The following is a 193,209-nucleotide window of genomic DNA, read 5'->3' as shown; positions in this document are numbered from 1 at the left end:
GCAACATTCTCAGCCAACCGCCACCGCCTTCCTCGTATCCCCCGCCTGCCGCCGTACACCAGATCCGAGATTAGCTCATCGTCCAGACGCTCGTGGCGCAACTGCACGTAAGCGCTTGATACTTGATGCGCGCCTTCGCGATATCAATGGCGCCGTACGATTTCTGCGGAGCGTTCACCCCGACGATTCATGTTCTATTTGCTGCGCCGTAGCGATTGCATGACGGAGTTCGTCCTGCGCCGCCCGCGATTGCCGTCGCGGCGCGCGACGCCCGAAGGGTTCCATATCAACGACCATGCCCGCCGCCGCCCATGTAGTGACCGCCACCCCAGCCGCCACCGCCACCCCAGCCGCTACCACCTCTCCAGCCACCGCCATAGCCGCCATAGTTCGGGTGAGCGCCGCCCCAGCCGCTACCGCCAGACATGTGGCCACCGCTCCAGGCGCCCTGACCATGTCCCCAGTTGGTGTGGCCGTAGTAGGGGTGACCGTAATTGCCGTAGTAGCCGTGTCCGTAATACCCATGGCCCCAGTAGCCATGGCCCCAGTAACCATGGCCTGCCCAGTAAGTGTGATGACCATAGTGGTAACCGCCGCAACACCCTCCCCAGAAGGCGTAGGTCAACGCCAACGACGGCCACCAGTAATAGCCCGGCCAGTATCCGTAGTACGGATACGGGTAGGGATACGCATAGGGATACGGTGGATAGGCGACCGGATAGTATGCCGGCGCCCCATAGGCCGGCGCGGACGGCGGCGCGGCCGCGAAATCGTACGCGGGTGGCTGCCCTTCGGCAGACGTGCCGTCAGGCATGGTGAATGCCTGTTGCGCCGGAACCTGTTGCGACGGGTCGCCGAGCCCGGATGGATCGGCAGTCGAATACGCAGCAGGATACTGGGCGGCATAGGCGGGGTAATAGCCGTAGCCCGGATAGTACCCGTAGGGTACGTAGTAACACCCAGACAGCGCCCCGAACAATACCAGCACTCCGACGGCATTGCCGACGCACTTTGCATCGAGCGGCTTCATGACGTGCTCCCGGTCGCGCGGCGACAAAACGGCACGCTACTCCCTTCAGCTTATGTCAGCGTTTCATGCCTCACGTAAGGAATTGGTAACCGCGTATTTCCGGCGCGGGGCGACCTCCAGGTGGCGTCAAAGAGTCTGAAAATCGTCCGCGACTGTCGACGGCTCGCGAAACAGCAGGCGCACGGTCGAGCCGCGCAGTTGCTGGCTGACGATCTGAATTCGCGCATCGATGATGCGCGCGCGCTCCTGCATGCCCTGGAGCCCATAAGAGCCGTTCAGCGTCGCTCGCGCAACGTCGAATCCAATGCCGTCATCGCTGACTTCGAGCTCGAAATGATCGCCGACGCCGCGCAGCACCACATCGACATGCGACGCGTGCGCATGCCGGCTGACATTGGTCAGCGCCTCCTGAACGATCCGAAATACGGCGGTCGCGCGCTCGTCGCCCAGCGACGGTTCGCCACCTTCATGCCGGAACGAGCACGATGGCACGTTGTGTCGTGAGAAGTCGTGCACCAGCCATTCGAGCGCCGAAGGGAGACCGAAATTCAGCGCGGCCGGGCGCAGATGGCTGGCGACATTGCGGACGATGTCCATGGTGCGCTCGACGAGCTCGCTGATATCGCCGACTTTCTGTGTCCCGTCCGCGCCTCGGCCCAGCAGGAGTTTCAGCAGCGACACGTTGATCTTGATCGCCGTGAGCAGTTGGCCGAGCTCATCGTGAATGGTCATGGCGATCTGGCGGCGTTCTTCTTCCCGGATGGTCTCCTGGTGAGCCGATAGCTGTCTCAACTGCTGGCGCGAGCTGCGCAGATCCTTTTCCGTGCGCTTGCGTTCGCGCACTTCCTGTTCGAGTTGGTCGCGGTGCCGTGTGAGATCGTCCATCGCCTGCTTGCGCTCGGTGATGTCGGTGAGTTGTCCTTCGAGCCATCGCGGGCCTGCTTCGTCGTGGCCCGCTCCGCGCGCATTGAGCTGACACCATATCGGGGTGCCGTGGGCGTTTTTCATCTGGATCTCGAGTGCCGCGAGCTCGCCCGCCACACGCAGCATGGCAAAGAGACCGGCGGTACGCGAGGGCGGGAACGGCAACTCCGGATGCGGCGAGTGCGGGGCTTCACCGGCGAGCGCGCTCATCAGACTGTCGACGTCGGCAAAGCCCAGCAGCTTCGCCATCGCGGGATTGGCTTCGCGCAGACGCCCGTCGCGCTCGAGAACGAAGATGCCTTCGAGCGAATTTTCGATAATGCCCCGGCATTTGCGCTCACTCTCCCTGAGCGACGCGGTCGAGTCCTGCAGCCGAGCGGCCATCGCGTTGATGCGCGCGCCGAGCCTGCCCAACTCAGCGCTCGATTCGACCACGCAGCGGCTGTCGAGATCGCCGCCGGCGATGCGGTCGACCATTTGCTCGAGCCGCCTGATCGGTTCGCGCACCAGATGCTTGATCAGAAAAAAGGTCGCGAAATAAAGCGTCGCCAGAACGAGGGCCATCGTGGCGAGCACGGCTTCGCGAGCGGTCGCGAAGCCGCGTTCCGCGACGGCCTTCGTCAACACGACACGTACTTCGCCGAGCTTCTCTCTGGGCGCGTCGCCGGGCGGCGTGAATTCGATGGGCCGCACCCGGACGACCTGCTGGTCGGGTTTAGGCATCGGCGCATTGTTCACGTCGGCGACGACGCCGTAGTTCGTCGCCGTGGCGGTGAAGCGCACCACCTCCGGATTGGGACGCAGTGCGTTGAGTTGCCGGACGATCGCATCGCGATCGACATTCCACATCGGCAGCGCCAGCGACTGACCGAACAGATCTGCGATTCGGTCCGCGCGTTCGTCGAGCTCCGCAATCCGGCGCTCGCGTCCGTGATCGAGCAGCACGAAAGCCGAGATCCCGGCGACCAGCGTCGATAGAACAACCAGCGATAGCATCAGCTGTGCGTGCAGCGTGCGCGGCAGCAGCTTTCGTAGCAGGCGTGGCTGCATCATGCGGTCCTCGAAGACGCGTCCAGCAACACCTGCAGATCGAAGCCATAAGGGGCCGTGGTTCTGCGCAGAACCCGCGAAAAGGTGCGGAAGTCCGGAGGCATCGGGCGCTCGAACGCAATGTCCTGGAAGCGGGCGGCGTCGTCGCCGTGGAGCACTTTGAGAAAGTCGAGTCGCTGGCGGGCGCCGCCGGCCTGGGCGAAATCCGCGCCGTGGTGGTAGTCATAGATCAGCACCATTGCGCAGGCGCCGATGAACAGGTCACCCGCGACGATCGCAGCGAGTTCGTTGCGAGCCACGGATTCGACGGCTTCCGGTAGGGCGCCCAGGCCACCGACGATCACGTTGCTGTGCCGCTCGCGCACGGCGCTCAACGCGCCGAGCGTCATCGAGTCGTTGGCAGCCCAGAGAATGTTGACGTCCGGATAACGCGACAACAGCACGCTGGCCTTTTCGCGGCCGTCGGCGAAACTCCAGTCGCCAAAAGCCAGCTGATACATCTGGTTCTGCGGGTCGCGTGCCAGTGCCGAGCGCACGCCTGCCGCGCGCTCGGCTGATACCGGCGTCGCCCGATCGCCGGTGATGCCGATCACCCGCGCGGGCTGGTCGCGAATCAGGCTCGCCAGGTACTGCATCAGTCTGAAACTTCCGCGCTCGGCATCCGCGGTGATCGTGCCGATCCAGTTTTGAATCGTGCCGCGCTCGTTGCCGGTGATCGAGCGCTGAGCCTCGGTCAGGTCGTTATGGATCAGCAGAATTTTGGCGGGCGAGTGAGACAGCGTCTGCAGCATCGGCTGCGCCGCCATCTTTTCATTGACGATGACGACGTAGTCGGGCGCGTCGGCGCGCGCCGCGATCGATTCCGCCTGGCGCTGCATCAGCAGATGATCGCGCTCCGCATAGAGCACTTCGAGTCGCATGCCGAGGCGCTCGGCGGTGGCGTTCATGAAGCGCGACACGAGCTGCCAGTGCGGTCCGGTATCGCCTTCCAGGCTCTCGCCGGGATTGAGAAATACCACGGTCGCCGGGCGACCGACCGCCGCAAGCGCCGTCACGGACGACATGCTCACCAGACTCGCGGCCATGTGCACGGAACGCGCCAACATCTGTCTTCTGTTCATACGATTTTCGGGCACCAGTCTGAATGCTTACTGCGTCGCGCGAGTAGAGCTGGAGACAGCGCGATCAGCAGACCGAACGATCGAGCGAACAGGAGCTGCCGCTCCGCAATCCCGGGCCGTCTCCTTGCCCGCGATCGCGGCAAGCATAACGCGCCACATTTGCACATACAATCCGCGCGGTTTCGCGTTTGCCGATTCGCGTCGTTCAGTGTGCGCATAGATGGACTCAGGATTTCCTGACGTCTGCTTCAGGTTTTCCCGTAGTCATTTGCAGCCGGTGACGACTGCGCGCGATCGCCCGTTCATGCATCATCGGTGGGGCTTGCGAAGATCGAAAGGCGATGTGCAAAATGATTGCGGACTTTCTGGACAAACGCAGGGGCTTGCGAGAGGTCGATAGAATTTGAGGAACTGCGCCGCGAGCATGCGGAAGGGTTCGACGCCGGCACGTTCCTCGCGCTCGACCTGCTCGTCGAGCGCCTCGACGAACTGATCGATCGTGCAGATCGTGCAGAAATTCCGGTGAAGTTTTCGCTGGTCACCTAGCCGGGCGCAACGTGCGCGCCGCGAATCCTGCGAATGCGAGAAGAACAGACAAAGGCTTTACCCATCGGGCGGCTCACGCACGAGCTCGGATTCGGGACATGATCAAGATCCTCATCGCCGACGATCACGCGATCGTGCGCGGCGGCCTCAAACAGATCATCGCCACTACCGCCGACATGATCGTGGTGGAGGAGACTGGCCACGGCTCCGAGGTAATCGACAAACTCCGCAGCTGCGACATCGATCTGCTGTTGCTGGATATGACGATGCCCGGCATCAGCGGCGTCGATCTGATCCGACGCGTGCGCGCGGACCGACCCGCGTTGCCGTTGCTCGTGCTCAGCATTCACAACGAGGCGCAGGTGGCGTCCCGCGCACTAAGGGCCGGCGCCACCGGTTACGTGACCAAGGACAGCGATCCCGAGGTGTTGCTTGCGGCAATCCGTAAGCTCGCCGACGGCGGACGCTTCATCGACCCGAAGCTGGTCGACGCGATGGTTTTCGAAAAGCATGCGGGAGACGTGCCGCCGCACGAAGTCCTGACGGATCGGGAATTTCAGGTGCTACAGCTAATCGCCAGCGGCCGGAGCATCAACGACATCGCCGAAGCGTGCTCGCTGAGCGCCAAGACGATCAGCACCCACAAGATGCGGTTGATGCAAAAGCTGGGTCTTTCGAATAACGCGGAGGTGATTCGTTATGCGATGCGGCACGGCCTGATCAGCGAATAGCCGCTCAGGCTGGATTCATGCCCTCTATCGGAGCTAAGGAAATCCTGACGATCGAACCGGTGATTCCTGAACGCACAATCCGCCGACGCCGATGGAAGCATCATTTGCGGCTGCCTACGATGGCTTCAACGGAGGGGGCGGCAATGGTGGAGCAGCAGTCTTTGCGTACGGCGGTCGGGAAGTGGCTCGGACACACGCGCACGACGGTACGTGTGCTGACCGTGCATCGCTCGCGCGCCGGACGGATCGTCGGTGTGTGTGTGGCGGGGGAGGGTCCACGAGGTCCGTGCGAGCTGTTCTTCTTTCACCATACCGATCGCGGTTGGCAAGTGTTTCCGCCTTCGGTGGCGCGCCCGTCGATGGCGGTCGAGCGGCTGGCGATGTAATCGACGCGCTTTGAGACCAGGAGAACATCGAATGGAAGTGGAAGTGCTGTCGGCGAGTGAAATCGAACTGCGAGCGTGGCTCAGCCGATGGTACGACCATGCCGTCGCGGAAGGGCTCGTACGGCCGCCGTATCTGCTCGACGACGCAAAGGCAACGCGCCTTCAGGCCTATTTCGACGCTGGGTTGACGCCGGAGGACGGTGCCCAATTGTTCTTCGGAACCGTGCATTGAACCGCGTTGCGCATTCGTGTTAACGGAATGCCCAGCTATGTTGCCGGCGCGAGTAGCCGGCAACTTTCTTCGTGCGCAACGAAGCTGAACCGGGCACCGCTCATCAACGCTCGAACAGTTGTCGGTTGGCGTGGACGAACTCTGCAACCGTCTGCGGCGCCTGTCCGGTGACTTGCGCGATGATGCCGTCTTTGCCCTCGAAGACGCCGTTCTGGTAATCGATGGCAACTTCGATGAAGTGCTGGATCGTGAATTCCGGAAGACCGTACTTCCGCAAGTGCTCGCGATATTCGTCGAGCGTCGCCGGACGATAAACGATCTTGCGGTCGATCACCTTGCCGATTTCATCGGCGATCCCGTGATGATCGAGTTCGATCGGGCCGCAGAGTTCGTAGGTCTTGCCGATATGTCCAGCAGGATTGGTGAGCACGGTAGCGATGAAGCGAGCCTGGTCCTCCGCGGCGATCGGCGCATGGCGTCCGTTGCCGTAGGGAAGGGCAATCCTTCCTTCGTTGACGATGGCGTCGAGCACCCATGGGAAAATCAGCCATTCCGAGAAGAACGTCGGACGGATGTGAATCGTTGGCACGCCCGACCAATCGAGAACCCGTTCAGCGATCCAGTGATTGCGTGCCGCGTGACTCTTCGAGTCTTCCCGCGCGGAAATCTGCGACATTTCCACGAGGACTTCAACGCCCGCCCGCCGCGCCGCGTCCGCGAAATACGCGGTCGCCTCGATGAAGCCCGGCCGCACCGGATAGCACAGGTATGCGCCAGTCACGCCCTCCATTGCGCGGATCACATCGTCATGCTCGAGCAGATCGCCGACGACGACTTCGGCGCCCTGCGCACGAAGCGCCGCACTGCGGTCGTCTTCCTTGTGTACGAAAGCCCGGACCGCATGGCCGCCGTCCAGCAGATGACGAACTGTGTGGACGCCGGTCTTACCCGTGGCGCCGGTAATCAGATATTTGCGTTGCTGCATGATGGACTCTCCAGTCTAACGATGTGGGCACTCGTCGCGAGTGCGGGGCTGCCAGATATCGCCGCGATCAAACCTCGCTTCGAAATCCGAAAAGTGTATATGCACATTTTGATGCGCGCGTCATGCATGCAGTTTCAGGCATGCATATCAGCTACTTCTTGATGAGGCGTTCCTTGACCGTCTGAAGGATCGCCGCGGAGGCGTCAGGGTCTTCAACGATCCGCGCCATGGTGACGGCGCCGATCATTGCCGAAAGGGCGAAGATTGCTTCGGACCGTGCTGCTGCGTGGTGCCGACGCCCGGACCGGCTTGCCAGGCTGTCGACGAGACCGTCGAAGCCGTGCGCCGCAACTGCCCGCGTTTGTTCGTCGGCGCGCGCCAGTTCGCTGCCCATGCTCGCGAGCGGGCAACCGTCTGCCGGTGCGTCGCGGTGAGTCGTGGACACGTAAGCCTCGATCATGGCCTTGAAAGCTTCGGGGCCGATGCGCTCGCCCGCGGCGGCTTCGAGCGTGCCAATGATCTCGGTCAGCGCGGCTTCGCACGCTTGCGCGACCAAATCGTCTTTGGACTCGAAATGCCGGTAAAACCCGCCGTGCGAGAGTCCCGCGTCAGCCATCAGGTCCGCCAAACCGGTCGTCTGGATGCCGTTCGCCCTGAACGCTCGCGCGGCAACCTCGATGATGCGACGGCGTGTATCGGCAGTTTCGAGTTTCGACTTCCTCATGACCGGCCGCCTTCCGTGATGTGTTGTTTAGATTGTGATCATCATCTAAACGGAAGTCAACGGCCGTTTTTTGCAACACTGCGTTTCAGTCGTCGAGCGTTGAAAACTGAATCGCGCGCGCCTAGCGGCTCATCGAGCGCAAGCCGTAGATTTTCTCGACCGCCAACAGAAACACGATCGCAATCAGCATCTGCACCGTGCTGATCGCGGCGATCGACGGATCGAACTGGTTCTGCAAGTACGACAGCATGACCACCGGCAACGTCGTCGTGTTGGCGCTGCCGAAGAAGTAGGACACGCCGAGGTTGTCGAGCGAAATCAACACCGAGAACAGCGCGCCCGCGAAAATGCCCGGCGAGATCAGCGGCAAGGTCACGTGCCAGAAGCGTCGCCAGATGCTCGCGCCCAGCACCGACGCCGCTTCGCCGTAACCGGGATTCAGGTTCTTGCACGCGGCGATCGTGGTGCGCAGCACATAGGGCACGGACACGCACGTATGCGTGATCAGCAGCGCGACGAACGAATTGCCGATGCCGAGCTCCGACAGGTAGTACAGCGACGACAGCCCGACCACCAGCGGCGGCACCGCGATCGGCGACAGCAGGAACGACGTCGCCGCATGGCCGATGCGGGAGCGCGTGTTGGCGAGGCCGAGCGCGGCCGGCACCGCGAGCACGATCGCGAGCGCGGTCGACGCGCCGGCAAGCAGCAGGCTCGTGATCAGCGAATCGGTGAACGGCTTGTATTCGATGAAGCGCCGATACCAGCGCAACGACAGACCGTCGACCGGCACCGCGACCGATTCGCCCGGCGTGAACGACGCCAGCACGACGATCACGATCGGCGCCAGCAGGAACGCGACGAATAGCGCGATATACAGCGCAAGCGCGCCGTTGCCGAGCTTTTCGAACAACCGCGAGCCGTCACGCGGAGAGTGGCTGAGCGTGCTCATCGGCGTGCCTCCTTGCGCCGGCCGATCAGCCGTCCCTGCGCATACAGGCAGATCAGCACGACGATCAGCAGCAGATTACCCATCGCGCTCGCGAGCCCCATGTCCTGCGACTGGCTGAACTGCTGGAAGATCAGAAGGGGCAGCGTCACGATACTGCCGCCGCCGAGCAGCAGCGCACTGATAAAACTGCCGTTGACGATCATGAACACGATCAGGCACCCGGTGATGATCCCCTCGACGGACAGCGGCAGCGTCACCAGCACGAACGCGCGTAGCGCGCCGGCGCCGAGCACGCGCGCCGATTCTTCCAGACGCCGATCGACCGAGCGCAGCACCGGGATGATCGACAGCACCATGAACGACACCATCACGTGCACATTGCCGACATAGACGATCACCGGGCTTTGCGTGATGCGCAGCGGCTGCTCGATGATCCCGAGGGCGAGCAGCGCGTCGTTGACGAGGCCGTGGCGCGCGAGCAGCACGTTCCAGCCGAACGTGCGCATGATGATCGACGTGAGCAGCGGCATGATCAGCACGAACATCAGCGGGCCGGAGAAGCGCCCCGCGCGGCGCACCATGAACCATGCGACGGGATAGCCGGTCACCAGACACCAGAACGTCGTCAGCACGCTGACCTTCAGCGTTTCGATCATGATGCCCACGTAGTACGGATCGGTGAACAGCTTGTGGTAGTACGCGAACGTGAAGGCCGAATGGGTGCCCTGAATCGCCGAGATGCCGACGCTGCGCAGCGCGTTCTCGTAGAGCGGCATGCCGAAGAAGATCGCCAGTACGACGAGCGCCGGCGCGCACAGCATCGCGTACGGCGACAGCCATCGACGCGGACGGCGGCTCGCGTGCGGCAGCGTGGCGAGCGTGCTCATCGGGCGTCACCTTCGCCGGGTTCGGCTTCGAGAACGACCAGATCGTCGGGGCTGATCGACACGCTGACCGGATGACCCGCTTCGAACGCGGCTGCGCTCGCGGCCTGCTGATAGACGCTGACGGTCTGCCCGAGCGACGGCACCTCGATGCGGTACGCGTGCTGCGAGCCGCGGAACACGCGCGCGGCGACGACGCCGTCGAAGCGGATATCGTCCGGACGCGGGTCGCCGATACGCAGCTTTTCCGGCCGCACCGCGACTTCGCCGCTCGCGCCTGCCGCGAGCGTGCGGTTCAGCGCATGCGCGACGCGACAGGTGGGCGGCGGGTCGGTGCGCACCTCGCCGCGTGCGTCGCGGATCGCGATATCGAGCCAGTTGGGTTCGCCGCGCACCACCGCAAACGGCAGGATATTGGCCGCGCCAAGAAACTCCGCGACGAAGCGCGTGCGCGGCCGGGCATACACGTCGGTCGGCGTGCCCGATTGCAGGATGCGCCCATGGTTCATCACGACCACGCGGTCGCTCATCGTCAGCGCTTCTTCCTGGTCATGGGTCACCATCACGCTCGTGATGCCGAGCTTGCTTTGCAGCGACTTGAGTTCGAACTGCATGTTCTCGCGCAGATTCTTGTCGAGCGCGCCGAGCGGCTCGTCGAGCAGCAGCACCGACGGATTCGTGACGATCGCCCGGGCGAGCGCGACGCGCTGCTGCTGGCCGCCCGACATCTGCGCGATGCGGCGCTCTCCGTAGCCGGGCAGTCGGATCAGGTCGAGCATCCGCGTCACATGCGCGGCGCGCTCGCGCTTCGGCACGCCCGCCATGCGCAGACCGAACGCGATATTCTCGGCCACGCTCAGATGCGGAAACAGGCTGTAGTTCTGGAACACCATGCCGAGCCCGCGCCGGTTCGGCGGCAGATTCGTCACCTCGCGCCCGGCGATGCGGATCGTGCCGGTATCGGGGAACTCGAAGCCGGCAATCAGCCGCAGCGTCGTCGTCTTGCCGCAGCCGGACGGACCGAGCAGCGCGACGAGCTCTCCCGCGCGAACGTCGAGCGACAGCTGTTGCAACGCCGTGGTCGCGCCGAAGCGCTTGCTGACGCCTTCGAGCGACAGCGGCTGCGAACGCAGCGGCACGGCGGACGCTTCGGCGCGGGTCGCGGCGCCCGAGAACGGATTCGCGGATTGCAGCATCGATTCACCTTCATTGAAGTTGTCACGACGGACGGCGTGCTCGTTGCGCATTTCAGCGCAAACGAAACGATGCCCATTGCGCGCCTGCACCTGTTGATCTTCCGCACGCGGCGCCGCGAGCAAGGCGCGGCGCCGCGCTTGCCGCTATGCGGTTCGCTGTGCTTCGAGTAATTGCGGATACTGGCTCGCGACCTCGCGGAAGATGTCGCTGATCGCCTGCCCACCAGGCTTGAGACGACCGTCGGCTTCCCATGCATCGAACGCGTCGAAGATCTTGTGCTTCAGGAAGTGCCGCCACACGACCGGCACGCCGGCGAGGATTTCCGTCAACACCGCGTAGCGCTCGCGGGTCCAGCGCGCTTCATAGGCGGTGCGCGCCGCGCCGTAGTCGAAGTGCACGGCCGGCACGCGCGGCGCGTTCGCTTCGAGCTCGGTGCGCCGCGCAGCGGTTGCCTGCATATCGACTTCGCCCGCGCGCAGCACGACACCGTACAGCGCCAGCGCATCCGCGTCGCTCAGATAACCGCGCTTCACGTCGGTCGCGACCCTCTGCGGATCGCGCTCGTACGGATTGCCATAACCGCCGCCGCCGCAGCCTTCGAGGCGGATCACGTCGCCGGGACCACACACGACCAGATCGGTCACGCCGAGGTTCTCTTCATGTTCGGTGCCCGGATTGCGCGTGAAGCGCGACGTCGATCCCGCCTTGCCGCCGAGTACGCCCCACGACGCGAAGCGTGACCGGTCGCGATTGCGCGCCGTCACCAGCGTGCCCGGCGAGAACACGCGGAACTCCATCACGGTGCCGAGGCCGCCGCGATAGCGGCCCGCGCCCGCGCTGCCCGGCACCATGCCGTACTTCAGGATGCGGATCGGCACTTCCGCTTCGTTGATCTCGACCGGTGTGTTGCGCAGGAACGCGACGTTGGCGCCCGACGCATCGGAGCCGTCGCCGTTGATCATGCCGCCGGCGCCGCCGCCCACTGGACCGATTGCCGCGATCACGGTGCGTCCGTCGCTATCGACGGTGCGCACGTTCAGAATCGACATGCCGCCGGCCGGGCACGCGGGCAGCCGCTCCGGGCAGACCATCGAGAACGCGCCGAACGTGACGTTCTGCGCGACCTTGCAGGTCAGGCTGCGCATGCCAACCGCGGCGGGCGGCACGCAGTTCATGATCGTGCCTTCCGGCAGCACGCAGCGCGCGACCTTCAGCATGCCCGCATTGAGCAGCAGATCGGGGTGCAGCGAATACAGCACGTAATTCAGCCCGACGAGCGCGAGCACGTGCCGCTCCTTGCCGCCGGTCGGCATGTTCAGCGACGAATTGAGCTGCGGGTCGCTGCCGGTGAAATCGAGCACCAGCGATTCGCCTTGCACTTTCAGATTCAGCGCGACGCGCAGCGGCTTGCCGTTGACCGAATCCTCGTCGGCGTACTCGGCGAAGAAGTATTCGCCGTCCGGCATACCGGCGACGATCGCCCGCGCCTGCTCTTCCGAATAGTCGATCATCGCGTGCATGCCGGCCTTGAAATCGTCGATGCCGAAGCGCTCGATGATTTCCAGCACGCGCCGCTCGCCGGTCATCAGCATCGCGATCTGCGCCTTCAGGTCGCCGCGATTCTGCTCGGGGGCGCGCACGTTGATCGCCATGTGGTCGAGCAACGTGTCGTCGAGCACGCCGGCGCGCACGATCTTGGTCGGCGCCCAGCGAATGCCCTCCTGATAGATCTCGGTCAGCGTGCGCGACAGCGATGCGGGCACTGCGCCGCCCATGTCGGTGTTGTGGATGTGCCCGCCGACGTAGCAGACGATCTCGCCGTCGTAGAACACCGGCTTCCACATCATCACGTCGGGCGTGTGGGTGGCGACGTAACCGCTGTACGCGTCGTTGGTCATGCCGATGTCGCCCGGCTCGTAGTGATCGATCGCGTCGATCACCGAGCCGAAGTCGAGGCCCGGGTACCAGGTCGCGCCGAGCGTTTTCGGCGACGCGAAGGTAAGCCCCGCGGGCGTCATGATCGTGCAGGAGAAATCTTCGGTTTCCTTGACGAACGCGGAGTGCGCGGTGCGCATCAGCGTGTGGGCCATGCTTTCCGCGGCCGCGACGCAGTAATTGGCGAAGATCTGTAGAACGGATCGATTGAATGTCATGGTCTGAGTCCTTCGGATTTCACTGACGCTTCACTGAGCCGACAGCAGCAGGTTGCCGTATTCGTCGACGACGGCTGCGAAGCCCGGCAACACGCAGGTGGTCGTGTCGTCCTGCGCGATGATCGCGGGGCCATCGAAGCGATGACCGGCGAGCAGCACCGAGCGGTGGTACAACGGCACCGTGCGCCAGGCGCCGTCGAGGTAGACGTCGATCATCGCCTCGACGCGCGGCGCGCCTTCGCCGAGCGCGATTTTCGGCATCTCGGGCTTCGGTGTGGGCAGGCTGATCACGAGGCGCAGCGCCACCACCTGCACGGCCGAACTCGCGTCGCTGTGGCCATACAGACGCTGGTGCTCGCGGTGGAACGCGTCGCCGATCGTCGCGATGTCGCCGTTGCGGATGGATTGCGGATCGAGCGGTGTGTCGACTTCGAACGACTGGCCGCGATAGCGCATGTCGGCCGACACGAGCATTTCCGCGCCCGCGTCGGAGCCGGTTTCGTTGATGATCCACTCGCGCGCCTGCGCTTCGAGCTTCGCGAGATCGCCGGCGAGTTTGTCGAGCGAGGCGGCGTCGAGCGGGTAGTAGGTGGTGCGCACGAAGTCGTTCTTCGTATCGGCGATCAGGCCGCCCAGCGCGCTCAGCACGCCCGGCGTGGTCGGCACGATCAGATGGCGCATGTTCAGCGCGCGCGCAAGGAAGCCGCCGAGCATCGGGCCCGCGCCGCCGAACGGCATCAGCGAGAACGCGCGCGGATCGATGCCGAAGCGCGACACGATACGGCTCACGCCGCCGTACATGCCGGACACCGCGACGTCGATGATCGCGGACGCGGTTTGATGCACGTCGATGCCGAGCCGTTGCGCGAGCGGTTCGATCGCGCGGCGGCTCGCTTCCACGTCCACCTGCACCGCGTTGTAGCCGAGCGACGCACGGCCGAGCACGCCGATCACCGCGAACGCGTCGGTGATGGTCGGGCGCGTGCCCCCGCGGCCGTAGCAGACCGGCCCCGGATTCGAGCCGGCGCTTTCCGGTCCGACCTTCAGTACGCCGAAATCGTCGACCCATGCAATCGAGCCGCCGCCATCGCCGATCGACGAAACCGACACCGACGGGATATGAATCTGGAAGTCGCCGATGTACTCGCCGGTGGCGTACTGCGGTTTGCCGTCGACGATCAGCGCGACGTCGGCGGTCGTGCCGCCGATGTCGAGGCTCATGCAGTCCTTGATCTTGCACATGCCGGCCAGATACGACGCGCCGATCACGCCCGCGGCGGTGCCCGACAGGATCATCTGCACGCAATTGCTCTTGCCGTTCTCGGCGCTCATCACGCCGCCATTCGACTTCGTCACTTTCAGGTCCGCGCCGACGCCGCTTTCGGCGAGCGCGGCCTGCAGCCGCGTCAGGTATTGCGACACGCGCGGCTGCACGTACCCGCCGATCGTCGCGGTGACCGTGCGCTCGTATTCGCGGATGATCGGCCACACTTCGTGCGAACACGACACGAACAACCCGGGCGCGGCTTTCTCGATGATCGTCTTGACCTGCTGCTCATGCGCGGGATTGCGATAGGAATGCAGCAGCGAGATCACCACGCCTTCGCATTGCGCCACCTGCAGCGCTTCGAGCGCGGCGAGCACGCTCGCTTCGTCGATCGGCGCTTCCTCGGTACCGTCGGGGCGCATGCGGCCGTCGACGCCGAACACACGATCGCGCGTGATGAGCGGCTCGGGGCGGCGCGACATCAGGTGATACATGTCGGGGATCTTCAGGCGCGCGATGTCCAGCACGTCCTCGAAATGGCGCGTCGTGATCAACGCGAGACGCAAGCCCTTGCGTTGCACCACCGAGTTCACGCCGACCGTCGTGCCGTGCGTGAAGTACACGACTTCGTGCGGATCGATGCCGAAGCGCGCTTTCAGGCCTTGCATGCCGTCGATCACTTCGCTGCCCGGCGAATCCGACCGCGAGAACACTTTCAGCGTGCGCGTGGTACGCGTCTCGTCGTCCAGCACGGCGAAGTCCGTAAACGATCCGCCGATATCCACTCCAATTCTCAAGCCCATTGCCGTCCCTTTAGGTAAGCCTTGCACCGCTCGCGTCTGCGTTGCGTCAGCGGCGCCGATAGCCGCGGATGGTTCGAGGTCAGTGCCCGATCTGCTTGTTCCAGCTCTCGATCCATTGCGGCACGTACTTGCCGATCTCGTCGAAATTCACCCAGATCGATTTGTCGACGGTCGCGATGCGCGGTTTGACTTTCGCGTCGTAGGTGACCCCGGTGTTCGACGCCGTGTACTGCATCGTGTTGGCGAAGCATGCCTGGCCCTGCGCCGAGGCCAGTTCGTCGAGGAACTGGATGCCGAGCGGCGAACCGTTCTTCACTTTGACCGCCATGTTCGGAAACGCGACGGAGCCGGGCGCCGGATTGATCCACGCGATGTCGGGATTGGCGGTGTCGTGCTCGCTCCACGCGCGGCCGTCGTAGTACATCGCGATGTCGATGTCGCCGTTGCGGATCGCGTTGAGCGGCGCGTTGGGCTCGCTGAAGAAGGTCACGTTCCTGCTGTCGCGCATGCGCTTGATCTGATCGAGCGCCGGCTGGATGTTGGTCGGCGAGCCGCCGTAGATCTGGTCGAACAGCGTGATCAGGCCGGCTGGCGTCGCGACGTAGTTGATGTCCGGAATGCCGGCCTGGTATTTCCCGGCGATCACGCCATCGACGAATTCCTTCCACGTTTTCGGCGGATTTTTCACGCGCTTGGTGCTGTACATCAGCCCGAAATCGCCATACGTGAGCGGAAAGCCGTAGCCGTGCCCGTACTGCACCAGACGCGGATCGAGCTGCGCCATGTTGGGCACTTCTTTCGGCGAGATCGGATCGAGCAGTTTGCGCTCGATCGCGATATGGGTCGCTTCGGGCGTGCTGACCATCACGTCGATGGGCGGGCGGGCCGGATTCGCCGCGACCTGGTTGACCCATTGCAGCGGATTGCCGAGCGTCACGTCGACGCTTTTGCCGGTCTTCTTCTCGAACGGCTCGACGAAGCACTTGCGATAGGCCTTTTCCCACGTGCCGCCGAATGCGGTGACGGTCAGGTCCGCGCCGAACGCGGCGGGCGTAATGGCCAGGCAGGCAAGTGCGAATGCGCCGGCACGCAGCAGCCGGGGCCTACGCTGACGGGGCATTGCAACGGTGGTCTCCATGCTTCTCCCAGCTTCGATGAACGATCACAGCGATTGGTGAATGAAAAAAACCCTTTGCGCGACCGGTGGTTTGTGCCACAATACGGCACGACGTGCTTCAATACGGTACAAGGTAGCATGCGATATTTGCGATCGCAAGGGAATCAAAAATGAACAGCCTGCTGAAAAGCATCGAAATCATCGAGACGATCGCGCAGCAGCAGCCGATCGGCGTCAGCGAACTGTCGAAGTTGCTGAAGATGCCGAAGTCGAGCGTGCAGCGCGTGCTGATGACGTTTCAGGAGGCGGGGTGGCTGAGGCAGGCCGGCACCGAGTCGACGCGCTGGGAAATCGGCGCGCGCGTGGTCGGCGTGCGGCCGAGCGCGTTGAAGGGCGGCGCGTTGCAGAAAGCCGCGCGTCAGCCAATGCAGGATCTATGCGATCTGGTCGACGAAACGGTTCATCTGTCGATCCCGGACGGGACGACGGCGATGGTGTTGATAGAGGAAACCGAGTGCAAGCAGGTGGTGCGCACCGCCTACACGATCGGCAACGTGTCGCCGTTTCATGCGACGGCGAACGGCCTCGCGGTACTCGCGCATATGAGCGACGCGCAGATCGATACGATCCTCGGCCGCGACCTGCCGAAGTACGGCGAAAACACGATCAACGACCCCGCGCTGATTCGTGAGGAACTCATGCGCATTCGCGAACGCGGCTATTCGGTGAACCTGGGGCAATACCGCCACGCCATTTATGCGATCGGCGCCCCGGTGTTCGACAGCAACGGTATCGTCGTGGCCAGCGTGTGCTTCTCGATGCCGGGCTCCCGCTTCAATCCGGACAACATCGACGAATGGGGCAGTGCGGTCAGACGCACGGCGAACGAGATCAGCGGAGGCAGTCTCGCCTGAATGCGCCGTGCGCCGCTTATGGCGGTGGAAACAGAGCGCGCGTCAGCTGGTCTGTTGAAACAGCAAAGATCAAAGGAGTCCTCGGCCTATGACGAGGTCTCCCGGCTTCCTGATCAGAACCCCTGGGTCGACCCCGTGGAATGCGCGACCAGCAGTACCACACCGGCAATGCACGCCGCGATGAGCGTGGCCATCACAACGGCAACGAACGGCAGCCAGCTAAAGTTCACATGGGTGAAGTCGGCCTCGTGTGCCGCGCCTTTTCGCACGCCGAAGAAACTCCACAAAACAATGCGCATCATGCGGATGAGTTCCATCTTTTCCTCCGTTTCACTCGATTAACTTGAATCAGTGAGCAAATTCTCGAACTTTTCCACCCAGGGAAAAAGCAGCAGTTGCGAACGATTTGAGCGACGCAGCCTGAGCGCCGTCTTTGCCACAGAGCATCCCGGCGCAGCCCCGCAGAAGTCGACGATAAAATAAGGGCCGCAGATCGCATCCCACGTCCGACGAGGCACCCCCAAATCGAAGCGCACGGCGGCATCCTCCGACCGGCAACCTCCATCGAAAAGCGAAAGCGCATGACACGTTACGAAATCCTGGCGCAGAGCATGGCAACCGAGATCCGGTCTGGCAACCTGGCGCCCGGTTCGCGCATGCCGTCGCTGCGGCAAATCATCGCGCAGCACGACGTAAGCCAGTCCACGGCGACGCGCGCTTACTATCTGCTCGAACAGTGGGGTCTGGTGCGAGCCGAGGAACGTTCCGGCTACTACGTCGCCTCGCCGTCGAAGTCCAGCAGGGCGACGGCACCGGCTACGAGCGGCGAATCGGCGACAGTCGATATCAGCGACCTGGTCTTCTCGGTGCTCGAGGCCGCCAAGCGCCCCGGCATCGTGCCGCTCGGCTCCGCCTTCCCGTCGCCGTTGCTGTTTCCGCTTTCGCGTCTGGCGAAATCACTCGGTCAGGCCGCGCGCAGCGTAAGCCCATGGAGTACGGTCGTCGATCTGCCTCCGGGTAACGAAAACCTGCGGCGACAGATTGCGCTGCGCTATATGCGCGTCGGCATTTCGCAGCCGGCCGAGGACATCATCGTGACCAACGGCGCGCTGGAAGCGCTGAATCTATGTCTGATGGCAGTCACGCAGCCCGGCGACATAGTCGCCGTCGAGTCGCCGGGGTTTTACGGCGCGCTTCAGGCGATCGAGCGGCTCGGCCTGCGCGCGCTCGAAATTCCCGTCGACACGCAGACAGGGCTCGACCTCGACGCGCTCGCCGAAGCGCTCGACAAACACCCCATCCGCGCCTGCTGGTTCATGACGAATTTCCAGAATCCCACGGGCGTCACGTTGTCGGATGCCAAGAAACAGGCGCTCGTCGAACTACTCGCGCGGCACGAGGTTCCGCTCATCGAAGATGACGTGTACGGCGAACTGCATTACTCGAAAAACTACCCGCGGCCGGCCATCGCGTTCGACCGGCGCGGGCTGGTCATGCACTGCGGCTCGTTTTCGAAGAGCCTGGCGCCAGGCTATCGGGTCGGCTGGGCGAGCGCGGGGCGCTTTGCCGAGCGTGTGCAGCGCCTCAAACTGATGACGACCATCTCGGCGAGCATCCCCGCCCAGGCCGGCATTGCCGACTATCTCGAGCACGGCGGCTACGAGCGCCATCTGAAGACGATGCGCCTGGCCATGCAGAGTCAGCGCGACACGATGTTCGAAGCGATCCGCCGCTGGATGCCGGAAGGCACGCAGTACACGCGCCCTGAAGGGGGCTACTTTCTGTGGCTCACCTTTCCCGATCCCGTCGACGCGCTGGCGCTGCATCGTCTCGCGATCGGGCAAGGCGTCAGCGTGGCGCCCGGCCCGATCTTCTCTGCGTCGCACGCGTTCGAGAATTGCATCCGGCTGAATTACGGCCATCCATGGTCACCCCAGATCGACGAGGCGATCCGCACGCTCGCCGGGTTGCTGGTTCATCCTGACGTGCGCGCGTGATCCTGAGCGCGGTGCGCATCGCATCTGCTGCGCTCTTTTTTACGTCATCTGCTGCTTGAGGCCGGGGTTGCCGAACGATATGGTTTGACCTCCGTGTTCGCCGGCCCTCCGGCATTTCCGCAGTCACCATGTATCGTTACAACGAATTCGACAAGGCTTTCGTCGCGAGCCGCGCGGCCCAGTTTCGCGATCAGATCCAGCGTTGGCAGGATGGCACGCTCAGCGAGGACGCATTTCGCCCATTGCGGCTGCAAAACGGCTGGTATGTGCAGCGCCACGCGCCCATGCTGAGGGTCGCCGTTCCGTATGGCGAGCTATCGAGTGCGCAGCTTCGCGTGCTGGCGCGCGTCGCCCGCGAGTACGACGAGCCGGAAGCCGAGGTCTACCGCCACGCGCTGGAGGCTCAGCGCAAGCTCGGCACCGTGCGCCTGCCCACGCATCATGCGCACTTTACGACGCGCACCAACGTCCAGTTCAACTGGATACCGCTGTCGAGAGCCGCCGACGTGATGGACCTCCTCGCCACGGTCGACATGCACGGCATCCAGACGAGCGGCAACTGTATCCGCAACATTTCATGCGACGAGCGCGCCGGCGTGGCACCAGACGAAATCGCGGACCCGCGGCCTTTCGCTGAAATCATGCGCCAGTGGACGACACTGCATCCCGAGTTCGCGTTCCTGCCGCGCAAGTTCAAGATCGCGATCAGCGGCGCCGCTGAAGATCGTGCCGCGACGGATTGGCACGACGTCGGGCTGCGCCTCGTCCACGACGAAAGCGGTGGACTGGGCTTTCGGGTCGTAGTGGGCGGCGGCATGGGGCGCACGCCCCTCATTGGCGTGGTGCTGCGCGAGTTCCTGCCGTGGCGGCACATCATGAACTACATCGAGGCCGTCGTGCGGGTGTACAACCAGTTCGGCCGCCGTGACAACAAGTACAAGGCACGCATCAAGATACTCGCGAAGGCCGAAGGTCAGCGCTTCATCGATGAGGTCGAAGAGGAGTTCCGGCAGATCGTCGAATGCGATGGCGGTCCCCACACGATTCCGCTGGCCGAGTTCGAGCGCATGGCCGCGTATTTCGTCGTGCCGCCGCAAGTGGACCCGAACCGTCCCGCCGACCCGGCTGCCAGCGCGGCGCGCGAGGCAGCCGCCCGGAGCACACCGCGCTTCCAGCGCTGGCTGGAGCGTAACGTTGCGCCGCATAAGCATCCGTCGATGCGGATCGTCACGCTGTCCTTCAAGCGCCCGTTGCAGGCGCCCGGCGATGCATCGGCGGACCAGCTCGAACGGGTGGCGGATCTCGTGGATCGCTTCTCGGCGGGCGAAGCGCGTGTCACGCACACGCAGAACATCGTGCTGCCGTGGGTTCATGCCGACGACCTGCTGGCGCTCTGGCAAGCCGCTGTCGCCGAGCAGCTCGCAAGCGCCAACGTCCATCTGCTTACCGACATGATCTCGTGTCCCGGCGGAGACTTTTGCGCACTCGCGAACGCTCGCTCGCTGCCCATTGCGCAGGGCATCATGGAGCGCTACCAGGACCTCGACGAATTGAACGATATCGGCGAGATCGATTTGCACATCAGCGGCTGCATCAACTCGTGCGGTCATCACCACAGTGGGCATATCGGCATACTCGGCGTCGACAAGGACGGTTCGGAGTGGTACCAGATCACGCTCGGCGGTGCGGACGGTTCTGCCCGTAGTGGCGACGCACGCGCCGGTAAAGTGATCGGCCCATCGTTCGCGGCGCATGAGGTGACTGACGCGGTCGATGCGGTGCTCGGCTGCTACCTGTCCCTGCGCGAGCATCGCGGTGAACGACGCGAAACGTTTGTCGAAACCGTGCGCCGTATCGGCCTCGAACCCTTCAAGGCGGCGGCCGATGCGGTTCGCGCCACGGCGGAGGATCTCGCATGAGTGCCATCGTACGGATTCGCGTGCTCGAGCCACACGAGCACGCCACCGATGCGGCGAGTCCCGTACTCGCTCTGCCCAATGATGCCGATCCACTCGCTTATGCCGACGAAATTGCGGGTGCCGCACGCGTCGAACTGCATTTTCCGTCGTTCACCGACGGACGCGCATACAGCCAGGCGTATCTCGTGCGACGCCGGCTCCGCTTCAACGGGGATTTGCGGGCGACGGGCGAGATACTCGTCGACCAACTGCTACAGATGGAGCGGATGGGTTTTTCGAGTGCGGTACTGATGGGAGCCGTCGATACTGACGGAGTACGCCGGCAACTCGAACGATTTGCGGCTTTCTATCAGGCCGACGTCGTACGTGGAGCGCCCTTCGGCGGCGACCCGGACCACTGAGCAGGAGACCGGGCCCACCGGTCTTCCTGCACCGCCTCGACCTACCCGCTGCTGTCGCGAAACGCATCGGCGAACGATTTCGCCAGCATGTTCATCGGCATGTTCTGCGGAAACACGACGTACGTGACGAACTCGATGCGCTTCGAAAACGGCAGGATCGCGAGCTGCCCGGCGTACTCGCGCGCAACCAGCTGATTCATCACACTGACGCCCAGGCCGCGCGCGACCATCCGGCAGATCGCCGCGGCGAAGTGCGTTTCATACGCGAGGATGCGTTTTTCTTCGCCTTTGATCAGGCAGGCGTTGTCGATTCGCTTGCGCATCACGTCGCTCGATCTCAGCGACAGGAAACGCTCGCCGATCAGATCCTCTGGCGTGATGGCGTCGTCGCGCTTCGCGAGCCGGTGATCGAGCGGCGTGATGCACACGCCGTGACTCTTGCGCGCGACCTCGGAGGCGACGCTCGTCGCGTTGAAGATCTCCGATGCGATGCCCACGTCCGCATAGCCGGTTGCGAGCCACTGGCACACCGTCAGCGAGTCGGCCACCTGCAGCGTCACGTCGACGTCCGGATATTTCTGCGCGAATGCATGGATCGCATCCGGCACCGCCACCATCGCCATCGACGGCACCGCGGCGACCCGCAGGCTCCCGCTGCCGCGCTTGCGGATCGATTCGGCTTTCTCTTCGAGTCCTCGCAGACTGGCGAACGTGTGCTCGACGTCGCGGAAAAACACCTGACCCTCCAGCGTCGGCATCAGCTTGCCGATCTGCCGTTCGAACAGCTTGATGCCAATGCGCCGCTCAAGCTGGCCAATCACGCGACTGATGTTCGATTGCGACGTATGCAGATCCTTGGCCGCCTGCGTCATCGAGCCTGACAGCATCACGGCGCGGAACGCTTGCACTTCGCGGAAATTCAGCATCGGCGAGGGCATATCAAAATGGTATGGCCCACGATTATATGCGTATTTGTCAAAGCGAAATGTCGTTCATACACTCGCTTAAACCGTGATCGAACGCGTCGCCGCGTGCGATTTCCAGTGTCGGGCTAAGCGCCCATTTCCGGGGACGAACCATGTCGTTGTTCCAGCCCAAATTCATCACGTTCGACTGCTACGGCACGCTGATCTATTTCGAAATGGCCAACGCCGCCAGTGCGCTTTACGAGGACCGTGTACCGGCCGAGCGCATGCGCGCGTTCACCGATGCGTTCGCCGCGTACCGGCTGGACGAGGTGCTGGGTGCATGGAAGCCATACGCGCAGGTGGTCGACAATGCGATCCGCCGTACCTGCAAGCATCTCGGCGTCGCGTATCGGGAAGGCGACGGCAAGGCGATCTACGATCAGGTGCCGGGCTGGGGTCCGCACCCGGACGTGAGCGCCGGTCTCGCGAAGGTGGCCAAGGAGTTTCCGCTGGTCGCGCTGACCAACGCGGCCAACGAGCAGATCCCGCACAACATCGCGCGTCTCGGCGTGCCGTTCCATGCGGTCTACACCGCCGAGCAGGCGCAGGCCTACAAACCGCAGATGAAAGCGTTCGAATACATGCTCGATCAGCTGAACTGCGGTCCGCAAGACATCCTGCACGTGTCGTCGAGCTTCCGCTACGACCTGATGACGGCTCACGATCTCGGCATCACGCACAAGGTGCACGTCGCGCGCGGTCATGAACCGCCGAATCCGTACTACGGCTATACGGAAATCAAGGACATCGGCGGCCTCGCGGCGGTCGTGGGGCTATGAAACTCGAATCTTTCTGGCTGGCGACGGCGCCCGAATTCAGCGCCGGTGCAACCGGCACGCTGCCGGCGCGCGCGGATGTCGTGGTGATCGGCGGGGGCTTCACGGGGCTGTCGGCGGCGCTGTCGCTCGCGAGGAAAGGCGTCGACGTCGTGCTGCTGGAAGCGTCGCGCATTCACGGCGAAGCGTCCGGGCGCAATGGCGGACATTGCAGCCCCGGCACCGCGCAAAGTCTGCCGGATCTGATCGGCCGGTACGGCGAGCAGGTCGCGAAGCAGCACTATCAGGTCTACACCGACGCCGTCGATTACGTCGAGCGGCTGATCGAGCAGGAGAACATCGACTGCAGCTTCGTGCGGCACGGCAAGCTCAAGCTCGCCAGCAAGCCGACGCACATGGCCGGCATCACGCGCAATTACGAAGCGCTGCGCAAGCATTTGAACGCCGATGTCGAACTGCTGTCGGCGAGCGATGTGCGCCGCGAGATTGCGTCGGACGCGTTTCACGGCGGCATGCTGGACCGGCGCGGCGCCCAGATGCACATGGGCCGCTTCGGCACCGGGCTCGCGACGGCCGCCGCGCGTCACGGCGCGCGCATCGTCGAGCACGCGGCGGTCACGAAGCTGACGAATCTCGGCGGCGACCGGCATCGCGTCAGCACGGCGAAAGGCGACATCGAAGCGGGGCGCGTTCTGCTCGCGACCGGCTGCTCGAATCACGGACCGTTCGGTTGGTGGCAGCGACGCATCGTGCCGGTGGGCAGCTTCGTGATCGTCACCGAGCCGATTCCGCAACTGCTCGATCGCGTGCTGCCGAATCGACGCAACTACGTGACGAGCCTGAATTTCGGCAATTACTTCAGGACCACCGACGATGACCGGCTCGTGTGGGGCGGCCGCGCACAGTTCGCGCGCAGCAATCCGGCAGCGGATCGCAAGAGCGGGCGCATTCTGAAAGACTCGCTGGACCAGTTGCTGCCCGGCCTGCGCGACGTGCGGATCGATTACTGCTGGGGCGGCCTTGTCGAGGCGACGGCCGATCGTCTGCCGTCGGCCGGCAAGCACGATGGGCTGTACTACTCGGTCGCGTATAGCGGTCACGGCACACAGATGTCGACGTACATGGGTGACGTGATGGCCGACATCGTCACGGGCGCGAGTCGCGGCAATCCGTGGGCACGCGCCGAGTGGAAGGCGCTGCCTGGCTACGCGGGGCGCGAGTGGTTCCTGCCGCTGGTCGGCGCGTATTTCAGGTTCAAGGACGCGGTTTCCTGAACGTCGCCACGGTTCCCAACGCACGCTTTGATCCCTAAGGCCAGGCTCACAAGTGAAACAACCGTTATTGAAAATCGACACCGACAAGACGTTGCCGACGCATGTCGACGTCGCGGTGATCGGCGGCGGCGCGGCGGGCGTGGCGACGGCCTACGAACTGAACCGGCTCGGCAAGCGCGTCGCGGTGTTCGAAAAAGGCCGTATCGCCGCCGAGCAGAGCAGCCGCAACTGGGGCTGGTGCCGAACGCTCGGCCGTGACCTTCGCGAGCTCGGCATGGCGAAGCTGAGCGTGCAGCGCTGGACGGATCTTGCCGGCGAAATCGGCGCGGACGTCGGCTTTCGCAAGACCGGTATCACCTTCGTCACGCGCAGCGAACAGGAACTCGCGGGCTGGCAGGCGTGGTTCGATTTCGCGCGCCGCAGCGGCGTCGCCGCGCAGATGCTGTCGCGCGACGAAGCCAACAAGGTGTACGCCGATGGCGGCTCGCCGTGGATCGGCGGGGTGCGCACCTTCGACGACGGCTATGCGGACCCGTCGTGTGCGATTCCGCTGCTCGCGCAGCGTGCCGCCGCGCAAGGCGTGGCGATCCTGCAGGACTGCGCGGTCAACGATCTGATCTTCGAGGCCGGCCGCATCGCCGGCATCGAGACGGAGCGCGGACGCGTGCGTGCCGATGCGGTGGTGATCGCCGCGGGCGCATGGTCGTCGCTGTTCTGCCTGAAGCAGAAGATCGTGTTGCCGACGCTGAACGTTTATTCGTCGGCGTCGAAATCGGGTGGCGATATCCGTCTCGCGTTCAGCGGGCCGCTGAAGACGCCGGAGTTTGCGCTGCGCGAGCGCGCCGATGGCGGCTACACGCTCGCGAAGAGCGGCCGTGGCACGGTGCACGTGGTGCCCAACAGCCTGCGCTATGGGATGCGTTTCAAAGGGCTTTATGCGAGCCGGCGCAACAGCATCAAGGTGCAATTCGGCGGCGAGTTCTTCCGGCAGTTGTGGAACGAGTTCAGCTATCTGCATCTCGGCCGCTCGCCGTTCGTGCGCAATCGCGTGCTGGACCCGGCGCCGGATCTATCACTGGTGCGCTCGGCTTACGATGAAGCGGGCAAGGTGTTTCCGCAATTCGATCCGTCGAAAGTTGACATCGCGTGGGGCGGCGCGATCGACAATACGCCCGATGGAATTCCGGTCGTTTCCGAATGCATTCAGCATCCCGGCATCTACCTTTGCACCGGCTTCAGCGGACACGGCTTCAGCAGTTCGCTCGGCGCGGGCCGCATGCTCGCCGAGTCAATCGTGACGGGCACGCTTTCGGACGAGTTGAAACACTTGTCGCATCAGCGCTTCATGACGGGTGAAACGCTGGCCCCGAACATCATCTATTGATGAACGATGTTCGCGGTCGACAAAATCGTACGCGACGTAGACAATGCGATTGAACAGAACAGGATTGAAAATGACTTCGCTGGAACAGTCGGATCGTCGTCACTTCTTTCATCCGGGTACGCATGCGTACGACCATGCAACAGGCGCGTTGAAAGGCCTGATCATCAGCGAAGGCCGCGGCATTCACCTGACCGACGTCGACGGACGTGAATACATCGACGGCTTTTCCGGTCTGTATTGCGTCAATGTCGGTTACGGGCGCGAGGAGATCGCCGAGCGGATGGCCGAACAGTGCCGCCGCCTGTCGTACTACCACACCTACGTCGGCACCAGCAACGAGCCGGTGATCGAGTTGTCGCAACGGTTGATCGAGCAGTGGGCGCCGCCCGGCATGGCGAAGGTGTTCTACGGCATGTCCGGCTCCGACGCGAACGAAACGCAGATCAAGCTGGTCTGGTATTACAACAACATTCTTGGCCGCAAGAACCGCAAGAAGATCATCGCGCGCGATCGCGCGTATCACGGCTCGGGCATCGTCACGGGTGCGCTGACCGGTCTGCCTGTCTACCACGCGAACTTCGATTGCCCGTTCGATCGCGTGCTGCGCACGCTGTGCCCTGACTATTACCGCGATGCCGAACGCGGCATCAGCGAGTCCGACTTCACCGCGCATTGCGTCGCCGAACTGGAGGCACTCATCGAGCGCGAAGGCCCGGGCACCATCGCCGCGTTCATCGCCGAGCCGATGCAGGGCACCGGCGGGATCGTGCCGCCGCCCGCCGGCTATTGGCCCGCGGTGCAAGCGGTGCTGCGCCGCCACGACATCCTGCTGATCGCCGACGAGGTCGTCTGCGGCTTTGGCCGCCTCGGCGCGCGGACCGGCTGCGAGCGCTTCGGCATCGAGCCCGATCTGGTTACGTTCGCAAAGGGGCTGACGAGCGCCTACGCGCCGCTGTCGGCCGTCGCCGTCAGCGAAGGCTTCTGGGACGTGCTGATGAGCGGTTCGCGCGAGCACGGGATGATGGGCCACGGCTGGACCTATTCGGGCCATCCGCTCGGCGCGGTGGCCGCACTGGCGAACCTCGACATCATGGAGCGCGAGCGGCTGGTCGAGAACGCGGACCATGTCGGCGGCTATCTGCTCGAGCGGCTGCGTGCGAGCTTCGGCGCTCATCCGGCGGTGGGCGACATCCGTGGCATCGGCATGCTGATGGCGATCCAGTTGATGCAGGATCCGGCGACGCGCACGCCGTTCCCCGCGCAGCGCCGCATCAATGCGAGCGTGGTGGACGCGGCGCGGGAGCAGGGCCTGCTGGTGCGCGCGCTCGGCACCGACATCGTCGGCTTCGCGCCGCCGCTGATTACTACTCGCCAGGACGCGGACGAGATCGTCACGCGCATCGCCGCGGCATTCGAAGACGTGCTGCCAGGAACACCCGGTCTGCGGATCGGGACTCGCTGAGGACAGCATGATCGATACACCAACGGTGTCGCCGAAAACCCGGAAACTACATCTGCCCGCGATCGGGCTGGGGACATGGCAATCGCAATACGACGATGGCGTGCGCGCGGTACGCACGGCAATCGAAAAGGGCTACCGGCACATCGACACGGCGGCGCGCTATCAGAACGAAGCAGCGGTGGGCGAAGGCATCCGCCAGAGCGGCATCGCGCGCGAAGCGTTGTTCGTGACCACCAAAGTCTGGTGGACCGAACTGCATGCGCCCGCGTTTCAACGCTCGGTCGAGCGCAGTCTGTCCGAGCTGAAGCTCGACTATGTCGATCTGCTCCTGATCCATTGGCCGAATCCCGATATTCCGCTGGAGGAGACCCTCGGTGCGATGGCGCAGGCGCACCGGCAAGGCCTCGCGCGCAATGTCGGCGTATCCAACTTTCCGGTCGCGTGGCTCGAGCGGGCGGTCGCGCTGTCGCCGGTCCCGCTGTCGGTGAATCAGTGCGAATACCATCCGTATCTGAATCAGAACAAGGTGCTGGCAGCCTGCGCAAAACACGGCCTGAGCTTCGTTGCGCACACACCGCTCGGCAGCGGACGGCTGCTCGACGATCCAGTGATCGCGCAGATCGCCGCGCGACACGGCAAAACGCCGTCGCAGATCCTGTTGCGCTGGCTGGTTCAACAGCCTGGTGTTGCCGCGGTGCCGAAGTCCGCCAATCCGCAACGGATCGGCGAGAACATCGACGTATTCGATTTCTTGCTGGACGAAGAAGATCTGCGCCGCATCGCCGGGCTCGCGAGACCCGACGGTCGCAAAAGCAGCGTTGCATGGGCGCCCGAATGGGATACCCCTTGAAGCTAACGGCGGGTCTGATCGGTCCGCTGATCGTCGCGTGCTCGCTGTTCATGGAGAGCGCCGACGCGAACATTCTCGTCACCGCGTTGCCCTCGATGGCGCGCGACTTCGGCGCCGACGCCGTTACGCTGAAGATCGCGATTACCAGCTATGTGGTGAGCCTCGGGGTCTTCATCCCGGTGTGCGGCTGGCTTGCGGATCGCTTCGGCTCACGGTCGGTGTTTCTGACGGCGATCGGGATTTTCGTCGCCGGCTCGCTGATGTGCGCGGCGTCGCCGTCGTTGCACGTCTTCATGCTTGCGCGCTTCGTGCAAGGCGTCGGTGGCGCGATGATGGTGCCGGTTGGACGGATCATCATTTTCCGCTCGGTGCCGAAGACCGAATTCGTGCGGGCGATGAACTACCTCACTTTCCCCGCACTGTTCGCGCCCGTCTCGGCGCCGTTGATCGGCGGGTTCATCACGACGTATCTGCACTGGCGGCTGATTTTCTTCATCAACGTGCCGATCGGCATTGCATGCATCTATCTGACGAAGCGCCACATCGCCAATACGCACGAGCCACATCCCGGACCGCTCGACTGGACCGGCTTCATCCTGACCGCGCTCGGCGGTTCGCTCGGGCTGCTGGGACTTTCGCTGATCGGCAGCGACCTCATCCCGAACAGCCGCGCATTCGAAATGTGCGTTGTGGGCGCGTTGCTGCTTGCGCTGTATGTGGTGTACGCGCGGCGTGCCGCGCGCCCGGTCCTCGATCTGAAGTTTCTTCAGATTCCCACCTTTCGCGCGAGCGTGTTAGGCGGCTCGATGTTCCGGATCGGCTTCGGCGCGATACCGTTCCTGCTGCCGCTGGCTCTGCAGGAAGGGCTCGGCATGAACGCCTTCGCATCGGGCCTGATTACCTGCGCTTCCGCGTTCGGCAGCATGTTCATGCGCGTGTTCAGTTCCTTCACGCTGCACAGGTTCGGCTTTCGCACGGTGCTCATCTATAACGCGGCGTTCTCGGGCGTGATGTTCTTCGCGTTCAGTACTTTCGTGCCGGGCGTGCCGGTGTGGTACATCTGGGTCGTCGTGCTGCTCGGCGGCTTCTTTCCCGGCTTGCAGTTCACGAGCCTGAACCTCGTCGTCTATGCGGACATCGAGAACGGCGCCATCGGACGCGCTACCAGTCTTTCCGCGGTCGTTCAGCAAATGTCACTTGGCCTGGGTGTGGTCGTTGGCGGCTATGCGCTGCAAATCACACGGTTGCTGAGCGGCCATCCGCATGTGATGTCGTCGGACTTCTGGCCAGCATTCCTGATCGCCGGTCTTTGCTCGATCGGCTCGATTCCGATCACGCGGCGTCTTCCGCATGACGCCGGAGATGAGATTGCGCGGCCTACGCTGACAACGGCCGCACCTCACTGAAGAAATCGATGAACTCGAACCGATGACCCGGCGCGCAGCGCGGGGTCATCACATCATTTCCGGACTTGCGAGCTGGGTTCCATCGGAGAAGCGCGTCAACCGGTATGGCCGGAGATCGATCCCGGTCGCGTCATTCGTCACGATGCGGCTGACCAGCATGCCGGCCCCCGGTCCCAGCCCGAAGCCATGACCGCTGAACCCGGACGCGATCACGAGGCCGGGCGTGCTGTCCACGCGTGACATCACCGGCACCAGGTCGGGCGTCGTGTCGATCGCGCCGGCCCACGCATGGGCGACACGCAATCCCGACAGTTCGGGAAACACGGTCGCAACGTTTTCCAGAGCACGGGTTGGCCACTCGGCATCGGGCACAGGATTCAGAACCCGCGTCACCTCGAACGGAGAGATCTCGTCGTTGCGCCAGTTCGCACTGCCTTCGGCGCCGCCGAAGAACGGTTGCGCCACACGGAACTTGAGCTTCTTGTTGAGTTTGCTGCGGAACATCTTGCGAAACTTGACCGCGTGCCGCAGGTTCTGCGGCGCGATTTCCATGCGTCCGTAGCCGGGCACCGCGATCGTGTAGCCGCCGTCCAGGCGCCGCCTCATCGCGAAGTTCGGGCCGGAGAAGCAGCCGTCAATGACGGCCGGCGCTTCGGCCGTGCGCAGCGCGGTGCCGATCACGTTGACCGCCGGCAGATCGATGCCATGACGCCGGCAGAACAGGGCACTCCACGCGCCGCCTGCGAGCACGACGTTGCTCGCGCTGATCAGGCCGCGCTCGGTCCAGACACCGGAGACCCGCCCCGCGCTGATATCGAGCCCGCGAACCGCGCAGTTCTGATGCACGCGCGCGCCAAGACGCTGCGCGCCTCTGGCAATGGCGGGCGCGGCTTTCGACGGCTCCGCGCGTCCATCGGAATGCGACCACACGCCGCCCGCCCACTTCGCGTGACCATTGGGAACGCGCGCCGCCAGTTCGCGAGCCGACAGCAACTGACTGTCGAAGCCGAGCGCACGCGCCTTGCCGAGCCATGTTTCCCATTGCGCGACGTCCGCGGGCTGCTCGCTTCCGTACAGAATGCCGGCTCGCCGGAAGCCGATGTCTTCGCCGAGTTCATCGCTCAACTCGGCCCAGCGCGCGAGGCTCTGCATCGCGAGCGGCAACTCGTACAGGTCGCGATTCTGCTGACGCACCCAACCCCAGTTGCGTCCCGATTGTTCCGCGCCAATGATGCCTTTCTCGAGCAGCACGACCGAGACGCCGCGCCGCGCCAACTCGTAAGCGGTGCTGACGCCGATGATGCCGCCGCCGATCACTGCGACGTCGCAGCGAGTGGGGAAGCCGTCGCTATTCGGAACTTCGTCGATTCTTAGCATGTTCGAGCAACCATGATTGACATGACCAGCGAATACCAGGTGCGGGTGGCGCCGTCAGAAGATCACGTAGATCTTGCGCAGCGTTTCGTCGATGTTCCAAAGCCCCTCGGTGTTGGCTTCGAAAAACAGCGTGTCGCCGGCGGCGAAGCGGATCGTGTCTTCTCCGTCTGGCGTGAAGGTGCCGCTGCCCTTGATGAAATGCATGACCTCGGCCTGCTTGACCGAACGTCTGTAACTGCCGGGCGAGCATTCGAACACCCCGGTATCGACCGCATCGTGACCTGGAATCACGTACTGGCGTCCCGATACGCGCGACGGCTCGGTGCCGGGCAGGCCGGCGGTTCCCCAATCCTCGAGGGCGGTGACTTCCGCCGCTTGTCTGATCTGCTGAACTTTCATGTGGCTTGTTCCTGTTGGCGTGAACGCAGGTCGATACGTCGTTCGATCCGGCCCAGCCGGACCACGGTGACACCGGCGCGCAACTGGCGCAGCGACGGCATCACCAGCATGCAGTCATCGTAGGGCGTCGAGACCGGCTGGCCGTCGGACCACGCGATCACGGTGCCGGCCTGCTCGAAAGTTTCGAGCCCGGTGTAGGGACCCGCGAAGCGAAAATCCATACTCTTTGCGACGACCGGTTCGGTCACGCGCACGATGCGCATTTCGTCGGGCAGCGGCTTGATCCAGCCGGTCGGCAGATCCGCTGCGTCGACGATGCCCGACAGCAACAGAAAACGCGCGGTGCAGTCGCGCGCGACCGTCACCGCGCTGGCTTCCCAATGCTGGCCGCATTCGATCAACAACGCATTCTTCGCACTCGCGGCGTCGCCGAAGCCCTCGTAGTCGCGCATCCGCCGGCCTTCGGGATGGCCTTCGTCCTGGATCACGGTGGCGGGCGCGCCGAGCCGCTCGGCCAATTCGGCGCCTTTGCGCAGCGGGCCCGCAACGATCAGCGGCGCGCTCTTTTCATGCATCGAATGCAGGTCGAGCAGCAGGTCCACCGTGTCGATCACCGGCCGCATCGCGCGCGCACGATCGAGTTCGGACGAGCGCGTGGCGACGTCGTCGAGCTTCGCGGCGGTCCAGACGCGGTTGAAATCCTGATCGACGAAACGCGCCTTGTCGGGCGTGACCGGATCGAAGCGCGCGTAGGCGGCGACGTTCGCGAACGACAGCGTGAGCTTGCCGCGGCGCGGCCGCAGGCCGCCGCGCAACAACGCGTCGACGGTGATCGCGCCGCACACTTCGTTGCCGTGCGTCAGCGCATTGATCATCACGTGCGGGCCGGGTTGGCCGGAGTCGAACGTGTGCACGTAGGCAATACCGGTATTGCCGTCGGCGTGCGCCGACAGGTCCGGAAATTCGACTTCGATCGGATAGGCTTGCATGTTTACTCCAGTCCTCCCTGACACAGATACTTGATCGACAGATAGTCATCCAGCCCGTACTTCGATCCCTCGCGACCGTAGCCGGATTCCTTCACGCCGCCGAACGGCGCGGCCTCCGAAGCGAGCGCGCCTTCGTTGATGCCGACGATGCCCGCTTCCAGCGCGCGCGATACGCGCTCGATGCGGCGCAGGTTCTGGCTATAGAAATACGATGCGAGCCCGAACGGTGTGTCGTTGGCGGCCTGAACCGCTTCCTGCTCGCTGTCGAACGGGAACAGCGGCACGACCGGGCCGAAGGTTTCCTCGCCGCACAGCGCCATCGACGCCGTCGCGTTGCCCAGCACCGTAGGCGCGTAGTAGTGCGGTCCCAGTTCGGTGAGCCGCCGCCCGCCCGTCAGCACGACCGCGCCGTTCTCGAGCGCGTCGTCGACATGACGCGCGATCTTGTCCACCGCCCGTTCGTTGATCATCGGCCCGATCTGCGAAGCGGGATCGCTCGCGGGCCCGACCCGCAGCTCGGCCACTTTCGCGCACAGCCGCGCGGCGAAATGCTCGTAGACGCCGCGCTGCACGTAGACGCGATTCGGGCACACGCAGGTCTGCCCGCCGTTGCGAAATTTCGCGGCGAGCAGGCCATTGACCGCGGCGTCGAGGTCGGCGTCGTCGAACACGATGAAGGGCGCATTGCCGCCGAGTTCCAGCGACAGCTTCTTCAGCGTGCCCGCCGATTCGCGCGCGAGGTGCTTGCCGACCGGCGTCGAGCCGGTGAACGTGATCTTGCGCACGCGGCCGTCGGCGAGCCATTCGCCGACCGTCTCCGCCGCCGCGGCGCGCGACGCCGAGATCAGGTTGAGCACGCCGGGCGGCACGCCCGCGTCGTGCGCGAGCAGCGCGAGCGCGATGGCGGTGAGCGGCGTATCTTCCGCCGGTTTCGCGACTACCGTGCAGCCTGCCGCGAGCGCCGGCGCGATCTTGCGCGCGATCATCGCGAGCGGAAAATTCCACGGCGTGATGGCGGCGACGACCCCGATCGGTTCCTTGATCGCGCTCATCCGTTTGCCGCGATGCTGCTGCGGAATCAGATCGCCGTAGATGCGGGTGGCTTCGTCGGCAAACCACGCGACGTACGACGCGCCATAGTTGACCTCGCCGCGCCCTTCGGCGAGCGGCTTGCCTTGTTCGAGCGAAATCAATGCGCCGAGCGCATCGCGATTCGCGATGATCAGCGCATGCCAGCGGTGCAGCACGGCCGCGCGTTCGCTCGCGAGCCTCGCACGCCACGCGGGCAGCGCCTTGGCGGCGGCGTCGGTGGCGGCGCGCGCGTCGCTGGGACCGCTGTCGGCCACCTCCGCGATCAGCTTGCCGGTGGCCGGATCGGTGACCGCGAAGCGCCGGCCGCTCGCCGCCGCGACCCACTCGCCGTTGATGAAGTTGTCCGCGCGGATCAGCGCGCGGGCCTGCTGTTCGAGATTCGTGCTCATATGAGGTCTCCAGTGCGGTTGGCGAGCGAGGGCAGGGATCGGTGCCTATCGACGACCCTCGCCGGCGACTTGCGCCGCGATCGCCGCGCCGACTTCCGCGGTCGATGCGCGGCCGCGCAGGTCGCCCGTGTGCGGGCCATCCTTCAGGACCTGCGTGATCGCCGCGACGATCGCGTCGTGCGCATCGCGCTCGACACCCGTGCCGTTGCCGAGGAAGTCGAGCATCATCGCGGCCGACCAGATCATCGCGACCGGATTGGCGATGCCCTTGCCGGCGATGTCGGGCGCCGAGCCGTGGACCGGCTCGAACAGCGACGGAAAGCGCCGGTCGGGATTCAGGTTGGCCGACGGCGCGATGCCGATCGTGCCCGTGCACGCCGGACCGAGGTCGGAGAGGATGTCGCCGAACAGGTTCGACGCGACCACCACGTCGAAGCGATCGGGGTTCAGCACGAAGCGCGCGCACAGAATGTCGATGTGCTGACGGTCCATCTTCACGTCCGGGTAGCGCGCGGCCATTTCATCGGCGCGCTTGTCCCACCACGGCATGCTGATCGCGATACCGTTGCTCTTGGTCGCAACCGTGATCTTCTTCGCGCGGCGCTGCGCGAGGTCGAACGCGAACTTCATCACGCGCTCGGTGCCGTGGCGGGTGAAGATCGACTGCTGCATCACGACTTCGCGCTCGGTTCCCTCGAACATCGTGCCGCCCACCGACGAATACTCGCCTTCGGTGTTTTCGCGCACGATCATGAAGTCGATATCGCCGGGTTTGCGGTTGGCGAGCGGGCTGGGCACGCCTTCGAACAGGCGCGCGGGGCGCAGATTCACGTATTGGTCGAATTCGCGGCGGAACTTCAGCAGCGACCCCCACAGCGAAATATGGTCGGGCACCTTGTCGGGCCAGCCGACCGCGCCGAACAGAATCGCATCGCAGTCCTGTAGCTGCTCCTTCCAGTCGTCGGGCATCATCTGGCCGTGTTGCGCGTAGTAGTCGCACGACGCCCATTCGATATGGCGGTAGTCGATGCCGATGTCGAAGCGCCGGCAGGCGGCGTCCAGCACGCGCAGGCCTTCGGGCATCACTTCGGTGCCGATGCCGTCGCCGGGAATGACGGCAATGCGGTAGGTGCGGGTCATACGTATCTCTCCTTGCGTTGATCGCGCGCGGTTTGCCGACACCGCGTGGATCGCCAATTGGGGTTGTGTTCCGGGGTCGGGGCGCGCATCGGTATCAGTAGGCGCGGGTCCGATCGATCAGGCCGTTCATGCGCTCGCCGGCGCGATGCAGGCGCAGGTTTTCCAGCACCGCGTCGACGGCCGATTCGGGCCGCGTCGCGCTCGCGATATGCGGCGTGAGACGCACGCGCGGCTGCGCCCACAGCGGGTGGTCGGCGGGCAGCGGCTCGGGGTCGGTGACGTCGAGCACCGCGCTATGAATCTGGCCGCTTTGCAGCGCATCGAGCAGATCGCCGCTGACGAGTTGCGCTCCGCGCCCGACGTGCACCAGCGACGCGCCTCGTGGCAGCGTGTCGAATAGCCGGCGGCACAGCAGCCCACGCGTCGCGTCCGTCAGCGGCAGCAGGCAGATCAGCACGTCGGTGCGGGCCAGCATCGCATCGAGGCCGGCCTCGCCCGCATAGCAGTCGACACCTTCGATGTCGTGCTGCGAGCGGCTCCAGCCCGCGCAGTCAAAGCCGAACAGTCGCAACCGCTGCAGCACCGCGGTGCCGAGCATGCCGAGGCCGAGCACGCCGATGCGGCGCGACGCGGCGGGGCGTAACGGCAGCGGCTGCCATGCGCGCGCCTGCTGTTGCAACGCGTAATCGAACAGATCGCGGTGAATCGCCAGCACCGCTTCGGTCACGTACTCGACCATGCCTTCGACGATGCCCGGCTCCAGCATGCGCACCACCGGCAGATGCGCCGGAATCTGCGACAGGTCCAGCTGATCGACGCCTGCGCCGACGGAGAACACGACTTCGAGATTCGGCAGCGTGAGCGTGAGGTCGCCCGGTTGCCACGCGACGAGGTAGCGCACGTCCGCGCTATCGCCGAGATCCGGCCAGACCCGGAACGGGATCTCGGGCGCAAGCTGCGCGAAGCGCTCGGCCCACAGCGCGCCACGCACCGGATCGGCCTTGTAGAGGACGGTCATCGCCGTTTATGCCATCGCCTGATTGATGATGCCGTACGCGCGCCAGGTCGCGTCGGGGGCCGCCTCGCGCGCGTCGGCCGAAGCGTTGCGGACCATCTTCTCGACCGAATCGACGCGCGTCATGCCGAGGCCGGTCAACCAGTCGTGGATGCCGGCATCGCCCGGCACGTCGATCCGCACGAAATCGCCGGCGTGCTGCGCGAGCCAGTACGAGATCAGTGCGCGGGCGCGCAGATCGTCGGACGAGCGTTGCGCGACGACCGGTCCGATCGAGTAGCCGCGTCCGAACGGACGGAACAGCGAGACACCGAGCACTTCGCCGTCGCGCTCGAGCACCACGGCTTGCGAGAATTCGAGCAGCGACGGGATCGTCGCGCTGCGCTCGAGGCCGCTCGCACGCGACGCGAGTTCGATCAGCCGGGGCGTGTCCGCCGGCGTCGCCGCGCGCAGATGTTCGCCGGGTGGCGGCGCGATGGCGCTCACGCTGCCGAGCGTTCCTTGATGCTGCGTAAGTCCGCCGCAGGCGACGAAGCCCAGCTTTTCGTAAAGCGGCTTGCCGGCGACCGTTGCATGCAGGAAGGTCACGCGGTTGCCGAGTTCTTCGAGCACCAGTTCCATTAGCTTGCGGCCAATGCCGCGTCCCTGTTCGTCCGGCGACACGATCACGAGGCCCAGCGTGCCGCGGTCCGTGCCGAATTTCCAGCACAGCGCGGTGCCGATTACGGCACCGTCGTCTTCAGCGACGAAGCCGCATCCGGCGTCGTACATGAAGCGCCAGTCCTCGGCGCGGTGCGGCCAGCGCACCGCAACGGAGAGCCCGTGCGCGGCGGCGATGTCAGCGGATGTGAAACGGCGGTAGCGGGGGGACTTCTTCACGATTGGTTCGGACACTGCAAACTCCTGCTGGCGGCGTGATCAGCCTAGACTTTCGCATTGCCAGCGCCCGCTTCATAGGACGATCTTTTTGTTATTCGGGCCGATACGTCCTTGGGCTTGCTTCACTGCGGTCAGCCACCCGCAGTTCAACCGCGCAGGTATTTTTGTCGTTCACTCCGATGGTGCTATATTCAATATAATGATGGAAATTGCACGACCGTTCGGTGTGGTGAAGTGGCGGAGGCCTCTTCGCATGCCGCGGCGCGTGCCCGGCACAACAACTGCAACGTCATCGACAGGAAACCCATGCAGCGAACACAGATCAGCAGGAAGCGCGCGGCCGACCCGGGTCACGGCGACGTCGGCGCTCGTCTGCGCGCGCTGCGCGTCGCGCAGGGGCTGTCGATCAACGAGCTGGCGATGCGCGCGGGCGTATCGGTCGGCACGGTCAGCCAGGTCGAGCGCAACAAGGCCAATCCGTCGGTGCGGATTCTCGAGCGCCTGCGCCAGGCGCTGGAGGTACCGCTCACCGCGCTGCTCGAAGAAGACGACGCGGTCTCGGATCCGATCACCGGCGATTTCGTGCGCAAGGCGGCCGAGCGGCCACTGTTCGAAGTCGGCACGAACGGCATGCAGAAAGAATTGTTGTCGCCGCACGGCGATCACGATTTGCAGATGATGATCATCATGCTGCCGGCCGGCTCCGGTTCGGAGGAAGTGCTGGTCGGCATCGGCGAGAAGGCGGGCCTGGTGCTGGAAGGCACCGTCATACTGAACGTCGGCGACCGGCGCTCCGAACTGCGCGCGGGCGACAGCTTCCAGTTCAAGAGCACGGTGCCGCACAGCGTGCATAACGAAAGCAAGAAGACCGCGCGTTTGCTGTGGATCATGAACACGCAGCCGCCCGTCATTCATCTTTGATTCGTCTGTAGTTCGAGCCGCGTGTCGGGTGGCGCGCGGCTCTGTCCTTTCTCTCTTTCCCATCGTTCGTATCGATGTGCCGTGTTCGGTCCACCCGGACGGCGGCTGATGTCGACGTCTTTCGTTCTGCGTTGCCTCTTTCAGTTTTGCGTTGCACGAGCGGTTGACCGTGTCGAGTGATCCTGCTCGCGCGCCACGGCCGAGCGGCCTTGCTACCTCCGTGCTCCGCTGCGGCTACCCCTTCCGCGCGGCAGGCACTGTATCGCAGCGCACAACGAACTTTTCACAAAGTTTATTTTTGACCACTAGTATTTCATTCGATGTTCATTAAAATGAACTTCATCCGATGTTCGTTCATTCGGTGGTCGCGATGGCGAACAGCAGTGCCGAGTGGTGCCGGGAGTCTTTAGTGCGCTAGCGCACGCGGCACCACACACTTGAACCCACTGATCAGGCCTGGCATGTCTACTCCGTCACTCGATTTCGATCCTTCAGTCGTTCCGTTGCCGCAGGGGCATTTCATTGGCGGTGCATATTATTCGGCGGGCGAAGCGCAGATCGCCGTTCATCGGCCGTCGGACGGCGTGCTGCTCGGTCATGTGCCGGACGCGTCGGACGCTACCGTCGATTACGCGGTGAGCAACGCGTTGGCTGCATGGAAGACGAGCGGCTGGGGCACGCGTTCTCCGCGCGAACGCGCGAAGGTGCTGAGCCGCTGGGCCGAGCTGATCGATCGCGATGCTGTGAGCCTCGCCCAACTCGAAACGGTCAGCTCGACGCGCCCGGTGACGGAAAGCTACACCTCCGATGTGCCGTTCACCGCCGAGGCGATCCGCTTTTTCGCGGAGCTGGCCGACAAGCTCGGCGGCGATATCGCAGCCACGCGCCGCGACAGTCTCGGTTTCGTTGTTTCGGAACCGTACGGCGTGATCGGTGCGATCACGCCATGGAATTTCCCGCTGTCGATGTGTTCATGGAAGTGCGGGCCCGCGCTCGCGGCCGGCAACGCGGTCGTGATGAAGCCGTCGGAAATGACGCCGTTCTCGACGCTGCGGATGGCGGAGCTCGCGATCGAAGCTGGCATGCCGCCCGGCATCTTCAACGTAATCAACGGCCGTGGAGCGACGGCGGGCGCCGCGCTGACGCGTCACCCGGGCATCTCGAAGATGAGCTTCACAGGGTCGACCCGTACGGGCGCCGCGATCATGAGCGACGCCGCGATGCACGGCACCAAGCCCGTCACGCTGGAGCTCGGCGGCAAGAGCCCGCAACTGGTGTTCGAGCAGGTGCGGGACCTCGAGCATACGGCGCGCTGCGTCGCCCGTGGCTTTACGGCCAACGGCGGCCAGGCCTGCGTGGCCGGTACGCGGCTGATTGTGCACGAGCGCATTGCCGAGCCGCTGATCGACGCGATTCGACGGCAACTGCAGCCGATCGAGCCCGGTCCGCTGTGGGACAGCCGCACCGCGTATTCGCCGATCATCAGCGCGCCCCAAGCGCGGCGCATCGAGGCGCTGGTCGAGCAGAGCCGCGAGGGCGGCGCGGAAGTGATCTTCGGCGGCGGCTTTTTCGAAGGCACCGGCGAAGGCTATTTCCATCGCCCCACACTGCTCGCCAACGTGACCGCGGAGACGCCCGCCGTGCGCGAGGAACTGTTCGGCCCGGTGTTGACGATCCAGACGTTCAAGGACGAGGAAGAGGGCATCGCGCTCGCCGCGCATCCGATCTACGGTCTCGCGGCCGGTGTCCATAGCAGCGACATTGGCCAGGCGCTGCGGGCGATGCGCCGCATCGCGGCGGGCACGATCTGGATCAACCGCTACGGCCGCAGCGGCGACATGATCATTCCGACGGGCGGCTTCGGCCAATCCGGCATCGGCAAGGACCTCGGCCGCGAGGCGATGGTGGCCAGCATGCGGCACAAGAGTGTGCTGATCGATTTCGAGGCGCTGTGAAGAAACGCCTTACACCGGCTTTACGCCAGCAGTAATCGCACTGATTCAATCCGAAACTGAACCCCGAGCCTGCGAACAGGTTCGCCACGACGACAGGATGTTGACCATGATCGATTTCGAGCCGAAGTACATCACTTTCGACTGCTATGGCACGTTGACCAACTTCCAGATGGGCCAGACCGCGCGTGACCTTTACGGCGACAAGCTGGACAAGGCGAAGATGGACGAGTTCGTCGAGTTCTTCCGTGGCTATCGCCTCGACGAAGTGCTGGGCGCATGGAAACCGTATCGCGACGTGGTCGTGAACTCGGTGCGCCGCACCTGCGAACGCACCGGCGTGCCGTTCGACGAAGCAACCGCGCAGAAGATCTACGAAGCCGTGCCGACCTGGGGCCCGCACGCGGACGTGCCCGAAGGGCTGTCGCGACTGGCAAAGAAATACAAGCTCGTGATTCTGTCGAACGCGTCGAACGACCAGATCCACAGCAACGTCGACAAGCTCGGCGCACCGTTCCACAAGGTCTACACCGCACAGCAGGCGCAGGCGTACAAGCCGCTGCAGAAAGCCTTCGAGTACATGTTCTCGCAACTGGACTGCAATCCGGAAGACGTGCTGCATGTGTCGTCGAGCTTCCGCTATGACCTGATGACCGCGTACGACATGGGCATCAAGCACAAGGCGTTCGTCAACCGCAACCACGAGCCGCTGAACCCGTACTACGGCGTCAACGAAGTGTCGGGCATTCCGCAACTGGCGTCGCTGCTCGGTCTCTGATCCGCAGCATCGGCGTTCTCACGACATCGCATGCCGCGCGCCGGTGAGAGCGGCGCAACCAACCGACAGGAACGCATCACGATGAAGCTCGACTCCTACTGGCTCGACACCGCGCCACGTTTTAAGAACGGCGCCCAGGGGCCGCTCCCGCAGCGGGTGGACGTGGCCGTGGTCGGCGGCGGCTTCACCGGACTGTCGGCTGCGCTGGAACTCGCCAAACGCGGCAGGTCGGTGATCGTGTTCGAGGCGGGCCGGCTCGCGGCGCAGGCATCGGGGCGTAACGGCGGCCACTGCAATACGGGCGTCGCGCAGGACTACGCCGCGTTGTCCGCGCGCATCGGCAGCGAGCGCGCGGCGGAGTTCTACCGCGCGTATGCGGGCGCCGTCGAGACGGTGAAATCGATCATCGCAGAAGAGCAGATCGATTGCGATCTGCGCCAATCCGGCAAGATCAAACTGGCGGCGAAGCCGCAGCATTTCGCGTCGCTCGCGAAGACGTATGAGGTGTTGCGGCGCGAAGTCGATCCCGACGTCGAACTCGTGCCGCCCGAGCAGATTCGCAAGGAGATCGCGTCGGACGGCTTTTTCGGCGGTCTGGTGCAGCGTAACGGCATGCAGATGCACATGGGCAAATTCGGCGTGGGTCTGGGCGAGGCTGCGGCACGCCGCGGCGCGCGGATCTACGAGAACGCGCCCGTGACGAACCTGAAGCCGCTCGGCGGCAACGCGTTCGACGTGCAGTGTCCGCTCGGCACGGTCCGCGCCGAGCGCGTGCTGATCGCCACGGGCACGTCGCAGGTCGGTCCGCTGCAATGGTTCCGGCGCCGCATCGCGCCGGTCGGTAGCTTCATCGTCGCGACCGAACCGCTCGGCAAGGACCGCCTCGATGCGTTGTTGCCGACGCGCCGCTCCTACGTGACGACGCTGAACATCGGCAACTATTTTCGGGCCACGCCTGACGAGCGTTTGCTGTTCGGCGGCCGCGCGCGCTTTGCGATGTCGAACCCGCGTTCGGACGAGAAAAGCGGACGCATTCTGCGCGACGGGCTCGCCCGCTATTTCCCGCAGCTCGCCGAGGTACGCATCGATTACTGCTGGGGCGGCCTCGTCGACATGACGGCCGACCGCCTGCCGCGCGCAGGCCAGCATGAAGGACTGTTTTATTCAATGGGCTACAGCGGCCACGGTGTGCAGATGTCCGTGCACATGGGTCGACTGATGGCCGACGTGATGTTCGGCGCCGCCTCGCGCAATCCGTGGCGAACGCTCGAATGGCCCGCGATTCCAGGACATTTTGGACGCGCGTGGTTTCTGCCTCTCGTTGGCGCGTATTACAGGTTGCAGGATGTACTGCATTGAACGGATCGACTGATCGCTACTGTCAGATGGCAGCGCAGCGCGCAGATTGAAAATCACTATCCCCAGAGGAAATCCCCATGTTGCGTTTCATGTTCCAGCCTGCTTCCGCCGTCCGTTTCAACACTGTGCAGCGCTTTGCCGCTGGCGCGGGTCTCGCGATGACGATGATGCTGGGCGCCGCCCACACCGCCCATGCCGCCGAAGCGGCGACGCTCACCGCAGGCTCGCCGCCGTCGAGCGCACCGACCACGTTCATGGACGTGAAAACGCAGAAGATCGAAGGCCTGATGCCGGATGTCGTCAAGGAGATCGGCAAGCGCGAAGGCTTCAACGTGTCGTACGACGCGGTGCCGTTCTCGGCGCTGATCCAGTCGGTGGTATCTGGCAAGATCGACATCATCGTGGCCGGCATGACGCCGACGCCGAAGCGCGCCGAAGTAGTCGATTTCTCGCAGCCGGTTACGGCGTTCGGCGAAGGCATCATCGTCAAGGACACGAACAAGGCCGTCTACCACTCGGTGCAGGACCTGAAGGGCATGACGGTCGGTGCGCCGACCGGTACCGACTACGGCGATCAGTTGAAGAAGCTCGGCATCTTCACCGAAGTGAAGATGTACGACAGCCCCGCCGACATGACGCGTGACGTCGCGCTGGGCCGCATCGTCGCGGGCTTCAACGACTATCCGATCCTGAAGGCCCAGGAAGCAGCGGGCGCGATGGCGGGAACGCGGGTCGACGACGCCTATGTGCCGATGGAAAAGTTCGACATCGCGATCGCGGTGAAGAAGGGCAACAGCGCGCTGATGGCGAAGATCAACGACGCGCTGACGAAGATGAAGGCCGACGGCACGCTCGACGCGATCCTGAAGAAGTGGCACCTCGTAAGCTGATGGGCTTCTCGTGACAAGAGGCGTGCCCGCTGCAAGGCGGGACTCGCCCTGCGAGGTCCGCCGCCCAGCGGCGCGGCGGACTGAACGAATGCAAAGAGCAATGGAAGGCACGACATGCGCTGGCAAGATATAGCCGACTTTGTACCGATTCTGCTGCAAGGCGCGATGATGAGCATCATCATCACGCTGGGTTGTCTGCTGTTGAGCACCGTGCTCGGCCTGACCTGGGCGTTGTTGAAGATGTCGCGCTATCCGCACGTGGTACGCGGCGTGAGCGCGATGATCAACGTCGTGCGCGGCCTGCCGATGATCGTGCTGCTGTTCTACATCTATTTCGTGCTGCCGGATATCCATATCCAGGTGTCGGCGCTGCAGGCGAGCATCATCGGGCTTGGTTTCGGCTACTCGACTTACGTCGCGGAAATCTTCCGCGCGGGTATCGAGGCGGTCGATCCGGGCCAGTACGAAGCCGCGCAGTCGATCGGCATGGGGCGTGTGAAGACGATGGTGCGGGTGATCCTGCCGCAGGCGATCAAGGTCGCGCTGCCGCCGTACAGCAACACGCTCGTGATGATGCTGAAGGACTCATCGCTCGCGTCGACGATCACGGTCGCCGAAATGACGCGCGAAGGCCAACTGATCGCGTCGTCGACGTTTCAGAATCTGACGGTGTACACACTCGTCGCGCTCGGCTACCTGGCGATGAGCCTGCCGTTGATGAGCATGACCCGCAATCTTGAACGACGTTTCGGTCGGCACAGGGCCAGGTAAGTGCAAAGTGAGGATGCGATGATCGAAATCACGAATGTGCACAAGAGTTTTGGCTCCGTACCTGTTCTCAAGGGCATTTCGCTCAACGTGAACCAGGGCGAAGTGGTCTGCCTGATCGGTGCGTCGGGCTCGGGAAAGTCAACGCTGCTGCGTTGCATTAACGCGCTGGAGTCCTACGACGAAGGCGAGATCCGCCTGCTCGGCGAGCGCGTCGAGCAGCGCGCGCGCAACATCAACCAGTTGCGCACCCAGGTCGGTATGGTGTTTCAGCGCTTCAATCTGTTTCCGCACCGTACCGCGCTCGAGAACGTGATGGAAGGGCCCGTGCACGTCAAACGCCTCGCGCGCGCGGACGCGCAGCGCGAAGCATCTGAGCTGCTCGACAAGGTCGGGCTTGGCCACAAGCTGCACGCCTATCCGCATCAGCTTTCCGGAGGGCAGCAGCAACGGGTGGCGATTGCCCGCTCGCTCGCGATGAAGCCGAAGGCGATCCTGTTCGACGAGCCGACCTCGGCGCTCGATCCGGAACTGGTCGGCGAAGTGCTCGGCGTGATGCGCACGCTGGCACGCGAGGGCATGACGATGCTGGTGGTCACGCATGAAATGGGCTTTGCGCGCGAAGTGGCGGACCGGGTGTGCTTTCTGCACGCGGGACTCATCATCGAGGAGGGCACCGCGCAGCAGGTGCTGGGTTCGCCGCGCGAGACGCGTACCCGCGAATTCCTGCGCCACGTGCTGACCAATCGCAGCGACGCTCACCTGTCCACGGACGGCATCGCGGGAGCCGCGGCATGAACGGCAGATTCTTACGCGTAGGCGAGACGGCTCGCGCCAAAGTCGAACTGACGATCGACGGCGCGACGGTCGAAGCGCTGGCCGGCGACACGCTGCTCACTGCGATGCTGTGCTCGGTGCGGCATGTGCGGCAGTCCGAATTCGGCGCTGAAAAGCGCGCCGGCTTCTGCCTGATGGGCGCGTGTCAGGATTGCTGGGTCTGGACCGCGGACGGCGAGCGGCTGCGCGCCTGCACCACCGTGGTCGAAGCAGGCATGCGCGTCGTCACGACGCAACCGGAGGGCCAATGGGCGAACCTCGCATCGTGATCGTCGGCGCCGGGCCCGCAGGCGTGCGCTGCGCGGAAACGCTGCTGGCGGCCGGCATTCGTCCTGTCCTGGTCGATGAAGGCAGGCGCGATGGCGGTCAGATCTACCGGCGCCAGCCCGAGGGCTTCACGCGGCCGTACGCGAAGCTGTACGGCACCGAAGCCGCACGCGCGGAGGACCTGCATCGCAGCTTCGAACGGCTGCGCCCGCAGATCGATTATCGTCCACAGACGCTCGCGTGGAACGTCGCGCAAGGCAAGCTGCACATCGTGCATGAAGGACACGCGAGCGGGTTGAGCTACGACGCGCTGATCCTGTGCCCCGGCGCGACCGACCGGCTGATGCCGGTCAAAGGCTGGCAGTTCGCCGGAACCTACAGCCTCGGTGCCGCGCAGATCGCGCTGAAGTCGCAGGCCTGCGCGATCGGCCGCCAGGTGGTGTTCGTCGGCACCGGCCCATTGCTGTATCTGGTCGCGAACCAGTATGTGCAGGCGGGCGCCAAGGTCGCAGCGGTACTCGACACGTCGACGACCGGTGCGCGCCTGCGCGCGCTGCCCAAACTGCTCGCGCGCGTCGACGTATTGCGCAAGGGCCGCGCGCTGGTGGCAGCGTTGAAGCGCTCGGGCGTGCGGGTCGAAAACGGCATCGAGCCGCTGGAAATTCTCGGCACGCCGGACGACGGCGTGCTTGGCGTACGCTTTCGTGATGCACGCGGCAACATCGAGCAGATCGATTGCGACGCCGTGGGTCTCGGATATCACCTGCGTCCGGAAACCCAGCTTGCCGATCTCGCGCGCTGCGCGTTCCGTTTCGATACGCTGACGCGGCAATGGGTGCCGCAAATCGATGAACTCGGTCGCGCTACCGAACAGGGCGTCTATATCGCCGGTGATGGCGCGCGCGTGCTCGGCGCGGATGGCGCGGAGATCGCCGGACGGCTCGCGGCCTACGCTGCGTTGAGCGATCTAGGGCGCACGGTTCCGGCCGCGACGCTCGACACGTTGGTGCGCGAACAGCGCAAAATGGATCGCTTCCGGCTCGGTCTCGCCGAGGCGTTTGCGTGGCCTGCGCAGCAGGCGGCACGTCTGTCGGACGATACGATCGTTTGCCGCTGCGAAGGCATCACCGCGGGCGAACTGCGCCGCGTGGTGCGCGACGAAGGCGCGCAGGAAGCGAACCGCGCCAAAGCGTTCAGCCGCGTCGGCATGGGACGCTGCCAGGGACGCTACTGCGGCCATGCGGGCGCGGAGGTGATCGCGGCGGCCGCGAACGTTCCGCTCGAACAGGTTGGCAGGCTTCGCGGCCAGGCTCCGGTGAAGCCGCTGGCCATCGCAACTGTGGAGGAAACCGAATGAGCCGCGCACAAGCCGATGTGCTGATCGTGGGCGGCGGGTTCATGGGTGCCTCCGCCGCATTTTTTCTGAGGCAACGGGGTCGCTCGGTGATCCTGCTCGAGCGCCAGCTGGTCGGTCAGCAGGCGAGCGGGACCAACTTCGGCAACGTGCGCCGGCAAGGTCGCTTTCTGCCGCAGTTGCCGCTCGCGAATCGTTCGCGCGAAATCTGGGGGCGTCTGCCGGAACTGATCCAGCACGACGCCGAGTTTCTGATGTCCGGCCATGTGCGTGTCTGCTATCGCGAAGAGCAGGCCGACCAGTTCGAAACCTACGCGAAGGAGGCGGCGCACTACGGTCTCAAGCTCGATCTGCTGCGCGGCGACGCGCTGCGCGCACGCTTTCCGTTTCTCGGTGCGGAGGTGCTGGCGGGCTCGTATTCGCAAATGGACGGGCACGCGAATCCGCGGCTCGCGGCGCCCGCGTTCGCTCGCGCGGCGGCGCGGCTTGGGGCGCAGATCGTCGAAAACTGCGACGTCGTGACGGTGGAAAAAGAGGGCGCCGAGTTTCGCGCGACGAGCGCCGACGGCCGTACGTTCCATGCGCCCATGCTGCTGATCACCGCGGGGGCGTGGGGCAATCTGCTGGCGGAGCAGTTCGGCGAAGCGGTGCCGATCGCCGTCAACGGTCCGCAGATGGCCGTGACCGAACCGGTGCCGTATGCGATTCAGCCGGTGGTCGGTGTGTCGTCGCCGCAGATCGAGGAGGTCGTGTATTTTCGCCAGGTCGCGCGCGGCAATATCGTGATCGGCGGCTGCGCGCGTGCGCCCGCGTATCTCGACGAACGCCGCGCGAAGGTGCTGCCGCAAAGCACGTTGCTGCAGTTCAGGCAACTGCAGCGCGTCGCGCCGATGCTGCGCAAGCTGAACATCATCCGGGTATGGAGCGGCGTCGAAGGCTATCTGCCGGACGACAAGCCGATCATGGGCGCGAGCGGCACGACCAGCGGCCTTTTCTATGCGTTTGGTTTTTGTGGCGCCGGGTTCCAGCTTGGCCCGGGCGTTGGCGATACGATGGCCGAACTGATCGACACGGGCGCGACCAGCACGCCGCTCGAGCCGTTCGACATCCGCCGCTTCGCGGCCAGTCGGGATGCGGTGCCGGCTGCTGCGTCCACATCGCGAGTTGCGTGAACGGAGCGTCGATGCTGAGCGTGAGCCCAACCTCGTCGTCATCCGCGCCCGATGTCGCGGGCGCGAACCGTCATACCACACGCGTGCCGGATCGAGTGAGCCGCGCCGTGCAGGGCGCGGTCAACTTCATCGATGCGTGTTTCGCCGAGCCGATCAGCCTGTCCGAACTGGCGGCCGTCGCTGGGCTGAGCATTTCGAGGTTTGCGGTGCGCTTCAGCGCGGAGATTGGCGTGTCGCCGCAGCAATACGTGAGGCTGGTGCGCGTGCGGCATGCGCAGCGCCTGCTGCGCCGAGGCATGCCGCCTTCGATCGTCGCGGCCGAGGTGGGCTTCTTCGATCAAAGCCATCTGTGCCGGCACTTCAAACGCGTGCTTGGCAGAACGCCGCGTGAGTGGCTGAGCGCCAACGGTTGATTGCAACCTGAAAGCTCACTGGAGCCGCGAGCGCTTTATTGATGCTGTTGCGAGAACAGCGTTTCCAGCGGGTATTCGGATTTCACGAACGGCGTCTTGATGATGACGTAGCTGAAATACTTTTCGATGCCGATGTCGCGCTCCAGCAATCCTTCGATCACGCTCTGATAGTGATTGACGCTGCGCGTGACGAACTTCAGCAGGTAATCGTATCCGCCGCTCGCCAGATGGCATTCGATGATCTCGTCCACCGGACGGATCGCCGCCTCGAACTTGGCGAAGTCCTCGCGGCGATGGTCGGCAAGGGTGACCTCGGTGAACACGATCTGCACGTCGCCGAGTTTCTGCAGCTGGATGTGTGCGCCGTAGCCGACGATATAGCCGGCCTTTTCAAGCCTTTTCACGCGAATCAGACAGGGGCTCGGCGAGAGCCCCACGGCGTCAGCCAGCTCGACGTTCGTGATACGGCCTTTTTTCTGCAGTTGCGAAAGAATACGCAGGTCGATCCGGTCCAGCTTCGTGTCGCCGCTTGTCGTCATGTATCGGTCTGCCCGTCGAAGGTTCTGCTTTTCGCTTCAGCGCACTTCGCATGAGCCGAGCGCCGCGCAGGCCGATGTTATCACGCGCTCAGGCGGCTGCGCGGCTCGCGCCGCGCAATGCGGCGCGTACCTCCGCATGGTCGAGCACTTCGTCGAGCGTGCGCCGCAATCGGCTGAACAGTTGTTCGAACTCCGCCTCGCCGAAGCAAAGCGCGGGCGCGAAACCGAGGATGCTGTCGCCGAATGCGCGGAACACGAGGCGGTTGCGATAGGCCGCCTCGGCGATCCGGTCCGGCAGCTTCAGCGACGCATCGAAGCGTGCGCGCGAATCCTTGTCGGCGACCAGTTCGAGCGCGCCGAGCAGGCCGCGATGACGCGAGTCGCCGACCAGCGGATGATCGAGCAGCGCGTCGAGCCCGGCGGCAAAACGCGGCGCCTGCGCGATACCGTTCGCGAGCAGACCGCCCTCCTGATAGAGGCGCAGCACTTCGAGCCCGATCGCGGCGCTCACCGGATGCGCGGAGTAGGTCTGGCCGTGACCGACGACCGCGGTATCGCGCGCATCGCCCGCGATGCCCTGGTAGATTTCATCGGACATCAGCACCGCGCCCATCGGCGCATAGCCCGAGGTGAGTCCCTTCGCCACCGTCATCAGATCCGGCTCGACCTGTTCCGCGTCGCACGCGAACAGCGGACCGGTACGACCGAAGCCGGTGATGACTTCATCGGCGACGAACAGGATGTCGAGACGGCGGCACGCGTCGCGCATCGCCTTGAGCCAGCCGACCGGCGGCACGATCACGCCGCCCGATCCCTGGATCGGTTCGCAGAAGAACGCGGCGACGTTCTCCGCGCCGAGCGAGGCCACTTTCGCTTCGAGCGCCGCGACCGACGCGGCGATCAACGCCTGCGCGTTGTCGCCCTGCGGCTGACGGTACGCATAGGGCGACGGCAGGTGGTGCTGGTGCGGCAGCGGCAGGTCGAAGTTGCGGTGGAACGCGGGCAGCGCAGTGAGCCCCGCGCCGACGCTCGACGATCCGTGATAGCCGCGCTCGAGCGCGATCATCTGCTTTTTCGCCGGACGGCCGGTCGCGTTGAAGTAATGCGTGATGAAGCGGATCGCCGAGTCGATCGCGTCGGAGCCGCCGAGCGTGAAATAGACGTGCTGCAGCGAAGCGGGGGAGAGCGCAACCAGTTTTTCGGCCAGCTCGATAGCCGGCTCCGACGAGAAGTGGAAGTAGGTGGTCGCGTAGGGCAGCTTCGTCATCTGCCGCGCCGCCGCTTCGACGATGCTCTGCTGGCCGTAACCCACGTTCACGCACCACAGGCCCGCAAACGCGTCGAGCAGCTCGTTGCCGTCGATGTCGCGCAGATACGCGCCGTGTCCGGATTCGAGTACGGTGGTACCCCGCGCTTCGTGCGCGCGGTAGTTGATGACCGGGTGAATCAGATGCTTGCGGTCGGCGTCGATGAGCGATGTTTTTGACATGATGGTATTTTCCCGCAGGTTGCGATCAGGTGAGAGTCACCCCCTGATAGTAGCGAGAGCCGCATGCGAGCCGTTCCGCCAAAAAAATGCTCAAAGAGCGCAGGCGCAGCGTTTTCTACCCCGCAGACAGCATTTTCTGCCGCGCGTGCTTAATAGCGGCGCAAACGGGAATTCGGCCGCGCGCTCGCGGCCGCGTGAGAGTCGAAGCAAGGGGTTGCAGCGCGCGTGCGCGCGCATCAGGTCAGCGACTGCGTGATCACCGCGTACTGAAGTAGCGGGCCGTCGGCGTGCCCGGCCTGGGCACGCGGTTGCGCGGATCCGAGCCGCTGCATCCTGACGACCGTGTCCGAGCGTGCGAGGCCGAGACCGGTGAGCCACGTTCGCAGGCCGTGCCCGTGCGGCACGTCGATGCGGACCAGCGCGCCTTCATTCAGCGCGAGCCAATGGCGAATCAGCGCCTTGGCGTGCGCGCTGTCCGGGCTCTTGCCGGCGACCACGGGGCCGATCAGGAAGCCGCGTCCGAAGCGGCGGAACATCGAGAAGCCGAGCAGTTCGCCGTCGCGATCGAGCGCGATACCGTCGGCGAGATCGAGCAGCGGCGGCAGCACGTGGCTGCGGTCGAGACCGCTCGCGCGCGACGCCAGCGCGACGAGTTGCGCGGCATCGCTCGCGCCGAGCGGGCGCAGCCGCTCGTCGGCGGCCAGCGCGACGAGCGGCGGACGGAACGCCGCGCCCTGCATCTGGTCGAGTGCGCCGCAGGCCTCGAAGCCGAGCGCTTCGCACATCGACCGGGCAGCCTCGGTCGCATAGAGCGTGATGTCGCGCTTGCCAAGTTCTTCGAGCGCATGCGCGAGCAGCGTGCGGCCGATACCCACGCCGCGATGCTCCGGCGCGACGAGCAGCATGCCAAGGGTCGCCTGATCCGCGCCGAACTTCCAGCACACCACGGTGCCGACCAGCACGCCCGCCGTCTCGGCGACGAAGCCGATGCCCGTGTGCGCGGAGAACCCCCAGTCTTCCCGGCGATGCGGCCAGCCGATCGCGGCGGACAGGCGTTGCGCGGCGGGAAGGTCGTCGGCTGTCAGGCGTCGGTAGGTGAAAGGTGCGTGCGTGGTTGAATCGGGCACGGGTCGCTCCGTGATTAGTCAGCCGTGCCGCGACTGTTGCACGTTGCTCGCGCGTTGACTAGTACGAACTTCTCATCATGGGGCGTGCCGGGCACGGAGAAGTGCCGCTGCGCCAGTGCCGTGCATGCCAGGCGAAATGCGTGGTTCAGTCGTCAAGATTGCGTGCGGCGTGCTGAAACGGCCAATTTTGTCGGTGCAATCTGCGGTGCGCTCGCCGCTACGATGATAGGCATACCCCGACGCCTCGCGCCGAATCTCGCGCCCGGCGCCGGGCTCGCGCATCAGGGTCAACGCCAGGGGCGGCAAATCATGCTGTTTGGACCACTCAAAACCATGTTTTCGAATGGTCGAATCCAGCGATACGCGATCAACGCCATTTTTTGCAGTGCTTAAATCGATTCATGCAGTGCCGCCGCTTCGCGACCAGCACGCGGGGCGCCGTCGAACACCAATGCTGGATATCCCGCGTTCAACCACCAGTGAGGAGCAGTTCGCATGTACGACGACGAGATCAAAACGGGCGGTTTCAGCCGCCGCGACATGATGCGTTTGCTGGCTGCCGGGGGCATGCTCGCCACCGGCGCGGGAGGCCTGCTGGCGGGCGCGCGCCCCGCGCTTGCGGCAGCCACGCCGAAGAAAGGCGGCAAGATCCGGGTGGCCTACGACTCATCGTCGACCGCGGATACGCTCGATCCGGCCAAGGGCTCGGCAGGCGCCGACTACATCCGCTTCTTCATGTTTTACAGCGGCCTGACGCAACTCGACAGTTCGCTGACGCCGCGGATGAACCTCGCCGAAGCGGTGGACACGAGCGATGCGAAGGTGTGGGTGATCAAGCTGCGCAAGGGCGCGACCTTCCACGACGGCAAGGCGCTCGCGCCCGCCGATGTCGTCTATTCGCTGATGCGTCATAAGAATCCGGCAACGGCTTCGAAGGTGAAGACGCTGGCCGATCAGTTCGTGGAGGCGAAGCAGACCGGCCCCAACGAAGTCACGCTGACGCTCGCGTCGGCCAACGCGGACTTGCCGGTGATTCTCGCCACGCCGCAATTCGTGATCATCAAGGACGGCACGACGGACTTCACGACGGCCGTCGGCACCGGCCCGTACAAGGTGAAGACGTTCAAGCCCGGCGTCTCGACCGTGGGCGTGCGCAACGACAACTTCTGGAAGACCGGCGGCGGCCCTTACCTCGATCAGATCGAATTGATCGGTATCGGCGACGACGCGGCGCGCATCAATGCGCTGCTGTCCGGCGATGTTCAACTGATCAACGGCGTCGATCCGCGCTCGACGCAGCGCGTTGCTGCGACGCCGGGGTATGAGGTGCGCGAGACCAAGTCCGGTCTCTATACCGATCTCATCATGCGCCGCGACAATCCACTGACCGGCAACGCCGATTTCGTGCAGGGGATGAAGTATCTCTTCGACCGCGACCAGATCCGCACCGCGGTGTTTCGCGGCTATGCGGTGATCGGCAACGATCAGCCGATTCCGCCCGAACACCGTTACTTCAATGCGTCGTTGCCCCAGCGGCCGCACGATCCGGACAAGGCGAAGTTCTACTTCCAGAAGGCCGGCGCGATCGGGACCACGCTGCCGCCGATCTACGCGACGACCGACGCGAACGGCTCGATCGAAATGGGTGAGTTGCTGCAGCAGTCCGCGGCGAAGATCGGCGTGAACCTGAACATCAACCGCGTGCCGGCGGACGGTTACTGGTCGAACCACTGGATGAAACATCCGCTCGGGTTCGGCAGCGTCAATCCGCGCTCGAGCGCCGATGTGCTGTTCACGCAGTTCTTCAAGTCGGACGCGCCGTGGAACGAGTCGGGCTGGAACAACCCGAAGTTCGACCAGTTGCTGGTCGCCGCGCGCTCGGAAACCGACGATGCGAAGCGCAAGCAGATGTACGGCGACATGCAGGTGCTGGTAGCGGAGCAGGGCGGCATCGGCATTCCGACCTTCCTGAGCCTGCTCGACGCGAACGACAAGCGCCTGCAAGGGCTTCAACCCATACCTACCGGCGCGATGATGGGCTTCAGCTTCGCCGAGTACGTGTGGTGGAACGCGTAACGTACTGAAGCGCACCGCAGCGGCACGCGCACGTGCGGGGGCGACCCCGCCGCGCCGTTCGCTGCGGGCAGCCGCAACGGCGATGAGCGGCACGACGCGCGCAACCGCGCGCCGTGCCCCAAAGCCTCAACCGAGGAGGTCATGCCAATGAACGGGAATATCGCCCAGTTGATCGGCCGGCGCATCGCCGTCACTGCGCTGACGCTGGTGATCGTCTCCATCATCATCTTCGTGATCACCAATCTGTTGCCCGGCGATGCCGCGCAGGCCGCACTCGGCCAGGCGGCAACGGCCGAAACGGTCGCGGCGCTGCGCCAGCAGTTCGGTCTCGACCAGCCGGCGTACCTGCGCTATTTCCATTGGCTCGTCGGTCTGCTGCACGCGAACTTCGGCGTGTCGCTGTCGAATAATCTTCCGGTCTCCGAACTGATCGAAGGGCGCTTGCCGAAGTCGCTGACCCTCGCGGCGATCACCACCGCGGTGTCGGTGCCGATCGCGGTGTCGGCGGGCATCCTGGCAGCGGTCAAGCGCGAGTCGCTGATCGACCGCATCGTGAGCCTCGGTACGCTGTCGCTGGTCGCCACCCCCGAGTTCCTGATCGCGACGCTCGCGGTGCTGGTGCTGGCCGTCAAGCTGCATTGGCTGTCCGCGCTGTCGTACAGCGGCGACATCGAGAGCCTGCACGACTTTCTGCGCGCCTATGCGATGCCGGTCGTCACGCTGTGCGCGGTCGTGATCGCGCAGATGGCCCGCATGACGCGCGCCGCGGTGATCGAGCAACTCAGTTCGTCGTATGTGGAAATGGCGATGCTGAAGGGTGCGAGCCCCGCGCGCGTGGTACTGCGCCACGCACTGCCGAATGCGATCGGCCCGATCGCCAACGCGATCGCGCTGAGCCTGTCTTATCTGCTTGGCGGCGTGATCGTCGTCGAGACGATCTTCAACTACCCGGGCCTCGCCAGCCTGATGGTCGACGCGGTGAGCAACCGCGACTTCCCGCTGGTACAGGCCTGCACGCTGCTGTTCTGTCTCGGCTATCTGATGCTCGTGCTGCTAGCCGACCTGTGCGCCATCATCTCGAACCCGAGGCTGCGGACATGACGACTCTTCGACCTTCTTCCGATTCGCGTCACCCACTCGGCGCGCTCGAACCGGTGCAGCGCAGCAGCACGTTGCCGGAGGGCGCGGAGCCGGCACGCTCCTGGCAGGGCGGCGGCGGCCCGGCACCTCGGCCGGTGCGCCGTCGCAGCGTCGCGCAACGCATGAATCTGTCGACCGGCGGCTGGATCGGTCTGACGATGGTGAGCGGCGCGCTGTTCATCGCGGCGTTCGCGCCGTGGATCGCGCCGCATTCGGTCGGCGCGATCATCACGCCCGACGTCTTCGCCGGCTTCAGCGCGAAACTGCCGCTCGGCTCCGACTACCTGGGCCGCGACATGCTGACCCGCATCATCTACGGCATGCGGCTGACGGTCGTGCTGGCGCTCGCCGCCGCGCTGCTCGCGGCGCTCACGGGCACGATGCTGGGGCTGCTCGCGGCCGTGGCCGGCCGCCATATCGACGAAACCATGAGCCGGCTGCTCGATGCGGTCACGTCGATTCCGTCGAAGATGTTCGCGCTGATGATCGTCGCCGCGTTCGGCTCGTCGCTGCCGTTGCTGATCGCGACAGCGGCGATCAGCTACATGCCGGGCTCATACCGGATCGCCCGCTCGCTCGCGGTCAATATCGGCACGCTCGAATATGTGCAGGTCGCCCGGGCGCGCGGCGAAAGCGCGCTCTACATCGCGTGCTTCGAGATGCTGCCGAACATGATTCACCCGATGCTCGCCGACACCGGACTGCGTTTCACGTTCGTCGTGCTGCTGCTCAGCAGCCTGAGCTTTCTCGGTCTCGGCGTGCAGCCGCCGTATGCCGATCTCGGCTCGCTGGTGCGCGAGAACATCGCCGGCCTCGGTGAAGGCGTGCCCGTCGTGATCCTGCCCGCCATCGCGATCGCGGTGCTGACGGTCGGCGTGAACCTGCTGATCGACGGACTGCCGCATCGTGGACGCCGCAAGAGCATGCCCGAAGCCGATGGAGGTCATTGATGATGGCACACCTGTTCAGACGTGCTGACACGGCCTTTGCGGCCGTCCCGGAGACCGCGGCGTCAGGGTCGTCCAATCTGGTCGAAGTGCGCGGCCTGCGCGTGGTGGGAAGCCGGCCCGGCGAGCCGGACACGACGATCGTGCACGACATCGACTTCGAGATCGCGGGTGGCGAGGTGCTCGCACTGATCGGCGAATCGGGCTCGGGCAAGACCACGATCGCGCTGTCGCTGATGGGCCATGCACGCAACGGCTGCCGCATCGCGGGCGGCTCGATCCGGGTCGGCGACACCGACGTGCTCGGACTCTCGCCGAAAGCACTCGAGGGATTGCGTGGCCGCAAGGTCGCCTATATCGCGCAAAGCGCGGCGGCCGCGTTCAACCCGGCGCGCTCGATCATGGACCAGGTGATCGAAAGCGCGCTGATTCACGGCACGCTCAGCAAGCGCGCGGCGCAGGCCAAGGCGGTCGAACTGTTCCGCGCGCTCGCGCTGCCGGATCCGCAGAAGATCGGCCTGCGCTATCCGCACCAGGTGTCGGGCGGCCAGTTGCAGCGGCTGATGGCGGCGATGGCGCTGATCACCGACCCGTCGCTCGTGATCCTCGACGAACCGACCACGGCGCTCGACGTCACGACGCAGATCGACGTGCTGCAGGCGTTTCGCGGTGTCATCCGGCAATGCGGCATGACCGCCGTCTATGTGTCCCACGATCTGGCCGTGGTGGCGCAGATGGCGGATCGCATCGTCGTGCTGAGCAACGGTGAAATTCGCGAAACGGGCCGCACCGAGCAGATTCTGCATGCGCCGGCCCATCCGTATACGCAAAGCCTGATCGCCGCGGTGACGCCTGTCGCTCCCGCTGCCTCGAGCGCGGCCGCGCCGGGCGCAGCGCAGCGCAACGCCGCGCCGCTGCTCGAACTGCGCGGCCTGACGGCCGGCTACGGCGGCACCGACTCACAGGGCTGGCCGCACAAGGTGATTCTGCGCGACGTCGACCTCGCGATCGGCCGTGGCCAGACGGTGGGCGTGATCGGCGAATCGGGCTCGGGCAAGACCACGCTCGCGAAGGTGATCGCGGGGCTCGTGCCGATGGCGCGCGGCAAGCTGCTGCTCGACGGTGAGCCGCTTGCCGCCAACCTGAGCCGACGCAGCCGCGAACAGTTTCGCTGTATCCAGATCGTGTTCCAGAACGCGGATACCGCGCTCAATCCGACGCATACGGTCGAGCGCACGCTGGCGCGCCCGTTGAAGTTCTATCACGGCATGAAGGGCGAGGCCGCGCGGCGCCGGGTCGCCGAACTGCTCGGCCTCGTGCGCCTGCCTGCCGAACTGGCGCAGCGGCGCACTGGGGAGTTGTCGGGCGGGCAGAAGCAGCGCGTGAATCTCGCGCGGGCGCTGGCGGCCGAACCCAAGCTGATCCTGTGCGATGAAGTCACCTCCGCGCTCGATACGGTGGTCGGCGCAGCCATTCTCGAACTGCTGCGCGATCTGCAGAAAAAGCTTGGTGTGTCGTATCTGTTCATCACGCACGACATCGCCAAGGTGCGTGCGATCAGTGACGACATCGTCGTGCTGTACGCGGGGCACCGCGTCGAGGCGGGCAACCGCGAAGCGTTGTCGGCGCCGCCGTACCACCCGTATTCGCATCTGCTGGTGTCGTCCGCGCCGGAACTTCGCGCCGGCTGGCTCGAAGAAGCGGGCGAGCGTTGCCACCAGACGCTGCCGCCGATCGGCGAGCCGGACAACGAGCCGCAACTGTGCACGTTTCTCGCGCGCTGTCCGATGCGCATCGATGGAGTCTGCAATCGCACGCCGCCGGCCGCGCGCACGCTCGCGAGCGGCGCGCAGGTGCTGTGCCATCGCAGCGAAGCGGAGCTGGAGCAATACCAGAACGGGCCCCTGGACGGCGCCACGGCGGCGGGCGGAGATGCGCAGTCCGCCACGCTGCGAGTCTGATGCGAACTCGCGCTACGCGATGTCCGCCGTGGAGCGCCTGACATTGTGGCCCGAAGGGATACGACATGACTGGAATCTTCGACTACGCCGCCAGCGATACGACCGTGGTGACGTCGCGTGCGATCAGACGGGCCGTGGCCTTTATCGAAAGCTCGTTCGCGCAGCCGGTCGGTCTCGCGACGCTCGCGGCGACGGCCGGGTTGAGTGTGTCGCGCTTCGCGACGCTGTTCCGCAAAGAGGTGGGCATCTCGCCGCATCGTTATGTTTGTCTGGTGCGGATCCAGCACGCGAAGCGGCTATTGCGCGACGGCGTCCCGCCATGTGAGGTCGCTGCCGAGGTCGGGTTTTTCGATCAGAGTCACCTCGGCCGACATTTCCGGCGCGCGGTCGGCGTGACGCCGGGGCATTTCGTCGCTTCGCCGGACGCGGGCAGCGCATGCCGATGAAGCGATGACGGCACCGGACGTTGACGACCGGCAGCCGTCCTGCCGCCGCCCTTCCTAACGGGACACCAACGTCGCATGAGCCGCACGTGTGCGACCCATTCAGCATAGGCGACGATTTCCCACATATTGGGGAAACTCCCTGGCCCGTTAAAATTGTCGTCCGACTTAACAAAGTTAGAATAACTGCTCTAAGTCGGCGTCAGACCGTCTGCCCGGCCAACGGCCCGGTTTGGGAACGAGCTTCACGAACCGCAGCGGCAGCGCTCGCCGTGTCCACGAGAACCTGAGAGATATCCCGTGAGCAGCTCTAAACAGATGCCATTTGTCCTACCCGTTTCACCCGATGTATCGCCACTGCCCGACCAGCTCCTCGCCGGCTTTTCCGCGCTGATCCGGCTGAACATGGATACGTGCAGGTCCGCGGTCACAGGTGCCGCACTGCGCTGGGAAAGCGTATTGCTGGCCCAGACACCTGAACAGTTCATCCGGCGTCAGGCGGATGTGATGCCTTGGCTTGCCCAGCAGTTCGCCGGGTACGCGCGCGGCTGCTTGGACATCGCGTTGGAAGCAACCAGACCGCGCGACGCCGCCAGCCATCACGACGACGGGCATGAGCATCAGGAGGACGCCATGTCCGCTGGCGTGCCAGCCCGCGCAGCGGGCGTCGACGCGATGACGGCCGAAGCCGCGCCGCTGGAGGTGCAGCCGGAAGGCGAGTCCGTCGCCGAGGCACACGCAGGGGAGATGGCGCGTGCCATTCTCGAGCGCGTCGCGAAGCCGACTCCCGGCACGACGGAACGCCGAAATCCGCCCCGCGCACGGCGCTCGTCGACGCGCTAGGCGACAGTCTTTCACACAATCTTCCGGGTCCGGTTTTCATGTGCGGCTGATGTCGCCATGGCCGGATTTGATTGCCGTTCTCCGTTCCAACCGAGAGGTAACCGACGACATGTTGAGCCCGCACGAAGTGGCCACGTTGTTGCTGTTGAAGGATGCGCCTGAACGAATTGATTCGGACCGGGCAGAGCTTGGCGCGCTGCGCGAGCTTCAGTTGATTGCGAGCGAGCCGACGGGGTCGGGCTTGCGGTTTCCGCGCGTGACGCCGCGTGGCGACGCTGTGCTGCGAGCGTTCGCACGGGTCCGGTGACCGGTGCACAGACAACGTATTGGCGAACGGCGAGCTTTCTGGGCGGCGGGTCGAATCATAGATCCAGCATCAACCGCCCCGTGCCCGTTCCATCGCCAGCCGCAGGCACGGCACAACAGATCAACGCTTCGTTTTCGGCGACATCCAGCGACGGCGGCTCCCGATAGGCGACCGCGCCTTCGATGATGCGCGCCCGGCACGCGCCGCAGACCCCAGCGCGACAGCCATATTCGGGCGTCAGCCCCCGCGCCTCGGCAAGCTCGAGCAACGAACCGTCATCGGGTGTCCAGCGTGCTTCCTTGCCGGAAGCCACGAACATGACTGGAACCTCCCCCTGAGCAGGCGCATGCGCGTTCTCGACCTCGGTACACCGGTCCAGGCTCCGCTTGAGACCAGCCGGCCCGAACGATTCCGCATGAACGCGCTTGTCCGAGATCGACAGCGCGCGCAAGCCGTCATAGAGCCCTTGCGTAAAGCCACTGGGCCCGCACAGGTAGAAGTCGAAGTCATCGAACGGCAGCGTCGCGCGCAGCACATCGACATCGAGTCGGCCGACCACATCGTAGTCCTGCCGTTCGACCGCGCCTTCGACATCAGTCAACAGCCGGGTGACCTTGACGGCCCCTCGCGCCTTCTCGACGAGCTGCGCGATCTCGGTATCGAATGCCCGCTCCGCAACCGAGCGCGCCGAATAGTAGAACCAGGTCGGACGAACACGCCTCTTACGAACGCCTTCGTAGACGAGGTGGCGCAACATCGCAAGCATCGGCGTGACGCCGATGCCACCGGCCAGCAGTACCGCGGGCCGGCGCTCCAGCGCATCGATCGTGAAGTTTCCGGCAGGCGCGCGCGCTTCGATCAGATCGCCTTCGCGCAGCGCGTCGTGCAGATGCCGCGAGACGGCGCCGTCGCGCTTGACGCTGATCCGGTAGAAGCCGTCGGACGGCGCGACTGACAACGTGTACGTGCGGATCAACGGCGCTTCCCCCGTGGCGCGCGTCACGCGAATCGGCAAGTGTTGCCCGGCCAGGTGCGGGATCGTTCCGAGCCCATCGGCCGGTTCCAGATGAAACGAGCGGATCACCAGACTCTCATCGACGATCTTCCTGATCCGGAACGGCCGCCAGGCCTGCGCGTGCTGGATCGCTCCCATTCGTTCGGCGCTCTCTTCCCAACTCCCCGTCATGGTGGAGAAGGGCGAGAAACCGTCCTCGGTCAGCGTCCATCGCAACGGCATCGCGGCAGCCCGATGGACGATCCGTCGCGGCGTAAAGCGCCACATCCGTTCGGCGCCGCGGAAGGTCGCGATCTCGGGCGAATCGAGCTCGACCTCGGCGTCGCCGGTCAGCTGCAGCAGATCGCCCGTGGCGAAGTCGACGAACACGAGCCCCGCTTTCGGATTCGACAGAAAATTACCGAGCGTATTGAAGAACAGGTTGCCCGAGAAGTCGGGCACCGTCAGTACGCCGTGCTCATCGACGCGCACGAAGCCGCGCTTGCCGCCGCGATGAGAGACGTCGACTTCGCGGCTGGCGTCGTGACGATCGACGTATGAAGCGACGAATAGCGTATCCGCCGCGGTGATCAACGCTACGGCGCGCGCATCGAGACGCGGCAGGTGCTGGGGCGCCTGCGTCGCCGCCACCTCGGGTGGCCGCACGAACTCGAAGTGACGCGCCTGAATGTACCGGTTGCAATTGCCGAACGACTGCCTGACACCGACCTCGAACGAGAGCGCGTCGCAGTTCCGCACGACGCCGTTCAGGCGATTGCGCCGCCGCGTATGCAGCTCGACGCCGACGAGCGCCACGGACGCGCCATCGTAGATTCCCGCGCAGGCCGGATCGTGCGGATCGCGCATCGCGTTCACCCGCAGTGCGTGGGGGGTGGTTGCCTGCATGAACCCCGGTTCGCCGGCGAGCAGCGTGGCCCACACGTCGCCTGCCGCATCGACGGCGCCGAGCGCGACGAACGGAATCAGCGGATAGAAGTCGCGATGCTGGTCGAGCAGAACATCGCGCACGACGCGACGTCCCTGTTCGTCCATTTGCTTCACGACGCCCACGCGCCGCTGCAATGACAGCTCACCGGTATGCCAGGGCGAACCGGTAGGGTCTTCCGGCGCGGGTATCGGCGCGTTGGGGGGCTCGTTCACGATTGGGCCTGAATTCAACTCCGTCGTCAGATTTTCAGTCGGGAGACCTTGGTGCCGGCAAGCGACACGTCACCCATCAGACCTGCATTGGTCAGCACGATCGCCTGGACGGGTTCAGTGGCCGTCGTGGTATCGATGGTTCCGTTCGCTCCGACCTTCACGAGCGCGACCGATCCTTCACCACCGACCGACCAGCCGCTGGATTTGCGGAAGCTGGCGAGCGCCTCGTGCGTCATGAACAGGAAGATCATGGCCTTCGACTGCGCGCCTGCCTGCAAGCCGAACGACCCCGATATCGTCTTGTAGTAGCTCACCGATTTCCCGCCTATCCGCAAAGCGCCTTCACCGTATTCGCCGCCCGCGATGAAGCCGACCTTGAGCACGGACGGGAACACGAGTACGCCGTTTGCCTTGGAGACGAGTTCTTTTGAGCCCTTGACCGTCTCGAACAGCCTCGCCAGGGTCGCGTTGACCTTGGCATCGATTTCTTGTCGCTTCGCCGCGCTGGACTCGGCGGCAAAAGCGTCGCTGATCGTCACCAGAGACCCGGTCATCGCCAGACCCGTGGCCGCTAGTACTACGGCACCTGTTCCCAGGAAGTTTCTTCTGCGCATGGTTGCCTCCATCAAGTTGAAAAGAGGTACTCCACCGACACTTGCTCCGTCGTGCACAACCTGGTTGCATTGTTGGTCACGACCCACCACCTGATCGTAGGAGACGGCTTCACTTTTGTATGTAAGGGGCAGTAGGGATTTTGGCGTTGATCTGCGTCAATTCCGGCGCTCGTTCCGGCGCTTCGCCCATCTACGTGAGCTTGAAGTCAGTAAGCAGAATATGAAGGAAAGTCGGGTAGAGGTCATCAGACGTTAGCCGCCTGGCGATCAAAGCGCGCCTCCTGTGCGAATCCGCCGCCTCGCTCGGCGTGCTATTTAGCGGCCGCGTTGTACCACTCGACAGCGTCTTCGCCGGCGGGGATATTGAACGGGCTGGACGGATCGGTCGCGGCGAGCCAAACCGCTTCCGCGACATCCGATGCGTGCGTGACGGCCGTTTCTTTCTCCCAGTTCGCGAAGATTTGCTGCACGAGCGCGCCGTAAGGCTCGGGAAAGCCGTTTTTCATGCGTGCCTGCGCGTTCTCGCCGAAGCGCGTGGAAGGCGCGCGTCCCGGCAGCACGACACGCACGCGCACATTGAACTGCGCCAGTTCGAGCGCGAGCGATTCGCTGAACGCGTTGACCGCGGACTTGCTCGCGGTATAGACCGACAGCAGATGCAGCGGTCTGCACGTGACGGTCGACGTCACATTGATAATCACGCCTTCGCGGCGCTCGCGGAACCGCGGCAACACGGCCTGCGCCATCGCGATGGTGCCAAGCGTATTGGTCTCGAAGATATCGCGCACGGTGTCCATCGGCGTGCCTTCGAGCGCATTCAGAAAGCCGATGCCCGCATTGTTGACGAGCACGTCGATCGGCCCGGCTGCATCGATGACGGCGCGAATGCTGTGCGGGTCCTTCACATCGAGGGCGAGAATCGAAAGACGCTCCGAGCGGGGCAATACGTCTTCGCGCGGGCTGCGCATCGTGGCGATCACGCGCCAGTCGCGCTCCAGGAAATAACGCGCGATTTCGAGTCCAAAGCCGGACGAGCAACCGGTAATCAAGACGGTCTTCATGTCGAATCCTGTGGTTGGTGACAGTCCCAACACAATAAGTGCTGACCGCCCGGACTCGCTACAATCGAGCGTCCAGGTTTCATTCGAAATCGTCCGATCATGATCGACCCGCTCGCCGAAATCGTCACCTTGCTCCAGCCGACACCGACGTTCTCGAAAGTGCTCAGCGGCGCCGGGCGCTGGCGCGCGAGCCGCACGGACGTCGGGCAGCCGTTCTATTGCGTGGTGCTCGAAGGATCGCTGCGGTTGTCCGTCAATGGCTGCGAGCCGCTGATCCTTCGGGCCGACGACTTCGTGCTCGTGCCCGAGGTGTTCAGCTTCACGATGACGAGCATCGATCCGCCCGACAATGACGACGTTTCCGCTATCGCGCCCGCGGCGCTGCCCGACGGCAGTTTTCGTTTCGGCGATGCATCGGTCGCGCCGGAGGCCCAGTGGCTCGCGGGCCTCTGCGCGTTCGGTTCGCCCGATGCGGCGCTGCTGGTCTCGCTTTTGCCGAAGCTCGTGCACGTACGTGGTGAACCCAGGCTTGCGACGCTCGTCAAGCTCGTGAGAGAGGAATCGCGCGCGCAACGGCCCGCGCGCGAGGTCGTGCTGGCGCGGCTGCTCGAGGTGCTGTTCATTGAAGCGTTGCGAGCCACGGGAACGGGGGCATCGCCAGGACTCGTTCGCGGACTCGCCGATGCCCGTCTCGCGCTCGCCATCCGCCATATGCACGAAAGCCCGAACAAGCCCTGGACGATCGCGCAGCTCGCAAAAGCCGCCGCGCTGTCACGGTCCTCTTTCTTCGACCGATTCAGCCGCGCAGTCGGCGTCGCACCGATGGAGTATCTGTTATCGTGGCGCATGGCGATCGCCAGGAACCTGCTACGGCGGAACGAGGTCGGCATCGCGGCGATCGCGGAGCGTGTCGGCTACAGTTCGGCGAGCGCATTCAGCGTCGCGTTCACGCGTCATGTCGGCGTGCCGCCCACGCAATATGCCCGGGACGCGGCGAACGTCGTCGCTCGGTGAGGATTTGCGGCAGGACGACCGGAGTGGCCTGGTTCCTATTTCTCAGGGCGCCGATTCGCCATCAACCGCGTGCACGATCTGGACAAGTCGCCGCGCATCCGCCTGGACGCATTGCGGCGATGCCCGACGTTCGCGTGTCGGCGGGCGCGAGTGCCGCACTCGCTGGGTGTGACTACGCGGGCCTTCGCGTTGGCCGCGGCCGTCCGCTTACCTGCTTCGGTTATGCAACGCAGACGCCGGGTACCGCGACCTTCTGGAACAGGTGCGGCGATGCGACCGCCGATGATGGATAAGACGAAAGCTTCGCTCTGAATTCTGGATGCGTGAATGCGGCACGGAAGTGCTCGGTCGATTCCCAGACAGCGTAGTTCAGGTAAGTCGGGCTTTCGCCGATGGCGCGGTGAAGCTGCGTCGAGATGAAACCGGGCTGCTGTTTCATGAATGCCGCGTCGTCCTGCCACACCGCGAGGAAGGTCTGCTCGTCCGACAAATCGAGTGTGAAGACGTTCACGAGCACAACCGGCCTAGCGTCGAGCGCAATCTGACGTTCGATTGGAAAGGCCGGGTCCAGCGGGCGCATATGGGGCATGACAACCTCCGTTCAATGCGGTTGTATGATGTCAATTTGAATGATGCTCGATCGTCTCTCATTGACATCATGATGTCAATAACATTATATGGTGACGGATGCGCAAGATTAAACGAACCCCCGCCGGCGAGACCCTGACCAGTTTCCTCACTGACCTGTTCAGGTTGAACAGTTTGCTTTTGACTTCGGGCGACCGGCTGGTTGCGCCACTCGGTCTGACGAGCGCGCGCTGGCAAATCCTCGGCGCAATCATTAGCGCCGAACGTCCACAGCCGGTTGCGTGGCTCGCGAGAGACCTAGGCGGTAACCGCCAAAACGTGCAACGAATCGTCAATGACCTCGAAAAGGACGGGCTAGTCGCATTTGAGGCCAACCCGCACCACCGCCGCGCGCAGCTTGTCGTTCTAACCGACAGCGGAAGGCAGACGTTCGACGCGGCCATGAGGCTGCAAGCGCCCTGGGTCAATAGCCTTTCGGACGGCATTCAGCCGCTGGACCTGGAGGCGACCCGCCGTGTCGTGACGGCGCTGCGAAACAGACTGCAAGGTAGTGACGAACCTGAACCGCGAGATTGACGATAGAGGACAGTGGAAAGCGGGCGGTCGTTGTTCATCCATCGGAGTCTGTAAAGAGCCGAATGCAGCGCGATGCGACCGACAGTAGTCGGACCCGAAACTCGGGCGCTGGCAGTCTGGGATATTCGGTGCCACCTCTGCCATTTGCAACCGAGACTCGACATTGCATCCCCGCCTCATGACACAGGCCATACAAACGGTCTGCGCAAGAATAGAAGCGTGGATTGCACCGAGGATCGCAGCGGTTTGCTAAGGCGCGAACAGATCCAACCCCGCCAGGACGAGCGTGCCGCTCAGCGCCATTGCGGCCGTAGAATCCCCGAGAAGCAGGATTGCAGCAGACAGCCAGCAGGCGATGGCAAAGCCAATAGCTTGTTTCATGGTGACACCTCGCTGTCGGGGCAATGGCAGGTGATCGAAATCTCGCGGAGGGATGCACAGACCCAGGCCGACCGCTACCTGGATGACCACGTCAAAGAAACAACGAAAACAGCAGGACGCGTCTCTGCCGGGTGTCGCCGCCCCATGAAACATCGAGTACCCAGTGCTGATTAGTTCCAGTTGATGACGGTCGCGGCTGTGAGCGGCACATCAGTATCGAGCACCGTAATGCGCGTGGGTACTACCTGAAAAGGTGATACCCTCAAGCCCACCGAAGATCGTGATCCGCACAATATTCCTGGGGACGACATGCTTCGATTCGCGGATTCCACCAATCCATCGGACCACGATGACGTCTATGCGCTCTGGGATCGGCTGGCCGAGTTCTCGGCAGGTGATGGCGATGGCGCGCTGTCCCATCTGCTAGCCACGCTCTGCGCCATGGTCGACGCACAGAATGCGCTTTGGGCCGTTGTTGTGCGATTGCCTTCGATCGCGGCAAAGGATCCTCTGTTCGGCTGGCGTCCGCGACTGGTTCGGCTCCTGCATCCGGTACCGGCGATGGTCGCTTCCGTGCAGGAGCAGTACGACACGCTCTGGTCCGGCCACGTCGACTCGTCACATGTCGTGGCCGCGTCGGGGAACGAGCCGTTCTGCGCCAACCTGCTGTTCGAGGCGATGCCCGCCGAATGGTTCGAAGGTGAGCACTATCGGCGCCACTACCTCGAAGTCGGCCATGGCGACAGCATCCAGGTGCGTTGCTCGCTCAACGACGACGTGCGGATTCATCTCTTCGTGTTTCGCGATGTGCGGGCCCCCCGTTTCTCTGAGCTGGATCTCGAGCGTCTGCGTTTCGTGATGCATGGGCTGAGATGGTTCAAGCGGCAGCAACTGCTCAGCCACGGCCTGCTCATCGCCGACGCTCCGCTGACGTCGGCCGAGCGAAGGGTGCTGCTGGGGCTGCTCGACGGACTCACGGAAAAGCAGATCGCGCAGAAGCTCGACCAGAGTCCGAACACGACGCATGTCCATATCAAGTCGATCTACGCCAAATTCAACGTCCGGAATCGCGCAACGCTCACCGCGCTGTGGCTCGGCAAGTTGCGATAGCGCACTGCAGGCGCTGCGGCGTTGCAAGCAGCGATGCAAGGCCTGAGTCCGGTTCGCCCTGAACCGTGTGCGCCAGGTACTACGCCGATTAATCCCGCGACAGCAGGTGCCCAACGGCGGCTTCGCCGTCACTGACCGCGAATTCCGTGAGCTTATCCCAGAGCGCGAATTTCGCGTCGTCAGGCTGTCTGTTCGAAGTGGAAGGGAGAGGCGCCGTAGGCATCGGCTGGGCATACGCGATCACCTATTCAGGTGATGTTCGGGCGTCAGCGAACACTCTACGATCCTGTTCAAGATCCAAGCCGCAATCGGGACCAGACCTTGTCATCGAACGAAGGGGATCACGTCATGATTTCTATACCGAAAGCGGGCCGTCAGGCAGCCAGGCATCATGCCGTGTATCTCGCTGGAGTCGTTGCAATTGCAGGCGTCGCTGTGACCTATGGGCTGCAAACGCAGTCGGTGGAGGAGGACACTGCGGGACGGGCTGACGGCAGTTACGAGAAGGCGTGGGAGATGGTTGCGGCCTCGGGCGACGCGGGGAAGTTTGTCGCTTCGAACTATCGGACGTGCATCGAAGCCCACGAGACAGGCTACACGATGACGGATTGGTGGCTCACCATCATTCACTCGCGCTTGAACACGGCGGCGCGGTGCGGCCTGAAAACCGTCTCGCGCGCGTCAATGAATGGTGACGTGTTTGTCGCCCAGGTGAAGAGCGTGATCGCCAGCCTGCCGACGCAAATTGCCGTGCGTGACCAACCGGCTCGCACGCTCCGATGGTTCGTCATTGACGATCGACCCACGTGATGCGCTGACGTCTACCTGCAGAGAAGAAGCAAACGACAATTCATCGATAAGGAATCCGGTCATGTATCGCGCCTCCCGACTTAACGCCAGTGTGCTCATCGTCCTGCGCAACTTCCGCATTCGTGCCGGCTGGATCATCAGGTCGTGTCATGCACGCCAAGCTCAACGCCGAAGAGTACGGGTGGATATCGAGGGACTATGAGGGAGGGACGACTGGCTTCGAAAACGAGAGCTGTCAAGCGCAGGCCGTATTCACGGTTGCTCACGCGCGGCGGCCCTGCGGGCTTTTTTTGCCCTTGCGTGAGACGGAGCGTTGGCTGGCATCCTTCGGCAAGCGCCGAGGCTTGCCAAGGAGTTCGACCAGCCGTGTCTCGCATTCGGAAAACGAGTACCCGCGCCGCTGCGAGATCATGAAGGTGAGGGCACGCATGTGCCATGCGCGCCGTTGTAGTTCGACAAGTGTTCCATTCGCGAGGTCGTCCGCAACCATATGATGCGGCATGTGCCCCCAGCACAGGCCTCCCTTCAGCAGATCGTGCTTCGCGCCGAGATCATTCACCCACCACTGGCGTTCACTGGCGACCCCCTGTTGGGTCTTCTCCGCATCGGGCTGATTGTCGGTGACGACGAGCTGGATGTGTCGGCCAAATTCCTCCCGCGGGATCGGCCCCGCGATTGCGGCCAGCGGATGCGATGGCGCACAGACGGTCACCATCCGCGTGTCACGCAAATGCTGCCTTTCTATCGCACCTGGGCTCAGCTCCGGCACGTCCGTGATCGTCACCGCCAATGCGCACGTGCCTTCGAGAACCAGACGCTCGCCACCCTGCATGGTCGTCATGCGCAGATTGATTGCAACCGTTGGAAAATCCGCCTGCAAGGTGCGCAGGCATTCGATCAGGTGCGCACGCGGAAAATAGGTATCCACGGCAATCGAGACCTGCGGGACCCCGGCTTCAGCGATCGAAACCGCGCGCATCTTCATTTCCTCGGTGCGCGAGATCACCCCACGAGCATCAGGAAGCAGGCTGCGGCCAGCGGCCGTCAGCGTCGCTTTGCGAGTGTTGCGCTCGAACAGCACCACATCAAAGGCACTTTCGAGCGCGCTGATCGCGTGACTGATCGCCGACTGTGCACGCCTCAGCTCCCGTGCAGCGCCGGAAAAGCTTCCCTGGTCACACACGGCGACGAAGGCCCGAAGTTGATTGATGGTGACGTTGTCGAGCATAGGTATCGAAAAAGTAGATGGCACTTATAGATATTTAGTCAATTGGCTTGATGAATCAAGTGCTCCAGAATCGAGTTTGTCGTTTTTTTTTTCGAAGGATGCATGACATGAGCAGACTGAATGGAAAGACCGCCGTGATCACCGGCGGAGCCACCGGCATCGGCCGCGCCGCAGCAAAGCGCTTCATCGAGGAGGGCGCCTTCGTGTTTATCTTCGGCCGGCGGCAGGAAGCGCTCGACGCCGCTGTGGCCGACCTTGGGCCCAATGCGCGCGCGGTGAAGGGCTCGGTCTCCGATCCGGCCGCCCTCGACCGGCTCTATGCGGCGGTGAAGGCCGAGCGCGGAACCCTCGACGTCGTCTTCGCCAATGCAGGGGCGGGCAGCCAGCTTCCGCTCGGCGAGATCACCGCCGAGCACATCGACGAAACCTTCGACACCAATGTGAAGGGTACGATCTTCACGGTCCAGAAGGCGCTGCCGCTGATGGGCGACGGCGGTTCGATCATCCTGACCGGATCGAGCGCCGGCACGACGGGCGCCCCGGCAATGAGCGCTTACAGCGCGAGCAAGGCGGCAGTGCGCAACCTCGCGCGGAGCTGGGCGGAGGATCTGAAGGGCACAGGCATCCGTGTCAACGTGCTGTCTCCCGGGGCGACGGCGACCGAACTCGCGAAGGAAGCACTAGGCGAGGAAGGCCAGAAGGTCTTCGCCTCGATGACTCCGCTCCAGCGCATGGCTGATCCGGCGGAGATCGGGGCTGCGGCTGCCTTTCTGGCGTCGCCGGACAGCAGCTTCATGACCGCCAGCGAGCTCGCCGTTGACGGCGGCCTTGCGCAACTCTGACCCGTTACGCCCTACGGCACTCCATTCGATGATTCGGAGCGCAGTAGGGCGTGGCAAACCGAAGGAACATATATGAGCTACGCAATTGTTGGCTTCGGCGAGATCGGCCAGGCCCTTGCCAAGGCGTTTGCCCGAAGCGGCATCGAAGTATCCGTTGCAACCACTCGCGACCCGCAAAGCTTTGCAGCCGATGCGGCCGCAATCGGGCCCGGGATCCATCCCAAAACACTGGCGCAAGCCGTCAAGGCGGACACCATCTTTTTGGCGGTCCGATTCGAGTCGCACCCGGATGTCGCGAAGGCGCTTCCCAGCTGGCAGGGCAAGACCATCGTCGATGTGACCAATACCTACGGCGTGCCCCCTGAGGAACTGGGAGGACTGCCTTCTTCCGGGGTCGTTGCGCAGGCCTTCTCTGGTGCGAGACTGGTCAAGGGCTTCAACCATCTGGTCGCTGCCATCCTTGAACAGGATCCGGCCGTGCATGGTGGCAGGAGAGTCGTGTTCCTCGCGAGCGACGATGACGGCGCCGCAGCGGAGATTGGCGAGCTTGCGGAACAGCTCGGCTTCTCGCCGATCAAACTTGGCGGGCTTTCCGAAGGTGGGCTGCTAGTCCATTCGCGCGGAAAAAGCTGGGGTCATCTGATCTTTAAGGACCTGGTCAAGTTCGACTGATGCACCCTGCCTCGTGGACAAAGGGCAGCCACAGTTTGTTTGAAGCGAGGGCGACGCAGGCACTAACCCGGTCGCCCTCGACGGCGTCGCTGCACCTTTGCGTTCAACGCAGCGAACGGAAGCTCGCGCGAACCTCATCCGAGAAAGCTTGCGGCTGCTCCCAGGCCGCGAAGTGTCCGCCTTTGGGGAGGCGGTTATAGTGAATCAGCTTGGGATACGCCTGCTCGGTCCAGCTTCGCGGGGCGGCGTAGATCTCATCCGGAAAGACACTGACGGCAACCGGGATGGCAAGGTGCTTCGGGGCAAAGAAGTTGAGCTTGTTTTCCCAATACAGACGAGCCGAGGAAACTGCCGTGTTCGTGAGCCAATAGAGCGTGACGTTGTCGAGGATGTCGTCTCGCGTCAGCCCCTCGGACTGACCGTGAAACACGCGTGCGATGAGTGCCTGGCTGCTGGCATCGTGGTCGAGCATCCACGCGGCAAGACCGATTGGCGAATCTTCGATCGCATACAGCGTCTGCGGGCGATTCGCCATCTCCAACGCGTAGCCAAGGCCGTGCTTGTAGAAATAGTCGAGTTGATCGTACGCATGTTTCTCGTCGGCTGTGAGGCTTGCTGGCGCCGGCTCGCCGGCCTTGAGTGCATCCGCGATGCCGGCTGGTACGGTAGCCGGCATGTTGGTGTGAATGCCCAGCAGTTCCGGCGGCGCCAGCAGGGCCATCTGCTCCGTGACGGCATTGCCCCAATCGCCGCCTTGCGCGACATATCGCGTATAGCCGAGACGCTTCATCAGTTCGACCCAGGCCCGTGCGACGCGAACAGGATCCCAGCCAGTCGTGGTCGGCTTGCCTGAGAACCCGTGGCCCGGGAGCGACGGAATCACTACGTCGAAGGCGTCCGATGCGGTCCCACCGTGAGCCGTCGGATTGGTCAGCGGATCGACGATCTTCAACTGCTCGATGATCGAGCCGGGCCACCCGTGCGTGATGATGATCGGCAACGCGTCTTGATGTTTCGATCGAACGTGAATGAAATGAATGTCGAGCCCGTCGATCTCGGTGACGAACTGCGGCAGTGCGTTCAGCCTCGCTTCGACTTTGCGCCAGTCGTAATCGGTCGCCCAATAACGTGCGAGGTTCTGCATTGTCGAAAGCTGCACGCCTTGCGATGCGTCGGTAACCGTTTCCCGCTCAGGCCACCGGGTCGCCGTGATACGCCTTTTCAAGTCGATGAGTTGGGATTCCGGCGCATGCACACGAAGGGGACGAATAGCGGTCTTGTCACCGCCGGTCGGCTGTGCGACTTCAGCGATGGTTCGATTCGTCTCTGCGAAAGCAAACAGACTCAACGAGCCCGCAAGAGTGGCCGCCGCTGCTACACCAAGAAAACGACGGCGCGACGAAGCTTCAGGAAGGATATCGTTTTGCATACAAGCTCCAATTGCAATATGTATGGGTAGCGGGGAGCGATGAATGCTGCAGCAAAGCAATATCCAGGGCAAACGCTTTCACGATTGCCTGATTGAGCCGCCTATGCAGGCCGGCAGTTGGCCAGCTTCACATCGTTACCGCCTTGACCGACCGAAAACCGTAGTTCGCGGTAGTTGAAGCGATTGTGTGGAAGCGAGCCATTTGGGTAAACGCCCCAAACAGAAGAACACTTGTGTCTGTGAGGAACAAATCCGTCGCGTTGGGTCTGGCGGCAAGGGGCAGGCGGTCACGCTTGTTTCGATAGTCGTCCTGCCTTTATTGGAGAAGAATTGTCCGCAAGCGCACAGATTCCCCCGATGCACCTCGTATGCTTGGCGCTATAAACGGAAGCCAGAATGACAACCAGATGGCTTCCCGAGGCCCTTCGCATTAAGCATTCACATGCGGAGTGTGACACTCGACGTCGGGGGACCCCATGAGAAATAAAGCGAAGAGCACAGTCGCGACCCCATCATTTTTCAGGCATGCCACGTCATCGGTGATACCTCGATGTCCGCTGGCTCGTCACCGTTCAGTCACTCCAACTTCGATTTCCCGGCACTAGCCGCGCTTTTGCGATATTCAGATCGCGGCACCGGATCGCGCCCAGAGCAGGGCGCTAGCTTTGGCGATCGTGGCGCTGCCGGTAAGCGTTGCGAGAGCGCACACGGAGACAAATGATGAGCCTGAAAAAAAACCAAAAGGGCGCGGTAGCTGTTGAGACGGCGCTCGTACTTCCGGTCCTGCTGCTGATCGTGTTTGGGATCGTCGAGTTCGGCCTGGTTCTGTACGACGTCGCCGTCATCACCAACGCCGCCAGAGAGGGCGCGCGGGCGGGCATCGTGCTAACGAGTCCGAGGCCCACGACGACCGACATCACGACCGTGGTGACCAACTATACGTCTTCCTACCTGATTTCGTTTGCGACGAAAAAACCCACGCCGTCGGTCTCGGTGACCAACGCAGGTGGGTCGTTCGGCACCGCGCTAGCCGTCAAGGTCTCGTACACGTTCACGGGGTTGCTGCTCGGCCCCCTGTTGAACCCGTTGACGGGGCCGATCACCTTGAGCTCCACGGCTACGATGAACAACGAATAAGAAGAACATCATGCACAACATCCATACCATGCGTACCCGGCGCCGCGCAAAATCGATGAAGAAGCAAAGCGGCGCGGCGGCAATCATCGTCGCTCTGCTGCTGCTTACGCTCCTGAGCTTCGCGGCGCTTGCGATCGATATTGGCAACCTGATGCTGGCCCGCTCTCAGGCACAGACTGCCGCCGACGCCGCGGCGCTTGCCGGCGCACAGTGCCTATATGCCCAGGCCAGCAACGCCAGCTGCAACAACGCGAAAGCCGCCAATCCGGATTGGACCGACTCCAAGACCGGGGCTATTTCGTTCGGACCTCAGAACAACGTCCAGGGGGCAGCGGTAACACTGCATACGGCGGATGTCGCTACCGGCTATGTGAACGTCACCAATGTGGCGGCTGGTGTATCCCAGGCAACCGTGCCGGTAGCAAGCGGAAACATCGTTCCCGCGGTCCAGGTGACAGTGCACAAGGACGGCACCGACTCCAACGGGGGCGTGCCGGTGTATCTGGCACAAGTGCTGAACGTCACAGCGCTGAAGACGAGTGCGACGGCGACTGCGGTCGTGGCTAGTCCGGGAACCGCTAAAGTTGGGGCACTGTTCCCGATTGTGATGTCTCAATGCCTGTACAACTCTTACTGGAATTCGGCGACCAACTCCCCCAAGCTCGCTACCAGTACAACCGACCCCCAGGCGGCGAACAACGGCTCGTCGCCTATTGCGCAGACGATCGGCCAACCGTACATCTTCGGAATCAGACCATCGTACTCGGCCGCCAATTGCAACGCGGGGCAATGGACTTCGCTCTCTTCTGCTAACAGCCAGCTCGGTTCGAGCGCCATAGTCGGGTTGATGACCAGCGGAAACGCGAGTCCGATGTCTATCGGCGACCCGATCTATGTTGAAACGGGCCTGAATGACAAGGCGTTTCAGAGTACTGGAACGTGTAGTCAGATCGCGGCAGGTTCGGCGGGTAGTTGTGCCTGGGTGACGGTGGCCGTGGTGAGTGACGTCACGGGAGGACAAGGGACGACTCCGCCGATCGTCGCATTCGGGTGTCTGCACATTCTGAACGAGACCGGCAACGGCTCGAACGCAGTCATCACCGTGCAGATGGGCAACGATCCGAACTACTGCAAAAACAACCAGATGGACGGCATCGGCCCCGACTATGGGACGATCATGATGCCCCGGTTGGTTCAGTAACTTTGCAACGACGAAGGCAAGCATGCGCTAGCCCCTTCTGACGCGCGCATGCTTGATACACGGCAGTGTCGCCAGGCGGGTCGCGCATCTTGCGCAAACGCCGCTTCTGCTTATCCACGCGAGCGACATCACCTCCGCATCATGAGCGCGTTCCTCACGGAGTGAATGCGCGAATCCCGGGGGAACCCTGTCGCGCTCGCTATCCGTGCACCGCCGCGCGACCCGAACCGCGATCACGCAGGCCACGCTGCAACGTCGTGGCCTACGGCGCTCCCTTCAAGCGCGTCCGCTTCGTATTCGGCAGCGGCTCGTGCTGCATCGGCCCCTTGATCAGTTCGCTCATCGCGTCGCGTATCCAGCGGTTCGCCGGCTCGTGATGAAAACGCGGATGCCAGTGCAGATAAAAGTCGTACTTGGGCGCGGGAAAGGGTAGCGTCAACAGCTTGACGTTCACGAACTCCGCGAAGCGCCGCCCGACGGCCTGAGGCACCGCTGCAATCATGTCCGAGCCGGCGACCACGAAAGGCACGCCGATGAAACGCGGCACGCTGAAGCGTACGTTGATGCGAATCCCGAGGCGTTCGTGCGTGCGGGTGAGCACGTCCTGCTCGCGGCCTTCCGGATGAATCAACACGTGCGCCGCTGAACGGTACTGATCGAGCGACAGCGTGTCGCCGATTTCCGGATGATCTTCGCGTGCGATACACACATACGAATGCCGGTACAGCACCTTGCGCTTCAGCGATTCGCTGTTCAAGCCCGGAAAGTAGCCGATCGCGAGATCCACGTCGCCGCTCGCCAGACCTTCCTCCAGCTCCGGCATGCTGAGCGCGACCGTCTTGATGCTCACGTGCGGCGCGGTCTTGTCGAGAAAATTCTGCAATCGCGGCAGGAATACCATTTCACCGATGTCCGACATGCACAGCACGAAGCTTCGCGATGACTCGGCCGGGCGGAATTCGGGCATCGGCAGGATTTCGGTCTGCACCAGATCCAGCAGCCGCGCAACCGGATCGCCGAGCGCCTGTGCGCGCGGCGTCGGCTCCATGCCGCGGGCCGTGCGCACGAACAGCGGGTCCTCGAACAGATCGCGCAGCTTCGACAGCGCGTAGCTCATTGCCGGCTGACTGAGCCCGATGCTGACGCCCGCCTGCGTCACATGGCGCTTTTTCAGCAGCGCATCGAACACTTTTAGCAAATTCAGGTCAACCTGACGAATATCCATGGTTTGGATGATGCCTATCGATGTCACATAATTGACGGATTTTATCGTGCTTCCTAACATCGTTTCCACAACAAAGGAGTGAGACGCCATGTCCGATGGACGCAAGCCGCAACGCCCGTTGCGCAGCAATTTCCCGCGTGGTTCCTATCTCGGCGCGGTGCGCGCCGCGCAATGGCGCAATCTCGGCATCAGCGAGGCAGACCTCGACAAGCCCAAGATCGCGATCGTCAATTCCTCGTCCGAACTCGCCACCTGCTTCAGCCACCTCGACGGCATCGCCGCGCAACTGAAAGAGGCGATCCGCGCGGCCGGCGCGCTGCCGTTCGAAATCCGCACCGCGGCGCCGAGCGACTTCATCACCGGCGCGGGCGCGCGCGGCGCTTACATGCTGGCGGCGCGCGACCTCGTCACGAACGACATCGAAGTGGCCGTCGAGGGTGCGCAGCTCGACGGCATGGTGTGCCTCGCTTCGTGCGACAAGACCGTGCCGGGCCAGTTGATGGCCGCCGCGCGGCTGAACATTCCGAGCATCGTCGTCGCGTGCGGCTATCAGCCGAGTGGCGAATACCGCGGGGAGCACGTGGACATCGAGGACGTGTTCGTCGGCGCGATGCACACGCTGACCGGCAAGCTGCCCGTCGAGGACCTGGTCGGCATGAGCCAGAACGCGATTCGCGGCCCGGGTGTGTGCTCGGGTCTCGGCACCGCGAACTCGATGCACATGGTCAGCGAGGCGCTCGGCATGTCGTTGCCCGGCAGCACGCCGGTCGCCGCCAACAGCGACAGGATGTTCGCGTTCGTGCGCGAAGCCGGCGCGCGCATCGTCGACATGGTGCGCGACGACCTGAAGCCGCGCGACATCCTCACGCGCGGCGCGTTCGCGAATGCGGTGAAGACGGTGCTCGCGGTCGGCGGCTCGATCAACACCGTCAAACACTTGCAGGCGGTCGCGGCCGAAGGGCAGCTCGACGTCGACGTGTACGCGCTGTTCGAGGAATTCGCCGCGCAGATTCCGGTGTTGACCGGCGTGCGTCCGGTCGGCTCGGACACGATCGAGCAACTGGAGGCGGCGGGCGGCGGGCGCGGCGTGATGAAGCGGCTCGAAGCGTGGCTCGACACCACCGCGCTGACGGTGACCGGGCGCACGGTGAAGGACAACCTGGCCGATGTCCGGATTGCCGACGACGACGTGATCCGCCCGCCGGAGCGCGCGTTCGCGAACCATCCGGCCATCGTGCTGGTGCGCGGCAACCTGGCGCCGCATGCCGGCATCGTCAAGTTCGGCATCTCGCCGACCAAACAGCGCGCGTTCACCGGCGAGGCGATCTGCTTCTCGACCTCCGACGACGCGATCGCGGCGATCAAGGACGGCCGCGTGCAGCCGGGCATGGTCGTCGTGATGCGCGGTGCCGGTGTGTGCGGCGGCCCGGCGATGGGCGGCGGCGCGTCGCGCGTGGTGTTCGCGATCGACGGCGCGGGCTTGTCCGAGCAGGTCGCGATGCTCACCGACGGGCATCTGTCCGGCCTCGTCTGCAAGGGCCTGGTGGTCGCCGAAGTGGCGCCGGAGGCGGCGACCGGGGGGCCGCTCGCGTTCGTCGAGGACGGCGACACGATCGAGATCGATCTCGAGCGGCGCATCTGCGATCTGAAAGTCGACGAAGCCGAGGTGGCGCGTCGCCGCGCCGCGTGGCAGCGCCCGGCGCCGGTCAACGACACCGGCTGGCTGAAGATCTACCGCGCGACGGTCGGCACGATGCAGCAGGGCGCGGTGCTCGGCGCGGACCGCCCGGCGCGGGAGCGTTGAGATGGGCGACGAAACCGCAATCGACATCGGCACGGTGATCGAGCGGCAGCAGACGAACCGCTTCGGCGTGCTGCTGATCGTCGCGATGGGCGTGATGATGATGACCGAGGGCTACGACCTCGCCGCGATGGCGTTCGCGGCACCGGCGCTCGGCCGCGCGTGGCATCTCGAGCACGGCGTGCTCGGCCCGGTGTTCGGCGCCTTCGTGTTCGGCACGATGATCGGCGCGTTCGTGCTCGGCTATCTCGGCGACGTGATCGGCCGCAAGCGCATGATCGTGATCGGCAGCGTCGTGCTCGCGGGGTTCACGCTCGCGGCGTCGCGCGCAACCGCGCTCGATCAGCTGCTCGTGCTGCGCTTTCTGGCGGGCATCGGCATCGGCGGCGTGGTGCCCAACGCGATCGCGTACACGACCGAGTTCGCGCCGAAGCGCTGGCGCGCGACGTGGGTCACGCTGATGTACACCGGCTACACGATCGGCAGCAGCGTGGGCGGCCTCGTGTCCGCGTGGCTCGTGCCGAAGTTCGGCTGGCAGGTGGTGTTCGTGATCGGCGGCATCGCGCCGCTCGTGTCGAGCGCGATGCTGTGGTTCGCGGTGCCTGAGTCGATCCGCTTCCTGACGCTCAAGGGCCGTCACGCGGAAGTCGCGCGAATCGTTGCGCGCATCGCGCCGGGTTTGCCCGTCGCGCCGGGCACGCGCTTCGTGACCGGCGGCGCTGCGCGGGGTGACGCACATGGCGACGGCTCGTTGCAGCTGCTGTTCGCGGGCCGGCTGCGCGCGCTGACGCCGGTGCTGTGGGCCGTGTACATCGCGAACTCGATGGCGCTGTTCTTTCTGAGCAGCTGGCTACCGGTGCTGATCGAAAGCGTCGGCCTGGCACCGCGCGAGGCGGCGCTCGTATCGACGATGTTCCAGCTTGGCGGCACGCTCGGCGGGCTCGCGCTGATGCGCTTCGTCGACACGCGCGGCGCGATCATCATCACCGTGCTGCCGCTCGTCGGCACGCCAGTCGTCGCGCTGCTCGGCACCGGACTGCCGGGTCCGATGCTGGTCGCGGCGGTCTTTCTCACCGGCTTCACGGTGGTCGGCACGCAGTTCGGCCTGAACGCGGTCGCGGCGCTGGTTTATCCGACCGCGCTGCGCGCGAAAGGCACGGGCGCGGCGGTCGGCATCCAGAAGATCGGCGCGATCGCCGGGCCGGTGATCGGCGGGATGCTGATGTCCGCGCATCTGCCGGTCGAGCAACTGTTCTTCCTCGGCGCGGTGCCGGTCGCGTTCGTCGCGGTGCTCGCGTTCGCTCTCGGCCTTCTACATCGTCGTCGCGACGATGCCGCGCCGGACCATCCTCACACAGGAGCAGCTCATGTCGCTTGAAGTCGTTCCCATTGACGCCGCGCATCCGGATTTCGTTGGCCTTGCCAGCGGCATCGATCTGACGGCGCCCGTTTCCGAACAGCTCGCGTGCGCGATCGACGCCGCGATGAACCGCTACGCGGTGCTGGTGTTCCGTGGTCAGCCGCTCACGCAGGACCAGCAGCTCGCGTTCGCGCGCTCGCTCGGGCCGCTCGATCTCGGTTTCAAGCGCGTCGCGCGACCGCATGCGCGGCTCGAGTACCAGGAGCTCGCGGATATTTCCAACGTGGACGAGTCCGGACAGATCGCGGACCGCGCGCACCGGCGCATCGTCGGCAATCTCGCGAACCAGTTGTGGCATAGCGACAGTTCGTTCCAGCAGCCGGCGGCGCGCTATTCGATGCTGCATGCGGTCGTCGTGCCGGAATCGGGCGGCGAGACCGAGTACGCGGACATGCGCGCCGCGTGGGATGCGCTCGATCCGCGCGAACAGCGCGAGCTCGAAGGACTCGAAGCGGAGCACTACGCGCTGCACTCGCGCTTTCTGCTCGGCGACACCGACTACAGCGACGAGCAGCGCAACGCGCTGCCGCCGGTGCGCTGGCCGCTGGTGCGCAAGCACGCCGGTTCGGGGCGCCGGCATCTGTTCATCGGCGCGCACACGACGCATATCGCCGATCGCACGCTGGCCGAAGGACGCGTGCTGCTGATGGACCTGCTCGAACACGCCACCGCCCGCCGTTTCGTGTATTCGCATCGCTGGCAGCCGGGCGACCTCGTGATCTGGGACAACCGCTGCACGCTGCACCGGGGGCGCCGTCACGATCTGTCGGTGCGCCGCGAGCTACGACGCGCGACGACGGTCGACGTCGACCGGCACGCGGCGTCGCAAGCGGAGCAACTCGATCCTGCACACGGAGCACGCTAAATGCAGCTGAACGACGACGAACGGGCGATGCTCGACGGCCGCGACGGCGCGGCCGTGCAGCGTGCGATGGATCTGCTGGTGCGCTACGGCGAAGCGCTCGACGCGCCCCGGCTGGTGGACACGAATAACGTGTGCGGCACGGTCGGCGCGACGATGCCGTTCCTGCGCGATTACGCGGCGAAGCATGGCGGCCTCGACGCGGTGTTTTCCGAATTCAACCTCGATAGCCCGGAGGTGGTCGAGGTGCCGAAGGCGAAGGTGTTCAGCAGCCATCTGCAGCAGGGGCTCGACCCGCAGCATGCGCAGCGTCAGGGCATCGACGGCGAGGTCGTGAAGCTGTACCGCCAGGGCGAGGCGTTCACCGGACGACTCGGCATCCAGCCGCTGAACACCTGCGCGCCGTACCTGACCGGCAACGTGCCGGTGCGCGGCGAGCATTGCGCGTGGATGGAGTCGTCGTCGGTCATCTACATCAACGCAGTGCTCGGCGCGCGCACCAACGCGGAAGGGCGCGAGAGCACCGGCGCCGCGATGCTGACCGGCAAGATTCCGTACTGGGGCCTGCACCTCGATGAAAACCGCGGCGGCACGCATCTGATCGAACTCGATATCGACGTGAAGACGGTGCAGGACTGGGGGCTGCTCGGCTACTACGTCGGCGAACTCGTGCAGGACCGCATTCCGGTGATCGACGGACTGCGCGACGTGCCGAACCTGCCGAAGCTCAAACACTTCGGCGCGGCCGCGGCTTCCTCGGGCGGTGTCGAGATGTACCACATCGTCGGCCAGACGCCGGAGGCACGCACGCGCGACGAAGCGTTTCGCGGCCGCAAGCCGCTCGACACGATCCGCTACGGCGCGGCCGAGCGGCGCCTCGCGTACGAGCGCGTGAACACCACCGCGAAAGACGCACAGGTCGATTTCGTGATGCTCGGTTGTCCGCACTATTCGATCGAGCAGATCTGGGAGGTCTGCCAGTTGCTCGAAGGCCGCCGCCTCAGCACGAATACCGAACTGTGGATCTTCACCGCGCGCGCGACTCGCCAGCTCGCGGATCAGGCCGGCTATACGAAGCTGATCGAGGACGCGGGCGGCGTGCTGATGACCGACACGTGCTCGGCGATCGGCCGGGTGATGCCGAAGGGCACGCGCGTCGTTGCGCTCGACTCGGCGAAGCAGGCGCATTACCTGCCCGCGATCATGGGCGTGCAGGCCTGGTTCGGCACCACGGCCGATTGCATCGAGGCCGCGGTGAGCGGCCGCTGGAGCGGAGGGCTGGCAGCATGAGTACGAACATCGAGACCACCAACGTGATAAGCGACACACCGGGCACGCCGGTGCGCTCCGACGCGCCGCTGGTGCTGCGCGGGCGCAAGGTGGTCGGCGGCTGCGTCGAGGGCGAGGCGCTCGTCACGCGCGATCGCATCTCCGGCTGGGGCGGCATCGATCCGCGCACCGGCACGATCATCGAGACCCGTCACGAACTGCGCGGCCAGAGCTTCGCCAACAAGGTGCTGGTGTTTCCCGGCGCGAAGGGTTCGTCGGGCTGGTCGAGCCAGTTCCATATCGCGCGGATCGCCGGCACCGCGCCGCTCGCGATGCTGTTCAACGAAATGACCACGAAGATCGCGCTCGGCGCGGTGGTGAGCCATGCGCCGTCGCTGACCGACTTCGACATCGATCCGCTCGACGTGATCGAAACCGGCGACTGGGTTCGCGTCGATGCCGAGCGTGGCGTCGTCGAAGTGCTCAAACGCAGCCGCGCCTGATTTCGCGCGCGGAACGGCCCGCGCGCAACCGCCATCGCTTTTCAAGGAGGAAATGTTTTGAAGACTGGTACTCGTATCGTCCGCCGCAACGGCCAACCGACTGGCTGGAAACTCGACGCCGACGTGTGTGTCGTCGGCGCGGGCATCGCCGGCACGTCGGCTGCGCTCGAAGCGGCCGCGCTGGGCCGCAAGGTCGTGCTGGTCGACAGCCTTCCCGCGCTCGGCGGCCAGGCGGTCAACTCGATCATCGGCACCTTCTGCGGGCTGTTCTCGAACGGGCCGAAGCGCTTCCAGGTGACGCACGGCATCGCGGACGGCATCCTGCGCGATCTCGGCGAGAAGGGCGCGCTGCACTACAAGGAAGGGCCGCTGACGACCGTGGTGCTGTACGACGAAGTCGCGCTCGCGCGCTGGATCGAGCAGAAGATTCTCGACGCCGGCATCACCGTCGTGCTCGGCGCGGTGCTGCGCGACGTCGTGCGCGAAGGGCGGCGGGTGCGCGAGCTCGAAGTCGCGACGCGCTACGGCGACGTGCGCATCGCGGCCAACGGCTTCGTCGACGCGAGCGGCGATGCGGCACTCACGTGGCTCGCAGGCTTCGACTGCCAGGAGCCGGAAACGCCGATTCGCGGCACGCAGATGATCGTGCTCGAGAACCTCGACGAAACCGATCTGCCGACGCCGCCCGCGTTTCGCGAGCGCGTCGAGGAAAAGGCGCACGCATATGGGCTGGAGCGCAAGGACGGGCTCGTGTTCTATTTCCGCGGCCGCAATATCGGCATCGCGAACATGACGCACATCGAGACGCCGCTCGAACCGATGGCGGCGTCGCGCACCGCGCTCGTCGGCCGCGACCAGGCGGATCGCGCATTCGAGTTCCTGCGCGGCGAGTACCCGCACATCTATCGCAACGCGCACATCCGCAGCTACGGCCTGCCCGGCATCCGGCAGACGCGCTGGATCGTCGGCGCGCAGCAGTTGAGCTCCGCGGACGTGATTGCGGCGCGGCAGTTTCCCGACGCGGTCGCGCGCACTTCGTGGCCGATCGAATTGCACGATCGCGCCGAAGGCTATGAATGGAAGCCGTTCGGCGACGACCATCTGCATACCGTACCGTTCGGCAGCCTCGTCGTGAAGGACGCGGACAACCTGATCGCGGCCGGCCGCTGCATCGACGCGGATGCGACCGCGCTGTCGAGCGTGCGGGTGATGGGGCCGTGCATCGCGATGGGCGCGGCGGCCGCGCACGCGTTCGACCTCGCCGACGGCGGCAGCGTCCATGACATCGATCGCGGCATGCTGCGCGAGCGGCTCGCCGACAACGTCGATCGCATCGATCCGCCGCATCTGAAGGACTGACGCACGACCCAGCGGCGGCGCGGAAATACCAAAGAGGTGCAGCGCGAGCTCCGCGAGGAGGCTCTCGACGAGCACCCACTGCCGCGCCGGCCGGAGACCATATGACGGAACCGCACGACGCGCCGGGATCTGCCCGGCCGCCGACGCGGCACCTCTGGAGGAGACGATGATTCAAACCCTGTCCGATGCGCGCACGGTGGACGTGTCGCGCCTGATCGACGAACAGAGAATCGGCCGCTTCGCGATCCTGCTGATCGCGTCGACCTGGCTCGTGATGCTGACCGACGGCTACGAGCTCAGTGCGCTGGCGTTCGCCGCGCCTTCGCTGATTCGCGCGTGGCACATCGAGCGCAGCGTGCTCGGTCCGGTGTTCGGCGCCAACATCTTCGGCATCATGATCGGCTCGATCCTGTTCGGCTATATCGGCGACCGGATCGGGCGCAAGCGCGCGATCCTGCTCGGTGCGTGCTGGTACGGGCTGATCACGCTCGCGACCGCATCGGCGGCGAGTGTCGACCAGCTGCTGTGGCTGCGCTTCGCAGCGGGTATCGGCATCGGCGGCGCGGTACCGAACGCGTTCGTGCTGGTGTCGGAATTCGCGCCGAAGCGGCTGCGCGCCACCTGGGTCACGCTGATGTTCACCGGCTACACGCTCGGTGCAGGCTTCGGTGGCGGTGTCGCCGTGTGGCTCGTGCCGCACTATGGCTGGCCCGCGGTGTTCGTGGTCGGCGGCCTCGCGCCGCTCGTGGTGGCGGCCGCGTTGTCGTTCGTGATGCCGGAGTCGCTGCGCTACCAGGTGCTGAAGGGCTGGCCTCGCGACGGCATCGCCGCGACCGCCGCACGCGTGCGGCCCGAACTCGCGTTGCCGTCCGATGCGCGGTTCGTCGTCACCGACGAGCGCCGCGTCGCGAAGTTCTCGCCGCGCATGCTGTTCGCCGGCCGCCTGCGCTATGTGACGACCGCACTGTGGCTCGCGTACATCGCCAATTCGATGGCGCTGTTCTTCCTACAGAACTGGCTGCCCGTGCTGATCGAGGCGACCGGCGTCGCCGCGCATCGCGCCGCGCTGATGACGACGCTGTTCTCTGTCGGCGGAACGCTCGGTGGGCTCGTGCTGATGCGCTTCATCGACCGCCATGGCGTGCGGCTCGTCACCTGTCTGCCGCTCGTCGGCTTTCCGCTCGTCGCGGCGCTCGGCATGGACCTGAATACGGTCTTGCTGACCGCCGCCGTGTTCGGCGTCGGCTTCTGCGTCGCCGGCACTCAGGCGGGCCTGAACGCGGTCGCATCGATCGTCTATCCGACCAGCTTCCGCTCGAAAGGCACCGGCACCGCGATCGGGATCGCGAAGATCGGCTCGATCTCGGGCCCGATGATCGGCGGGATGCTGCTCGCCGGACATCTGCCGGTGCGCGAGCTGTTCCAGGTCGCGGCGCTGCCGGTCGTCACCGTCGCGGGGCTGATGTTCGTGCTCGGTCGCATGTACCGGCCCGGCGATGCGCACGACGACGCCTTCGCGGACCGCGATCTCGCGAGCGGCGGCGCAGGTGCCGAGCCGCCGCTGCCCGCGGCCGAGCGGTAGGAACAGCACGAACGGCAGAGCCGGATGTGCGCGGCGCACGCTCGCGCACATCCGGCAGCACGGCGGTGCGCGCACGAGGCGCGCTCCCGCCGCGATTCATCCGCGTCACCCCAATTACATTGAAACCGGAGAAGCACAATGAAAACAGCAGTCTGCACTGCTGCGGTGGTTTGCGCCTGCGCGGCGCCGCTCACGGCCGACGCGCAAAGCTCGGTCACGCTGTACGGCATCATCGATACGGGTATCGCCTGGACGAATACGGTCGCGTCGTCGATCAAGACGCAGGGCGCCTCGCGCTGGTCGATGGCGACCGGCTGGGGCAGCGGCGACCGCTTCGGCTTCCTCGGACGCGAGGACCTCGGCGGCGGCTACGCCGCGGTGTTCCAGCTCGAATCGGGCTTCAGCGCAATCAACGGCACGTCGTCGCAGGGCGGCCGGCTGTTCGGGCGACAGGCGTACGTCGGGTTGTCGAGCACGCAGTACGGCAAGCTGACGCTCGGCCGCCAGTATGACTACACGTTCGACTACGTCGCGCCGCTGATGTCGTGGCTGATGTTCGGCAGCATCTACGGCGCGCACATCGGCGACGTCGACGACAGCTTTCAGACGTTTCGCCTGAACAACAGCGTCAAGTACGAGGTGAGTCCGCTCGCGGGACTGAAGCTCGGCGCGCTCTACGCGTTCAGCAACCAGGCGGGCGGCGACGCCGGCCAGGGCTTCGCCAACAATCGCGCGTACGGCTTCGGGCTCGATTACCTGCGCGGGCCGTTGCATGTGGTCGCGAGCTACCTGCAACTGAACAATCCGTCGGCGGGTCTCGCGACCGGCAATAACCCGAACGGCGCGATCGGCGACGAGTACAGCGGTTCGACCAGCATTTTCTATAACGCGGGTTTCGTCGAGCGCCAGCGGATCTCGGCGGTGGGCTCCGGCTACACGTTCGGCGCGGCGAACGTGAACTTCATCTTCACCAACACGCTGCTCGACTATCGCGGCGGCCACAGCCTGCGTGTCAACAACTACGAGATCAACGGGCGCTACTACTTCACGCCGGCGCTGATGGCGGGGCTCGGCTACATCTACACCGATGGCGGCGGCTATACCGGTACCGGCGCGACGTCGTTCGCAACCGGCGACCGTCCGAAATGGCACCAGGTGGACGCGGGCATCAGCTACCTGCTGTCGAAGCGCACCGATTTGCACATGTCGATGGTCTATCAGCGTCTGGCCGGCGATGCGAGCACAGTTGCGATCAACTTCTTCGGACCGGCGGGGGCGGGGCGCAACAGTCAGATCGCGGTGCTGGCGGGGTTGCGGCATCGGTTTTGACAGGGAAACCGCGCTGGGACCGACGACTTCCAGGCTACGACGGGCAATCAGGTAGAAAGCGGCGCAACCGATGTCTCGACACGCCGCTTTCCTCACGCTTTCTTCACTTACGCAGCAAAGTCGGTGGACGACGACAGTTGTTTCCAGTCTTCCATTTCCTGCGTCACAGAAGCGTTTTTCGCGGCGATGGCAGCCAGTGTGTCCGTGCCGAGCGGAAGGCGCAACGGCGGGGTCGCCGCGTCGACCAGTGCGACCATCGCGGCCGCAAGTTTCGTCGGGTCGCCGGGCTGGTTGTGATTCATCTGCATGGCCTTGCGGCGAACCGCGCCGGCGGTTTCGTCGTAATCTTCGATCACCTCGGGCGCCACGATCAGCGAGGACGCATCGAGAAAGTCGGTACGAAAATACCCCGGCTCGACCACCGTCGCGTGAATGCCTAACGGCTTCAGCTCGGCATGCAACGCTTCGGTGATGCCTTCGACGGCGAACTTCGTCGACGAGTACACGCCAAAGCCCGCAGCGGCACGATAGCCGCCAATCGAAGAAATATTGATCACGTGGCCCGAGCGGTTCGCGCGCATCGTCGGCAGGACGGCACGCGTGACGTTCAGCAAGCCGAAGACGTTCGTGTCGTACATGCGACGCACGTCCTTGTCGGCGGATTCTTCCACCGCGCCGAGCAGACCGAACCCGGCGTTGTTGACCAGCACGTCGACGCGGCCAAATTTTTCGACCGCGGCCTGCACCGCCGCCTTCGCCTGAGCCTCGTTGGTCACGTCCAGCTCCACCGGCAGCAATGCAGGCGACTCGCCAAGACGCTCGACGATCGCCGCGACCTTGCGTCCGGCGGCCACCACCGCATTGCCGTCCGCGAGCGCGGCTTCGGCGATCAATGCGCCGATGCCTCGCGATGCGCCCGTGATGAACCATACCCGCTTGAAACCACCTTGTTGGACGTTAGCCATGATGTCTCTCCTACGTTGTGTGATGAAGTGATGCAATAGTAGGCCTGGCGATTAACACAAACTAGCCGTCTCTGAATGGAGTCATAATCAACTTTTATTTGCTAATCGAGGAGCGCCGGGGATGAACGGAATTCGTGCGATCACCATTTTCGTACGCGCCGCGACGCTCGGCAGCCTGCGCGGCGCGGCGGTCGATCAGGGCATCTCGCCGCAGGCCGCGAGCCACGCGGTGATGCAGCTGGAGAAGGAGCTGGGCGTGCGGCTGTTTCATCGGACCACCCGCAAGCTGAGCCTGACGGAGGAAGGCCAACGGCTTTGCGACAGCGTGCAGCCGGCGCTCGCGATTCTGTCGTCGGCGCTCGGCGAGGCCCGGCGCTCGAAGGAAGAGGTGGGTGGCAGGCTGCGGGTGAGCGCGCCGCGCGCGCTCGGGCTGCCGGTCCTGTGGCCGTACTTCGAGGAGTTCCAGAAGCGCTATCAGAGCGTGCAGCTCGAAGTGCAATTCGACGATCAGTTCACGGATCTCGTGACCGACCGGTTCGACGTCGGATTTCGCGGTGGACCGCCGCCGTCGGGCGGCTCGATCGCGCGCCGACTGGTGCCGATCCAGCTGATCGTGTGCGCATCGCCGGACTATATCGAGCGCAACGGCGCGCCGCGCAGCATTGAAGAACTCGCTCAGCATCGCTGCACCGGCTACCGGCGCGCAAACACGGGGAAGCTGGCTCAGTGGCAGTTCCAGATCGGCGACGAGATCGTCTATCGGGACGTGCCCGCTGCCATCTGCGTCAACGACACCGAAATGGAAACGCAGGCGGTGCTATCGGGCCTCGGCATCGGGCAGTTGGGAAGCTTCAACGCGGCGACTCATATCAGAAGCGGCCGGCTCGTCCCGTTGCTCACGCAGCACGTCACTGAGCATGGCATGATCTATATCTACTATGGGCATCGAACCGAACAGTCGCTGCGCGTGAAGACGTTCATCGACTTCATGGTCGAGCGCATGGCCGGCAACCGGAGCTTCTTCCTCGATCAGGCGGAGCTTCGCACGAGTCGTCCGCAGCGGGACCGCCGCAGGCGTACGATAAAGAGCATCGTCCCGCTGGGGGACGGTCTGACTGATGGAGAGTCGAGATGAGACGTCTTTATTTCCTCGCACCCGACACGACGACGGCGAAGGCGATCGTAGACGACTTGCTCCGGGCGCGAATCACATGGCGGCATATCCATGTTCTCGCGAATCACAGCGTCGCACTCGACCAGTTGCCCGAGGCAAGCTTGCTGCAAAGCAGCGACGTCGTGCACTCGCTCGAGCGCGGCGTGGCGCTGGGCGGTGCCACCGGAGCGCTTCTCGGCCTCGTGGCGCTGCTGTTTCCTCCCGCGGAGCTCGTGATTGCGGGCGGAGCCGTCGTCGCGTTGACGTTGGCGGGTGCCGGCTTCGGGGCCTGGACGGCCGCGATGATCGGCGTCGGCGAACCGAATGCACGACTCGAGCGCTTTCGTGACGCGATACGTAACGGCCAGCTGCTGATCATGGCCGACGTGCCCGGATCGCGAGAACAGGAGATCGAGCAGATGGTGACGCAGCATGTTCCGAAGGCCGATCTCGAAGGCGCGGAGCCCACGACACCGATTTTCCCCTGACGGGTAGTCGAGACGAAGCCGTGCCGATTACGGTGTCATATCGCGCGCGTCGCCGCGTCGACATGCAATCCCGCTGGCAATAATTCGTCACGGGGGAAACGTACGAGTCTGAAAGCGCGCATGCGGGGTGGATCGCCCGGAATGCGCGCAAGGTGCACCTCGATTTCGCGGCTGGCCTGGGTATCGTCGGTGCGGATGACATTCATCAAATCCAGCCGCAGCCGGCGTTTTTCGACATAGATATGGTCGGCAGGCGCGGAAAATACCTCGCAGACCCGCTCCAGTTGAAGATCGACGATTTCGGTCGGGACGCGAAGGGCGGCCAGGTTGCGAGTGTTTTCGGCAATCTGGATGTCCAGCCGCGCCAGCTCATCTGAATCAGCGTCTGGACTGTCCCCAACCACCGAGCGCATACCCACGCCCCGGCGTTCCAGTAACGCGACGCGCGCCGCCAGCAACTCCCGCCCTTTCGCTACGAGATTGCGGCGGTCAGCGGCCAGTCTGGCGAGCCCCTCCAGCGCCAGTTGATCCACCAGCCGGCGCGCAATTTCTTCGCGGAGGTCGGCGTCCGATTTGCCGCAGACCCGCACGCGATGGTCGCTGAAACAAAGCGTGGTCTGGGATACGTCATGCCGCACCTCGCCGCCCTCGACCGCAACGCCAAGCACATGGCGTTCGAACATCGCCATCCCAAGCGTTGCGTAGGCTTCTGTCGAGGAAGAATTCTGGGCGAAATAGGTGCGCAGTTCTTCGGAGCGACTGAACGCCTTCACGAGATCATCGGGGGTGGCGAAAAAAACGCGAATCAGCGGATCGGTTGACCAGGCGGTCGCATTTGCCTCGTTGGGCGCGGGCAGTGAGCCAATCAGGTTGTCGATGTAGGTCAGGGAGACGGAAACGGCTTTCCCGAGACGTGCCTTGTAATGTCGCGCCAACCGCAGGCGGGGGTTCATCGCAATGACTCGATCGATCATCTCGACCACGCGCGCGTTTTCGTCATGCGCACCTCGTGCCCGCATCGGATGCAACAGGCTGGCAAGCAATCCCATGATTCACCTCTTTCTAGAGTCTCGCATTGCGTGCGTGGTCACCTGAACCGTGGCGAATCCACCCATAGGGCCATCGCCCCCGGCTGCCGATCACATCGGCTTGTTGTCGCCGCCCTGTAAGTGGAGCGGGTCCGGGCTCTTCTGGGTCGAGCGCAGCACGCCGGTGTCGTCGAAATAGAAATTGAACAGCAGGTACCACACGTTGTCTTCCAGATAGCGATAGCTCCACACTTCGCGCTTCATCATGGGAAAGTAAGTCTTGTCCACCGGCTGGCCGAAGTTCACCAGAACGTCATTCTTCGTCCACTTGCCCGGCTCCGCGCGGTAAAACTCGTTCTGCTGCAGCACCTGACGGACGCGGATCACCTTGCCGCTCGCGTCGATGTCGGCGGCGGTGGTGGTTTCTCCCATCGGCTGCGTCGGCCACATCAGCCGCCTGGAACCGTCGGGCAGGTTATAGATCTCGCGCGGCTGCCCGAGCCTCGCGACGACGGCGGATTCCTGGTCGCCTGCATGGAACTCGTTCCACGGCTGCGCGCAGGCCGCGAGCGCGAATACCGCCGCGCAGACGAGCGTGGCGCGTGTGGCACGTGTTCGACCTAATGCCGGTCGGGATGGGTTCGATCGCCGGGATGTCATGTTGGACTCCTCGAACAGGATCAACTTGAGGTTTTGGCACAGGACGCGCGGCAACAGATTTGCGCGGACTCCTGACGCAATAACGGATCACCTGGCGACAAAATTTCCCGAACTTCACGTGCGGATCCGGGAAGTCCTTCAAGGCAAGCGCTACGTCGGCCGCAGCGTCGGCAGCGGCCGACTCAGCTACGAAGTCAGTGCCTGTGATGCATCCAACCCATGTGATGCGCATCGAGCCACTGGCTCATAGTCTCTTCGGGATGGTCCTGCCTGTAACGCCGCGCAAACACGTATGCGATAACCAGCAGGGCCGCCAACCCCACTACAAAGCTGATCATTGACTGAGTCATGGCAGCCTCCCTTCTAGGTTGCGACCATGCTTATATGGTAGGCGATGCACTCACCGAAAGCGGCGCTCGGGCCCGCGCTTGCGGAATATCGGCTTCGCCGAAAGCTGCCGTTTGACCTGGCGCAAACTCTTGGCGGCGGTGCAGGGTCGAGATAGGACCACCGGTTTGCGAACTGACCCCATCGTTGGGCTGCGCCGTCGCCGCCTGAGTCACGCGACGGCTCGCCCGAGCGGACTTGCGATATCGAGCGTCTCCTGATCGATCGACAACAGCGCTTCGCGATGCGCGACGCTGACGATCGCCGCGTTCGGCAGTCGTTCGCACAGGAGCCGATACAGATATGCCTCGTTTGCAGCGTCGAGCGCACTCGTCGCTTCGTCGAGAAACACATAGTCGGGTTGGTGCAACAGCAGGCGAGCCGCCGCAATTCGCTGCTGCTCGCCAGGCGACAGATTCTGCGACCAGGGGCAGGATTCGTGCAATCGGTCGAGGTAGCGCTCCAGCCGACATGCGTCTAGCGCCTCGCGGCAATCTCCATCGCTGAAAGTATTGGCCGGCGCGGGATAGGTGAGCGCCGCCTTCAGCGTGTCATTCGGCAAATAAGCCTGCTGCGGAACGAACATCAAGCGCGCGTCGATGGGCGCGTCGATCGACCCGGTGCCGAACGGCCAGAGGCCGGCGATTGCGCGCAATAAAGTGGTCTTGCCCGAACCGGATGGCCCCCGCACGAGCCAGCGTGAGCCGGGCAGGATGACGATGTCGCGCACGTTCGCGAGAATTTCCCCGTCGGGTAGCGCTAGTGTCAGGTTCTGTACGGCAAGCCGGTTCTCGTCGACGTAGTGAAGATTGATGCCGCCGTGCTCGGTGGCCGGGGCCAGAGCTTCTTTGATATGCGGCCGCCCCATCACGCGCCTGAACTCCCGCAGCCGGTTGACGGTCGCACGCCATCTCGCGAGGGTGTCGTAACTGTTGATGAACCAGGACAGTGACTCGCTGACCGAGCCGAACGCGTCCGCGATCTGCATCAGCGTGCCGAAACTGATCGCGCCGGTAAAAAAGCGCGGCGATGCGACGACCAGCGGAAAGATGTCGGCAACCTGTCCATAGACGTTGACCACGAAGCTGTAGCGCCGTGTGTACTTCATGAAACGCCACCAGTTGTTGCGAATCCGCTCAAAGAGAGTATTGGCGTTCGCTTCTTCGGCGCCCATGCCGTCCTGAAACGCAATCGCCTCGGCGTTCTCGCGTATGCGGATCAGCCCGAAGCGGAAGTCCGCCTCGACGCGCTGCAACTGGTAGTTGATCGACACGAGCGGGTGCCCGACCTTGTTGGTGACGAGCGAACCCGTAATCGCATAGGCGAGGGCGGCCCAGAACATGTAGCCGGGGATGTCGACCGGTGTGCCGCGCAACAGGAAAGTCAGCGCACCGGCGGTGGTCCACAGGACGATCGAGAACCAGATCAGCGTGACCATCGTCGAGAGCAGGTCGAGCGTGAGGGAAAGCGTCGTGTTGGCGAACGCTTCAAGGTCGGCGGCGATCCGCTGGTCCGGGTTGTCGGCGAGCCGGTCGCGGCCGATGCGATAGAAGGTGTGGTCGTCGAGCCATTCGTGCAGGTAGTGCGCGGTCAGCCACTGGCGCCAGCGAAACCCGAGCATCTGGCGCAGATTCCGGTTGTAGACGGCGATGATGACGTAGCCAAATGCAAGCGCCGCGAACATCAGCATCAGCCTCGGGAATGCATGCACGTCCCGGCCTTCGAGCGCGTTGTAAAAGTCGCGGTTCCAGATGTTCAGCCTGGCGTCGATGCCGACCATCAGAAGGTCCATCAGGATGATTGCGACCAGCAGGCACCACGCCATTCGTCGTTGCTCGGACACCCAGTAGGGTTTGATGAGGCTCCAGGTCGAGATGTGATCGGACTGTTCGGGTGTGGACCCGGTAGACTGGTTCGACATGAAGCCTCCCTCGTATGCGCGATCGATGCGCATTTTCGAAGTATTCGTCTGATGCTTGCATCAAACGAGTGTGGGATGCGTTACCGTCTCTGCAATTGAAGGTTGGCTACCCGCGTGCACGATTCGAAAGGGGCTCGCCGCTGGTAGCGTGCTCGCGAGTGGAAGGCTTCCGCGAAGTCTGGTCGCAAACGGAAGTACTGGCGGCTACGCCGCGCCCGTCCCGCGTTTTCCGTGTGCCAACGCTAGCGCCAGCCTTGCGCCGACCTCGGCATTGTGTTTGATGAGCGCGATGTTCGTCGCGAGGCTCCGTCCGCCGGTCAACGCCTTGATGCGCGCCAGCAGGAACGGGGTCACCGCCTTGCCGGCGATTCCTTGTGCGGCGGCCTCGTCGAGCGCCTGCTTGGTCAGCGCGTCGATCTCGTCGACCTTCATGGCTGCCGCTTCCGGCACTGGCGTGCTCAACACCACACCGCCCTCGAGGCCCAGTTCCCACTTGGTGCGGATGAACCGCGCCTGCTCGGCCGCATCGTCCACCCTGAAGTCCGCACGAAAGCCGCTGTCGCGCGTGTAGAACGCAGCGAAATTCTCCTGCTCGCAACTGAGCACCGGCACGCCGTGCGTTTCGAGGTATTCCAATGTGAGCCCGATGTCCAGGATGGACTTCGCACCGGCGCAAACCACCGCCACTGAAGTCTTCGCCAATTCCTGCAGGTCGGCCGAGATGTCGAAAGTTTCCTGCGCGCCCCGGTGCACGCCGCCGATGCCGCCGGTGACGAACACCTCGATGCCGGCCAGCGCGGCACAGATCATCGTGCCAGCCACGGTCGTGGCACCGAGGCCACCGCCGGCCAGCACGGCCGGCAGGTCGCGGCGGCTAACCTTCTGGACCTGGCCCGAGCGACCGATCAGTTCCAGTTCGTCGTCAGACAGGCCGATGCGGATTCGTCCACCGATTACCGCGATCGTCGCGGGCTCGGCGCCCACGTCGCGGATCAAGGCCTCGACTTCGCGCGCGGTGCGGACGTTCTCCGGGTAGGGCATGCCGTGGGCAATGATGGTCGATTCCAGCGCCACGAGCGGGCGACCGGAGGCCTGTGCGGCAGCGACAGGCGCGCTGCAGGTCAACCACGAGCGTGCAAGGTCAGCAGCCATGTCGATGCCTTCGGTGGTGGGAGTCACTGAAGTATGCGGTACAAGACGGGGCTGCGGTTCGCTGCGCAAGCGAAGCAGCCGTTCGTGAACCTCCATATAGGGGGCCGTCGATGACCGTATAGGCCGATGGAGGCGTCGTCGCCGGCAATCGAATGGCCGGTTGCGGCCTTCGATCAGCCCTCGTGTTCGAGCGCGGTCGTCGAGCGAACCCTGGTCGGCCGGTCGCGCAGCAGCAGGGGCATCAAACGCCGATTGGCTGCCTGTGCCGCCCACGCGCAATACGCGGCGCTGCCGAGCACCCAGCCCTCGAGCGTCGACTGCATCAGGTTGTTGACCTCGCGTTCGTCGACAGGCTGTCCGCCGAGATTGCGGTAAGCCTGGTGGCACTCGAACGGCGTATTGCCGAGCGCCCGGTACAGCGGATGGTCCTTGATGAAGCTGTCGACCCGCAGCCCGATGTGGTGCGCGTAGCTCGACCACGGATAGTTTCCGGGCTCGGCCACGAGGCGGTTGCGCAGCGGCGCGTGATCGATGACCTGGCTCGCGAGCATGAAATACCGGTCAGGCTCGATCACGGTTGCCCGATACCCGCCACGCCACACCGCACCGCGTCGTCCATGACGGCGGTTGAAGGTCTCGACATAGCGACGGCTGACCGCCTGCATCGCCATGGCCACGCTCGACTCGTATGAAGGGGTGACGAGGAACTGTACCGCCTCAGGCATCAATACCCACGCGTGGACCGCCAGATCGGCGACGCGCGCCGCGTCTGCCAGACAGGCGAGGAAGTACAGATAGTCTCCCTCGTCCAGGAATGCGGGCCCCGTGAGTCCCTGCAAGATAACGTGTTGCGGTTGTTCTGGGACGTAGTGCCGTGCAAGCCGTGTCATGCTGATTTAACCGGAAATCCGATGTGAGAAAGCGCTCCGACCGAGATCGGACGGGTGACGGTGTGAACCGTGCTGCAGGAAATTCTATCGATCATGTGCGTGCGCCTGCATCGCGAATAGGCCTTTTTTCTGGCCTCTTTTCGATGATTTGCCGATCGCGGTCGGCCTCTGTTATGCCGTCGCTGAATAGCAGCGCCGCACTCTTGAAGTCTTCAGCGAACGCTGCGTACCGCAGCGCTATGCCTTGTTGAAAAGACTTAAAACACGCGACATCGCTTTCGCGGCCAGAACCAGCGACGCGCCAGCGACGCTGTAGTCGACGTGATGCATGACGTCGGCCAGATAGAAAACGGACAACGCAATGATCGGGTGGTACATCGCACGGTTTATCAGGCGTTTCATCGGTGTCTCACGCTACTGTATCGGCGCGAAGCGGAAATTCACTGCGCGTACTGATTCGCGCAAGTTGGGTGACGCGCCAGGTTTTCAGAATCCGGGGAAGGCTCGATCGCGAAGCGCGGATCACGCTGCGCCGTGATGTTCCTTCCTGTCATGAACTCTGCCTGTGGCAAGCCGTTGCCGTCCTGCCCGTGCGTCGATCTTTCTTGACCGATCGTCCACTTCTCGCCGAGGCTTCGCGTGCCCATTTACCGACTCGCAATGTGCTTCATAAGCCTCGCGAAAAACGCCAGTAAGCGAATTGTCATCGACTGAGCTTGCGGGTATAACATGTAGCGCTTGGCCATCCTGACGAATGAGCAGCGGCCAGGTTTCTCGCCCGGGAAATCGCATTTCACGCGAGCTATCCATGGATGCAGTTTCTGATGTTCTGCGCGCCGTTCGCCTGAGTGGCGCCGTGTTTCTGAATGGGACATTCACCGCGCCGTGGTGTCTGATCGGACGCACCGATGCAACGCTGTGCGGCGCTTATTTGCCGCCTTCCGAGCGCGTCGTTTCCTATCATCTGATCATAGAGGGGAGTTGCTGGGCGAAGCTGGCCGACGACCCCGGTTCGGCCATTCATGTCCATGCCGGCGAACTGATCGTGGTGCCTCAGGGCGAAACGCACGTCATCGGCAGCGCGATCGATCTTTCCCCCGTGCCCACCGACTCGCTGCTGTCCGGGCAGATGGCGGCCGCACCCGGCGAAGTGATGACGCTGTCCCATGGCGGCGGGGGCGCAAAGACGCGCATCGTGTGCGGCTTTCTCGCCAGCGACGATACGTTGAACAATCCGCTGCTCTCATCGCTGCCGCGACTCTTCAAGATCGACATGCGTCAGGATCCGCGTGCGGCATGGCTCGAATCGTCTCTCAAACTTGCTGCCGCGGAAGCGGCCGAATCGCGCGCGGGCGGCACGATCGTGCTTGCCAGGCTATCGGAACTGCTGTTTGTCGAAGCGATCCGCAGCTGTATTGAAGCGCTGCCTGAGAACCAGACCGGATGGCTTGCCGGTGTGCGCGACCGCTACGTCGGACGCGCGCTTTCGCTGCTTCATGGGCAGGCGGCGCATCCGTGGACCGTCGAGGAGCTTGCGCGCAAAGTGGGCCTGTCGCGCTCCGCGTTGGCGCAACGCTTCGCCGATCTGCTCGGGCAGCCGCCAATGCAATACCTCGCGAGATGGCGCATGCAGATTGCGGCGCACGAACTTCTGATCGGCAGCAAGCCGCTCAACGCCGTGGCCGAACAGATCGGCTATGAGTCGGAAGCCGCGTTCAGTCGCGCGTTCAGACGCGAATTCGGCATGCCGCCTGCCGGCTGGCGCAAGAGCAAAGGACAGACGAACGGCGCGAGCGCATCAGTGCAGCACTCGCAAGAGACGAGCGGCGTTGCCGAAATGCCGAACCCGTGATGCCTGCCGTGAGACGCGGTGCCGTCTCGACACCGTCAATTGTCGGCCTGTGCGACTCACGAGAAGAAACGGCGTTTCGGTCATATCGCGCGGCGACTCGATCATAGATCGTCAAGACTCCCAATCGTAAATTGAGCGTGCCGGAACGCCAGATCATTCGACTGGCTCCGCCCGGTGAATCGACGCTCAACGCCAGACCGCATCGCGGTCCATATTGGGAGAACTTTTATGAACGCAGTATTGCGTCATTCCGATCGCGATCGCTACGCCCGATGCATTCGCGCTTCGAAGATGGTCAATTGGGACATCGACCGCGACGTGATTGGAGGCCGCACCTTCGACATGTCCCACAAGTATTTGCCGGATGGACTCTCGCTCACGCCGGATTTCATCATGCTCTCGGAAGATGAAAAGCGCTTCGTCAGCCAGATTCAGGGGCGCACCTACGCGAACATGTTCGGCCTGGTCGAGCGCTTCATCAACGCCAAGGTGCTGGAAGTGAGCCGGGACTACTGGCTCGGCGATCAGGTGGCGCTCGAAGCGCTCGTGCGCTTCAGCGACGAAGAGCTCAAACACCAGGCGCTGTTTCGCCGCATCGAAAAAATGATCGGCGAAACGCTGCCCGAGGGTTATCGCTTCGATGTCGATCCCGATGCGCTGGCCGCCGTGGTCCTCGGCAAGAGCACGTGGGCGGTGCTGGCCATGACGCTGCATATCGAACTCTTCTCGCAAATTCACTATCGCCAGAGCATTCATCCGGACGATCAGCTTTCCGAACTGTTCAAGGATGTATTTCTTTACCACTGGAAGGAAGAGAGTCAGCACGCGATTCTCGACGAACTCGAATGGAAGCGGCACGACGCAACGCTGACGGAGGCGGCGCGCGACAACGCGGTCAATGAGTTCATCGAGCTGGTGACCGCGTTCGACGGCATTTTGCGTGTGCAGGCGGCAGCGGACTCGCGGTATTTCATCGCGAGCTGCGGGCGCGCCGTCGACGCCGGTGAAGCCGCGTTGATCGAAGCGAATTTCCATCACGCGTACCGGTGGCAGTACCTCCATTCCGGTATGCAGCATCCCCACTTCGCGGAAGTGCTCGACGGGCTCATCTCCGAAGAGCAGGGGATGCGTATCCGGGCTGCACTCGCCACGCTGCATTGAGCAAGGCCGGACGTGCACGGGTTATCCAGCTAAAGGAGAGCGAAATATGAATGCGGATGCACAGTCGATTGAAGCACACATGGCCGAGTAAGTGGCAATCCGTGACGCGCGCGGCGATGACTGGATTGTTTGCGCCGCGCGGCGTTTGGAGACCTTCGAAGGTCCGCACGAGTTTGTGTGCGATCGAAGACGTCCACGGGTCTGAATGGAATGCTCTGATGCGCCGAAACTGATTCTTTCAAGAGGAAAGAGGAAGTGCATCGGCAAACGAACGCTTGTCACGTCACATAGCCGTGTTCATTGCTTCGGGGGCTGGCCGCGCCCGGCGACCTTGGGAGGGCTGACCGAGCGCCGCCACCTTAGCTTGCGTTGCTCGATCAGCATCTTCCAGTCAAGCTTCATCAGCAGGTACACAAAACCAAGCAGGGCCAGCTGGGAGATGACAAAGTAGCCGCTGAGGTATCCGCCTTCGAAGTCGGACTCCGGATCGATATAGGTCGAAGCGAACCGCCCAAGATGAGCCCAGACGGAATAGCTGATCGTACGACCCACGAAGAATGCGGCACCGATGACGCGAAGCGGCAACCCCGACAGTCCATAGGCGATGAACAGAAAGTTAGAAGGAAACGGGCTCAGCGCATATAAAAAGAACGCGCCCACGGTCAGCTTCCTGCGCTTCTTCAGCCATTCTTCAACCACGGCGATGTTTTCCCGGTCCGACTCGCGCATCAGCCGCCCTCGCATCAGCGACCGTGCAAACCTGGCCAGCACCAGCCGACCGATCGTCGCCGCGCTGGCGGCTACGACGGCGAATACGAACGGGTTACCCCCGGAGATATTGAAGCCGACCCATGACATGGCCATCCACGTAGGCGGCGCGAACGCGGGCACGAGATTGAGCAGCAGCACGACAACGAACAGCGTTGCCAACGTCGACATGACTGGACCTCCCGGCCGATTGAGTATCTTTTCGAACTTGCCGTGCGACGGGCGGCACTGAATGACATGGAGCGACCGGCGCACGGCAAGGATCCGATTGGCGGGGAAACGCCCCATTTGACGCTAATCAAGCCACGCAAACGATGGATCCATACACTAATTATGATTCCGATCTCGCGTCATGCGAGTTCGTAGCGGTTACTGCTCGACTGGACTCATCTTCACCCGCCCGCCATGTCACGTCCGTTACCCTCAGTCGCTCTGGCGCTGTTGCTGGTCTCGGCAGCAAGCCTGCTAGCGGGGGTTGCGCTCGCCGCGCTCGGCAACGGCGCGCTCGCGCATGCGCTATGGGCGGCCGGTGCATTGCCGATGCTGGTGGCGCTGTCGATATCCATCGTCAAGGCGCTGCGGCGACATGAAGCCGGCGTCGATGTGCTCGCGCTGCTGGCCATCGGCTTCGCGCTGGGCCTCGGCGAATTTCTGACGGCGGCGGTGATCTCGTTGATGCTCGCGAGTGGACGGGCGCTCGAACAGTACGCCCAGCAGCGCGCGCGTCGTGAAATGACCGCGTTACTGAGCCGCACGCCACGTCACGCCAACCGCTTCGAGGCGGGCGAGTGGCGCCGGATCGAACTGGACACAGTGTGCCCCGGCGATCGTCTGCTCGTCCGCAACGGCGAGTTCGTACCTGTCGATGGCTCGTTGACGGGGCACGCGCAGCTCGACGAATCCACACTCACCGGGGAATCCGTGATTCAGCAGCGATCGTCCGGCGAGTTGGTGAGTAGCGGCGTAGTCAACGTGGGTACGGCGTTCGAGATGGTCGCCGCGGCGAGCGCTGCGGATAGCACGTTTGCCGGAATCGTTCGCATGGTGCAGTCGGCGCAGCAGGAGCGCAGCCCCGCAGCGCGTCTCGCCGACCGCTACGCGCTGCTTTTCGTGATTGCCGCTCTGATGCTCGCCGGTGGCAGCTGGCTGGTTACCGGCGAGGTCGTTCGGGCGCTCGCGGTGCTTGTCGTGGCAACGCCTTGTCCGCTGATTCTTGCCGTGCCTGTTGCTATCGTCTCGGGTATGTCGCGTTGTGCCCGACGTGGCGTGCTGGTCAAAGGCGGTGGCGCGCTGGAAAGGCTCGCGCGAGCCAGTGTGCTGTTCTTCGACAAGACTGGAACGCTGACGAGCGGACGCGCGCGCCTCGTCTCGATCGAAACCGGTCCGGCAATTTCACCCGAGACCGTGTTGCGCCTCGCGGCGTCGCTCGGCCAGGCGTCCGCGCACGTGATTTCCGAAGCAGTGGCGACGGTCGCACGCGAGCGCAATCTCGTGCTGTCGGCGCCCCGAGAGGTGGTGGAGCAACCTGGCGCCGGCGTGCAGGGCAAAGTGGTAGGCCACGCTGTCGCCATCGGTTCGTTTGCCTATGTGTCGGCGCTGGCGCCGCCGGCGCCGTGGAGCGAGCCGTTCCTTCAGCGCGTGGCCTATGAGGGCGCTTCCGCGGTGTTCGTTGGCGTGGACGGCGTCATGATGGGCGCCCTCCAGATGGCCGATCAGATCCGCCTCGAGACGCCCCGGGCGCTGCGGCTATTGCGGCAGGAAGGCATCCGACGCTTGATCATGCTCACGGGCGACAGGCGCGACGTGGCCGAGACGATCGGCGCGACGCTCGGGCTGACTGAAGTGCTGCCAGAGCAGACGCCATCGGACAAACTCGAAGCCATTCGGACCGCGCGTCGGGAAGGCACGGTCATCATGATCGGCGACGGCGTCAACGACGCGCCCGCGCTTGCGGCCGCCGACGTCGGAGTCGCGATGGGCGCGCGCGGCGCAGCGGCGTCGTCGGAAGCGGCCGACGTGGTGCTGCTGGTCGACCGGCTGGATCGGCTCGTCGAGGGATTACGAGTGGCACGTCAGACGAGGCGGATCGCGTTGCAGAGCGTAATTGCAGGTATGGCGCTGTCGTTTGCCGCCATGGCCGTCGCCGCCCTCGGGCTTCTGCCGCCTTTGCTGGGTGCGGTGATCCAGGAGGTCATCGATGTGGCCGTCATCGCGAACGCGCTGCGCGCCTTGCGGATACGTTCGACGGCGGTTGCAGGCGCTCTGTCCCATGGTGACGCAGAGCGCCTGAAGAGCGAGCATGTCGAACTCGGTCCGGTGATGGAGCAGATCAGGGAACTGGCGGACACGCTGCCCCGCTTACCGGGAACGTCGGTGGCGGGTGCGCTCGCCGGCGTGAACGATCTGCTGAAGCGACATCTCGTGCCGCATGAACAGCGCGACGACCTGGAGGTGTATCCGGGCCTCGCACGTATGGTTGGCGGGGAAGATCCGATGGCTGCGATGAGCGCCACGCACCGCGAAATATTTCGGATCGCCCGGTTGCTCGGGCAAATGACCCAGGACATACGGCCTGAGGGGCCCGATGCCGCCAGCCTGCGCGAATTTCAGCGTCTGCTGTACGGGCTCGATGCAATCGTACGTCTGCATTGCGCGCAGGAAGACGAACTCTTCCACGCTCTCGGAGAAGGGGCGTGAAGACGAAGCTGCACCCCGAATGCATCAAGCCTCGGCCGCGTGAACGAGCAGGAGCGGCGTTTGCGTGATATGCGCGACGCGCCCCGCGACACTGCCGAGTATCCAGCGTGCCATGCCACGCCTGCCGTGCGTGCCCATTACGATCAGCTGCGCTTCCCAGCCGCTCGCTTCGCGCACGATAGCGTGTGCAACGTCGTCGTCCGTCGGGCCCGTGCTGACGAGCGCGGTAGTGGTCCGCGTCGACACGTCCGCAAGAACCGGCTCCGCGGCGGCCAAAGCATGATTGCCTTCGGCGGCGAATGCGTGCTCGAGCGCATCGATGGAGAAATAGTCGGAGAACCGCGCGGCGCGATCGATCACGTAGACCGCGCGCAGGTGAGTGTCGGGCGTGGCGAATCGTATGCCTTGCCGCAACGCGGACATCGACTGGGCGCTTCCGTCGATCGCAAACAGGATGCGCTCCGGCATGTGGCCGACCATCGTGCTGTGGTTCTCGGGGACGACGAGCATCGGGCATCGCAGACGTCTCGTCAGCGGTTCAGACACGGTACCTTCGACCCAACGCTGCAAGCCCTGGTGCTGACGGGCGCCGACGACCAGCAGGTCAGCTTCCCATGAGTCGGCCGCCTCGAGCAGGGCATCCGCGACGTCGCTGCCACGCTTCGAGAGATCGATCACTTCGGCTTCGATACGCACATCGCACCCGGCCATCAACTCTCTCGCGCGGTCGAGCGCTTCGGCCGCATCGCGCAGCAATTCGTCGCGCGCCAGGTCCAGTGCATGTGCGACATGCCTGCCCGTCGGAAAGAGCGTATGCGGATTCTCGGCTACGCTCACGAGCCGCACCTCGGCGCCGCAGGGAAGGATATTTCGGGCGTAGGCGAGCGCCTGTCGCGATGCCGTCGACGAATCGACTGCGATCAGGACCCTGCGCGGCAGCGTCGACATGGCGTCGGCTGAACGAGGGGAATTCATGATTGGCTCCGTACACACGGGTTTGGTGTGCATTCAAGGGCATCGTAGCGTCGAATATGCGTGGGCGGTTGACCGAGGTCAATGCATGGGCCCGGGCCATGATCGGGACCGGCTGGCCCGCGACAGCTACGCGGCAGGTGCCGGCATTGCGCGGGTGCCGCTCAGTTCCCGGCCGCGCTTACCGGATTCTTGATCGCCCGATCCTCGCTACAGCGCGCGCGTACGTTGACGCGCATCAAGGTACCGTGCCGACCGATGTGTAGTGTTGAATCGAATCGCGGCTCCGCAGTGGCTGCCGTTGTCTCACCAATGGAGATTTCCCATGAGAGCGCTCGTACTTGCGATAGCCGTCTGTAGCGCGCTGACTTCACCAACGCTGCCAGCCGCGGCCAGGGAGACGGCTGCGCCGCAAAGCGCGTCGAAGCCTCGCAATCCCGATACGGCAGCATTCGACAAGAGCCTGGCCCAGTTCAATGAACAGATGGCGACGATGCAATCGCAGATGAATGAGATTCGTCAGACGCAGGATCCGCAGGTACGCCAGAAGCTTCTGCAAAAACACTGGGCTACGATGCAGAGCGCCATGGCCACGATGCGAGGCATGTGGGGGCCTGGGATGAGGGGAGGTGGTGGAATGGGTTCCGGCATGATGGGGCCGGGAATGATGGGAGGCGGTTGGGGGCACATGGGCGGGTATTACTCCCGTCTCACCCCGGAGCAACTGCGGCAGCGGCAGTATATGACCGACCAGTACCTGCAGATGCAACAGGAAATGATGAACAACATGATGTGGCAACAGCAGTACTGGATGGGTTCTCCCGCTTCGCCCCAGTGAATTCGCGCGGGAGCACGGGCGGACGTAGTCGACCCGAAGCCGGTTCGGGGCAGGAATACGGGCACCAGGTAAATCGGCTCGAACACTGAGCCGATACTGGCACCGCTACCAGGCTTCCGTCGGCGAGAGCGCCATGATGCGAAGCACCGGCCGACCGTCAACGTTCTTCAACGGGAAGTACGTGCGGTGCGTCGCGGCATCGACACCGACGACATGTGCATTGGGTCCCACGAAGCCCTCACCGATTCTCGATGCAGCAGACTCCGAGACGCGGAACATCGACACGATGCCCTTTTCCCCGGCTACATAAAGCACGCGCAGGCCCGGATCGTATGCGAGGACGTCGGGCTCGCCGCCCACATCGAAAGACTGCGTGACGCGCCTCGTCAGCATATCGAGCACCAGTAGCCTGTTATTGTCTTCACAGGCGATGAACGCCCGATTCAATTGCGGCGCGATGGCAAGGCCATGATTGCCTCTGGCCTCAGGCAGATCGATCCGGCTGACGATAGTGTCGGTTGACGGATCGATTTCGTCGAGTTGCCGCCGCGTCTGCACATTGACGAAAATATGATGCGAGGCGGGATCGTATTGCGTGTTGCCCGCTTCCCCTCCCAACTGGATGGTCACCGTTCGCCGGTTGGTGTGCGTATCGATTACGGTTAGCGTGCCGCCGGTTTCATCCGATACATAGAGTTTCCTGGAAGCGGGTTCAAACGCGATGCCGTCGGGGTAGACACCGGCCGGCGCACGCGCAACTTCCTGCATACTCGCTTCGTCGATCGCGACAATCTCGTTCGTGCCGGTGGCCGACGCATACACGCGCCCGAGTTCCGGCACGGCCAGCACGCCATGTACGGAGGCAATGCCACTCACGCGTGAGACGACGCGCGACTTCAGCGTATCGAACGCAATGACTTCACTGTCGCCGAGATGCGCGATGAACAGCAGATGCCGGCTGGCGTCATAGCTCATGTAATCCAGACGCGTGGCACGGCCCGGCAACGCAATGTCGGCTACGTGCTCCAGCGGCAGGCGGTCCGCTTGCTGCCCGGCGCTCGCCGATGAAATAACGTGTAGCGAAATGCCTGCCGCTACCGACAGCACGACCAGGATCAGGTAGAGCCACACATGCCGCGTTGCGCCTGCTTGCGATCGCATTGTCACGAGCCTCCCTGTAGTCGGACGTGACGAAACGCGGCTAGCAGCGACAGGTCGTAGGCGATCTTCAGCGCGCCGCAAGCCACGAGCGGGATGCCCAGCCAGCCAAGGCCGAGCAATGCACCCGACAGCGTAGGGGCGAGCGCCGCGGCAAGACTCCGCGGCACGGCGGTGAAACTCGCGGCGGCAGGGCGCTCCGCGGGCGTCACGACCGACATCACGTAGGCGCTGCGCGTGGGCACGTCCATTTGCGACAAGGCACTCCGCGCGAGGAGAAGCGCCAGCGTCAGCGTGAGCGAGGGCGAGAACGCGGCGGCGATCAGGCAGAGGCTGGATGGAATATGCGTGAACACCATCGTGTTGAGCAGACCGATTCTTCGCGAGAGCGGCGCTGCGACGAGTTGCGAGCCAGCGCTCAACATGCCCGCCCAGAAAAAGAACTGTCCTGCGGCGGCGAGAGAAAGGCCGAAGCGCTGGATCAGCCACAGGGCCAACAGCGAGTTCACGAGCAGCCCGCCCGCAAACGCGTCGACGCTGAACAGCAACGCGAGCCGGATGACGATCCCGCGCGACGGGCCGAGCGGCGTTGGGGTTGCCGCGGTGTGTGCCTCACGCTCGGGCAGCCGGCGGTACAGCAGAAAGACGGCCAGGCCCGTCAGCGCGTAGACGTTGAACATCCCCCGAATAGCGAAGAGCACGGAAACGCCGGAATGTGCGGCAAGCCAGTCCGGAAGTCCGGCGAGCAGCGCGCCGAACGCCGCCGACAGCCCGCCCACGAGGCTGTAGCGTGCAAAGAGCGCGGTGCGGGCGTCGCCCGTCGCAGACGCGGCGAGCCGTGCGTGTTCAAGCGGCAGAAACAGGCTGACGTCGCCCGAACTCGGATTGAGCGTGCCGACGAACGCCACCACGAGGAGCGGCCATAGTGACGACAGGAATCCAAACGCAAAACCTGTCGCCGCCATCAGGGCGGCAGCGAACAGCAGCAGTGCTCGTTGCGGGTAACGGCTACCCAGCAGGCCGACGACAAACGTCGCCAAGGCCGAGCCCAGCAGTGTGGCAGTGCCGATCAGGCCGACCGAAAGCTTGCCGAAACCGAGCGACAGAAGATAGGCAGGCAGCAGCACGGCGACGAAGCCGTCGCAAATCCCACGCATGCTCCGGGCGGCAAGCAGCAGCCATGCGCTCCGGTCCACGCCCGCGGGGGGGAGCCGCGTTGAGAGTGGTGCTCCGGCAGGAGTCATTCCGGCACCCGGGTTTTTGCCTCGACGGGATTCATATAGATCATGGTACTTTTTGCTAGCGACCTCACAAGACTACTTTCGAGCGAACGCAAGAGTCCATCTCCATCATCGCGGGCGACGTCCGCCTCACCGACCCCACCGCTTCCACAGCGCGTTCCGTCACTGAACGGGCAACACGCGAAGCACGCCGGCAGCGTATCGCCGGGGTGGCAGATTTCGTCCGATCGATGCGGCGTCGACCCGTATCGACGTGTGCGTGATGTCACGCCCACCCCACGACGTGGCCAAGGATGTCAATAGATCGGCCAGTTTGGACAGCCGTTTTGCGCCCCCCCGAGGATACGATTCGCACTCACGTGGTCCCCGCCGCCGCAACGCGGGCCGGGGACATTCTCTACACGATTATCTGATCGACGTATCGCAATGGGCTTCGCGGCACCCTTCGAGGTCAGGCTGTCTGCAATGACGCAACGGGCCGCAAGCGATTGCCTCGCTGGCTCGCACACCTACGCGGCGCAAGTGATGCGGGGTGCAATCGCACTCGAAGCGGCGATGCGCGGCGCTCGCGATGACGAAGGCGCGGTGGCGACGCGCGAAGACCAGTTCTGATCCGAAGGTAGGCGACATGGCAACAGCAAGCGTCACTGAACAGTACGGCCCGCGCGAGACGATGGAATACGACGTGGTCATCGTCGGCGGCGGTCCGGCGGGCCTTGCGGCGGCGATTCGCGTCAAGCAGCGCGCAGCGGCAGCAGGCACCGAAATCAGCGTCTGCGTGCTCGAAAAGGGCTCCGAGCTCGGCGCCCATATCCTGTCGGGCGCGGTGATGGATCCGCGCGCCTTGAGCGAACTGTTTCCGGACTGGAAGGAAAGAGGCGCCCCGCTCGACGTGCCGGTCACCGAAGATCGCTTTCTGTTCCTGACCGCGACCGCCGCGCGCGCGGTGCCGGACTGGGCGCTGCCCGAGAACTTCAAAAACCACGGCAACTACGTGATCAGCCTGGCGAACGTCACGCGCTGGCTCGGACAGCAGGCCGAGGCGCTGGGCGTCGAGATCTTCCCGGGCTTTCCGGCGGCCGAAGCGCTCTATCACGACGACGGTGCCGTCAAGGGCGTCGCTACGGGCAACATGGGCATCGGCAAGGACGGCGAGCCGACCGGGAATTTCCAGCCCGGCATGGAACTGCATGCGAAGTACACGCTGTTCTGCGAAGGGGCACGAGGCCATCTTGGGCGCCAGCTTTCGGAGCGGTTCGGGCTGCGTGATGGCGCAGATCCGCAGGTCTACGGCATCGGCATCAAGGAGCTGTGGGAGATCGACCCTTCGAAGCACAAGCCCGGTCTCGTGATTCATACCGCCGGCTGGCCGCTCGATACGCAGACCTACGGCGGCTCGTTTCTCTATCACACCGACAACAACCAGGTGATGGTCGGCTTCGTGGTTGGCCTCGGCTATACCAATCCGTACCTGTCGCCTTTCGAGGAGTTCCAGCGCTACAAGACGCACCCCGCGATCCGGAGTTTCCTCGAAGGCGGCAAGCGCGTTTCATACGGCGCACGCGCGATCACCGCGGGCGGACTGATGTCTCTACCGAAGCTCGTGTTTCCGGGCGGCGCGCTGGCCGGCGATGACGCAGGGTTCCTGAACGCCTCGCGCATCAAGGGCTCGCACGCCGCGATCAAGACCGGCATGCTTGCCGCCGATGCCGCGTTCGACGCATTGCGCGCGGGCCGCCAGGGCGACGAACTCGCCGCGTATCCGCAAGCGTTCGAACAGTCGTGGCTTCATATCGAGCTGCACAAGGCACGCAACTTCAAGCAGTGGATGAGCAAGGGGCTGCTGGTGGGCACGCTGATGGTCGGCATCGAGCAGAAGCTGCTGCGCGGTAACGTGCCGTGGACGCTGCGTCATCGGCACCAGGATCACGAAACGCTGAAGCCCGCGTCACAGTGCGAGCCGATCGTGTATCCGCGACCCGACGGCAAGCTGACGTTCGACCGGCTCTCGTCGGTGTTTCTGTCGAACACGAATCACGAAGAGAACCAGCCGTCGCATCTGACGCTGCGGGACCCGAGCGTTCCCATCACGTTGAATCTGCGTACCTACGCGGGCCCGGAAGCGCGCTTCTGTCCAGCAGGCGTCTATGAGTTCGTCCAAGACGAGAGCAACGAAGATCGCCTGCAAATCAATGCGCAGAATTGCCTGCACTGCAAGACCTGCGACATCAAGGATCCGTCCCAGAACATCGTGTGGGTCACGCCCGAGGGCGGCGGCGGCCCCAACTATCCGAATACATAACCAACGGCACCGTATCCGGCGAGGGTCGATTGTCTTTGCCGGTCGAGCCACAAAGGAAAGCTAAATGCAGAGAGAAGTCGTCGTTGTAAGCGGTGTGCGCACCGCAATCGGCAAGTTCGGCGGAAGCCTGAAGGCACTGCCGCCGACGGAGCTCGGCACGATCGTCGCACGCGAAGCACTCGGCCGGGCCGGCGTGCAAGGAGACGAAGTCGGGCATGTCGTGTTCGGCAATGTCATCGCCACCGAACCTCGCGATCTGTACCTCGCACGCGTCGCGGCAATGGACGCGGGAGTCAGCGAGCAGACGCCGGCGTTCACGGTCAATCGCCTGTGCGGCTCGGGACTACAGGCGATTATTTCGGCGGCGCAGACCGTTCTGCTTGGCGATGCCGATATCGTCATCGGCGGGGGCGCGGAGAACATGAGCCGCGCACCGTATGTGTCTACCGATGCCCGCTTCGGCGCGCGCATGGGTGACAGCCGCCTGCTCGACATGATGCTCGGCGCGTTGCACGACCCGTTTCATTCGATGCATATGGGCATGACCGCGGAAAACGTCGCGCGCAAATACGGAATCACGCGCGAACAGCAAGATGCGCTGGCCGTGGAGTCGCACCGCCGCGCCGCGCATGCAATCGCGCAAGGACGCTTCAAGGAACAGATCGTTCGGCTGGAGCGCCGGGTCAAGGGGCAATCGGCAGTGTTCGATACCGACGAGCACGTGCGTCTGGACCTCGATCCTGAGGAGCTTGCCGGGATGCGCCCCGCGTTTCAGCGCGATGGCGGCACCGTGACGGCCGGCAACGCTTCCGGCATCAACGACGGCGCCGCGGCGCTCGTCATGATGGAGCGCAAGACGGCCGAGCAGCGCGGCCTGCAACCGCTCGCGCGGCTCGTGTCGTATGCGCACGCCGGCGTGGATCCGCGCTATATGGGCATCGGCCCCGTGCCGGCGACGCGTGCCGCCTTGCAGCGCGCCGGTTTGAATGTGACGGACCTGGATGTCGTCGAGTCGAACGAGGCGTTTGCCGCGCAGGCCTGCGCTGTGGCGCAACTGCTCGAACTCGATCCGGACAAGGTGAATCCGAACGGCTCCGGCATTTCGCTTGGTCATCCGATCGGCGCAACCGGCGCGATGATCACCGTCAAGGCGCTGTATGAGCTTCAGCGTGTCAATGGCCGGTATGCGCTGGTGACGATGTGCATCGGCGGTGGGCAGGGCATCGCAGCGGTTTTCGAAAACCTGGGCCGCACCTGAACAGGTCAATCGTCAAATCCGGAACAGCGGAAAAACAGGCAACCCGGCGGGAGTCTGCTACTTGCAATAGGTCAGTCATGACGCCGGGGCGCAAACGCAATATGCGGATCGCCCCTCAATCACGATTCCTTGGCGAGCCCGGTTGATACGTGTTGCCGCGAACCAATCCTGATGCGCGAGACGAGCAATGCCGCCAGCACGAACCACCCCGCCGCGACGACGAACGCGACAACGTAAGCCGGTCCGGCACCGGCATACGCCTTGACCCATGACAGCATCCAGCCGGTCGCGGCGGGGCCGAGGATCTGCGGCAGCACCATCGACACTTGCCAGATGCCCATGTCCTTGCCGCTGGACGCATCGTCAGGCAACACCTGCAGCGCGAGAGCCCAGTCGACGGCTTGATAGGTGCCGTAAGCGGCGCAGAAAACCAGTCCGACCGCGAGCACCAGCAACAGGTTCGGATGCAACGCCAGCAGCACGAAGCCGATTGCCGCCGCGGCCAGAATCCAGCTTGTCAGGCGGACCACCGTAACGACGCCGAGGTGGTCGGCGAGCCGCGCGCCGAGCAGGCTGGCCGGGATCGCCAGCACCACGCCGGCGCCAAGCATTCCATTCAGGATATTGGTCGGATGACGAATGCCGATCACGTCCTGCAGGTAGTACAGCATGAAGGTGAAGATCGACCAGATTCCCATGTTGCTAAACAGACGCGTCACCAGCACCCAGTAAAAGTTGCGATGGAGGCGCGGATCGAGATAGAACGAGCGGATGAACGCGACAAGCTCGAAGCGTTCGCGAGGTGGAGAAGGCGTTGGCTCGCGCGCTCCGCGAAGCGTCAGCCAAAGGCAGAGCAACATGATCGCGATGAACACGGCAATCGTCGGATACAGGTGACGCGCAGAATAGAGCGCGACGAGCAGCACGTTGCCGATGATGGTGCCGAGCACGCTCATCACGTTGAGCCAGGCGCTCGCGCGGTTGGCTTCGTGTTTTGGCACGACGTCCGGCACGAGCCCGGCGTACGGACCCGCCGCCCAGTTCCACCAGAATTGCAGATGCAGGAACGCGAGCGTGTACAGCCATACGCTGCCCGCGCCGTTGAATGAACCGAGCCACACCAGTGCCACCGAGATGCCGAACACGCCCGTGATGAGATACGGTCGCCGGCGTCCACGTTTTGCGGAGCTGCGATCCGACAGTGCTCCGGCCAGTGGCGCCATGACCATCGCAATGAATGCGCCTGACGCAATGACGGAGCCGGCCACGCCTTCCTTCAACGCGGCATCGCTTCCGAGCATTTCCGCAACCTGTGCCGGCACGAGCACCGGAACGACCGTCATCCATTGGGTAAAGAGCGCGAACCACAGCGACGCGATCTGTATTTGACTCAGCGTCGACAGGCGAGGGGCGGGAGTTTCGCTCGCCACATTCCGGGTTGGACTGGATACGGGCATGTCAAAGGTCCATGAGCGTCGCGGAGGGACTGCCGGGAACAATTAGAACACTGATCCGGCCGACGCAGGCGAGCGCAGTGCGGCCTCGGGTAACACGCCTGGGAGCATTCGACGGAACTTCCACCTCGTTGGGGCGCAGCCGTCCGCTGGCCGCCGTCGATTGATTTTCACCTGAGCGTGACCAATACTGAAGCGATCGAACGCAGCCCGGTTCCGGGTAAGCACCTACCGGAGGACGATTCGCTGCTTGCGTGGCGCATGCATGACCAGATTCAGACACGACTCACATTCAACGAAGTCGTCGAGCCGTGCAGCCCCGCTTTCATCCCGCGACACGTTTGAGGGTCGACAGACATGGCTCGATTGTTATCGGTGAATGTCGGGCTGCCGCGCGACATCGAATGGAGAGGGCGCGTCGTGCATACCGGAAGCTGGAAAACGCCGGTGCAGGGACGCTGCGTCGCGCGACGCCTGGGCCTCGACGGCGACGGACAAGGCGATCTCGCCGGACATGGCGGCGAACAGCGCGCGGTGCTCGTCTATCAGATCGAATCCTACCGGCATTGGGAGCGGCAATTAACGCGCAGCGGCTTCGTGTTCGGACAGTTCAGCGAGAACCTGACGATCGACGGATTGCCGGATCGTACCGTTTGCATCGGCGACGTGTTCAGAATCGGGACCGCTGTGTTCGAAGTCAGTCAGCCCCGTGTGACCTGCTATCGCATCGGCATCAGAATGAAAGAGCCGACGATGGCCGCGTTGCTGACTTCCAGCGGGCGCCCCGGTTTCTATATGCGCGTGCTGCAGGAAGGCGACATCGGAGCGGGCGACGAGATCGTCAAACTGCGCGAGGCGAATGAGCGGATGACCATCGAGGAAGTCAATGCGCTGCTGTATTCGTCCGCTCATCCTCGTGATCGACTGGAGCGCGCGCTGCGGATCGATGCGCTGTCGCCCGGGTGGCAAGGATCGTTCAAGGCGCTGCTCGGCAGCATCGACGCGGGCGCGACGAGCGGCAACGCCGGACTTGCAGCGGCGGCGGCATCGAGTGCCGCGGCGCCGGGTTTTCGGAAACTCAGCGTGGCAAGCATCGAGCGGGAGTCCACCGACGTGCGCTCATACGTATTCGAGGCGACGGACGGCGAGCCGCTGGTGCCGGCTCGTCCAGGTCAGTATGTGGTGCTGCGCCTGTTGCAGGCGGACGGCGCGCCGCCATTGTTTCGGAGCTACTCGTTGTCAGGCCGGCCGTCGTCGGAGCGATATCGCATCAGTGTGAAGATCGAGCCGCATGGTTTGGCAGGGGCGCATCTGAGTGAACACGTGCGCGTGGGAGACGTGATCGATGTCAGTGCGCCGCGCGGCGACTTCTTTCTGGAGGAAGGAAACGGGCCCGTGGCGTTACTCAGTGCGGGCATTGGAGCGACGCCGGTTCTGTCGATGCTGTTCGCGCTGTCGGATGCGCGATCGCCGAGGCAGGTCTTGTGGCTGCACGCGGCGCATGACAGCGCGCACCATCCGTTCGCAGTAGAGACGCGCCGCTTGCTGCGGTCGCTGCCGAATGGACGCGGGCACGTCTGCTACAGCGCGCCCTCGGCCGCGGACCGCTTCGGTGACGACTTCGATACGGCGGGCCATCTGTCGCGCGCCGTTCTCGAAGAGATCGGCATTCCGCGCGATGCAGACGTTTATCTTTGCGGGCCGACGCGTTTTATGGACGACATGAAGCTGGCGCTCGACGCCATCGGCGTATCGGCGCGACGCGTGCATATGGAGCGCTTCGGCGGAGTCGAGGCGCGCACTCCCGGCGTCGTCGATGCAGCGCGGCCAGTGCCGCATTTGCCCACCGCATCCACGCTCACCGACGGACCTCTGGTGTCCTTCGCGCGCAGTCAGCTTTCCGTGCGTTGGAGTTCGGCGGCGTACGGCAATTTGCTCGAGCTTGCCGAAGCCTGCGATGTCCCGGTCCGATGGTCATGCCGCACGGGCGTCTGCCACAACTGCGAGAGCGGCCTCGTTGCCGGCTCGGTTGCATACTCGCCCGAGCCTCTCGACCAGCCTGCGATCGGCAATCTGCTGACGTGCTGTTCGCGGCCGACCAGCGACGTCGTAGTCGATCTGTAAATGCCAGGCGGCGGTTCATCGACTGGAGAGTCTGTACTGCAATCACTGCAGGGTGCGGCGACCTCGTTTTCACGGACCCGGCGATCGCGCTCCACTCGCTCGCAGGATCATGCTCACCACTTCTTCCGTGGTGGCCTCGAAGCGCTTCGTCGATAGCGCGCGCTTGCCCGACAGCGCGTATATCTGAGCCTCGAAATCGGCATAGTGCTGCGTGGTTGCCCAGATCATGAAGAGCAGCGTTCGTGGGTCGACGGGCGCGAGCAGGCCTTTGGCTATCCATCGCTCGATCAGCTTCACACGTGTGTCCATCCACGGCTTCACACGTTCGAGCAGGATCTCCTGCATGTGCGCCGCGCCGCTGATGATTTCGTTGGCCCACACTTTCGAGCCGAGCGGGCGGCGCCGGGACAGCGCCATCTTGGCGCGCACGTAACCGCCTATCGCCTCGACCGGATCGTCGCTTGCATCGAACAGGTTGGCCGCCGCGTTCCATTCCTCGAATACATCGTCGAGTACGCGCCAGTACAGCGCCTGTTTGGTCGGGAAGTAGTAGTGCAGATTGGCTTTCGGCAAGCCTGCGCGCTCCGCAATCAGCGCCGTGCTCGCGCCTTCGAAGCCGCGTTCGGCGAACACGGCTTCGGCACAGGCGAGCAGATGGGATTCATTGGACGCGCGAATCGAGGCTTTGCGCCGACGCGGCTCGTGCGTTGCGTCAGCGGCTGGCTGCGCCAGCGCGGTGCCGCGCGTCCCGAGGGACGCGGCTCGCGTGGTGGGGTCGTCGTTGCGCATGGGGTTCGTCCGTTCAAGAGAAATGAGGTGCGCGTCGGCCGCGTGCATGTCGGCTTCATTGTAGCCACGATGCAAGTGCGTCGCGTATTCATCCGCATCGGGACAAACGCGCAAGGCGCACGCTCGCGTGCTTTTCGCGCACTGCAGCATCAATGGCACGCTTCTCGCTCGTAACTCCGTATTGAATTCGCGAAGTTTATCGTCTAAAACCTGTCCAATCGGACAGGATTCGAAGGGCGGGTTTTCAGCAGCCGCATAGTGCCATCGGGGCGTGCACCGTCATCGCTCTTCGCGCCCCACACGGTGGCATGCACGCACGTTTGACGAACACGGACAGGAGGAACACGTATGGACGCAGTAAGCGAAGCCGCGCTGACGACCGCGATTCACGTGAACGGCCAGCGATTGTGGGTCAGCCTGATGGAGATGGCGCGGATCGGCGCCACACCCAAAGGCGGCGTATGCCGTCTCGCGCTGACCGACCTCGACAGGCAGGGCCGCGATCTGATCGTGCAATGGGCGAAAGAGGCGCAGTGCACGGTGAGTGTCGACCAGATGGGCAACGTGTTCATGCGCCGCGCGGGGCGCAACAACGATCTGCCGCCCGTGATGACCGGCTCGCACGCCGACTCGCAGCCCACCGGCGGGCGCTTCGACGGTATCTATGGCGTGCTCGGCGGGCTGGAGGTGATTCGCTCGCTCAACGATTACGGCATCGAGACCGAGCGCCCGATTGAAACGGTGATCTGGACCAACGAAGAAGGCTCGCGTTTCGCGCCGGCGATGGTCGCCTCCGGCGTCTTTGCGGGCGTATTCACGCTTGAATATGGGCTTTCGCGCAAGGACGTGGACGGCAAGACCATCGGCGAGGAATTGCAGCGCATCGGCTACGCGGGCGCGTTGCCGTGCGGCGGCCGCAAGATTCACGCTGCGTTCGAACTGCACATCGAACAAGGACCGATACTCGAGGCCGAAAACAGGACGATCGGCGTGGTCACCGACGCGCAAGGCCAGCGCTGGTACGAAGTCGTGTTGACGGGGCAGGAGGCGCACGCGGGGCCTACGCCGATGCCGCGCCGCCGCGACGCGCTGCTGGGTGCCTCGCGTGTCGTGCAGCTCGTCAACGAAATCGGCCTGCGTCACGCGCCGCTCGCATGCGCGACGGTCGGCATGATGCAGGTGCATCCGAACTCGCGCAACGTGATTCCCGGCCGCGTGTTCTTCACGATCGACTTTCGCCATCCGCAGGACGAGGTGCTGGCGCAGATGAACGCCGAGCTGCGCGAAGGCATCGCGAAGATCGCGGAGCAGGGCAAGCTCGAAGCCGACGTCGAGCAGATTTTCTACTACGCGCCCGTGCCGTTCGACGAGGCGTGCGTGAAGTCCGTGCGCGCGGCGGCCGAGCGCTTCGGCTATTCGAACCGCGACATCGTGTCGGGCGCGGGTCACGACGCGTGCTATCTCGCGACGGTCGCGCCGACCTCGATGGTGTTCGTGCCGTGCATCGACGGCATCAGCCACAACGAAGTCGAGGACGCGACGATCGAATGGATCGAAGCCGGCGCGAACGTCCTGCTGCACGCGATGCTCGAACGCGCGAGCGAGCCTGGCTGACGCACGACGATTGAACCAAAGCGGTCTCAGAGCCGCGCTGTCTTTCCAGCGATTCCCCCTGTACCGGCCGCGCGCATCACGCGCACGGCCGGCGGACCCGTGTTTTGCCTCGCAAGGAGCATCCGGATGTCCCAGACCACCTCGAATGCCGCCGACGGCATCGCCCCAGGCCGTCTCAGCGCCGAGCAACTCGGCTGCAATTTCGCCGACGTCGCGCCGCCGCTTTCCGCGAGCGCGGCCGTGATCGCGGCCGACCGCTGTCATTACTGTTACGACGCACCCTGCGTGAACGCGTGCCCCACGGGCATCGACATTCCCGCCTTCATCCGCAAGATCGGCAACGGCAATCTGAAGGGCGCGGCGCGCGACATTCTGAGCGCGAACCCGCTGGGCGGCATGTGCGCGCGCGTGTGCCCCACCGAAATTCTCTGCGAAGGCGCCTGCGTGAGAAATCATCAGGATGGCGAGCCGGTTCAGATCGGCGCGCTGCAACGTCATGCGACCGACTTCCAGATGGCGCGCGAAGCGGCCGGTGCCCCTGCGCTGTTCAAGCGCGCGAGCGACACAGGCCGTCACGTTGCGCTGATCGGCGCGGGGCCCGCGGGTCTCGCCTGTGCGCATACGCTCGCGCTTGCCGGGCATCGCGTGAGCGTACTCGACGCGCGCGAACAGCCGGGCGGCTTGAACGAGTACGGCATCGCGGCGTACAAGACCGTCGACGACTATGCGCAGCGCGAAGTGCAATGGCTGCTTTCCATCGGCGGGATCGAACTGCGCCAGGGCCAGCGGCTGGGGCATGACGTGACGCTGGCGGAGCTACGCGCGGCGTACGACGCGGTGTTCATCGGCGTCGGACTCGGCGGCACGCATGCGCTCTCCATCGAAGGCGAATCGCTCGACGGCGTGCTCGATGCGGTGGATTTCATCGCACGTTTGCGCGCGGCCGATGACCTGTCCAGCGTGCCCGTCGGCCGCAAGGTGGTGGTGCTCGGAGGCGGCAATACGGCAATCGACGCCGCCGTGCAAAGCCGCAAGCTGGGTGCGCAGCAGGTGACGCTCGCCTATCGTCGCGGCGCGGCACAGATGAGCGCCACCTGGGCCGAGCTGGAATTCGCGCGCACCCAGGGCGTGACGTTGGCCGAGTGGATGAAGCCGCTGCGAATCGTCGGCGACACGCAGGTGCGGGCGGTGGAATTCGAGCGCACGGCGCTCGATACATCCGGCGCGTTGCTCGGCACGGGGGAGATCGTGCGCGTGGAGGCCGATATGGTGCTGAAGGCCATTGGCCAGAAGCTCTTACCCGCGGGCCTCGACGGGCTGCAACTGACCGAGGCAGGCACGCGCATCGCCGTGGATGCGGATGGCGCGACCTCGCTCGCGGGCGTTTTCGCCGGTGGCGATTGTGCCGGCCACGGCGCGGCCGATCTGACCGTCCAGGCCGTGCAGGACGGCAAGCTCGCCGCGCACGCGATCGACCGCTTCCTTGCGAATCAGTCCGCGAGAGCCGCCTGAGCCGCGCGAAAGCTGCACCGAATCCAGATCAAACGAAGGAGTCGCATCATGGCCGACCTGCGCTGCACGATTGCCGGCATTCAATCGCCCAACCCGTTCTGGCTCGCTTCCGCGCCGCCCACCGACAAGGCCTACAACGTCAACCGCGCGTTCGAAGCGGGTTGGGGCGGCGTGGTCTGGAAGACGCTCGGGCTCGACCCGCACGTGGTGAACGTGAGTTCGCGCTACGGCGCTACCACCTGGCGCGGCCAGCGCATCGCGGGCCTGAACAACATCGAGCTGATCACCGACCGGCCGCTCGACGTGAACCTCAAGGAAATCGCGCAGGTGAAGCGGGACTGGCCCGACCGGGCCCTCATCGTCTCGCTGATGGTCCCTTGCAACGAGGACGACTGGAAGTGGATCCTGCCGCAGGTGGAAGACACCGGCGCGGACGCCGTCGAACTCAACTTCGGCTGTCCGCACGGCATGAGCGAGCGCGGCATGGGCGCGGCGGTGGGGCAGGTGCCCGAGTACATCGAAATGGTCACCCGCTGGGTGAAGGAAGGCACGCGCCTGCCGTGCCTCGTGAAACTCACGCCGAACGTCACCGACATCCGTCACGGCGCGCGCGCGGCGATGAAGGGTGGTGCGGACGGCGTCTCGCTGATCAACACGATCAACTCGATCGTCGGTGTCGATCTCGACGTGATGGCGCCGCTGCCCACCGTCGACGGCAAGGGCACGCATGGCGGCTATTGCGGTCCCGCCGCGAAGCCGATCGCGCTGCACATGGTCGCGGAGATTGCGCGCGACCCGCAAACGCATGGCTTGCCCATCTCCGGCATCGGCGGCATTTCCGACTGGCGCGACGCCGCGGAATTCATCGTGCTGGGAGCGGGCAGCGTGCAGGTCTGCACCGCCGCGATGCACTACGGCTTCCGGATCGTCGGCGACATGATCGACGGTCTATCCAACTGGATGGACGACAAAGGGTACGCGAGCCTCGACGCCATTCGCGGCCGCGCGGTGCCGAACGTCACCGACTGGCAATACCTGAACCTCAACTACGACATCAAGGCCCGTATCGATCAGGACCGCTGCATCCAGTGCGGGCTCTGCCACATCGCCTGCGAAGACACCTCGCATCAGGCGATCACCGCCACGCGCGACGGCAAGCGCCACTTCGAGGTGGTCGATGCGAACTGCGTCGGGTGCAATCTATGCATGCATGTTTGCCCGGTGGACCAATGCATCACGATGGAGCGTGTCGATTCGGGCGAGCGCTACGAGAACTGGACCACGCACCCGAACAACCCGGCGCGCGTCGCCGACCCGAAAGCCGCCTGACACCTTGAAGCAGGACTGAGCCGGACCCACGACAAGCGACGGAGAACCCACCCGATGAGCCAGCCCCTAGCAGTCGACGCCAACGCGCGCCGCGCCGAAAGCGAGCTATACAACGATGATCTCGCGCCCACCGGCGCCGCGCAGCGTACCTGGCGCTGGTATCACTTCGCGGCGCTATGGGTCGGCATGGTGATGAACATCGCCTCCTACATGCTCGCCGCCGGCCTGACCGAGCAGGGCATGTCGCCGTGGCAGGCGGTGCTCACCGTGCTGCTCGGCAATCTGATCGTGCTCGTGCCGATGCTGCTGATCGGTCATGCGGGCACCAAGTACGGCATTCCTTATGCGGTGCTGGTGCGAGCTTCGTTCGGCACCCAGGGCGCGAAGCTGCCCGCGATGCTGCGCGCCGTCGTGGCATGCGGCTGGTACGGGATTCAATCATGGCTGGGCGGCAGCGCGATCTATACGCTCGTCAACATCCTCACGCACAACGCGCTGGTGGGCGACGCGCTGCCGTTTCTCGGCATTTCGATCGGCCAGGCCAGCTGCTTTCTCATCTTCTGGGTGTTTCAGCTGTACTTCATCCTGCACGGCACCGATTCGATCCGCTGGCTCGAAAGCTGGTCCGCGCCCATCAAGGTGGTGATGTGCGCGGTGCTCGTGTGGTGGGCCTGTTCGAGGGCAGGCGGGGTGGGCTCGATGCTGTCGCAGCCGTCGCAGTTCGCCGCCGGCGGCCAGAAGGCGGGCCTGTTCTGGGCGACGTTCTGGCCGAGCCTCACGGCCATGGTGGGTTTCTGGGCGACGCTCGCGCTCAACATTCCCGACTTCACGCGTTTCGCGAAAACGCAAAAAAGACCAGTTCGTGGGCCAGGCCATCGGCCTGCCGATTCCGATGGCGTTGCTGTCGGTGGTCTCCGTGGTCGTGACCTCGGCGACGGTGGTGATTTACGGCAAGGCGATCTGGGATCCGATCGATCTCACGAGCCGCATGGAGGGCGTCGGCGTGGGCATCGCGCTCGTCATCCTCACCCTGGACACGATGTGCTGCAACCTCGCCGCGAACCTCGTCGGGCCGGCCTACGATTTTTCGAGCCTCTGGCCCAAGGGCATTTCGTACAAGGCGGGCGGCTTGATCACCGCGGCCATCGCCATCGTGATGATGCCGTGGAAGATCCTCGCCACCACGCAGGGCTATATCTTCACGTGGCTCGTCGGTTATTCGGCGCTGCTCGGGCCGGTGGCCGGCATCCTGATGGTCGACTACTTTCTGGTTCGCGCCACGCGTCTCGACACGGCCCAGCTGTTCGACGAAAACGGCGAATACGCGTACTCGAACGGCTGGAATCCGGCTGCCGTGATTGCGCTGATCGCCGGTGTGCTGCCGAACCTGCCGGGCTTTCTCAACATCGCGTTCCCGACGGTGTTTTCCTCCGTGCCCGACGCGTTCAAAAGCATTTACACCTATGCGTGGTTCGTGGGGCTCGCGATTGCGGCACTCGTCTACGGCGTGATGATGAAGGTCGGTAAGAGCCGGCGGCCGAGTGTTGCGAGTGCGTGAGCGTTTCAAGCGTCAATGTTCAACTGAAGGAGACTTGGCATCATGGCGATCCTGATTCGAGGCGGCACCGTCGTCAATGCAGACAAGAGCTGGCGTGCGGACGTGCTCTGCGAAAACGGCGTGATCCAGAGCGTCGGCGAAAACCTCGACGCGCCCGCGGGCGCGACCGTGGTCGATGCCGGTGGCCAATATGTGATGCCTGGCGGCATCGATCCGCACACGCATATGGAACTGCCCTTCATGGGCACGACCGCCAGCGACGACTTCTATACGGGCACGGCGGCGGGGCTGGCGGGCGGCACGACATCGATCATCGACTTCGTGATCCCCAACCCGAAGCAGCCGCTGATGGACGCCTTTCGCGAGTGGCGCGGCTGGGCCGAAAAAGCCGCTGCCGACTATGGCTTTCACGTGGCGGTGACGTGGTGGGATGAAAGCGTGCATCGCGACATGGGGCTGCTCGTGAACGAGCATGGCGTGTCGAGCTTCAAGCACTTCATGGCCTACAAGAACGCCATCATGGCCGACGACGAGATACTCGTGAACAGCTTTGCGCGCTCGCTCGAACTGGGCGCGCTGCCCACCGTACACGCGGAAAACGGCGAGCTCGTATTTCAGTTGCAACGCCAGTTGCTTGCGCGCGGCTTCACGGGACCCGAGGCGCACCCGCTGTCGCGGCCACCGGAGGTCGAAGGCGAGGCGGCGAATCGCGCGATCCGCATCGCCCAGGTACTGGGTGTGCCGGTGTACATCGTGCATGTGTCGGCAAAAGACGCGCTGGAGGCGATCGCGCGCGCACGCAGCGAAGGGCAGCGCGTATTCGGCGAAGTGCTCGCGGGACATCTGGTGATCGACGAGGCCGTCTATCGCGATCCGGACTGGACGCGCGCCGCCGCCCACGTGATGAGCCCGCCGTTCCGGTCGCAGGAGCATCGCGACGCGCTGTGGCGCGGACTTCAGGGCGGCCTGCTGCACACCACCGCCACCGACCACTGCGTGTTCTGCGCATCGCAGAAGGCGATGGGCCGTCATGATTTCACGCGAATTCCGAACGGTTGCGGCGGCGTGGAGGATCGCATGGCGGTGTTGTGGGATCAGGGTGTGAACACCGGCCGGCTCACGGTGAACGAATTCGTGCGCGTCACCTCCACCAACGCCGCGCAGATCTTCAACCTGTACCCGCGCAAGGGGACGGTGGCCGTGGGCGCCGACGCCGATCTCGTCGTCTGGGATCCGGAGGCCACGCGCACGATCTCGGTCAACACGCATCATCAGAACGTGGATTTCAACGTGTTCGAAGGGATGACGGTTCGCGGGGTGCCAACCCACACCGTCTCGCAAGGCGAACTCGTGTGGGCGGACGGCGATCTGCGCGCTCGGCGCGGTGCCGGGCGCTACCTGAAGCGGCCCGCGAATCCGGGCTATCTGCAGGCGTCGCGCCTCGCGAAGAGCCTGAAGCAGACGCAGCCGGTGCATCGCGAAGGTGATGCGCCACAGTGAACGCGGCAACGCATGGAGGCACTGCATGGAGGCACTGCGGGAGACTACCGGCGCTCGACTCGGCAGGCTTGGCGTCGCGTGCCGGTAGTTCGAGCGCGACCCGGTCGGCGCTTATCAATCGACTAACGCCACGCGTTAAGCGGCTCCAGCTACCTGATGCAATTCGCCGCCCAGCATCAGGCGCCGCGCGATGTCGGCCGTCTGCAGCATTCCACGTTCTGTCGGTGAATGGGCCGCGAGATAGCGGACGACCGCTATGAGAACGTGCCTTCCTTCGGCAGTATCGCCCCATACGGCAAACTGCCGGACGCCGGCCTCCAGCATCTGATAGGCGTGAAAGCCGGCATCTTCACGCAGCACGGCATACGCGAGCGTGGCGATCAGTGCCTTCGGCGGATGACCGAGCGTGAGATGGCGCGCCACGAGTTTCGCCGCAAGATCGACCTGGCGCTGCCGATCGAAGGCGTCGAGCAAGGCCGTTCGGATCGATCCCTCATCGGCAGGAAGGTCGTCGAGACGGTCGTTGTCGTCACCCGGGATGCGGGCCGGTGGAACGTTCAGATACCGTGCAAGGTAGAGCGCCATGGCTCCATGCAAGATGCCGCGAATGGCCGTGAGGCGACTGTCGAGGCTCGCGGCCCCAACGCGCCTGAGCATCTGGTGGAGCGCGTTGGCGTGGGTAAACACATGATGCGCGGTGTCCCAGTCGGCGTACTCGTTGGCATTACCGAAGCGAGCCACGCGTAACGCCGCTGCGTAGGCGAGGGACTGTCCGAGGTCAGCAGGCGTGGCGCCTGCGTGGAGCGCCGCCTTCAGCGAGTCGATGATTCTCGCCGGATCGTCTGCAAGCAGCTCTCGGGCTAGCGCCGCGTGATTCGACCAGCCTTGCGCGCTGCGTCCGGCAGCGAAAAGGTCCGACATCTGGCTGGCTGCTTCGCCGCACAGCGCGATAAGGTCAACGGGCTGGCGCCAGGCGGTGGATTCCTCGGCGCCACGCGCGCTCACCATCTGGGCCACCACAGTCGGAAGCACAGCGGACGCGTGCTCCCAGCCGATCAGATCGAGGCACTCGAACGCCTTGTTGATGAAGTCGAGCGAATGACCGGAGTCCGCGAAGGCTCGCGCGGTCCCGGCCGACAGCAGGGCATCCGCGAGCACGGCGGGCGGAAGACCGGAGGCAATCGCGGTCAACAGCGTGCGCTCGGCGGCCTCGCGATGACGCACGTTGGTCCAAAGGTGCAGCCAGCGGCAGAGTGTGGCGGCCTCGGGTCGGCTCGACAGCGGCGCACGTTCCCGCCGCGGCGCCTCGCCGTCACAGTCGGCCGCCACGCGGCGCGCGCCGTGGAAGAGGGCGAGGTAGACGTCGCCTTGCGGCAGCATCGACAACAGGCTGCCAAGCGATGTGAGTATCGTGAGACCCACCCCCCAGCCGTCACGGTTCTGTGCTCCGAACAGCGCGATCTGCCGGACGATATCGGCGTGGGACACGTCGGTGGCGAGTTGACCATGCACGGCCTTGGCGATCACGAGTCCAAGATCGTGTGCGAGGCCATCCGCAAGCCGTCGACGCCAGTGAGCGGCAGCATCGGGATGACGCGACATGGTTGCGACCCAGACGTCGCCATTGCGCAGCTGGACTTCGTAGCTCGGGACATCGTCTGCCCAAAGGTCGAAGGTGCAGCCACTTTCCAGATCGAAGCGGGCATGGTGCCAGTGACAGGTGAGGATGCCGTCTTCGACAGCGCCCCGCTCAAGCGGGAATCCCATGTGGGGGCAACGGTTGTCGAGGGCGAAGACCCGCTCGCGCTCGCAGATGACGAGGATCGGGCCATGGCCACCCTGGACGACACAGCGTCTCTTCGCTCGCAGCTCTTCGAGGCTTCCAGCTAGCACGAATCCGTCGTCCGGGGCATCCATATGCGAGCCTCCTACCTCCGTCCTGCGGGCCGTTGCAGGTACGGCCGCTTGCATCAAGACACCAGCATACTCCGCGGACAAAACGCCGAAGGCGTGTGTGGCAGCTCGAAATTCGCCACCCTATGCGGCCCTTCGTTCGGGGCCTCACTCCTTCACTCCACGCTTACGCATGCAACGCTCGGCGCAGTGTACGCAGACGGGTACGGTGAGAACGGACCGCTCACCAGCCGCAAGCGCTGCGTGGCAAGGACATCGGCTTCGACCTGTTCGCGACGCGTGAGCACCGCCTTTTCGCCGGCCGGCTGAGGTTGGTTCACGCTGCATAGCAGGTTCTTTCCGCTCGATAATTGGACCCGGGTTTCGTAGGCTGAATCCGGCAAGGCGGCCAGACTACACGTGCTCCACAGCGCAACGGCGCAACCAAGCGCGGATCCCAGTAGCTCGATTTTCATGGCTCTCTCCTCGAGTGAGGCAAGTTCATCTTCGACCAACGAAGAACGTCGTGCCAGCGAAAACTCGAAAAAATCTTGTGCTGGTAGCTCGACCACGGAGGCGGTCTCGGCCCCCTGGCCATCCACAGGCTGAGATTTCAGCCTGCCGGATGCGCCGATTCTGAATTCTCAGAGCGACGAACTGGGTTTGCCCAAACCGTCAATCAGAAAGTGCTTTTAAATCAACGAATCGAACGCACCCCTTCGTCCGGAATCGCGTTGGCACAGGTGATGCTTTATAGACGCCCGGCGGCCGCGAGTCTGTCGCCCCATTTTTAGAAACAGCACCGGCGACTCAACGCAATCCGGCCGCAAAAACGAAGGAGACACCCCGTGCAGCACAGCGCATCCGCATCCGCATCGTCCGAGACGATCCCCGAGCAGCAGTCCGCAACCCGTACCCGCTTCTGGCCTGAAGGCTGGTGGAAGCTGATGGAAATCCGCATCGGCATCATTCCGCTGCCGATCTACGTGATCCTGTTCGCGCTGATCACGGGCTTTGCCGTCACGGGCAAGGTGCCAGGCGAGATCTCGATGGCGATCGCAGTACTCGCGTTTTTCGGCTTCACGTGCGCCGAGCTCGGCAAGCGCTTGCCGCTGTTGCGCAACATCGGCGCGGCCGCGATTCTCGCGACCTTCGTGCCGTCGGCGCTCACGTACTACCACGTGTTGCCCAAACCGGTGCTGCACCTCACGGTCGAGTTCACGAAACAGACGAACTTCCTCTACCTGTTCATCGCGTCGATCATCGTCGGCAGCATTCTGAGCATGGACCGGCGCGTGCTGATCCAGGGCTTCCTGAAGATCTTCATTCCGCTCGCCGCCGGCACGGTCGCCGCGACCATCGTCGGCACGGCGGTGGGTACGGCGCTGGGCCTCGGCGCCAAGCACACGCTGCTGTACATCGTCGTGCCGATCATGGCCGGTGGTGTCGGCGAAGGTGCGATCCCGCTGTCCGTCGGCTATTCAGAAATCATGCACGTCGCGCAGGGCGACCTGTTTGCGCAGGTGTTGCCGCCCGTGATGCTCGGCAGCCTGATCGCGATCATCCTCTCCGGCGCGCTCGACATGCTGGGCAAGCGTTACCCGCATCTCACCGGCAATGGCCGCCTGCAAGTCGGCGAGGCAGGGGAGATGACTCCGTCGAACGAGGAAATCCGCGGCAATGTCGACGTCAGCCACGTCGCCGCAGCCGGCATCACGGCGATCACGCTGTACCTGATCGGCCTGATGGCGAACAAGCTGTTCGGCCTGCCCGCGCCCGTCGCGATGTTGTTCCTCGCCGTGCTCGTGAAGCTCGCACGCGCCGTTTCGCCGCCGCTGCAGGAAGGCGCGTTCGTCGTCTACAAGTTCTTCTCGACCGCGGTCACCTATCCGCTGCTGTTCGCCATCGGCGTCGCGATGACGCCGTGGGACAAGTTGATGGCCGCGTTCACGCTCGTCAATGTCGTGACGATCGCGGCGACCGTCGTGACGCTGATGGGCACCGGCTTCGTGGTCGGCCGCCTGATGAAGATGTACCCTATCGACACCGCAATCGTGAACGCGTGCCACAGCGGCCAGGGCGGCACCGGCGACGTCGCGATCCTCACCGCGGCGAACCGTATGCAGCTGATGCCGTTCGCGCAGATCGCCACACGCATCGGCGGCGCGATCGTCGTCACCGTGACACTCATCCTGGTCGCGCATTTCGGCGGGTGACGCGCGCTTACGGAGATTCTCGCGAGGGCGGCGCCGGCGGATCCGGCGCGGAGCATGTGCACATACCGCCGCTCGACGGCGGCCCATCGACGAGAGAAATCGTGCAAAAGCGCTATAAGGGAATCGCATGGTGGGGATGGGCGGCGGCCGCCGGGCTGTACGTCGCGGCGGCCGTCGTGGCCGTCGAGTTCGCGTGGGACCGCGCGATTGATGCGCTCGCCGAGGTCGGCACACATCGGCTCGATCTCTACTCTGCGAGTCTGAAGAGCGAACTGGGACGTTTCGAGACGGTGCCCGCGTTGGTTGCGAGGCAGGACAGCGTGCGCGCATTGCTGAGCGCATCGCCTGAAGGGGCGCCTCGTTTGACGCAAGCGGTCAATGCGTATCTCGAAGCGGTCAATCGGGACGTCGGCAGCGGCGCCGTCGACGTGATCAACGCCGACGGCTCCGTGATAGCCGCAAGCAACTGGGACCAGCCGGTCAGTTTTGTCGGCACCAACGTGTCGTACCGCCCGTACTTCCAGGACGCGCTCGCGCAGGGCCGGGGCCGCTTCTTCGGGATCGGTACGAACACGGGCGTGCCTGGTCTGTATTTCGCGAACGCGGTGCATCAGGGCGACACGGCAGGCGACAAGGTGATCGGTGTGGCGGCCGTCAAGGTCAGCGTCGACGCGCTCGAGTCCGCATGGCGCGCGCCCGGCGAAGCGGCGATCGTCGTCGACGGCAACGGCGTGATCGTGATTTCGACCGAGCCCGCATGGAAATTCACCGCCATGCGCGCGATGACCGCCGGGCAGCAGCGCGACATCCAGGCGTCGCGGCAATATGCGGGCCGTGTCGTCGACGCGTTGCCTTTTCGGCGCGTAGGCGAATGGAATGAGACCGCGTGGTTCGGCACCTTCCCGGACTTGCGTCGTGCGGGCCGCACCGCCCGCTATCTCGTGATGGCGCGTCCGGCCCCGCAGGGACACGACACGATCATGGTGCTGCTCGACACCGTCGGCGCGCGGCGCCAGCAGCGTGTCGCGTTCGCGTTCGTCACGGGAGGCTTCCTGATCGCCGTGCTCTATGCGTTGTACGCGCTGCAGCGCCGCAGGACGATCGCGGAGAAGCTCAACGCGCAGCAGGCGCTGCGCCGCGCCAACGACCAGCTTGAAACGACCGTCGTGCAACGGACCGCGGCGCTGACGGAGGCGAACGAACGGATGCAGCGGGAGATCGCCGAGCGCGAGCGCACCGAGCAGCGCCTGCGCGCAACGCAGCAGGAAGTCGTGCATGCCGGCAAGCTGGCGGTGATCGGCCAGATGGCGGCGGGCCTCACGCACGAGCTGAATCAACCTCTGGTCGCGATCCGTACGCTGTGCGATAACGCGCGCACGTTCCTCGAGCGCGATCAGAGCGCGCAGGCGATCTCCAATCTCGAGCGCGTGGGCCGTCTCGTCGACAGCATGGCGGTGTTGACCGGCGAGCTGAAAGCGTTCGCGCGCAAGCCGGAGGTGGAGCGGGTCGCGGTGTCGCTTGCCGAGGCGGTCGCGCACGCGCGGCTTATCTACGAGTCGCGCATCCGCGACAATGCGGTTCGGCTCGACGTGCGCATTCCCCCCGCCGCGACCGTCTACGCGGAATCGAGCCAGCTGCAGCAGGTGATCGTCAATCTGCTCGGCAACGCGCTCGACGCCGTTCGCGACGCGAGCACGCGGGTCGTCACGATGGAGGCGGCCGGGCCCGATCCGCACGGCCGCGTGCGCTTCTCGATCACCGACAGCGGCCCGGGCGTTGCACCGGAGGTGCTCGCGCATCTGTTCGAGCCGTTCGTCACGACGAAACCGCGCGGGCAAGGCCTCGGGCTCGGGCTCGCGATCACGTTGCGGATCGTCGAAGGGTTCGGGGCCAGGATCAGCGCGGCGAATTGCGACGACGGCGGCGCGCGCTTCACGATCGAATTCATGGCGGCCGAGCCGCAAAGGGCAGAGCATGGAAGGTGAAATCCGAGTGTTGGTCGTCGAGGACGATGAAAACGTCCGGCTCGGCGTCGAGCAGGCCGTTGCGCTTGCCGGCTTTGCGGTGAGCGCGTATGCGTCGGCGGCCGACGCGCTCGCCGAGGTCGCGCCCGGCGCGCCGATCGTGATCGTGTCGGACGTGCGGATGCCCGGCATCGACGGCTTGCAGTTGCTCGACCGGGTGATGGCGATCGACGCGCAGATTCCCGTTCTGCTGATCAGCGGACATGCGGATATCTCGACGGCGGTCGGTGCGATGCATGTCGGCGCCTACGATTTCATCGAGAAGCCGTTCTCGTCGGACGTGATCGCGGGCCGCGTGGCCCGCGCGGTCGAAAAACGCCGGCTCACGCTCGAGGTCGAAGGGCTGCGCGCGTCGCTGCGCAACTGGCAGGGGATCGAGGCGCTGGTGCTCGGCAAGTCGCCGGCGATGGCGGAAGTCCGCAGGAAGATTCTGCGGCTCGCCGATACGTCGGTGTCGGTGCTCATCAGCGGCGAAACCGGCACGGGCAAGGAACTGATCGCACGCAGCCTGCACGATTTCAGCGCCCGCCGCGACGCCCATTTCGTCGCGCTGAACTGTGGCGGCCTGCCGGAGCAGGTGTTCGAGAGCGAGCTGTTCGGCCACGAGGCGGGCGCCTTCACTGGCGCGATCAAGAAGCGCGTGGGCAAGATCGAATGGGCGAACGGCGGCACGCTCTTTCTCGATGAGATCGAGACGATGTCGATGCCGCTGCAGATCAAGATGCTGCGCGTGCTGCAGGAGCGCGTGCTCGAACGGCTGGGCGCGAACGAGCTGATACCGGTCGATTGCCGGATTGTCGCCGCGTCGAAGGCCGATCTGACCGAGCTCGCGGCTGCCGGCCAGTTTCGCTCGGACCTGCTGTACCGGCTGAACGTCGCGCAGATCGAACTGCCGCCGCTGCGCGAGCGGCGTGAGGACGTGCCGCTGCTGTTCGAGCACTTCGTGCTCGCGGCCGCGCGCCGCTTCGGCACGCCGGCTCCCTATGTCACCGCCGCGCAGATGTCCGATCTGATGACCCACCCGTGGCCCGGCAATGTGCGCGAGTTGCAGAACGTCGCGGACCGCTTCGTGCTCGGCTTGACCGGCGATAGTCTGCTATCCGAGGGCACCGGCGTAACGGGAGCCGGGACGCTCGCAGAGCAGCTTGCCTACTTCGAGCGGCTATTGATCGAAGAGGCGCTGCGGCGCCATCACGGCAACGTGGCCGACGCCAGCGGCGAACTCGGGATGCCCAGGAAGACCCTCTATCACAAGCTGCGTCAATTGAAGATCGCGGACCGGGATTCACAGGGCGAGGACAAGGACGCCTGAGCACGCCGCCGGCGGTTTGATGCGCTTTAGCCGAGGCCATCAGGCTGTCCGCCGGCGAATGACCTGCCAGAGGACTCAGAGCTCGAGATCGAGGAGAGCCTGGCGCATGACCTGCGGATCCGCATCGAGTCCGGTCCAATACCGGATTCCGATCACGCCCTGGTTGACGAGCATGCCTAGCCCGTCCACGACGCGGCAGCCGCGTGCCTTGGCCGACCGTAGAAGGTTTGTGAGAGGCGGATTGTGGATCCCGTCCGCGACCACCATGTCGGCTCGCAGCGTATCGGGATCGATGTCGAGCGTTTGATCGACGTTCGGATACAGGCCCACTGACGTTGCATTGATCACGATGTCAGTGTCGGCCGGAATTCGAAACTTTTCGGGCCACGGTACGTAGGCTGCATCGGCCGGGGTCTGGCTCTGAAGGATCGCGGCGAGCGCTTCGCCACGCTCGCGTCCACGATTGACGATGCGGATTCGAGAAACGCCGGCTAGTGCCAACTCGACGGCGACCGCACGTGCCGCGCCACCCGCTCCGAAGATCAGAACCGACTTGCCGGCAGGGTCGATGACCTGGTTCAGTGCGGTCACGAATCCCTTGCCGTCGGTGTTTTCGCCGATCAGCGTGTCGTCGCGGCACACCACGGTGTTGACGGCTCCGATGATCCGGGCCGACTCGCCCAGCTGGTCGAGGTGATCGATGACCGCGACCTTATGCGGGATCGAGCAATTGAAGCCGCGCCAACCCATCGCGCGTGCGCCCCGCACGGCGTCACCCAGGCGATCCGGATGAACCTCGCAGTTCAGATAGCGCCAGTTCAGACCCAACTGGCGATATGCCGCCTCGATCATGACGACGGTGGGGTTTTCCGCGGCCGGCATCGCGAACGAGCCGGTCAACGGATGAAGGAAGTCGTGAGTCATCGTGGTTAGCCTCGCGTGAACGATGAAAGATGCTTGCAGCGCTCAAAAGATGAAGTCGGTGTTGATGAACTTCGATTGATGCTCACGCACGATCGTATTGAGCAGCACCTTGTTCGGCTCGGTCAGTTTGGCTGCGATCATCGAACGAATCGAAAACGCGCGCAGCGCGTCGCTGACGGAGAGCGTGCCTTCCGCCGAATCCTTGCGCCCCGCGAACGGGAACACATCCGGTCCGCGCTGACACTGGCAGTTGATGTTCACGCGGCAGACCTGGTTGACCAGCGGATCCACCAGCGCACCGATCTGCGCGGTGTCGTTTCCGAAAATGCTCACCTGTTGACCGTGATCCGACGTGATCACGTAGTCGAGCGCCTCCTCGACCGAATCGAAGTTCGTCACCGGGACGACCGGACCGAACTGCTCCTCCCGGTACAGCTTCATACCTTCGCGCACGGGATAGACGACAGCCGGGTTGAACAGCGTGCTGCAAAACGCGCCGCCCCCCTCGTTGACGACGCGCGCACCCTTTGCCACGGCGTCTTCGATCGCCTCTGTCATGTAGGCAGTCCGGTGCGGCCCAGGCAAGGGCGTGATGTGCACGCCGGCTTCCCAGGGCATGCCCATCTTGAGGCGCGCCAATTCAGCGGTGAAGCGTTCGAGAAACGCATCGACGACGCTGCTGTGCACGATCAGCATCTTGAGGGCGGTGCAGCGCTGTCCGTTGAATGACAGTGCGCCGAGCAGGCATTCCCTGACCGCGAGATCCAGGTCGGCGTCGGGCAGCACGATGGCCGCGTTCTTCGCGTCGAGGCCCAGCACTGCGCGCAGTCGGTGCGATTTGGGGTGCTGTTTTTTCAGATGGTCCGCCACGCGGCTGGAGCCAATCAATGCGAGCACGTTGATCTTGCCCGAGGCCAGCATGCGTGGCACGACCAGCTGACCCGGCGCGTAGATGGTGTTGACCACGCCGGCTGGAAACGCGTCGCGAAAGACTTCGAGCAGCGGCTCGAATAGAAGGGTGCCGTATTGAGGCGGTTTCAGGACCACCGTATTGCCCATCAGCAAAGCCGGGATCAGCGTGCAGAACGTCTCGTTGAGCGGGTAGTTGTACGGCCCCATGCACAGCACCACGCCTAGCGGCGTGCGGCGGACCTGACCGATGGTTCCCTCGACGACCATGAATCGCGAATGATCATTTTCAACGTCCTTCAGGGCCTCGATGGTGGCCTGAATGTACTCGATGGTCCGATCGAATTCCTTGCGCGAGTCGGCGAGGCTCTTGCCGATTTCCCACATGAGCATGTTGACGACCGTCTGGCGGCGCTCGACCATGCCTTTGACGAACGCCTGCATGCAGCCGATACGGGCAGCGACCGTCATCGTCGGCCATTGACCGCGGCCGTTGTCGTAGGCGGCGACCGCGGCATCCAGCGCGGCATCGCTTTGTGCCTCGCCCATCAACGGGTAACTGCCGATCTCCACCTGGGCGACTGCGCCGGTCGCGGGGGCGCGTGTGCAGACTGGCGACAGCACGGTTTTGCACGGGCCGTCCCATGTCAGTATCTGCCCGCCAATCAGGTAGCCGCGCTGATGGACGGGGGCGGCCAGCCGTTGTTCCGACGGAATGTCGTCGAGCGTGGGGAAATGCTGAGCGAGTCGCGCATTGTGATCGGTCGTCATCAGAGCTCCGAAGGCGGTGGGAACGTTCATTGAGGCTCGGGTGCAAATAGGGTGGAGAAAATGTCGAACAAACCGCGCGAATGGACGGATGGGTGCGCGTGCAGCGCATCCATCCGTCCAACGCCAGTCAAAGTCGCTCAGTGCTGCGACGACCAGCCCTTGTAGCCGCTGACGTTATCGCGCGTGATGAGCTGGGGCGTCATCTGGATCATCGGATTGGCGGGGTTCTTGCCGTTCATGATGTCGTAGCCCGTCTGCACGGCCGTTTGCGCCATCTTCCACGGATCCTGGCTCGCCGAAGCCTGCACCAGCGTATCGGTCTTCAGCGCCGCTTCGATATCGGGTGCACCGTCCACCGACGTGATCACGATGTTGTTGCGATGCAGCTGCTTGGCGGCAAGATCGCTGCCCACGGCCTGCGGATCGTTGATGGTGAAGACGCCGGCGAGTTGCGGGAAGCGCGTCAGATAGCCCTGCATCGTGTTCATGCCGCCTTCGCGCGAACCTTTGCCGTCCTGGTCGTCGGAGAGGATCTTGATGCCCGGCGATTTCGCGAGCACCTGCTTGCAGCCGGTCACGCGGTCGATCACGGCCGAGACCTGCGGTCCGTTCTCGATGATCACGTTACCCTTGCCGTTGATCTTCTTCACCAGGTACTCGCACGAGATCTCGCCGGCCTTCACGTTGTCGGTCTGCACGGTGGCGTTGGCGCCTGCCGCGGCCACGTCCACGGCCACCACCACGATGCCCGCCGCGCGGGCCTTGCGCACGGCAGGCTCGATCGCCTTCGGATCCGAGGCATTGAGCAGGATCATGTCGACGTGGGCCGAGATGAAGTTGTCGATCTGCGTGAACTGCTTGTTCAGGTCGTAGTCGGCGGACACGGCGGTCACTTTCGCATTCGGGTTGATCTGCTTCGCCTTCGCTTCCGCGCCCTGCACGATGGTCACGAAGTAGGGATTGCCCAGCGAGCCTACGGTGACGCCGATCGACTTCAGTTGCTTGTCGGCGGCGTGCGCGCCTTGCAGCGCAAAGCCGAGTGCCAGGGAGGCAGCGGCGCGAATAGCGATGGCGGTCGTTTGCTTGAACATGACTATGTCTCCAGAAGGTCCAGTTGATGTGTGTAATGCGCGGGTGCAGGAGGACCGCCTGTGCGCGCTTTTCGGGTATGAAAGTTCGAGGTTTGGAACGTTAGCCGGCAGCGCACTTCAAGTACGCGCCGAGCCGCGCTGGCGATAGCGGTCGAGCGCCACGGCGCCCACGATCACGAGGCCCTTGATGATGTATTGCCAGATGTCGGAGACGCCCAGCAGCACCAGACCGTTCGACAGCACCGCGATGATCAGCGCGCCGATCAGCGTGCCGACGATCGAGCCCACGCCGCCCACGAAACTCGTGCCGCCCAGGATCACCGCGGCGATCGCGTCGAGTTCGTACGACTGGCCGAGCTGCAAGCCGTTCGCGGCGTACAGACGGGCGGCCGACATCACCGCGCCGAGGCCGGCGAGCAGGCCCGAGACCGCGTAGACGAACATCTCGATGCCCCAGACCTTGATGCCCGACAGGCGTGCCGCTTCGGGGTTGCCGCCCACGGAGTAGATGTGCAGGCCGAGCACCGTGCGACGCAGCACGAACCACGAGACGCCTACCACCACGAGCGCGATGATCACGAGCCAGGGCACCCCGAACAGCGTGCCGTTACCGATGAAGGCGAACGACAGTTGCGGATTGAAGATGGTGGTGTCGTGGCCGATCAGGCGAGCGATGCCGCGCACCGCCGTGAGCGAGCCGAGCGTGACGATGAAGGGCGGCAGGCGCAGCAGCGAGATCAGCGCGCCGTTGACGACGCCGAAGCCGATGCCCACGGCGAGCGCGGCGGGAATACCGAGCCAGCCCCAGCCGGGGATCGTCGAGCAGAGCATGGCCACGACCGCCGACGCGGCGAGGATCGAGCCGACCGACAGGTCGATGCCGCCCGTCAGAATGACGAAGGTCATGCCGGCGGCGAGCACGATGTTGATCGACGCCTGCTGCGTGACGATCGAAAGATTCTCGAGCGTGAAGAAGCCGCCGTTGAGCAGCCCAAAGCCGATGCACAGCAGCACCAGCACGGGCAGCATGCCCGCCGTGCGCATCAGGGACTTCATGCGGGCGCGATGACCGTCGACGGCCGTGCTGGGACGCGTGGCCTGGACGGGTTGTGCGGGATTGACGGACGACGGCGCAGCGCCATGGCGGGGAAGAATGCTCTTCATGATGTAGTGCTCCTCAATATCTCTTCGACGGGTGCGACAGAATCAGGCGGCCTCGTCCAGCGCGGCTTGCGAGCCGGTGGCGAGTTCGATGATGGCTTCCTGGGTGATGGGCTTGCCGGTGTAGCCGCCCAGCTCTCCGGCGAAAACGCCTTCGCGCATGACGAGCACGCGGTCGGCCACGCCAATGACCTCGGGCAGTTCGCTCGAAATCACGATGATGCCCACGCCGGTTTTGGCGAGGTCGTTGATGATGCGGTAGATCTCCGACTTCGCGCCGATGTCCACGCCGCGGGTCGGTTCGTCGAGAATCAGCACGCGCGGCTTGGTTTCCAGCAGACGTGACAGCAGCACCTTCTGCTGATTTCCGCCCGACAGCGCGCCCACGTTTACGCGGGGGCTCGGCACACGAATCGACAGCGAACTGATCGAGTCCTTCGCGCGCGACGAGCCCCGTGCGAGATCGAGCACACCAAAGCGCGCGTCGCGTCCTGCCACCGCGACGTTGATGTTGTCGCGCACGCTCATGTCGAGAAACAGACCCTGATGTTTGCGGTCTTCGGTCAGATAGACGAGGCCGGCGTCGATGGCATCGCGCGGTCCGTGTACGTGCAGCGTGCGGCCGTCGATGGAGATCTCGCCGCGGGCGCGCTGCTCCGCGCCGAAGATGAGGCGCGCGAGTTCGGTGCGGCCAGCACCCACGAGGCCCGCAATGCCGAGCACTTCGCCCGAATGCAGGTCGAGACTGCAGCCGCGCACGCGCTTCTCGTCGGCCACATCGCGTACGGTGAGCACCACGTGGCCCGGGTCGTAGGGCGCATGCTGCTTCTTGTAGAAGCCCGAAATATCGCGGCCCACCATCATGCTCACGAGGCTTTCGGCGCTGAGCTCGTCGCGCATCAGCGTACCGACGTAGGTGCCGTCGCGCAGCACGGAAACGCGGTCGGAGAGCTCGTAAATCTCGGCCATGCGGTGGCTGATGTAGATGATCGCGAGCCCTTCCTCGCGCAGCTGGCGGATCAGCTTGAAGAGGCGCTCGGTCTCCCGAGAGGAGAGCGGCGTGGTGGGTTCGTCCATCACGATGATGCGCGCGTCGCTGTGCACGGCGCGTGCGATCTCTACGAGTTGGCGCTCGGCGATCGACAGCGAACCTACCAGCGTCGTCGGCCCGAAGGTGGCGCCCAGACGCGTGAGCACGTCTTCGCAGCCGCGCTCCATGGCGGCGCGGTCGACCATGCCGAAGCGGCCGCCGCCGCGGCGCAGTTCGCGCCCCGCGTGAATGTTTTCGGCGACCGATAGATTCGGCGCGAGGCTCAGTTCCTGATAGATGACGGCCACGCCCAGCTCGCGCGCGGCGAGCGGCCCGTCGATCACGACCGTCTTGCCGTCGATGAGGATCTCGCCGCCGGGATCGGCCTGATAGGCGCCCGACAGAATCTTCATGAGCGTGGATTTGCCCGCGCCGTTCTCGCCCATCAGCGAGTGCACCTCGCCGGGCCAGACCGACAGGCGCACCTTGTCGAGTGCGCGTACACCGGGGAACGTCTTGCTGATGCCCCGCATTTCCAGCAGCGGGGGCGTCGACTCAGAGCGCGACATGGCTCACCTCCTGCGTTTGTGCGCGGGCGCCCACCAGGATGCCTGCACGTGGCGAAAAGTTGAAGAACATGGGAAGCGTGGCGGCGCCAAGCGCGCCCGCATCGGGCCCGAAGGTGCCGCGCACGAGGGTGGGGGTGCCGCGTGCCTCCGGTGCGGTGGCCGCAACGGCCACGTGCAGGCGCTGCATCAGCGTGCCGATGAGGCCCGCGTCCACGTCGGCGTCGAGCACCACGGCCGGCACGTCGAGCACGCACAGCGAGGAACGCAGCGCGGGCGCGAGCGCGTCGATACAGTCGTCGAGCCATTCGTCGACCGCCGGATGGCGACGCGCGATGCAAGCTTCGATGTCCGCGCGGTTATCGACCTTCTCGCCGTGGTACTGCAGATGCCGGCGCAGCGCGATCAGCGAGGCGCGCGAGAGCAGGATGTCCCACCTGGCCGACGGCTTGTGCGCCGAGGGCAGCGCGCTCGGCGGGACGGGCATCATGCCGAAGTCGGCCGCGTTGCCGGTGAGGCCGCGCACACAGTCGCCGTCGATGGCGATGCCGCCGCCGATCGCCGCGCCGAGAAAGAGGTAAAGGAAGTCGTCGCGCTGGCGACCGCAGCCATAGAAGATTTCGGCGATGACGGCGGCGTTGCCGTCGTTCTCGCTGAACACGGGCAGCCCGAGCGCGCGGCTCAGCTCGTCGCCGAAATCGACGTCGCTCCACGCACGAAACGTGTCGGCGGGCAGGCCCAGCTCGCTTAGCCAGCTGTCGAGGTTGTAGGGTTGCGCGACGCCGATACCCGCGAGACGGCTGCGCTCGGTTTTGCTCAGCAACCCCGAAAGCTCACGAATATCCTGCTGGACGATTTGCTGCGCCACGGCAGGCTGCGGCAGCAGCATGTCGTGCGAGCGGCGCTCGATCATGTGGCCCGCGAAGTCCACCAGCACGGTTTCGATATTGGTCCGGTCGAGGCGCACGCCAAGCGCAAACGCGCCGCGCGGCGAAAGACGCAGCAGCGAGGCGGGCTGTCCGCGTCCGCCGTCCAGACGCCGCCCGGTCATCTCGATCAGGCCACTTTCCGTCAGCGACGTGATGATGCTGCCCACGGCCGTGCTGGTGAGATTGGCAAGGCGGGCGAGATCGGCCTTCGACGCTTCGCCGGCGCGCCGCAGCGCCTGCAGCAGCAGGCGCTCGTTGAAGCGGCGGACATTGGCCGAGTTGCTGCCCTGGCCCACATGCGGACTTCTCACGTGTCTCCTCCGGTTGTGCCGGCAGCCCGGGTCGGCTTGCTGGCGCATTAATTAAATCAAGATGATTTATTTAATGCCGGAAAGAGGCGCGTGTCAGCCTGGGGAAATCCCGGTTATGGGGCGGGCACGCACCAATTTGCAGTGGAGTAGGCACTTCATGACATGCACGTCGTGCGTCGGGTGGTCTCGGATGCTGTGACGTGTAGCGTGCGTTGGCCCCACATGCAGCCGCGTGCGGGGTGCTCATCGGTGTTCGATGAAATGGCGGATCGGGCGCAAAGGCTCTGCGCGTTTGCGCCCGCAATCGAGCGGAAACGCCTTCGCAGATTGGACAAGCGAAATCGTTGCTCAGGCGTCGCCTGCCTTCATGGCGTCACGACCTCGAATCGATAAGCGATCTCAACCGGTCGGCCTGGCTCGATCGGGACCGCGGTTGGAATTCCTCTCGCATTGATCGGGTTTGCCGCTAGCGACGGACGGCAGCCCAGCTCGAACGCGCTTGCCACCGGCTCGACACCGAGGCACAGGTTGCGGCCGTTCCAGGGGCTGTGAGTGCGGCCGCGATTGCTGATCCACAACAGCAGCGATGGGAGTATGGAAGCGTCCCACGTTAGCCGATACCCAACGCGGGACTCTTCGTTCGTCAGCGTGACCGCCCCATCGACTCCGCAAAGCTGAACGATTTCTTCGGTATCGTGAGCGAAGGGGAGGCGGTCGAACGCCGCCGTTCCTCCAGTGCGCAGCGGGACGTTGTCGAGTTGCTCGAAAACTGCGCCCGGCGCGGCATGCGACACGCCTGGTTCAGGGCCGCCCGGATGCACGACGCCAAAACGAAACCTGCCCGGATGGATCTGCAGCGCGCCGGGCATCGATGGCAGCGCCAGATTCGGATGCAGTCCAAGCGGGCGTCGCGTCTTGCGGCGAGCCTCGACCCTCACGGAGAAGTCGATTGCCGGGGCATCGGGGTCCGCGCGGATCACGCGAACGACACGGGCGATCGACGACGAGGCCGGATACTCGAGCGCGATCTCGATCGACAGGTCTGTTTGTCGCACGAGGGTCCATTCACCCACGCAGACGTAACCATGCAGCAGGTCGTCACTCGAATCGAGCGAGGCATCGTGTTCGTCGACCGACGCGGCAAGGCTTTTCTGCCAGCTTGTCGTGACGCTCTCAGGCGACCAGGGCACCCCAAACGGAACACATGGAAATTCGCTTCTGAGCTGGCCGAGCAGTCCTGCCTGCTCAGGTGTGCCATCGTCGAGCCACGGGGCCTCGTAAAACGGCTGCACGCGCTCGTCGCCGTGGCGTAGCGAAATACCACCGAGCATTCCGCCTTTGGCGTGAACGTTGAAGGAGCCGTGAGGCCATTCGAGGTGCCAGATTTTGTCCATGCTTGTCGTCGTGACAGGAAAAGGGGAGCGTCGTATCCGGCCGGCGCAATTAGTTTTCTTCTTCTGGCCAGCAGGTGTTGTGTCGTGCCAGTAACGCGCTGGACGCAGCCGGGCCCCATGTGCCGGATGCGTAGGGTTTCGGCGGGCTTGCCTGCGTGCCCCAGTCTTCGATGATCGGTGCGACCCAGCGCCATGCCGCCTCCTGTTCGTCACGCCGCACGAAGAGGGCAAGCCGCCCGCCGATCACATCGAGCAGCAAGCGCTCGTAAGCTTCCATGCGGTCCTGCTGGAAGAATTCATCGAAGGCGAGATCCAGGTGCACGCCTTGCAGGGTCATCCCCATGCCGGGCTGCTTGGCGAGGGCGCTGAGGCGAATCGACTCGTTCGGCTGCAAACGGATCGTCAGCCGGTTCGAACCCGGGCGCAGGGCGGTCGGCCCTAAGGCCGAGTGCGGCACCGGCCGGAAATTGACGACGATCTCAGCAACGCGTCCCGCGAGTCGCTTGCCGGTGCGCAGAAAAAACGGCACGCCTGCCCAGCGCCAGTTTTCCACCTCGACTTTCAGTGCAACGAATGTCTCGGTCGTACTGCCTGGCCTGACGCCAGCCTCCGCGTGATAGGCGCATACGGGCGTGTTCCTGATGGCGCCTGGGTGATATTGACCGCGCACCACGCTACGGCGGATTTCATCGGCAGGCAGCGGTTTGAGCGCGCGCAGCACGCGCAGTTTTTCGTCACGCACCGCGTCCGCATCCATCGATCCCGGTGGCTCCATCGCTATGATCGAAAGCAACTGCAGCAGGTGGTTCTGCACCATATCGCGCAACGCACCCGTTTGATCGTAGAAGTTGCCGCGGCCTTCGACGCCCAGTTCTTCGGCCACGGTGATCTGAATGCTTTCGACCCATTCGCGGCGCCATAATGGTTCGAATAACGAATTACCAAAGCGCAGCGCGAGCAGGTTCTGAACCGCTTCCTTGCCGAGATAGTGGTCGATCCGGTAAATCTGGTCTTCGTTGAAGATCTGGCCGACCGCGTCGTTGATTGCGTTGGACGATTCCAGATCGTATCCGAGCGGTTTTTCCAGCACGATGCGGGAGCCTTCGCTGAGCCCGGCCGATGCCAGCGCGCCGCAGATCGGCACGAACAGCGCAGGTCCCGTCGCCAGATAGAAAATGCGCCGTCCGCTTGCCGTACCGAGCGCGTCGCGCAGCACGGAGTACGTTTCCGGCCGGCTGGCGTCGAGCTCCACGTAGGCGATGCGCTCAAGAAAGCTCCGCCACGTTGCATCGTCGATCGAGGCTCCCGCGACGTGGGGTTTCACGTGTTCTCGAACCCATTGCAGGTAGCCGCCGGTATCGAGCGCCGTCTGCGCGACGCCGACGATCCGGCCATCGGGTGCGAGCAGACCGTCGCGGTGCGCCGCGAAAAGGGCGGGCAAGATCTTGCGCATCGCAAGGTCGCCTGTGCCGCCGAACAGGACGAAGACGAAGGGGGAGTGGTCGGACCCGGTAGTAGAGCGTTTGGTCATGGCATTCAGGGGTGGAAGTCGATGCAAGGACTTTCAGCGCCAACCAGCGCTGCAACGTCGTCCAATAGCGGGGCATAGGCTCCTTGCCGCGCGCAGGTTGCCGCGGCACACGCGGCGGAGAACTCCAGATGAGAGGCTAACGAAGCGTCGGGCCGCGCGAGCAGACTCGCCAGCCATCCGCCGAAGCAGGCGTCGCCGCAGCCGACCGTGTCGATCACCTGTGTCGCGAACGCCGGCTGGAACAGCACCTCCCGCGCCGTGAACAGTCGCATGCCTTCAGCGCCGCGCGTCAGCAGGATTGACGCGGTTGGAGCCCACGCGCGCAGTTGAGCGAGCGCGGTGGCTTCGTCCAGTTCCGGGAACAGGCCTCGAAGATCCTCGTCCGACACCTTGATATAGCTGGCGAGCCCGGCCATGCGGCGCAGTGTGCTTCGGTACGTGGGACCGGCCATCAGATCGCGGTAGTTCGGATCGAACGAGATCCGCTTGCCGGCCGCGTGGGAGGCTTCCGCGATCTCCAGAAGGTGCGCTGCCAGCGGTTGCCGGACCAGACTGAGCGAGCCGAAGTGAACGATCCGGGCCGCGTCCATCCAGCCGGAGGGCAACGCATCGACGTCAAAAGCAAGGTCGGCGCTGTTCTCGCCGACAAAGAAATATTGCGGCGGATGCCTGGAGACGACCATGGCGAGAAACGGCGCGCGCTCGACCTGGCGGGTGAAGCGCATGTCGAGCCCCGCCTGCCGGCTGTGCTGTATCAACTTATCGCCGAAGGCATCGCGGCTAACGGTGCCGGCGAAACCGGTGGGCACGCCGAGGCGCGCGCCCACGCGTGCGACGTTCCAGCACGATCCGCCGGGCGTGCTACGCCAGCGCTGGTTATCTTCGCGGATAAAGTCGGTCAGTGCTTCACCGAACACGACCAGTTTGGGGAGGTTCGTCGTCATTCTGACTCCGTGCGTCGTTTCAATCTGGCGATGCAGGCTGCTGCTTGCGCCGCGGCCTGAAACGGTCGATCAGGCCGTGCAGGGCGGCCGCTTCAAGCGAAAAGGGCGCAACGCGATCATGATCGTTGGCGAACAGCTCGCTGATCGAACCGTGCGCAAAGCTTGCGTGATGCGCGGCGAACGCGCGCCATGTAGGTGACTGGGTAAGCGTCGACATGTCTTACGGTCTCCTGATTGTCGTAAAGAAAATCGATTCGGTGCCGACGCCGCGCGGTCAGGCGACGCAGGCAACACGCCGAGATCGCCCGCGTTGCTGCTTGCGCCGCGCATGCAATGGCCGCCGCCGACGGCAATGCCGCCGCCGACGGCAATGCCGCCGCCGACGGCAATGCCGCCGCCCGACGACGGTGCTGATCAGATTCGCGCGCGCCGCGGATCTTTCACGAATCTCTTCCGCCGACCGTGCAATCGCAGCGACTAAATCAATCCAGTTGATTTATTTAAACCTGCTATCGAACGCATGTCAGCCCAGGGAAATCCCGCACCCAGACGACATCCAATGTGTCGCCATCGATGAAGACAAACCTGAGGATCGACGGCAATGGCACGAGCGACATCGCCGCAAGCGTGACAGCGTTGCGGGGGCGCTCATCGTGGCGGCGGGGGGAGTGGTGGACCGATTCGGCCGCGTCAAGGTGACGTACGTTGGAGCTGCGCGATGGAGCGAAGCTCATGCAAATCGCGGATTCAACAGGTGCCGCTTCAGCCCGACACCCGCATCCAGACTCCGCTCACCTGCAGGTACCGCTCACCTACGGGATCTGAGAAAGACTTCGCTTCGCCTCCAGCAGGTGAATCAGCAATTGATCCCGCTGGCGAAGCATTTCTGGAAAGTCGTACGACTGCAGTTCCGTATCGACGCCGCTCGCAATCGACTCGATGTAGTCGTCTGTCTCGGGATACCTGCCCAGGTCTCTGTCCCACTCGCGCTGGGCCGCGCCAAGATGCTGCAGCACATGCGTGATGCCGCCGGCTCCTCCGGAAGCGTGAAGGTTGAGAAACGGACCGAGCAGTGCCCAGCGCAGTCCTGGGCGGGGATTCGCAAAGCGCGTCCTGAGATTGGGGCAATCGCTGATGTCTGGCTTGCCCGCGGTAGAACTGGCATACCAAGTCCGGGATCGCGACCTTCGTCATGCCAGCCGGAGTACACTGATTTTTGCGGCGTCGTTACCGCAGAAGGAGGTCGAGATGAGATTCGCCGAAATGTTCAGGCGCTCGAGGCGGGGCGCCAAGGTCGATCAACCAGCCGGCGGAGAGCCGCACGATGATCACGGGAAGTCGGCACAAAAGGAAGCGAGAAAACAGTGGGACGTAGTGGGCCGCAATCGTCACAAGAACGCGAAGTGGCAATAGCACACAACGACTGCGCCCGGGATCCGGGCGCAAAGCGAAAATCCCTGACGGTCTTCGTCGAAACGGATGCGGAGCGTCAGTCGCTACGTGGCCCGGCGCGCCTGCGCCCGGTCGGGTGAATGGAGCTTCACTCAGCGTCATTCCAACAAATCCAGAGCCCAAGATGCCCGACCGAATCGACGACGAGATCACTTTCCGCAAGCTGGAAGTCCTGCTCGCGTTCATGGAGACAGGGAACCTGTCAAAGGCGGCTGAAGCCTTGAACGTGAGCACGGTGAGCGTGCATCGGGCGCTGCACTCGCTCGAACAGGGCGTGCGCTGCGCGCTGTTCCGGCATGAGGGCCGCAATCTGAAGTCGACGGAAGCGGCGCAGATGCTCGCCGACGTCGCACAGGAAGTGCTGACGCTGATGTCCGATGGTATCCGCGCAACGCGAGAGGCCGCGGGCTATTCATCGGACCGGCTGAAGATCGGCTCGCTGTATTCGCTGACCATCAAGACCGTGCCCGGCATCGTTGTCGATCTGAAGGTGCGGCGGCCGGCCCTTCAGGTCGAACTCGCGCTCGGCTCGAATGCCGAGCTGCTCGACAAGCTGAAACAGGGCGCAGTCGACGCGGCGCTCATGGCCGTGCCTGAGGGCGAGCCCGAAGTCGATTCGTTGCCGCTCTTCGAAGACGACATCTTTTTCGGGGCGCCCGCGAACTCGCGCTTTGCGAATCAGCAAGCGATCGATCTGCGGGATTGCCGCGACGAGACATTCGTGTCGCTCGGCGAGGGTTTCGTCACGTATCACGGCTTTCTGGACGCGTTTCGGGTGGCGGATTTCACGCCGAACGTGACCATGAAGGTCGGAGATATCTTCTCGCTGATGAATCTGGTGGGCGGCGGGGTTGGCTACACGCTGTTGCCGGGCCGCGTGCGCGGCGTGTTCGGCGACAAGGTGCAATTCATTCCGCTCAAGCCGCAGTATCTGATGCGCCAGACCATCGGCGTCAGCTATCTGCGCGCGCGTGAGCGCGATCCGAATCTGCTTGCGCTGATGGCGGTTTGTCGCCTGCGGACCCGCAACGCCGACTGAGGCCCACGCGTCGTTCAGCCGTCACGCGTGAGCGTGTTCGCGCTCGATGAGCATGCAAAGGTCCGGCAATGCGGTCTCGCTGCTGCTCGCCGCGATGCCTTCATTGAAGGTCGTGCGGGTCATGCGGGTCAATACGTTGCCGCACGGCATCTCGATCGCGAGGCGGGCGCCGCGCTCCCACGCGAGCCGCATCGTGTCGTACCAGCGCACCTGCCGCGCCATGTTGGCGGCAAGATCGACCGAGATGCGTCGACCGTCGAACAGCGGCCGCGCCGCACTGCTGCTCAGATACACCTTGCGAGGCGCATGCACGGTGACCGGCGCGAATGCTTCGGCGAGCGCGGCCGCTGGCTCGTCGAGCAACGCGCAATGGGATGGCACCGCGACGTGGAGCCGCTCGCAGCGTTGCGCGCCATCCTCGAGCGCAAGCGCAGCCAGTTCCTGCATCGCGGTGTCGCTGCCGGCAATCACCATCTGTGTTTCGGCATTCAGGTTAGCGAGGAAGACAGGCGTGGCCGCGCGGTTGACCCGCGCGATCAGAGCTTCGAGCGGCCGCTGTCTGAGGCCGACGATCGCTGTCATCCCGTAGCCGCTCGGGTACGCGCGTTCCATCAACTGGCCGCGCAGTGCAACGAGTCTGACGGCATCCGCATAGCGCAGCGCGCCGGCCGTGACCGCGGCCGGATAGGCGCCGATAGACAGACCGGCGACGATGTCGGGTTCGCAGCCGCACGCACTCAGCACGCGCGCCTGTGCGACGCCCGCGATCAACAGGCATAGCTGAACGGCGATGGTCGAGCGCAGAGAAGTGGCGTCATCGAGCGAGCGGACGTCGTAGCCGAGCGTATCGCTGGCCTCTTCGAGTGCGCGGCACGTTTCGACATGATCGGGCAGCATCGCCAGCATGCCGCTCTTTTGCGAGCCCTGGCCGGGGAAGGTGAACAGCGTGCTCATGATGTTTGCGATAAAGACGGGGCGAGAGCGAGCCTTTTGCTCACGCGCCCACCAACGCTCTCGTCGCGAAGAACAGCACCGACGGTCCGAGCAGGCACCCCACACCCGTATGAAACGTCGCGATCAATGCGCCATACGGCACGAGCCGCCGGTCGGTGGCGGCGAGTCCCGCGCTGACGCCGCTGACGGTGCCCGCGAGGCCGCCGAAGATCATCGCGGAGCGGGGCGTCTTCAGTCCCATGAAGTTGGCCGCGATCGGCGTGCCGATCATCACGATGATCGCCTTGATCAGGCCGGTCGCGATGCTGAGGGCGATCACGTCCGAGCTGGCGCCGATCGCAGCGCCCGTCACCGGCCCGACGATATACGTGACGGCGCCTGCACCGATGGTCGTCATGCTGACCGCGTCGGTGTAGCCGAACGCATGCGCGATGCTCGCGCCGACGATGAACGGCAACAGCGTGCCGAGCAGCAGCGACACCGCGCCGATGAGCCCGGCCTTGCGCGCCTCGTTGGCCTGCACTTCGAAGGCGGTGGCGACGATGGCGAAATCGCGCAGCATCGCACCGCCCATCAGTCCGACACCCGTGAAAAGCGGCAAATCAGCGAGCCCTTTCTGTCCGCCCGTGAAGACGCCGCCGACATACGCGAGCGCGAGACCGATCACGATCGCGATGGCCGAGCCGTGCACGCGTCCGCGCGTCAGCGTGCGCGAGATCGCCGACGACACCCACATGATCAGCCCCACCAGCGCGAACGACGTAACAAGGCCGTTCTGCATGAATACTTTTTCGAGCATGTGCAACATGATGACCTCCGGCTTCAGATTTCTTCGAGCTGCGGCGCGTTCACGAGCGAAGTGCTGTCGCGACCGGTGCGTGAAAGGACGGCGATGCAGCACGCGCAGACCGCCGCGGCGCCGAGTGCCGAAAGCAGCGCAACGGGACCGCCCTTGATCGCCGCCACGACGTTCTGATTCGCTGCCATCGCGACGACCACGGGGATGTACATCGCGCCCCAGAAGCCGACACCCGCTTCGGTTTCTTTCGGCAGCAGACCTTTTCCATGCAGATAGAGGCGCAGAAAGATCAGCAGCAGCATCGCGATGCCGACACCGCCGACATTCGTCTTGACGCCGATCGCGACCCCGAGCAGGTCGCCGAGAAAAAGTCCGGCCAGGTGGCAGAACGCGAGCAGGGCGGTTCCGTAGATGATCATGTTGCTGTCTCCGATGATTGATTTCGTTGACCTCTGATGGGTCGTGGCTGGCCGGTGAAGCTGCCTCGACGCGGTGTTTAGTGCCGCATCGGGGCCAAGGTCAGGGCGGCTTCAACGCCATTGCTCGCGCAGCTTTTGCCGTACCGTCGCCGATGCCGCGCGGTGCGGGCTTGCCAGCCGCCCGGCGAGGCCACGCGATGGGTCGGTGCGAATGTCGTCGAGCGCCGCGCGAAGTGCCGTTTCGATCGATGCCTGATCCGCACCGCTGGGTGCATCCGCGTTGCTCACGCTCAGGAGCTTCCACAACAGTCCGAGGGACGCATAGTTGTCGATGTCGTAGGCCATCGGCGGTACCTTGGCGGTGAACGACTCGAGATCGGCCACTGAGCGCAACGTGATGCGCGCAGCGGATTCCTTGCCCATCGCGTGGACCATTACCTGTGAATCCGCCAGCGCGATCAGCCGGTTCGCCTGATAGCCATGCGCGAGAAACGCACCCGACATCGCGCGCCCGACGATCAACCCGATCACCGGATGACCGGCCAGCCGTGCGCTCGCGTACGCATCAGCGGCGCCGGCCAACGCCTGATGAATCCCATAGGCCTCTTCGCGCCGCCCATACGCCTGGCTGGCGACGTCGATGATCGCGACGATTGCGCGCTTGCCGTCGCGCGCCGCGTCGGCGTCGACCACTTCGCGCACTGCCCGTGCGAGTTCCCATCCCTCGATCAAGCCGATCTCGCCGCGGCGTGCGCGCGCAAACGGATTGTCCGGATCGGGCACCACCGCGATATAGCGCGCCGGGGATTCGCCGAGGCGCGCATCGGCCACCCGCACCGAAGGCGGAAAGCCCTGCCGCAGCGGCGCGCTATTCGTGAGCGCGTCGAGCCAGACGGCGCCCCGTGCGGAGAGTTGCTGTGTGCTCATGACTGAAATCCCTTGCCGTAGGCGGCGACCACTTGCTCCGGGGTAACCTGCGCGCCCGGATCGATTTCCGACAGCCGTTGCAAAAAGCCGGCGACCCGTTCGCTACGGCACATCGGCGGACGTCCGCTGCGAAACAGTTCGATGACGGCCGCGCGGATCGCATCGGTGTCATCGGCTGCGTAGATGTCGACGAGCCCGGTGCGGTGACGCTGCTCGCAACCGGTGAAGCTCCAGATCATCGGCCGGTCCCGCGAGTCGAATTCGGCGATGCCGGCCTCCTGTTCGATGACCGCCGGTCCGTTCAACCCAAGTCGCGCTTCGCGCGTGCCGATCAGATAGCTGCAGAGTCCCGCCGAGATCGACATGCCGCCATAGCAGCCGATCGGCCCGGCAGTGATGCCGATCACCGGCTGATAGCGCCGCAGGTCCACGATTGCAGCGTGAATCTCCGCAATCCCGGCGAGCCCGAGATTGGCCTCCTGCAGGCGCACGCCACCAGTCTCGAACAGGATCACCGCGCGCGTCGGGATGCCGTTGCGGTTGTCGTCGGCGGCGAGTTCGAGGCTGCCCGCGATCTTCGCCGCCGACACTTCACCCATGCTGCCGCCCTGGTAGCCGCCATCGATGGCGAGCACGACAGCGGGCTGGCCGTCGATCCGTCCTTTGGCGACCACGGTGCCGTCGTCAGCCTGCGTGACGATTCCTTGCCGCGCGAGCCACGGCGAGCGCACGCGCTCGAACGGATCGAGCAGTTCATTGAAGCTGCCCGGATCGAGCAGTCTCCTTGCCCGGCTGCGCGCGTCGAGCTCGATGAAGCTCTGACGCTCGAGCAGTTGCTGTATATCCATGATCGTCATGCTCCGCCCGTTGATTGCAATTGTTCCAACACCTGGCCGATGCGCATCTGCACGACCCCGGGCGTCGCGCCGGAGTCGTTGATCTCCAGCTTCGCGGCCGGCAGCGAGCCGTCGCCGAAAATGCGCTCCAGCACGGCTTCCCATACATGCGCCTTGCCGTCGACCGAAGTCGTGATGTTCACGACAGTACGATGCGGCTCGTTGGCTTCGAGCAGGACTTCGAGATCGCCCGACGCGACTACGCCGGCCGCTGCACGGCGTTGCGCGGGCGCGCCCGCCGCAAATTCGAGAACGATGGTTTCCATCAGATTTCCTGTGTGTGAGTCGTATAGGGCCTGGTCGTGGCCGCGCCTTCAACCTGGAGCCGGTCGAGAAAGAGGGTGGCGGCGAGCAGATCGGCGGCGCCGCCGGGCGACACGTGCAGTTCGACCAGACGCCGATCCAGTGCCTTCAGATGACGGCGGCCGGACAGCGCAGCGGCCCCGCCGTTGGCAAGCACGCGCCGCGCACCGCTTTGCATCTCGGCGAGTGCGCCGCGGCCGCCGCGAGCCAGCACGCAGGTGTCGTCGAGGCTCGCCATCACGGCGAGCAGCGCATTCAATCGGGCGGCGGTTTCGCTGTCGCCGCGGCTGCGCGAGCGGGCGAGTTCGGGGAGCGCGACTTGCACGACGTGCGGAAAACCGGCCTGCGCCTGGCCACGCGCGCCGCCGACGTTGTAGTCGACGCATGCCCGCTCGCCTTTGTGGCCGGTCTGCAGCGGCGCGTGCCGGTCGGCGATGCGGGCGATCTCGCCAGCGCGTGCGGCGATCGCATCGGCCGCGAGGTCATTTGGTTCGCGTGCGGCTGCCGTCACCAGCAGTCCGAGCGCCCAGATCGCGCCCCGATGCGTGTTGACGCCCTGCGTCGCGTCCATCATCCGTGCTTCGCCGTCGCGGCCGATCGCGCCGATGCGCTCACGCAATTCAGGCAGCGGCCGCGTTTCGATGCCGGCCCGTGCGAGCTCCGCGAAGGTCGGCTGCAGCGCCAACGCGGATTGCCACATCAGCTTCCAGTCGAGATCGTGATGCGCGCCCTGGCTTCGAATATCGACGAGTCCGGGTTTGGGCGCGAGCGTCACTTCGTCGATCAGCGCACCGACCACCTGCGCGCCGAAGTGCGCGGCAAGGTCGAACGAAGCGCGTTGCAGCGGCGCGCAAACCATGGCGAGGTTCTCGCGCATCACCAGCTCCGGTAACGTGCGGGCGGCTCGTACAGGCCGTCCGACCAGTCGACGAGATCAGCGACGCTCTTCGCGGCCAGCAGCGACCGGTTCGCTTCGCTGCGGTGAATGCCAAGGTCCTCGGGGAGCGCGATCAGACCATCGCGCCGCAGGGCTGCGCGTTTTTCCGCGCTGCTCGCAAGGCCGATCGGTGTCACGCCCGCGACGGCCGCGATCATCTCCTTGCGTTGTTCGAGCGAGCCCGCCTTGTACAGATAGGCGATGCCTTCCTCGGTCAGCACATGCGTGACGTCGTCGCCGTAGATCATCACAGGCGCGATCGGCATGCCCGATTCGCGTCCGACTTCCACCGCGTCGAGCGTGTCGACGATGGTCGGCTGGGCGCCGGCCTGAAAGGTCTCGACCATCTGCACGACCAGCTTGCGGCCACGCTCGAGCGGGTTGTCGGTTTGCAGCAGATCCAGCCAGGCGGGCGTCGCATGACGCCGGCCGCGCGGATCGTGGCCCATGTTGGGCGCACCGCCGAAGCCCGCGAGTCGTCCATGCGTGACGGTCGACGAATTGCCTGCGCCATCCATCTGCAGCGTCGAGCCGATGAACATGTCGACCGCGTACTGGCCGGCGAGCTGCGACATCGCGCGATTCGAACGCATCGAGCCGTCGCGTCCCGTGAAAAAGACATCGGGCCGTTGCGCGACATAGGCATCCATGCCGAGCTCGCCGCCGAAGCAATGCACGCTGTCGACCCAGCCGGTCTCGATCGCGGGGATCAGCGTCGGATGCGGATTGAGCGTCCAGTGCCGGCAGATCTTGCCCTTGAGCCCGAGTTTCGCGCCGTAAGTGGGCAGGATCAGCTCGATCGCGGCCGTATTGAAGCCGATGCCGTGGTTCAGCGATTGCACCTGATGCCGCTCGTAGATGCCGCGAATCGCCATCATCGCCATCAGTACATGGACCGGCGTGATCAGGCGCGGGTCGCGCGTGAACAGCGGCTCGATAAAGAACGGCTTGTCCGACTGGACCACGAAGTCGACCCACGAACCGGGAATGTCGACGCGCGGCAGGTCTTTCGGATCATCGACGATCTCGTTGACCTGCGCGATCACGATGCCGTCGCGAAAGGCTGCGGATTCGACGAGCGCCGGCGTGTCTTCGGTGCTTGCGCCGGTATAGAGATTGCCGTCGCGATCCGCCTTGTAGCCCGCGACCAGCACGACGTTCGGCGTCAGATCGACATAGAGCCGCCCGTACAGTTCGATATACGTGTGGATGGCGCCGATTTCGAGGATGCCGTCCTGCAGGAACTGCGAAATGCGCAGGCTTTGCGCGCCGGCGAAAGCGAAATCCAGCTTGCGGGCGATGCGTCGCTCGAACAGGTCCAGATGCTCGGCACGGCTCACGCTCGGAATGATCAGATGCAGGTCGTGAACGATTTCCGGATCGACTTTCGCGAGCGAGCGCGACAGGAAGTCCGCCTGCTTCTGGTTGTTGCCTTCGAGGACCACGCGGTCTCCAGGGGCAATCAGGTATTGCAGGACGTCGACGATGCGATCGGTGGGCAGGACCGCGCCGTCCGCGATCGACGCGACCCGCGCGATGCGCCGTTGCTTTTCCGCGCGGCGTGTCGCCCAACGGGACTGGAACTGACTTTGACTGGACATGTGGGCTCTCGCTCAGGACATGAGGCGAGTCTAGGGAGCGACGGACACGCATTCAATAACGCTCCGGATGCGACTGTTATCTCCAGGGTAACGATGACTGAGGCTGAACGGCAAAACGGCCAGGTCCGCAGAGGGGCGGACCTCGATGGAATGGTGTTTCGCAAGCGCAGTTCAGCCGACCGGACTCTGAACTTGGGGTTTTCACTAGCAAGCAGATCAGGAAACGCGGCCTGATGCTGTTGCCTTCAGTCGACCGCAGCCGGCCCGACATAATGCGCCCTCGGCCGCAACAGAGATCCTTGGGTGATCTGCTCGATCGAATGAGCCATCCAGCCGACGCTGCGCGCGATGGAAAACAGCGCGAACGCTGCTCCCTCATGGAGACCGCAATGCTCGACGAGCGCGGCGAGTGCGATGTCGATAGCGGGCAACTTGCCGGTCAGACGTTCGACACGGTCGATCAGATCGCGCGCCGCGTCGGGCGCCTGGAAGGAGGCCAGCAGGTCGGCGGCGCGCGGATCGCCTTGCGGATACAGCTCGTGACCGAAACCGGGCAACGGCTCGCCCGCCGCGATCAGCTTTCGCACGACTGTCTCGGTTCCCGAGCGCTTCGCGTCGTCCATGAACTGAAGAACGCGCACGATGGCATTGCCATGCAGCGGACCGGAGAACGCGGCGAGCCCCGCGACCATGCACGCACCGAGCGACGCCCCGGTCGATGCGGCCACGCGGGCCGCGAATGACGAGCTCGTCAGCTCCTGATCGGCCAGCAGCACCAGCACGCGCCGAAGGAGATCCGCATGATGCTCGACGCCCCACGCATTCGCGATCCGCAGATGCAACGGGCCGTCATCCGCCCGCAGTTCGACGAAATTGCTGGCGACGCGGCCCACCAGCGCGGCGGCTTGATCGACGCTGTGCGCGAAGTCGCGAGCCGATTCCGCTCGATCGTACGCCGCGTCGCGAGCCAGGGCGGCGTAGACGCGTGCGCTGATCGGGCCTTCGAACGGGACCGGCTCGAACGACGGAAAGTGCGGCGGCTCGGTCATGTTCCAAAGCAGGCGCGCGGCCTCTTCCAGCGTCGACGACGCCGCCAGTTGCACCGCATCGCGGCCGCGATAGTAAAGCCTGCCGCGCACGATCGTGGAGATGCTCGTGTCGATGATCGGCTCGCCCCACGACATCGTGCTCGCCGCGATGTTTTTGCGCGCTCGCCCGAGGCTGCGCTTCTTCACGAGTGCCGCGATATCCGTCGAGCGATAGAGGTTGCGGTTGGCATTGTCCGGGTCGCCCTGGACCTCGATCCGACCGCGGCTGACATAGGCATAGAGCGTCTGCTTGCGCACGCCCAGGGCGTTGCAGGCTTCTTCCTGCGTCATCCAGTTTTTCACGTTGATTGACTCAATCAAGATTGACGGTCTTACGCGGCATCGGTTTAATCCGGAACACACCCCCCAAAAAAAGTCCGGCCGACAGGTCGAAAGGCTTTCGCACCGCGCGCCGTCGCGAACCGTTCAGGGGCATGAAAGAGGAGATATCAGTGGCTACAGAACGCACGACCCAGTATATAGCGGACACCGCTGCCCGCACGACCCGCACGCGTTACTCGATCCTTGCGATGATCCTGCTGCTCGCGACGGTCGCCTATGCGGACCGCGCGATCCTGTCGATTGCCGGTCCCGGCATATCGAAGGAGTTCGGCCTGAATCACGTGCAACTGGGTTACGTGCTGTCAGCCTTCAGCTGGGCCTATGTCGTCGGCCAGATACCCGGCGGCCTGTTGCTCGATCGCGTCGGCACGAAGACGATGTATGGCGCGACGCTGATTCTGTGGTCGATCGCGACCATGCTGGTCGGGTTCATCGGCAACTTCACGTCGGATCTGTCGATTGCGCTGGGATTGCTGTTCGCACTGCGCTTCGCACTCGGACTGATCGAGGCGCCGAGCTTTCCCGCCAACGGCCGCGTCGCGGTGATGTGGTTTCCCAAGCAAGAGCGGGGATTGGCCACTTCGCTGTTCGCATCGGCTTCGTATTTCGCCGTCGCGATCTTCTCGCCGTTCGCCGGCTGGCTCACGTCGCGCTTCGGCTGGCCCGCTCCGTTCATCGCGCTGGGCTTGATCGGTCTCGCGACGGCAGCCGTGTGGGCCTTCGTCATGTATGAGCCGCGCAACCATCCGCGCGTCTCCAGCGCCGAGCTCGATCACATCATCGCGGGCGGTGCGATGGTCGATATCGATTCGAAGCACGAGCTGCAGTCGCGCCCGGCGATCTCGCGCGACGTGGTGCGCATGCTGCTCGCCAATCGCATGTTGTGGTGCTCGTATATCGGACAGTACTGCACCATCGCGCTCAGTTATTTCTTCATCACCTGGTTTCCGATCTACCTCGTGCAGGCGCGCGGCATGAACGTGATGGAGGCGGGCTTCGCGACGATGGTTCCGGCCATTGCGGGGTTCGTCGGCGGCATCGCGGGCGGCACGATTTCCGACTCGCTGATCCGTCGCGGGTGGAGCGTGTCGTGGGCCCGCAAAACGCCGTATGTCGTCGGCATGGCGCTGGGGTGCAGCCTCGTTCTGTCGGCCGTCACTGAAAGCAATACCGTGATCGTTCTGCTGATGACCTTGGCCTTCTTCGGCAAGGGTGCGGCGGCAGGCGCGGGCACCTGGGCCGTCGTCAGCGATACCGCTCCGCGCGAGGCGGTCGGTCTCGCGGGCGCGATCTTCAATTGCATCGGCAACATCGGCGGCATCGTGACGCCGATCGCCTTTGGCTATATCGTGCAGGCGACGGGCGGCTATACGGTCGGACTGTATTTCGTCGCCGCGCACTGTCTCGTTGCGGCCGTCGTCTATCTGTTCTTCATGGGCAAGATCGAACGCGTGAAGATGAGTTGAATCGTCTTCGCTTTGCTCTGCTCTGCGTCAGTTGCACAACACACCGGGCGCGCCGATGGCGCGTCGAATCATCACTTTCGAATTTGAATCATGACCAAGCCGATCATCCTCAATGCGGCAGAATTGCCCGAGTGGACCCATGCAGAACTGAGAGCGCTTTTCACGGTGCTCGATCTGCCCAGGGATCCCGCCGCCGCGCATGCGTTTCTCAATGCGCACGGCAGCAAGGTGCGAGGAATTGCCCTGCGTAAAACGATAATCGACGCGGCGGTACTCGATGCGCTTCCCGCTCTGGAAATCATCTCGAGCTATAGCGCGGGACTCGACAATGTGGACATCGGGGCGGTCCGCGCGCGTGGCGTCGTGATCGAGAATACCTCGCACATTCTTGCGCAAGACGTTGCCAATGCGGCCGTCGGCCTGGCGCTGGCGGTCACGCGCGACTTCGTGAACGCCGATGCCTTTGTTCGCTCAGGTCAATGGCCCGTGCACGGCCACTATCCGCTCGGGCGCTCGATCTCGCGCATGAAAGTCGGCATCGTCGGGCTCGGCACCATCGGGTCGGCTATCGCAACGCGCCTGCAGGCCTTCGGTTCGACGCTCGCCTATTTCGGCCCCAGCCGCAAGGCCGTCGACATTCCGTACTACGACGACGTGCGCGAACTCGCGCGCGATAGCGACATGCTGATCCTCACGTGTCCGCTTTCGCCCGCGACGCATCATCTCGTCGATGCTGCCGTCATCGACGCGCTGGGGCCCAACGGTTTCGTCGTGAATGTCGCGCGCGGTCCCGTGGTCGATGAAAGCGCGCTGATCGCGGCGCTTGCGGCGGACAAGCTCGCGGGCGCCGCGCTCGATGTCTTCGAGCATGAACCTGCCGTTCCCGAGGCGCTCATTCGCGATCGCAGGGTGGTGCTGACGCCTCATATCGGTTCGGGAACCGAGGAAACGCGCCACGCGATGGCGGAACATGTCGTCGATGCGCTGGCGAGGCATTTCGGCATCGCGAGCCCGCGCGACAGGGTGGTCAATGACGCGGAGCCTGAGTACGATGCTTTGGCTGCAAGACGCGTCGCGGTCAGTCGCAAAGCAGGCCGTCCATAGGAATCGCCGGGGTTCGTCCCGCGATCAGGTCGGCCGTGATTCGAGCCGATCCGTGCGACATGGTCCAGCCGATATGACCGTGACCGGTATTCAGATAAAGATTGCGGTACTTCTTGCGCCCGAAAATCGGTAGGTTCGTCGGCGTCATCGGTCTGAGACCGGCCCACATTTCGGCGCGATCGTAGTTGGCGCCGGCCGGGTAGAGTTCCTGCGTCACGCTCTTCATAAACGCGAAATCAGAAGGCTGATGGCTCGTGTCGTAGCCGGCAAACTCGGCCGTCGCGGTGACCCGGAGCCGGTCGCCGAAGCGCGAGATCGCGACCAGGTTGTGCTCGTCGACCGCTGCAACGGCAGGGGGCAACGGCCGGCCATCGATCGGAATCGTCAGCGAGTATCCCTTGATCGGATAGATCGGCAGATCGATACCGATCCGTCGGGAAAGAATCGGACTATAGGGGCCAAGGGCGAGCACATACGCGTCGCCTTTTACAAGGCCTCGACTCGTTCTGATGCCCACCACGTCCTGCCCGGCGGTTTCGAAGCCGTCGATGGTGGTGTCCGTCAGAAGCGTACCGCCACGCGTGACAATCTTTTCAGCAAGGGCGCGGGTGAACTTCGCAGGGTCTCCGGTCTCATCGGTCGGGCAGTGTATGGCACCGGCGATCCTGTCTCTTGCCGAAGCCAGCGACGGGTCGAGTGCGACGACCTGATCGCGGCTGAGAACCCGGATGACCTGCCCATCGGATTCCAGCAGTTTCATGTGTTCGACGCCGCGGTCCTGCGCTTCCTGAGTCCGATGCAGATACAGAATGCCGTGGTCATTCCGGTCGTATGCAATGTCGTCCTCTGCGATCACCTCGTGCAGCACGCGTTGCGAGTATGCGGCCAGCCGATGCTTGAGCAGGGTATTGCGGCGGGCCTTCTCTGATGTGCATTCCATCAGGAACCGCCACGACCAGCTGTAAAGCCTGGGATCTGCCGAGAACTTGAAGCGCAACGCCTGATCTTTCAGCACCAGCGATTTGAGCAGAATCATCGGCGCTTTGGGCGAGGACCAGACAAAGGAATGCCCGGGCGCAATCATGCCCGCGTTACCCCAACTGGTTTCCGCTGCAACCAAAGGTTGCCGCTCGACGATCACGACCTCGTGACCGTCCTTCTGCAACTGGTACGCGGTCGTTACACCGACTACCCCGCCACCGAGCACGATAACTTTCATGATGTCCTCAGAGACGAGGAGGCCGGCGGCCATTCACGGTAGCGCGGTCCCCCATGCGGAGTTTCATCAAGGCGGGCTGCGGCAGTCTCACTTCCATTGCGGCTGATTCAGCACCATGCCGTGCTGTCCCTTGTAGGCAGCCACAGCCGGCGGCGTCCAGCCGTCCAGCATGTGCGGCGCGAGTTGCCAGACCTCGATGCCGAGCGGCCGGCACACTTCCAGCGGATCGCGCGCGTCAGGTCCCCACATCGGCACCGACAGATCGCCGCCCGGACAGGTCGACAGTGCGCACAGCAAATCGATCTCCGCGAAGAATTCGAGGTAATCGCCTTTCTTTGCCGGACACGCCTTCATGAAGTATTTGTCTTCGAGATTCAGGCCGGTGCACTGGAACACGTTGAGCACGTCGTGGACATCGAACTCGGTCAATCCATACGGGGCGATGGCGCGCGTCAGGTTGGAGTGGCAGTGGAAATGAAAATCCTCGCCGGTCAGCATGCGGTTCACGTAGGGGTCGCAGCGCGTGCCGAGCAGATCGTGGACACGGCCGCCGTGCTCGTCGACGCCGTAGCCTGCGAGACTGTCATCGGTGATGGTCACCATCGGACGCAGGAATGGCAGCGTCGACCATAGACGGTCGAACGTGCTCACGTGCGCCTGCTGCAACTGGCGCGTGCGCGATGCCCACATGCGCTCGCGGGGGTTGTGCCGGTTCCACATGTTCAGGTCGGCAACCTGCGGGCCTTCGATCGTGACGATGCGAAACACGTGGCCGGCCGGCACGGTCCACGCCTGCCCCGAGCGGATCGGCACGACGATCGATTCGACCAGCGTGCGGGTGTCGTGCTGTGACGCGATGCGTTGATAGAACGCCTTGTCGACGTCGAGCGCCGAGCCTTTGGTGGACTGATAGGCAGCAGGGTAATTCAGCATGATGCGTTCTCCCTTGAACTCAGGTCTGCGTCGTGCCGCGATTGGGCGGCGTCCTCATCGCCCCGGGGCGACGCAGCACTTCGATGATCTTTTCCCAACCGATCTCTGACAGGTTGACGTCCGTCACGTCGGACCCGTTTCAGCCAAGCTCGATCGCTCGGTTGGCGCGTTACTCTGCCGCGATGGCACTGCCGCCCAGATAGGCAGCGCGGACCCGGCTATCCTGAGCCAGCTCGCGGGCGGACCCCGCGAGCGCAATGTGCCCGCTTTCCAGCACGTAAGCCCGATGAGCGATTCGCAGCGCCTGACGGGCGTTCTGCTCGACGAGGAGAATCGAGGTGCCTTCGCGGCAGATGTCGGCGATCATGCCGAAGATCGCGCGGACCAGCTTCGGCGCGAGTCCCATCGACGGTTCGTCCAGCACCACGATACGCGGGCGCAGCATCAGGGCTCGGGCGATCGCTAGCATCTGCTGTTCGCCGCCGCTGAGCGTGCCCGCCAACTGGCTGCGTCGCTCGCCGAGCCGGGGGAAAGTCGCATAGAGCTGATCTCTTCGCTGTTGCAATGCCGCACTGTCGCGCCGGATCAGATAGCCGCCGAGATGCAGATTTTCCTCCACCGTCAGCGCCCCGAAAATGCGCCGCCCCTCGGGCACATGACCCAGACCCAGCGCCACGATCTGGTGGGCGCGCAGTCCCATCAGGCGTTGGCCATCCATCGCAATGTCGCCCGCGCGCGGCCGGATCAAGCCGGAAATCGCCCGCAGTGTGGTCGTTTTTCCCGCGCCGTTGCTGCCGAGCAAGGCGACGATCTCGCCCTGTGCGACGTCCAGCGAAATGCCGTGCAGCACTTCGACGGTCCCATAGCTCACACGCAGATCGCGGATTTCTAGGAGTCCCACAGCGATTTCTCCCCGGCAGTATCGTCGCTCGCCTCGTCTTTTTCGGCGGTGCCGAGATAGGCATCGATCACCCGCGGATCCACCTGGATCGCGGCGGGCTGGCCCTCGGCGATGATGACGCCGTGATCCATCACGATGATCCGGTCCGACACGCCCATCACCAGCATCATGTCGTGCTCGATCAGCAGCACCGTCACGCCATGATCGCGGATCCGCCGGATCAGTTCCATCAGCGCGCGTTTCTCGGTCGGGTTCATGCCCGCGGCCGGCTCATCGAGCAACAGCAGGCGAGGGCTGCTGGCGAGCGCACGGGCGATCTCCAGTCTGCGTTGATCGCCGTAGGGCAGATCGGCGGCGCGCTCGCCGGCCCTGCCGGCAAGACCGACGAAGGCGAGCCAGCGCAGGCCCTCGGTGGAATGGTCCGCCGCCTCGGAGCGCGCGGACGGCAACGCCAGAAGCTCGGCTGCGAGCGAGGTCCGAAGCCGATGATCCATGCCGGTCAGGACGTTTTCGAAGGCCGTCATGTGGCCGAACAGGCGGATGCCCTGGAAGGTGCGCGCCATGCCTTGATGGACGATGCGATGAGGCGCGCCGCCGGCAAGCCGTTCCCCGCACCAGACGATCTGGCCGCCGGTCGGACGGATCACGCCGGTCAGGCAGTTGAACACGGTTGTCTTGCCGGCGCCGTTCGGACCGATCAGGCTCACGATCTCGCCGCTGCGCACCGTGAAGCTGACACCGCCGACCGCCAGCACGCCACCGAAGCGGCGCTGCATGTCGCGCACTTCCAGCAGGGTCTCATCGGTGACGGCGTGGCTGGGCACCGGAGCCCGGTCGGCGTCAGCGCCCTTGCGCGGCGGCGCGACGCGGCGCAACGGCGCGGGCCACAGCCCTTGCGGCCTTAGCAGCATCAGGATCACGAGCCCGATCGCGAAAGCGAAGATGCGCCAGAGGTTGAGAAAGCGCAGCAGTTCGGGCAGGCCGGCGACGATGACGGCGTCGAGGATCACACCGGGAATACTGCCCCGGCCGCCGAGCACGACGACGATCAGAATCGTGACGGACTGCAGATAGGTGAAGCCGGTCGGATCGATGGTGCCGAAGCGGGCCGCGAACAGGCTGCCGCCCAGCCCGCCGATCAGCGCGCCCATCACATAGGCGAGCAGCTTGACGCGCAGCGTCGGCACGCCGACGGCCTCGGCAGCGGCCTCGTCCTCGCGGATGCTGGTCCACGCGCGGCCCAGCCGCGACTGGCCGAGCCGGATCGCGAACACGAGCACCAGCACGAGGAACGCCATGCCCAGTTCGTAGAGCGCCAGCGGGGAACTGATCTCGAAGCCGAACAGGCTCGGGCTCGCGATGCCGAAGATGCCGTTCGGGCCGCCCGTGATGTCGAGATTGGTGGCGACAATACGCGTGATTTCGCCGAACCCCAGCGTGACGATCGCCAGATAGTCGCTGCGCAGGCGCAGGGTGGGGTAGCCGATGACGATGCCCGATACGCCGGCGAACGCCAGACTGAACGGCAGCGTTTCCCAGAACGAGAAGTGCAGCAGGGTTTCCAGCAACGCCGTCGTGTACGCGCCGATCGCGAAGAAGGCCGCGTAGCCCAGATCGAGCAGTCCGGCATAACCGACCACGATGTTCAGCCCGAGACCTAGGATCGAATAGGTGACGATGGTCAGGCCGACATCGACGATATAGTTGCCGGCGACAGCGGGCAGCGCCACGGCGGCGGCCAGCAGCGCGCCGCCGACAGGCCTGGCCCAACGCGCGGAAGCCTGGCTGGCGCTCATGGACTTACATTCTCTCGACAACGCGCTCGCCGAACAGCCCGGTCGGCTTGATCACGAGCACGGCGATCAGCACGCCGAAGACGAACACGTCGGTCCATTGCGACGAGACATAGCCGGCGCCGAAGGCTTCGAGCAGGCCAATCAGGATGCCGCCCGCCATCGCTCCCGGGACGTTGCCGATGCCGCCGAGCACGGCGGCGGTGAACGCGCGCAGGCCGAGCACGAAGCCCATGAAGAAATTGATCTGCGTGTAGTAAAGCCCCTCCATGACCCCCGCCACGGCGGCCAGCACCGAACCGAGCAGGAAGGTGAGCTGGATCAGGCGTTCGACGTCGATGCCCATCAGACGCGCGGCGTCCTGATCGATGGCCAGAGCGCGCATCGCGGTGCCGAGGAAAGTGTGATGAACGAAGAAATACAGTGCCAGCATCAGCGCCAGGCTTGCCACGATGATGCCGATCTGCGCGAAGGTGATTTGCACGCCGTGGAGTTCGAACCCCGCCTGACTCAGCACGTGCGGATAGGTGCGAAAGCCTGCACCGTAGATCAGCAGCACCCCGTTTTGCAGCGCCAGCGAGACGCCCAGCGCCGTGATCAGAATCGACAGCCGCGGCGCGCGCAGCAACGGCTGATACGCGAGCCGCTCGATCAGCAGGCCGAGCGCGCCTGTGACCGTCATGGCGGCCACCAGCGCGATCAGCAGTGCCAGGGCGAGGGGCAGATGCGCGGACGCGAGCACCATCAGACCGGTCCAGCCGATGAACGCGCCGACCATGAACAGATCGCCATGAGCGAAGTTGATCAGCCGGATGATTCCGTAGACCATCGTGTAGCCGAGGGCGACGAGCGCGTAAAACGAGCCGGTCGTCAGCCCTTCGACGACGAACTGGAAGAAGTCGCTCATGACGGCGTGGGGCGCGCGATAGCGCCTACTTCATCGCCGCCCAATGTCCGCTCGCATCCTGACTCTGGTAGGGCTCGAAGTTGTCGTTGTGCACGATGATCGTGATGTACACGGCTTTGCTGCGGTCCCCCTTCGGAGTGAAGGCAATGGTTCCGGTCGCGCCCGGGTAGTTCGAGATCTTGTGCAGAGCAGCCGAGATCGCGGCAGGCTGGGTCGATTTTGCGTCCGCGATGGCCTTCGCCGTGACCCCGACGGCATCGTATTCATAGACCGAGTACGGTCCAGGCGCTTGCCCGTAAGCTTTCGTATAGTCATCGACGTACGCGTGCGCGCCGCTCAGGAACTGCGCGAGCGGTGCCGTCGTGATGATCATGCCGTCGGCGGCGGGACCGGCCGTCTTCATCAGGGTGGGGTCGTTGGTGGCGTCGCCGCCCATCAAGGTCATTTTCAGACCCAGTTGCCGCGCCTCTTTCACCAGCAGGCCGGCTTCGGAGAAATAGCCTGTGTAGTAGATCACGTCAGGCTTCAGTGAGGAGACCCGGGTGAGCGTCGGTGAATAGTCCATCTGTCCGGGCGTGATTGAATTGGCGTACACGACATCGACACCGTCCTTCTTCAGCGCTTGCACGGTGTTCTGGGCGAGGCCTTTGGAATAGGTCGTGTTGTCGTCGATCACCGCCACGTGTTTCGCGTGCAGCACGTCTTTCATGAAGCTTGCAGCGAAGGGGCCCTGCTGATCGTCACGGCCGATCGTGCGGAACACGTTGTCGTATCCCATCTCGGTCAGTTGCGGATTCGTCGACGCATCCAGCACGTAGGGAATCCCGGCGCGATGGAAGGTCGTCGATTCCGGCAGCGCCGCGCTGGAGCAATAGCCGCCCGCTACCGCGACGACGCCCGCATCGACGAGTTTCTGTGCCGCCTGCACCGCGGTCTGCGCATCGCAGGCGTCGTCCTCGGGCACCAGTTCGATCTGCTTGCCGAGCACGCCGCCGGCCGCGTTGATTCTGGCGGCGGCGAGCTTCGCGCCATTGACGATATCGGTACCGGCATTGGCACTGCTGCCCGACAGCGGGACGGGCACGCCGATCTTGATGGTGTTGCTCTGGCTCAGCGCCGAACCGGGAGCCATCCCGACGAGCAGCATTACGGCGGCCGCGAGGCCCGCAAAAATCGTTTGCCGCGAGTCCTGCTCTGCACCGGACCGGCCAATCTTCTGAGCAAACATGTTAGCGACTCCTTATTGTGAGAGGGATTGGACGATCCGCCACACGGGTAGTCCGGCGACATCGGAAACCGGGCGGAAATGGGGCGATTGCGTGTGATTCATATCCACCAGGTCAACAGCTTGACTGCTGGTTTCACCGGAGCGCTGACACCAAAGCGCGCTTCTTTCATGATAGGAGCCGGTGTGCGTTGGGACGGTATAGGGTATTTGCGTATAAACGATTACACAAAGGCGTCGGCAATCCTCTACCTTTAAGGAGGCAGTGACGGCGGAGACTCGCGAACCCGAACGCGACATCACAGGACGACTTCGAAATGAGTGAGATTGCACGGCACGACGACGTGTACACGAGGCTCGATTTCACGCTGGACGACGGCATCTGCCGGCGCGCCGCGATCGGGCTTGTGGTGCTCGCCACCGATCATACGATTGAGCATGAGTGGCGCGGCTTGCTGACGCAGGACGGCGTGGCGTTCTACGAAAGTCGTGTGTATAACTCGGCGGACATCACGCCTGAGCGGTTAGCGGAAATGGAAGACCGTATTGCACCGGCGGTCGCGCTGATCCGTCCGGCCGAGCGTATCGATGTGGTGGCGTTCGGCTGCACGTCCGCGTCGATGGTGATTGGGGAGGAAAAGGTGTTCGCGCGGATTCGCGAAGCGCGTGCGGATGCCGCGTGCACTACGCCGATCACCGCGGCGTTGGCGGCGCTTCGCGCACTGGGAGTTCAACGTACGGCCCTGCTTACGCCGTATGTGCGTTCGATCAATGATTACATGCGCGACTATATCGAGTCGCGTGGTCACCGCATTACGCGCATGGCGTCGTTCGAGCATGCAAACGATAACGAAGTGGCGCGGATCGACGCGGCGTCGTTGAGAAATGGTGTTGAGAGACTTGCGCGCAATCGCGACGTGGACGCGATTTTCGTGTCGTGCACGAGCTTGCGCATCGCGGGGTTGATTCCGGAGCTGGAAGCGGCGATTCACAAGCCGGTGATATCGAGCAACTATGCGATGGCGTGGCACGCGTTGCGGCTCGCCGGCGTGGGAGATTGCGAGCCTCATCGTGGGCGGCTGTTTGAGCTGTGACGAGAAGAGTCGCGCCAGTTCGCAGTAACGCGTCGGCCGTACCGGGACAAAACAGTTAGCAATGCCATGCTAATTTCGGCTGATGATCTGGGCATCACGGCGTTTCGTCAGCGGGAGGTTCAGACGTGGGCGCCTTCATGGCCACCACAGGCATTCGCCGCGCTCGATCGCGCTCATAAAGGCGAATGGCCTGCGGACAACTGCGCAATGCGATGGCGGCAGCCTCGATGAAAGCCCATCAGAGATACCTGTTGCAGTTCATTGCGTTGCCTTCGAAGCGTGCAGAAAACACGTACCGCCACTCGGTTTGCTGCATTGCAAACGTCTGGTAAAGCGAATTCTTGTGTCTGCGGCACAACGCATTCCTTGTGCGGGTTTGTACTAGGTAATCCCCCGTACACCAAAGCTGACAAGGCGTTTGCCGATCCCCTTGCGAGACATGAAGCGGTTTGCGCGAACAAACGATTGACATACGTCAACTCGATCTTACAATGGACCGTTGCTGCATTGCACCACCGAATCTGGTCTGTGTCTTATTGTCCGTGAGCGGCTCTCGTGGACATCCGGGCACTCCTTTCATGGAGCCACTGATGAGCAGTCTTACGACGGAGCAACCTGTCGCCTCGCAGCAAGCCGGCGTCGTCGCATCGACGCTGAATCAGGCGGTAGCTCGTGCGCTGAAGCGCTTGCATTCCGTCGCTGATCGATTCGACGACCTCGCAGTATAAGCAGTACTTCCCATATCGACATTGTTCGCTCCGTGCTCCTTAGTGCGACAAAACCTGAAGCGCGAGCCCGAGCTCCTTGCGACGGCCACTACCATCAATAGACAATATGACATTACTGATTGGCATTCCTCTGGAGACAACCACCGCGGAGCGGCGTGTAGCATCCGTGCCCGAGGTGGTCGAGAAACTGATCAAGCTGGGGTTCGCGGTTGCCGTGCAAAGCGGCGCAGGCGTAGGTGCGAACTTTGGCGACGATGATTACCGTGCTGCGGGTGCCGAGGTCGTGGCAACGGCCGCCGAACTCTGGGCCCGCAGCGACATCGTTTTCAAGGTGCGCCCCCCGGGCAGCGAAGAAGTAGCCCTGATGCGCGAGGGCGGCACGCTGATCGGCTTCGTGTGGCCGGCCCAAAACCCTGAATTGATGCAGCAGCTGGCCGGGAAGCACGCCACCGTGCTGGCGATCGATTCGCTGCCGCGCACGCTGTCGCGCGCGCAGAAGATGGACGCGCTCACCTCGATGGCCAGCATCAGCGGCTATCGCGCGGTGATCGAGGCAGCCCATGCGTTCGGCCGCTTCCTGAACGGTCAGGTCACCGCCGCCGGCAAGATCCCGCCGGCCAAGGTGTTCATCGCAGGCGCCGGCGTCGCGGGCCTGGCTGCAATCGGGACCGCGGCCAGCCTCGGCGCGATCGTGCGCGCCAACGACACGCGCGCCGAGGTGGCCGATCAGGTCAAGTCGCTGGGTGGCGAATTCGTCAAGGTCGACTACGAAGAGGAAGGCTCGGGCGGCGGCGGCTACGCGAAGGTGATGAGCGAGGGCTTCCAGCAGGCGCAGCGCGCGATGTATGCGCAGCAGGCCAAAGACGCGGACATCATCATCACGACCGCGCTGATTCCTGGCAAGCCGGCGCCGAAACTCATCACGGCTGAGATGGTGCAGTCGATGAAGCCGGGCAGCGTGATCGTGGACATGGCTGCGGAGCAGGGCGGCAACTGCGAACTGACCGTGCCCGGCGAGGCGGTGGTGCGCCACGGCGTGACCATCGTCGGCTATACGGATCTCGCGTCGCGTCTGGCGCGGCAGTCGTCCACGCTGTATGGCAACAACCTGCTGCGCGTAGTCGAGGAACTGTGCAAGACCAAAGACGGCACGATCAACGTCGACTTCGACGACGACGCCATTCGTGGCCTCACCGTCATCAAGGAAGGCAACATTACCTGGCCGCCGCCGCCGATCAAGCAGCCGGCCGCCGCACCCAAGCAGCAGACGCCGCCGCCTGCGGCGACGGTTGCCAAGCCGAAAGGCCATGGCCACGGCGCTGGCGAGCCGATGTCGGCCAAGGCGCTTGCCACCGTTTTTGGCCTCGGCGCACTGGTTTTCCTGCTGGTTGGCCAGTTTGCGCCGGCCGCTTTCCTCTCGCACTTCACGGTGTTCGTGCTGGCCTGCTTCGTCGGCTACATGGTGGTCTGGAACGTCACGCCGTCGCTGCACACGCCGCTGATGAGCGTGACCAACGCGATCTCGTCGATCATCGCGATCGGCGCGCTGGTGCAGGTTGCGCCGCCACTGGACGGGGCCGCTGTGGGCGACCGGCCATCGGGGCTGATCCTTGGTCTGGCCGTAGGCGCGTTGGCGCTCACGGCCGTCAACATGTTCGGTGGCTTCGCGGTGACGCGGCGCATGCTGGCGATGTTCCGCAAATAAGGAAACGACGACAATGACTTCCAACCTGACAACCGTTTCCTATATCGGCGCGGCCATCCTGTTCATCCTCAGCCTCGGCGGGCTGGCCAATCCCGAGACCGCGCGCCGCGGCAACCTGCTCGGCATGATCGGCATGGTGATCGCCGTGCTGGCCACCGTGCTCGGTCCGCGCGTGTCGGCGGCGGGCATTCCGTATGTCGTCGCTGCGCTGGTCGTCGGCGGCGCCGTGGGCCTGTTCGCCGCGAAGAAAGTGCAGATGACGCAGATGCCCGAACTGGTCGCGCTGATGCACAGCCTGGTCGGTCTTGCGGCCTGCCTCGTCGGCTTTGCCAGCTACATCGACACCTCCGTGCAGTTCACCGGCGCCGAGAAGTCCATCCATGAAGTGGAGATCTACGTCGGCATCCTGATCGGCGCGGTGACCTTCGCGGGTTCGATCATCGCCTTCTGCAAACTGTCGGGCAAGATCGGCGGCAAGCCGTTGCTGCTGCCGGCCCGGCACTGGCTCAACCTGGCCGCGCTGCTGGTGGTGATCGTGTTCGGCCGCGCGTTCCTGCAGGCCGAGACGGTTCAGGACGGCATGACGCCGCTCATCGTGATGACGGTCGTCTCGCTGCTGTTCGGCGTGCACATGGTGATGGCAATCGGCGGTGCCGACATGCCTGTGGTCGTGTCGATGCTCAACAGCTACTCGGGCTGGGCGGCGGCGGCGACCGGCTTCATGCTCAGCAACGACCTGCTGATCGTGATCGGCGCGCTGGTGGGCTCGTCGGGCGCGATTCTGTCCTACATCATGTGCCGTGCGATGAACCGCAACTTCATCAGCGTGATCGCCGGCGGCTTCGGTAGCGGTGCACCCGCGGCCGCGGGCGCGGGCGGCGGCGCGCAACCGGCCGGCGAGGTGGTGGCGGTGAGCTCCGCCGAAACCGCCGAACTGCTGCGCGACGCGAAGAGCGTGATCATCGTACCCGGCTATGGCATGGCCGTAGCGCAGGCCCAGCACACGGTGTTCGAACTCACCAGCCTGCTGCGAGAGAAGGGCGTCGACGTGCGCTTCGCGATCCACCCGGTGGCTGGCCGGATGCCGGGCCACATGAACGTGCTGCTGGCCGAAGCGAAGGTGCCCTACAACATCGTGATGGAGATGGATGAGATCAACGCCGACTTCTCCGAGGCGGACGTCTCGATGGTGATCGGCGCGAACGACATCGTGAACCCGGCGGCGCAGGAGGACCCGGCGAGCCCGATCGCCGGCATGCCGGTGCTGGAGGTCTGGAAGGCCAAAACCTCGATCGTGATGAAACGCAGCATGGCCTCGGGCTACGCCGGCGTCGACAACCCGCTCTTCTACAAGGACAACAATCGCATGCTGTTCGGCGATGCGAAGTCGATGTTGGGCGAGATTTTCGGCGCGCTGAAAGCCTGAACGCGGTGATGCGGGACTCTAGTCGTCACGACGCGCCGAAAGTGAGCGCCTGCGGTTCGCCAGGAATCGGCTCCATTCGAACACCCGGCGCCACAGGAAGCCCTCCGGCGCGCGATGTTGCATCGACTTCGGAAAGTTGCTCACTGTGCTGACGTACTCTGCACGCAACCCATTCGGACGTCGCTCGACCGAGTACCGTGGAACGACGGGATCGCTGCGATCTGCGAAGCTGTCGTGATGGATCCACGCGAAATGCGCAACGTCGATGAACCCTTCCGTCTGTCGCCCAGCTGAAGCGTGAATGTCGATCGAAGGCGGGAGGATTTGCCGATAGCCGTTCGTATTCCACGCCGGGAATTCGGGCAACGGTAATTCCCCGCCGCCGAGCGACACCCACACGAGCCCATACGCTTCCCGCACCGCGCAGGTGGCCAGGCACAGTCGGTCGGGAATTGGACCCTCGGGCTGAGACGGAATGTGGACACATCTCCCGCCCGCCGCATACTCGAGACCGTGATAGGGGCAAACGAGATTGCCGTTGTCGACCCAGCCCTGGCTTAGTGGCGCACCGCGATGCGGGCATACGTCACGCGCTGCCACGATCTGGTCTCCTGAACGAAACAGGGCGAGCCGTTCATCGAGCAGCGTGACTGCTAGCGGCTTCTCGCGCACGTCGCCGGCGAAGGCCACTGGATGCCAGTAACGGCTAAGTATCTCCCAGTCGCGGGAGTCGAAGGTGCAGTTGCGGGGTGGGCGAGCCTGAATGGGCCAGCGTGATCACTTGGGATTGAGTCATTCGCGTCTCCGGAATCGTGTGAGTTCATTACGGCGATATCGATGATTGACTCGATCTCGCCCCGTGTGAACAACGATATCCAGATGCGCGCGCTCATCCCATCCCTACCTGGCCATGTAGTCCATGCAACCGTTCGACATGAACTCGCGGTTGGGGCAGGTCACCGGACATATCCATGACCGGACGCCGCACCAGCAGGTGTGCTACGGATGAAGATCAGTCGACGCCGATAATGACGCTTGACGCCTTGAAGATTGCTGTTGCTGGCGTGCCGTTCGATAGCCAGAGGCGGTTGGCGCTTTCATTGGTGATGATCGCCGCGATCGGTTCGCCGCTATCAGAGGCCACGATGATTTCGCTGTTGACGGCGCCCTTGGTGACAGCAGTGACCTTACCGCCGACGCGGTTGCGGGCCGAAACCTGGGTGTTTTCGTCGCCGGTCATGACGATGACCGACGACGCTTTGACGAGCGAAAGCCGTCATGCCCACCGCAAGGCCCAATGAGGACGCACTACCATGCGTAATCACCGCAACGACCTCGAGTCCGCCTGCAGTACGCAGGGTGATTTCGTCGTTGACCGCCCCATTCGTGACTTGTGTGACCTGACCGGTGAAATGGTTGCGCGCGCTTGTTCGCATGATGGTCTCCAGGCTATACCCCGTTATCAGATCGATATGGGCTCTGTCGAAAACGAGAGAACGGCGTACCTTCCGCGGACTTACTTCCCCAGCTCAAGAACGTAGGGATTTGCGCGGTATGCAAGGCACCATATAGCGGCACAGTCGGCTATCGCGGGGTTAGTCATCCGACACAGCGGTGAGCGTTTTTCGCTGAAAAGGCCGGCTGCCTTTAAACCACCCCGAGCCATTCTTTCAGCTGTGCCGCCCGTGACCGGCTCACCGGGACGATGCTGCGCTCGCCGTCGTCCATCACGAGGTTCACGCTGTCGTCCGCTTTGACGAGCTCGATCGCACACCGCAGGCTCACGATGTGGCTGCGATGCACGCGCAGGAAGACGCTGCTGTCGAGGCGCAGTTCGAGGTCCGCGAGCGAGAGGTTCGACAGGTAGCGATCGTCCTTCGTGACGATCGTCGTGTAGTGACCGTCGCCCTGGAAGCGCACGATATCCTTCAGGTCGATCAGGATCACGCGGTTCTTTCTGTACACGGGGATCTTGAAGAGCTGTCGCGGCGGCGTGGGCGTGCCGGCCAGCGATTCGGACGAAGGCTCGGTCGTGAGGTCGGTCAGGTCGTAAAAGATCATACAAGTGCCGCACGTGCCGTTCATGTCCGACATGCTCGATACCTTGAGCATCAGGATCCGGTCGGGAATGTTGATCATCATCGCAACCGGCGGCGGCGACTTTACCGGGCAGCCGCCGGCGTCCCGAGACTGCAGCAGGAAGCGCAGCTTGTCGCGGCTCTTCGCCGGGTGCAGCTGTACGACGTCGATGCCGAACAGCTTGTCCTGCGCGACGCCGAGCGATTGCTCGCCGGCAGGCCCGAGTATCTGCAATGCGACGTCGTTGAACGCGCTGACGCGTCCCTGTGCGTCCAGCCACACCACGCCGGGATTGAACTGTTCCAGCCGGTGCTGGAAGGTCTCGGCGCGGCGTGCGTCGATGGGCGGCATAGCGTGCTCGGACGGTTTCATCCAGGGTTCTCCCCGATATTTCCCCGACAGGCTGACGGCTTGTGCGCGGCCTTCGCAGCGCCGGGGCGGTGCCTCTGTTTTATGTCCTTTCCCCTTTTCACGCAAGTTTTCCGACAGCCGGCGCAGCTACGCCGCCGTTCGCGAAATCCCGTTGAATTGCTGCATTGCATTGTGAAATCCTGACCCTCAAGACGATGCCTCATAGGGAGACTCTCGTGATTCCGCGACCGTTCGAATACCACGCGCCACGCACGCTGCCGGAAGCGCTCGCGCTGCTCGGCGAGCACGGCGACACGGCGAAGCTGCTCGCGGGCGGCCACAGCCTACTGCCGATGATGAAGCTGCGTTTCGCCCAGCCCGATCATCTGATCGACCTTGGCGGGCTGGCTGAACTCAAGGGTATCCGGGAGGAAAACGGCGTGCTCTGGATCGGCGCGATGACGACCGAAAACGAGCTCATCTGGTCCACGCTGCTGCAGACGCGCTGCCCGCTGCTTGTCGAAGGCGCGCGGCAGATCGCCGATCCGCAGGTCCGGTACCGTGGCACGCTCGGCGGAGATCTTTCGCACGGCGATCCCGGCAACGACCATCCGGCACTGATGATCGCGCTCGACGCCGCGTTCGTGCTGCAAGGGCCGGCCGGCGAGCGCACGGTGGCGGCCGACGGCTTTTTCGTCGGCACTTACGCGACGCTGCTCGGTCCCGACGAAATCATGACCGGGATCCGCATTCCGGTGCCGGCACCCGGCACCGGCCATTGCTACGCGAAGCTCAAGCGCAAGACCGGCGACTTCGCGACGGCGGCGGCGGCCGTCACGTTGCGCCTTGCGGGAAGCATCGTCGAGCACGTGCGGATTGCTCTGACGAACCTGGGCGACACCGTGATTCGGGCCGTGGATGCGGAGCACGCGCTGAGCGGCAAGCCGTTCGACGCGAGCGCGCTCGATGAAGCGGCGCGGCGGGCGATGGCGGCATGCAATCCGCTGCCGGATCTGCGCGGCGATGCCGACTACAAGCGCGCGATGGCGGGCGAGATGACCCGCAGGGCGCTTGAAACAGCGCACCAACGGGCCACGAATCCGGCACGCTGCTGAGAGGGAGAACGCGAGATGTCCAGCAAAACAATGGTGTCGTTCATGCTCAACGGCAGCGAAGTGGATGTCGTCGTCGAGCCGCGCGAGTTGCTGATTCATACGCTGCGCGAGAGATGCCAGCACACGGGGCCGCATATCGGTTGCGAGACGTCGCATTGCGGCGCCTGCACGGTCGATTTCAACGGCATGTCGGTGAAGTCGTGCACGCTGCTGACCGTGCAGGCGCAGGGCGCGGAGGTCCGCACGGTCGAGGGGCTCGCCGAAGGCGGCACGCTGCACGCGCTGCAGGAGGGCTTCATGCAGGAGCATGGCCTGCAGTGTGGCTTCTGCACGCCGGGCATGCTGATGCGCGCGTACCGTCTGCTCCAGGAGAATCCCGCCCCCACCGAGGCGGAGATCCGCTACTGGATGGCGGGGAACCTGTGCCGCTGCACGGGTTATCAGAACATCGTGAAGGCCGTCGAATACGCCGCGCGCAAGCTGCGCGGCGAAGCGGCCGAAACGTCGCATCCGCTCATCGAGGCGGACGCGGCCAATGCGCACTGAGCGCCGGGAGCTACGCCATGGGCAATCTCGACGCCAATCTCGAACGTCTCGCCGCACTCGAAGGCATGGGCTGCTCGCGCAAGCGCCGCGAGGATCCGCGCTTCATCCAGGGCAAGGGCACCTACGTCGACGACATCAAGATGCCGGGCATGCTGTTCGGCGTGATGGTGCGCAGCCCTTACGCGCACGCGCGCGTCAAGCGCATCGACAAGTCCCGCGCGCTCGCGCATCCCGGCGTGCATGCCGTGCTCACTGCGGACGATCTGAAGCCGCTCAAGCTGCACTGGATGCCGACGCTCGCGGGCGACGTGCAGGCCGTGCTCGCAGACGAGAAAGTCTGCTTCCAGAACCAGGAAGTCGCGTTCGTGGTGGCCGACGACCGCTACGTCGCCGCGGATGCGGCCGAGCTCGTCGAAGTCGAATACGAGGAGCTGCCGGCTCTGATCGATCCGCTCAAGGCGCTCGAAAGCGACGCGCCCGTGATCCGCGAGGACATCCGCGACAAGGACACCGGCGCGCACGGAGCGCGCAGGCATCCTAACCATATCTTCACATGGACGATGGGTGACCGGGACAAAACCGACCGCATGTTCGAGAACGCTGAGGTGACCGTGAAGCAGGACATCCTGTATCCGCGCGTTCATCCGTGCCCGCTCGAAACCTGCGGCTGCGTCGCGTCGTTCGACAAGGTGCGCGGCGATCTCACGGTCTATATCACGTCACAGGCGCCCCATGTCGTGCGTACCGTGGTCGGGCTCCTGTCTTCGATTCCGGAGTCGAACATCCGCATCATCTCGCCCGACATCGGCGGCGGATTCGGCAACAAGGTGGGCGTGTATCCGGGCTACGTGACGTCGATCGTGGCGTCCATCGTACTCGGGCGTCCGGTCAAGTGGATCGAGTCGCGCAACGAGAACCTGTCCAGCACTGCGTTCGCGCGCGACTATCACATGACGGGCGAACTCGCCGCTGACAAGGACGGGCGCATCAAGGCGCTGCGTGTGCATGTCGTCGCCGACCATGGCGCGTTCGACGCATGCGCCGATCCGACCAAATGGCCCGCCGGCATGTTCCATGTCTGCACCGGTTCATATGCGATCTCGAACGCGTTCGTCTCGGTCGATGGCGTGTACACGAACAAGTTTCCGGGCGGTGTCGCCTACCGTTGCTCGTTCCGCGTGACCGAGGCCGTGTACCTGATCGAGCGGATGGTCGATGTGCTCGCGCAGAAGCTCGGCATGGACAAGGCCGAGATCCGCCTGCGCAACTTCATTCGCAAGGACCAGTTTCCGTACGCGACGCCGCTGGGCCTCGAATACGATTCGGGCGACTATGAGACCGCGCTGAAGAAAGTGCTGGCTGCCGTGGATTACGACGCGCTGCGCGCGGAGCAGGCGCAGCGCCGCGCCGACCCGAACGCGGAGTGGCTCATGGGCATCGGCGTCGTGAACTTCACGGAGATCGTGGGGGCCGGGCCATCGAAAATGTGCGACATCCTCGGCGTCGGCATGTTCGATTCGTGCGAGATCCGAGTGCATCCGGACGGCTCCGCCATCGCGCGCATGGGCACGATCACGCAGGGGCAAGGGCACCAGACCACCTACGCACAGATCATTGCTTCGGAGGCCGGCATTCCGGCGTCGAAGATCACGGTAGAGGAGGGCGACACGGCCACGGCGCCATACGGGCTCGGCACCTATGGCTCGCGTTCCACGCCGGTGGCGGGCGCGGCCGTTGCGCGCGCCTCGCGCAAGATCCGTGAAAAAGCACGCCGGATCGCCGCGCATCTGCTCGAAGCAAGCCCGGACGACGTGGAATTCGATCTGGACCGCTTCGTGCTGAAGGGCTCGCCCGATCAGTTCAAGACCGTGAAGGAAGTGGCATGGGCCGCCTATAACAACGTGCCGGAGGGGCTGGAAATGGGCCTCGAAGCCGTCGACTACTACGACCCGCCCAATTTCACGTTCCCGTTCGGTGCATACGTGTGCGTGCTCGACATCAACCGCTATACCGGCGAGATTCGCGTGCGCCGTTTCTACGCACTCGACGATTGCGGCACGCGGATCAACCCGATGATCATCGAAGGGCAGATTCATGGCGGCCTGACCGAGGGGTTCGCCGTGGCGCTCGGCCAGGAGATGCCCTACGACGAATCGGGCAACCTGCTGGGTGCGACGCTGCTCGATTACTTCGTGCCAACGGCGGTAGAGACGCCGCATTGGGAAACCGACTTCACGGTGACGCCGTCGCCGCATCATCCTATCGGCGCGAAGGGCGTGGCCGAATCGCCGCACGTCGGTTCGATTCCGTGCTTCACGTCGGCCGTGGTCGATGCGTTCGCGCACCTCGGCGTCACGCACATGAACATGCCGCACAACGCGTACCGCGTCTGGCAGCAATGCCGTGAGCTCGGTCTGACGCGTTCCGCCTGAGGCGTGGCGGGCCGTGAAAGAGGGGAGGCAGGAATGAAGGTCGTACTCGACAAGGCGTTTCCGCTCGCCGCGAGCACGGATAGCGCGTGGCTCTTGATGCAGGACATCGAGGCAGTGGCAGGCTGCATGCCCGGTGCGAAGATTACCGAGCGCGTGGACGACACGCACTACAAAGGCACGATCACGGTGCGGCTTGGTCCCGCGACGATGTCTTTCAAGGGCGACATCGAAGTGCTTGCGCTCGATACCGCAGCACGCAGTCTGCATCTGCTCGGCAAGGGCACGGACTCGACTGGCAGCTCGGCGGCCACGATGGATCTCACGGCCAGCGTGCAACCGACGGGCGCGACCTGCACCCTCGCCGGCAAGAGCGAAGTGACGATGAGCGGCAAGGCCGCAGCGATCGGCTCGCGGCTCATGGTGCCGGTGTCGGAGCAACTGCTCAAGCAGTTCGTCGCGAACTTCGCTGCGCGGCTCGCTGCCATGGAGGCCCCGCAGGCCGAGCCGGTCAACACCGCGCCAGATCATGCCGTGGACGCTCGCGCGACGACGGCGCCGCCCGCGCAACCGGCGGAGCTGAACGGGCTCGCGTTCCTGTGGGCCATAGTCCGCGACTGGCTGCGCGAGCACTTCTCGCGCAAAGCGCAAGGCCGCTGAGGCGAGCCATGACGCAGATCGACCGCATGCCGGACGTCGTCGCGCTGCAGGCGAACCTCGCGGGACATCGCTTCATCGTCGAGCGCAGCTTCGCCGCGGCACTGCTGCTGACGATGGAAATGCGCCGCCCCCTGCTGCTGGAGGGCGAGGCAGGCGTCGGCAAGACCGAGGTCGCGAAGGCGCTCTCACGCCTGCTAGACGTGCCGCTGATCCGCCTGCAATGCTACGAGGGGCTCGACGCGCATGCGGCGCTTTACGAGTGGAACTACGCCCACCAACTGCTTTCCATCAAGCTGTTCGAGCAGGACTTGCGACCCCTGCGGGACAAGGAGCAGGACATCTTCTCCGAACGCTATCTGCTCAAGCGCCCGCTGCTCGAAGCCATTACGACGACGCCCGCACCCGTGCTGCTGATCGACGAAATCGACCGCACGGACGAGGCGTTCGAGGCCTATCTGCTCGAACTGCTGTCCGACTTTCAGCTGTCGATTCCCGAACTGGGCGTGATCCGCGCCGCCGAGCGTCCTTACGTCATCCTCACTTCGAACGGCACGCGCGAGATCTCCGACGCGCTGCGCCGCCGCTGTCTTTACCAGTACGTCGACTACCCGAGCTTCCAACGCGAGCTGATGATCGTGCGGACTCAGATTCCCGACGTGCCGGAGACGCTGGCGCGTCAGATCGTCGAATTCGTGCAGGCCGTGCGCGAGATGGCGCTGCGCCGCAAACCCGGCCTCGCGGAAACGCTCGACTGGGTGGCCGCGTTGCTGCGGCTCGGCGTGAGCGCGCTCGACGAAAACGGCGTCGAGCGCGTGATGGATTCGCTGGCCGCGCTCGTCAAGACGCGCGAGGATCAGTCCGCTCTCACGCGGCCGGTCGTCGAAAAACTGGTGGCATCATGCTGAGCGGCATCGACAGCGCTATGGCGGGTGCGCCACCGCGCGATCTCGCCGATACACTCGTCGCACGCTATGCGGGCTTCGCTGGCTGGTTGCGCGCGAACGCGTTTTGCGTGACGAGCGCGGACGTCGCCGCAACGCTGGAGGTGGCGCGACGCATGGGACAGGCCGATCGGAACGTGCTGCGCTGGAGCCTGCGTGCGCTGCTGTGCTCGCGCGCGCAGGAATGGCATCGCTTCGACGAGCTTTTCGACGCCTATTTCCTTGCGCCGAACAAGCGCAGACTCGTCGAAACCCGTGCCGGCGGGGCAGGGCCGATCACGCGCGACGAGGCCGCCGCCGCGCAGCCCGATGCGAGCGAAGGCACACCGCTGTCGCTGGCTGGGCGCGGCGCAGGCTCACCTGGCGAGGGCGCCACCGCGGACGAAGGTGCCACGCTCGCCGACTCGCTCGCCCACGGGGATTTCCGCCATCTGAACGATCAGGCTGAGTTGTTCGCCATCGACGCCGCGATCCGCAGGTTCGTGCAGCGTCTGCGCGGCATCGAAACGCGCCGCGAGCAGAGCGCGAACGCGGGACATGCGATCGATCTGCGCTCGACCATTCGCCGCAGTGTGTCGCGCGGCGGGCTGCCGGTCGAACTCTGCTGGCGGCGCAGGCGGCGGCAGCGCCCGCGTATTGTGCTGATGCTCGACGTGAGTCGTTCGATGAGCCTCTACAGTTTCTTTTTTCTGCGCTTCGCGCGCGTGCTGAGTGCCTGCCTGCCGGACTTCCACAGCTTTATGTTCCATACGCGGCTCGTCTGTGTCGACGAGGCGCTGCGCGATCCCGATCCGCGGCGCGCCCAGGAGCGCCTTCACCTGATCTCCGAGGGGTGGGCGGGCGGCACGCGCATCGGCGAGAGTCTCGCCGACTTCAACCGGCACTACGCGCCGCGTCTGCTGCATGCGCGCACGGCCGTCGTGATCGTCAGCGACGGCTACGATGCCGGCGATGTGGCGCAGCTTGGCGTGTCGCTTGCCACGATCCGGCGGCGCTGCCATACGCTCGTATGGCTCAACCCGCTGATCGGGCGTCCCGGATTCGAACCGGTCAGCGTGGGCATGCAGGCCGCGCTGCCACACCTCGACCTGTTGGCCGGCGCTCGCGACCTTGCCGGTCTGGAACGGGTTTTTCCTCAAATTCTCGGGGCGCTGCAATGAATGCCGAATCCATCGAAACCGCTGCGGGCGCCGCGGATCTGCTGAAGCTCGAGCAGCGGCTGATCGATGCGGGCGCGCCCTTTGCGGTCGTCACGGTCATCCGTGCGTTGCCGCCCACCTCCACGCAGGTCGGTGCCCAGGCGCTCGTCGAAGCCGATGGGACGCTGCATGGCTGGGTCGGTGGCGGCTGCTCGCAGACGGTCGTGATCGAGGCGGCGCGCCAGTCGATCCGCTCGGGGCAGCCGCGCCGCGTGCGCATCAGCAACGACCCGGCGACACCCGATGCCCAGGTCGAAGCGCATGCCATGCCGTGCGCGAGCAATGGCACGCTGGAGTTCTTCATCCAGCCAACGGTGCCCGCGCCCCTCGTGGCCGTGTTCGGAGCCACGCCGGCGGCGCACGAAGTCTGCGTGCTGGCGCGGCGCGTCGGCTTTCGCGCGAACCTCGCGACCGATGCCGCCGCGCTGGATCGTAGTGGCGCCTCGTTCGCGCTGATCGCAACACAAGGCGAAGGCGACGAAGACGCGCTCGATGCCGCGTTGCGCAGCCCGGTCGAGGCCGTGCTCCTGATTGCGAGCCGTCGCAAGGCCGAGCGCCTGCGGGCGGCCATGCGCCTGCGCGGCACCGACGAGGCCCGGCTCGCGGCGCTGCATGCGCCGGCGGGCCCGGCGATCCATGCGCATACGCCGCAGGAGATTGCGCTGGGCGCTGTGGCCGGACTCGTCGCGCTGCGCCACGAACGGGAAGAAGCGGTTGCATTAGCGCAGGTGGGCGCGCCGCGGGTTACCGTCGCCACAGAAGCCGTGCCGCCGCTGCCACCGTGCGAGGCGATCGGCACGCCGGTGGCCGAGGCGAGACATTACGTCAATCCGGTGTGCGGCATGAGCGTCGAGATTGCGACGGCGAAGCATAGGGTCGAGTATGCCGGCCACACGGTGTATTTCTGCTGCGATTGCTGCAAGGCGGAGTTCGAGCGCGCTCCTGAGCGCTATTTATCCGCTGCGCCGGCCTGTGTGCCACGCCCGGACGACAATCGACCGGCGGAAGAACGATGAGCACAGCGACGTTTTCCGCGGTGGTGCTCGCGGCAGGCCTGTCTTCACGCATGGAAGGACGCCACAAGCTGCTGCTGCCGGTGGGTGGCGAGCCGGCCGTGCGGCGCGTCGTGCGCGCGATCGTCGAGTCGCAGCCTCAGGAGGTGGTCGTGGTGACGGGCTTCAATGGGCGCGCCGTATTCGAAGCACTGGACGGCCTCGACGTGCGCTTCCAGAACAACGCGCGTTATCGGGAAGGGCAGATGACATCGGTCGTGGCGGGTGTTGCCGCGCTGCAGGTGCCGTGCGACGCCGTGATGATCTGCCTCGCCGACCAGGTACTGCTTGAAGCTGCTGACTATCGTGAACTGGTCGAAGCGTACGCTTCAATGCCGCACGGATCGATCCTGGTCCCGATGTTCGAGGGCACTAGAGGCAATCCCGTGCTTTTTGCGGCGAGCTACGTCCCCGAAGTCATGAGCGGCCGCACGAATCCGGGCTGTCGCAAGCTGATTGCCGAGCACGGCGATGAGGTCTTTCTCCATGGGGCGGCGCACGACCGCTTTTGCGTCGACATGGATACACCCAGCGATTATCTGAGCGTCTCTGCACGAGTCGAATGCAAGGCGGATCAGTCCGCTTGAAAACAGCTGGGGCTCGGCTGCGCGACCTGGCTCGAGCCGCGACTCGGTCGGCGTTGAGGCCGCACTTCGATCACCTCGCCGAAAGCCCCGAGATCGCAAGCCGCGTGGATGCCTTGATCAGCAAGGTCGGGCGTCATGTGTAGCGTTTCAGGCGGATGAGGTGCCGATACTCGGAGCAGTGATGGATCATCTACGATCCATCCATCGCTTTTCATTCCTGCCGCTCGGCGGCGGTTGCGTTGCGTGCTGAGCGTCGTCCAACACCTGCTCACGGAGGTCACCTCGGCTGCAGCTCGGTTCGATCAGTTCCTCAACCGGAACGGTGTGACCGGTGATAGACGAGTGACCGTGATTTCCCCAGATTTTCGACGCTCTCTTCTACGAGAGCCTCGGCCGCCTCGCTCAACATCCGCTCGCCGAACGCGTGTTACGCCGGTCAGCAGGGCTGGCGGCCCGGCCGAGTCCATCCTGCCGCTCCGGATGCGGTGCAGAGCGACGACCGGGCTTTCTGGATCGAACACTGGCGACGCACTGCGCTCGACGCGCTCGACGCGACCGCTCTCGACGGCCATCCCGAACGCGCGGCCTTCCGCCGGCTCGTCGAAACCTGGGGCGGTCACGCGGATGTGACTGCGGTCAGCTACCGGCTGGTGCGCGCGTTCTACTACTCGCTGTACGACGCCTGGTTCGGCGCGCCTTTCCCGCGCTGGACGCGAGGGGAGCGCACGTTTGAATCCGCTGAAGGTATGGCCGGCACGTTGGCGGAACCCGCTGGCGGCGAGCCGCTTGAATCGGGTCTCAGCAACGTCGTAGTGTGAAGGTCAGTGGAGCATCGTGACGGGCGTTGAAGACAGGCGCCATAACTTTGCAAGCACTGCCCATTTGTGAAACAAGCCAAGGTGGCTGGCATCCAGCACCACGATGTCGGCTATCGGGCCAAGTGCCACGAATGACCGCGCCGAGCTTCCATGCAAGATTCGACGCGTCGCGGATTCCGGCCGCCATCCCCTGGCCCATGAAGGGCGGTGTCTGATGCGCGGCATCGCCAGCAAGCAACAGCCGTCCGCGGCGCCATCCGTTCGCCACGACCGAGTGGAAGGTGTAAATCGCGGAACGCTCGAGTCGGGCATCGGCCGGGGAAATCCAGCGGGCGAGCTTATTCCACAGCCATTCGCGGGACGCGAGCTGGGTCGCATCGTCGCCCGGCATGACCATGATTTCCCAGCGACGGCGATTTCCCGGACCACGCGTATAGGTCGTCGGACGCGCCGGGTCACAATATTGAATGGAGAAATCACCGAGGTCGGGTCGCGGGGTGTCGAGCAATACATCGACCACGCCCCACCGTTTGCCGTGAATCAGCATATGCGTGGTCGCGCGTTGCACTTCCTGCCCATTGAGGCGAGTGACGAGCGTCATCAGGGTGTTCGGTTCGATCTCGTCACTCGTCACCATCCACGGTCCGAACGCGCCGGTGCGATAAAAGTTCTTGCCCGGTCCCCACTGGGTGGTGTGACGCTGCCAGTCGCGCACAGAGCCGTCGTTGTAGCAGGCGTATCCGGCGATGTGATTCCAGGCGTCGGCTTCAGTGATGCGCCGTCCACCACGCCCGATGATCACGGCAATTTCGCCCTCGTAGTCGAATTGCTGGGACTCGGGCGGACGCAGCATCGGCTGCCCATGGCCCACTTGCGAAGCCGGGACGCGCATGAAGATCACCGGCTGCTCGGTGGTTTCGCGATTGGTTTCCTTGACGTGCTCCGCGTAGTTGAGTCCCACGCAGAAGATCTGTTCGGGGTTGGGAATCACCGGCAGAAGCGTCACTTCCGACAGCGGGTAGTCGCCCTTACCAGCTTGGGCCGCCTGTGCGGCTTCCCCCAGCGCGTCGGCAGCAATCAGTGCCTTCAGGTCGGAGTACCGACCGTTCAGGCGCTTGCCGAGGTCAACGACGCTGTCGTCGCGAACGACGCCGAAGGAGGGACCTTCATGGGTAGAAAAGCTGACGAGTTTCATTGACGCTCCAGTTAGATAAAAATCCGGTCAGATCGACGTTGCAGACCTCTAAAAAGGCACTGTCATCTCGGCCTGTCAATCGGTTCGTGGCCTGAATCCCGGCAGCGTGCTCGCGTGGTGCTCAACAGCTGCCATGAGGTCTGCGTCGGCCCAAGCCGAAGTCCACCGGCACCCGCATAGGCTGGTCGACGTACCACGGCGTGTCGATGAAGATCTCCAGCCGGTTGCCCTCGGGGTCGCGCGCATAAATCGAAATCGCGTTGCTGTCAGGTATCAGCGCTGGCGAGTTGGCCATCAGCGCTACGTGCTCGCAGCGCACGATATCTGCCAAGTGAAACGAGCAGCGCGCTCGCGACGACGAGCCATACCGGAGCCAGGCGCAACGGCAGCTCGTAGTTGCCGTTCATATCGAAGTACGGCCGGCCGCAAGTGGTCCCATCACCGCGCCGAAAGCATCGCCAGGCACTGCAGGACGAGACCATCAAGGCCGCCGACCTGATTCACTGGATGGACTACCCAGGTGCGCCGAAGAAGGTGCCGATCTTCGCCACTCCCGTTTCGTTGTCGCGCACGCCGCCTGAGATCCACACACGCGCGCCGCTCACCGGCGAGCACACCGACGAAATTCTCGCTGCAATCGGCCTGGATGCGCGAGCCATTGCCGATCTGCGGCTGAGGGAAATTGTTTAGGCAGCCTTATGAAGTCGAAGGGGGGCTCTAGCCGAGCCAGCGTGCATCGGGCCAGCGGCCCTCGTCGAAGGTGCTCTTCACGCAGTCCAGCAGCACGCCGACCACGCAGCGTACGGGCGCCGTGGCCTGGCGGCTGCTGGGCGCGGCCAGCACGATGGTGCGCCGCAGCCCGGGAGACGTCAGCGGGGCCGCGCTCAGGAGGCCCTTGTCGACCTCCTGCGTGACGCCCACGGCGGGAAGAATCGTCCAGCCGTGGCCTTGCGCGACCAGTTCTTTCTGCACGCTCAGCGCATTGGTTTCGGCAAAGATGCGCAGCGTCACGCCGGCCTCGGCCGCGGCGTGTTCGATCATCGCGCGCAGACCCTGCGGCGCGGCGGGCAGAACGAAAGGCTCACTCGCCACGCGCGCTAGCGCGAGCGCCCGCTTGCGCGACAACCCCACGGACGGCGCAGCCACCACCCACAGACTTTCCTCGATCAGTGCTTTCACATGCAGCGTGGGCGTCTCCTTCTGACCATAGAGCAGGGCGGCGTCCACGTCTCCGGCTTCGAGCCAGTTTTGCAGATGCCCCGCGTATCCGATGGTCAGCCGCAGCCGGATGTTCGGATAGCGCTTCGCGACCTCCGCGGCCAGCAGCGTGGCCAGCAGATCCGACGTGCTGGCGAGGAGTCCGATGCTCACGATTCCCGCGACCGGCCCTTCGGTCGGCTGGATCTCGGCCTTGGCACGCGCGACTTCATTGAGGATGCGGTGCGCGTATTCGAGCATGGTCTTGCCCGAAGGCGTGAGCTGCATGCCGTGGCGGCTGCGGTCGAACAGCTCCGTGCCCATGTCCTCTTCGAGCAGGCGCAGCTGGCGCGACACGGCGGGCTGTACCAGGTTCAGCAGGGTGGAGGCACGCGTGACGTTGCCGGTCTCGGCCACGGTCACAAAGGCACGGAGTTGCTTGAGATCCATCGCAGATACCTCGATACCGAAAACTGATGCTTCGATCAAAGAATTCTATTTTTCTCTCTATCCATCAAATATTACTATGGTCCAACGCAAGCAACTACCGAGACTGCCTTCATGAGTGCTTCCATTTTTTCCGCCCCCGACCAGTACCAGGAGATCCGCGACGCGGTGCGCGCTCTGTGCAACCAGTTCCCGGCCGACTACCACCGCCAGATCGACGAGAAGCGCGGCTACCCGGAGGAATTCGTCAACGCGCTCACCAAGGCCGGCTGGCTCGCCGCGCTGATTCCGCAGGACTACGGCGGCCCCGGGCTGTCGATGGCGGAGGCCTCGGTCATCATGGAAGAGATCAATCGATCGGGCGGTAACTCGGGCGCCTGCCACGGCCAGATGTATGTGATGAACACCATCGTCTTCAGTGGTACGGAAGAGCAGAAGCAGCGCTATCTGCCTCGCATCGCCGCGGGCGAACTGCGCATGCAATCGATGGGCGTGACTGAGCCCACCACGGGCAGCGATACCACCAAGCTCAAGACCACGGCCGTGAAAAAGGACGGCCGCTGGGTCGTCAACGGCCAGAAGGTGTGGATCTCGCGCGTGCAGCACAGCGACCTGCTGATTCTTCTCGCACGCACCACACCGATCGACCAGGTGCAGAAGAAGAGCGACGGGCTGTCGTGCTTCATCGTGGAACTGGACAAGGCCATCGGCAACGGCCTCACGGTGCGGCCCATTCTCAACATGGTCAATCACGAGACCAACGAGCTGTTCTTCGACAATCTGGAGCTGCCCGAAGATGCGCTGCTGGGCACCGAGGGCAAGGGCCTCAAAGTGATCTTCGACGGCTTGAACGCCGAGCGCACGCTGATCGCAGCCGAGTGCATCGGCGACGGCTACTGGTTCCTCGAAAAGGCACGCGACTATGCGAGCGAGCGCAAGGTGTTCGGCCGCCCGATCGGTCAGAACCAGGGCATCCAGTTCCCGCTGGCCGAATCCTTCATCGAACTCGAAGCGGCCAACCTGATGCGCTGGCGCGCCTGCCAGAAGATCGACGCGCGCCAGAACGCGGGCGTGGAAGCCAATATGGCCAAATACCTGGCCGCCAAGGCCAGCTGGGAAGCGGCCAATGCCTGCCTGCAGACGCATGGCGGCTTTGGCTTCGCCTGCGAGTACGACGTGGAGCGCAAGTTTCGCGAAACGCGCCTGTATCAGGTCGCGCCCATCTCCACCAACATGATCCTGGGACATGTGGCCGAACACGTGCTGCAGCTTCCGCGTTCCTACTAATCCTCAAAAGGAATCCTGAGTCATGAAAATTATCGTACCCGTCAAGCGCGTGGTGGACTTCAACGTCAAGGTCCGCGCCAAGGCCGATGGCAGCGGCGTGGATATCGGCAACGTCAAGATGAGCATGAACCCCTTCGACGAAATCGCCGTGGAAGAAGCCGTGCGCCTGAAGGAAAAGGGCGTGGCCACCGAGGTCATTGCCGTTTCCGCCGGTGTGGCGCAGTGCCAGGAGACCTTGCGCACGGCCATGGCGATCGGTGCGGACCGCGGCATTCTGGTCGAAACCGATGTCGAGCTGCAGCCGCTGGCCGTCGCCAAAATCCTGAAGGCACTCGTGGACAAGGAGCAGCCCGGCCTCGTCATCCTTGGCAAGCAGGCCATCGACGACGACGCCAACCAGACCGGCCAAACGCTTGCCGCACTGGCCGACCTGCCGCAGCCGACCTTTGCTTCGAAGGTCGACGTGGACGGCGACCATGTCAACGTGACGCGCGAAGTGGACGGCGGCCTCGAAACCTTGTCGCTCTCCACGCCCGCCGTCGTGACCACCGACCTGCGTCTGAACGAACCGCGCTACGTCACGCTGCCCAACATCATGAAGGCCAAGAAGAAGCCGCTCGAGACCGTCAAGCCCGCGGACCTCGGTGTCGACGTGGCGCCTCGGATGAAGACGCTCAAGGTGACCGAGCCCGCAGGCCGCAAGGCCGGCGTCAAAGTGGCCGATGTGGCCGCGCTCGTCGACAAACTCAAGAACGAAGCCAAAGTGATTTAAGGAGCCGATGGAGATGACCGCACTCGTTATTGCAGAACACGACAACGCTTCGATCAGGAGCGCCACGCTGAACACGGTCACCGCGGCCGCAGCCTGCGGCGGCGACGTTCATGTGCTGGTGGCCGGTGAAGGCGCCGCAGCCGCTGCCCAGGCGGCCGCGCAGATTGCCGGCGTGGTCAAGGTCGTCCACGCCGACGGCGCATCGCTGAAGGACAGTCTCGCTGAAAACCTCGCGGCGCAGGTGCTGGCCATTGCAGGCAACTACAGCCATATCCTGTTCCCGGCCACCGCCGGCGGTAAGAACGTCGCGCCACGCGTGGCGGCGAAGCTCGATATCGCGCAGATCAGCGACGTCACCCGGGTGGTGAGCGGCGACACCTTCGAGCGCCCCATCTACGCGGGCAACGCGATTGCCACCGTGCAATCGGACGAAGCCGTCAAAGTCATCACCGTGCGCGCCACGGGTTTCGATGCGGCAACGGCCACCGGTGGCAACGCCGAGATCGAAACGGTGGCGGCCGTGGCCGATTCCGGCAAGAGCCGTTTCGTGAGCCGTGAAGTGACGAAGAGCGACCGCCCCGAACTGACGGCGGCCAAAATCATCGTCTCGGGCGGCCGGGCGCTCGGCAGCGAAGACAGGTTCCAGGAAGTCATCACGCCTCTGGCGGACAAGTTGGGCGCCGCGATCGGCGCATCGCGCGCGGCCGTGGACGCTGGCTACGCGCCGAACGACCTGCAGGTGGGCCAGACGGGCAAGATCGTCGCGCCGCAGTTGTACGTTGCCTGCGGCATCTCGGGTGCGATCCAGCACCTGGCGGGGATGAAGGATTCGAAGGTGATCGTCGCGATCAACAAGGACGCCGAGGCGCCGATCTTCAGCGTGGCCGACTATGGCCTCGAAGCCGATCTGTTTACGGCTGTGCCCGAACTGGTCAAGGCACTGTAATGCCCGAAGCGGCCGTCATTCTGATTCCTCTGGTAGAGCGCGATGCATACGAGTCTTGAAAGCCCTGCTTCCTTCGGGGCCTGGGTGGGCCGCCACGCGGAAACTGCGGACCGTGTCACCGAGGCGCCTGTGCGCCTCATGCAGGCCACGCTGGACGCCGGCGATGCCGGGGTGCTGCCGTCCGACCTGCCGCCGCTATGGCACTGGCTGTATTTTCTGCCGGGCGAGCGCCAGTCCGGCATCGGACCGGACGGCCATCCGAAGCGCGGCGGCTTTCTGCCGCCCATCGCGTTACCGCGGCGCATGTGGGCCGGAGGGCGGCTGCAGTTTCTGCGCCCGCTGGGCGTCGGTGAGCCGATTCGGCGCGTCTCCACGATCAGGAGCGTTCAGAGCAAGTCTGGGCGCAGCGGCCAACTGGTGTTCGTGACCGTGCTGCACGAAATCAGCGGCGAGAGCGGCGTCGCCATTCGCGAAGAACAGGACATCGTCTACCGCGACGCGCCGGCGCCAGGCGCCGCCGCGCCCCGGCCTGCTGCCGCACCCGACGATGAGCAGTTCAGCCGCACCGTCACACCCGACCCCGTGCTGCTGATGCGTTATTCGGCGCTGACCTTCAACGGCCACCGCATTCACTACGATCGTCCCTATGCGATGCAGGAAGAGGGCTATCCGGGCCTCGTGGTGCATGGGCCGCTGATCGCCACGTTGCTGATGGAAACGCTGCGCCGCACGCATCCGCAGAGAACTGTTCGCCGCTTCGAATTCAAGGCCGTCAGCCCGTTGTTCGACATCGCGCCGTTTTCGGTCAACGGCAAGCTCGAAGGCGGCACGGCGCATTTATGGGCGCGCGGTCCCGAGGGCCAACTGGCGATGCAGGCCAGCGCGGAAGTCGAATAGCATCGGGCGATCCACACGAAAGACGAGACAAGCCATGTCAAAACCCAATCGCAAAGGCCCGCTCAGCGGCCTGACCATCATCACGCTGGAACACGCGATCGCCGCGCCGTTCTGCACCCGTCAGCTCGCCGACCTGGGCGCGCGCGTGATCAAGGTGGAGCGTCCGCGCGTCGGCGATTTCGCCCGCGCGTACGACCATCGCACGCGCGGACTGGCTTCGCATTTCGTCTGGACCAACCGCTCGAAGGAAAGTCTGACGCTCGATCTCAAGCAGCCCGAGGCTCTTGCTGTGCTCGACGAGTTGATCGCCGAGGCCGACGTGCTCGTGCAGAACCTCGCGCCCGGCGCGGCCGCGCGCATGGGTTTGTCGTTCAAGACGCTCCACGCGAAGCACAAGAAGCTCATCGTCTGCGATATCTCGGGCTATGGCGCCGACGGTCCCTACCGCGACAAGAAGGCCTACGACCTGCTAATCCAGAGCGAGGCAGCCTTCCTCTCGATCACAGGCACGTCCGATGAGCCGAGCAAAGCCGGCAACTCGATTGCTGACATTGCGGCCGGCATGTACGCCTACACCGGCATTCTGAGCGCGCTGCTGCAACGTGGTATCAGCGGCGAGGGCTCGCATGTCGAAGTATCGATGCTCGAAGCGCTCGGCGAATGGATGGGCTTTCCGATGTACTACGCGTACGACGGCCAGCAGCCGCCCGGGCGCAACGGCGCGGCGCACGCCACCATCTATCCCTATGGACCTTTCAAGGCGGGCGACGGCCGGGTCGTGATGCTGGGTCTGCAAAACGAGCGCGAGTGGAAGCTGTTCTGCGACATCGTATTGCGCCGCCCTGAGCTCACAGTCGACCCGCGCTTCGACGCCAACGTGCGCCGTGTGGAAAACCGCGCGGCCTTGAAGGAAGTCATCGAGCAGACGTTCGACAGCCTCACGGCGCAGGACGTCATCGCGCGTCTCGATGAGGCGCAGATCGCCAATGCGGCCGTCAATCGGGTCGGCGATTTGTGGTTGCATCCGCAGTTGCGGGCGCGCGAGCGTTTCGCCACCATCGGTTCGCCCGCCGGTGAGCTTCAGGCGCTGCTGCCGCCCGCCAATGTCGATAGCTTCGATGTCCGGATGGATCCTGTGCCCGCGCTTGGCGAACACAGCGCGGCGATTCTGCGCGAACTGGGGCGCTCGGAGGCCGACATCCAGAAGCTGCATGCCGATGGAGTGATCTGACCCATGTCCGGAAACCCGACATCCCCCGTGGGCCATGCGCGCAGCCTGCTTTTCGTGCCCGCCACGAAGCCTGAACGCTTCATCAAGGCGCTCGATTCGGGCGCGGATTGCATCGTCATCGACCTCGAGGATGCCGTGGCCGAGGGCAGCAAGGACAGCGCGCGCGAGCAGCTTGCGCAGCACCTGCCCCATCTGACGCCCGCGCAACTGGCGCGAACGGTGGTCCGCGTCAACGCCGTCGGCACGCTTTGGCACGCATCCGATATCGCGCTGCTGTGCGAGTGGGTGGGCCAACGCGTGACGGTGATGTGCCCCAAGGCGGAAGATGCCGACGCGCTGCGACGCGTGGCGCAAAAGCTCGGCGCAGATGCACGCGTCGTCGCATTGATCGAATCGCTGGCGGGCCTCGACGCGGCCGATGCGCTGGCGCGCGAACCGCAAGTCGCGCGCCTCGCCTTCGGCCACCTCGATTTCCAGCTCGACCTGGGCATGCGTGCAAGCGCCGAGGAACCCGAGCTGGCGTTCGCACGCAATGCACTCGTGGCAGCGTCGCGTCGCGCGAGGCTGCCCGCGCCCATCGACGGCGTGACCACCGATACCGGCAACGCCGAACGTCTGGCCGCCGATGCCCGGCGCGCGCGTGCCTTCGGCTTCGGCGGCAAGCTGTGCATCCATCCGGCCCAGGTGGCCGGGGTGAACGAGGCACTGGGCCATACCGAGGCCGAGCAGGTTTGGGCGCGCCGCGTACTCGAAGAAGCCGCGAAGCACGGCGGCGAAGCATTCAGTCTGGACGGCCGCATGGTCGATCTGCCCGTGATCCGCGCGGCCGAGGCGATCGTCGCCGTCACGCAAACCTAGTCGCCACCTGCGCCTGATCCACGGGCGCCCGGGGTGAGTCCCACGCGAGAAAGCACGATGAACAGTAACGACCTCGTGGCCCAGTATGGCCCGCGCGAGTCCATGGAGTACGACGTGTCGATCGTCGGCGGTGGCCCCGGCGGTCTCGCCACGGCCGTCCGGATCAAGCAGCTGGCGGCGGAAAAAGGCCAGGACGTCTCGGTGGTGGTGCTCGAAAAAAGGCTCCGAGCCGGGCGCGCACATCCTTTCCGGCGCGATCATGGATCCGCGGGCGCTGAGCGAACTCTTTCCCGACTGGCAGGAGCGCGGCGCGCCGCTGAATCAGCCTGTCACCGAAGATGCCTATGTCTTCCTCGGCGAGAAATCGTCCATGCGCGTACCCAACCTGTTTCTGCCGCCGTTTGCGCACAACGAGGGCAATTACATCATCAGCCTGGGAGCCCTGACTAAATGGCTGGCCGAACAGGCCGAATCGCTCGGTGTGGAAATCTTTCCCGGCTTTGCCGCGGCGGAGGTGCTTTATAACGACGACGGCTCGGTCAAGGGCGTGGCCACGGGCAACGTGGGGGTCGACAAGGAGGGCGAGCCCACCCCGAACCTTCAGTTGGGTATGCAACTGCACGCGCGATATACCATTTTTGCCGAGGGCGCGCGCGGCCACCTGGGCAAGCAGCTCATCGAGCGCTACCGGCTCGACGAAGGGCGCGATCCGCCAAGCTTCGGCATCGGCATCAAGGAACTGTGGGAGATCGACCCCGCCCGTCACGAGCCCGGCTTCGTCATGCACACGGCAGGCTGCCAGTACTCATCACGATGCGCGACAAGCGATACCCCCGACGGAGCGCCGCTGTTGGCATTTCAAGGGATAACAAGAAGCTCCTCAACGACACCGATCGATGGGGCCTCGGGATCTTCAGTGCGCTATGAAGATGTGGTCGGCGCCGATGATTCGGGTGTCGCCGTCCGAACGCTCGCACCGGTTTCGACCGCGGACGATTATTCGGTGATGCTCTGCACGTCAGGCACAACGGAATTTGACACTGGAAGGAGATCCAGATGGAAGAGGTCTTTGGAAGCCGCAAAGCGGCAGAAAATCCTGGCAGTCGACAGGTGTACGCGGCCGTCGCCGCGTCATGCCTCGGTTGGGCGCTGGAAGTGTTTGATCTATTCGTGGTGCTCTTTGTCGCGCCAATTGTCGGAAAGCTGTTCTTCCCCTCGGCGAACGCGATATCTTCCCGCCTTTCTCAAAGTCGTCAATCATGTATCTAACAGTAGGGCTGGCATCACTTCTCGGCGTCGTTAGGCTCATCTGTTTTCCGGTTTTCTACGTCTGGATGGCGCATGCGAGTAGTGTTGCGATGATCGGCCTGTACGCGGTCTTGCTAAGTGCATTGGCAGCGCAGGGTATGCGCCGATTCTGATCTTCCTGAACGAGCGATTCCCGACGTCCATTCGTGCAACTGGAACCGCCCTTTCATGGAATATCGGCTTCGCCATCGGCGGGATGATGCCCGTGCCGTCAGCGCGGAAGCGTTGCGATGTCATCGGGGCTCGATATGACCAAGCAGCTCCATCAGCGATTTCGGGCGGCCGTCAAACAGCGCCGCGTAGTAGACCGTGTTCGACAACACATTCTTGACGTAGTCGCGGGTTTCGTTGAACGGAATCGTCTCCGTGAAAATCGCGCCTTCCACCGCACGCGGCAGGTTGGCCTGCCACCTGCGCGAGCGTCCGGGGCCGGCATTGTAGCCGGCGGTCGCGAGCACGGCCGAGCGGTCAAGCTGGTTGTAAATCATCGACAGATAATTCGTGCCGAGCAGGATGTTCGTTTCGATCTCGTTCATCCTCGCCCGCGAGATCGGACCGAGCCCGATCTTCCTCGCGACCATCTCCGCGGTATCCGGCATCACCTGCATCAGGCCGCCTGCGCCAACTTCCGAGCGCGCACTGATGATGAAGCGCGACTCCTGGCGAATGAGTCCGTACGCCCATTCGACATCGAACCCGGTGGACTGCGCATCTCGCTCGACAATCGTGCGGAACGGCGCCAGATAGCGCAGCGAAAAATCATGCTCGGTCTGCGTCCTGTCGGCGGTGCTCACCGTCCGGTCGTAGAGCTCGATGCGGCGTGCGTACTCGGCGACTGCGAGCAGTTGCCGGTCGGTCATGCCGTGCAACTGCCAGTTCCACTCCCGGTTGCCTTCCGTGCGCAGGTTCAGCGCATAAAAACGCTTTGCCAGTTCGAAGCCCGGTGTCTGGCCGGCCTTCTTGACTTCTTCGTCTGTCACTTTGATCTGTGGCGGAATCGCGATCTGCTGGCCGAGCGCCTCGGAGGCCAGTTGGCCATAGAAGGTGTAGGTTCCCGCGATCTTCCCGAATTCCTGATTCGCCGCTGTCACCTCGCCGGCCTGTTTCAACGCGCGCGCGTACCAGTAGACCCACGCTGGTTGTGCGCGCAGCGCGGCCGGCATCTGCTCGATCGACCAGCGCACCATCATCCAGTCTCCTGCGAGCAGCGCGCTGCGCGTGCGCCACTCATAGGCCTGGCTCGACAGCGGCGCGTTCACCGACAGCCGATACCAGTCCACCGCGCCCGGCAGCTGCCGGGTCGCTGCCTGATAGGCAATCGTGCCCCAGCCGATAGCGCGTTCCGCCAGGGTGAGCGCCGGTGCGATCGCGGTGAAGATGGCCGCGGCCGCTGCCGGATCGCTGGCCGCCACCTGCGTGATGGCGAGCAGCGCGAGTTGATGGGACGCCGCGTCTATCGGGACGCCTTTCGCCAGCAGCACGCGCGGCTGGTTCGTCGCCTGATCGAGCCGCAGCGGATCCGGGCGCGCCGCGCCCAGCGCATCGACCAGTCTGCCGCCGGTCGTCGTCGCGCCCTGTTCGTAGGCCTCGCGAATCTGCTGCCAGACATCCTCGGAAGTGAACTGGTGATGACCGTCGAGCGCGGTGATCAGATCGACGCAGCCGTCGCCGTACCACTTCGGCTCGACGAGCAGCGCGCGCGCCGCGTCGGCAACGTTTTCACCCCGCGCGGCGCGCGACTCGAGCGCATAGCACTTCACCTGCGTGTCGTCGTTCAGCACGAACAGTGAATATTGGGAATCGAAATTCGGCCAGTCGTGGCGCGCGCCCAGCACGCGCAGGTAGTCGTTGCGCAGACGGTCGGCAATCGCCTGTCCGTCGTAGCGTTGCAGAAACGACAGCACGGGTGCGTCCGGCGCATCGAGATTCGCATGCCCCGCGCCGCTGAACAGACGCGGCTTGATCTGAAAATAGCTGAGATAAGCCGCCGCCGGATAATTGCGGATCAGGCTCGCCAGCTGCGCGGCACGGGCGGGATCGTTGTCGCGGGCGGCGTCACGCAACTTGATGAAGATCTGATCGTCGGCGGAAAACGAGGAGAGCCGCGTGGGATGTTTGGCCACCGCAGTGCCGGACACGACGAGCGTCGCAGCGGCAAGGGCAAAACCGATCGCGCGATACGCCCGGTGACGTCGTGTGGACATCGCTGTTCCTACCTTGTTTCAGTGCAGATAATTGAGCCAAAGCTTAGGCCGCAATGCGGCGAAGCGAAGCTTCGAAAAGCACTGGACCCAGCCCGTAATTCGGCGCTTTGCGAGCCGGATGCCTGGACCACTCCGGCACTTGCGTGCTTGCTTTTTCGCCGGATCAGCCACTGAAATCAGGAAGGTCTTGAAGGTGGTGCAGGCCGTTGTGGCAGGGATGCTCGCTTCCGGGTAGTCCCAGAGCGGAGGGCAGTCAGGAGCACCGTGGGGTAATCGTGCGGAGCGTGCAAAATCTGGCGCTAACGGCGCAACAACCCGCTTGTAGCAAGGCCGCGTGGCTCCGCCGATCTTCGCTCGCAGACCGATCGAGGGTTGATCCTGGGTCCGTGGAGGGATGGACCCGCTAAAATCGCCAACGGCCGGCGCGCTGTGATCCAGTGACGCAGGCGGGCAGGACGGGTTACCACCCGGTCCAGAATCAACGCAGAGGCCGATCCTACAGGAGACGGGCATGCCTGACAGACTTATCATTTTTGACACCACTCTGCGCGATGGCGAACAGTCGCCCGGCGCGTCGATGACGAAGGACGAGAAGATCCGCATCGCGAAGCAGCTCGAACGCATGCGGGTCGACGTGATCGAAGCGGGCTTCGCGGCAAGCTCGAACGGCGACTTTGACGCGATCCGCGCGATCGCGGCCAATGTAAAGGACAGCGTCGTTTGCTCGCTCGCTCGCGCCAATGACCTGGACATTACGCGTGCAGCCGACGCGCTGAAGCCGGCGAACCGGTCCCGCATCCACACGTTCATTGCGACCTCTGCGTTGCACATCGAAAAAAAGCTGCGCACGACACCCGAGCAGGTGTACGAACAGGCGCGTCGCGCGGTGCGCCTGGCGCGCAACTTTACCGACGACGTCGAGTTCTCGGCGGAAGACGGCAGCCGTTCCGACATAGACTTTCTGTGCCGCGTGCTGGAAGCGGTGATCGACGAGGGCGCGACCACCATCAACATCCCCGATACGGTCGGCTATGCGGTGCCGGAGGGCTACGCCGCGCTAATCAGGGAACTGCGTCAGCGCATTCCAAATTCGGACCGGGCGGTGTTCTCGGCGCATTGCCACGACGATCTCGGCATGGCGGTGGCGAACTCGCTGGCAGCTGTCAAGTCGGGCGGTGCGCGTCAAATCGAATGCGCGATCAACGGCCTCGGTGAGCGGGCGGGCAATGCCGCGCTCGAGGAAATTGTGATGGCGCTCAGGACGCGGCGTGACTACTTCGGGCTCGAGATCGGCATCGACACCTCACAGATCGTCGCGACCTCGCAACTGGTCTCGGACATCACCGGCTTCGTGGTCCAGCCGAACAAGGCGGTGGTCGGCGCCAACGCATTCGCCCATACTTCAGGCATTCACCAGGACGGCGTGCTGAAGGCGCGCGATACCTACGAGATCATGCGCGCCGAAGACGTGGGCTGGAGTGCGAACCGGATCGTGCTCGGCAAGCTGTCGGGCCGCAACGCGTTCAGGCAGCGACTGCAGGAACTGGGCATCCTGCCGGGCTGCGAAAGCGAACTGGATACCGCGTTCGTGCGCTTCAAGGCGCTCGCCGATCGCAAGACGACGGTTTCGGATGACGCGTTGCTGGCACTGGCACGGGAATGCGGCCTCGCCGGGACGCACGTCGCGCGGCGGTAGCTGACGCCTGTGTTGTTTGCCCACGTGCGGGCCAGTAAATGGGCAGTAGCGGCGCCGCTGGCGGACTCCCTCGCGCACGCAGGAGCCGATGCTGGTGCTTGGCAGCATCGGTTCGCAGACGCCATGCCGCAGGCATCCATTGAGAACTGAACCACCCTTCAACATCGACGCAATATTGAACCATGAACACTGACACACAGTTGCAGTTCGTCGTGACACCTCACCCCGCGCGCACATCACCAGAGCAAATCGCGGCCAGCATCGCAACCCCCGTGTTCGGACGCGTGTTCACCGATCACATGGTCACGATCCGGTGGACTGACGCCCTTGGCTGGCACGACGCGAAGGTGGAAGCCCGTCGGCCGTTCCAGATCGATCCGGCCTGTTCGGTGCTGCACTACGCGCAGGAAATATTCGAAGGCATGAAGGCCTACCGCGGCGAAGACGGGGCGATCGCTCTGTTCCGGCCGTTGGAAAACGCCAGACGGTTTCGCGCATCCGCGGCCCGCATGTCGATGGCTGACCTGCCGGAAGCAGTCTTCCTGCAGGCAGTCGAAGCACTCGTCGCTATTGACCGCGACTGGGTTCCTGGCGGCGACGGCAGCCTGTACCTACGCCCGTTCATGTTCGCCTCGGAAACATTCCTCGGTGTGCGCGCGTCGAGCGAGTACGTGTTCTGCGTGATCGCCTGCCCGGTCGGTCCGTACTTCAAAGCCGGCAAGACGGCGGTGAGCGTGTGGGTGTCGGACCAATACACGCGAGCGGCCCCGGGTGGCACCGGCGCGGCGAAGTGCGGCGGGAACTATGCGGCCAGCCTGATCGCCCAGACGGAAGCAGCGTCGAAGGGCTGTGACCAGGTCGTCTTTCTCGATGCGGTGGAGCACCGGTGGATCGAGGAACTGGGCGGCATGAACGTGTTCTTCGTGATGGACGACGGATCACTATTGACGCCGCCGCTGTCGGGCACCATTCTGCCGGGCATTACCCGTGCGTCGATCATCGAACTGGCCAAGCGGGAAGGGATTGCGGTCAAAGAGGCGCCGTACGCGTTCGACGCATGGCGTACCGACGCCGCAAGCGGCCGCGTCAAGGAGGCGTTCGCGTGCGGCACCGCTGCGGTGGTCACCGCGATCGGCCAGGTGCGGCATGCCGGCGGGGAATTCACGATCGGCCACGGCGACGAAGGCGAAGTGACGCGACACATCCGCACGCTGCTGACCGGGATCCAGCGCGGCAAGATCGCGGACCCTTTCGGATGGGTCCATCGCGTCAAATGAGGATGGAGAAAACTGCAGTGAGCAAACGTAATCGCGGTTTTACCCGGCGCACTGGGTGAAGCTGGCGGGCACGCTGTCGAACCCGGTAGGCCGAAACTCACTATTGCGTTCGACGGGTCGGGAGATGGGGGCGTGGCCGTGGCAGCCGGATTGGGATGTACCGCCATGCGACGTGGAAGCCGCCGGAGCCTGTGTGCGCGCGCCAATTCTCGACCGTACCTCTGAGCGCGTGGGGGAGACTCCTCCACGCAACTCACTTGCCGTGATGCAAACGTAGACGGTGCATGCCATCGTCGTGGTGAAGTCGGGCACGCACGTGACGACAGGAGCATTCCCGTTCGCTGATAATGGCCGGAGATGACGATCGATGAGAACGGAGCGCATGAGATCGATGATCGTGGTTCTATCGGCGCGAGAATAAGTCGTAAGCGAGCGGTGGGCGAGAGTGCTAGGGCCAGGCTTTCATGCGTCCCCAGACATTTCCGGCAGAATGACTTGCTCCGGCACACGCGACTGCACACCACGCGTGGCCACGTAGTACAAAGTACCGGGTACGACGATGCCTACGATCCACGAAATATCGACGCCCCCAAGTGCATCGACCCAGCGGCCCGTGTAAAAGCCGGTGGCGACAAAAGGCATCTGCACGAGCACGCCGATGACATAGACTGCGATCCCGACCGGATTCCAGCGTCCGTAGCGGCCATTCACATCGAAGAGCGCGGGTACGTCATAACGCTCGCGCGTCACCGCGTAGTAGTCGACGAGATTAATCGCGCTCCACGGCGTGAAGAACACGAGAAGGAACAGCAGGAAAGACGAAAACGCTTTCAGGAAGGAATGCTGTCCGGCGAGTGCGAGGGCGCTCGATATGCTCACGGACAGGATCACGAATGCAACCCGCGCGGTGGGAGAAATTTCCCGGCGCCGACCGAGGCCGGTGACGATCGTCGCCACCGACATCACGCTGCCATACGCATTGAGCGTCGTGATCGTGAGTTTGCCGAGTGCGATCGTGAAATAAAGGATTGCGGCGATGATCCCGGTTGCGCCCAGGCCGACGATAAACGACACTTCGTGTCCAGCGAAGCGGTCCCCCGCGAGCGCGGCGGCGAGCACGCCGAACGTCATCGACACTTGTGCACCGATTACCGTGCCGCTAAAGACTGCTAGAAATGTCTTGGATGCAGGGGTTGATTTCGGCAGATAGCGGGAGTAATCGGCGACGTAAGGGCCATAAGCGATCTGCCACGATGCCGACAGCGATACCGCGAGCAGAAACGAGGCGATGGTGAAGTGACGGTTGGCGAGCAGGGTGCTCCAGGTGTGGCCGCTCAACAGGCTCGCAAAGAGGTAAAGGAAGGCCAGAGTACCGACTATGCTCGACACACGCCCCATCGCGTGAATGATCCGATAACCAAGCCCAGTTAGAAGGATCACGATGCACGCAAAGATGAGAATTGCGACTGTATTGCTGACGTCCAGCAATTTGCCAATCGCTTGGCCCGCTAGCACTGTGCCGCCCGCGGAAAAACCCACGTACATCACGCAGACCAGGATGAGCGGAATGATCGCGCCATAGACGCCAAACTGCACCCGGCTCGAAATCATCTGCGGCAGACCGAGTTGCGGTCCTTGTGCGCCATGCAACGCCATCACGGTGCCGCCAAGAATCTGTCCAGCAAGAAGTCCGACCAGCGACCAGAAGACGTCGCCGCCTAGTACAACAGCGAGGGCACCGACCACGACGGCTGTGATCTGGAGGTTGGCGCCGAACCAGAGCGTGAACTGGCTGAACAGATTGCCGTGACGCTCGGCGTCGGGAATGTATGCGATCGAACGACGCTCGACCAGTCGGGTCCCTTCATTACGTGATGCGGTGCTGTCCATGGTTGCTCTCCTCTCCGAAAGGGTACTGCGATAGGGTCGTGCCCCCGCGCCGCGCTTTCTTGCGGTGGTGCGCGAGGCCTCGAGCGATCCGATGAGTGGGTTCAGATATGCTCGGCGAGCGCAGGCACGATTTCGTTCAGGTCGCCGACGAGGCCGTAATCCGCCACGCCGAAAATCGGCGCTTCCGCATCCTTGTTGATCGCGACGATCACCTTCGAGTCCTTCATGCCGGCGAGGTGCTGAATTGCCCCCGAGATGCCGACCGCAACGTACAGTTGCGGCGCGACGATCTTGCCGGTCTGGCCGACCTGATAGTCGTTCGGCACGAAGCCCGCGTCGACCGCTGCGCGTGATGCACCGAGCGCTGCGCCGAGCTTGTCTGCCAGCGGCTCCAGAACCTTCGTGTAGTTCTCGCCACTGCCCAGACCCCGGCCACCGGACACGATGATCTTTGCGCTCGTCAGTTCCGGACGATCGAGCTTCGTCACTTCACGGCTCACGAACTGCGAGATGCCCGCGTCGGCTGCCGCTTCGATCTTCTCGACCGCTGCGCTGCCGCCTTCGGCTGCAACGGCGTCGAAGCCCGTCGAGCGCACGGTGATGACCTTGATCGGATCTTGAGATTGAACCGTCGCAATCGCGTTACCTGCGTAGATCGGGCGTTCGAACGTGTCGGCGCTAGCCACTGCCGTGATGTCGCTGATCTGC

169 protein-coding genes and 8 pseudogenes are annotated in these 193,209 nt (G+C 64.3%); 94 read left to right on the top strand and 83 right to left on the bottom strand.

Annotation, left to right across the window (positions count from 1 at the left end):
* Positions 1-286 precede the first annotated feature (286 nt).
* The 3 genes from EVC45_RS14175 to EVC45_RS14165 form a co-directional block, all read right to left on the bottom strand.
* The gene (locus EVC45_RS14175; protein ID WP_129958596.1) at positions 287-1,030 is read right to left on the bottom strand and encodes a hypothetical protein; all 744 of its coding nucleotides are present in this window, start codon (positions 1,028-1,030) and stop codon (positions 287-289) included.
* 126 nt (positions 1,031-1,156) lie between these two features.
* Positions 1,157-3,007, bottom strand: coding sequence for a histidine kinase (locus EVC45_RS14170; protein ID WP_248295125.1), 1,851 nt, complete (start codon positions 3,005-3,007; stop codon positions 1,157-1,159).
* Positions 3,004-4,068: an ABC transporter substrate-binding protein gene (locus tag EVC45_RS14165; RefSeq protein ID WP_248295128.1), complete on the bottom strand. Its 1,065-nt coding sequence runs from the start codon at positions 4,066-4,068 to the stop codon at positions 3,004-3,006. The genes EVC45_RS14170 and EVC45_RS14165 overlap by 4 nt, the downstream gene beginning before the upstream one ends.
* Positions 4,069-4,479: 411 nt before the next feature.
* On the opposite strand from EVC45_RS14165, the gene EVC45_RS14160 reads away from it, so the two are divergent.
* The 4 genes from EVC45_RS14160 (at position 4,480) to EVC45_RS14145 (ending at position 6,020) form a co-directional block, all read left to right on the top strand.
* Entirely contained in the window at positions 4,480-4,671 is a 192-nt protein-coding gene (locus EVC45_RS14160; RefSeq protein WP_248295124.1) for a hypothetical protein, read from the top strand.
* A gap of 98 nt (positions 4,672-4,769) precedes the next feature.
* Positions 4,770-5,402: a response regulator transcription factor gene (locus tag EVC45_RS14155; RefSeq protein WP_129958594.1), complete on the top strand. Its 633-nt coding sequence runs from the start codon at positions 4,770-4,772 to the stop codon at positions 5,400-5,402.
* 143 nt (positions 5,403-5,545) lie between these two features.
* Positions 5,546-5,788, top strand: coding sequence for a hypothetical protein (locus EVC45_RS14150; protein WP_129958593.1), 243 nt, complete (start codon positions 5,546-5,548; stop codon positions 5,786-5,788).
* Between the two features lie 31 nt (positions 5,789-5,819).
* Complete coding sequence (locus EVC45_RS14145) at positions 5,820-6,020, top strand: hypothetical protein (RefSeq protein WP_211193417.1); 201 nt, start codon at positions 5,820-5,822, stop codon at positions 6,018-6,020.
* A 103-nt stretch (positions 6,021-6,123) separates the two neighbouring features.
* On the opposite strand, the gene EVC45_RS14140 is transcribed toward EVC45_RS14145, so the two are convergent.
* The 5 genes from EVC45_RS14140 to EVC45_RS14120 form a co-directional block, all read right to left on the bottom strand.
* Complete coding sequence (locus EVC45_RS14140; RefSeq protein ID WP_129958592.1) at positions 6,124-7,005, bottom strand: NmrA family NAD(P)-binding protein; 882 nt, start codon at positions 7,003-7,005, stop codon at positions 6,124-6,126.
* 151 nt (positions 7,006-7,156) lie between these two features.
* Positions 7,157-7,729 carry a TetR/AcrR family transcriptional regulator gene (locus tag EVC45_RS14135; protein ID WP_129958591.1) on the bottom strand — a complete coding sequence of 191 codons (573 nt, stop codon included), beginning with the start codon at positions 7,727-7,729 and terminating at the stop codon, positions 7,157-7,159.
* Between the two features lie 121 nt (positions 7,730-7,850).
* A complete protein-coding gene (locus EVC45_RS14130; protein WP_129958590.1) occupies positions 7,851-8,681 on the bottom strand; it encodes an ABC transporter permease in 831 nt (276 codons plus the stop codon).
* Positions 8,678-9,568 (bottom strand): ABC transporter permease, encoded by an 891-nt coding sequence (locus tag EVC45_RS14125; RefSeq protein WP_129958589.1) that lies wholly within the window; start codon positions 9,566-9,568, stop codon positions 8,678-8,680. The genes EVC45_RS14130 and EVC45_RS14125 overlap by 4 nt, the downstream gene beginning before the upstream one ends.
* The gene (locus EVC45_RS14120; protein WP_248295123.1) at positions 9,565-10,761 is read right to left on the bottom strand and encodes an ABC transporter ATP-binding protein; all 1,197 of its coding nucleotides are present in this window, start codon (positions 10,759-10,761) and stop codon (positions 9,565-9,567) included. The genes EVC45_RS14125 and EVC45_RS14120 overlap by 4 nt, the downstream gene beginning before the upstream one ends.
* On the opposite strand from EVC45_RS14120, the gene EVC45_RS45620 reads away from it, so the two are divergent.
* Positions 10,753-10,932: a hypothetical protein gene (locus tag EVC45_RS45620; protein WP_168991468.1), complete on the top strand. Its 180-nt coding sequence runs from the start codon at positions 10,753-10,755 to the stop codon at positions 10,930-10,932. The two genes, EVC45_RS14120 and EVC45_RS45620, sit on opposite strands and share 9 nt — an antisense overlap.
* Here the strand turns inward: EVC45_RS45620 and EVC45_RS14115 are convergent.
* From EVC45_RS14115 to EVC45_RS14105, 3 genes are all read right to left on the bottom strand, one after another.
* Entirely contained in the window at positions 10,906-12,915 is a 2,010-nt protein-coding gene (locus tag EVC45_RS14115; protein WP_129958587.1) for a hydantoinase B/oxoprolinase family protein, read from the bottom strand. The two genes, EVC45_RS45620 and EVC45_RS14115, sit on opposite strands and share 27 nt — an antisense overlap.
* Before the next feature lie 30 nt (positions 12,916-12,945).
* Entirely contained in the window at positions 12,946-14,985 is a 2,040-nt protein-coding gene (locus EVC45_RS14110) for a hydantoinase/oxoprolinase family protein (protein ID WP_129958586.1), read from the bottom strand.
* A gap of 79 nt (positions 14,986-15,064) precedes the next feature.
* On the bottom strand, positions 15,065-16,123 hold the full coding sequence (locus EVC45_RS14105; RefSeq protein ID WP_129958585.1) for an extracellular solute-binding protein: 1,059 nt from the start codon (positions 16,121-16,123) through the stop codon (positions 15,065-15,067).
* 149 nt (positions 16,124-16,272) lie between these two features.
* Here EVC45_RS14105 and EVC45_RS14100 point away from each other — a divergent pair, with 149 nt between their 5' ends.
* Positions 16,273-17,016, top strand: coding sequence for an IclR family transcriptional regulator (locus tag EVC45_RS14100; RefSeq protein ID WP_129958584.1), 744 nt, complete (start codon positions 16,273-16,275; stop codon positions 17,014-17,016).
* A gap of 113 nt (positions 17,017-17,129) precedes the next feature.
* Here the strand turns inward: EVC45_RS14100 and EVC45_RS14095 are convergent, their stop codons facing one another.
* A complete protein-coding gene (locus EVC45_RS14095; RefSeq protein WP_129958583.1) occupies positions 17,130-17,333 on the bottom strand; it encodes a DUF2970 domain-containing protein in 204 nt (67 codons plus the stop codon).
* Positions 17,334-17,597: 264 nt separating this feature from the next.
* On the opposite strand from EVC45_RS14095, the gene EVC45_RS14090 reads away from it, so the two are divergent.
* The 3 genes from EVC45_RS14090 to EVC45_RS14080 all read left to right on the top strand — a co-directional run bounded on the left by EVC45_RS14090 (position 17,598) and on the right by EVC45_RS14080 (position 21,333).
* Positions 17,598-19,013 carry a PLP-dependent aminotransferase family protein gene (locus EVC45_RS14090; RefSeq protein WP_129958582.1) on the top strand — a complete coding sequence of 472 codons (1,416 nt, stop codon included), beginning with the start codon at positions 17,598-17,600 and terminating at the stop codon, positions 19,011-19,013.
* A gap of 128 nt (positions 19,014-19,141) precedes the next feature.
* Positions 19,142-20,932, top strand: coding sequence for a nitrite/sulfite reductase (locus EVC45_RS14085; protein WP_129958581.1), 1,791 nt, complete (start codon positions 19,142-19,144; stop codon positions 20,930-20,932).
* On the top strand, positions 20,929-21,333 hold the full coding sequence (locus EVC45_RS14080) for a DUF934 domain-containing protein (RefSeq protein ID WP_129958580.1): 405 nt from the start codon (positions 20,929-20,931) through the stop codon (positions 21,331-21,333). Before EVC45_RS14085 ends, EVC45_RS14080 begins: the two co-directional genes overlap by 4 nt.
* A gap of 41 nt (positions 21,334-21,374) precedes the next feature.
* Here the strand turns inward: EVC45_RS14080 and EVC45_RS14075 are convergent, their stop codons facing one another.
* Complete coding sequence (locus tag EVC45_RS14075; RefSeq protein WP_129958579.1) at positions 21,375-22,271, bottom strand: LysR substrate-binding domain-containing protein; 897 nt, start codon at positions 22,269-22,271, stop codon at positions 21,375-21,377.
* Positions 22,272-22,411: 140 nt separating this feature from the next.
* On the opposite strand from EVC45_RS14075, the gene EVC45_RS14070 reads away from it, so the two are divergent.
* From EVC45_RS14070 to EVC45_RS14045, 6 genes are all read left to right on the top strand, one after another.
* Complete coding sequence (locus EVC45_RS14070; protein ID WP_129958578.1) at positions 22,412-23,080, top strand: haloacid dehalogenase type II; 669 nt, start codon at positions 22,412-22,414, stop codon at positions 23,078-23,080.
* Positions 23,077-24,351, top strand: coding sequence for an FAD-binding oxidoreductase (locus tag EVC45_RS14065; protein WP_129958577.1), 1,275 nt, complete (start codon positions 23,077-23,079; stop codon positions 24,349-24,351). Before EVC45_RS14070 ends, EVC45_RS14065 begins: the two co-directional genes overlap by 4 nt.
* Before the next feature lie 52 nt (positions 24,352-24,403).
* Positions 24,404-25,735 (top strand): FAD-binding oxidoreductase, encoded by a 1,332-nt coding sequence (locus tag EVC45_RS14060; RefSeq protein ID WP_129958576.1) that lies wholly within the window; start codon positions 24,404-24,406, stop codon positions 25,733-25,735.
* A 70-nt stretch (positions 25,736-25,805) separates the two neighbouring features.
* Positions 25,806-27,197 (top strand): aminotransferase, encoded by a 1,392-nt coding sequence (locus EVC45_RS14055; protein ID WP_129958575.1) that lies wholly within the window; start codon positions 25,806-25,808, stop codon positions 27,195-27,197.
* A gap of 7 nt (positions 27,198-27,204) precedes the next feature.
* A complete protein-coding gene (locus EVC45_RS14050; protein WP_129958574.1) occupies positions 27,205-28,047 on the top strand; it encodes an aldo/keto reductase in 843 nt (280 codons plus the stop codon).
* Positions 28,032-29,453: an MFS transporter gene (locus EVC45_RS14045; protein ID WP_129958573.1), complete on the top strand. Its 1,422-nt coding sequence runs from the start codon at positions 28,032-28,034 to the stop codon at positions 29,451-29,453. The genes EVC45_RS14050 and EVC45_RS14045 overlap by 16 nt, the downstream gene beginning before the upstream one ends.
* 48 nt (positions 29,454-29,501) lie before the next feature.
* On the opposite strand, the gene EVC45_RS14040 is transcribed toward EVC45_RS14045, so the two are convergent.
* The 7 genes from EVC45_RS14040 to EVC45_RS14010 form a co-directional block, all read right to left on the bottom strand.
* Positions 29,502-30,830, bottom strand: coding sequence for an FAD-binding oxidoreductase (locus tag EVC45_RS14040; protein ID WP_129958572.1), 1,329 nt, complete (start codon positions 30,828-30,830; stop codon positions 29,502-29,504).
* A gap of 54 nt (positions 30,831-30,884) precedes the next feature.
* Positions 30,885-31,229, bottom strand: coding sequence for a cupin domain-containing protein (locus tag EVC45_RS14035; RefSeq protein WP_129958571.1), 345 nt, complete (start codon positions 31,227-31,229; stop codon positions 30,885-30,887).
* On the bottom strand, positions 31,226-32,218 hold the full coding sequence (locus tag EVC45_RS14030) for a M14 family metallopeptidase (RefSeq protein WP_129958570.1): 993 nt from the start codon (positions 32,216-32,218) through the stop codon (positions 31,226-31,228). Before EVC45_RS14030 ends, EVC45_RS14035 begins: the two co-directional genes overlap by 4 nt.
* A 2-nt stretch (positions 32,219-32,220) precedes the next feature.
* Positions 32,221-33,699 (bottom strand): NAD-dependent succinate-semialdehyde dehydrogenase, encoded by a 1,479-nt coding sequence (locus EVC45_RS14025; protein ID WP_129958569.1) that lies wholly within the window; start codon positions 33,697-33,699, stop codon positions 32,221-32,223.
* 45 nt (positions 33,700-33,744) lie between these two features.
* Positions 33,745-34,839, bottom strand: a complete 1,095-nt coding sequence (locus EVC45_RS14020) for a tartrate dehydrogenase (protein WP_129958568.1) — start codon at positions 34,837-34,839, stop codon at positions 33,745-33,747.
* Between the two features lie 94 nt (positions 34,840-34,933).
* Complete coding sequence (locus EVC45_RS14015; RefSeq protein WP_129958567.1) at positions 34,934-35,857, bottom strand: glyoxylate/hydroxypyruvate reductase A; 924 nt, start codon at positions 35,855-35,857, stop codon at positions 34,934-34,936.
* 6 nt (positions 35,858-35,863) lie between these two features.
* Positions 35,864-36,748 (bottom strand): GNAT family N-acetyltransferase, encoded by an 885-nt coding sequence (locus EVC45_RS14010; RefSeq protein WP_129958566.1) that lies wholly within the window; start codon positions 36,746-36,748, stop codon positions 35,864-35,866.
* 291 nt (positions 36,749-37,039) lie between these two features.
* On the opposite strand from EVC45_RS14010, the gene EVC45_RS14005 reads away from it, so the two are divergent.
* The 11 genes from EVC45_RS14005 to EVC45_RS13955 all read left to right on the top strand — a co-directional run bounded on the left by EVC45_RS14005 (position 37,040) and on the right by EVC45_RS13955 (position 47,444).
* Positions 37,040-37,654 (top strand): helix-turn-helix domain-containing protein, encoded by a 615-nt coding sequence (locus EVC45_RS14005; protein ID WP_129958565.1) that lies wholly within the window; start codon positions 37,040-37,042, stop codon positions 37,652-37,654.
* A 461-nt stretch (positions 37,655-38,115) separates the two neighbouring features.
* The gene (locus tag EVC45_RS14000) at positions 38,116-39,609 is read left to right on the top strand and encodes an aldehyde dehydrogenase (protein WP_129958564.1); all 1,494 of its coding nucleotides are present in this window, start codon (positions 38,116-38,118) and stop codon (positions 39,607-39,609) included.
* 106 nt (positions 39,610-39,715) lie between these two features.
* The gene (locus EVC45_RS13995) at positions 39,716-40,384 is read left to right on the top strand and encodes a haloacid dehalogenase type II (protein WP_129958563.1); all 669 of its coding nucleotides are present in this window, start codon (positions 39,716-39,718) and stop codon (positions 40,382-40,384) included.
* A gap of 81 nt (positions 40,385-40,465) precedes the next feature.
* Positions 40,466-41,743, top strand: coding sequence for an FAD-binding oxidoreductase (locus tag EVC45_RS13990; protein WP_129958562.1), 1,278 nt, complete (start codon positions 40,466-40,468; stop codon positions 41,741-41,743).
* A gap of 77 nt (positions 41,744-41,820) precedes the next feature.
* Positions 41,821-42,633: an ABC transporter substrate-binding protein gene (locus EVC45_RS13985; protein ID WP_129958561.1), complete on the top strand. Its 813-nt coding sequence runs from the start codon at positions 41,821-41,823 to the stop codon at positions 42,631-42,633.
* A gap of 114 nt (positions 42,634-42,747) precedes the next feature.
* On the top strand, positions 42,748-43,404 hold the full coding sequence (locus EVC45_RS13980) for an amino acid ABC transporter permease (RefSeq protein WP_129958560.1): 657 nt from the start codon (positions 42,748-42,750) through the stop codon (positions 43,402-43,404).
* A gap of 18 nt (positions 43,405-43,422) precedes the next feature.
* Positions 43,423-44,199, top strand: coding sequence for an amino acid ABC transporter ATP-binding protein (locus EVC45_RS13975; RefSeq protein ID WP_129958559.1), 777 nt, complete (start codon positions 43,423-43,425; stop codon positions 44,197-44,199).
* Positions 44,196-44,507 carry a (2Fe-2S)-binding protein gene (locus EVC45_RS13970; RefSeq protein WP_129958558.1) on the top strand — a complete coding sequence of 104 codons (312 nt, stop codon included), beginning with the start codon at positions 44,196-44,198 and terminating at the stop codon, positions 44,505-44,507. Before EVC45_RS13975 ends, EVC45_RS13970 begins: the two co-directional genes overlap by 4 nt.
* Positions 44,486-45,862 (top strand): NAD(P)/FAD-dependent oxidoreductase, encoded by a 1,377-nt coding sequence (locus EVC45_RS13965; RefSeq protein WP_129958557.1) that lies wholly within the window; start codon positions 44,486-44,488, stop codon positions 45,860-45,862. The genes EVC45_RS13970 and EVC45_RS13965 overlap by 22 nt, the downstream gene beginning before the upstream one ends.
* Positions 45,859-47,031 carry an FAD-binding oxidoreductase gene (locus EVC45_RS13960; RefSeq protein WP_129958556.1) on the top strand — a complete coding sequence of 391 codons (1,173 nt, stop codon included), beginning with the start codon at positions 45,859-45,861 and terminating at the stop codon, positions 47,029-47,031. The genes EVC45_RS13965 and EVC45_RS13960 overlap by 4 nt, the downstream gene beginning before the upstream one ends.
* A gap of 11 nt (positions 47,032-47,042) precedes the next feature.
* Positions 47,043-47,444, top strand: coding sequence for a helix-turn-helix domain-containing protein (locus EVC45_RS13955; RefSeq protein WP_129958555.1), 402 nt, complete (start codon positions 47,043-47,045; stop codon positions 47,442-47,444).
* Positions 47,445-47,479: 35 nt separating this feature from the next.
* Here EVC45_RS13955 and EVC45_RS13950 read toward each other — a convergent pair whose 3' ends face one another.
* The 3 genes from EVC45_RS13950 to EVC45_RS13940 all read right to left on the bottom strand — a co-directional run bounded on the left by EVC45_RS13950 (position 47,480) and on the right by EVC45_RS13940 (position 50,599).
* Entirely contained in the window at positions 47,480-47,983 is a 504-nt protein-coding gene (locus EVC45_RS13950; protein WP_090811115.1) for an Lrp/AsnC family transcriptional regulator, read from the bottom strand.
* An 88-nt stretch (positions 47,984-48,071) separates the two neighbouring features.
* Positions 48,072-49,472, bottom strand: a complete 1,401-nt coding sequence (locus EVC45_RS13945; protein WP_129958554.1) for an aspartate aminotransferase family protein — start codon at positions 49,470-49,472, stop codon at positions 48,072-48,074.
* A 236-nt stretch (positions 49,473-49,708) separates the two neighbouring features.
* Positions 49,709-50,599: a GNAT family N-acetyltransferase gene (locus EVC45_RS13940; protein WP_129958553.1), complete on the bottom strand. Its 891-nt coding sequence runs from the start codon at positions 50,597-50,599 to the stop codon at positions 49,709-49,711.
* 495 nt (positions 50,600-51,094) lie between these two features.
* On the opposite strand from EVC45_RS13940, the gene EVC45_RS13935 reads away from it, so the two are divergent.
* The 7 genes from EVC45_RS13935 (at position 51,095) to EVC45_RS13905 (ending at position 58,316) form a co-directional block, all read left to right on the top strand.
* The gene (locus tag EVC45_RS13935) at positions 51,095-52,675 is read left to right on the top strand and encodes an ABC transporter substrate-binding protein (protein ID WP_129958552.1); all 1,581 of its coding nucleotides are present in this window, start codon (positions 51,095-51,097) and stop codon (positions 52,673-52,675) included.
* Between the two features lie 147 nt (positions 52,676-52,822).
* Positions 52,823-53,776 (top strand): ABC transporter permease, encoded by a 954-nt coding sequence (locus EVC45_RS13930; RefSeq protein ID WP_129958551.1) that lies wholly within the window; start codon positions 52,823-52,825, stop codon positions 53,774-53,776.
* Positions 53,773-54,765: an ABC transporter permease gene (locus EVC45_RS13925; RefSeq protein ID WP_129958550.1), complete on the top strand. Its 993-nt coding sequence runs from the start codon at positions 53,773-53,775 to the stop codon at positions 54,763-54,765. The genes EVC45_RS13930 and EVC45_RS13925 overlap by 4 nt, the downstream gene beginning before the upstream one ends.
* Positions 54,765-56,723 carry an ABC transporter ATP-binding protein gene (locus tag EVC45_RS13920; RefSeq protein WP_211193416.1) on the top strand — a complete coding sequence of 653 codons (1,959 nt, stop codon included), beginning with the start codon at positions 54,765-54,767 and terminating at the stop codon, positions 56,721-56,723. Before EVC45_RS13925 ends, EVC45_RS13920 begins: the two co-directional genes overlap by 1 nt.
* Before the next feature lie 65 nt (positions 56,724-56,788).
* The gene (locus EVC45_RS13915) at positions 56,789-57,169 is read left to right on the top strand and encodes a helix-turn-helix domain-containing protein (RefSeq protein ID WP_129958549.1); all 381 of its coding nucleotides are present in this window, start codon (positions 56,789-56,791) and stop codon (positions 57,167-57,169) included.
* A 297-nt stretch (positions 57,170-57,466) separates the two neighbouring features.
* Positions 57,467-58,009: a phasin family protein gene (locus EVC45_RS13910; RefSeq protein WP_248295122.1), complete on the top strand. Its 543-nt coding sequence runs from the start codon at positions 57,467-57,469 to the stop codon at positions 58,007-58,009.
* Between the two features lie 109 nt (positions 58,010-58,118).
* The gene (locus EVC45_RS13905) at positions 58,119-58,316 is read left to right on the top strand and encodes a hypothetical protein (protein ID WP_129958606.1); all 198 of its coding nucleotides are present in this window, start codon (positions 58,119-58,121) and stop codon (positions 58,314-58,316) included.
* A gap of 55 nt (positions 58,317-58,371) precedes the next feature.
* Here the strand turns inward: EVC45_RS13905 and EVC45_RS13900 are convergent, their stop codons facing one another.
* The 3 genes from EVC45_RS13900 to EVC45_RS13890 all read right to left on the bottom strand — a co-directional run bounded on the left by EVC45_RS13900 (position 58,372) and on the right by EVC45_RS13890 (position 62,146).
* Positions 58,372-60,471: a pyridoxamine 5'-phosphate oxidase family protein gene (locus tag EVC45_RS13900; RefSeq protein ID WP_248295121.1), complete on the bottom strand. Its 2,100-nt coding sequence runs from the start codon at positions 60,469-60,471 to the stop codon at positions 58,372-58,374.
* A gap of 26 nt (positions 60,472-60,497) precedes the next feature.
* Positions 60,498-61,085 (bottom strand): YSC84-related protein, encoded by a 588-nt coding sequence (locus EVC45_RS13895; protein WP_129958604.1) that lies wholly within the window; start codon positions 61,083-61,085, stop codon positions 60,498-60,500.
* 311 nt (positions 61,086-61,396) lie between these two features.
* On the bottom strand, positions 61,397-62,146 hold the full coding sequence (locus EVC45_RS13890) for an SDR family oxidoreductase (protein WP_129958548.1): 750 nt from the start codon (positions 62,144-62,146) through the stop codon (positions 61,397-61,399).
* Between the two features lie 99 nt (positions 62,147-62,245).
* Here EVC45_RS13890 and EVC45_RS13885 point away from each other — a divergent pair, with 99 nt between their 5' ends.
* Positions 62,246-63,160, top strand: coding sequence for an AraC family transcriptional regulator (locus tag EVC45_RS13885; protein ID WP_129958547.1), 915 nt, complete (start codon positions 62,246-62,248; stop codon positions 63,158-63,160).
* A 220-nt stretch (positions 63,161-63,380) separates the two neighbouring features.
* Here the strand turns inward: EVC45_RS13885 and EVC45_RS13880 are convergent, their stop codons facing one another.
* Positions 63,381-63,749, bottom strand: a complete 369-nt coding sequence (locus EVC45_RS13880; RefSeq protein WP_129958546.1) for an antibiotic biosynthesis monooxygenase — start codon at positions 63,747-63,749, stop codon at positions 63,381-63,383.
* A gap of 98 nt (positions 63,750-63,847) precedes the next feature.
* Between EVC45_RS13880 and EVC45_RS13875 the strand changes: the two genes are divergently transcribed.
* Positions 63,848-64,324, top strand: a complete 477-nt coding sequence (locus EVC45_RS13875) for a MarR family winged helix-turn-helix transcriptional regulator (RefSeq protein WP_129958545.1) — start codon at positions 63,848-63,850, stop codon at positions 64,322-64,324.
* A gap of 249 nt (positions 64,325-64,573) precedes the next feature.
* Here the strand turns inward: EVC45_RS13875 and EVC45_RS47625 are convergent, their stop codons facing one another.
* Entirely contained in the window at positions 64,574-64,705 is a 132-nt protein-coding gene (locus tag EVC45_RS47625; RefSeq protein ID WP_306770775.1) for a hypothetical protein, read from the bottom strand.
* Between the two features lie 309 nt (positions 64,706-65,014).
* Between EVC45_RS47625 and EVC45_RS13870 the strand changes: the two genes are divergently transcribed.
* Both EVC45_RS13870 and EVC45_RS13865 read left to right on the top strand, forming a co-directional pair.
* Entirely contained in the window at positions 65,015-65,815 is an 801-nt protein-coding gene (locus tag EVC45_RS13870) for a LuxR C-terminal-related transcriptional regulator (RefSeq protein WP_129958544.1), read from the top strand.
* Positions 65,816-66,163: 348 nt separating this feature from the next.
* Positions 66,164-66,625, top strand: a complete 462-nt coding sequence (locus EVC45_RS13865) for a hypothetical protein (protein WP_129958543.1) — start codon at positions 66,164-66,166, stop codon at positions 66,623-66,625.
* Between the two features lie 262 nt (positions 66,626-66,887).
* Here EVC45_RS13865 and EVC45_RS13860 read toward each other — a convergent pair whose 3' ends face one another.
* A complete protein-coding gene (locus tag EVC45_RS13860) occupies positions 66,888-67,853 on the bottom strand; it encodes a LysR family transcriptional regulator (protein ID WP_129958542.1) in 966 nt (321 codons plus the stop codon).
* Positions 67,854-67,960: 107 nt separating this feature from the next.
* Between EVC45_RS13860 and EVC45_RS13855 the strand changes: the two genes are divergently transcribed.
* Both EVC45_RS13855 and EVC45_RS47905 read left to right on the top strand, forming a co-directional pair.
* Positions 67,961-68,695, top strand: a complete 735-nt coding sequence (locus EVC45_RS13855; protein ID WP_129958541.1) for an SDR family NAD(P)-dependent oxidoreductase — start codon at positions 67,961-67,963, stop codon at positions 68,693-68,695.
* 72 nt (positions 68,696-68,767) lie between these two features.
* A pseudogene (locus EVC45_RS47905) lies at positions 68,768-69,028 on the top strand (NAD(P)-binding domain-containing protein); the annotation flags it as partial.
* Positions 69,029-69,131: 103 nt separating this feature from the next.
* On the opposite strand, the gene EVC45_RS47900 reads toward EVC45_RS47905, so the two are convergent.
* Together EVC45_RS47900 and EVC45_RS13845 are read right to left on the bottom strand one after the other, a co-directional pair.
* Positions 69,132-69,227, bottom strand: a complete 96-nt coding sequence (locus tag EVC45_RS47900; RefSeq protein ID WP_373683019.1) for a hypothetical protein — start codon at positions 69,225-69,227, stop codon at positions 69,132-69,134.
* A 243-nt stretch (positions 69,228-69,470) separates the two neighbouring features.
* Positions 69,471-70,796, bottom strand: a complete 1,326-nt coding sequence (locus EVC45_RS13845; RefSeq protein ID WP_129958539.1) for an epoxide hydrolase family protein — start codon at positions 70,794-70,796, stop codon at positions 69,471-69,473.
* Positions 70,797-71,513: 717 nt separating this feature from the next.
* On the opposite strand from EVC45_RS13845, the gene EVC45_RS13840 reads away from it, so the two are divergent.
* Both EVC45_RS13840 and EVC45_RS13835 read left to right on the top strand, forming a co-directional pair.
* Positions 71,514-71,933: a TadE family protein gene (locus EVC45_RS13840; protein WP_129958538.1), complete on the top strand. Its 420-nt coding sequence runs from the start codon at positions 71,514-71,516 to the stop codon at positions 71,931-71,933.
* 10 nt (positions 71,934-71,943) lie between these two features.
* Positions 71,944-73,134 (top strand): pilus assembly protein TadG-related protein, encoded by a 1,191-nt coding sequence (locus tag EVC45_RS13835; RefSeq protein ID WP_129958537.1) that lies wholly within the window; start codon positions 71,944-71,946, stop codon positions 73,132-73,134.
* A gap of 262 nt (positions 73,135-73,396) precedes the next feature.
* Here EVC45_RS13835 and EVC45_RS13830 read toward each other — a convergent pair whose 3' ends face one another.
* Positions 73,397-74,359, bottom strand: a complete 963-nt coding sequence (locus EVC45_RS13830; RefSeq protein ID WP_129958536.1) for a LysR family transcriptional regulator — start codon at positions 74,357-74,359, stop codon at positions 73,397-73,399.
* 88 nt (positions 74,360-74,447) lie between these two features.
* Between EVC45_RS13830 and EVC45_RS13825 the strand changes: the two genes are divergently transcribed.
* The 8 genes from EVC45_RS13825 (at position 74,448) to EVC45_RS13790 (ending at position 84,484) form a co-directional block, all read left to right on the top strand.
* The gene (locus EVC45_RS13825; RefSeq protein ID WP_129958535.1) at positions 74,448-76,163 is read left to right on the top strand and encodes a dihydroxy-acid dehydratase; all 1,716 of its coding nucleotides are present in this window, start codon (positions 74,448-74,450) and stop codon (positions 76,161-76,163) included.
* A 1-nt stretch (position 76,164) separates the two neighbouring features.
* Complete coding sequence (locus EVC45_RS13820; protein ID WP_129958534.1) at positions 76,165-77,538, top strand: MFS transporter; 1,374 nt, start codon at positions 76,165-76,167, stop codon at positions 77,536-77,538.
* Positions 77,528-78,445: a TauD/TfdA family dioxygenase gene (locus EVC45_RS13815; protein ID WP_129958533.1), complete on the top strand. Its 918-nt coding sequence runs from the start codon at positions 77,528-77,530 to the stop codon at positions 78,443-78,445. The genes EVC45_RS13820 and EVC45_RS13815 overlap by 11 nt, the downstream gene beginning before the upstream one ends.
* The gene (locus EVC45_RS13810; RefSeq protein ID WP_129958532.1) at positions 78,446-79,732 is read left to right on the top strand and encodes an aconitase X catalytic domain-containing protein; all 1,287 of its coding nucleotides are present in this window, start codon (positions 78,446-78,448) and stop codon (positions 79,730-79,732) included. It begins immediately after the preceding gene.
* The gene (locus EVC45_RS13805) at positions 79,729-80,214 is read left to right on the top strand and encodes an aconitase X swivel domain-containing protein (protein ID WP_248295120.1); all 486 of its coding nucleotides are present in this window, start codon (positions 79,729-79,731) and stop codon (positions 80,212-80,214) included. The genes EVC45_RS13810 and EVC45_RS13805 overlap by 4 nt, the downstream gene beginning before the upstream one ends.
* 33 nt (positions 80,215-80,247) lie before the next feature.
* Positions 80,248-81,573 (top strand): FAD-dependent oxidoreductase, encoded by a 1,326-nt coding sequence (locus EVC45_RS13800; protein WP_129958531.1) that lies wholly within the window; start codon positions 80,248-80,250, stop codon positions 81,571-81,573.
* A 166-nt stretch (positions 81,574-81,739) separates the two neighbouring features.
* Positions 81,740-83,155, top strand: a complete 1,416-nt coding sequence (locus EVC45_RS13795; protein WP_129958530.1) for an MFS transporter — start codon at positions 81,740-81,742, stop codon at positions 83,153-83,155.
* A gap of 138 nt (positions 83,156-83,293) precedes the next feature.
* The gene (locus EVC45_RS13790) at positions 83,294-84,484 is read left to right on the top strand and encodes a porin (protein ID WP_129958529.1); all 1,191 of its coding nucleotides are present in this window, start codon (positions 83,294-83,296) and stop codon (positions 84,482-84,484) included.
* Between the two features lie 107 nt (positions 84,485-84,591).
* Here EVC45_RS13790 and EVC45_RS13785 read toward each other — a convergent pair whose 3' ends face one another.
* Entirely contained in the window at positions 84,592-85,449 is an 858-nt protein-coding gene (locus EVC45_RS13785; RefSeq protein WP_129958528.1) for an oxidoreductase, read from the bottom strand.
* Between the two features lie 121 nt (positions 85,450-85,570).
* Between EVC45_RS13785 and EVC45_RS13780 the strand changes: the two genes are divergently transcribed.
* Together EVC45_RS13780 and EVC45_RS13775 are read left to right on the top strand one after the other, a co-directional pair.
* Complete coding sequence (locus EVC45_RS13780; protein WP_129958527.1) at positions 85,571-86,584, top strand: LysR family transcriptional regulator; 1,014 nt, start codon at positions 85,571-85,573, stop codon at positions 86,582-86,584.
* A complete protein-coding gene (locus EVC45_RS13775; RefSeq protein ID WP_129958526.1) occupies positions 86,581-87,090 on the top strand; it encodes a DUF1269 domain-containing protein in 510 nt (169 codons plus the stop codon). The genes EVC45_RS13780 and EVC45_RS13775 overlap by 4 nt, the downstream gene beginning before the upstream one ends.
* 35 nt (positions 87,091-87,125) lie before the next feature.
* On the opposite strand, the gene EVC45_RS13770 is transcribed toward EVC45_RS13775, so the two are convergent.
* The 7 genes from EVC45_RS13770 to EVC45_RS46160 all read right to left on the bottom strand — a co-directional run bounded on the left by EVC45_RS13770 (position 87,126) and on the right by EVC45_RS46160 (position 93,775).
* Positions 87,126-88,139 (bottom strand): hypothetical protein, encoded by a 1,014-nt coding sequence (locus tag EVC45_RS13770; protein WP_129958525.1) that lies wholly within the window; start codon positions 88,137-88,139, stop codon positions 87,126-87,128.
* 90 nt (positions 88,140-88,229) lie between these two features.
* Complete coding sequence (locus tag EVC45_RS13765) at positions 88,230-88,778, bottom strand: hypothetical protein (protein WP_129958602.1); 549 nt, start codon at positions 88,776-88,778, stop codon at positions 88,230-88,232.
* Positions 88,779-89,337: 559 nt separating this feature from the next.
* Positions 89,338-91,086: an ABC transporter ATP-binding protein/permease gene (locus EVC45_RS13760; protein WP_129958524.1), complete on the bottom strand. Its 1,749-nt coding sequence runs from the start codon at positions 91,084-91,086 to the stop codon at positions 89,338-89,340.
* A 204-nt stretch (positions 91,087-91,290) separates the two neighbouring features.
* On the bottom strand, positions 91,291-92,238 hold the full coding sequence (locus EVC45_RS13755) for a pseudouridine-5'-phosphate glycosidase (RefSeq protein WP_129958601.1): 948 nt from the start codon (positions 92,236-92,238) through the stop codon (positions 91,291-91,293).
* A gap of 173 nt (positions 92,239-92,411) precedes the next feature.
* Complete coding sequence (locus EVC45_RS13750; RefSeq protein ID WP_129958523.1) at positions 92,412-93,128, bottom strand: transposase; 717 nt, start codon at positions 93,126-93,128, stop codon at positions 92,412-92,414.
* A gap of 237 nt (positions 93,129-93,365) precedes the next feature.
* On the bottom strand, positions 93,366-93,530 hold the full coding sequence (locus EVC45_RS45615; protein WP_168991474.1) for a hypothetical protein: 165 nt from the start codon (positions 93,528-93,530) through the stop codon (positions 93,366-93,368).
* Between the two features lie 38 nt (positions 93,531-93,568).
* Positions 93,569-93,775, bottom strand: a complete 207-nt coding sequence (locus tag EVC45_RS46160; RefSeq protein WP_136624676.1) for a hypothetical protein — start codon at positions 93,773-93,775, stop codon at positions 93,569-93,571.
* A 161-nt stretch (positions 93,776-93,936) separates the two neighbouring features.
* Here EVC45_RS46160 and EVC45_RS13745 point away from each other — a divergent pair, with 161 nt between their 5' ends.
* Positions 93,937-94,980, top strand: a complete 1,044-nt coding sequence (locus tag EVC45_RS13745) for an AraC family transcriptional regulator (RefSeq protein WP_129958522.1) — start codon at positions 93,937-93,939, stop codon at positions 94,978-94,980.
* A gap of 228 nt (positions 94,981-95,208) precedes the next feature.
* Positions 95,209-96,141 (top strand): hypothetical protein, encoded by a 933-nt coding sequence (locus EVC45_RS13740; RefSeq protein WP_129958521.1) that lies wholly within the window; start codon positions 95,209-95,211, stop codon positions 96,139-96,141.
* 297 nt (positions 96,142-96,438) lie between these two features.
* Here the strand turns inward: EVC45_RS13740 and EVC45_RS13735 are convergent, their stop codons facing one another.
* On the bottom strand, positions 96,439-97,080 hold the full coding sequence (locus EVC45_RS13735) for a hypothetical protein (protein ID WP_129958520.1): 642 nt from the start codon (positions 97,078-97,080) through the stop codon (positions 96,439-96,441).
* 234 nt (positions 97,081-97,314) lie between these two features.
* Between EVC45_RS13735 and EVC45_RS13730 the strand changes: the two genes are divergently transcribed.
* Positions 97,315-99,606 carry a heavy metal translocating P-type ATPase gene (locus EVC45_RS13730; RefSeq protein WP_129958519.1) on the top strand — a complete coding sequence of 764 codons (2,292 nt, stop codon included), beginning with the start codon at positions 97,315-97,317 and terminating at the stop codon, positions 99,604-99,606.
* Positions 99,607-99,630: 24 nt separating this feature from the next.
* Here EVC45_RS13730 and EVC45_RS13725 read toward each other — a convergent pair whose 3' ends face one another.
* Positions 99,631-100,581 (bottom strand): universal stress protein, encoded by a 951-nt coding sequence (locus tag EVC45_RS13725; protein WP_248295118.1) that lies wholly within the window; start codon positions 100,579-100,581, stop codon positions 99,631-99,633.
* 322 nt (positions 100,582-100,903) lie between these two features.
* Between EVC45_RS13725 and EVC45_RS13720 the strand changes: the two genes are divergently transcribed.
* Positions 100,904-101,416: a hypothetical protein gene (locus tag EVC45_RS13720; protein ID WP_129958518.1), complete on the top strand. Its 513-nt coding sequence runs from the start codon at positions 100,904-100,906 to the stop codon at positions 101,414-101,416.
* 105 nt (positions 101,417-101,521) lie between these two features.
* On the opposite strand, the gene EVC45_RS13715 is transcribed toward EVC45_RS13720, so the two are convergent.
* Positions 101,522-102,577, bottom strand: a complete 1,056-nt coding sequence (locus EVC45_RS13715; protein WP_129958517.1) for a YncE family protein — start codon at positions 102,575-102,577, stop codon at positions 101,522-101,524.
* A 2-nt stretch (positions 102,578-102,579) separates the two neighbouring features.
* Positions 102,580-103,818 carry an MFS transporter gene (locus EVC45_RS13710; RefSeq protein WP_129958516.1) on the bottom strand — a complete coding sequence of 413 codons (1,239 nt, stop codon included), beginning with the start codon at positions 103,816-103,818 and terminating at the stop codon, positions 102,580-102,582.
* 462 nt (positions 103,819-104,280) lie between these two features.
* Between EVC45_RS13710 and EVC45_RS45610 the strand changes: the two genes are divergently transcribed.
* The 3 genes from EVC45_RS45610 to bktB all read left to right on the top strand — a co-directional run bounded on the left by EVC45_RS45610 (position 104,281) and on the right by bktB (position 107,375).
* Entirely contained in the window at positions 104,281-104,427 is a 147-nt protein-coding gene (locus EVC45_RS45610; protein ID WP_168991473.1) for a hypothetical protein, read from the top strand.
* A gap of 16 nt (positions 104,428-104,443) precedes the next feature.
* Positions 104,444-106,117: an electron transfer flavoprotein-ubiquinone oxidoreductase gene (locus EVC45_RS13705; protein ID WP_129958515.1), complete on the top strand. Its 1,674-nt coding sequence runs from the start codon at positions 104,444-104,446 to the stop codon at positions 106,115-106,117.
* Positions 106,118-106,181: 64 nt separating this feature from the next.
* The gene (gene bktB, locus EVC45_RS13700) at positions 106,182-107,375 is read left to right on the top strand and encodes a beta-ketothiolase BktB (RefSeq protein WP_129958514.1); all 1,194 of its coding nucleotides are present in this window, start codon (positions 106,182-106,184) and stop codon (positions 107,373-107,375) included.
* A gap of 119 nt (positions 107,376-107,494) precedes the next feature.
* Here the strand turns inward: bktB and EVC45_RS13695 are convergent, their stop codons facing one another.
* The gene (locus tag EVC45_RS13695; protein WP_129958513.1) at positions 107,495-108,832 is read right to left on the bottom strand and encodes an MFS transporter; all 1,338 of its coding nucleotides are present in this window, start codon (positions 108,830-108,832) and stop codon (positions 107,495-107,497) included.
* 354 nt (positions 108,833-109,186) lie between these two features.
* On the opposite strand from EVC45_RS13695, the gene EVC45_RS13690 reads away from it, so the two are divergent.
* Positions 109,187-110,953 carry an MOSC and FAD-binding oxidoreductase domain-containing protein gene (locus tag EVC45_RS13690; protein WP_129958512.1) on the top strand — a complete coding sequence of 589 codons (1,767 nt, stop codon included), beginning with the start codon at positions 109,187-109,189 and terminating at the stop codon, positions 110,951-110,953.
* 69 nt (positions 110,954-111,022) lie between these two features.
* On the opposite strand, the gene EVC45_RS13685 is transcribed toward EVC45_RS13690, so the two are convergent.
* Positions 111,023-111,742 carry a TetR/AcrR family transcriptional regulator gene (locus tag EVC45_RS13685; RefSeq protein WP_129958511.1) on the bottom strand — a complete coding sequence of 240 codons (720 nt, stop codon included), beginning with the start codon at positions 111,740-111,742 and terminating at the stop codon, positions 111,023-111,025.
* A gap of 348 nt (positions 111,743-112,090) precedes the next feature.
* On the opposite strand from EVC45_RS13685, the gene EVC45_RS13680 reads away from it, so the two are divergent.
* The 5 genes and pseudogenes from EVC45_RS13680 (at position 112,091) to hydA (ending at position 119,255) form a co-directional block, all read left to right on the top strand.
* On the top strand, positions 112,091-113,356 hold the full coding sequence (locus tag EVC45_RS13680; RefSeq protein ID WP_129958510.1) for a Zn-dependent hydrolase: 1,266 nt from the start codon (positions 112,091-112,093) through the stop codon (positions 113,354-113,356).
* A 126-nt stretch (positions 113,357-113,482) separates the two neighbouring features.
* Positions 113,483-114,868 carry an NAD(P)-dependent oxidoreductase gene (locus tag EVC45_RS13675; protein ID WP_129958509.1) on the top strand — a complete coding sequence of 462 codons (1,386 nt, stop codon included), beginning with the start codon at positions 113,483-113,485 and terminating at the stop codon, positions 114,866-114,868.
* Positions 114,869-114,916: 48 nt separating this feature from the next.
* On the top strand, positions 114,917-116,197 hold the full coding sequence (gene preA, locus EVC45_RS13670) for an NAD-dependent dihydropyrimidine dehydrogenase subunit PreA (RefSeq protein WP_129958508.1): 1,281 nt from the start codon (positions 114,917-114,919) through the stop codon (positions 116,195-116,197).
* Between the two features lie 54 nt (positions 116,198-116,251).
* Positions 116,252-117,755, top strand: a pseudogene (locus tag EVC45_RS13665) (NCS1 family nucleobase:cation symporter-1).
* Positions 117,756-117,797: 42 nt separating this feature from the next.
* Positions 117,798-119,255: a dihydropyrimidinase gene (gene hydA / locus EVC45_RS13660; protein WP_129958507.1), complete on the top strand. Its 1,458-nt coding sequence runs from the start codon at positions 117,798-117,800 to the stop codon at positions 119,253-119,255.
* A 135-nt stretch (positions 119,256-119,390) separates the two neighbouring features.
* Here hydA and EVC45_RS13655 read toward each other — a convergent pair whose 3' ends face one another.
* Positions 119,391-121,172 carry a Rieske 2Fe-2S domain-containing protein gene (locus EVC45_RS13655; RefSeq protein WP_129958506.1) on the bottom strand — a complete coding sequence of 594 codons (1,782 nt, stop codon included), beginning with the start codon at positions 121,170-121,172 and terminating at the stop codon, positions 119,391-119,393.
* 152 nt (positions 121,173-121,324) lie between these two features.
* Positions 121,325-121,624, bottom strand: coding sequence for a hypothetical protein (locus EVC45_RS13650; RefSeq protein WP_136624675.1), 300 nt, complete (start codon positions 121,622-121,624; stop codon positions 121,325-121,327).
* Between the two features lie 372 nt (positions 121,625-121,996).
* Between EVC45_RS13650 and EVC45_RS13645 the strand changes: the two genes are divergently transcribed.
* From EVC45_RS13645 to EVC45_RS13635, 3 genes are all read left to right on the top strand, one after another.
* The gene (locus EVC45_RS13645) at positions 121,997-123,364 is read left to right on the top strand and encodes a 2-hydroxycarboxylate transporter family protein (RefSeq protein WP_129958504.1); all 1,368 of its coding nucleotides are present in this window, start codon (positions 121,997-121,999) and stop codon (positions 123,362-123,364) included.
* A gap of 101 nt (positions 123,365-123,465) precedes the next feature.
* Positions 123,466-125,349 (top strand): ATP-binding protein, encoded by a 1,884-nt coding sequence (locus EVC45_RS13640; protein ID WP_129958503.1) that lies wholly within the window; start codon positions 123,466-123,468, stop codon positions 125,347-125,349.
* The gene (locus EVC45_RS13635; RefSeq protein WP_129958502.1) at positions 125,339-126,700 is read left to right on the top strand and encodes a sigma-54 dependent transcriptional regulator; all 1,362 of its coding nucleotides are present in this window, start codon (positions 125,339-125,341) and stop codon (positions 126,698-126,700) included. Before EVC45_RS13640 ends, EVC45_RS13635 begins: the two co-directional genes overlap by 11 nt.
* A 75-nt stretch (positions 126,701-126,775) precedes the next feature.
* On the opposite strand, the gene aroE is transcribed toward EVC45_RS13635, so the two are convergent.
* From aroE to EVC45_RS13580, 11 genes and pseudogenes are all read right to left on the bottom strand, one after another.
* Complete coding sequence (aroE, locus tag EVC45_RS13630) at positions 126,776-127,624, bottom strand: shikimate dehydrogenase (RefSeq protein ID WP_129958501.1); 849 nt, start codon at positions 127,622-127,624, stop codon at positions 126,776-126,778.
* A gap of 42 nt (positions 127,625-127,666) precedes the next feature.
* Positions 127,667-129,304: an NADP-dependent glyceraldehyde-3-phosphate dehydrogenase gene (locus EVC45_RS13625; protein ID WP_129958500.1), complete on the bottom strand. Its 1,638-nt coding sequence runs from the start codon at positions 129,302-129,304 to the stop codon at positions 127,667-127,669.
* 137 nt (positions 129,305-129,441) lie between these two features.
* Complete coding sequence (locus tag EVC45_RS13620; protein WP_129958499.1) at positions 129,442-130,395, bottom strand: ABC transporter substrate-binding protein; 954 nt, start codon at positions 130,393-130,395, stop codon at positions 129,442-129,444.
* A 117-nt stretch (positions 130,396-130,512) separates the two neighbouring features.
* Positions 130,513-131,472, bottom strand: a pseudogene (locus EVC45_RS13615) (ribose ABC transporter permease); the annotation flags it as partial.
* A gap of 129 nt (positions 131,473-131,601) precedes the next feature.
* Positions 131,602-133,155 (bottom strand): sugar ABC transporter ATP-binding protein, encoded by a 1,554-nt coding sequence (locus EVC45_RS13610; protein WP_129958497.1) that lies wholly within the window; start codon positions 133,153-133,155, stop codon positions 131,602-131,604.
* Entirely contained in the window at positions 133,142-134,392 is a 1,251-nt protein-coding gene (locus tag EVC45_RS13605) for an ROK family transcriptional regulator (protein ID WP_129958496.1), read from the bottom strand. The genes EVC45_RS13610 and EVC45_RS13605 overlap by 14 nt, the downstream gene beginning before the upstream one ends.
* 365 nt (positions 134,393-134,757) lie before the next feature.
* Positions 134,758-135,786, bottom strand: coding sequence for a hypothetical protein (locus EVC45_RS13600; RefSeq protein WP_248295117.1), 1,029 nt, complete (start codon positions 135,784-135,786; stop codon positions 134,758-134,760).
* Positions 135,787-135,835: 49 nt separating this feature from the next.
* The gene (zwf, locus tag EVC45_RS13595) at positions 135,836-137,317 is read right to left on the bottom strand and encodes a glucose-6-phosphate dehydrogenase (RefSeq protein WP_129958598.1); all 1,482 of its coding nucleotides are present in this window, start codon (positions 137,315-137,317) and stop codon (positions 135,836-135,838) included.
* Between the two features lie 5 nt (positions 137,318-137,322).
* Positions 137,323-138,261 carry a carbohydrate kinase gene (locus EVC45_RS13590; protein ID WP_129958495.1) on the bottom strand — a complete coding sequence of 313 codons (939 nt, stop codon included), beginning with the start codon at positions 138,259-138,261 and terminating at the stop codon, positions 137,323-137,325.
* A 19-nt stretch (positions 138,262-138,280) separates the two neighbouring features.
* Positions 138,281-138,478: a hypothetical protein gene (locus EVC45_RS13585; RefSeq protein WP_129958494.1), complete on the bottom strand. Its 198-nt coding sequence runs from the start codon at positions 138,476-138,478 to the stop codon at positions 138,281-138,283.
* 595 nt (positions 138,479-139,073) lie between these two features.
* Positions 139,074-139,277 (bottom strand): hypothetical protein, encoded by a 204-nt coding sequence (locus EVC45_RS13580; protein WP_248295116.1) that lies wholly within the window; start codon positions 139,275-139,277, stop codon positions 139,074-139,076.
* 560 nt (positions 139,278-139,837) lie between these two features.
* Between EVC45_RS13580 and EVC45_RS13575 the strand changes: the two genes are divergently transcribed.
* Positions 139,838-140,752, top strand: a complete 915-nt coding sequence (locus EVC45_RS13575) for a LysR family transcriptional regulator (RefSeq protein WP_129958493.1) — start codon at positions 139,838-139,840, stop codon at positions 140,750-140,752.
* 21 nt (positions 140,753-140,773) lie between these two features.
* Here EVC45_RS13575 and mdcH read toward each other — a convergent pair whose 3' ends face one another.
* The 9 genes from mdcH to EVC45_RS13530 form a co-directional block, all read right to left on the bottom strand.
* On the bottom strand, positions 140,774-141,706 hold the full coding sequence (gene mdcH, locus EVC45_RS13570) for a malonate decarboxylase subunit epsilon (RefSeq protein ID WP_129958492.1): 933 nt from the start codon (positions 141,704-141,706) through the stop codon (positions 140,774-140,776).
* A 40-nt stretch (positions 141,707-141,746) separates the two neighbouring features.
* Positions 141,747-142,514, bottom strand: a complete 768-nt coding sequence (gene madM / locus EVC45_RS13565) for a malonate transporter subunit MadM (RefSeq protein ID WP_129958491.1) — start codon at positions 142,512-142,514, stop codon at positions 141,747-141,749.
* Between the two features lie 14 nt (positions 142,515-142,528).
* The gene (gene madL, locus EVC45_RS13560) at positions 142,529-142,924 is read right to left on the bottom strand and encodes a malonate transporter subunit MadL (RefSeq protein WP_129958490.1); all 396 of its coding nucleotides are present in this window, start codon (positions 142,922-142,924) and stop codon (positions 142,529-142,531) included.
* Between the two features lie 111 nt (positions 142,925-143,035).
* Complete coding sequence (gene mdcE / locus EVC45_RS13555) at positions 143,036-143,851, bottom strand: biotin-independent malonate decarboxylase subunit gamma (RefSeq protein ID WP_129958489.1); 816 nt, start codon at positions 143,849-143,851, stop codon at positions 143,036-143,038.
* On the bottom strand, positions 143,848-144,699 hold the full coding sequence (locus EVC45_RS13550) for a biotin-independent malonate decarboxylase subunit beta (protein WP_129958488.1): 852 nt from the start codon (positions 144,697-144,699) through the stop codon (positions 143,848-143,850). The genes mdcE and EVC45_RS13550 overlap by 4 nt, the downstream gene beginning before the upstream one ends.
* Before the next feature lie 5 nt (positions 144,700-144,704).
* Positions 144,705-145,013 (bottom strand): malonate decarboxylase subunit delta, encoded by a 309-nt coding sequence (locus EVC45_RS13545; protein ID WP_129958487.1) that lies wholly within the window; start codon positions 145,011-145,013, stop codon positions 144,705-144,707.
* Positions 145,013-145,927: a triphosphoribosyl-dephospho-CoA synthase gene (locus EVC45_RS13540; RefSeq protein ID WP_129958486.1), complete on the bottom strand. Its 915-nt coding sequence runs from the start codon at positions 145,925-145,927 to the stop codon at positions 145,013-145,015. The genes EVC45_RS13545 and EVC45_RS13540 overlap by 1 nt, the downstream gene beginning before the upstream one ends.
* Positions 145,927-147,588, bottom strand: a complete 1,662-nt coding sequence (mdcA, locus tag EVC45_RS13535; protein WP_129958485.1) for a malonate decarboxylase subunit alpha — start codon at positions 147,586-147,588, stop codon at positions 145,927-145,929. The genes EVC45_RS13540 and mdcA overlap by 1 nt, the downstream gene beginning before the upstream one ends.
* Positions 147,589-147,833: 245 nt before the next feature.
* Positions 147,834-148,979 carry a citrate synthase family protein gene (locus EVC45_RS13530; RefSeq protein ID WP_248295115.1) on the bottom strand — a complete coding sequence of 382 codons (1,146 nt, stop codon included), beginning with the start codon at positions 148,977-148,979 and terminating at the stop codon, positions 147,834-147,836.
* 149 nt (positions 148,980-149,128) lie between these two features.
* Here EVC45_RS13530 and EVC45_RS13525 point away from each other — a divergent pair, with 149 nt between their 5' ends.
* On the top strand, positions 149,129-150,484 hold the full coding sequence (locus tag EVC45_RS13525; RefSeq protein ID WP_129958484.1) for an MFS transporter: 1,356 nt from the start codon (positions 149,129-149,131) through the stop codon (positions 150,482-150,484).
* A gap of 90 nt (positions 150,485-150,574) precedes the next feature.
* Entirely contained in the window at positions 150,575-151,588 is a 1,014-nt protein-coding gene (locus EVC45_RS13520) for a 2-hydroxyacid dehydrogenase (RefSeq protein WP_129958483.1), read from the top strand.
* On the opposite strand, the gene EVC45_RS13515 is transcribed toward EVC45_RS13520, so the two are convergent.
* The 6 genes from EVC45_RS13515 to EVC45_RS13490 form a co-directional block, all read right to left on the bottom strand.
* Entirely contained in the window at positions 151,563-152,807 is a 1,245-nt protein-coding gene (locus tag EVC45_RS13515) for a D-amino acid dehydrogenase (protein ID WP_129958482.1), read from the bottom strand. The two genes, EVC45_RS13520 and EVC45_RS13515, sit on opposite strands and share 26 nt — an antisense overlap.
* Positions 152,808-152,894: 87 nt before the next feature.
* Positions 152,895-153,740: a DUF1989 domain-containing protein gene (locus EVC45_RS13510; protein ID WP_129958481.1), complete on the bottom strand. Its 846-nt coding sequence runs from the start codon at positions 153,738-153,740 to the stop codon at positions 152,895-152,897.
* Between the two features lie 169 nt (positions 153,741-153,909).
* Entirely contained in the window at positions 153,910-154,641 is a 732-nt protein-coding gene (locus EVC45_RS13505) for an ABC transporter ATP-binding protein (RefSeq protein ID WP_129958480.1), read from the bottom strand.
* A complete protein-coding gene (locus tag EVC45_RS13500; protein ID WP_129958479.1) occupies positions 154,629-156,437 on the bottom strand; it encodes an ATP-binding cassette domain-containing protein in 1,809 nt (602 codons plus the stop codon). Before EVC45_RS13500 ends, EVC45_RS13505 begins: the two co-directional genes overlap by 13 nt.
* A gap of 4 nt (positions 156,438-156,441) precedes the next feature.
* Positions 156,442-157,341, bottom strand: a complete 900-nt coding sequence (locus EVC45_RS13495) for a branched-chain amino acid ABC transporter permease (protein ID WP_129958478.1) — start codon at positions 157,339-157,341, stop codon at positions 156,442-156,444.
* Between the two features lie 25 nt (positions 157,342-157,366).
* Positions 157,367-158,569, bottom strand: coding sequence for a branched-chain amino acid ABC transporter substrate-binding protein (locus tag EVC45_RS13490; RefSeq protein ID WP_129958477.1), 1,203 nt, complete (start codon positions 158,567-158,569; stop codon positions 157,367-157,369).
* A 314-nt stretch (positions 158,570-158,883) separates the two neighbouring features.
* Between EVC45_RS13490 and EVC45_RS13485 the strand changes: the two genes are divergently transcribed.
* The 4 genes from EVC45_RS13485 to pntB all read left to right on the top strand — a co-directional run bounded on the left by EVC45_RS13485 (position 158,884) and on the right by pntB (position 163,519).
* On the top strand, positions 158,884-159,660 hold the full coding sequence (locus EVC45_RS13485; RefSeq protein WP_129958476.1) for an aspartate/glutamate racemase family protein: 777 nt from the start codon (positions 158,884-158,886) through the stop codon (positions 159,658-159,660).
* A gap of 590 nt (positions 159,661-160,250) precedes the next feature.
* Complete coding sequence (locus EVC45_RS45605) at positions 160,251-160,388, top strand: hypothetical protein (RefSeq protein ID WP_168991470.1); 138 nt, start codon at positions 160,251-160,253, stop codon at positions 160,386-160,388.
* Positions 160,389-160,494: 106 nt separating this feature from the next.
* Positions 160,495-162,093, top strand: a complete 1,599-nt coding sequence (locus EVC45_RS13475) for a Re/Si-specific NAD(P)(+) transhydrogenase subunit alpha (RefSeq protein WP_129958475.1) — start codon at positions 160,495-160,497, stop codon at positions 162,091-162,093.
* Between the two features lie 13 nt (positions 162,094-162,106).
* On the top strand, positions 162,107-163,519 hold the full coding sequence (gene pntB, locus EVC45_RS13470) for a Re/Si-specific NAD(P)(+) transhydrogenase subunit beta (protein ID WP_129958474.1): 1,413 nt from the start codon (positions 162,107-162,109) through the stop codon (positions 163,517-163,519).
* Positions 163,520-163,537: 18 nt separating this feature from the next.
* On the opposite strand, the gene EVC45_RS13465 is transcribed toward pntB, so the two are convergent.
* The 3 genes and pseudogenes from EVC45_RS13465 to EVC45_RS13455 form a co-directional block, all read right to left on the bottom strand.
* Entirely contained in the window at positions 163,538-164,209 is a 672-nt protein-coding gene (locus EVC45_RS13465) for a Rieske 2Fe-2S domain-containing protein (protein WP_168991469.1), read from the bottom strand.
* Between the two features lie 322 nt (positions 164,210-164,531).
* Positions 164,532-164,955 (bottom strand): annotated as a pseudogene (locus tag EVC45_RS13460) (molybdopterin-binding protein).
* Positions 164,956-165,166: 211 nt separating this feature from the next.
* Positions 165,167-165,970, bottom strand: coding sequence for a PAS domain-containing transcriptional regulator (locus EVC45_RS13455; RefSeq protein WP_129958472.1), 804 nt, complete (start codon positions 165,968-165,970; stop codon positions 165,167-165,169).
* 215 nt (positions 165,971-166,185) lie between these two features.
* Here EVC45_RS13455 and EVC45_RS13450 point away from each other — a divergent pair, with 215 nt between their 5' ends.
* From EVC45_RS13450 to EVC45_RS46675, 9 genes are all read left to right on the top strand, one after another.
* The gene (locus EVC45_RS13450; RefSeq protein ID WP_129958471.1) at positions 166,186-167,064 is read left to right on the top strand and encodes a xanthine dehydrogenase family protein subunit M; all 879 of its coding nucleotides are present in this window, start codon (positions 166,186-166,188) and stop codon (positions 167,062-167,064) included.
* Positions 167,065-167,079: 15 nt separating this feature from the next.
* Positions 167,080-167,610 carry a (2Fe-2S)-binding protein gene (locus tag EVC45_RS13445; RefSeq protein ID WP_129958470.1) on the top strand — a complete coding sequence of 177 codons (531 nt, stop codon included), beginning with the start codon at positions 167,080-167,082 and terminating at the stop codon, positions 167,608-167,610.
* Positions 167,611-167,627: 17 nt separating this feature from the next.
* Positions 167,628-170,042 (top strand): aerobic carbon-monoxide dehydrogenase large subunit, encoded by a 2,415-nt coding sequence (locus EVC45_RS13440; protein ID WP_129958469.1) that lies wholly within the window; start codon positions 167,628-167,630, stop codon positions 170,040-170,042.
* Positions 170,043-170,075: 33 nt separating this feature from the next.
* Positions 170,076-170,699, top strand: coding sequence for an SRPBCC family protein (locus EVC45_RS13435; protein ID WP_129958468.1), 624 nt, complete (start codon positions 170,076-170,078; stop codon positions 170,697-170,699).
* An 8-nt stretch (positions 170,700-170,707) separates the two neighbouring features.
* On the top strand, positions 170,708-171,604 hold the full coding sequence (locus EVC45_RS13430; protein WP_129958467.1) for a MoxR family ATPase: 897 nt from the start codon (positions 170,708-170,710) through the stop codon (positions 171,602-171,604).
* Positions 171,598-172,800: a VWA domain-containing protein gene (locus tag EVC45_RS13425; protein WP_129958466.1), complete on the top strand. Its 1,203-nt coding sequence runs from the start codon at positions 171,598-171,600 to the stop codon at positions 172,798-172,800. The genes EVC45_RS13430 and EVC45_RS13425 overlap by 7 nt, the downstream gene beginning before the upstream one ends.
* A complete protein-coding gene (locus tag EVC45_RS13420) occupies positions 172,797-173,855 on the top strand; it encodes an XdhC family protein (RefSeq protein ID WP_129958465.1) in 1,059 nt (352 codons plus the stop codon). Before EVC45_RS13425 ends, EVC45_RS13420 begins: the two co-directional genes overlap by 4 nt.
* Positions 173,852-174,478, top strand: a complete 627-nt coding sequence (locus EVC45_RS13415) for an NTP transferase domain-containing protein (protein ID WP_129958464.1) — start codon at positions 173,852-173,854, stop codon at positions 174,476-174,478. Before EVC45_RS13420 ends, EVC45_RS13415 begins: the two co-directional genes overlap by 4 nt.
* A 485-nt stretch (positions 174,479-174,963) precedes the next feature.
* Positions 174,964-175,296 carry a hypothetical protein gene (locus EVC45_RS46675; protein ID WP_248295114.1) on the top strand — a complete coding sequence of 111 codons (333 nt, stop codon included), beginning with the start codon at positions 174,964-174,966 and terminating at the stop codon, positions 175,294-175,296.
* Here the strand turns inward: EVC45_RS46675 and EVC45_RS46670 are convergent.
* Positions 175,277-176,491, bottom strand: coding sequence for a fumarylacetoacetate hydrolase family protein (locus tag EVC45_RS46670; protein ID WP_248295113.1), 1,215 nt, complete (start codon positions 176,489-176,491; stop codon positions 175,277-175,279). The two genes, EVC45_RS46675 and EVC45_RS46670, sit on opposite strands and share 20 nt — an antisense overlap.
* Positions 176,492-176,566: 75 nt before the next feature.
* Positions 176,567-176,753: pseudogene (locus EVC45_RS13390) on the bottom strand (glyoxalase); the annotation flags it as partial.
* Positions 176,754-176,887: 134 nt separating this feature from the next.
* On the opposite strand from EVC45_RS13390, the gene EVC45_RS13385 reads away from it, so the two are divergent.
* Positions 176,888-177,181, top strand: coding sequence for a CoA transferase (locus EVC45_RS13385; protein WP_248295112.1), 294 nt, complete (start codon positions 176,888-176,890; stop codon positions 177,179-177,181).
* A gap of 27 nt (positions 177,182-177,208) precedes the next feature.
* Here the strand turns inward: EVC45_RS13385 and EVC45_RS13380 are convergent, their stop codons facing one another.
* Positions 177,209-178,138: a LysR family transcriptional regulator gene (locus EVC45_RS13380; RefSeq protein WP_129958463.1), complete on the bottom strand. Its 930-nt coding sequence runs from the start codon at positions 178,136-178,138 to the stop codon at positions 177,209-177,211.
* Between the two features lie 111 nt (positions 178,139-178,249).
* Here EVC45_RS13380 and EVC45_RS13375 point away from each other — a divergent pair, with 111 nt between their 5' ends.
* The 8 genes and pseudogenes from EVC45_RS13375 to EVC45_RS46665 all read left to right on the top strand — a co-directional run.
* Positions 178,250-179,422 (top strand): acyl-CoA dehydrogenase family protein, encoded by a 1,173-nt coding sequence (locus EVC45_RS13375; RefSeq protein ID WP_129958462.1) that lies wholly within the window; start codon positions 178,250-178,252, stop codon positions 179,420-179,422.
* A 22-nt stretch (positions 179,423-179,444) separates the two neighbouring features.
* Entirely contained in the window at positions 179,445-180,194 is a 750-nt protein-coding gene (locus tag EVC45_RS13370) for an electron transfer flavoprotein subunit beta/FixA family protein (protein WP_129958461.1), read from the top strand.
* A gap of 13 nt (positions 180,195-180,207) precedes the next feature.
* Positions 180,208-181,140, top strand: a complete 933-nt coding sequence (locus tag EVC45_RS13365; RefSeq protein ID WP_129958460.1) for an electron transfer flavoprotein subunit alpha/FixB family protein — start codon at positions 180,208-180,210, stop codon at positions 181,138-181,140.
* A gap of 42 nt (positions 181,141-181,182) precedes the next feature.
* Positions 181,183-182,037 carry a MaoC family dehydratase N-terminal domain-containing protein gene (locus tag EVC45_RS13360; protein WP_129958459.1) on the top strand — a complete coding sequence of 285 codons (855 nt, stop codon included), beginning with the start codon at positions 181,183-181,185 and terminating at the stop codon, positions 182,035-182,037.
* 34 nt (positions 182,038-182,071) lie between these two features.
* Positions 182,072-183,268 (top strand): CaiB/BaiF CoA-transferase family protein, encoded by a 1,197-nt coding sequence (locus EVC45_RS13355; protein ID WP_129958458.1) that lies wholly within the window; start codon positions 182,072-182,074, stop codon positions 183,266-183,268.
* 3 nt (positions 183,269-183,271) lie between these two features.
* Positions 183,272-184,126: a CoA ester lyase gene (locus EVC45_RS13350; RefSeq protein ID WP_129958457.1), complete on the top strand. Its 855-nt coding sequence runs from the start codon at positions 183,272-183,274 to the stop codon at positions 184,124-184,126.
* Between the two features lie 57 nt (positions 184,127-184,183).
* Positions 184,184-184,940 (top strand): annotated as a pseudogene (locus EVC45_RS13345) (NAD(P)/FAD-dependent oxidoreductase); the annotation flags it as partial.
* 414 nt (positions 184,941-185,354) lie between these two features.
* A pseudogene (locus tag EVC45_RS46665) lies at positions 185,355-185,639 on the top strand (MFS transporter); the annotation flags it as partial.
* Positions 185,640-185,667: 28 nt separating this feature from the next.
* Here EVC45_RS46665 and EVC45_RS13335 read toward each other — a convergent pair.
* Entirely contained in the window at positions 185,668-187,638 is a 1,971-nt protein-coding gene (locus EVC45_RS13335; RefSeq protein ID WP_129958456.1) for a lytic transglycosylase domain-containing protein, read from the bottom strand.
* 511 nt (positions 187,639-188,149) lie between these two features.
* Between EVC45_RS13335 and EVC45_RS13330 the strand changes: the two are divergent.
* A pseudogene (locus EVC45_RS13330) lies at positions 188,150-189,298 on the top strand (2-isopropylmalate synthase); the annotation flags it as partial.
* A gap of 218 nt (positions 189,299-189,516) precedes the next feature.
* A complete protein-coding gene (locus EVC45_RS13325; RefSeq protein WP_129958454.1) occupies positions 189,517-190,611 on the top strand; it encodes a branched-chain amino acid aminotransferase in 1,095 nt (364 codons plus the stop codon).
* 462 nt (positions 190,612-191,073) lie between these two features.
* Here EVC45_RS13325 and EVC45_RS13320 read toward each other — a convergent pair whose 3' ends face one another.
* Together EVC45_RS13320 and EVC45_RS13315 are read right to left on the bottom strand one after the other, a co-directional pair.
* On the bottom strand, positions 191,074-192,501 hold the full coding sequence (locus tag EVC45_RS13320) for a cytosine permease (protein ID WP_129958453.1): 1,428 nt from the start codon (positions 192,499-192,501) through the stop codon (positions 191,074-191,076).
* Between the two features lie 101 nt (positions 192,502-192,602).
* Positions 192,603-193,209, bottom strand: a 607-nt coding sequence (locus EVC45_RS13315; RefSeq protein ID WP_211193415.1) for an electron transfer flavoprotein subunit alpha/FixB family protein, incomplete at its 5' end; no start/stop codon positions are given.

This window comes from Paraburkholderia sp. UYCP14C (assembly GCF_004197395.1).
In the GTDB taxonomy this organism is placed as follows: Bacteria; Pseudomonadota; Gammaproteobacteria; order Burkholderiales; family Burkholderiaceae; genus Paraburkholderia.
Note: the sequence above shows the minus strand (reverse complement) of the source record. Positions and strands in the feature narration are given on the sequence as shown.

Bases quoted from the DNA above. Each gene is read 5' to 3' on its own strand.
- pntB (WP_129958474.1), top strand. From the start codon at position 162,107: ATGACTTCCAACCTGACAACCGTTTCCTATATCGGCGCGGCCATCCTG.
- EVC45_RS13785 (WP_129958528.1), bottom strand. From the start codon at position 85,449: ATGGCTAACGTCCAACAAGGTGGTTTCAAGCGGGTATGGTTCATCACG.
- EVC45_RS13355 (WP_129958458.1), top strand. From the start codon at position 182,072: ATGTCAAAACCCAATCGCAAAGGCCCGCTCAGCGGCCTGACCATCATC.
- EVC45_RS13500 (WP_129958479.1), bottom strand. From the start codon at position 156,437: ATGAGCGCCAGCCAGGCTTCCGCGCGTTGGGCCAGGCCTGTCGGCGGC.
- EVC45_RS14025 (WP_129958569.1), bottom strand. From the start codon at position 33,699: ATGAGCACGAATCTCGAACAGCAGGCCCGCGCGCTGATCCGCGCGGAC.
- EVC45_RS13750 (WP_129958523.1), bottom strand. From the start codon at position 93,128: ATGACACGGCTTGCACGGCACTACGTCCCAGAACAACCGCAACACGTT.
- EVC45_RS14015 (WP_129958567.1), bottom strand. From the start codon at position 35,857: ATGACCGTCCTCTACAAGGCCGATCCGGTGCGTGGCGCGCTGTGGGCC.
- EVC45_RS13515 (WP_129958482.1), bottom strand. From the start codon at position 152,807: ATGAAAGTTATCGTGCTCGGTGGCGGGGTAGTCGGTGTAACGACCGCG.
- EVC45_RS13695 (WP_129958513.1), bottom strand. From the start codon at position 108,832: ATGCCCGTATCCAGTCCAACCCGGAATGTGGCGAGCGAAACTCCCGCC.
- EVC45_RS14070 (WP_129958578.1), top strand. From the start codon at position 22,412: ATGTCGTTGTTCCAGCCCAAATTCATCACGTTCGACTGCTACGGCACG.
- EVC45_RS13895 (WP_129958604.1), bottom strand. From the start codon at position 61,085: ATGCGCAGAAGAAACTTCCTGGGAACAGGTGCCGTAGTACTAGCGGCC.
- EVC45_RS13740 (WP_129958521.1), top strand. From the start codon at position 95,209: ATGAACGCAGTATTGCGTCATTCCGATCGCGATCGCTACGCCCGATGC.
- EVC45_RS14075 (WP_129958579.1), bottom strand. From the start codon at position 22,271: ATGCCCTCGCCGATGCTGAATTTCCGCGAAGTGCAAGCGTTCCGCGCC.
- EVC45_RS13745 (WP_129958522.1), top strand. From the start codon at position 93,937: ATGGATGCAGTTTCTGATGTTCTGCGCGCCGTTCGCCTGAGTGGCGCC.
- EVC45_RS13620 (WP_129958499.1), bottom strand. From the start codon at position 130,395: ATGTTCAAGCAAACGACCGCCATCGCTATTCGCGCCGCTGCCTCCCTG.
- EVC45_RS13955 (WP_129958555.1), top strand. From the start codon at position 47,043: ATGCTGAGCGTGAGCCCAACCTCGTCGTCATCCGCGCCCGATGTCGCG.
- EVC45_RS14120 (WP_248295123.1), bottom strand. From the start codon at position 10,761: ATGCTGCAATCCGCGAATCCGTTCTCGGGCGCCGCGACCCGCGCCGAA.
- EVC45_RS14165 (WP_248295128.1), bottom strand. From the start codon at position 4,068: ATGTCGTCCGTGACGGCGCTTGCGGCGGTCGGTCGCCCGGCGACCGTG.
- EVC45_RS13985 (WP_129958561.1), top strand. From the start codon at position 41,821: ATGTTGCGTTTCATGTTCCAGCCTGCTTCCGCCGTCCGTTTCAACACT.
- EVC45_RS45615 (WP_168991474.1), bottom strand. From the start codon at position 93,530: ATGAAACGCCTGATAAACCGTGCGATGTACCACCCGATCATTGCGTTG.
- EVC45_RS13765 (WP_129958602.1), bottom strand. From the start codon at position 88,778: ATGACATCCCGGCGATCGAACCCATCCCGACCGGCATTAGGTCGAACA.
- EVC45_RS14095 (WP_129958583.1), bottom strand. From the start codon at position 17,333: ATGGAACTCATCCGCATGATGCGCATTGTTTTGTGGAGTTTCTTCGGC.
- EVC45_RS13550 (WP_129958488.1), bottom strand. From the start codon at position 144,699: ATGGATATACAGCAACTGCTCGAGCGTCAGAGCTTCATCGAGCTCGAC.
- EVC45_RS13830 (WP_129958536.1), bottom strand. From the start codon at position 74,359: ATGGATATTCGTCAGGTTGACCTGAATTTGCTAAAAGTGTTCGATGCG.
- EVC45_RS13930 (WP_129958551.1), top strand. From the start codon at position 52,823: ATGAACGGGAATATCGCCCAGTTGATCGGCCGGCGCATCGCCGTCACT.
- EVC45_RS13705 (WP_129958515.1), top strand. From the start codon at position 104,444: ATGGCAACAGCAAGCGTCACTGAACAGTACGGCCCGCGCGAGACGATG.
- EVC45_RS14105 (WP_129958585.1), bottom strand. From the start codon at position 16,123: ATGGAGACCACCGTTGCAATGCCCCGTCAGCGTAGGCCCCGGCTGCTG.
- EVC45_RS14085 (WP_129958581.1), top strand. From the start codon at position 19,142: ATGTATCGTTACAACGAATTCGACAAGGCTTTCGTCGCGAGCCGCGCG.
- EVC45_RS14050 (WP_129958574.1), top strand. From the start codon at position 27,205: ATGATCGATACACCAACGGTGTCGCCGAAAACCCGGAAACTACATCTG.
- EVC45_RS13725 (WP_248295118.1), bottom strand. From the start codon at position 100,581: ATGAATTCCCCTCGTTCAGCCGACGCCATGTCGACGCTGCCGCGCAGG.
- EVC45_RS13445 (WP_129958470.1), top strand. From the start codon at position 167,080: ATGTCCAGCAAAACAATGGTGTCGTTCATGCTCAACGGCAGCGAAGTG.
- EVC45_RS13735 (WP_129958520.1), bottom strand. From the start codon at position 97,080: ATGTCGACGTTGGCAACGCTGTTCGTTGTCGTGCTGCTGCTCAATCTC.
- EVC45_RS14020 (WP_129958568.1), bottom strand. From the start codon at position 34,839: ATGACCCGCACCTACCGCATTGCCGTCATTCCCGGCGACGGCATCGGC.
- EVC45_RS14090 (WP_129958582.1), top strand. From the start codon at position 17,598: ATGACACGTTACGAAATCCTGGCGCAGAGCATGGCAACCGAGATCCGG.
- EVC45_RS14170 (WP_248295125.1), bottom strand. From the start codon at position 3,007: ATGATGCAGCCACGCCTGCTACGAAAGCTGCTGCCGCGCACGCTGCAC.
- EVC45_RS13540 (WP_129958486.1), bottom strand. From the start codon at position 145,927: ATGCGCGAGAACCTCGCCATGGTTTGCGCGCCGCTGCAACGCGCTTCG.
- aroE (WP_129958501.1), bottom strand. From the start codon at position 127,624: ATGACTCACGACTTCCTTCATCCGTTGACCGGCTCGTTCGCGATGCCG.
- EVC45_RS13960 (WP_129958556.1), top strand. From the start codon at position 45,859: ATGAGCCGCGCACAAGCCGATGTGCTGATCGTGGGCGGCGGGTTCATG.
- EVC45_RS13995 (WP_129958563.1), top strand. From the start codon at position 39,716: ATGATCGATTTCGAGCCGAAGTACATCACTTTCGACTGCTATGGCACG.
- EVC45_RS13870 (WP_129958544.1), top strand. From the start codon at position 65,015: ATGCTTCGATTCGCGGATTCCACCAATCCATCGGACCACGATGACGTC.
- EVC45_RS14005 (WP_129958565.1), top strand. From the start codon at position 37,040: ATGCAGCGAACACAGATCAGCAGGAAGCGCGCGGCCGACCCGGGTCAC.
- EVC45_RS13950 (WP_090811115.1), bottom strand. From the start codon at position 47,983: ATGACGACAAGCGGCGACACGAAGCTGGACCGGATCGACCTGCGTATT.
- EVC45_RS13360 (WP_129958459.1), top strand. From the start codon at position 181,183: ATGCATACGAGTCTTGAAAGCCCTGCTTCCTTCGGGGCCTGGGTGGGC.
- preA (WP_129958508.1), top strand. From the start codon at position 114,917: ATGGCCGACCTGCGCTGCACGATTGCCGGCATTCAATCGCCCAACCCG.
- EVC45_RS14155 (WP_129958594.1), top strand. From the start codon at position 4,770: ATGATCAAGATCCTCATCGCCGACGATCACGCGATCGTGCGCGGCGGC.
- EVC45_RS13820 (WP_129958534.1), top strand. From the start codon at position 76,165: ATGGGCGACGAAACCGCAATCGACATCGGCACGGTGATCGAGCGGCAG.
- EVC45_RS13440 (WP_129958469.1), top strand. From the start codon at position 167,628: ATGGGCAATCTCGACGCCAATCTCGAACGTCTCGCCGCACTCGAAGGC.
- EVC45_RS14145 (WP_211193417.1), top strand. From the start codon at position 5,820: ATGGAAGTGGAAGTGCTGTCGGCGAGTGAAATCGAACTGCGAGCGTGG.
- EVC45_RS13970 (WP_129958558.1), top strand. From the start codon at position 44,196: ATGAACGGCAGATTCTTACGCGTAGGCGAGACGGCTCGCGCCAAAGTC.
- EVC45_RS13495 (WP_129958478.1), bottom strand. From the start codon at position 157,341: ATGAGCGACTTCTTCCAGTTCGTCGTCGAAGGGCTGACGACCGGCTCG.
- EVC45_RS13945 (WP_129958554.1), bottom strand. From the start codon at position 49,472: ATGTCAAAAACATCGCTCATCGACGCCGACCGCAAGCATCTGATTCAC.
- EVC45_RS13920 (WP_211193416.1), top strand. From the start codon at position 54,765: ATGATGGCACACCTGTTCAGACGTGCTGACACGGCCTTTGCGGCCGTC.
- EVC45_RS13790 (WP_129958529.1), top strand. From the start codon at position 83,294: ATGAAAACAGCAGTCTGCACTGCTGCGGTGGTTTGCGCCTGCGCGGCG.
- EVC45_RS13775 (WP_129958526.1), top strand. From the start codon at position 86,581: ATGAGACGTCTTTATTTCCTCGCACCCGACACGACGACGGCGAAGGCG.
- madM (WP_129958491.1), bottom strand. From the start codon at position 142,514: ATGTTGCACATGCTCGAAAAAGTATTCATGCAGAACGGCCTTGTTACG.
- EVC45_RS13690 (WP_129958512.1), top strand. From the start codon at position 109,187: ATGGCTCGATTGTTATCGGTGAATGTCGGGCTGCCGCGCGACATCGAA.
- EVC45_RS13475 (WP_129958475.1), top strand. From the start codon at position 160,495: ATGACATTACTGATTGGCATTCCTCTGGAGACAACCACCGCGGAGCGG.
- EVC45_RS14150 (WP_129958593.1), top strand. From the start codon at position 5,546: ATGGTGGAGCAGCAGTCTTTGCGTACGGCGGTCGGGAAGTGGCTCGGA.
- EVC45_RS13545 (WP_129958487.1), bottom strand. From the start codon at position 145,013: ATGGAAACCATCGTTCTCGAATTTGCGGCGGGCGCGCCCGCGCAACGC.
- EVC45_RS14055 (WP_129958575.1), top strand. From the start codon at position 25,806: ATGACTTCGCTGGAACAGTCGGATCGTCGTCACTTCTTTCATCCGGGT.
- hydA (WP_129958507.1), top strand. From the start codon at position 117,798: ATGGCGATCCTGATTCGAGGCGGCACCGTCGTCAATGCAGACAAGAGC.
- EVC45_RS13435 (WP_129958468.1), top strand. From the start codon at position 170,076: ATGAAGGTCGTACTCGACAAGGCGTTTCCGCTCGCCGCGAGCACGGAT.
- EVC45_RS13855 (WP_129958541.1), top strand. From the start codon at position 67,961: ATGAGCAGACTGAATGGAAAGACCGCCGTGATCACCGGCGGAGCCACC.
- EVC45_RS13625 (WP_129958500.1), bottom strand. From the start codon at position 129,304: ATGACGACCGATCACAATGCGCGACTCGCTCAGCATTTCCCCACGCTC.
- EVC45_RS13420 (WP_129958465.1), top strand. From the start codon at position 172,797: ATGAATGCCGAATCCATCGAAACCGCTGCGGGCGCCGCGGATCTGCTG.
- EVC45_RS46670 (WP_248295113.1), bottom strand. From the start codon at position 176,491: ATGAAACTCGTCAGCTTTTCTACCCATGAAGGTCCCTCCTTCGGCGTC.
- EVC45_RS13885 (WP_129958547.1), top strand. From the start codon at position 62,246: ATGATCGACCCGCTCGCCGAAATCGTCACCTTGCTCCAGCCGACACCG.
- EVC45_RS13430 (WP_129958467.1), top strand. From the start codon at position 170,708: ATGACGCAGATCGACCGCATGCCGGACGTCGTCGCGCTGCAGGCGAAC.
- mdcH (WP_129958492.1), bottom strand. From the start codon at position 141,706: ATGAGCACGCTGTTCACCTTCCCCGGCCAGGGCTCGCAAAAGAGCGGC.
- EVC45_RS13325 (WP_129958454.1), top strand. From the start codon at position 189,517: ATGAACACTGACACACAGTTGCAGTTCGTCGTGACACCTCACCCCGCG.
- EVC45_RS13835 (WP_129958537.1), top strand. From the start codon at position 71,944: ATGCACAACATCCATACCATGCGTACCCGGCGCCGCGCAAAATCGATG.
- EVC45_RS14100 (WP_129958584.1), top strand. From the start codon at position 16,273: ATGAACAGCCTGCTGAAAAGCATCGAAATCATCGAGACGATCGCGCAG.
- EVC45_RS13320 (WP_129958453.1), bottom strand. From the start codon at position 192,501: ATGGACAGCACCGCATCACGTAATGAAGGGACCCGACTGGTCGAGCGT.
- EVC45_RS13825 (WP_129958535.1), top strand. From the start codon at position 74,448: ATGTCCGATGGACGCAAGCCGCAACGCCCGTTGCGCAGCAATTTCCCG.
- EVC45_RS13875 (WP_129958545.1), top strand. From the start codon at position 63,848: ATGCGCAAGATTAAACGAACCCCCGCCGGCGAGACCCTGACCAGTTTC.
- EVC45_RS13520 (WP_129958483.1), top strand. From the start codon at position 150,575: ATGACCAAGCCGATCATCCTCAATGCGGCAGAATTGCCCGAGTGGACC.
- EVC45_RS46160 (WP_136624676.1), bottom strand. From the start codon at position 93,775: ATGGGCACGCGAAGCCTCGGCGAGAAGTGGACGATCGGTCAAGAAAGA.
- EVC45_RS13675 (WP_129958509.1), top strand. From the start codon at position 113,483: ATGTCCCAGACCACCTCGAATGCCGCCGACGGCATCGCCCCAGGCCGT.
- EVC45_RS14130 (WP_129958590.1), bottom strand. From the start codon at position 8,681: ATGAGCACGCTCAGCCACTCTCCGCGTGACGGCTCGCGGTTGTTCGAA.
- EVC45_RS13975 (WP_129958559.1), top strand. From the start codon at position 43,423: ATGATCGAAATCACGAATGTGCACAAGAGTTTTGGCTCCGTACCTGTT.
- EVC45_RS13780 (WP_129958527.1), top strand. From the start codon at position 85,571: ATGAACGGAATTCGTGCGATCACCATTTTCGTACGCGCCGCGACGCTC.
- EVC45_RS13685 (WP_129958511.1), bottom strand. From the start codon at position 111,742: ATGCGCAACGACGACCCCACCACGCGAGCCGCGTCCCTCGGGACGCGC.
- EVC45_RS14035 (WP_129958571.1), bottom strand. From the start codon at position 31,229: ATGAAAGTTCAGCAGATCAGACAAGCGGCGGAAGTCACCGCCCTCGAG.
- EVC45_RS13795 (WP_129958530.1), top strand. From the start codon at position 81,740: ATGATTCAAACCCTGTCCGATGCGCGCACGGTGGACGTGTCGCGCCTG.
- EVC45_RS47625 (WP_306770775.1), bottom strand. From the start codon at position 64,705: ATGAAACAAGCTATTGGCTTTGCCATCGCCTGCTGGCTGTCTGCTGCA.
- EVC45_RS13890 (WP_129958548.1), bottom strand. From the start codon at position 62,146: ATGAAGACCGTCTTGATTACCGGTTGCTCGTCCGGCTTTGGACTCGAA.
- EVC45_RS13655 (WP_129958506.1), bottom strand. From the start codon at position 121,172: ATGGATGCCCCGGACGACGGATTCGTGCTAGCTGGAAGCCTCGAAGAG.
- EVC45_RS13935 (WP_129958552.1), top strand. From the start codon at position 51,095: ATGTACGACGACGAGATCAAAACGGGCGGTTTCAGCCGCCGCGACATG.
- EVC45_RS13510 (WP_129958481.1), bottom strand. From the start codon at position 153,740: ATGCTGAATTACCCTGCTGCCTATCAGTCCACCAAAGGCTCGGCGCTC.
- madL (WP_129958490.1), bottom strand. From the start codon at position 142,924: ATGATCATCTACGGAACCGCCCTGCTCGCGTTCTGCCACCTGGCCGGA.
- EVC45_RS13865 (WP_129958543.1), top strand. From the start codon at position 66,164: ATGATTTCTATACCGAAAGCGGGCCGTCAGGCAGCCAGGCATCATGCC.
- EVC45_RS13805 (WP_248295120.1), top strand. From the start codon at position 79,729: ATGAGTACGAACATCGAGACCACCAACGTGATAAGCGACACACCGGGC.
- EVC45_RS13845 (WP_129958539.1), bottom strand. From the start codon at position 70,796: ATGCAAAACGATATCCTTCCTGAAGCTTCGTCGCGCCGTCGTTTTCTT.
- EVC45_RS13815 (WP_129958533.1), top strand. From the start codon at position 77,528: ATGTCGCTTGAAGTCGTTCCCATTGACGCCGCGCATCCGGATTTCGTT.
- EVC45_RS13350 (WP_129958457.1), top strand. From the start codon at position 183,272: ATGTCCGGAAACCCGACATCCCCCGTGGGCCATGCGCGCAGCCTGCTT.
- mdcE (WP_129958489.1), bottom strand. From the start codon at position 143,851: ATGAGCACACAGCAACTCTCCGCACGGGGCGCCGTCTGGCTCGACGCG.
- EVC45_RS14045 (WP_129958573.1), top strand. From the start codon at position 28,032: ATGGGATACCCCTTGAAGCTAACGGCGGGTCTGATCGGTCCGCTGATC.
- EVC45_RS13415 (WP_129958464.1), top strand. From the start codon at position 173,852: ATGAGCACAGCGACGTTTTCCGCGGTGGTGCTCGCGGCAGGCCTGTCT.
- EVC45_RS13590 (WP_129958495.1), bottom strand. From the start codon at position 138,261: ATGACGACGAACCTCCCCAAACTGGTCGTGTTCGGTGAAGCACTGACC.
- EVC45_RS13425 (WP_129958466.1), top strand. From the start codon at position 171,598: ATGCTGAGCGGCATCGACAGCGCTATGGCGGGTGCGCCACCGCGCGAT.
- EVC45_RS14135 (WP_129958591.1), bottom strand. From the start codon at position 7,729: ATGAGGAAGTCGAAACTCGAAACTGCCGATACACGCCGTCGCATCATC.
- EVC45_RS13760 (WP_129958524.1), bottom strand. From the start codon at position 91,086: ATGTCGAACCAGTCTACCGGGTCCACACCCGAACAGTCCGATCACATC.
- EVC45_RS13575 (WP_129958493.1), top strand. From the start codon at position 139,838: ATGCCCGACCGAATCGACGACGAGATCACTTTCCGCAAGCTGGAAGTC.
- EVC45_RS13370 (WP_129958461.1), top strand. From the start codon at position 179,445: ATGAAAATTATCGTACCCGTCAAGCGCGTGGTGGACTTCAACGTCAAG.
- EVC45_RS13365 (WP_129958460.1), top strand. From the start codon at position 180,208: ATGACCGCACTCGTTATTGCAGAACACGACAACGCTTCGATCAGGAGC.
- EVC45_RS13810 (WP_129958532.1), top strand. From the start codon at position 78,446: ATGCAGCTGAACGACGACGAACGGGCGATGCTCGACGGCCGCGACGGC.
- EVC45_RS13915 (WP_129958549.1), top strand. From the start codon at position 56,789: ATGACTGGAATCTTCGACTACGCCGCCAGCGATACGACCGTGGTGACG.
- EVC45_RS45610 (WP_168991473.1), top strand. From the start codon at position 104,281: ATGACGCAACGGGCCGCAAGCGATTGCCTCGCTGGCTCGCACACCTAC.
- EVC45_RS13730 (WP_129958519.1), top strand. From the start codon at position 97,315: ATGTCACGTCCGTTACCCTCAGTCGCTCTGGCGCTGTTGCTGGTCTCG.
- EVC45_RS13905 (WP_129958606.1), top strand. From the start codon at position 58,119: ATGTTGAGCCCGCACGAAGTGGCCACGTTGTTGCTGTTGAAGGATGCG.
- EVC45_RS13925 (WP_129958550.1), top strand. From the start codon at position 53,773: ATGACGACTCTTCGACCTTCTTCCGATTCGCGTCACCCACTCGGCGCG.
- EVC45_RS13585 (WP_129958494.1), bottom strand. From the start codon at position 138,478: ATGTCGACGCTTACCCAGTCACCTACATGGCGCGCGTTCGCCGCGCAT.
- EVC45_RS14080 (WP_129958580.1), top strand. From the start codon at position 20,929: ATGAGTGCCATCGTACGGATTCGCGTGCTCGAGCCACACGAGCACGCC.
- EVC45_RS13490 (WP_129958477.1), bottom strand. From the start codon at position 158,569: ATGTTTGCTCAGAAGATTGGCCGGTCCGGTGCAGAGCAGGACTCGCGG.
- EVC45_RS45605 (WP_168991470.1), top strand. From the start codon at position 160,251: ATGAGCAGTCTTACGACGGAGCAACCTGTCGCCTCGCAGCAAGCCGGC.
- EVC45_RS13600 (WP_248295117.1), bottom strand. From the start codon at position 135,786: ATGGACAAAATCTGGCACCTCGAATGGCCTCACGGCTCCTTCAACGTT.
- mdcA (WP_129958485.1), bottom strand. From the start codon at position 147,588: ATGTCCAGTCAAAGTCAGTTCCAGTCCCGTTGGGCGACACGCCGCGCG.
- EVC45_RS13610 (WP_129958497.1), bottom strand. From the start codon at position 133,155: ATGTCGCGCTCTGAGTCGACGCCCCCGCTGCTGGAAATGCGGGGCATC.
- EVC45_RS13455 (WP_129958472.1), bottom strand. From the start codon at position 165,970: ATGAAACCGTCCGAGCACGCTATGCCGCCCATCGACGCACGCCGCGCC.
- EVC45_RS13485 (WP_129958476.1), top strand. From the start codon at position 158,884: ATGAGTGAGATTGCACGGCACGACGACGTGTACACGAGGCTCGATTTC.
- EVC45_RS13375 (WP_129958462.1), top strand. From the start codon at position 178,250: ATGAGTGCTTCCATTTTTTCCGCCCCCGACCAGTACCAGGAGATCCGC.
- EVC45_RS14040 (WP_129958572.1), bottom strand. From the start codon at position 30,830: ATGCTAAGAATCGACGAAGTTCCGAATAGCGACGGCTTCCCCACTCGC.
- EVC45_RS13755 (WP_129958601.1), bottom strand. From the start codon at position 92,238: ATGGCTGCTGACCTTGCACGCTCGTGGTTGACCTGCAGCGCGCCTGTC.
- EVC45_RS14175 (WP_129958596.1), bottom strand. From the start codon at position 1,030: ATGAAGCCGCTCGATGCAAAGTGCGTCGGCAATGCCGTCGGAGTGCTG.
- EVC45_RS13720 (WP_129958518.1), top strand. From the start codon at position 100,904: ATGAGAGCGCTCGTACTTGCGATAGCCGTCTGTAGCGCGCTGACTTCA.
- EVC45_RS14000 (WP_129958564.1), top strand. From the start codon at position 38,116: ATGTCTACTCCGTCACTCGATTTCGATCCTTCAGTCGTTCCGTTGCCG.
- EVC45_RS14030 (WP_129958570.1), bottom strand. From the start codon at position 32,218: ATGCAAGCCTATCCGATCGAAGTCGAATTTCCGGACCTGTCGGCGCAC.
- EVC45_RS13680 (WP_129958510.1), top strand. From the start codon at position 112,091: ATGGACGCAGTAAGCGAAGCCGCGCTGACGACCGCGATTCACGTGAAC.
- zwf (WP_129958598.1), bottom strand. From the start codon at position 137,317: ATGACCAAACGCTCTACTACCGGGTCCGACCACTCCCCCTTCGTCTTC.
- EVC45_RS14115 (WP_129958587.1), bottom strand. From the start codon at position 12,915: ATGACATTCAATCGATCCGTTCTACAGATCTTCGCCAATTACTGCGTC.
- EVC45_RS14065 (WP_129958577.1), top strand. From the start codon at position 23,077: ATGAAACTCGAATCTTTCTGGCTGGCGACGGCGCCCGAATTCAGCGCC.
- EVC45_RS14110 (WP_129958586.1), bottom strand. From the start codon at position 14,985: ATGGGCTTGAGAATTGGAGTGGATATCGGCGGATCGTTTACGGACTTC.
- EVC45_RS13770 (WP_129958525.1), bottom strand. From the start codon at position 88,139: ATGGGATTGCTTGCCAGCCTGTTGCATCCGATGCGGGCACGAGGTGCG.
- EVC45_RS13980 (WP_129958560.1), top strand. From the start codon at position 42,748: ATGCGCTGGCAAGATATAGCCGACTTTGTACCGATTCTGCTGCAAGGC.
- EVC45_RS14125 (WP_129958589.1), bottom strand. From the start codon at position 9,568: ATGAGCACGCTCGCCACGCTGCCGCACGCGAGCCGCCGTCCGCGTCGA.
- EVC45_RS13710 (WP_129958516.1), bottom strand. From the start codon at position 103,818: ATGACTCCTGCCGGAGCACCACTCTCAACGCGGCTCCCCCCCGCGGGC.
- bktB (WP_129958514.1), top strand. From the start codon at position 106,182: ATGCAGAGAGAAGTCGTCGTTGTAAGCGGTGTGCGCACCGCAATCGGC.
- EVC45_RS13335 (WP_129958456.1), bottom strand. From the start codon at position 187,638: ATGTCCACACGACGTCACCGGGCGTATCGCGCGATCGGTTTTGCCCTT.
- EVC45_RS13860 (WP_129958542.1), bottom strand. From the start codon at position 67,853: ATGCTCGACAACGTCACCATCAATCAACTTCGGGCCTTCGTCGCCGTG.
- EVC45_RS13635 (WP_129958502.1), top strand. From the start codon at position 125,339: ATGGAAGGTGAAATCCGAGTGTTGGTCGTCGAGGACGATGAAAACGTC.
- EVC45_RS13380 (WP_129958463.1), bottom strand. From the start codon at position 178,138: ATGGATCTCAAGCAACTCCGTGCCTTTGTGACCGTGGCCGAGACCGGC.
- EVC45_RS13965 (WP_129958557.1), top strand. From the start codon at position 44,486: ATGGGCGAACCTCGCATCGTGATCGTCGGCGCCGGGCCCGCAGGCGTG.
- EVC45_RS13990 (WP_129958562.1), top strand. From the start codon at position 40,466: ATGAAGCTCGACTCCTACTGGCTCGACACCGCGCCACGTTTTAAGAAC.
- EVC45_RS14140 (WP_129958592.1), bottom strand. From the start codon at position 7,005: ATGCAGCAACGCAAATATCTGATTACCGGCGCCACGGGTAAGACCGGC.
- EVC45_RS13650 (WP_136624675.1), bottom strand. From the start codon at position 121,624: ATGAAAATCGAGCTACTGGGATCCGCGCTTGGTTGCGCCGTTGCGCTG.
- EVC45_RS13880 (WP_129958546.1), bottom strand. From the start codon at position 63,749: ATGCCCCATATGCGCCCGCTGGACCCGGCCTTTCCAATCGAACGTCAG.
- EVC45_RS13715 (WP_129958517.1), bottom strand. From the start codon at position 102,577: ATGCGATCGCAAGCAGGCGCAACGCGGCATGTGTGGCTCTACCTGATC.
- EVC45_RS13840 (WP_129958538.1), top strand. From the start codon at position 71,514: ATGATGAGCCTGAAAAAAAACCAAAAGGGCGCGGTAGCTGTTGAGACG.